Raw genomic sequence first — 230,686 nt, forward strand, 5'->3', positions numbered from 1 at the left:
ACAGATAAATTTGCAGATCTTTTATAAAAAAATTACGTGCGTAACAAATAAATTTATTGTTGTTTTACATTTATTTAAAAACGCCATTTAATAAGAAGGAAACCGTCTCAAAATCGTATTTGGGACGGTTCTTTTTTTAATTTTCTAGTCAATTTCCTTTAGAGTTACATTTTACCTTTATTTTTTTTGTATTAAAAAACAAATATCGCACATTCTATAATCACAAGGAGGTGAGACAGACATGACAAACAACAATGGTAGTTCAAACAAGCTTGCAGTACCTGGTGTACAACAAGCACTTGATCAAATGAAATACGAAATTGCACAAGAATTTGGTGTTCAATTAGGAGCTGATGCTTCAGCTCGTGCTAACGGTTCCGTTGGTGGTGAAATCACTAAACGTCTTGTACAAATGGCAGAATCTCAATTAAAAGGTATGCCAAAAAACCAATAATTGCAGAATAAGCAATTATTAAACTTAAAACCAGTGACCGTAAAAGGCACTGGTTTTAGTTTGTTTAAATTTAGTTTTTTTATGCCAGACGATTACATGCATACATATAACAAAGCTATAAATACAATGATTTGAAAGTTGAAGCGGTTTTTTGAATGTCATTACTTTCGCAAATAGCAGAAATAACAGCGACACCATCTGCACCTGCTTTAATAACAGCAGATGCATTCAGGCAGTCAATACCACCAATTGCGACTATCGGCAACAGCGGATACATGCTATGTGCTTGATATAAAAATTCTGTTCCACAAGGTGGTTTGGCATCGTTTTTAGATGTGGTTGCATAAATAGGACCAATACCTATATAATCTGCTCCATATTTTAAAGCAACTTGCAATTCAGAAGCTGTATGGACAGAAACACCAAGGATCATTTGTCCAATTTTTTGTCGTACTAGTGAGACGGGATAATCATCTTGACCTATGTGAATACCATCTGCATTAAGCTTAAGGGCAAGGTCGATATCATCATTGACGATAAAGGGAACGTTATATTTCCTGCATAGATTTTGGCATTGACGTGCAAAATGCTCGTAGTGCTCATTCGTCAATGCATGTTGTCCTTTTTCACGAAATTGAAACATCGTAATACCTGCTTGCAATGCTGCCTCAAGTATTTCTAAAGGTTGTCTATTTTTCACATTCGCTGTGCCCATTATAAAATAAAGCTGTAAGTCACTCCTTTTCATGTATGGTCACCTCGCAAGTATCATGAAATTTTTTGTAAGCAAAATGATTCGTTGGTCCATTGCCATTTCCAATCGATAAATCATGGCTAATAGCTAATTGAATAAATTTTTTCGCTTCAATAATTGCTTGTTTTAAAGGTATTTTTTGACCAATAAAAGCGGTTAATGCAGCAGAAAATGTACATCCCGTTCCATGCGTGTTTTTCGTTGCAATTCGAGTAGATTGCATTGAAAATGATTCGCCATCTTCAAAAAATACATAATCTGTTGCAAAATGATCGTCATGTAAATGTCCGCCTTTGATAATGACACATTGAACACCTAATTTTAATAATGATTGAGCAGCTTGCTGAATGTCTGATACATTGTTTATTTTTCTAGCAGTAAGTGTCTCTGCTTCTGGAATATTAGGCGTTACGATTGTAGCAAGAGGTAATAAATCTTTTTTTAATGCCTCAACTGCTTCTTGTTGTAATAAGTTTTCTCCTCCTTTTGCAATCATTACAGGATCAACGATAAGCGGAATATTTAAATTAGACAGAGCTCGTGCAATTGTATGAATAATATCTGAAGAAAAAAGCATTCCTGTTTTTATTGCACTAATTGAAAAATCATCCAGTAGTGAATGAAGTTGTTTATTTACAAAAGCTTGTTCAATTGGAAGTACACCGTTCACTCCTAATGTGTTTTGTGCTGTTAAAGCAGTTATAACGGATGTCCCGAATACGTCTAATTCCTGAAATGTTTTTAAATCAGCTTGGATGCCAGCTCCACCACCGCTATCTGAGCCAGCTATTGTTGTTACAATATGCATTATTTTTCACCGTCCTTCGATAAACGGTGTAATTCATTTAAGACCGAAACTGCAAAATCACCGTTATATGGCGCGGATGAAGCGGCATGTTCAGCAACTTTTTTATAGCACGTTAATGTATTGCACAACTGAGAAAATGGCTCATTACCTGCAATATAAGCTGCACAGCAAATGGCACTTAACAAACAACCAGTTCCTGTAACTTCTGTCATTCGAGCATGTCCACCAATAATCCATTGGGAGTGCTCTCCGTCAGTTATAAAATCTTTTTCACCAGTTACAATAACAATACAATTATATTTTTTAGAAATTTCTTTTGCTTTATCTTCAACAGAAATTGAACCGCTGCCACTATCTACTCCTTTTTGTTGCCAATAAACATCAGCAATAGCGGCAAGCTCACCGATATTACAACGAATAACAGCAAAATGAACGGCTTCTAATAATTGCTGTACCGCTTGTTTACGTAAATTTGTTGCTCCAACACCAACTGGGTCCAAAATAATCGGTACACCTAGCGCATTTGCCTTTTTTCCAGCAAGTAACATCGATTCATTTGTACGGGTAGTAAGCGTGCCAATATTAATCAATAAGGCTGATGCAATCGATACCATCTCCTCAACTTCCAGAGATTCATCTGCCATTACAGGCGAAGCACCAATTGCTAATAAGCCGTTTGCTTGAAAATTTGCCACAACATAATTTGTAATACAATGAATGAGTGGTTGTTTTTTACGAATAGTTTGAAAAATCATCGTAGTCCTCCTTTTTTTGGACGGACGTAAGCATGCAAAAAAGCTCTTTTTTTCGTGCGAAATATACACGTAAAAAGAGCCTATCATCAATAATAAGATGTGTGTTGCTCCCTACGTCAGTATTAACTAACAGGTTCAAAGGGTCAGGTTTTACCTTCTCAACTCGTTATGAGTCCCCCCGCAATCATGAAGTTTTTAGTTGTCCAAAATGTAACATACCTATCCACAGTATTCAATAGCATTTTATCATTATCTGGAAAGCAGTGACTGATGCCATATAATAAACCATGATAATTGTCATGACTTTCTTAAAATAAGGTTCATCCATTGAAAATAATAAAAAATGAGTTTTATAATAAACCTAGCAATAAGGAGGCAGTTATTATGAAAAGACAGGATTTAATCGCACCAGAATGGTATAACATTGTTGAGGAGATTGAGAAATATGCTCAGGACCCAACTAAAAATGCATTAATTGTTTATAATAATCATGAAGAAATTCAACATATTACATATGCAACTTTACTTGAAAAAGCAAATCAGGCGGCCCATGTATTTACTTCGCAGGGACTAACAAAAGGCGATGTGCTTTTAGTTATGGTTCCAAGATCTGTCGAGGCATATATCGTCTACATAGCGGCATTAAAAGCGGGCTTAACGATTATCCCTAGTTCGGAAATGTTGCGTACAAAGGATATTGAATACCGAATTACACATGCAAATGCAAAAGGAATAATTGCCTACGAGCCATATATTGAGCAATTTGACGAAGTGAAAAACTTAAAGGGTATTTTGCAATATGTTATTGGTCATGCTCATACACCATGGCAACCGTTGCTTGAAAAAATGGAGGAGCATCCTACAGACTATACGAATCCTACACCGACAAAAAGTACAGACAATGCTTTTTTAGCCTATACAAGTGGAACAACTGGCAATCCTAAGGCGGCTGTTCATACACATAGCTGGGGTTATGCTCATTTACGGACAACGGCACCGAATTGGTTAGGTGTTCAAGAAAATGATATAGTATGGGCTACTGCGGCGCCTGGTTGGCAAAAATGGATTTGGAGTCCATTCCTAGCAACTTTAGGCAGTGGTGCTACGGCATTTGTTTATAAAGGCAAATTTGATGCGTCAACTTATTTGTCATTGCTTGAAAAATTTAAAGTAAATGTATTATGTTGTACACCGACAGAGTATCGTTTTATGGCAGCACTCAATAATTTACAGGACTATAATTTAAGCGGAATTCGCCAAGCTGTATCAGCGGGTGAACCACTGAATAGTGAAGTAGTAAAAGTGTTCTCTGAAACGTTTAATATACAGGTTCGAGATGGTTACGGGCAAACGGAAAATACATTACTTGTTGGGACAATGGTTGGCATGGAAGCGCGCGTCGGCTCAATGGGTAAACCGACACCAGGAAATACAGTAGAAATAATCGATGACCTAGGACATCCTGTGTCGGAAGGTGTTGTTGGGGATATAGCAGTGCATCGAGAAACACCTGCACTCTTTAAAAAATATTTCCAAGATCCTGAACGCACAAACCTACAATTCCGCGGAGAATGGTATATAACAGGTGACCGTGCATATAAAGATGCTGATGGCTATTTTTGGTTTGAGGGCCGCGGAGATGATGTCATTATTTCTTCAGGCTATACAATAGGGCCATTTGAAGTAGAAGATGCATTAATGAAACATCCTACAGTAAAGGAAGCGGCTGTTGTTGCTAGTCCAGATGAAGTAAGAGGAAATATTGTTAAGGCATTTATAGTCCTTCGTGAAGATGAGACTGGGGATGATACACTTATTAAAAAGTTACAAAACCATGTGAAATTATTGACTGCACCTTATAAATATCCACGTGCGATTGAATTTGTAGAAGTGTTACCTAAGACTGCCTCTGGTAAAATCCGTCGTGTCGAATTACGACAACAAGAAAAAGCGCATTACACACATCAATAAATATTTCCTAGGAAATAAAGTCGGAAAATCAAAGTTCATGTTTTTTTATGAACTTTTGATTTTTTGTTGTAGCCCCATTTATTTATAGTAAAATAATAAACAACAGAACATTTTTACATAAAAATTACTTAAAAGTGAAACGTTTTGGACATTTAGACGTATAACGTGATGAGGAGGCGTTTGTATGAATGTGAAAAGGTGGATAGCTTTGGCTATTGCAGCTGTGTTGTTAGTATTTTCATTAGGGATTAATACGATTTTTGCCATATTTAAATCAGACTTTTTTAGTAATTTTGACAGCATTGTCGCTGGAAATAATTTAAATGTTTATGAAACGGTTATTGAGGGTGAAGATTATAGTAAGCGTATTGCCTATTTAAAAGTTGATGGAACGATTCAAGATGTTGGATCGAACACATTATGGCAAACCGTTGCTTATGATCACCAGTTTTTCTTAAATCAGTTGGACAATATTTTATATGATGATTCAGTACAAGGTATTGTTCTTAGTGTTAATTCACCAGGTGGTGGTGTAAAGGAATCGGCAGAAATTTATAAAAAACTGTTGCAAATTAAAGAGGAACGTCAAATTCCAATTTATGTGTCAATGGATTCGATGGCAGCATCAGGTGGCTACTACATTTCAGCACCAGCAGATAAAATTTATGCACACCGTGATACGATAACAGGTTCAATTGGTGTCATTATGCAATCTATTAATTATCAGGAACTTGCAGAAAAAGTTGGCGTGAAATTTGAGACGTTTAAATCTGGGCAACATAAAGACATGCTGAGTCCAACGCGTGAAATTACAGCAGAAGAACGCGCTATGATGCAAGATATGATTAACGAGTCATATGAAGAGTTCGTTGATATTGTTGAACAAGGACGTAATATGTCTGAAGCTGACGTGAAAAAAGTGGCAGATGGTCGAATTCTTGGTGGAACAAAGGCACTTGAAGCAGGCTTAATCGATGAAATTGGCGACGAGCAAGCAGCTATTGCAGCTTTACGTCAAGATTACGGTTTAGAGGATGCAGTTTTGTTTGAATACAGCTATGATCAAGGTGGCCTACCGTCATTAATTGGTATGAAAGTAAGCTCTCTTTTTGGTCCATCGGCTGAAGAAAAAATGCTAACGAAAATTATGACAGAATACAAGGCACCTAAAATGATGTACTTATATGGTGAATACTAAGGAGGGCATACCATGACAAACAATGAATTCGTTTTGCAAGGGACACCCTCAATTGAACAAGAACTGTTAGATAAGCCAACGACACCAATAGTGACTACAAATTACGAATTGAAGACAGCAGGATTTTGGGTGCGCTTTTGGGCATTTGTCTTAGATGGATTAATTATTTCAGCAGTTGGTGGCATCGTTGCCAATCCGATATTTTACTTAATGGACTGGTCATTATCGGATTCGGTCTGGTATGCACCTATCTCAATTATTTCAGCTATTCTCTATTATTGTTACTTTGTATTAATGACGAAATTTTTTGGGCAAACGTTAGGGAAAATGGCTTTCGGGCTACGCGTTATCTCACTAGAGCATGACAAACTTACATGGTCAGATGTGCTGTTCAGAGAATGGATTGGTCGTTTAATTAGTAACATAATTATGCCACTTTATATTTTTGTGGCGATTTTACCTGACAACCAAGGCATACATGATTATTTTGCAGATACGACGGTTGTCCATGAAAAAGTATACGTAGCGAAAGAAACAGCACAATTAGCGACACCAACTCAGGAAAAATTAAAAGAGCCTGAACAGATAGTGGAGAAGATTGAAGAAGAATAATAATGGGCCCACCTCCAACATATGAGGTGGCCCTTCTTTTTTGGACTGTTGTCGAGCAATATTAGGTGGCAAATGACAGGCATTCACAAAGATTAGCCTATAATAAGCTGTCCTAGTTGCAATTAATTCCCTACATTTAGTAAGATTATGTACATATGATGATTAGGAGGCGTTTTCATGGCACAAATTACATTTAAAAAAGGTCCAGTAACACTAATAGGTAACGAAGTAAAGGTTGGAGACCAAGCACCGGATTTCACAGTTTTAGCAAATGATTTATCACCTGTTTCTTTAACGGATTCAGAAGGTAAAATTCGTTTATTTAGTGTTGTTCCGTCATTAGATACAGGCGTATGTGATGCACAAACACGTCGTTTTAATGAAGAAGCTGCAATTTTAGGAGATAACGTAGTTATTTATACAGTATCTGTTGACCTACCATTTGCTCAAAAACGTTGGTGTGGGGCTGCAGGAATTGATGCAGTTCAAACAGTTTCAGATCATCGCGATCTTTCTTTCGGTGAAGCATATGGTGTATATATTAAAGAATTACGTCTTCTAGCACGTGCAGTATTTGTGGTAGATGCAGCTGGAAAAGTGACTTATGTCGAGTATGTACCTGAGGCTACAGATCATCCAAACTATGAAGCAGCAATTGCAGCAGTTAAAGCACTAGCATAATTTGCTTCTTTTAGGCTAAGATAATACTAGACAAAAGGGCTGTGACAGAGTTTGTCACGGCTCTTTTCTGCGTGAAAGGAAGTTATGTATGGAAAAGATTGAAAAACTATTTGGGATGCTAAATGAGCATGCAGAAAAAATAGAAAAAGAGCAGGATACGACTTTATTAGAGGGTGTACTTGATGGACTAGAGGCTTGGCTTGATGGGGATGTAGATTTCTCACAGCAAGGTGCAACGAAAGAAGACGTGCGCAAGTCCATTCAAATTGCTATTTTAAAAGGAATGCGAAAAGGTTCCCAGCCAAATCATCAAATGACGCCAGATACTCTTGGTCTATTAGTTGGCTATTTCGTAGAACAAATTTTTGCGGATCGATTAGCAAAAGAAAAACTGACAATGTTGGACCCAGCAGTTGGCACTGGTAACTTACTGTTAACTGTTATGAATTTACTCGATGGAAAAGTAGAGGCATCTGGTGTGGAGGTTGATGAGTTACTTATCCGATTAGCCGCAGCAACAGCAGATTTAACAGAGCAGCCAGTTTCTTTATATCGACAAGATGCTTTGCAAGACCTATTAGTAGATCCTGTAGATGCCATTGTTTGTGATTTACCAGTCGGTTACTATCCGAATGAGGAAGTGGCTTTAGATTATGAGCTTTGTGCATCTGAGGGCATGAGCTATGCACATCATTTATTTATTGAGCAGTCTGTCAATTATACGAAGGATGGGGGATATTTATTTTTCCTAGCTCCGACGCATCTCTTTGAATCCGAACAGTCTAAGCAACTGCATAAGTACATTCAAAAGCATGCTTGGATTCAAGCAATAATTCAATTGCCAGATACGATGTTTGCTAATAAATCACTTGAAAAAAGTATTGTGATTTTACAAAAACAAGGGGAAGCTTTTAAAGCTCCGAAAGAAGTATTGTTGGCGAAAGTACCAAATATGCAAAATAAACAAGCTCTTGCGATGTTCTTTGAAAAAGTGAAAATGTGGCAAGAAGGAAAATAATAAAAAAGGTATCCATATTTGGATACCTTTTTATGTATTGCTTATTAAGCTTCTGGTGTACGGATAACAAGTACGTCACAATTAGCTGAACGTACGATTGCTTCTGAAACTGAACCGATTAGGAAGCGTTCTACTGCATTTAAACCAGTAGCTCCACAAATAATTAAATCTGCATCTACGATTTTAGAAAGCTCTTTTGTAATAATATTTTTAGGAGATCCATACTCAATTATTAGGTTTACGTTTGCTAAGCCTTCATCTTCAGCTTGTTTTTTGTAACCATTTAATAATTCTTCTGAGAAAGCTTGTGCACGTTCTGCAATTGAACGGTCATATGCTTCGATAGCAGCGAATGAACGTGTATCAATTACGTTTACTAGGTTTAATACAGCACCTTCGTTACGTTTAGCAACATCGATTGACTTACGAAAAGCGTACTCCGCTTCTTTAGAACCGTCTACTGCAACTACAATGCTTTTATAATGATTAGCCATTTGTATTACCTCCCTATTTGTATAATGTAATTATACCAAATCATTTTCTAAAGGAAATACTTTCCGGAGAAAATTTGTGAATAAGTAAAGGCGTTTACTATGAAATACCTCGTTTCAACTGATTAGTAGTAATATTTAGTATTTTAAAAATGTTACGAATTTAATTAGTATTTGCTTTAATTAAAGCATTTTTTTCACTTGTTTGGTAAGATGGAAGTGCAAGGGGGTCATCATCTACGAGGAATCGTATTTTGGTGAGATATTGCTTAGTTCATAGGTTATGAAAGGGGATTGGAAATATGAAGATTGGTATTCCAAAAGAAATTAAAAACAACGAAAATCGCGTAGCAATGACACCAGCAGGGGTTGTCTCATTAACGCATGCTGGCCACGAAGTGTATATTGAAGCAGGAGCTGGTATTGGTTCAAGCTTTACAGATGCAGATTACGCGGCAGCGGGTGCACATATTGTTGCATCAGCAAAGGAAGCATGGGCTCAAGAAATGATTTTAAAAGTAAAAGAACCCGTAGCATCGGAATACGATTACTTTTATGAAGGACAAATCTTATTTACCTATTTACATTTAGCGCCGGAGCGTGAACTAACGCAGGCATTAATCGATAAAAAAGTTGTAGGTATTGCCTATGAAACAGTACAACTTGCAAATGGCTCTTTACCTTTATTAACGCCGATGAGTGAAGTTGCAGGTAAAATGGCAACTCAAATTGGTGCACAATATTTAGAGAAAAATCATGGTGGTAAAGGTATTTTATTAGGTGGTGTATCTGGTGTACAACGCGGAAAAGTAACAGTTATTGGTGGCGGAATTGCTGGCACAAATGCTGCGAAAATCGCTGTTGGTATGGGAGCGGATGTAACGGTTATTGATTTAAGTCCGGAACGTCTACGTCAATTAGAAGACATGTTTGGTCGCGATGTACAAACGTTAATTTCTAACCCTTATAATATTGCAGAATCAGTGAAAAGCTCAGATTTAGTTGTAGGGGCTGTTCTAATTCCTGGTGCTAAAGCACCGAAGCTAGTATCGGAAGAAATGATTCAATCGATGCAACCAGGCTCTGTTGTTGTGGATATCGCGATTGACCAAGGTGGGATTTTTGCGTCATCTGATCGCGTGACAACACACGATGATCCAACATATATTAAGCATGGGGTTGTACATTACGCTGTTGCCAATATGCCAGGTGCTGTACCACGTACGTCAACGATTGCTTTAACAAATAATACAATTCCATATGCGCTACAAATAGCAAACAAAGGCTATAAACAAGCATGTATAGACAATCCTGCATTGAAAAAGGGTGTTAATGCATTAGATGGGCATATTACTTATAAAGCGGTAGCAGAAGCTCAAGATTTGCCATATGTGAATGTTGATGAATTAATAAAATAAAATACTAAAATAAATATAGAAAAATTTTGCGGTTCATTACCGTTACGTACGGATATAAAAAGTGTTAGATTGACGGCAGTCAATCTAACACTTTTTTGCTATGCTGTTGATGTCCGCTACTGCGGGCATACTGTAAGCCGCAACATCATTGACGCGTGGTTTGTTGCTTCTTACTATGCGTGCTCTCCCGCAGGAGTCGCCGCCTCCGCTACCATCAACTAGTGCTCTCTTATGATTGCAAAAGAAAGAATAGCTAACATTTTATTCATTTTACATAGTGGAAATTCATTAACAACTTTGAATGAAACACCAAAGTAATTAGTTCCATCCTCTACAACTGTAAAACAGTTTGTTAATTACAGTACAATTAAGTCTTTAGGGAATTTTGTTAAAACTTCTACACCATCATTTGTCACTACGACATCATCTTCAATTCGTACACCTGTCACATCTGATTTGTAAATACCTGGCTCGATTGTAAACACCATACCTTCTGCCATAACCATGTCATTCGCTCCTGTAACAGATGGGAATTCATGTACGGAAATACCAAGTCCATGACCAAGTCGATGTGTGAAATATTCTCCATAGCCTGCATTAGTAATCGTATCGCGAGCAATTTTATCTAAATCCATTGCGCGTACTCCAGGTTTTACTGCCTCAATTGCATTTGTATTAGCAGCTAATACGGCATCATAGATTGCTTTTTGTGCCTCAGAAGGCTCTCCAAATGCAACTGTACGTGTGATATCTGAGCAATAGCCATCGTAAATTACCCCTAAGTCAAATAAAATCATATCGCCTTTTTCGACTTTACGAGCGCCTGGTTTACCATGTGGTGAAGCCGTTTTAGGACCACTTAACACCATTGTCTCAAAGGACATTTTACAGCCCTTTTCTTGAATAGCGCTTTCAATAGCTGTTAAGATTTCCATTTCAGTTTTACCTTCAGCAATTTCTTTACAGCCTACTTCAATTGCGTAATCTGCAAGCTGTGCGGCTTTACGAAGCTTGTTCAACTCATCTTCATCTTTAATAACACGCATTGCATTAATTTTTTCATCTAGACGTACAAAATTTGCCTGTGGAAATGATTGTTGTAAAGCTTCTAAGCGCTCTACAATAAGCTGTGCTTTTTCAATTGCAAACGTTAATGGATTTACATTACGAGCAATAATTGCTTGTGCAAGAATATCCATAGCATTGTCTGTATCTTGGTGACCGATGACTTCATATGACCAGCCTGCAGCTTTTGCATCTGGAATCTCCATTTGTGGACAAATTAAAAAAGGCTCTGCCTCTTTAAAAATCATCACTCCTAGTAATCGTTCATGGGGGTTACTTTTGAAACCAGATACGTAAAAAACATTATCGGGAGTCGTAACGAAAGCAGCATCAATTTGATTTTTTTGTAAATAATTTTGGATTTCTTGTACTTTTGACATCATCCATTTCCTCCTCATATTGCACCTAGTTTGCTGATGTTAGCCTATAGCGGTACGCCTTTATGTAGCTTCAATGATTTAAGGTGAAAGCAAGGCAAAGTTTACTAGTGCCCACTCCTTAAAAGTAAAACACGGCGTGGCTTTTTCTCGGCATTTGTATGTCGGGAAAAGCTAAGCACTATACACTTTTCATATCCTGTTTAAGCATATCAAAAAAAGGGAAAAAGCGCATGGATAGCGAATTAAAAGATGGAGCAAATATTCTCAATATCAGGAGGAACGATTAATGCAAATTAGTTATCATGGACATTCTGTTGTTAAAATTCAAACAAATGGTAAAACAATTTTAATTGACCCTTTCATTAATGGAAATAGCCAAACTGATTTAAAGGTTGCTGAAGAAGCACCAGATATTATTTTGCTTACACATGGGCATAATGACCATGTGGGCGATACAGTAGAGCTTGCAAAGAAAAAGGATGCGCTAGTTATTGCACCGAATGAGTTAGCAAACTGGATTTCATGGCAAGGTGTGAAAGCGCATCCAATGCATATTGGGGGAGCGAGAGAGTTTGATTTTGGAAAGGTCAAATTTACACAGGCATTCCATGGCTCGTCTTATGTAACAGAAAACAATGAAATTATTTATATGGGTATGCCTGCAGGTGTTTTATTGTTTATCGAAGGATTAACAATTTACCATGCTGGTGATACAGCACTATTTAGTGATATGAAATTAATTGGAGAGCGTCATCCAATTGATATTGCGTTTTTACCAATTGGCGATAATTTTACGATGGGTCCTGAAGATGCTGCATGTGCAGTATCATTTTTAAAGCCGAAGATCGTTGTACCGATCCATTTTAATACATTCCCTCCAATCGAACAGGATCCGCAAATTTTTGCTAATTTAGTGCAAAATGCAGAAGTTCAAATTTTAAAAGCGGGTGAAAAAGTAAACTGTTCCTAATCATTTAAGTTGCTGTACTATAATGATTGACACCACGTGCGTAGTTGAAATAATGGGAAACGTAAAACATTTTACACCTTTATACTCAATATTTTCGCAAAAAATATGGTACACTAATAACAGAATTAATTGCTTGAGAAATAGGTGATATTTTGTCAACAAAACATGAGAAGATTTTACAATACATCGAATCACTACCCGTGGGCGATAAAATTTCAGTACGACAAATTGCAAAGGAAATGCAAGTGAGTGAGGGAACGGCTTACCGTGCCATTAAAGAAGCGGAAAATCGCCGCCTTGTAAGTTCTATTGAGCGCGTAGGAACAATTCGTATTGAGAAGAAAAAGAAAGAAAATATCGAACGATTAACATTTGCAGAAATTGTTAATATTGTAGATGGCCAAGTGCTAGGTGGCAAAACCGGTCTACATAAAACATTAACAAAATTTGTAATCGGTGCGATGCAATTAGAAGATATGATGCGTTATACAGATGCAGGTAGCTTACTGATTGTCGGAAACCGTTTTAAAGCTCATGAAAATGCGCTCCGAGCAGGTGCAGCTGTATTAATTACAGGTGGATTTGATACAACGGATGATAACAAACAGCTTGCCGATTCATTAGATTTACCGATTATTTCTACTAGTTATGATACTTTTACTGTGGCAACGATGATTAACCGTGCGATTTATGACCAGTTAATCAAAAAAGATATTTTATTTATTGAGGATATTTTCGTGCCAATGACCGAGACATCTGTGCTCCATAATGATGAAACGATTCATCACTTCCATAAGTTAAATGAGCGTACAACTCATGGTGCCTTTCCGGTAGTAACTGCTATGAATAAGCTAGTTGGAATGATTACGGTTAAAGACGTAATCGGTAGGGAAGAGGACGAGCTTATTGAGAAAGTGATGACGAAAAACCCAATTGCTGGATCAATGAAAATGAGCGTCGCTTCAGCAGGGCATCGCATGATTTGGGAAGGTATCGATTTACTACCAATTGTAAATGACGATAATGTTTTACAAGGGGTAATTAGTCGACAAGATGTGTTAAAGGCGTTGCAGCTAGCGCAAAGACAGCCTCAACACGGTGAGACCATTGATGATTTAGTGAAAAATGAAATGAAAGTACTTGGCGATGAAGATTTAATCGTGGAGTTTAAAGTGACACCGCAAATGACAAACCAATATGGGGCTATTTCTTATGGAGCATTTACAACTTTACTAGCCGAAGTTGGATCATTTGCATTAAAGCGTCGTAAGCGTGGCGATGCAGTTGCAGAAAACATGACAATTTATTTCATCAAACCTGTTCAAATGGAGAGCACACTTACTGTCAAACCTCGCATATTAGATATGAGTCGTAAGTTCGTAAAAATGGACTTCGAAGTATTTAATCAGCAAATGCTTGTCGGTAAGGCAATGATGATGTTCCAACTATTAGAGCGTTAAGCAAACAAAAAAGGGATGGCCTAGGGCAAATACTAGGTCATCCCTTTAACAGTTTTTTTCAATTATATGTGCAATGCAGTGTAATAGTTATCGATTAATACGAAACTCTTCATCAACAAATTGACCATAGTGACGAGCCTTTTTAATATTTTCAACAACAACAAAGATGCCTAATACGACAAGAATTGCTACAATGATAAATGTAAACGTTCCAGGGAATAAGTATGCTTGGTTCAATGCAAATGCAAGAATGAAAGAACCTAAACCTATATTTGACTTACTTTTGTACCAATTTTTAGCAATAGGTAATGGAGAACGGAACTGTTTTGTTTTAAAATAAAAATAAAAGACAAATGATATAATTATTGCAAACACAAAAATTAAATTGAACATAGTAAACCTCCTAGCATAACTAGACATTATTGTAACGATAATTGAGGAAAAATGCTAACGGTTATTACTATCATTTTGGGGGAAACCATTTTGAAAAGACAAATCATCGACACAATTGCTTCATATGAGACAATCGTTATCCATCGACATGTACGTCCAGATCCTGATGCATATGGGTCACAGTTAGGGTTAAAAGAATTGATTTTAGCAAATTATCCAGAAAAGAAAGTTTACGCTGTTGGTGAGCATGATACATCCTTGTCGTTTTTAGCTGAACCTGATCAAATAGCGGATGATGTATATGAAAATGCATTAGTTATTGTTACCGACACGGCGAATACTGAGCGTATTGACGATCAACGCTATACAAAAGGGAAAATGGTCGTAAAAATAGATCACCATCCTAATGACGATCAATACGGAGACTTATTGTGGGTAGAAACAACTGCTAGTTCATGCAGTGAGATGATTTATGAGCTTTTTGAAGAAGGAAAAGAAATCGCTGATTGGAAACTTTCAGATGCATCCGCACGATTATTATTCGCTGGGATTGTAGGAGATACAGGTCGCTTCCAATTCCCAAGTACGACTGTAAAAACATTTAAAGTTGCAGCGGAACTAATTTCATATAACTTTGATCGAAATCAAATTTTCGATGGGATGTATGAAATGGAGCAAAAGCTGTTATCTTTACAAGGATATATTTACCAAAATTTTGTTATGGATGAAAATGGCGCAGCGTATGTTAAGCTGACAAAAGAATTGCTTGCCGAATTCAAAGTTGTACCATCTGAAGCCTCGCTTTTAGTAGGTTGCCTAGGTAGCGTAAAGGGAATTTGTGCATGGGTAATTTTCATAGAAGAGGAAGACCAAATTCGTGTCCGTCTGCGTTCTAAAGGTCCGATTATTAACACATTAGCGAAGGAATTTAATGGTGGCGGGCATCCACTTGCTTCTGGTGCAACTGCCTATTCATGGCAAGAAGCGGATCGCGTCACTAAACGTTTAAAAGACATTTGTAAGGCATATCAATAATTTTTGAAAGGCAGGGATTCTTTTGACACATGTATATACACAAATGCATACGAGCGCGGATTTATTAAAAAGCACGATTCGGCTTGAACAATTGATCCCTTTTTTACAAGAACAAAATACGCAGGCCTGTGCAATCGTCAATTCGAAGTTGTACGGGCTTTTGCCTTTTTGTAAAGCAATGCAGCAGGCAAATATTCATGCTGTAATAGGGCTTTCGGTGAAGGTGCAATGGGATAATAAAATAATACCGCTCGTGCTGTATGCACAAACACAGGAAGGTTACCAACATCTTTTAAAGATTAGTAGTGCTGTTTCTATTCGAGAAGATGAGGTATTGCCTTGGAGATGGCTTGAAGGCTATGCAGCGGGTTGTATAGCATTACTTTCGGCAATGGATGTAGCGGAAATAGCAGAATGGACAGAAATGACAAGTGCTTTACAACAAGTATTTGGAAAACGTTTATATGTAGGGATTGCAAGACCAGGAGGAATAATAGCAGACAATGAAGCTATGATTTCACATTGGTGCGAGACAAAAGAAATTACAATCGTAGCTACTCAGCGTTGTTATTTTTTACAACCTGAAGATCATTTTGCTTATGAGGTTGCGAGAGCAATTGATACAGGGGAAAAACTTCAAGACACAATGTTAACAGCCCATTTAGAAAACTATTTTGTACCAACTGAGGAACAGTGGAAGGGATGGTATTTAGACCGTCCTGAATGGATTGAGGGAAGTGTAGGCATGCTTGCAAGCTGTGTAGCAAAAATTCCTGAAATGCATGTTCAAATGCCCAAATTTCCGGTACAAGAGGGTGAAACAGCTGAAAGTTTGCTAGTAAAAGAAACGTTTTCTGGTTTAGCTGAGCGCCTAAAGCTGTCTGAGGTACCAGCAATTTATCGAGATAGATTGCAATATGAACTAGAAATTATATGTTCAATGGGCTATGCTGATTACTTTTTAATTGTTGCTGATTTTATGCGCTTTGCCAAAGAAAATCGCATCTTAACTGGACCAGGACGTGGTTCTTCGGCAAGTTCGCTTGTTGCATTTAGTCTCTCCATTACACAGGTAGATCCACTTGCCTATGGATTATTGTTTGAACGATTTTTAAATCCTGAACGTGTAACATTGCCTGATATTGATATTGACTTTGTTGACAGTAAAAGACAACAAGTTATCCAATACGTCGCACAAAAATATGGCAAGGCGAATGTTGCGCAAATCATTACGTTTGGTACTTTATCTGCGAAAGCAGTGGCGAGAGATGTTGCACGTGTTTTTGGATTTGATGCTGAAGTGATGGAAAAAATATCGAAAATGATTCCGAACAAACCAGGTATGACTTTGCAAAGAGCTGTAGCGGAATCGCAAAACTTTCAAAATTGGTTAGCTGAAAATGAATACCATCGACGTTGGCTTGACGTAGCTTTAAAATTAGAAGGTTTGCCAAGAAATTCTTCTACCCATGCTGCCGGCATTGTCTTAGCACCGACGCCATTAGTTGATACGGTCCCAATTGAGGATGGACATGAAGGGATTTATTGTACTCAATGGCCGATGGGGGACGTGGAAGAACGTGGGCTTGTAAAAATGGACTTTTTAGGGTTGCGCAACTTAACAATTTTAGAGCAAGTACGTTGGTCTATATACAAAGCAGGGGGACCGTGGATAGAGTTTGATCTTATCCCGATGCATGATGAACGCACCTTTCAGTTACTTCAAAAAGGAGATACAGTAGGTATTTTCCAATTAGAGTCAGATGGCATGAAACAAGCATTACGTGATATTCATCCAACGCATTTTTCAGATATTGTTGCTGTCAATGCACTTTATCGTCCAGGGCCGATGGATTTTATTCCTGTCTATGCAAGAAGAAAGGCAGGCAAAGAGCATGTAACGATGCCCCATCCTTTGCTAGAGCCAATTTTACGTGAAACATTTGGCGTAATTGTCTATCAGGAGCAAATTATGCAAATTGCTGCAACTATGGCCGGTTTTACAATGGGGCAGGCGGATTTATTACGCCGTGCGGTTAGTAAGAAAAATCGCGATATATTAGAGGAGCAACGCACTGCCTTTGTAGATGGAGCATTGAGACAAGGTTTTGTTAGGAGAGATGCAGAAGATGTCTACGAGCTAATTGTACGCTTTGCGGACTACGGCTTTGCAAAAAGTCATGCTGTTGCCTATAGTGTCATCTCGTATCATATGGCGTATTTAAAGGCTCATTACCCACAAAGCTTTTATGCAGCATTATTAACAAATGCAACAGGAAATATAGAAAAAATTCAACAGCTTGTTACGGAAGCAAAAGAAAAAGGCATTCCATTTTATCCGCCATCATTATTGCAAAGTACTAAATTCTTTTTAGTAGAAAAGGATGGAATTCGCTATAGTTTATCTGGCGTTAAAGGTGTACCGCACACCTTTTTAGAGAAAGTAGTAGCGTTACGTAAAACGAATCCAGATGCCTTTCATAATTTATTTGATTTGGCTGTAGCTTTAAGTGCGCAGCATTTTAAACCGAATGTAATGGAGTCTCTCGTTTATGCAGGTGTGCTCGATTATTTAGGGAAGGATCGTGCTGTACTTGTGGCTACCTTAGAGGCAGCATTAAAACAGGCAGAGCTCGTGCGCCCAACAGAAGATGTAGATATAGAAACAGCAACTGCCTTTAATTTTGGGAAACCGAAGTATATGCAAGCTGAAGCGATGTCTCAGAAGGAAAAACTCCAGCATGAGAAAGAATGTTTAGGTTTTTATATATCTGCTCATCCAGTTACTGAAGAAAGAAGTTACTGGGGAGAAATTACTGTAACATGTGCTGAACTGAAGTATGCGCGTGAAGGAACGTATGTAAAAATGATTGGCTTAATTGAAGAAGTGAAAAAAATAAGGACAAAAAAAGGAGAGCAAATGGCCTTTGTCCAGCTTCAAGATGAATTTGGAATCGTATCAGTAACCTTATTTCCACAAGTATTTCAACTAGTACAGGAAATTTTGATAGAAGATGAATTGCTTTATATTGAAGGTACACTTGAAAAACGTTTTGGGAAATCGCAAGTGAAAGTAAAACATGCACAATCGACTAAAAAGATATGAAATTAAACAAGATTTTAGAAACTGCATAGAATTTTATGCAGTTTCTTCTTTACTTTTAAACAGTTATTTTGTAAGATGTAGTCAATGCTAAAAAAGTGGTCAGACCACTTTTTGATAACGGGAGTTAATCATATGGATAAACAAACCGAACAAAAAAAAGTGTTTTTAGAAATCGTTCAGCAATTGCGTCAACTTATTCGAATGGAAAAAATTCAAGCTGGAGAGAAGCTTCCTTCTGAACGTGTTTTATCAGAAAGGTTAGGTGTTGGGCGATCCTCTGTAAGGGAGGCACTGCGCAGTTTAGAGTTACTTGGACTCATTGAAACGCGACATGGTGGAGGTACATTTCTTGCCTCAACACATAAGCATCAGCTTGTAGAAGTACTGTCGATGTTTATATTAGAAGATGAAAAATCAAAAAAAGATGTCGAATTAACGCGACAAATTCATGAAAAGGAAGCAATTCGCGTAATAAGTTGTACAGAGATTCTTCGTACACTACCTGTGTGGGATAGTTTTTTTGTGAAGCTGGAAATTGAAGGAACAGTAAATTGTCGTGATGTATTGAGAGAAATATTAGTTACGTCAGGCAATCGGCTTTCGCTGAAAATCTGGTTTCAACTTGCAGCATATGACGGTGACCGTTTAAATCGAAACTCAACGGAAGATGAAAAACTAATCCTTCAAACGATGTTGAAATCGATGCAACTTGGCTATGAAAAAGAAGCATTACTAGCTTACGAGCAGTGGATGGGTACTGGTCAAACTTTTTAGACAATAAAGGGGGAGTCAAACATGGCAATACGCGACATATTTAACGCAAATCGAAAAAAGAAACAGGATGGTCAGGAAAAGGCATTTCCAGAAGGACTCATGACAAAATGTCCAGAATGCCGTCATATTCAGTTAACAAAAGAATTGGAAAAGCATCATAAAGTATGCACGAAGTGTGGCCATCATTTTAAAATGACTGCACAAGAGCGTGTTGACTATTTCTTAGATGAAGGATCATTTGTTTCTATGGACGACCATTTACAAACAAGTAATCCGCTTAATTTCCCTGCCTATGTTGAGAAAATTAATGCTGATCAACAAAAAACAGGTTTAAATGAGGCTGTATTGACAGGTTTAGGTACGCTTGATGGAGAAGAAGTTGTAGTAGCGATAATGGATTCTCATTTCCGTATGGGCTCAATGGGCTCTGTTGTTGGAGAAAAAATAACACGTGCGGTTGAAAAAGCAACTGAATTAGGTTTGCCGTTTATTATTTTCACTGCAAGTGGTGGAGCTCGTATGCAAGAAGGAGTACTTTCTTTAATGCAAATGGCGAAAACAAGTGTTGCCTTAAAACGTCATAGCAATGAAGGCTTATTATTTATTTCAATCTTAACGCACCCAACTACTGGTGGTGTTTCTGCAAGCTTTGCCTCTGTAGGGGATATCAATATTGCAGAACCTCAGGCACTAATCGGCTTTGCAGGAAGACGTGTAATCGAAGAAACGGTAAGAGAAAAACTACCGAGTGATTTCCAAACAGCAGAATTTTTATTAGAGCATGGTCAACTGGATGCCATTTTCCATCGTAAAGATTTACGGAAACAAGTATCTGTGCTTGTAAAAATGCATACGAAAGGTGGCGTGCAACATGTCTAAAAATTTAGCTTTTGAAGAGCCAGTAGTTCAACTGCGCGAAAAAATTGATGAATTAAAAACAATTGCTGCTGAAGCGGACGTAGATATGACAGGGGAGATTGAAAAGCTAGAAACGCGTTTAACGCAACTCGAGCAATCAATCTATGCCAATATGAAGCCGTGGGATCGCGTGCAAGTAGCAAGACATCCTGAACGACCAACAACACTACAGTATATTGAAGCTATGTGTGAAAACTTTATTGAATTACATGGAGATCGTACGTTTGGCGATGATGCAGCGATTCTAGGCGGTATTGCCCTTTTTGAAGGACAACCTGTCACTGTTATTGGACACCAACGTGGTAAATCAACGAAAGAAAATATTCGTCGTAATTTTGGTATGCCCCATCCAGAAGGCTATCGTAAAGCGTTGCGCTTAATGAAACAAGCAGAGAAATTTAATCGCCCAATCATTTGTTTCATTGATACAAAAGGTGCCTACCCTGGTAAAGCTGCTGAAGAGCGTGGTCAGAGTGAGGCGATAGCTCGTAATTTAGTAGAAATGGCGGGATTATCAGTACCAGTCATTAGCATCGTTATTGGAGAAGGTGGTAGTGGTGGTGCCCTAGCTTTAGGCGTAGCAAATCGCGTTTACATGTTAGAGAACTCTACTTATTCTGTTATATCTCCAGAAGGTGCTGCTTCAATTTTATGGCGTGATGGTAGCCTTGCTAAGCAAGCAGCTGAAGCAATGCGAATTACTGCACCTGATTTAAAAGAGCTTGGTGTGATTGATGGTATTATTCCTGAGATAACTGGCGGAGCACATCGCAATGTGGCGAAGCAGGCAATCTATATAAAAGAATGTATTAGCGACACACTAAAAGCATTAAATTCTTTAAATGGTGAGCAATTAATCGAAGATCGATATGATAAATTTAAAAAAATCGGACAATATATAGAAGAATAGACAAATCACATGGCGATGCTCTAAAGGTCTAATCCGTTAAATTAAAGCGAAATATTTTTATAAAATGTTAAATTTTAGATGCTTTGTGATGGAAAGAGTGTGTGAAAGCGCATTCTTTTCATTTTTTATGTAAAAGTTATGTTTTTCTAGCTCCAGAACCCTTACATAGTTTGTTTTTTCGTGTTAATGTGAATAATATTAGATAACACTGCAGGAGGTTGTTCGACAATGAAAAAAATTGCCGTATTAACAAGTGGTGGAGATGCCCCTGGCATGAACGCAGCCATTCGAGCAGTCGTTCGTAAGGCAGCTTATCACGGAATGGATGTTGTAGGAATTAAGCATGGTTATGAAGGTTTAATAAAAGGATCTTTTGAGCCGCTCGATTTAGGTTCTGTAGGTGGCATCATTCAAAGAGGAGGTACCAATTTATTTTCAGCACGGTGCCCTGAATTTAAGGAAGATGCTGTTCAACAGCAAGCAATTGCTAATATGCGTGAAGCAGGTATCGAAGGGTTAGTTGTTATCGGGGGTGATGGTTCTTACCGAGGTGCAATGGATCTTGTAAAAAAAGGTTTTCCAGCTGTTGGAGTGCCTGGCACAATTGATAATGATGTTCCTGGAACAGAATACACAATTGGCTTTGATACCGCGCTCAATACAGTCGTAGAATCAATCGATAAAATTCGTGATACAGCGACTTCCCATGAAAATTCTTTTATTGTTGAAGTAATGGGGCGAGATGCAGGTGATATCGCATTATGGGCAGGGCTTGCAGCAGGTGCTGAAACGGTCTTAATTCCTGAAGAAGAATATGATTTAGACGACATCGTATCACGCTTAGAGCGTGGTGAAGCACGAGGGAAAAAGCATAGTATCATTATTGTGGCAGAGGGTGTAATGTCAGGTGGCGAGTTGGCAAAATTACTGAAAGAAAAGACAGGAAAAGAGACGCGAGTTTCTGTTCTTGGTCATATTCAACGCGGTGGTTCTCCAACAGCACGTGATCGTGTTCTCGCAAGTCAATTTGGTGCACATGCGGTAGAATTATTAATGGAAGGTAAATCTGGTCGAGCTGTAGGAATACGCAACCATACAGTCATTGACTACGATATGCCAGAGGCTTTTGAAAAGAATCATGAGTCTGATGTAAGCTTATATACTTTAATGAAAGAACTATCAATATAATTTTGCGTAAAACGGAGTGGGCAGAGAATGAGAAAAACAAAAATCGTATGTACAATTGGTCCGGCAAGTGAGTCACCAGAAATTTTAGAAAAACTAATTGAAGCAGGTATGAATGTAGCTCGCTTGAATTTTTCACACGGTTCACATGAAGAACATGAAGTGCGTATTAATTTAATTCGTGAAGTTGCAAACAAATTAGGGAAACCAGTAGGTATTTTGCTCGACACAAAAGGACCTGAAATTCGTACGCATAACATGCAAAATGGGGAACTACATTTAAAAGCAGGTCAGGTAATCGACATTTCGATGACGGAAGTAGAAGGAACAGAGGCAAGTTTTTCTGTTACGTATGAACGACTGATCGAAGATGTACAACAAAACTCAATTATTTTATTAGATGATGGCTTAATTCAATTACGTGTGTTAGCAACAGATACGGAAAAAGGGCTTATTCACACAATAGTAGAAAATGCAGGTGTCTTAAAAAATAAAAAGGGTGTTAACGTCCCTGGGGTTTCAGTTCAACTACCTGGAATTACTGAAAAAGATGCACAGGATATTCTATTTGGTATTAATCAAGGTGTGGATTTCATTGCAGCTTCATTCGTTCGTCGAGCTAAAGATGTTTTAGAAATTCGCGAATTACTTGAGCAAAATGGCGGTAGTCATATTCAAATTATCCCGAAAATCGAGAACCAAGAAGGTGTCGATAATATCGACGAAATCATTTTAGTATCTGACGGATTAATGGTTGCACGTGGTGACTTAGGCGTAGAAATTCCAGCTGAAGAGGTACCATTAGTTCAAAAGAAATTAATCTTAAAATGTAACCAAGTTGGCAAACCAGTTATTACGGCAACACAAATGTTAGACTCCATGCAACGTAATCCTCGTCCAACACGCGCTGAAGCAAGTGACGTTGCGAACGCCATTATTGATGGAACAGATGCGATTATGCTATCTGGTGAAACAGCAGCAGGGACATACCCAGTTGAATCCGTACAAACAATGAACAAAATTGCACAACGTACAGAAGATTCATTAGATTATAAAGCAATCGTTTCTACACGTAGTCGTGAAAAAGAAGCAAATATGACAGAGGCTATTTCTCAGGCTGTAGCATATACTTCGATAAACTTAGGCGTAAAAGCTGTACTAGCACCAACAGAAAGTGGAAACACGGCTAGAATGATTGCAAAATATCGTCCTGGTGTGCCGATTGTCGCTGTTACTGGCTCTGAAAACACTGCAAATACACTAACGCTTGTTTGGGGTGTTTATCCTGTAGTTTGTGAACGCGTTACAACGACAGACGAAATTTTAGAACTAGCAGTTGACGAAAGCTTGAAGCATGGTTTTGTAAATCATGGTGATGCAGTTGTTATTACAGCAGGTGTTCCTGTAGGGGAAGCTGGTACTACAAACTTAATGAAGGTACACATTATTGGCGATTTACTTGCGCGTGGTCAAGGGATTGGCAAAGCGTCAGTAATTGGTAATACAGTTGTAGCAAAAAATGCAGCTGAGGCATTAGCCTATGATACAGAAGGATGTATTTTAGTAACGGTCGGTTCAGATCGTGATATGATGCCAGCTATTGAAAAGTGTATCGGGCTAATTACAGAGGAAGGCGGACTGACAAGTCATGCCGCTGTAGTAGGGTTAAGTCTTGGTATTCCTGTAATCGTCGGTGTAAAAGAAGCAACAACATTAATTCGCCACGGTCAAGAAATAACAATGGATGCTGAAACAGGTGTTATTTATAAAGGACATGCAAGCGTACTTTAATAGATAGTAAAAGGCTCTAGTATGGGGTAACCGTACTAGAGCCTTTTAAATAACAATAAAAATTAGTATTTACGCCTGTTTATTTTTTAGTTGAAACTTATTGGGCTATAATAACGTATAGAAGGTATAGCTTTTTCAATAGAAAGGAGAAAAATATGAAAAAATTTTTTCTTAGTTTTGTTGTATATGCATTAGCCGAACTGGCGTTATTAATAGTTATTGGTCAAAATATTGGTGTTTTCAATACATTATTGCTTGTTGTCGCAACGACTATCATTGGCATTTATATAGCGAAAAATAAAGGTATCAATTCAGTAAAAAACGTAAAACATATGGTTGCGCGAGGAGAAGCCCCTGGACCAGCATTAGTGGATGCAATGTTGAATTTTAGTGGCGGTGTGCTTTTAGCATTGCCAGGTTTTATAACAGATATAATTGGTTTATTAATGCTACTTCCAGTGACACGTAAATTGTTCCAACCACTTGTATTTTATTGGATGCGTAAAAAAATGAAAAAAGGTCAATTTATTATCGTTCAAAAATAGACTTTTCTTTCAGCTTAACAGCTAAAAATAAAAAAATTGGGCTGAGTAAAATACCGTAAAAACCAAATAATAAGATAGAGGCAGCGCTGATGAAAAACGTATGAAACGTTCGTAATTGCAACGTATTTGACCAAAGCATAGATTCAGCGAGCTGCCTTGTTAATTGAACAAACAAATACAAAAGTAAAATCGCACCACATAAAAAGGTATTGCCATTGAAATAGAAGTAAATGCTCATTGGTACAAGAAAGACGCCGATACCAAAGAAGGGTAGTACATCTGCAAATGCTACAATGAATGCTTTAATAATGGCTTGTTCAAATTGAAATATCATAAAGCCCGCGCAAAGTATAAGTAGTGTTATCGTAAATAATTGAAATTCTACGAATACAAAGTAATGAAAAAGTTGCATCACTTTCGAAAAATGAGATTGCCATTGATTTCTATATTTTTTTGGGACATATTGAAAGAACCAGTATCGAGATTTTCTTGTTTCGATTAATGCAAAATAATATGCTACAAGGAATATAAAAACTTCAATGACGTGCTTCATAAATATTTGAAATAAATTTGCAGTATAAACGACGATAGAATCGAAAATAGACATTGATTTTTCTTGCAAAAACTGTATAAATATGGATTCGTACTCAGTGAACAATGGAAAGTTTTGAAGTGTGTCACGTATTTCAGGAAAGATGAGAATAATACTGTTTATTGAGATGACTATGAGGAGAACTATACAAGAAAGTATCAATATTTCTACGATAATAGCGGCAATCCAGTAATTGATTTTAAAGTATTTATGAAGGAAATTTATTATAGGATATGTTGTAAATGATAAAAATATAGCAAGAGATACAGGTAAAACGAACCAAAGAATCGCTAAATAAAAAACAAATAATAAAACATTAATAGTTCTTTCGTATGAAAAATATTTAATATTCCTCAATTTAACAAATTCACCCCAATTCAAATGAAAATATATTGTCAAAATATACAAAATACCCTCTTTAGTACGCTTATATAGTCGCTCGTCCGACTTTTTCTTAATTTGAAGGTTTTTCATTCACAAAGCTGTCAAAAATGATTATAATAACAATGTAAGCGATTTACTTAATGGTTCATGTGAGCAAAAACGTAAATGCTAAGGTTGAAAAAGCGTTTACAACAAAAATTATTAGTATGAGGGAGCGATAATTTATGTCAGCAACAAAAGGATTAGAAGGTATCGTAGCAGCGGAATCTAAAATCAGTTCAATTATCGATGACACACTTACATATGTTGGTTACAACATTGATGATTTAGCAGATAACGCATCATTTGAAGAGGTAATTTACCTACTTTGGCATACTCGTTTACCTAAAGCGGACGAGCTTGCTGAATTAAAACAACAATTGGCAGACAACATGGCTATTCCACAAGCAATTGTAGACCAATTCAAAACTTACCCACTTTCAACTGTACATCCAATGGCTGCACTTCGTACGGCAGTATCTTTACTTGGTGTATTCGATGAAGAAGCGGATGTTATGGATCCAGAAGCTAACTACCGTAAAGCAATTCGTCTACAAGCTAAAATTGCAACTGTTGTTACTGCATTTGCACGTGTACGTAAAGGTTTAGAGCCAATCCAACCTAAAGCAGAACTTAGCTATGCAGCAAACTTCCTATATATGTTAAAAGGTGAAGAGCCAGCACCAATCGAAGTAGAAGCATTCGATAAAGCGTTAGTATTACATGCTGACCATGAATTAAATGCATCAACATTTACTGCACGTGTATGTGTAGCTACATTATCAGATGTTTATTCTGGTGTAACTGCAGCTATCGGCGCATTAAAAGGACCACTTCACGGTGGTGCAAATGAGCAAGTTATGAAGATGTTAACTGAAATTGGTTCTCTTGAAAACGTTGAATCTTACATTCAAAATAAATTAGATAACAAAGAAAAAATCATGGGCTTCGGTCACCGCGTATACCGCAAAGGCGACCCACGTGCACCACACTTACGTGTAATGTCACAAAAATTAACTGAACTAACTGGTAAACCAGAGCTTTACGAAATGTCAGTTAAAATCCATGACATGATTGTTGAACAAAAGAAATTACCTGCAAACGTAGACTTCTTCTCTGCATCAGTGTACGATTCTTTAGGCATCGATCATGACTTATTCACACCAATCTTTGCAGTTTCACGTACTTCTGGTTGGGTAGCACATATTCTTGAGCAATATGCTAACAACCGCCTGATCCGTCCACGTGCTGAGTATGTTGGACCAGGTATGCAAAAATATGTTCCAATCAGCGAGCGCTAATTTGGAAAATATGCTAGAATATTTGGGACTGTGTTACCTATAACACAGTCCTATGATTATGAATTTAGGAGGCAACAACAATGTCAAACAAAATTGTAGTTGAAAACGGCGTACTTAATGTACCAAACAATCCAGTAATCCCATTCATCGAAGGTGATGGAATCGGTCCAGATATTTGGGCAGCAGCATCTCGCGTAATTGACGCAGCTGTAGAAAAAGCTTATAACGGTGAAAAGAAAATCGAATGGTTAGAAGTTCTAGCTGGTGAAAAAGCATTCAACCAAACTGGTGAATGGTTACCACAAGAAACTTTAGATAAAATTAACGAATACCTAATTGCAATTAAAGGTCCTCTTACTACTCCAATCGGTGGTGGTATCCGCTCTCTAAACGTAGCATTACGTCAACAACTTGATTTATATGTTTGCCTACGTCCAGTACGTCACTTTGATGGAGTACCTTCTCCAGTTAAACGCCCAGAAGACGTTGATATGGTTATCTTCCGCGAAAACACAGAAGACATCTATGCTGGTATCGAATTCGAATCAGGCTCTGAACAAGCTAAAAAAATCATCAACTTCTTACAATCAGAATTTGGTGTAAATCAAATCCGTTTCCCAGAAACTTCAGGTATCGGTGTAAAACCAGTATCTAAAGAAGGTACTGAGCGTTTAGTTCGTTCTGCTATCGAATATGCAATTAAACATAACCGTCCATCTGTGACACTAGTTCACAAAGGAAACATCATGAAATTCACTGAAGGTGGATTCAAAAAATGGGGTTATGAATTAGCTGAAACTGAATTTGCTGATCAAACATTCACTTGGAACCAATATGATGCAATCAAAGCTGACCAAGGTGAAGAAGCAGCAAACAAAGCACAATCTGAAGCTTTAGCAGCTGGCAAAATCTTAGTAAAAGATTCTATCGCTGATATCTTCTTACAACAAATCTTAACTCGTCCAACTGAGTTCGATGTAGTAGCTACAATGAACTTAAACGGTGACTATATTTCTGATGCATTAGCTGCACAAGTTGGTGGTATCGGTATTGCTCCAGGTGCGAACATTAACTACGTAACTGGTCACGCAATCTTCGAAGCTACTCACGGTACAGCTCCAAAATATGCTGGTCAAGATAAAGTAAACCCATCTTCAGTATTACTTTCAGGTGTATTAATGCTTGAACACTTAGGATGGCAAGAAGCAGCTGACATGATCACTAAATCTGTTGAGAATACAATCTCTTCAAAAGTTGTAACTTATGACTTCGCTCGTTTAATGGACGGCGCTAAAGAAGTGAAATGTTCAGAATTCGCTAACGAACTAATTAAAAACCTATAATTTTTACGAATCTGTAAAAATTATCACTGTAACAATCCAGCGTGATTAACAGATATTTGTTTATTGTAAAATTGGTTTGCTACAGTAATATTAGTACCTGGTTTAATGGAGGGAGAGAGAATTTATTCTCCTCCCTTTTTTAGCATACAACCTAAAAAAGGAGCGTATTCAAATGACTTTGAAACGTAAAAAAATCTCAGTAATCGGTGGCGGATTCACCGGCGCTACTGCAGCATTTTTAGCAGCACAAAAGGAACTTGGCGATGTTGTATTAGTAGATATTCCACAAGCTGAAAACCCAACAAAAGGTAAAGCTTTAGACATGTGGGAAGCTGCTCCAATACAAGGTTTTGATTCTTTTGTTAAAGGTACTTCTAACTATGCAGACACTGCAGATTCTGATGTAGTAATTATTACTGCGGGTATTGCCCGTAAACCTGGCATGAGCCGTGACGACTTAGTTCAAATTAACCAAGGTGTTATGAAAACTGTTTCAAAAGAAATCGCCGCTCATTCGCCAAATGCAACCATTATCGTATTAACAAACCCTGTTGATGCAATGACTTACACAGTATTCAAAGAAACAGGTTTCCCTAAAAATCGAGTAATCGGTCAATCTGGTGTACTTGATACTGCTCGTTTCTGCGCTTTCGTTGCGGAAGAGCTAAACATCTCTGTAAAAGACATCACTGGTTTTGTATTAGGTGGTCATGGTGACACAATGGTACCACTTACTCGTTATTCATTTGCTGGCGGTATTCCTTTAGAAACGTTAATCGCCCCAGAGCGTTTAGAAGCAATCGTTGACCGTACGCGCAATGGTGGTGCAGAAATCGTGAACTTACTTGGAAATGGTTCTGCCTATTATGCTCCAGCAGCAGCACTTATTGAAATGGCTGAAGCAATTATTAAAGATCAAAAGCGTATCCTACCATCAATCGCATACTTAGAAGGTGAATATGGGTACAACGATATTTATTTAGGAGTCCCAACATTACTAGGTGCTAATGGTATCGAAAAAATCTTTGAGCTTGAATTAACTGACAAAGAAAAGGCAGCATTGGATAACTCTGCTGAAGCCGTAAAAGCAGTGATGAAAGTTTTAGCTTAATAAAAGCTTATGAAATCGAGTAGGAATCATTCTTACTCGATTTTTTTATTGTACATAAAGAAACTGTCAAAACAGCCTCTATTATTCTTCATAATATGCATACACATAAAATGGTTATTCTGCTTTTCATTGTACTTTTAGAATAAAATTGATACTATGAAGGTAGTATGATAGAAAAGGGGTTGGCGTATCTTTGCTTCAAAAGAACAGTAAGCTTGGTCTCACTATTGATGAAATTACAGTCGGCGAGAAGATTCATATTACTGAAAAAATAGAAGATAAGGATTTATTGCTTTATTTAGGACTTACAAATGATAATAATCCGCTTTACATTCAACATGATTATGCAGCAATGACGCCTTTTAAAAAGCCGATTGTACCAACTATTATGTTAAATGGTATTATTACGTCAGCTGTGTCGAAGTATATTCCAGGACCTGGTGCGCGTATTATAGAACAACATTTAACCTATTTAGGGCCACTCTATCATTATGAATTATTCGATACGCTTTTAGAGGTAACAGCAGTAAATAAAGTACAGAATACCATTACTGTTTCTGTGCTCTCCTATAATGAACAAAAGCAGCTTGTAATTGAAGGTACATTGCTGGTGACACCACCACTGGCATTATAGCGAGCGTCTTGAGATTTGAAATGGGGGTTTCAAATCACTAACGGAGGCAATACACATGACAAAAACTATTTTAGTTGTAGAAGATGAATTTTCTATTGCGACCTTATTAAAATATAACTTAGAGCAAGCTGGCTATTTAGTTGAAACAGCAGTAGACGGATTAGAAGGGTTAAATAAAGCAATGGAAATACAGCCTGATTTAATCCTTTTAGACTTAATGCTTCCTAAGCTGGATGGCATGGAAGTTTGTAAACAAATTCGTCAACAACGCATGAATACACCAATCATTATGCTAACGGCAAAAGATGATGAGTTCGATAAGGTGCTTGGTTTGGAGCTAGGGGCAGATGATTATATGACAAAACCCTTTAGTCCACGGGAAGTTTTAGCACGTGTCAAAGCAGTCTTAAGAAGATTTACACAAAATGTTGTAATAGAGGATAAGGATGAGCCTCAAGAAAAAATGTATGAGTTTGGTCAACTGCGTGTATTTCCTGAGCGATTTGAAGTATTTTTACAAGAAGAAGCACTTGAATTTACACCGAAGGAATTTGAGCTACTCATTTATTTACTAGAAAATAAAAACCGTGTATTAACTCGTGATCAGTTATTGAGTGCTGTTTGGAAATATGATTTTGCAGGCGATACTCGTATTGTGGATGTGCATATTAGTCACCTCCGCGATAAAATTGAAGAAAATAGTCGTAAACCGATGTTTATTAAAACAATTCGTGGTCTTGGCTATAAATTTGAGGAGCCGAAAACTTCATGAAATCAATGAGCAACCGCTTATTCTTGACATTCATGCTCTCGCTCGGATCAATTCTTGCTGTCCTAATGATTGTTATAGGTCAGCTTTTTCCTGTTTATGTAGAACAATACAATGATCGATCGAGTTCCTATAGTCAAGAAGCAATGGAAAAAGTACTTGATGAACGGCAAATTTCCTTATCTGAGGAAGATAAGAAAGCATTATTTGCAGCTCAAACAATCGAAATGAAGGACTCACTGCTGTCATATGTACGTGCTCGGCTTTATGGTGTGTTAGCGATATTATTTACAATTACGCTTATATTAATTGCTATTGTAAGCCGCTATATGATTCGGAATTTCACCGCACCGATTGATAATGTGACCGAAACGGCACTTGAATTGGCAAAAGGAAATTATCGTGCCCGTGCACACGAAAATGAGCATGAGCGCATGATACCACTGAGTCACTCTATCAATATTTTAGCGCGTAATTTACAGGATATTACGACGATAAGAGAGGTAGAGGAAGAAAGGCTAAAAACACTAATTGAAAACATGGGCAGCTCACTTATGATGATTGGTCGTGAAGGCAACATATCAATCGTCAATCGAGTGTTTTTAGAACGTTTTGGAATGCAACTGGAGCATGTGCAAGGAAAAGTCTTCCGCACGATTGGTTTACCGAAAACGCTTGAGCAATTTATTGACCATGTGTTTTTAACGGAAATGCCATATCGACAACAAATAAAGATGGAAGTACAACAAGAGCTATACAATAAAGAAGTATATGGTGCACCAGTAATTGGTGATCACGGACGATGGCTAGGCGTTGTCATTGTCATGCATGATATTACGGAGCTTGTTCGACTTGAGCAAATTCGTAAAGATTTTGTAGCCAATGTATCGCATGAACTACGTACACCGATTACATCGATTAAAGGCTTTTCTGAAACATTACTGGATGGTGCCTATAAAGATGAAAAGATGCTGCTATCTTTTTTAGAAATTATGCATAAAGAGAGCAATCGTCTACAAATGCTCATCCAAGATTTATTAGAGCTGTCTAAAATTGAACAACACGGATTCACTGTAAATATTATGCCAATGGGCTTGCAGGATGTTCTTATACGTGGTGCAGAATTAACAGGTCCGCGGCTCGATGAAAAAAATATGAGCTTTCAAGTGGATATTGCCCGTGATGTAGAAGTAATGGGGGATGCCAATCGGGTTATTCAAATTGTTACGAATCTAATTACAAACGCGATTACGTATTCACCTGAAAATACAACAGTAACGATTCGCTTGAAGGAAAATGACACATATGGAATTATTGAAATTGAAGATGAAGGTATCGGCATAGAAAAGAATGAAATTGCACGCGTCTTTGAACGTTTTTATCGTGTCGATCGTGCACGTAGCAGAAATTCTGGTGGAACTGGGTTAGGGCTAGCCATTGTGAAGCATCTAGTGGAGGCTCATCATGGACGGATTCAGGTAGAAAGTAAAGTTGGCGTTGGCACAAAGATGATTGTAATGATTCCAAAAAAATTAACAAATTCTTTACAATAATAATATATAAGATTCAAAATAGAGGGCTATACTATTTTATAGAAACCCCCTATTTTGTATGATAAGATGAAAATAATTTTGAAATCTAACTATGCTTGTATGAAGATTTTTTATGGTTACTACTTAGCTTCACCACAGAAAGAATCTATTTCCTATTTTGGGGAAATGGATTCTTTTCTGTTTTACACATCGTTGATTTAGGTGTAAAGTATAGTAGCATAAAAAATTGAGAGAAGGTTGACCATGAAAATCGTCAAAAGTTTCGTGCAAATTGGCTATCTTTATATAGTGTTATTTATAGGAAATAGTATTGCGCGTTTACTTCACTTGCCGATTCCAGGTAGTATAATTGGGCTTGTTTTATTATTTTTACTATTACAGTTTCATCTTATTAAACTAGAATGGATCGAGTTAGGGGCAGGATTATTACTTAGTGAATTGTTATTGTTTTTCATTCCTTCAGCGATAGGCGTCATTGATTATGATGCGCTAATTGGTATACAAGGCATGAAAGTTGTAGTTGTTATTGTAGTAAGTGCATTCGTCGTGATGTTAGTGACGGGTTTTACTGCACAGTGGTTAGAGAGAAAGAAGGGTGACACTGTATGAGTATAGTTATTGCTGTCATCAGTTTACTAGGAACCATTGCTATTTTTTATGCTTGCAAAGCATTCTATCAAAAGTTTCCTAAAGAATGGCTTACTCCGATATTGATTAGCCCATTAATTATTATTGTATTGTTACTATTAACCGATACATCTTATGCGTCATATAATGCAGGGGCAAATATTTTGTCCAATTTATTAGGGCCTGCAACAGTTGCATTCGCTGTACCGATTTATAAAAATTTTAATCTATTAAAAAAACATGCTTTTGAAATTATTTTTAGCATTGCTGTCGGGTCGGCTGTTGCAATTGCTTCATCATTTATCATTGCACGCGTTGTTGGACTAAATGATGAACTTGTTCATAGCTTAGTGCCACGTTCGGTCACTACTCCTATTGCGATGGATATTTCCAATATGATAGGAGGGTCACCTACTCTTACAGCTGTTTTTGTTATGACAACTGGTATATTAGGTAGTTTGATTGCTCCAATCGTTATTCGAATATGTCGTTTCCAAAAGCCATCTGCAAGAGGCTTAATGCTTGGGATGGGTGCTCACGGCACTGGTACATCAAAAGCATTTGAATTAGGAGAACTAGAAGGTACCTTTGCTAGTTTAGCGATGATTGTAGCTGCCCTAATAAGTATTGTTTTATCAACAACATTTTTCCCAGTATTAGAACACCTAGTTATGAATATCCTGTTGCCTTAATGGCGACAGGATTTTTTCTTTTTATAAGTGCCAGGCACGCAAACAATTCTGAAATTTTCAGTAGGGTTACCCAAGTAAAAATCCACGAAGACTCCTGCGGGAACGCACAAAACGTAAGCCACAACAAACCACGCGACAGCGAGAGTTGTGGCTTACGTGTGTGCCCACGGAAAGCGAAGTGGATTTTTACAATTTAGAAGCCGCCATTATGTAGGTATCCATGCTAAGTACCAGGCACTCAAACAATTTCCGTGCTAGTCAGACTCCTGTGTGCCCGCGAAAAGCGTCCGCACGCAACAGAAATCACCGGCAGTATTTTTTCTTTGTCTATAGTCTGAGTTTACTTTATGAAATTATTTTGAATCTTTTTAAAAGCTATACCGTATACAATAGTACTAAGCAAAAGGGAGGAACAGACATGAGTGTGAAAAAGACACTAATGATGGTGGGACTTGGGATATTCGGCATTGTAGCACTTATCGCTGTATTTACTTCGTGGTACACAGTCGATGAATCGGAGCAAGCTGTTGTTATAACATTTGGTCGTGCTGATGAGATGGTCACAAATCCAGGCTTACATTTTAAATTACCTTGGCCCGTACAATCAGTTGAGATTTTATCGAGAGAAACATTCAGTTTACAGTTTGGTTATAAGCAAAATAAAGAAGGCGAATTGGAAGCCTTTGATGCAGAAACGAAAATGATTACAGGTGATGAATATATTGTTCTAACAGATCTTGTTGTTCAATGGAAAATTACAGATCCTCGTAAGTACTTATTTAATGCACAAAATCCAGAAGAAATTTTACATAGCGCTACATCAAGCGCGATCCGCTCCATAATTGGTAGTTCGACTATTGATGCTGCGCTAACAGATGGAAAAGCAGATATTGAAGCAAAAACAAGAGAATTACTTGTTTCACTCATAGACAAATATGATATTGGAATTGGTGTATTAGGTGTTAAATTGCAGGATGTAGAATTACCGAATGCAGAGGTACGTGCAGCATTTACAGCCGTAACAGACGCACGTGAGACAAAAAATACAAAAACGAATGAAGCTCAAAAATACAAAAACCAACGAATTAGTGAAGCGAATGGTGAAAAAGATGCGATTATTTCAAAAGCAAATGGTGCAAAAACAGCACGTATTGAACAAGCACATGGGGATGTAGCAGTTTTCAATAAAATGTATGAGCAATACAAAGGTAATCAACAAATTACACGCGAACGTTTAATTTTAGAAACTCTTGAAAATGTGTTACCTAAGGCACAAATTTATATTATGAACGATGATGGTAGTACGATGAAGTATTTACCACTACAGGCGTTACAACCAACTACACAACAACAAGCACCAACACAACAACAAGCACAAACAGAGCAACAATCAACGCCAGAGAAAAAAGAAGGGAGCGGTAATTAATGGACCAGAAAAATAAAGATCTTGAAAAATTTCTAAGTTTTTTATCGGGGAAATCAAAAAATACTGCTTCTAGTGATGGAGACAAGGTAATTAAGATGTCAAAAAAGGGCCCATTAAATCCTAAAAAGTACATTTCTCTTGTTGTAACATTAACGATTGTTTTTGCTGTTGCGGTTATTCTCTTTGCTAATGTGTATATTGTAAAAGAATCTGAATATGCAGTAGTTCGACAGTTCGGTGAAGTTGTAAAGTTTGAACGTGATCCAGGCTTGAAAATGAAGGTGCCTTTTATTCAAACCGTGACAACACTTCCGAAAAATCAATTAACTTATAATATTTCAGAGGAAGAAATTAATACAAAGGATAAAAAACGTATCATAATTGATAACTATGCTGTGTGGCGTATTACAGATCCGAAAGCGCTTATCTCCAATGCTGGAACGCTAACGAAGGCGGAATCTAGGATGGCGGAGTTTATTTATTCGGTTATTCGAACAGAGCTTGGTCAACTAAGATACGATGAAATCATTAATGATGAAAACTCTTCACGAGGCAGTTTAAATGACCGTGTGACAGCACGTGTGAATGAACTATTACTAAACGATAAGTACGGTATTGAAGTAGTAGATGTGCGCATTCGTCGAACAGACTTGCCAGCAGAAAACGAGCAGTCTGTATTTACGCGCATGGTTTCTGAACGTCAATCTACTGCACAGCTATATTTATCAGAAGGTGATGCGGATAAACGCCGTATTGAAGCACAAACAGATAGAGAAGTGCAAGAAATGCTAGCAACAGCCAACAAAGAAGCGTCATTAATTCAAGCGGAAGGAGAAGCGGAGGCAGCGAAAATTTACAATGGTTCATTTTCGAAAGATCCTGAATTTTATTCACTATACCGCACATTAGAATCATATAAGAAAACAGTTGGTGAAGATACGGTCATCATATTGCCTTCAACTTCACCATATGCAAAGCTATTATCAGGCTATATAGAGTAATATTGTAATCCTTGCAGGGGTTTAATACATTAGTTGATGGTAGTGGAGGTGGTGACCCTTGCGGAAAGCACCCCCATAGTAGACTTCAACTGTTAGCAAAAAAAAGTGTTAGATTGACGGCCGTCATTCTAACACTTTTTCTCTTTTGTTCCGTTTAAAGTGCCTGGCACCAAAACAAAGAAAATAATGCAAACAAATAATTGGTGGTGTTATAGATTGCTATTTTCTGATAAAATGATGATGTTTAGAAATGACAAATGGGGGTAATAGCTGTGAAATTATATTTTAGCACGTGGCTCCAAAATTTAGGGATTGCTTGTAGTATTGCATCGCTTTTTACACTTTTCTTCCGTATAACTGATTTTGCATGGGTGACGAAAAGTGTTTATTATATTCCGGTATTTTTTGTAATTTTGTTTTTATTAAGTTTAGTCATTGCAGAGGATGTACGAAAAGTTTTCAAAAAAATGTTCTGGTACGAGAAACGTAAAGAAAAACGTCCAATATGGCAAGTTGGAATTGGCTTTATTTTCTTCTTATCACAAATCGGTGTGATTATGGTATTTAGTACAGGGCTAACACATTTAACGCTAGGTGGAATGCCTTTATTTTTCGTTATTGCTTTTATGAATGCCTTCATGATGACAGTTATTTATGAGGAAATATTCCACCGTAAAGAAAGAGTTAATAATGTAAGTCAATAATAGTAGGTGAGTCGATTGCAATTTGCAATTGACTTTTTTTATGGATTTAGCAGAAAATACACATGAATTTTTTATCTGATATGCGTCCTATGATTGGTAAAAAGTTTACTTTCCCGATAAAGTAGAGGAAAGAGCATTTTCAAACATACGTTTTCGTTTTACAATTAAAAGAACGACGACTTCAGGAGGATAATAAAATGACTAAGGAAAAATTACTATTACTAGACGGTAATAGTTTAGCTTACCGTGCATTTTTTGCGTTGCCATTACTAACGAATGATAGCGGTATTCATACGAATGCTGTGTACGGCTTTACAACAATGTTGCAAAGAATTTTAGAGGAAGAGCAACCGACGAAGATGCTCGTTGCTTTTGATGCAGGTAAAACGACGTTCCGTCACGATACATTTACAGAATATAAAGGTGGCCGCCAAAAAACGCCACCAGAACTATCAGAGCAGTTTCCTTATATTCGTAAACTTATCGATGCTTATGGGATTAAGCGTTATGAACTTGAAATGTACGAAGCCGACGATATTATAGGAACATTAGCAAAAGAAGCTGCACAACAGGATATGGAAGTAATTATCGTGTCAGGAGATCGCGACCTTACACAGCTGGCAACAGAGAAGGTAACAGTGTACATTACGAAAAAAGGTATTACTGAAATTGAAAAAAATACGCCCGCATTTATTGAAGAAAAGTATGGTTTAACACCTCTTCAAATTATAGATATGAAGGGTCTCATGGGGGACGCTTCAGATAATATTCCTGGGGTACCTGGTGTTGGAGAAAAGACAGCTGTTAAATTGCTAAAAGAGCATGGTTCAGTTGAGGCATTATATGAAGCAATGGATACGCTAAAAGCTTCAAAGATGAAAGAAAAGCTAGTTGCAAATGAAGAACAGGCACTTATGAGTAAAAAGCTTGCTACAATTTTTACAGAGGCGCCAATTGAAGTAACTTTTAATGACCTTGCATACAGTGGGCCAAATGAAGAAGAGTTAATTAGTGTGTGGCAAGAGCTTGGCTTCAAATCACTACTTGAAAAAAGTGATTTTTCTGTGGAAGAAGAACAACGTGCTCCATTTGACTTTGACATTATACAAGAGGTAAAGCCAGAGCAATTAAAGGATGTCATGGCGATACATTTAGAGTTAGAGGACGAGCATTATCATACATGTCAGCAGTTAGGTATCGCATTAACTGATGGTACTGATACGTTTTATGTGCCATTCGATGTGGTCTCTACATCAGATGAACTTCGTTGTTGGCTAGAGGATGCAACTAAAACTAAATATATTTCAGATACGAAGGCAGCACAGGCAGCGTTGAAACGAGTAGGCATTCATTTAGCAGGTGTCGAGTTTGACCTATTGCTAGCTTCTTATATCAATAATCCGGCACTTAGCGGTGATGATGTGGCTACACTAGCAAAAGACCTTGGATATCGTGAAGTGCAAGCTAATGAGGCGGTCTATGGAAAAGGAGCAAAACGTGCTATTCCTGCTATCGAAATTTTAGCTGAACATGCAAGTCGAAAAGTGTTTGCTGTGTGGGAATTACAACCTAAGCTAGAGGCATTGCTAAAGGAAAATGAACAGTTTGACTTGTATAAAAACCTAGAACTACCATTGGCTTCGATTTTAAGCGAGATGGAAAGCGAAGGCATCACAGTGAATCGTTCAACACTTGAAACGATGGGGCAAGAGTTGAGTAATAAGCTAGTCGTTATTGAGCAGGAAATTTATGCTGAAGCAGGAGAAGCGTTTAATATTAATTCACCAAAGCAGTTAGGCGTTATACTTTTCGATAAGCTTGGGTTGCCAGTCATTAAAAAAACGAAAACAGGTTATTCCACAGCGGCTGATGTGTTGGAAAAATTAAAGCCTGAACATGCCATTATCGAGCATATTTTATTGTACCGTCAGCTTGGTAAGTTACAATCTACTTACATTGAAGGTTTGCTAAAAGAAATTCATGAAGCGGACAGTAAAGTGCATACACGCTTCCAGCAAGCACTAACGTCAACGGGACGTCTAAGTTCAACAGATCCTAATCTACAAAATATTCCTATACGCTTAGAGGAAGGTCGTAAAATACGTCAGGCATTTGTGCCATCACAAGAAGATTGGATTCTTTTCTCGGCTGACTATTCACAAATCGAATTGCGTGTCTTAGCGCATATGTCTGAGGATAAAAACTTAGTGGAAGCTTTCCGCGAAGGCATGGATGTTCATACACGTACAGCTATGGATGTTTTCCATGTTACTGCAGAAGAAGTTGATAGCAATATGCGTAGGGCTGCTAAAGCAGTTAACTTTGGGATTGTTTATGGAATTAGTGACTATGGTTTATCACAAAATTTAGATATTACACGTAAGGAAGCAGCTATTTTTATTGAGAAATATTTTGCCAGCTTCCCAGGTGTTAAAAAATATATGGATGAAATTGTACAAGATGCGAAGTTTAATGGTTATGTCACAACGCTATTAAATCGCCGTCGTTATTTACCGGATATTACAAGTTCGAATTTCAATTTACGTAGTTTTGCGGAGCGTACAGCGATGAATACACCAATTCAAGGAAGTGCTGCAGACATTATTAAAAAAGCAATGATAGATATGGATGCACGCTTGAAAAAGGAAAACATGCAAGCAAAGCTTCTTCTACAGGTACACGATGAATTAATTTTTGAAGCACCTAGGGAAGAAATTGCATTACTAGAAAAAATCGTGCCAGAAGTAATGGAAAATGCCATTGAACTAAATGTTCCTTTGAAAGTGGACTTTGACTTTGGGGCAACATGGTACGATGCAAAGTAAGGAGGGGTTACAATGCCTGAATTACCAGAGGTAGAAGGTGTCGTACAGGCATTAAAGCCAGAAATTGAAGGTCGCACAATAAAGCAGGTACAGCTTTCAGAAGTTATTCGCTTTTCTTATGATGAAGGAAAGCAATGTATAGTGAAGCAAGCTGAGCCGGATGCATTTGAGATGGCATTATCTCAAATGAAGATTACGAAAATTGAGCGTCGTGCAAAATATATATTTTTTCATTTGATGAAAGAGGAATTGTCCTATGTTTTGGTCAGTCATTTAGGCATGACAGGTGCATGGTTTATTGTGGACACTCCTGAAGATATCAATGAGGAAAAATTTAAAAAGCATATTCATGCGACTTTTCAAATGGCTGACGGCGGCTATTTAATATACTCTGATATTCGTCGTTTTGGTGAGCTGCGGTTTTTAACGAAAATAGAAGATCATGCACCACTAACAAAAATGGCGCCTGAACCGTTTGATGAGGCTGCGAGCGATTATTTTATAGCTAAATCATTGCTACCGAAATATGAGAAAAAGGCTGTTAAAGAAGTTATTATGGACGGACAAGTTATCTCGGGCTGTGGCAATATATATGCCACAGAGGCGCTGTTTGCACAAAAAATTCACCCTGCCCGCAAAATGAACCGCATAAGTGAAAAGCGTAAACGTGCACTTTTTGATGCAATTGTTGCCGTTCTGCGTCAAAGCATTGAAGCAGGAGGTTCGACAATTTCGGATTATCGAAATATTAACGGTGAAGCAGGGAGCATGCAAAACCGATTACAAATGTATGGAAAGAAAATATGCCCTGTGTGTGGTACAGAGACGAGTCAAATGACAATTGGTGGACGTACATCTGTATTTTGTCCAAATTGTCAACATTAAAGGGGAATTAATTATGATTATCGGACTAACAGGAAGTATTGCGAGTGGCAAAAGTACAGTCGCAAAAATGATGACAGCACTTGGTTTACCGATTGTCGATGCAGATGTTGTTGCACGTGATGTGGTAAAACCAGGAACGGAAACGTTAGCGCTCATTGTTCAAAATTTTGGCGAAGATATTTTGCTTGATGACGGCAATCTAAATCGTCCAAAGCTTGGGGATATTATTTTCCATGAGCCTGCGAAACGAAAAATTTTAAATGATATTATGCATCCTGCTATTCGTCAGGAAATGCTCCATCAACGTGATGCATATTTAGAGGCAGGACAAAAACATGTCGTGATGGATATTCCATTACTGTTCGAAAGCAAATTGCAGCATTTTGTTGAGCGCATACTTGTAGTTTCAGTTAGCGAAGAGGTGCAGCTTCGACGATTAATGGAGCGCAATCAATTATCAAAAGAAGATGCGCTAGCACGCATGCATTCGCAGTTACCGATGTCTGTGAAAGAAAAAAGTGCACATGCTGTCATTTATAACAATGAAAATTTACAGCAAACAGAAGAGCAGTTAATTAAGATTCTTACTCATTGGGGCGTACTTTAGAAAAGTGCGGGATAATAGTACTGTCAAAGGCATCAAGAAGTTTACTCTTGATGTCTCTTGTTATTTTTTTAGTCTTTTTAGAATTGAAATGTCATTCAACTACCCAATTGAACATCCTATTTGATCAAATCCCCTTTATAAAGATGTTTTTCATATCTGTATAATCGTTTTTTTAAGTTAGCAAAACACGATTTACGTTGTTTAGTTGATTGGAGCGGAGGGCAGGCGACTCCTGCGGGAACGCACAAAACGTAAGACGCAACAGACCGCGCGTAGCGAGGGTTGCGGCTTACGGTGTGCCCGCGGAAAGCGCCTGCCCAGAGCGGAAATCAACGGTAATAGCCAAAGGCATTCTTTTGCGCAGCGATAATTGCTGCGCATTTTTTTGCTTTTATGCGAAATAATAAGGATGAAGTACTGAATTTTTTCATTTCTAAAAAGGTTCTATTTTTCAGAAAATAAGAACTTTTTTATTATGGATATATAATGTTCATCTTTTTTGAAATTGTGTTATACTAATTAGCATAAAGCATCATAAAGTATATAATGAATATGAGTATGCACTCACAGGAGGATTTTATAATGACAGTCTCAGTTGCTATTAACGGTTTCGGACGTATCGGACGTATGGTATTCCGCCAAGCGATCGTACAGGAAGGTTTAAATATTGTTGCAATTAATGCAAGCTACCCAGCAGAAACGTTAGCACATTTGATTAAGTATGACACAAATCACGGAACATTCGAAGGTACGATTGAACCAGCGGGCGATGCTTTAATTGTAAATGGTAAACATGTCCAAATTATTAGCGAACGTGATCCATTAAAATTACCATGGGCTACAATGGGTGTAGATATTGTAATTGAAGCAACTGGTAAATTCAATGATCGTGAGAAAGCAGCTATGCATCTTGAAGCAGGCGCAAAAAAAGTTATCTTAACAGCACCAGGTAAAAACGAGGATGTTACAATTGTTTTAGGTGTAAACGATGAAAAGCTTGATGTTGAAAAACATGACGTAATTTCAAATGCTTCTTGTACAACAAACTGCTTAGCACCAGTAGCAAAAGTGTTAAATGATACATTTGGTATCGAAAGCGGTTTAATGACAACAGTTCACGCATATACAAATGACCAAAAAAACTTAGATAATCCACATAAAGATTTACGTCGTGCGCGCGGTTGTGCACAATCTATTATTCCAACTTCAACAGGTGCTGCAAAAGCATTAAAATTAGTGTTACCTGAATTGGAAGGTAAAATTCACGGTATGGCACTTCGTGTTCCAACACCAAATGTATCATTAGTAGACCTTGTTGTAGATTTAAATACTGATGTTACAGTAGATTCTGTCAATGCTGCATTTGTGAAAGCTGCAACTGAGGGGCCAATGAAAGGCATTTTAAACTTCTCAATCGAGCCGCTTGTATCTATTGATTACAACACAACAACTTTCTCATCGACAGTTGATGGTCTTTCCACAATGGTAATGGGAAATCGTAAAGTGAAAGTACTTGCTTGGTACGACAACGAGTGGGGCTATTCTGCACGTGTTGTAGACCTAGTGAAAAAAGTTGCAAAAGCATTAGAAACAGTTAGCGCTTAATGAAGTCTTAGCACATTGAAATCTTAATGGTTTCAATGTGCTTTTTTTTTATAAGCATACTATTTGACTCTAAAGTGTAAAAATCCACTGCGCTTTTCGAGGGCACGATGTAAGTCGCCATCTGTTGCTGCTTATATTGCATGCGTTCAGACAGTAGTGTGCATGAACTTTTTATTTGGGAACGAATTAGCAATTGCAAAAGCAATTTTTTGTTGTTTTCGTCTTATTCAAGACGCTTCTAGTACGTTGTTTGCTTAAAAGAAAATGAGGGAAAATGTACACTGTTCTAGGTCTGAAAGCATCTGCCATACTCCGGTTGGATGAATGAGCTTTTCTTACTTGTAGGAAATTTGTTATAATATAAATATCAAATTGTTGTGGAATCAGGAGAGTAAAAATATGAGATGTCCTTCTTGCCAATTTAACGGAACACGTGTAGTGGATTCGAGGCCAGTAGATGATAATAAAGAAATACGTAGACGTCGTGAATGTGAGTCGTGTGGCTTTCGTTTTACAACGTTTGAAAAAATTGAAGAGACACCGTTAGTCGTTGTGAAAAAAGAAGGCTCGCGGGAAGAATTTAGCCGCGAGAAGGTTTTGCGCGGTCTTATTCGTGCTTGTGAGAAACGTCCTGTCGCTCTAGATGTATTAGAGGCACTTGTAATGTCTATTGAAAAAGACCTTCGACGTATTGGAAATGCTGAAGTACGATCAGAGGATGTTGGAGAAATGGTGATGGACCGCTTAGCAAAAATCGATGAAGTTGCCTATGTTCGTTTTGCTTCGGTTTATCGTCAGTTTAAGGATATCAATGTTTTTATCGAGGAAATAAAAGAAATTATTCAACGTCAAACAGAGCAAAAATCATAGGAAAAACAGAGAGGGTGAATGACGTTGATTCATTTGTATAAAGAATTGCAACCAGCAGATACTTTTGACATTCGTCTACCTCATGCGCTTTCCACGATGGAACGTCAATTAGTAACGTTATTTTATCAACCACTAACTGGTGCTGAACCAATTAGTCTTTATTTAACGTTATGGGCTGAAGCAGAGCAAATGCCAAGACAGCAAATGAATCATTATTATTTAATGAATGTGCTCGGGCTGCCAATAGGCAAAGTGTTCGAAGCGCGTATTGCCCTTGAAGCAATCGGTTTATTGCGAACATGGAAAAAAGAAGAGCAAGAACAGCGATGCTTTGTATATGAGCTCATGCGCCCTCTTGATGCAGATAGCTTTATGAAAGATCCACTATTGTCTATGTTTTTGTTTAGTAAAATTGGAGAACAGGCGTATCGGAAGTTGCGCCAACGTTTTATTCAACCTGTAAGAGGTGCAGAATTTAAAGATGTATCACGTGCCTTTATGGATGTTTTTAAACCAGTCAACACCAATATACCTACAGACCTGCAAGGTGGGATTGAAAGCAAAGAAAATTCGCAAAAGGTTTATCCGTTTTATTTTGAGCAATTTGATTTTGAGTTGTTACAGGCAGGTTTATCTGACCAGTTAGTACCAGCAAATTTATTGACGCTTGAAGTGCGCGAAACAATTGCGAAACTAGCATTCTTATATCATTTAACTGCGTTGGATATGCAAAAAGTTGTTATTTTAGCACTTGATGATGATTTAGGTATTTCATTAGAACGTTTGCGAAAAGCAGCAGCTGATTTTTATAAACTCACCGTTTCTAAAGAGCCACCGAAGCTTGCAAAAGTATTTGCTTCCCCAGTAGAGGTAGATGCTGTTCAAAAAACGAAGGATGAGGAGTTGCAACATTATTTAGAATCAACACCTCCTGTCCAAGTGTTACGAGATATTAATAATGGGAAAGAACCATTGCAAACATCTGTCCAGCTAGCTGAGAGCTTAATCGTCCAACATGGTATGCCAGTAGGCGTAGTCAATGCACTCCTTGAGTATGTCATGCTCTCAACGGATATGAAGCTACCAAAGAAGTATGTAGAAACGATTGCCGACCATTGGGTACGAAAAAATATTAAGACGGCGAAGGAAGCAATGGAGCTTGCACGCCAAGAACATGATAAATATACAACGTGGAAAAATAAACCACAGACGCCGACTAAAAATAACCAATATGCTAAAGGTCGAGTAGACAATCAGCGTAAGGAAAAGGTGCCTGAGTGGTTTTATAAACGCAATGAGCAACCCGAAGAAAGCGCATCTTCTTCAAGCGCAATGGATTTTGAAAAAGAGCGTCAAAAAATATTAGCAATGCTAGGGAAAAGCGATAAGTAAGGTAGGTGAATGGCAATCGAACCAATTAACAAGCCATTAAAAAGAGCAATTAATGTACCATCATTTCAAGAGCGATATGAAGCGATGCGTAGAGAAATTTTAGAACACCCTAGAGTGCAAGCTTTTTTAGCAGAGCATGCTGAAGAGCTTAGCTATGATGCCGTCGAACGCAATTTACCAAAGCTTCATGAATTTATTAGTCAATCTACTGTTTGCTGTGGCTGCGATAATACAGCACATTGTACAAACTATTTAAAAGGTTTTATTCCAACATTACGTGTAGTACGCAATACGGTAGAAATTGATTACGTACGCTGTGAACAAAAGGTACGTGAGGATGAACGTCGTGATGTTGCTAATATGATTGCCAGTATGCATATGCCGAAAGATGTGCTTCAGGCGACAATCCAAGATTTAATGATTGATGATGAATCTCGTGTCCTTATTGCGCAAAGAGCGGCACAGTTTGTTAAGAAAACTGAGGAAACAGGGAAGCTTCCAACGAAAGGTTTTTATTTATATGGAAAGTTCGGTGTAGGAAAATCCTTTGTGCTTGGTGCACTTGCTAATGAACTAGCTTCAAAGAAGATTCGTTCAGTAGTTGTTTTCGTACCTGAATTTTTACGTGAAATGAAAAATGCTATCGGTGACAATACTTTAAATGACAAAATAGATTATGTGAAAAAGGCGCCAGTGTTAATGCTTGATGATTTAGGAGCGGAAACGATGTCAGCTTGGACGCGCGATGAAATCTTGGGTACTATTTTCCATTATCGAATGGCAGAGCAATTGCCAACATTCATTACTTCCAATTTTAATTATGATGAATTAGAACATCATTTAGCTCAGTCCCAAAAAGGAATTGAGGTTGTGAAAGCTGGACGTATTATGGAACGTATTAAAGCTTTAACAGAACCAATTGAAATGCGTGGCAAAAATCGACGTTTATAATATTGGCAGTTGCATTTTACGACAATCGAGCGTATACTGTCACATATACTATATATCACAATGCAATGATGAGGACATGAATTTTGTGTAACAGCTTTTAGAGAGGGAAGTCATCGGCTGTAAGCTTCCTAGTTTGGGCACATTTTTTACTACCTACTGAGCAGCGAAAGGGAATATCTTTCGCCGGTCCCTAGCCCGTTAGCTAGCCTTGAGCTTCGTCTGACTATTTTGTCGGAAGGAAGAAGGGTGGAACCACGAGCATACGCTTCGTCCCTTTTGTGAGGGACGGGGCTTTTTTGTTTTTCAGTAGTTTTTATTGCTCAAACTTACACTAAACATAAAGTCCATTGTTTCATCGTGCATCACAAAAACAACCAAAAAGGAGTGCAAAAAAATGTCAGATATGATTAAATTAACGTTCCCTGATGGCGCTGTAAAGGAATTTGCAAAAGGTACATCTACTGATGATGTAGCATTATCTATTAGCCCAGGACTTCGTAAAAAAGCATATGCAGGTAAAGTAAATGGGGAATTAGTAGATTTAAAAACACCAATTGAAGAAGATGCAACAATTGCAATTATTACGCAAGATGATGGGGAAGCATTAGAAATCCTTCGTCACTCAACTGCCCATCTTACAGCACAAGCGATTAAACGTTTATTCCCAGAAGTGAAGCTTGGCATTGGTCCAGTTATTGAAGGTGGCTTCTATTATGATATTGATGCACCAACACCAATCACTGCTGAAGACCTTCCAGCAATCGAAAAAGAAATGAAAAAAATTATCGCTGAAAATCTAGAAGTAGAGCGTAAAAATGTAAGCCGTGCAGAAGCACAAGCAATCTATGAAGAAATTGGCGATGAATACAAATTAGAATTACTTGAAGCGATTCCAGCTGATGAGCAAGTGTCTATTTACTATCAAGGTGAGTTTTTCGACCTTTGTCGTGGTATTCATGTACCATCAACAGGTAAACTACGTGAGTTTAAATTACTATCATTAGCAGGTGCTTATTGGAGAGGAAACTCTGATAACAAAATGCTTCAACGTATTTATGGTACTGCTTTCTTCAAAAAAGAAGAATTAAAGCATCACTTACAAATGTTAGAAGAAGCAAAAGAACGTGACCACCGTAAAATCGGTAAAGAATTGGAGTTATTCACAACTTCTCAAAAAGTTGGCCAAGGTTTACCACTTTGGTTACCAAATGGTGCAACAATCCGTCGTGTTATCGAACGCTATATTGTAGATAAAGAATTATCTCTTGGTTATAAACATGTATACACACCAGTACTTGGTTCAAAAGAGCTTTACCAAACTTCTGGTCACTGGGATCATTACCAAGATTCAATTTTCCCACCAATGGAAATGGACAATGAAACATTAATTATGCGTCCGATGAACTGTCCACACCATATGATGGTTTACAAAAATAGCATGCACTCATATCGTAACTTACCACTACGTATTGCTGAGCTTGGTACAATGCATCGTTATGAAATGTCTGGTGCTGTTTCAGGATTACAACGTGTACGTGGGATGACTTTAAACGATGCACATATTTTTGTTCGTCCAGATCAAATTAAAGCAGAGTTCCAAAAAGTTGTACAATTAATTTTAGAAGTATACAAAGACTTTGATTTAAAAGATTACTCATTCCGTCTTTCTTACCGTGACCCTGCGGATACAGAGAAATACTTTGATGATGATGCAATGTGGGAAAAAGCGCAAAGCATGTTAAAAGAAGCGATGGATGAGCTTGGCCTAGACTACTTCGAAGCTGAAGGTGAGGCTGCATTCTACGGTCCTAAACTTGACGTACAAGTAAAAACAGCGATCGGTAAAGAAGAGACACTATCAACTGTACAATTAGACTTCCTATTACCAGAACGCTTTGACTTAACATACGTAGGTGAAGACGGCAAACCACACCGTCCAGTTGTAATTCACCGTGGTGTTGTGTCAACAATGGAACGTTTCGTAGCATTCTTAATTGAAGAATACAAAGGTGCATTCCCAACTTGGTTAGCGCCAGTTCAAGTAGAGGTAATTCCTGTATCGAACGAAGCACACTTTGATTATGCAAAACAAATCGAAGAACAGTTGACAGCAGCAGGTTTACGTGTTGAAATGGATGACCGTGAAGAAAAACTTGGTTACAAAATCCGTGAAGCACAAATGAAAAAGATCCCTTACATGCTTGTTATTGGAGATAAAGAAGTTGAGGCAAACGGTGTTAACGTGCGTCGCTACGGCTCAAAAGACTCAGAAACAATTTCTTTCGAGGACTTCCTAGCGAATATTAAAGCTGAGGTTACACGTTTTTAATAGAACAAATGATTAGATATTGTTCTTTCGTTGTGCTATAGTATGTATAAAGTTTCAATGTATTGCACATAATAATGATAAGATTGTAAAAAACATATTTGACAATCTAAATTGTACATGCTAATATAATTAAGGTTAATGAATACAAAGTTTGTGGTTGAAGTAGAGGCTGCCCGCTTCTCACCTGATACAACGCTTAGGCTGTGAACAGGTATTACACGTTGAATTGTTTTGCGTACACTTACGCATGCACATATAGCGGGCGGACATCTTCAAAAATGTCCGTCCTTTTTTTATGGACATGACAAGAGGATGTACCGTTCAACCGGGCAAGGCTTTGCCCAAACCATGTATTCGCGACAACTACTTGGAGGTGGATTACTATTAGCAAAGACATGTATGTAAACGAAGGCATTCGCGCACGTGAACTTCGATTAATCGATCACAATGGTGACCAGCTTGGTGTAAAGACACGTAACGAAGCGCTAGAAATCGCCACTCGTGTAAACTTGGATCTTGTCCTTGTGGCCCCTCAAGCCAAGCCGCCAGTCGCTCGTATCATGGACTATGGTAAATTTAAGTTTGAACAGCAAAAGAAAGACCGCGAAATTCGTAAAAATCAAAAAGTCATCGTGATGAAAGAGGTTCGTTTGAGCCCAACAATCGATGAACATGATTTCCAAACAAAGCTACGTAATGCGATTAAATTCCTTGAAAAAGGTGATAAAGTTAAATGTAGCTTACGTTTCAAAGGTCGTGCGATTACACACAAAGATATTGGTCAGCGTGTATTAGATCGATTTGCTGAAGCTTGTGCTGAAGTATCTACGGTTGAACAAAAACCGAAGATGGAAGGCCGAAGCATGTTCTTAGTTCTTCAACCAAAGAACGAGAAATAGTATTAGACGAAACAGTTTAGGAGGAATTCGACATGCCAAAAATGAAAACTCACCGTGGAGCTGCGAAACGTTTCAAAAAAACGGGTTCAGGTAAATTAAAATATGACCGTGCTTATGGAAGCCACTTATTCGCAAACAAATCTACAAAACAAAAACGTCACCTACGTAAAGGTAAAGTTGTATCATCAGGTGACTTCAAACGCATCAAATCATTACTTGTTTACATGAAATGATTGACTACACAAAATAAACTAATATTCATTTTTTAATGAAAAGCAGGAGGTAATTCATATGCCACGCGTAAAAGGCGGAACAGTGACGCGCAAACGTCGTAAAAAAGTATTGAAATTAGCTAAAGGTTACTATGGTTCTAAACATACATTATATAAAGTTGCTAACCAAGCAGTAATGAAATCAGGTCAATATGCATACCGTGACCGTCGTCAGAAAAAACGTGATTTCCGTAAATTATGGATCACTCGTATCAACGCAGCTGCTCGCATGAACGGTCTTTCATACAGCCGTTTAATGCACGGTTTAAAAGTTGCTGGTATCGAAGTTAACCGTAAAATGTTAGCTGACTTAGCTGTAACAGATGCTACAGCATTCACACAATTAGCAGAAGCTGCTAAAAAAGCAGTAGCTAAATAAAAAAGAGCGACATTAGTCGCTCTTTTTTATTTCTGCCCCGAAAGCGAAGCGGCAGGGGCAAAATAAAGTTTCAGCCCGGAAGCGAAGCGACGGGGCAAAATAAAGTTTCAGCCCGGAAAGCGAAGCGACAGGGGCAAAATAAGGTTTCAGTCCCGAAAGCAGAGCGGCAGGAGCAAAGTAAATTTCTGCCCCGAAAGCAGAGCGGCAGGGGCAAAATAAAGTTTCTGCCCCGAAAGGGAAGCGACAGGGGCAAAATAAAGTTTCAGCCCGGAAAGCGAAGCGACAGGGGCAAAATAAGGTTTCAGCCCCGAAAGCAGAGCGGCAGGAGCAAAGTAAATTTCTGCCTCGTAAGCTGGAGCGACAGGGGTAAATAAATTAGTGTATAGTTAAGACTGATGGGGGTTATTTCATCAGTCTTTTTACATAGGAGGTTGTTTTAATGGCTCAAGCATTACTTGCCTATATGGCAATTGTTTCAGTCGTATTGCTCGTCATGATGGGCATGGATAAATCACGCGCAAAAAAGCATGAATGGCGCATTGCAGAGCGTACGTTATTTACACTAGCTATTGCAGGTGGGGCAGTTGGTGGCGTGTTAGGCATGTATTTATTTCGTCATAAAACACGCCACAACAGCTTTGCGTTTGGCTTCCCATTGATTGCGGCTATTCAAATTTTTATTATTGTCCAATTATGGGGCAGCTCTTTATAGAAATTGTGTGAGTGACTGGCACTCCCGCGGGCACTTTTTGCGTTAAAAAACACATCCTCATGTGGAGGATGTGTTACGCATAAGTTGTTCAATGGGTTGCTTCCAGTTAATTTTAGCATTAGGGTAGTTAAATAGGATTTCTTGCTGAAGATATTCGAAGTCACTCCTAGTAAACCCTTGTAAAGTTGCGGCATCGCGAGCACCAACAAAGATGGTAACGACCTCAAATGCATCTTCTGTTGTGCCTAAGTATTTTTCACCTTCAAAAAGCGCACCTTTAAAAGAAATAAAGAAATTCTTTCGAACATTTTTTACGTCATCATAAAAGTAATATTGGCCTTTTTCATAGGCTTCATCGAGTTTTCGTTTAGGATCGGTTATATATCGAATCGCTTTATAGAATACATAGATAATAAGCGCTATCACAGCAAGTCGAATAAGTAACGGTAACATTTTAAAATTCCCCCTTGAAGAAAGGTTATTCCTACCTATACGATTAGGGGAGACAATTAGTTTCACTTTTTAAAAATATTTTTTAGAAATTTAGGAGAAAAAAATGAATTTACAACAATTATTTTCAATGCAAAAAGAACTAGATCATTTTATTGAAACGACACAAAAAATTGAACGTGATGTTTTTAAAGAAAAAGGCCTCGCATTAATGGTAGAACTAGCGGAACTTGCAAATGAAACACGCTGCTTTAAGTTTTGGAGTACGAAAGGGCCGTCCGAGCGTGATGTGATTTTAGAGGAGTATGTGGATTCTATTCATTTTATTTTATCGCTAGGACTATTAAAAGGGTATACGTCTATTGAAAAATGGCCTGTTGTTGAGGAGAAGCGAGATTTAACAGAAACATTTTTAATGACACAGGATTATATATTAACATTTGTTAACGATCCAACAGAGGATAGATATTTAGCGATATGGCAATGCTATGGTTTACTTGCGTATAACCTCGGTTTCACATTTGAGGATGTCGTGTCAGCATACATTGAAAAAAATGAAGAAAATTATAATCGTCAACGTAGTGGCTATTAATTTACTAGACTAAAGAGTAAAAAAAACACCAATTTTCAGACAAATTCACTAGGAATATTTCGGTAAACGAAGTATAATAGATGAGATACAAAATGTAGGAGGCAAAAGGATGACACAACTAGATTCAACTTTGCAAATGTTTAAAGATTTAACAGACGCGAATGGGATTGCAGGTAACGAGCGTGCACCACGCGAGGTAATGAAAAAATACATCGCACCATACGCAGATACTGTAGAAACAGATCATTTAGGTAGTGTAATTGCTAAAAAAGTGGGCGATGAAAACGGCCCAAAAATTATGGTTGCTGGCCATTTAGACGAAGTAGGCTTTATGGTGACACAAATCGATGAAAAAGGATTCATCAAATTCCAAACAGTTGGTGGCTGGTGGAGCCAAGTAATGCTTGCACAACGCGTAACAATTACAACACGTAAAGGTGAAGAAATTATTGGGGTAATCGGTTCTAAACCACCTCATATTTTACCAGCTGATGTGCGTAACAAAGTGGTAGACATTAAAGATATGTTTATCGATGTTGGCGCAGCTTCAAAAGAAGAAGTACTTGAGTGGGGAGTATGCCCTGGTGACATGGTAACACCTTATTTCGAATTCAATGTAATGAAAAATGACAAATACTTATTAGCTAAAGCATGGGATAACCGTATTGGCTGTGCGATTGCAATTGATGTCATGAAGGCATTGAAAGATGAAAAACATCCAAATATCCTATATTCTGTAGGGAACGTACAAGAAGAAGTAGGTCTTCGTGGTGCGAAAACAGCAACACATAAAATTCAACCAGATATCGGTTTTGCAGTTGATGTAGGTGTGGCAGGAGATACTCCAGGTGTAACACCGAAAGAGTCAAACAGCAAAATGGGTGCAGGTCCACAAATCGTTGTTTACGATGCTTCAATGGTATCACACCGTGGTTTACGTGAATTTGTTTTAGATGTGGCTGATGAAAACAATATCCCATATCAATTTGAAGCAATGGCTGGTGGCGGTACAGACGCTGGTTCAATCCATGTAACTGCAAATGGTGTGCCTGCTTTATCAATCGGTATTGCAACACGCTATATCCACTCACACGCAGGTATTTTACACCGTGATGACTACGATAACGCTGTTAAGCTAATGGTTGAAGTTATTAAAAAATTAGACCGCGATGCAGTAAACAAAATTACATTTGATTAATTGTTACAATAAACAAAAAAGCCTTCTAACTAAAATGTTAGAAGGCTTTTTTTATGCTTATATCTGAGTAAGTTTGCATTATACACTCGCGGTAAAATTGGTCAAAACAATAAAGGTTAACTAGATTAACAATAATATTTTGGTGAAATTCAATGTTTTTTTATTGTAAAACGATAAATATTAGTTTAAAATCAAATTGAAAATAAACCAATGAGGTGTTTTTATGAAAATAGCAACAACTTTGTTTTTAAAAATAGCGGTGATTCTTATGGCCATTCCAGTTCTAGCATTGTGTATTTTTCTTGTGCCTGAATTGGGAGAGCTTGCAGCAAAAGTGCTCCCATCGTTTTCAGCAATAAAATATATCGTTTCGATTATTTTTTATGCTTCTTCGATTCCATTTTACTTTGCTTTATATCAAGCTTTTCAACTTTTACGCAACATCGATCAAAATAAAGCATTTTCGGAATTATCCGTTAAGTCATTAAAGAAAATCAAATACTGTGCCATTACAATTAGCAGTTTACATGTGCTAGCTTTGCCACTCTTTTACTTATTTGCAGAGATGGACGACGCACCAGGTGTAATATTTGTTGGATTGCTTGTACCTTTCACATCTATGGTCATTGCTGTATTTGCGGCGGTACTTCAAAAACTATTACAAGAAGCGATCGATATAAAATCAGAAAACGACCTAGTAGTTTGAGAAGATTGATAGTAGGAGGTGTTTGATGAAACGAGGTGCAACGATATTTTTAAAAGGAGTGATTCTCCTTATAGGAATCGTGACGTTAACTTTATATTTATTTTGTGTGCCTGATATAGCTAGTAGTGATGTAAAAATGAATCCAGGTTTTGCTTATTTACAATATCCTTTTTTACTAGCTGCCTATGCATTGGCTCTCCCATTTTTTATTGCGTTATATCAAGCATTTAAGCTTTTAATTTACATTGATAAAAATAATACCTTTTCGCAATTATCAGTGGGGGCATTAAAGGTTATTAAGTTCTGTGCAATCATCATCAGTGCATTTATTGTAGGTGGAACCTTTTTTGTTGCGGTATTTCTTGATGGAGACAGAGCTGGTATTATGGCATTAGGGTTATATTTTACTTTTGCTTCAAGTGTCATTGCAACCTTTGCTGGTGTTCTCCAACATCTTGTTAAAGAAGTCGTAGATATAATATCTGAAAATGAGTTAATAGTGTGAGGTTGAGGATATGGCAATAATAATTAACATCGATGTGATGTTAGCAAAACGAAAAATGAGCGTAACGGAACTTTCGGATAGGGTTGGCATAACGATGGCTAATCTTTCTATCTTAAAAAATGGAAAAGCAAAAGCGATTCGCTTATCTACTTTAGAGTCGATTTGTAAGGCATTAGAATGTCAGCCAGGAGATATTTTAGAATACCGAAGTGATGAAACTACGCTAGATTAATAAAGGAAACATTAAATTAGCAGTAAAAGCTAGCATATTTTTAAATGGAGCTTGCCTACGGGTAGGCTCTTTTTTATAGTGCTTTACATAAGTTTGCAGGATGGACTGGAATCGTTTAGGAGCTTCATTATTTGTTAGCCGATATGCTCTTCAATTGTAGAAAATGCATAAATATTCAAATGGACGCATTTTTGTCACAAACAACATATAAATTCTAACTTTTGAAAATAAACATAAAAATTCAGTTGATTTTATATTTATGCATATGTATACTAAACTCAACAGTTACAAAAGCAAGGAGAGAAGGCTATGAAATTACTAGAAGAAGTACAGTTAAAGTTAGTATCAAGCTTAAAAGGAAAAGACTTACTAACTTTGCTAGACTATACAAGTGAAGAGGTTCAGCAATTAGTTGCACTTTCGACGCAACTTAAAATGATCACAAAAGAAGGCAAATGTCCGAAGCTGCTTGAAGGAAAAACACTCGGCATGATTTTTGAAAAACATTCAACTCGTACTCGTATTTCATTTGAAGTGGGAATGGAACAATTGGGCGGTAAAGGTATGTTTATGCATGCGCGTGATTTACAAATTGGTCGCGGTGAATCAATATATGATACTGCACATGTGTTATCAGGTTATTTAGATGGCATTATGATTCGTGCAAACTCTCATGCGATGGTTAAAGAGCTTGCAGAGCATGCAACGATTCCTGTAATTAATGGCTTAACGGATATATATCATCCTTGCCAAGCATTAGCCGATTTAGAAACAATCGCTGAATTTAAAGGTGAATTACAAGGTCTTAAAATTGCATATGTTGGTGATGGCAATAACGTGGCGCACTCTTTAGTAGTCGCTTCTGCACACGTCGGTATGAACGTCGCAGTAGCAACGCCTGTTGGCTATGAATGTGATGCAGAGGTTATCGCAAAAGCACAAGCTATCGCAATGGCAAATGGCAGTACAATTACAATTACGAATGATCCAGTAGCAGCAGTTCAAAATGCAGATGTAGTGTATGCAGATGTTTGGACATCAATGGGGCAAGAAGAGGAAGCGGCGAAACGTTTACATGATTTTGCTGGTTATCAAATCAATGATGAGCTAGTGGCACATGCAAAGCCAAATTATATGTTCCTACATTGCTTACCAGCACATCGTGAAGAGGAAGTGGCAACATCTGTTATAGATGGCCCGAATTCTTATATTTTTGAGCAAGCAGAAAATAGACTCCATGCTCAAAAAGCTGTTTTAGCTTCAATTATGGCTTAAAAAAAGGATATGATAGTTGACTCTCTAATTGAGAGTTCCTATATACAAAGTTCACATTCGCAACAGAGGGTGTTAATGTGAGCAACATACTAGTGGCATACAGACAGAGGGATGTAGGCTGCGCGCGATGTACGTTGTCAAGATGGATGACTTCATCGCTACATAGTGAAAGTAACCTGGGAGACGCTGGGTTACTTTTTTTATTTTAATAGCACATATACATAGTTTTCCTATATGTTATAGAGAAATGAAAAATAAATCTATATAATAGGGACAATACGAAATTTTAGGAGGGCTTTAATTGAATATTGATCATATCGAGGCATTTTTATATGTAGTTCATTATAAAAGTATTCATAAGGCTGCTAATGCTTTGTTTTTATCACAACCAACTGTAACAGCTCGCATCAAAACATTGGAACGTGAGTTAAATGTTGAATTATTTTATCGTGATGCGCGAAGTGTTATATTATCGGAAAAAGGAAAGGACTTTTTGCCATTTGCCACACAGATTGTGCAAACGTTCCAGCATGGTAAAAAACAATTGCAGGAAACACATGCTTCAAATGAAGTTTGCATCGGAACAAACGGTGTGACGGCTCAATACTTTTTAGCCTATGCACTACCTAAATGGAAAGAACGTTTTCCGAATATGCGTTTTCAAATCATTACAGGTTCTACTGCGATCATTTTAGAAAAATTACAAAGTCACCAAATTGATTTTGCTTTTATTCAATATGTGCATAAAGAAGGGGTATGCAATGAGTTGTTATTAAATAATGCTGTGAAGCTCGTTATGCATCGCGATCATCCATTTATACAAGAGACCAATATAACAGCAAAAAAATTAGCAAAGCAAAAAATGGTGTTTTTTGAATGCGGTGCGTTTGATTGGAATTATGTGCATAAAATGTTTGAGGTAGAAGGCGTGTCAGCAAATATTGAAGTTCGTACAGACCATTTAGAAGTAGCAAAGGCATTTATTCGAACGAAAGAATATGTGAGCTTTTTACCACATCTATGTGTGAAAACGGAGCTTGAAAGTGGCGAGTTTGTTGAAATAGATGTGAAGCATTTACTCGATATAAATCAGCATATTTTCTTAACGTATTTAAAGAAGGATACGCTAGAATCAGCTTTTTGGGACAACATTTTAAGTACAGCCACTCAATTTGAAAGTATCCAAAAGCTGCATTGATAAAAAATTTTATAGAACATAAAATTTTTTTCTATTACAAGAACTATTGCATTCAAGTCCATTGAACGGTAATATCTTCCTCAATCCTATTTTATTTATGAATGTCCATCTGACAGCATAAGTGAAATATTATTTTTTAGCTTAAAGCATACTTAACCACTAAGTTTAGTAAAAATAATAAATTCGAGGAGGATTAACATTATGGTGAGACAGGATAAAATTCGGTTTGGGGCGATTATACACGGTGTAGGTGGGAATATTTCTAGCTGGCGCCATCCAAAAGTAGCTAGCAATCAAAGTGTGAGTTTACCTTTCTATATACAACAGGCGCAGAAGGCGGAGCAAGGGAAGTTTGATGTTGCCTTTATCGCAGATGGTTTATTTATCAATGAAAAGTCGATTCCTCATTTTTTAAATCGCTTTGAGCCACTAACGATATTATCTGCACTAGCTGTTTCAACAAAAAATATAGGGCTCGTTGGAACAGTATCGACATCCTATAGTGAACCATTTACGGTGGCACGACAGTTTGCATCACTCGATCATATTAGCAACGGTCGGGCAGGCTGGAATGTTGTAACGACGCCATTAGAAAGCTCGGCGTTAAACTACAATAGAACGATAGAACAGCATCCAAGTCATGCAGAACGTTATCAAATTGCAGAGGAATACTTAGAGGTGACAAAAGGACTTTGGGATTCATGGGATGATGATGCCTTTATAGCAGATGTGGAACATGACGTGTTCTTCGATCCAAAAAAATTACACACATTGCAACATAAGGGCAAATACTTTTCTGTGCAAGGACCACTTAATATTGCACGCTCAAAACAAGGTCAGCCTGTAATTTTCCAAGCGGGATCATCTGATGCGGGTGTTCGTCTAGCTGCAAAAGATGCTGATGCAATATTCACGCATGGGGCGTCGTTAGAAGAAGCGCAGAAATTTTATAAAAAGGTGAAAACGGAGGTTGCTGCTTTTGGACGAAATCCTGATGAAGTAAAGATTTTCCCTGGGATATCGCCAATTATTGGGGACACGATTGAAGAAGCGGAGGCAAAGTATCAGGAAATAGTAGAACTCGTTTCGATTGAACGTGCACTTGCTTATCTTGGTCGCTACTTCGATCATCATGATTTTACTCAGTATGATGTGGATGCATTGTTTCCAGAGCTAGGTGATATTGGAGCAAACAGCTTCCGTAGTACGACAGATTATATAAAAAAATATGCCAAGCAAGAGGGGCTTACGCTTCGTCAAGTAGCATTACGTGAAGCAACGCCAAAAACAGCATTCTTTGGCACTGCTGAACAGATTGCCGATTTGGTGCAAGATTGGTTTGAAAAAGAAGCGGCAGATGGTTTTATTGTTGCTGTAACAGTGCCAGGTGCACTTGATGATTTTGTCGATAAGGTTGTACCGATTTTGCAATCACGTGGTATTTACAAAGAGGAATATGAAGCAGATACATTGCGTGGTAATTTAGGCTTACCGTTTAAAGAAAGTCGATACGTCAAACAGTCTGTTTAAAAACCAAGTAAACTTATTTGAATAAATATATTTAGAGGAGGTATTGTATGAGTTATTCTTTAGGCATATTAGACCAAAGTCCTCTTATCGAGGGTGCAACAAACGAGCAAGCATTACAACAAACAGTCGCTTTGGCGCAAAAGGCTGAGCAGCTAGGATATACACGTTTTTGGGTGTCGGAACATCATAATAGCGAGACATTAGCGGGGACATCACCAGAAGTTTTAGTATCGTATTTACTTGCAAAAACGACATCGATTCGTATTGGTTCTGGTGGTGTTATGTTACAACATTATAGCCCCTATAAAGTTGCAGAAAATTTTCATGTGTTAGCATCGTTGGAACCAGGAAGAGTGGACTTAGGCATTGGCAAAGCACCAGGGGGTCTACCGCTGTCCACAAAGGCATTGCAATATGGCACGCTAAACAATGGTGAAGACTTTGAGGAACGGCTAACGTTTTTGCAACAATTAATTGCTAACACGCTACCAGTAGAACATGAACTAAATGGTGTGCAGGCAACACCTATTCCAAAAATAAAGCCATCGTTATTTTTACTTGGTGCAAGTCCGAAAAGTGCAGAAATTGCAGGGAAACTTGGTATTGCCTTTGTCTTTGCGCGTTTTATCAATAGTGATATCGATGTTTTGACTGAAGCGGCTAAGACCTATCGTACGCATCTGCCGAATGGTCATTTTGCTGTTTCAATTGCAGCACTTGCTGCACCAACAACGGAAGAAGCGCAGGCATTAGTAGGGGAACAAAAAATTACAAAGGTGCATTTAGCAAGTGGGCGTAGTTTGACCCTACAATCGGTTGAATTAGCCGAAAAATTTGGGCAAGAATCAGGGGAGGCGTTCACTGTCCAACAGTATGATGCTGATATTTTATTTGGCACCCCTGAAGATATCAAAGCTACATTAGATGCCTTTCACAAGCAATTTCAAATTGATGAATTTATTGTGCATACGCCTGTTTTAAAGGCATTTGAACGACAACGCTCATTTGAACTATTAAGTCCTGTAAATTTACACTTACAACAAAAAGAAGCAGTGAGCTAAGGAGGAAGGAACATGGCAAAAAAGATAGATGTAGTCGTTTGGTCAAAGCAAGGCTGTAGTTATTGTGATGAAGTAAAAGCGTATTTACAAGAGTTGGAAATTCCGTATAAAACAGTTGATGTCACACATAACGATGCTTTTCGGGACATTTTACAAGCAAAGTATGGTGTACGTTATGTACCTATAGTAGAAATTGGGTCAAGTGAAGATGGTGTTTACAAAGCTGTGACAGAAATAGGGCTTGAGCATGTCAAAACAGCACTTGCTATTGATTTACCATCAAAAGTATAGAAAAGAGGGAGATTTTATGAGGAAACTAGCGCTCTATATAACTTGTGTGCTTACGTTATTTTTAACGGCTTGCTCAAGTACTGAAAAATCTCAGGTAGGTACTAGTGACAACGCTAAAGCACAAAGTAAAAATGACGTTCAAACGATACTAGTTGGCACAGGCACACAATTTCCGAATATTTGCTTCCTCGATGAAAAGGGGAAGTTAACAGGCTATGATGTCGAACTTGTTCGAGCGATTGATGAAAAGCTACCTGAGTATAATTTTGAATTTAAAACGATGGAGTTCTCGAATCTATTACTAAGTTTAGAAACGAGAAAAATAGATTTAATCGCACATCAGATGGAAGTTAATCGTGAGCGTGAGGAAAAGTTTCTATTTAACAAGGAGCCTTATAATGTATTCCCATTACAAGTAACAGTGAATGCGAAAAATAATGATATACAATCAATCGCTGATTTAAAAGACAAAAATGTTACTGTCTCACCAACGAGTAACTCTGCAGTCTTTATTGAGCAATACAATAAAGAGCATAATCTAGGGATCAACATTGTGTATTCCTCTGGTTCAGTGGATGTTAATAATCAACTTGCAACTGGTCGTATTGATGCGATAATTACGACACCATTTGCAGTGAGATACTATAACGAAAGCAATGAAGCCCAGCAAAAAGTAGTAGGAGAAGCACTTTTAAACTCAAAAGTTTACTTCCTACTGAACAAGGATGAAGTGACATTACAGGAACGTATCGATGAGGCAATTAGAGAGTTAAAGACGGAGGGAGTCATTAGCGAGCTTAGTAAAAAATGGCTAGGTGATGATTACACTGTAGACTTCTAGACGACGTGGGAGAGGGAGAAGGAAGTATGGCAAATGATTTTGACTTGATGCTAATAGCGAATGTACTTCCGATATTGCTTCAATATTTACCCGTAACACTTGAAATTTTAGTATGCTCCATCCTTTTTGGGATGTTACTTGGCATTGTAGTGGCTATACCAAAACTACTGCAAATACCTATTTTGAAGCAAATCGTCACGGTATATATTTCATTTATTCGTGGCACGCCTATTTTAATACAGTTGTTTTTAGTGTTTTATGGCATTCCAGCAATATTAAAGCTAGTTCATATTGATGTTACAAGAATGGATGCTATTTATTTTGTTATGATAACTTATACATTCAGTAATGCTGCAGCGTTTGCTGAAATTTTCAGAGCAGCTATATTAACGATTGATAAAGGACAAATGGAAGGGGCGTTGTCAGTTGGCTTAAATCGAGCGCAAGCATTTTTCCGTATTATACTACCGCAGGCGCTACGTGTTGCTTTTCCAAATATGTCGAATACAATGATTAGTTCGTTAAAGGATACTTCCTTGGCATTTTCAATTGGTGTAATGGATATGGTCGGTCGGGGAGAAACGCTTATTGCTTCGACGACACGGGCATTAGAAATCTATTTGGCACTTTCAGTTGTTTACTATTTTATTGTGTTGCTATTAGAAAAAGTATTAAAACGCAATGAACGCTATCTTAATCGTTATATGAAAGAAATAGCGACGAGCTAGGGGGATTTGATAATGACGATAGATGTAGCATTTATGATAGATGCGTTGCAGGAAATTATTAAGGTGTTGCCATTAACCTTGTTTATGACTATTACACCTGTATGTTTAGGTATAGTAATCGGTATAGTCGTAGCCTTTGTTCGGATACAACAAATAAAAGGTATAGCACCATTATTAAATTTTTACGTATCCTTTTTTAGAGGCACACCGATTATTATGCATATTATGTTAATTTACTTTAGTGTACCAATTGTTGTGGATACAATCGCGCATATGTTGAAGCTGGATTTTCATTCAAATACTATACCTATATTATTTTTTGTATTACTGGCTTTGACGTTAAGTGCGGGTGCCTACGCTTCGGAGATTATCCGATCTGGTATTTTAAGTGTTCCAAAAGGTCAATTGGAAGCAGCGTATGCTGTAGGAATGACGTTTTCACAGGCAATGCGACGCTTGATTTTACCACAAGCTTTTAGTAAATCGATACCTAATTTTACAAATGTCTTTATTGGCTTTTTACATGCGACTTCTTTAGCGTTTTTTGTGTCAATTAAGGAATTAACAGGCGCTGCAAATATTGTAGCTTCAGTTAATTTGAAATTTTTAGAGGCATTTATAGCAGTCGGATTAATTTATTGGAGTGTTTCGATTGTCGTTGAATGGATTGCCCATCTAATAGAAAAAAGAGTGACGGCTTATAGTAAGGGTAGCGTGTAGTTGTGTTTAAATAACCCCGATAAATAAAAAAGAAGAATTGAAAGGAGTGTTGTCTATGGCAGTAGCAGAAATTGTTATTGAACATTTACGACAAGAAGATTATCCAGCTTATTTGGAAGTGCTTGTGGAAAGTTATGCGCAGTATGAGAAGGATTATAAAGATCCAGCACATTGGGCGCAATATTTACAAGATATTCGGGCATCAGTTGGAAATCCGAATGCCGAGACGATATTAGTCGCAAAGCGTGAGCAAGAAATAGTAGGAGGATTGCAGTTATTTACAAACTCTGAAAAAGCATATGGTCTTCCTGAACTTGGTATTGAATCAACAATTGTACGTTTATTAGCAGTTCATCCTAAAGGGAGAGGGCAGGGCGTAGCCAAAAAATTATTAGAAGAAAGTTTTGCTTTTGCTCGCGAGCGTCAAGATCAGTCTCTGTATTTGCATTCAGGTGATATTATGCAAGTTGCAATTAATCTGTATTTATCACTAGGATTTGTTAGAGACGAGTCAAAAGAGTTTTACAAGGGCAATATATTGGTGAAAAGCTTTCGTTATGATTTGTAAAAGAAAACCCGCTGATAAGCATGTTATCAGCGGTTTTTTTGTTTAAGTGAGACTGACCTTAAATCGTTCCATATGCAAGGTAAGGGAAAAATCCTTCGAAAAACCGTTCAGTTGCGGGCATGAAATAGGAACCAAAGTGAAAATCGGGATCAAGCGTTGTAACAATCCATTTTCCAGCAGTTGAATGTGCATCTATATAGAGCACAGCTCCACCATCTTCTGTAGCAATTAAAATATCAGCATGCTCAGGCGGCCAAAAAACGCCATGTTGATGCCAAGTGCAATCTGCCAATGAGAGATAGCCATTGAATAAAGAATGCGCTGGATTTTGCAGTACTAAACCACTAGAAGCATCTTTATCAAGCCACCACCAGAAGTTTGTTATGCGTTCTTCCCAATGTTGCGCAGGAATCCAATTCCATGGTTGTGGTCCAAAAGCAACGATTATGCCACCATTTTCTGCAAATGCGTGGATTTTTTTAACGCTTGCTAGCAATAGCTGATAGTTTAATTGGGAGGGGACGATAAGCACATCAAGGTCGTCAATATCGGTTTCTAAAAAATCTGGATGGTAAATTAGCTTTGTAATATATTGATTGAACTTTGGTTCGTGGAACGTACGGTAATGGGATTCATGCCCACTGTATATAACCCCAATTTTTCTCATTGATCATTGTCCTCCTTTAAAGCTTGTACCTCAGTTTCAAGCCAGGCTAGAAACTGCGGGCGAATGCGATCGGTAGATTTGTTTTCACCTGCATAGCCAAGCAGTTCACGTCCTGCGTGAACTAAAATCGTCCCATTTGTTGAAAAGCGGTCAATGTATGTAACTGGCTTACCATTGGCAAACGTTAATAAAATCTCAGCGTTTGCTGGTGCATGATGATAGCCGCGTGCAAAAAAGCCTGCAACCCCTTTTTTAAATGTCATATCTTCAGTTAAAACGCCCTCGAAAATAGCTGAGTGCTCCGTTGGAAAGACTTCATAATCTTTGAAATTTTGAATGTGTTGGGGCATAAATAGGCCACAGCCTGGCAACCATTCTCGGAATAAATGCCCACAGTATACAACTATTTTTTTGTTTGCTAAAAATGCTGCAATTTTTTCACGTTGTAAATATAACCATTCTTGGTCAATAAAATTTGGAATAAAGAGTACATCTACTTCGTCCAAATCAACCAGTGGGAAATCATATTGATCCACGATTTTTGCTTCATTACCTGTATCTTTCTGCATGCGACCATTGACACCAAAAGCATGTCCTGGATCTAGTTTTAGCATTGTAAATGGAATGCTCATAAACATATCCTCCTAGTAAAATAATTAAATATCCAATCATTTTTTTGGTAATAAATAATATTAAAAAAACATTTAGAATGCTATGTAAATATTGTTTGACCAAAAATATGTTGCGAATATTAGAATTTTATAAAAAGCAAATTGACATTGAGAATCATTATCAATATACTGTAATATATATTCTATTGCAAATGATAATCATTTTCAATATATTTTCAAAAGAAAGTAGGGAATGCTTTGAAACCAATTGCGTATATTGGTATCGATATTCAATTTGCCAGGTTGTCAGACGAGGATCGCAGACGCGGACTGACATTTTTATATTTATACGATTTGCCGTATGCAGATTTACGTGCTTACGCGGGCCTCATTATTACGAATTTAGTAGAGGAGCAGTTTTTGTTAGAGCATAAAGCGATGCTGGAGCAGTATTTAAAACAGGGTGGCGTAATTTTTTCGCTAACTGAGACATCTTTACCTTGGTTAGTAGGTGTGCCTAATTGGAAACGTTCACCAATTCCATTGAAGGATCGTGAAATCGTTATAAAAGATCCTGCCCAACCATTATTTGCGGGAATTGATGCATATGACATTAACTATCGCAAAGGTGTTAGGGGCTTTTTCTCGCGTGGATATTTTGAAAAAATTCCACTGCATGCAGAGATTCTTGTGACTGATCAAAGTGGAGCAGTCATTATTTATGTAGATCATGAATCAACAAATGGAACAATCTTTGCTGGTGCTGGAACAGATATATATCGTGTGTTCATTGATGAGGATAATACCGCTCGTAAACTAAGTGTGCAAATGCTTGCATGCATTCGTGCCGAATATGCACGCAATCAAGCGAAAGGAGCTCAAATACAATGATTGGGATTGTCACAAATGGACTACCATTTCAAAATCGCTTTTTTGCAGAGGAGGAATTTCATTATTTATATGATGATATTTTACATATTCGAGAGCTGCATCGATATGATTTAGCAAATTACGATACGTTAATTTTATCTTGCCGTTTAGATATTCCTCATTTAAAACGTTATCAATCACAGCTTTTAGCGTTCATTGAATCAGGTAAGCGGCTCATTATTTTTGGTGAAATTTTGGATAATTGGTTTCCTACGATTGATTGGCAAGATTCTGAAGTGAATTTTAGCTGGTGGGTGCGAGATGGTGGAGACTTGCCAATGACAGAGCAAAATATGACACACCCATTGTTTAAATACGTAACACTCCGTGATTTAAAATGGCATTATCATGGCTCATTTTTACCGCCAGAAGGTGCACAGTCTTTACTTGATATTCCTGATGGTCGCTCACTATTTTATGTAGATAATGTAAGCTTTAACGGAGAATTAGTCGTAACAACACTTGACCCTATGTTTCATATAGGACTAGGTTTTATAGATCAATCAAAACCGTTTTTACACGGTATAGCAAAATGGCTTAGAGAGGAAGAAGGACAATGAAAAAATACGGATTTCTAGCAACATTAGCATTAGCGGCGATGCTAGCAGCGTGTGGTGATAAAGATGAGGAGGCAGTAACAGAACAACCGTCTGAAACTTCTGATGTTCAAACAACGGCTGAAGAAAAAGTTGTGACAGACCAACTAGGCAGAGAAGTAACAATACCCGGAAAAATTGAACGTGTCGTGACAGGAGGGATATTGCCATATTTCTCTACATGGTATGTAGCGACAAACTCTACAAAAGAGATAGTGGGTATGCATCCAAATTCGTATAATGCTGCGAAAAACTCTATTTTAGCAAAAATTTCACCAGATGTGTTAAATGCGAAAACGTCATTTATTCAAAATGGTGAAGTGAATATTGAGGAATTATTAAAGGTAAATCCCCAACTGTATGTAGAAAATGCGACAGACGAAAATTCTATTAATAAAATTACTGAAGCGGGTATTCCTGTTGTTGGGGTACAAACAATTGATGCAGCAGCTGCTGAACCATTAGCAACTTTCAATAGCTGGCTAACATTAACGAGCAAAATAACTGGAACGACTGATCGTGCGGACCGTTTTTTACAAGAGGGCGAAAAAGTGCAGTCTGAACTAGATGCCAAATTAAGAGATGTAGCAAAAGAGGACAAGCCACGTGCATTAATTTTATTTATGCATAATGATAAATCGATTACGGTAGGTGGTAGCAACTTCTTCGGCAATCAATGGCTAAACGCAACAGGTGCGATAGATGTTGCTGAAAAGGATGTACAAGGAAGAAAAGAAGTAAATATGGAACAAATTTACTCTTGGAATCCTGATATTATTTACATTACAAACTTTACGGAAACACAGCCTGAAGATTTACTTGAAAATAAAGTTGATGGACAGGACTGGAGTCAGGTAAAGGCAGTGCAAGATGGAAAGGTTTATAAAATTCCATTGGGTATATATCGTTGGTTCCCACCAAGTGGCGATGCACCATTAATGCTAAAGTGGATGGCTCAAAAAAATCATCCAGAGTTATTTACGTATAAGATTGAAGATGAAATTAAAACGTATTACAAAGATTTCTATGAATTTGACGTAACAGATGAGGAAATACATGATATATTAAACCCTTCTTCTGACGCGGCGAAATATTAAGGATTGATTGTTAAATGAAGAAATGGATTATTGCATTGCTATGGTTGCTACCGATTATGGTAGCAATCATTTCACTCGGTGTTGGTCGATTCGAAGTAGGTCTTGACCATATTATAAAAATTTTAACATCACAAGTGTTCCCAATTGAACAAACTTGGACAAAGATGGAAGAAACAGTTGTTATGAATGTCCGTTTACCACGTATTTTGCTCGCTCTTCTAATTGGCGGAGGGTTAGCGATAGCGGGTGCAGGGTTCCAGGGTATGTTTGGCAACCCGTTAGTTTCGCCAGATATTTTAGGTGTTTCAGCAGGTGCAGGTTTTGGTGCATCATTAGGTATTTTATTATTTGGCCAAAATTTTTCGGCACAAATAATGGCACTTCTTTTTGGTTTAGGCGCTATTGGCTTTACATTTTTAGTAGCAGGTGCAAAAAAGAATGCACCGATTTTTATGTTTGTATTGGCAGGTGTTGTAACGTCGGCACTTTTTAATGCCTTGATTTCCCTTATAAAATTTGTGGCAGATCCAGAGGAGAAGCTACCGGCAATTACATATTGGCTATTGGGGAGTCTTGGCACTGCAACCTATAAAGATTTATATATTGGTGGCCCATTAATTTTAATAGGTATTCTGTTACTCTATTTACTGCGTTGGCGATTAAATATTTTAACATTGCCAGAGGATGAAGCAAAGTCAATGGGTGTTCCAGTCGCGCGTTTAAAATGGTTCGTTATTTTTGGTGCAACACTTATAACAGCGGCATCTGTAGCTGTGGCGGGAATTGTGGGCTGGGTTGGTTTAATTATTCCACATGTTGCACGCATGCTTGTCGGCAATAACAATCAATTTGTTCTCCCAGTGTCTGTTGCAATCGGTAGTGTGTATTTATTAATTATCGATGATTTAGCACGCACATTAACAGCGACAGAAATTCCTTTGTCCATTTTAACAGCGATTATCGGTGCACCATTCTTTGCTTATTTATTACGTCGTTCAGGAGGTGGCTGGGGATGAACATAGAAGTGGTCGATGGCAATTACTATTATGAGAAACGTCGCACAAAAATGCCTAACTTATATGCGAAAGATATTAATTTTACATTAGCATCAGGCGAAATAATGGCTATTCTTGGACCAAACGGTGCAGGGAAAACAACGATGTTAAAGTGTATTACAGGTCTTCTCGATTGGAAAAAAGGCAAGACGATGATTGATGGTAAGCCTCTTGCAACAATGGATCGTAAGGAATTGTGGAAGCGAGTAGGCTATGTGCCACAGGCGCATAAAATGGTATTTGGTTTTACAGTAGAGGAGCTTGTTGTCATGGGACGTGCGCCATATATTAGTACATTGGCTCAGCCTTCAGCAAAAGATATGGAAGCGGCTCATGTAGCACTAAATACAATTGGGATAATGCATCTTGCTAAAAAATCGTGTAATGAAATTAGTGGCGGAGAGCTACAGTTGGCTTTAATTGCCCGTACGCTCGTGTCAAATCCTGAAGTTTTAATATTGGATGAACCTGAATCACATTTGGATATACAAAAGCAAATTGTTATATTGCAAACGATAAAGCGCTTATCCAAGGAGCGAGGTATTTCTTGCATCATTAATACTCACTACCCAAACCATGCCTTTTACCTTGCAGATCATGTGTTGATGACAGCGAAAGAAAAGGATGTTATATATGGCAATGTTCAAGAGGTAATGACTGAGTCTCGGATGAAGGAATTTTTCGGTATAGAGCTGAAAAAAATAATTTACGAGGAAGAGGATTATTTTGTCGAAACGATGGTTCCTCGCGCACTAGGCCAGAATGTAATATGAGTGCCTGGCACCTTTAAGGAAAAACACGGTCCCTACCATAGTGGAGGAGACCGTGTTTTCATTGGTTATGGAATGAATTGCAATTGAGAAAAATTCCTCGCAACTATAAGTTGAAAATTTTCCCTGGATTCATTATGTTATGTGGATCGAGTGCTGCCTTAATGCTCTTCATTACGAGTAACGAGGCACCATGCTCCATCGATTGATATTTCATTTTGCCAATACCTACACCATGTTCACCGGTACAAGTTCCACCGCGAAGCAGCGCATATTGCACAATATGCTCATTAAAACGGTCAGCTAGTGCCCGTTCGTGTGCATCAGTGGGATCTAACATTAACAATGCATGGAAATTCCCATCTCCGACATGTCCGACAATCCCTCCCGCTAGACCGACGTTGTTTAGCTGTTCACGGGCATACAATATCGTTTCAGCCAATTTCGAAATCGGAACACAAACATCGGTTGACATAAGCTTTTTCCCTGGGTACGCATGAATATATGCATAGGCCAATGAATGGCGTGCCTCCCATAGCTTATTGCGAGCTGCATTGTCTTGCTCAAACTCGACAGACGTACAGCCGAAGTCCTCAAAAATTTCTGTAGCAAATTCAATATCTGCTTGCATACCTGCATCATTACCGTGGAACTCTAAAAACAGTGTCGGTTTTTCATCATAAGAAGTTTCATTATAAATATTAGCTTGTGTAATAGAAGCTTCATCTACAAGCTCTACACGACCAATGGAAATACCAGCCTGTAACAATGCGGCAACTGCACTGACAGCATCGCCAACTGTTTCAAATACAGCACGGCCCGCAGTTACAAATTCAGGAATACCATATACTTTCAATGTCAGCTCTGTAAAGCAACCTAATGTACCTTCTGAACCAACAAATAAGCCATTCAAATGATAGCCCGAAGATGATTTAGCTGCTAAGCTTCCAGTATGAATAACGGTACCATCTGCAAGTACAACTTCTAAATCACGCACTTGATCGCGCATAACACCATAACGAACAGCTGTAGTACCACTGGCATTCGTTGCTGCCATTCCTCCAAGTGTCGCATCTGCTCCTGGATCTACCGTAAATTGAAGGCCGTGTTTTTTTAATTCTTTATTTAATTGTGCACGAGTTACACCCGGTTGCACTTTTACGAGTAAATCTTCTGGGCGAATATCTAAAATTGTATTCATTTCAGAAAAATCGATAGAAATACCGTTGGCAATCGGAATAGCATTTCCTTCTAAACTTGAGCCAACGCCAAATGGTACGACTGGTATAAGATTTGCATGTGCGATTTTCATGATGGCACTAACGTCTCCTGTAGAACGTGGAAACACTACTATATCTGGCAAGTTCATTGCATGATGGGATTCATCTTTGCCATGTAGCTCTCGTACCGTCTCGTTTGTTGACACCTGCTCATCTGATAATACCTCTCTAAGTTGATTTACTATTAGCTCTACTGCAACAGTCATTCCAATCCCTCCAAACTTTCTGATAAATCTAATTTATCATGCGATTAGTGGAAATGGAATGTACTGTTTATAAAAAATCAGTGTGCAAATACTTTTTCTAGCTTTTGTACGAATGCATCTTGTTCATCTGTAGACGATTGTTGCCACCATTTTTCGAAAAATACGCCTAGCCCTGGTAGTAAATGCTCTTCACCACGTGAAATGGCATCTTGGACTATATCCTTAAATTCTGCTGCTGATTGACCATGGACATTTGCCGTAATGGCATCTCTTATTTGAAAATTCATCTATTTCGCCTCCTTAGTCATAATTTGTCCACTGAAATTAGAAATATGTATAAAAATTAATGCAAAACATAGGAATTTTTTAAATTCTCTCGATTTTTGCTTAAAATTTAGACAGAAATTCATGCAAATCTTTAAAGATTTATTGTAAAAGGGGCATTCGACGTGCTTTCTATCGCAAGTTAAGCTAATAACACCTAGGAATAATGGACTGTGCACAAGTCGTTAGGAAAGTATCAGTGTCATTTGAAAAACATACACAAATTCTTTCGCCAGAGCAGCCATTTGTGGAAATATTAGAATTGGTACAGCCGATGATTACCTCCATTTTAGTAAAGTGCCATATTTACAAAGACTTTGAGTATTATCGTCATATTGCAGCTATTGCCGTGTGGAAAGCTTACGAAAATGCTGATCCTTCGAAGGGGCAATATTCTGCCTATATTTATACAACAGTGAAAGGGGAAATTTTGAAAGAACTTACGAAAGAAAGGCGATTTCAGGACAATGTATCATTAGTGGAGGATGACACCTTGAACATTATACGTTGTCGTGAGCAACAAATAAATCGACTAGAAGAGTGCTCATTAGTAGAAAAAATAATGAACCAGTTAAAAGAGGAAGAAAGAAAGATACTGCAACTTTATTACCTAGAAGGTTATAGGTATGAAGAAATAGCTAAAGTACTACAGCTATCAGTCGCCGCAGTCAAAAAAAGACGCACTAGACTAATGAACAAACTGCGTAGTCACTTTTGTCAATAAACTAAATTACTACTAAAAGATAGTAAAAGTATGCTAATATCAAAATAAATTGAATATTAGCATACTTTACTAATTGCATACAAAGTCCAATTAAAATGCTATGATTTGTAAGAAGTCAAAGAAATATACAATTTTAAGGCCTTCGAAAATAATATGTAGGTATAGATACCTATCTATTTTGATTGTGTATATATTGATATGGAGGGTTAGTATTGGAAAACGCGCGTAATCATTTAATTATAGATAAAAGGGAGCTATGGTATAGTGCGATACCGCTGCTTCTATTGATACCTCTATTAGCTTTTAATAATCAGCTTATTACTATTTTTATAGAAGGAAGTATCGTCGATTATTTAAGATTGATTATGAAAATATTAATTGTTGTTTTTACGATGACAATCGCCATTCATTCATGGCTAGTATTTTCGCATTTATTAATTAATCATACATTATACATAGGCAGTGTTTTTTTCCTTATCGCTTTGCTAGAGATTTCTAATATTGTCATATCAGTCCCGCAAAATTTAGACACTGTATTATTAGGCGTCTGGATACAGATTTTAATGCGGATTGCATTAGTAATAGGTATCCTACTTATGATTATAAAGCCTAGAATAAAGTTAACATTGGCTCACCGTAGGGTAGCTTATGGAATCGCCCTTTTTACTGTTACCATTATGCTTCTTATTTTATATAAGGCACAGCCATTGCTTGAAAATAGTTCTCCGATAATACCACATACAGTCCAATTATTGACTGGGATGATCCAAGGTGTTTCTATCTATTTTTTAAGCAAGCATTATAGAAGTGCGCCGAAACAGGTGCTATGGCTCATTAGTGGGTCAGTATACTTAATTTTAAGCGATCTTTTGTTTGTTTTCAGCAAAGACTACAGTGCGATTTGGATGTTTACCGCTCTACTTTACCAGTTTTTAGCTTATTATGTTTTCTTAAAGGCGATTTACTATACTTCTGTGGAAAAACCTTATCTACAGCTATTGAAAATTAAGCAAGACCTGGAACAATCGCAACAGGAGCTAACTTTTCAAGCTTATCATGATGATATTACTCAACTGCCAAATGAGCGTCTTCTGCTGAAAACATTAAAGGAGGAGTTGCATAAGGATGGTAAATGTAAGGCAGTTATTTCTATCGAAATAGACCGTCTTGCAACCATTAGCGATTCCTTAGGTATTAGCAATTCCAATAAAATGATGAAACTTGTAGCGGAAAGGATTCAAGCAATGCTACCTCCGCATTATTTTGCAACAAAGTTACGGGAAAGCCAATTCGTTATTTATGTTAATCATGTACAAACACATGAAGAACTAATACAGTTTTGTCTGAACTTAAAAAGTGCAATGGATAAGCCACTACAAGTACAGCTTTTCTCATTAAAAGGTAATGTGAATATTGGCATTGCATTCAATGAAAAATATTGTTCTGCTGAAGAATTATTGATGCATGCACAGCTTGCAATGCGTGAAGCAAGCCAAATACCGCAACGTTTTCTTTTTTATAAAGAGCATATGTCAACTGGCGTGACAGATCGTATATTACTAGAGCAGGAATTACATAGAGCACTCGAACAACAGGAATTTTATTTGGATTACCAGCCTCAAATTAATTTGAAAACAGGGAGAATTGAATCGGTGGAGGCGCTTGTGCGTTGGCGTCATCCAGATCGTGGCTTTATTCCACCAGATAAGTTTATAGAGATTGCCGAGGAGTCCGGTCTAATTATTCCTCTTGGTAAATGGATACTAGAAACTGCATGCTTGCAAGCGAAGGCGTGGGAGGCACAAGGTCTACCTAAAATGAAGGTTGCAGTTAATTTATCGCTTGGGCAATTATTTCAGCAAGATTTAGTGCAAATGGTGAAGGAGATTTTACAGCAAAGTAAGCTGGAACCAAGCTATCTTCAGTTGGAAATAACCGAAAGTATGACAATGAATATTGATCAAATGACCCAATTATTACATGAATTAAAAGGACTAGGAATTCAAATAGCAGTCGATGATTTTGGGACAGGTTACTCGTCCTTGTCATATTTAAAAGAATTTCCAATTGACTGTTTAAAAATCGACCGCGCTTTTGTACATAATATCCAGCATGACGCTAATGATGAAGCGCTCGTTTCTATGATTTTGTCTATGGCTAAGCATTTACGTCTAAAGGTTGTGGCTGAGGGGATAGAAGAAGTTGCTCAACTGGCATTCCTTATTGCAGGCGATTGCGATTATATACAAGGTTATTTATTTAGTAAACCTATTACTGCCGAGCAGCTGACTGCGACGTTTAAAGATTTACATGTTCATGCTGATCAGATTTTAGAGCAGTTTAAATGCGGTGAAAAATATCACATTTAATGCACTGAGTGTAAGGAAATAAAAGGCAAAATCCGCTTTGACTTAAGTTAGGACAGCAAATTTGGATGTAATATGCTGGCCGACAAAAGTACAATGCGGATTTTTTTAGGTTGGGGTGTTATTTAATGAACGAGGTATTCTTCTTTTAGCTCGGAAATCGTAACTTCAGAGCGTTCTTCTAGTGAGCGTCGTAAATGAACGGTTGCTGTTTTGCCATCTTCATGTAGCTTATCAATCCATACAGAAACGCCATTATAGCTCACTTCATATTCCTTTGGAGAGGCAACAATTTCTTGTGCACGTAAATAATCCAATCGAAGACCCTCCTTATTTTTTTTGCTTGTTTTTCGTTACGGAATTAATAAGCTCCGTAAATTCTTGAGAAAATTCTTCTTTTACTTTGTTTGGTGCAATTTTTTGGTTTTTTGGCGTCTGCGGTAATGAACCTTTGTTATTGCTTTGCCCTTGCTTATTATCTCTTCCCATGTTTGGATGCTCCTTTCGCTTTAATATTTCTTAATATGGCTTCGAATTGATATTTTTATCAAGGGAAAAACTAGGGAAACATAAGAATAACATGTAGCAATGCAAAAAAAATGAGTGTATATGTTTGCTTATGAAAGGTCGAGTTTAGGTAAATGATAAGAGCAATATTTATTTCTTTATTGAAAAATTATTATCTAACAGTGCCCAGTTTTGTGGGAAAGGAAAACCTAAAGCCCAATAGCTAATACCACGGAGATTATATTCCTTTGTTAGGTCGAACTTAGCTTGTGCGCTTCTTGCATCTTCAAACCATACTTCATGATTTTTTCCTTGCTTGTCAACATAGCGAAAATAAGGAGATTGTGCCGTTCTGTCATATTGGATAGTTGCTCCATATTGTTGCGCTCTTGCCACCGCTTCTTGCGGGCTAAATGTTTCTGCTTCTTGACCTTTCACGTGTGGAACGAGCCAATCACGTGCATAAATTTGGAAGCCTAAAAATATTTTATTAGCAGGCATTACGGTTAGAGCATATTCTACAACTTTCCTCATTTCATTAATTGGAGAGATTGCCTGTGGAGGTCCAAGTCGATAGCCCCATTCATAAGTCATCAGTATAACAAAATCCGCAATTCTTCCATGTGCCTCATAATCATATGCTTCATAAGTTGACCCTGCTGGAGATGGACCTGTTTTTGGAGCAAGTGCGGTTGATACTAAATATCCTTTCGGGTGAAGGCGATCAACTGCTAATTGAAGGAATTGGTTATAGTTTTCTCGATCTGCGGGTAGGACATTTTCGAAGTCTACATTTAGTACTTTATAGCCTTTATCGTCCATGACTTTTAAAATATTATCGATAACTTTTTCTGATAATTGCTCATTCGATAATATTACATGGGTTAAGTTGGATCCAGTTTCTGTTGATGTGAAGTTCGTAACGGTTAACATCGGAATAATATTTTGAGAATTAGCAGCATCTAGCATTGCTTTGTCGTTCAAAGGTTCTAATGTTCCGTCTGCGTTCATCAAATAAGCAAACGGACTAAAATAAGTAAGAAGATAGCCCACTGCATTTAGGGACTGAACAGCTTCATCGGGTGTTTGGTACGTATAGGCATTTACTTCAACGATAGGTTTCGTTCTTGGAATAACTAAGTGTGAACCGACATAAATCATATTGGGGTTTGTAATATCGTTTTCCTCTATAATGGCTTGAACGGTTGTACTATAGCTCCTAGCAATTTGTGATAATGTCTCGCCAGCTTCCACAATATGAATAATTGGAGGAATGATTAGTTTTGTTCCAGGTGTTAAAACATCGGGATTTGTAAGATGATTTACTTGGATAATGGATTGCAATGACACGTTATATTGTTGGGCAATGGACGACAATGTTTCGCCTTTTTTAACGGTATGCGTTGTAAAAGAAGAAGGTATAACGAGCGATTGTCCAATCACTAATTGATTTGGGTCAGGTAAAGCATTCAATTGAATAATAGCACTCATTGGTGCAGCATAGCGGTTCGCAATTTGCCAAAGTGTTTCACCAGCGCTTACCACATGTATTAACATTCGGACTCCTCCTAAATAGGTTTTGTTAATGCATCATATGTAACCAAATATCTACCTAATGATGAAATGTAGTGTAATTTTTAATTGTTTCATCATTCAATACTCATATTTTTTTCTTATTCGTTATACATAGTATAGTACGTGCGAATTGTATCATTTGAGAAAGGAGCTGGACGTTGAAGAAAGTAAAGCTCACAGGAAGAATTGTTAGTCCAGGTGATCCAGATTATGACGAAGCGAGAACAAATAATAATTTAAGTCTGCCGAAATTCCCGAGTAAAATTGTCTTCTGTCAAAGAACAAAAGATGTAATCAATGCTTTAAGGTGGGTCAGGGAAAATAATGAAGATTTTCGAATAAGGAGCGGGCGACATCATTATGAAAATTATTCCTTAGTCAATAACGGTCTAATTATAGATGTGAGTGAAATGAACAACATTACAGTTAATTTGGAAGATGGAACTGCTCGAATTGAGGCTGGTGCTAATCTGGGAAAGGTATACCGTACATTATGGGAGCATGGTATGACAATCCCAGCTGGAACCGAAAGTAGTGTAGGGATTGTTGGCTTAACACTAGGTGGTGGCATTGGCATGCTATCCCGTCCTTTCGGGCTTACTTGCGATCACTTGCTGGAAATTGAAATGGTCAGAGCGAGTGAACATCTAGGAGCCGAGCTAATCCAAGCAAGCCGACAGGTGAATAGTGATTTATTTTGGGCTAGTTGTGGCGGCGGTGGGGGCAATTTCGGTGTTGTTACTGCCCTTACGTTCAAGCTTCAACCAATTTCAGACGTTACACTTTTCGCTATCGTGTGGGAGTGGGATGATTTTGAGATTGCTTTTGATGCTTGGCAAAAATGGGCGCCATTTACGGATGAACGCATAACTTCACAAATAGAGCTAAAATCACAGGAAGTAGGCGAAATTGTGGTGCAAGGTTTATTTGTTGGTGCGGCTTCTGAATTAAAAAAGCTTTTGCGGCCTTTAAGAAAAAGTGGTTCACCTACGGAAGTGTGGATAAAAGAAGTACCGTACATTAAAGCAGTACGATTTTTTGAGGTTGCAAGTGGCAATCAACCAGCATTCCGCAAAAGATCAGGTTCCTTTATTGAAAAGCCTTTTCCGCATGTGGCAATTTCGAAAATGAAACAATTTTTAGCAGACGCCCCTAATAGAAATGCTAGCATCTGGCAACAGTCGCTAAGAGGTGCTGTAGGTCAGATTGCATCAAGCAGAACTGCCTATTATTATAGAAATGCGCTAATTGCCCAAGAATATATCACTTCATGGGAAAATCATGAAGATGAAAAGGAAAATGTGCAGTGGGTTGAGGATATAAGAAGGACATTATCTCCTTTTACAATGGGGGATTATGTGAATTTTCCAGATCAATCTATTCAAAATTGGCCAACCGCCTATTATGGACGTAATTTTAGACGACTAAGAGAAGTGAAAACCAAATATGATCCTTACAATGTTTTTACATTCCCTCAAAGTATTCCAACGATTAAAAAGTGGATGTAATGCTAGAACAAGTTTTTTAGAATATCGTTAGATGGAAAGTAGAGTGCATAGAAAATTAGCATTCTACTTTTTTGTTAAGTTCACTATTATTATTTCCTTGATAATTATTGAAAGCACAGTCAAAATGGAGATATTACATATATTTCTAGAAGGGGTAAATGCGATGATGGATGTTATGGAACGCAATAATGTGAAGATAATTGGAAAAGGGAAGCAGCCGATACTTTTTGCGCATGGATTTGGTTGTGACCAAAATATGTGGCGCTATATTACGCCAGCTTTTGAGGAGCATTATCAAATTATTTTGTTTGATTATGTTGGTTCAGGTAATTCAGATTTAAACGCTTATCAATCCGAAAAATATCAGTCTCTTCAAGGGTACAAGCAGGATGTTTTAGACATCATTGAGACTCTTGGACTGCAACAAGTCATTTTTATTGGTCATTCGATTAGTTCAATGATTGGTTTGCTTGCATCCATTGAACGCCCTGATTATTTTGAAAAACTAATTATGATTGGCCCTTCGCCACGGTATTTAAATGATGGAAATGGCTATGTTGGTGGATTTGAGCTGAGTGATATTACAGAAATATTAGATATGATGGAAATGAATTTTTCAGGCTGGGCTAGCTTTCTAGCGCCGATTGCCATGAATAATCCTGATTCTCCAAAACTAACAATAGAGCTTGAACAGACTTTTAAATCTGCTAACCCAGTTATTGCAAGGGAGTTTGCCGAAGTAACGTTCTTATCAGATCATCGAGGCGACTTAATAAAGGCTAGTGTTCCTATTTTAATTATGCAATGTTCGGATGATAGTATAGTTCCAATTGAGGTTGGTGAATATTTGCATAACCATTTAAAAGCAAGTACGTTTCGATTGATGACTGCAAAAGGTCATTATCCTCATATTAGTCACCCAGAGGAAACGATTCAGTTAATTACACAATTTCTGTAATGGAATATGAAAGGATTATGAATAATTCATGGATAAACGATTGAACTATGCACCTTGTGGATTTATTGCCATTACGCATGATGGAAAGATGATAGAGGTGAATCAAACCTTTCTGGAGTGGATGGGTTATGAACGGGTGGATTTATTACACCAGCATATTGAATTGCTAATGTCCAAGCCGAATAAGATGATTTTTCATTCTTATTTTTACCCAACTATAAATCTTAACGATCGTGTAGAAGAACTGTTTATCAGTTTAAAACATTGCAATGGTACAGCTGTTCCTTTTCTATTGAATGGCAGGAAGTATTTGGTGGGAGAGACTGAATGGATTGATTGTATTTTAGTACCGATGAAAAAGCGCATTGATTATGAGTTAGAATTACGCTCAGCGAAAAAGCAACTAGAGGCTGCTTATTTAGAAAAGGATCAGGCTTTAGCTAAATTAGAGCAACTGCATTTGGAAATTGGGAAAAAACAAGATGAGCTATTAAACATCAACGCTACATTAGTAGAACTATCCGTTACTGATAAGCTAACAGGATTGAAAAACAGAAGATTTTTTCAAGAGCAGCTTGAGGAGCAGCTAGCTATATTTCACGAATCAGCAAAACCATTCTCTCTTTTAATTTTAGATATCGATCATTTTAAAAAGGTAAATGACACATTCGGACATCAAGTAGGTGATGAAGTCCTTGCCCAATTGGCACAAATTTTAAATGCCAAAGCTCGTCAAGGTGATGTAGTTGCTCGTTTTGGTGGGGAGGAATTTGTCATCATTTTACCTGAAACAGATGTGAATGCTTCGCGGACTATTGCCGAGCAATTACGTCAAGCTGTTGAACAGGCACAGTGGCAAACTGGTAGCATCACAATCAGTATCGGTATTGCAACAGTAACTGAAGAGGATACCGATTTGACGATTTTGAAAAAGGCTGATAAAGCTTTGTATGTTTCGAAGGAGAATGGAAGAAATAGAGTAAGCACTTTTGAGTGCCAGACACCCAAACAATTCTGACAATTGCCTACATTTTGCTGGACTATGTAATTTGTTGTTTTCTACTGTATAATAATGAACAGTAAATAGGAAAAAGGCGGTACGAAAGACGATGAAGAGAATAGAATCTACGCAAAATGCGTTAGTGAAATATTGGAAAAAATTAGCGACTACTCGAAAAGAGCGTGAGCGTTCAGGTGAGTTTTTAGTTGAAGGCTTCCATTTAGTAGAAGAAGCGTTGAAAAATAGTGGTCAAGTGTTACAGCTAATTGTGCGTGAGGGCGTTGATTTACCAATGCTATGGCCAATTGATGATGTCGCAATGGTAGAAGTGACAGCAGCTGTAGCAAAGGAATTTGCTGAGACTGAGACATCACAAGGAGTCTTTGCAGTTTGTAAGCAGATGACAGTAGAGCAAGATGTGATGGTTTCTTGGCGCAAGGTTCTTCTAATCGATGCTGTACAAGATCCAGGAAACATTGGAACAATGATTCGAACAGCGGATGCAGCTGGTTTGGATGCGGTTATACTTGGCAAGGGCTGTGCAGATCTTTATAACCCGAAAACACTGCGTTCTGCGCAAGGATCACATTTTCATATTCCAGTGATTCGTGGAGAACTAGAAGATTGGATTGATATGCTTCAGGAAAATGGTGTGCCTGTATTTGGAACAGCACTTGATGAGGATGCTGTCGTTTATAATGATATTCAGCATACGGGTGCTTTTGCTATTATGATGGGGAATGAAGGCAGTGGCATTAATCCGCAGTTATTAGCAATGACGGATCAAAATATCATTATTCCTATTTTTGGACATGCAGAATCATTAAATGTCGCTGTTGCAACAGGTATTGTTTTATATGGATTTGTAAAATAAGTATTGTCTTACACATATTAGACAAGTCGATATCGCCGATAAAACGCTGGCAATCGCCGATAAAACTACGGCAATTGATCATAACACAGCAGCAAGCGCCGATAAATCAAATCATATTGCAACAAGGAACAGATGCCCCTTGCTTTGAAGCGGCGTAATAATGTATAATCACATTTAAATTGTAATTAAGTATATTGAAATGCTTTGACCGGGAAGTAGTAAAGATTGTGAATGGACGACAGGGAGCGTAGGCCAGAGATTGAGAGCCAGCGCCGAACCAATGCAATTTTGAATTCAGCCTGCGAGCAGCTACCGGGACCAGCAAGTGAAAATGGCTGTAAAGGTATGCCGGCTTCAATCGAGTCGTTATGTCAATGAAGTGATTGTGCGGAGTTAATCGTGCAATAACTAGGGTGGTACCGCGAATATGTCCTCGTCCCTTTTTTGGGGGCGAGGTTTTTTTGTGCCATTTGTGCAGGTGGGCACTTATATGAACAAGGAGGTTTTACACATGGAAGAGCAATTAAAGCAATTAAAGCAAGAAGCGCTAGCGAAAATTGAAGCAGCAGCAAATTTAAAAGAATTAAATGATGTGCGTGTCGCTTATTTAGGGAAAAAGGGGCCAATTACAGATTTATTAAAAGGCATGGGGAAACTATCGGCTGAGGAACGTCCGAAAATGGGTGCTTTAGTTAACACAGTTCGTGAAAATGTCACTGTGGTGCTAGAAACAAAAGTAACTGTTTTAGAAGAAGCAGCTATTGCTGAAAAATTAGCAAGTGAGTCGATTGATGTTACATTACCTGGCCGTGATATTAAAGTAGGTAACCGTCACCCATTAACACGTGTTATCGAAGAAATTGAAGACTTATTTATCGGTATGGGTTACGAAATTGCTGAAGGACCAGAAGTAGAAAAGGATTACTATAACTTTGAAGCTTTAAACTTACCAAAAGGTCACCCTGCGCGTGATATGCAGGACTCGTTCTATATTTCCGAGGAAATATTATTACGTACTCATACATCACCAGTACAGGCACGCACAATGGAAGCAAAAAAAGGCGAATCTATTCGTATAATTTGTCCAGGGAAGGTATTCCGTCGTGATAATGATGACGCAACACACTCTCACCAATTCATGCAAATTGAAGGTTTAGTAATTGGCGAAAATATTCGTATGAGCGACCTTAAAGGAACGTTAGATACGTTAGCGAAAAAAATGTTCGGTGCTGATCGTGAAATTCGTTTACGCCCAAGCTTCTTCCCATTCACAGAGCCTTCTGTAGAGATGGACATTTCTTGCTTCAAATGCGGTGGCTCAGGCTGTAACGTATGTAAAGGCACAGGTTGGATCGAAATTTTAGGTGCCGGTATGGTACATCCAAATGTGCTTGAAATGGCTGGTTATGATCCGAAGAAAGTTTCTGGTTTCGCATTTGGTATTGGTGCAGAACGTATTGCTATGTTGAAATATGGTGTCGACGATATTCGTCATTTCTATACAAGTGATACACGTTTCTTATCACAATTCGAGCGAACAGAGGCGTAAGGGGGACTATAAATGTTAGTATCATTAGAATGGTTAAAAGATTATGTAAGTACACAGGACTTAGCGCCTGAAGATTTAGCAGAAAAAATTACACGCTCTGGCATAGAAGTAGACGCAGTTATTGACCGTGCTAGCGGTATGGATAAAGTCGTTGTCGGCTATATTGTGTCAAAAGAGAAGCACCCTGAAGCCGATAAATTAAACATTTGCCAAGTAGATGTTGGGGAGGCGGAACCACAACAAATTATTTGTGGAGCGCCAAACGTAGATGCAAGTCAAAAAGTAATCGTTGCTCGTCCTGGTGCACATTTACCAGGTGGCATTAAAATTAAAAAAGCAAAGCTTCGTGGGCATGAATCAAACGGTATGATTTGTTCATTGCAAGAGCTTGGTATTGAAGGTAAGTTAGTACCGAAAGCTTATGCTGAAGGCATTTATGTGTTACCAGCAGATGCAGAGGTGGGTTCTGATGCACTAGCGGTTTTAGGTCTTCGTGATACTGTGCTTGAGCTTGGCTTAACACCAAACCGCTCCGATGCGCTTTCAATGTTAGGGGTAGCTTATGAGGTTGGTGCAATTCTTTCCGAAGAAGTAAAGTACCCAGAAATCGCTTATCATACATCTTCTGAAAAGGCAGGGGACTTATTAAAGCTTCAAGTGGAAGATCTACAAGCAAACCCAATGTACGTAGCGAAAGTTGTGAAAAACGTTAAAATTGCAGAATCACCAATGTGGTTACAGCACCGCTTAATGGCAGCTGGAGTACGTCCTCACAACAATGTAGTCGATGTGACAAACTATATTTTAATGGAATATGGTCAACCACTTCATGCATTTGACTATGATAGCTTAGCAACAGGTGAAATTGTTGTTCGTAAAGCAACAGAAGGTGAAAAAATCACGACTTTAGATGACCAAGAACGTACATTAAAGGCGACTGATTTAGTGATTACGAATGGCAAAGAGCCAGTAGCGATTGCAGGTGTAATGGGTGGAGCAAACTCTGAAGTAACAGAATCTACAACAACTGTTGTTATTGAATCTGCCTATTTCGATGGCTTAACAGTGCGCCAAACTTCACGTAATCTAGGTCTTCGCTCGGATGCATCAGCTCGTTTTGAAAAAGGCGTTGATCCAAACCGAGTGCTTCCTGCAGCAGAACGTGCAGCAGCGTTACTTGCTGAGTTAGCTGGCGGTGAAGTGTTAGAGGGTACGTGTATCGTAGATGAATTAGATAAAACACCCGCACGTGTTGTTGTCTCTCCAGACTTCATTAACGAACGTCTTGGCATGAAAATCTCATTAGAAGATATGCTTTCGATTTTAGAGCGTTTGAAATTTGGTGTAGAAGCAGCGAATGGCTTATTAATTATCGATGCTCCAACACGTCGTCAAGATATTAAAATTGAAGAAGATATCGTTGAAGAAATTGCACGTTTATATGGTTACGATGAAATTCCAATGACTTTACCAGAAGGTGCTAACCAAGTTGGGACATTGACAGCTTACCAAGCAAATCGTCGTGTAGTGCGTAACTTTATGGAAGGTGCAGGACTTTATCAAGCTGTCACTTATTCTTTAACATCTGCAGCACTATCACAACGCTTTGCACTAAAAGCAGAGCCTGTAACGCGTTTATTAATGCCGATGAGTGAAGATCGTTCAACACTACGTCAAAGCTTAATTCCACATTTAATTGAAGCAGCAGCATATAACGTTGCGCGTAAAGCAGATAGCGTAGCATTATACGAAGTTGGTTCTGTCTTCCTTGGTCAAACAGAAGAGGGGCTACCGTTTGAAGAAGAGCATGTTGCAGCTGTTATAACAGGTAAATGGTTAGATCATGCTTGGCAAGGCGAGAAAAAGGAAGTAGATTTCTTCGTATTAAAAGGGATTATCGAGGGCGTAATTGGTAAGCTTGGTTTAGCAGATCGTATTACATTTGTTAAATCAGAAGTAGCTGGTTTACATCCTGGACGTACAGCTAGCATCTTATTAGATGGAGAACAAGTTGGTATTATCGGTGGCTTACATCCTGCAGAACAAAAAACATGGGGTGTAAAAGATACGTACGTAATGGAAATGAATTTAGTAGCATTACTTCATGCAAATGCAAGTGAAGCACCACTTGGTTATAAACCAGTTCCTCGTTTCCCAGCTATGTCTCGAGATATCGCATTAGTTATGGACCGTGCAACAGCAGCGGGTGAAGTAATTACCGCTATTCGTTCAGCAGGCGTGAAGCTGTTGAAGGATATTCGCGTGTTCGATGTCTACGAAGGTGAAAAAATGGAGGTAGGTAAAAAATCTGTTGCCTTCTCATTAACATATTTCGATCCAGAACGAACATTAACAGATGATGAAGTTGTTGCAGCACATAACAAAGTGTTAAAAGCAATCGCCACAATTGAAGGAACAGAAGTACGTTAATTTATACTAATTTAACAAGCTGTCTTGAAATTAGAGACAGCTCAGAGTGTCGACAAAAGGCACCAAGAAGTTAACTCTTGGTGCCTTTTGTCTTTTTTTATTACCTATTAAGTTGATTGGAGCGGAGGGCTGGCGACTCCTATGAGAACGCACGCCACGTAAGCCGCAACAATCCGCGCGTTAGCGAGGGTTGCGGCTTACAGTGTGCCCGCGGAAAGCGCCAGACCGTAGCGAAATCAATGGCAGTAGTCCTCTATATTTATTTTAGCTTCCGAGCCTTCTCAGTATTCGCAAAATGCCATTTCGTGATAGAACGCAAAAATTCCTCTCCTTGTCCACGCCAAATTCGTGCCGCTAATGCATCAACCTTGCTAGATGCTCCTTTTTGTAACTCTATGCCAGCTAGCTCACTTAGTTGGTCCATTTCCTTTAAGAATGCAGCGCGTGCCAAAATCGAAGCGGTAGCGACTGAAACATGTAATTGTTCTGCTTTCGTTGAAAAAAGTACATCATCTCTAACAATTTCCCGCTCATTTTTTAAGTAATTGTAATAGACCCCGCGCTCTGCGAACTGATCAATTAATATATGTGCAGGCTTTTCAGGGGCCATTTTTGACAATGTATTGCCGAGCGCCTTATTATGCATCATTGCTTTCATTTTGCCCTGAGAGTAACCTTTTGCTTGTAATACATTATATTTTTCATTGCGTAATACGAGTACGCTATGGATACATGCCGCGCGTAAATGTGGAGCTATTTTTCGCATATAGTCATCAGTAAGCATTTTAGAATCTTTAACGCCGAGCTCATTTATTAGTTCGATTTTTGAAGAAGGAACGTAAACTGCCGCGACTGTTATAGGCCCAAAATAATCGCCTGTCCCTGTTTCATCGGAGCCTAACACAGACATTGAAGCAAAGCCCTCGGGAAGCGTATCTCCTTTTGCTCCAACAGGTGAGGACTTTTGGGTTGTTGTTACCCCAGGGGAACCCCATCTTGCCGCTTCTCGCTCAGCGCCCCCTCCTTGAAACATACATTTCCCCGATTTGTACATCGTAATAGCTGTATCAGGAAGTTTTGCGGCGAATACGACACCTGGTGCTTTTCGCTCCACATAATAACTTGCGTAATAAGACATCACCTCTTTTTGTGCATTTGTTGAAATTAAAAGTACAATATTTGACATTTAACCGTTCCTTTCTATCCTCATTGTTCACAATTTTATACCTTTCATGTTATGATAATATATAGCTTTTTTGTGTGGACGTTGCTCATTACTGTCAAAATCGTGAGCAAAATGATTTTATTGGAGGGTGCGACTATGGAAAATCAAGAAAAGAATAAAATTTCTGTGGAAATATATGGTCATACATATAAAATGGTCGGCTCCGAATCCATTGGACACATGCGACTTGTCGCTTCTATTGTTGATGACCGTATGCGCGAAATGAATTTACATAATCCCTCACTTGATAGCACAAAGCTTGCCGTCCTTACAGCTGTAAATACGGTGCACGATTATTTACTCTTAAAAGAGCAAATAGAATTACTAGAAGAAGAATTGAAAAAATTAAAGGGTTGAAGTGAATGCTAGATTTAATCATATTAGTAGTTCTATTAGTTGGACTACTAGTGGGGGCAAAACGTGGCTTCATTGTACAAATGATGCATATTGTCAGCTTTGTCGTTGCCCTAATTGTTGCGTATATTTATTATAAGCCATTAGCACAGAAATTTGTGTTTTGGGTGCCATATCCAGGTGTTACGGATTCGGGAAGCCTCGGGGTTGTCATTGACAGCTTAGATTTAGACCGCACGTTTTACCGTGTTATTGCATTTGCGGTTATATTCTTTGCTGTGAAAATTACAATGCAAATTGTGGCATCTATTTTTGATTTTATTGCCTATCTACCGGTGCTTAATACAGTAAACCGTTGGCTTGGTGCACTGCTAGGCATGATTGAAAATTATTTAATTTTGTTTATTGTGTTGTATGTTTTGGCATTAGTTCCGATTGATTTGGTGCAAAATTTAATGTCGAAGTCGTTCTTATCAGGCCTCATTTTGGAGCATACGCCGATTATTACAAAGATGTTCCAAAATTGGTGGTATATTTATCTCCATGCTTCATAAAATTTGGCGTCTACGCATGGAAAACTGAATGTGGTTTCACTTGTTTGTCCGTAGAAATCCGCTTAAATGGCGAAGTTGCTGTTAAGGGCACAGCTATTTTGTGCGCAGAGCCGTAATGAATAGGCAATAGTAATCGATGCACTTCTCTCGGACTAGAGGGAAGTGTTTTTACGATAGGAGGAATTCTAAATGAACAAAAAAACAATTATTCGTACACTAGAGAAAATTGCATTATATATGGAGTTACAAGGTGAAAATCCGTTCAAGGTATCAGCCTTCCGAAAGGCCGCTGCTGCACTTGAAGGAGACGAACGCTCCCTAAGTGAAATGGAAGATGTGACAAAGCTTAAAGGAATCGGTAAAGGCACAGCTGCTGTTATTGAAGACCTAATTGAGACAGGAGAATCAAGTCTCTTAAAAGAATTACAAGATATCGTGCCAAAAGGCTTACTGCCACTATTGAAGTTGCCAGGTTTAGGCGGCAAAAAAATTGCCAAGCTTCACCAAGAGTTAGGCATTGACTCTGCTGAAAGCTTACAGGCTGCATGTGAGGCTGGTAAAGTGCGCGAGCTAGCGGGCTTTGCAGCGAAAACTGAAGAAAAAATTTTAAAGGAGCTTGCTAACTTTGCCAATCGTTCGGAACGTTTGCCAATTTGGCTGCTAGAGCCTGTTGTTTTACAAATTGAAGCACTTCTCGGTAGTATGGAGGAAGTGGCACGTTTCTCAGTAGCTGGAAGCTTCCGCCGTGCCTCAGAAACGAGTAAAGATATTGATTTTATCGTTGTAACTGAAGCGGTTGAGGTAGTCCGTGAAAAGTTATTGAGTGAACTTGCAATTCAGGAAGTCGTAGCTGCAGGTGATACAAAGATTTCAGTTATTTTAGATTTAGATGAACCGATAAGTGTTGATTTTCGATTAGTGAAGGATGTTGAGTATGCAACTGCCTTGCACCATTTTACTGGTTCAAAAGATCATAATGTTCGTATGCGTCAACTTGCAAAAGCACGTGGGGAGAAAATTAGTGAATATGGTGTAGAGCAAGCAGATGGCTCAGTACTGACATTTGAGGATGAGGCGGCATTTTTTGAACATTTTGATATGCCATTTATTCCACCTAGCTTACGAACGGGGTCAACTGAGTTTGATCGCCAAAGTGAAGTAAAGGATTTAGTAAAGCTAGAGGATATTGTGGCAGATTTGCATATGCATACGACATGGTCAGATGGTGCATACTCCGTTGCTGAAATGGGAGATGCATTAATGTCACGTAGTTATCACTATGGCGTTATTACCGATCACTCACAGTATTTAAAAGTGGCGAATGGTTTAACACCTGCACGTTTAGAGAAGCAACGAGTGGAGATTGATGCATTTAACGAAGCACACCCAGACTTTTATTTATATGCAGGAACAGAGATGGATATTTTACCGGATGGTTCGTTAGATTTTGATGACGAAGTACTAAAAAAATTAGATTTCGTAATAGCCTCTATTCACTCGAGTTTTACACAATCACAGGATAAAATTATGGCGCGTTTGCACACGGCAATGCAAAATCCGTATGTTCATATGATTGCCCATCCAACAGGTCGCATTATTGAGGATCGTGCAGGTTATAATCCAGATATAGCACAGCTAATTGAATGGGCGAAGGAATATGGTAAAATTTTAGAGTTAAACGCAAATCCATATCGTTTAGATTTATGTGTTGAGCACTTAGAAATGGCTGTTGCAGCAGGTGTCCCTGTAGCGATAAATACCGATGCTCATGATACCGCTCATTTACGTTTTATGGATATAGGTGTGCGCTATGCAAATAAGGCATGGCTGAAAAAAGATATGATTGTCAACACATGGACGCGTGAACAGTTTGAGGCGTTCATTCGACGAAATAAATAGGTTGAGGAGGTGTTCTCAGTGATCGCAAACCGCGCATTGAAAACACTAGAATATGATAAGGTACGTCAACAAGTGGCTACATACTGTACTTCTTCAATCGGCAAATCAGCCATTGATGAGCTTGTACCACAAACAGACTATGAAAAAGTAGTTCAGTTGTTAGAAGAGATGGATGAAGGGCTATCCATTTTACGTGTAAAAGGTAATGTGCCAATGGGTGGAATTTTCGATGTTCGACCTGCTGCAAGACGTGCCCAAATCGGCGGGATGCTTTCAGCGATGGAATTAATGGAAGTATCAAGTACGATTCGAGCTAGTCGTATTCTTCGCAATTTCCTTGAGGATTTAGAGTCCGAAGAAATCATTGAAATTCCTCATTTCATTACTAAAAAAGAAATGATGCCTGTACTAACAGGATTACAGCATGAAATAAATAACTGTATTGACGATAACGGCGCTGTTTTAGATTCAGCAAGCCAAACATTGCGATCTATCCGTCAATCTCTGCGTGCTGAAGAGGCTAAAGTGCGTTCGAAACTAGAAAGCTTAACTCGAGGCAGTAATGCGTCAAAAATGCTTTCAGATGCCATTGTTACGATTCGTAACGACCGATATGTAATTCCAGTTAAACAAGAATATCGTCATCATTATGGTGGAATTGTGCATGATCAATCATCATCTGGCCAAACATTATTTATCGAACCAGATTCAGTTGTACAAGCAAATAATGAAATACACCGACTTAAAATGAAAGAGCAGACGGAGATTGATCGTATTTTGCTTGCTTTAAGCGCGATGGTGGAGGAAGTTGCACCAGATTTATTTAACTTAGTGAAAATATTAGGTGAAATTGATGTCATTTTAGCAAAGGGCAAATACGGCCAAGCCAATAAATGCACGATGCCAAAAATGAACAAGGACGGTTATATCCGACTTGTACGAGCGCGTCATCCACTTTTACCTATTGAAACTGCGGTTGCAAATGACATCGAATTCGGGAGAGACATTACAGCAATTGTAATTACAGGACCAAACACTGGTGGTAAGACCGTTACGTTAAAAACAGTTGGTCTTTGTACGTTAATGGCGCAGGCAGGCTTACCAGTGCCAGCATTAGATGGTTCAGAGCTAGCAGTATTTGAGCAGCTTTTTGCTGATATCGGTGATGAACAATCAATTGAACAATCGCTTTCTACATTTTCATCTCATATGGTAAACATTGTCGACATTTTAAAGCAGTTTGATCACGAATCACTCGTGTTATTTGACGAATTAGGTGCAGGAACAGATCCACAAGAAGGTGCTGCCTTAGCTATTTCGATTTTGGATGAAGTGCATGGTCGCGGCGCACGTGTCATGGCAACGACGCACTATCCTGAATTAAAAGCATATGGTTATAATCGTCCTGGTGTTGCCAATGCAAGTGTAGAATTCGATATTGAAACTTTAAGTCCGACATATCGCTTACTCATTGGTGTGCCTGGTCGTTCTAATGCATTTGAAATTTCTAGTCGTCTTGGCTTACCAGAGTCCATTATCGATCGTGCTAAAAGCTTCACAGGTACGGACCGTCATGAGGTGGAGTCTATGATTGCTTCCTTAGAAGAAACGAGACGCCAATCAGAGGACGATGCCGAGCGCTCCCATGACTTACTATTAGAGTCTGAGGCACTTCGCAAAGAGCTACAAGACAAGCTTCAAGCATATGAAGATCGCAAAGAGGCACTCGATAAAAAAGCGAAAGAAAAAGCACGTAAAATTGTGGATGATGCAAAAAGAGAAGCAGAAACAATTATTACCGAGCTGCGCGAAATGCGTAAAAATGCTAATCAAGTAGTGAAAGAGCATGAGCTTATTGAGGCACGTAAACGTTTAGAAGAAGCGACACCACTTGAGCATAACAAAGTATTGAAAAAAGCAGCGCAAGTTAAGGCGCGTGCACAAAACTTGGTTGTCGGTGATGAGGTAAAGGTGTTAAGCTATGGTCAACGAGGTACTTTACTTGAAAAAGTATCTGATGCTGAATGGGTTGTACAAATGGGCATTTTAAAGATGAAAATTGCCGATACAGATATAGAATACATTAAACCTGAGAAAGAGCCTGTACAACGAGTTTCTGGTGTGAAAAATCGAGATAGCCATGTGAAATTAGAGTTAGATTTACGTGGGGAGCGCTATGAGGATGCGATTATTCGCACTGAAAAATATATAGACGATGCGCTGCTTTCAAACTATGGTCGAGTGTCGATTATTCACGGCGTTGGGACAGGGGCATTGCGTCAGGGCATACAAAGTTACCTGAAAAAACATAAACGGGTGAAATCCTTCCGTTTTGGAGAAACAGGCGAAGGTGGATTTGGCGTTACTGTTGTGGAATTGAAATAAGCTGTAAAGGGGACGGAGAAAATGCTAAATTCTAGCTTTTGGCGATATCCAATTATCGAAACGGCAGGATATTTTAGTGTTGTTGTGTTATGTTTAGTCGTCTCGATGGCATTGTTCGAAGTCGTTACGAAATATAAAAATTGGGAAGAAATAAAAAATGGTAATGTAGCTGTTGCGCTTGCAACCGGAGGTAAAATATTAGGGATTTGCAATATTTTCCGTTATTCGATTGCTCGCCATAGTACGCTGAGTGAAATGATTGGGTGGGGACTATTTGGTTTTACGTTACTAATTGTGGCCTATTTCTTATTTGAATTTATGACGCCACGCTTTAACGTGGATCAGGAAATTGCCAATGATAATCGCTCAGTAGGCTTTATTTCCTTTACGATTTCAGTCGGTCTATCGTTCGTTATTGGGGCAAGTATTGCATAGGAGTGTTATGAGATGGAAAAATTAGCGAAAGTTCTAATCATAGTCTGCATCGCATTTTTGGCAGTCGGTATTTACTATATGTTTACCGTATAATTTTTTAATGTAGCCTCAATAATGTGAGGGAATGTCTAGCTGTAGAGAAACTTGGAATTCAAGGTTCTCTACAGCTTTTTTGTATCGAAAACGTGAAGCACTAATAGAGAAAATCTATTATCTTTACAAAATGATAGAAATACTTTTGAAGAAAATTATTTTTTTAATATAGAAATAGGGAGCGCATCGATTGTATAAAAAACGAAACAATGAATGAGCATTCATAAGGGGAGTCGACTTTAAACCCTTTATGTGGTAGTTATATAAATGTTGTAAAACGCATAATAATTAATCGAAAATACATTTATTTTCTATTTTGTGTTTGAAAGTACATTTCTTTTTCATTATAATTAAATTAAGAATTTACAAAGTTTGGGACAAAGGGGAGAGGACGTATGACAGCAAAACCATGGCTAGCAAATTATCCTGAAGAAATACCACCGTCTTTAACGTTTGAGGAAATTCCTGTGCAAGAGTTTTTAACACGTGCCTATAAAAAGAAACCATCTAAAGTGGCAATTCATTTTATGGGTAAGGATTTGACGTACACCGAGTTATATGAGTCTGCACTTAAGTTCGCGAACTATTTACAAGCACTTGGTGTAGAAAAGGGAGATCGGATGGCAATTATGTTACCAAACACGCCACAAAGTGTAATCGCTTACTATGGGGCGATGTATGCTGGAGCGGTCGTAGTACAAACAAATCCACTTTATACTGAACGTGAATTGCAATATCAATTGACGGATTCAGGTGCGAAGGTCATTTTAGTAATGGATATTTTATATCCGCGCGTGATGAAAATCATGAAAGAAACAGCGCTTGAAAATGTCATTGTAACAGCGATCAAAGACTACTTACCATTCCCAAAAAACTTAGTATATCCATTTATTCAAAAAAAGCAGTACGGCTTTAGTGTGAAAGTTGAGCATAGCGGGCAAAATCATTTATTTACAGAAATTATGAAGTCCTCACCTGTAAAAATGATTGAAATGCCATTTGATTTCGAAGAAGATCTTGCATTACTTCAGTATACAGGCGGGACGACAGGGTATCCGAAAGGTGTTATGTTAACGCATAAAAACTTAATTGCCAATACGACAATGTGTGACGCCTGGATGTATAAATGTGTCCACGGCGAGGAAACGATTATGGGTGTGCTTCCATTTTTCCATGTTTATGGGATGACAACAGTCATGCTACTATCGGTGTTCACTCAAAATAGAATGGTGCTATTACCGAAGTTTGATGCAGAAACAGCTTTGAAAACGATTGATAAGCAAAAGCCAACATTGTTCCCTGGTGCTCCGACATTATATATTGGTTTATTAAATCATCCGGATATTGCGAAATATGATTTATCGTCTATTAAAGCATGCCTAAGTGGCTCGGCTTCATTGCCTGTAGAAGTACAGGAGCGATTTGAGGCAGTAACAGGTGGGAAGCTTGTCGAAGGTTATGGGTTAACCGAAACCTCTCCAGTAACGCATGCAACACCAATTTGGGGTAACCGTGTCATAGGTTCAGTAGGTTTACCATGGCCGAATACGGATTCTGTCATTTTACGTACAGGGGATACTGAACAACTTGCTGTTGGTGAAGTAGGCGAAATTGCTGTTAAAGGTCCGCAAGTGATGAAGGGCTATTGGAATCGTCCAGAGGATACAGCTGCGACTTTTGCAGATGGTTGGTTCTTAACGGGTGATCTTGGGTATATGGATGAAAAAGGTTTCTTCTATGTAGTTGACCGGAAGAAAGATTTAATTATAGCGGGTGGCTTTAATATTTATCCTCGTGAAGTCGAAGAAGTATTATATGAGCGGGAAGAAATTCAAGAATGCGTAGTAGCAGGCATTCCAGATCCGTATCGAGGAGAAACAGTAAAAGCTTATATTGTTGTAAAAGAAGGATATTCGATTACTGAAGACGAATTAAATAAATACTGTCGTCAGCACTTAGCTGCTTTTAAAGTGCCACGCTTTTATGAATTCCGAGATGAGTTACCAAAAACAGCAGTCGGAAAAATTCTACGTCGTACTTTAGTGGAAGAAGAAAAAACAAAAATGGCGAATAAAGAAGCAAAATAACTACGTGGTAAAGTATTGACAAGCGCGATTGTAAAATATAATATGAAAATATGAATGAATAACCATTCATATTTTCATATTTTTTTGTTTCTTTAAAACCACGCCATGTTAATCATGAAGAACCGATTCAAAAATTTGTTTCGAAACTTCAGCGTTTAAGGAATTACACAGTGTGTCACATATTGGCAAATTATTATTTTAACGATCAGTCAATTATGTCACAAAATATAATTAGGTGTGCGTATGTTTTTTGTAGGTGGTGATTTAAAAATGAAGCGAGATAAGCCAAAATATAAGCAAATTATTGATGCAGCTGTTTTCGTTATTGCAGAAAATGGTTATCACCAAGCGCAAGTATCGAAGATTGCAAAACAAGCAGGAGTAGCCGATGGAACAATCTATTTATATTTTAAAAATAAAGAAGATATATTAATTTCTGTCTTTAATGAAAAAATGGCTGTTTTTGTAGAGTCATTACAAGATATAATAGAAAATGGGAGTACGTCGAAAGACAAACTTTCACGGATGATTGAAAATCATTTTAGTGTTCTAGCTACAGATCGATCACTTGCGACCGTTACACAATTAGAACTTCGACAATCAAATAAAGATTTGCGACAAAAGATCAATGGTGTATTAAGAGATTATTTACAACTGCTTGATCAAATTTTAATTGAAGGTATGGTTTCTGGTGAGTTCAATCAAACGATGGATGTTCGCTTAGCGCGTCAAATGGTATTTGGAACAATTGACGAAACTATTACGTCTTGGGTTATGAATGACTATCGATATGATTTGATAGAACAGGTTCCGAAAGTTCAGGCATTAATCCTGAACGGCATTAAAGCTTAAAAGGATGTGGAGAAATGGAATTTCTAAGTTGGAAAGTAGAAGATGGAGTAGCGATTATTACGATTGCACGTCCTCCAGCAAACGCATTATCTCGCGGAATCATTGCAGAAGTAAATGCTGTGCTAGATGCCGTAGAAAACGATGACGCAGTACGTGTCCTTGTACTTCATGGCGAAGGCCGTTTCTTCTCAGCAGGTGCAGATATTAAAGAATTTACAGAAGTTGACTCTGGGGAAGAGTTTACGAAGCTTGCAGGTCATGGTCAACAAGTATTTGAACGCGTTGAGTCGTTCCCTAAGCCAGTAATCGCTGCAATTCATGGTGCCGCACTTGGCGGTGGTCTAGAATTAGCTATGAGCTGTCATTTGCGCTTTGTAACAGAATCTGCGAAATTAGGATTGCCTGAACTACAACTAGGTCTTATTCCAGGCTTCGGTGGCACACAACGTTTACCACGTTATGTTGGGGTAGCTAAAGCAGCAGAAATGATGTTTACAAGTGATCCTATTTCCGGTACAGAAGCAGTGCAATGGGGACTAGCAAACCGTGCTTTTACAGATGAAGTATTACTTGATGAAACACTAAAGGTAGCGAAAAAGATTGCGAAGAAGAGTCCAATTGCATTAAAAGAAGCGATTCAAGCATTACAATATGCGAAACATGCTTCATTTTATGAAGGTATTCAAGCAGAAGCTAAATCATTTGGTACAGTATTTGTATCAGAAGATGCTAAAGAAGGAATTCAAGCATTTATTGAAAAACGCGAGCCTGTGTTTACTGGCAAATAGTTTTCCATCAGTGTTGTTAACCACTTAAGGGGAGTTTATCAACTCTGAAAATATATAATATTTACAAGTTTACTTGGGAATTTAAAAAACGTTGCAGGGGGTATGAAATATGAACATTTTTGCATTAATTAAACGTACGTTTGATACAGAAGAAAAAATCGTTGTGTCGGGTGGTAAAATCCAAGAGGACGGCGCTGAATTCATTATTAATCCTTATGATGAGTATGCAATTGAAGAAGCAATTCAAGTTCGTGATGCAGCTGGTGGTAAAGTAACAGTTGTTACAATCGGTGGCGAGGATGCAGAAAAGCAATTGCGTACAGCATTAGCAATGGGTGCAGATGAAGCGGTTCTTATTAATACAGAAGATGATCTAGATGAATTAGATCAAAATGCAGCTGCATTCATTTTAGCTGAGTACTTAAAAGATAAAGATGCTGACTTGATTTTAACAGGAAATGTGGCTATTGACGGTGGTTCAGGTCAAGTAGGTCCACGTGTTGCAGATTTATTAGGCATCAACTATGTTACAACAATTACAAACCTTGAAATCGATGGCACATCTGCAAAAATCGTGCGCGATATCGAGGGTGATTCAGAAGTGATTGAAACGTCTTTACCACTTTTAGTAACTGCTCAACAAGGTCTAAATGAGCCACGTTACCCATCTTTACCAGGCATTATGAAAGCGAAGAAGAAACCGCTTGCAGAGCTTGAATTAGATGATTTAGATATCGATGAAGATGATGTTGAAGTAAAAGTAGAAACAGTCGACATTTACTTACCAGCTCAAAAAGCAGCAGGTCGTATTTTACAAGGCGAACTTTCTGAGCAAGCAAAAGAGCTAGTCAACCTACTTCATTCAGAAGCGAAAGTTGTTTAAGTGTTAGCGCAAATCGAATCTTAAAGGGTAACGGAGGGAATATACTATGTCAAAAAAAGTATTAGTATTAGGTGAAGTTCGTGAAGGAAGCTTACGTAATGTATCTTTCGAGGCAATTGCAGCAGCAAAACAAATCGCTGATGGTGGCGAGGTTGTTGGCGTACTTTTAGGGGACGCGGTTGCAGGATTAACAGGTCCATTATTCGAGTATGGTGCAGATCGTGTTGTGACGGTGGAACATCCACATTTAAAACAATATACATCAGATGGCTATGGACAAGCTTTATTAGCTGTTATCGAGCAAGAACAGCCAACGGGCATTGTGTTTGGTCATACTGCAAATGGTAAAGATTTATCTCCAAAAATTGCGAGTAAATTACAAGCAGGTCTTGTTTCTGACGTAACGTCGATTGAAGGTGCTGGTGACGATGTAGTATTCATTCGTCCAATCTTCTCTGGTAAAGCTTTTGAAAAGGTAAAAGTAAAAGAGGGCATTGTGTTAGCTTCAATTCGCCCGAACAATATTGCACCTTTAGAAAAAGCTGCGGATAAATCAGGTGATGTATCTTCTGTCACTGTAGATATTACAAACTTACGTTCAATCATTAAAGAGGTCGTACGTAAATCTTCAGAAGGTGTAGATCTTTCAGAAGCAAAAGTAGTTGTAGCTGGTGGTCGTGGTGTTAAATCAGAGGAAGGCTTTGAACCATTAAAGGAATTAGCTGATTTACTTGGCGGTGCAGTTGGTGCATCTCGTGGTGCATGTGATGCTGAGTACTGTGATTATTCTTTACAAATCGGTCAAACAGGGAAGGTTGTTACACCAGACCTATACATCGCAGCAGGTATTTCAGGTGCAATTCAACATTTAGCAGGTATGTCTAACTCTAAAGTAATTGTAGCGATTAATAAAGATCCTGAAGCAAATATCTTCAAAGTAGCAGACTACGGTATTGTAGGCGATTTATTTGAAGTGATTCCGCTTCTAATCGAAGAATTTAAAGCATTAAAAGTAAACGCATAACAAACAGAAGCAGGAAGGGTTAATCCTTCCTGCTTTTTGTATGGATGAATCTAGCGAAAGGTATTATTTGAAAATTATCGTAAAATAAAATATTGACATAACTAACAGTAAACATTATAGTGGTGAATAATCATTAATTTTTCAATAATATTGTTTTGAAACGCAAAGATTAGGAGTAGTAAAAGCTCATTATTCGGTAAAGAGAGCTGCGGGTTGGTGCAACGCAGTCCAATAAGACTTTGAACTTGCCTAGGAGTGGTAAGATAAATAGAATTGTCGGATTATTCTATTTGTTTGACGATTAACCTTCGTTACAAGGTTTTTAAGTTGGGTTCTTATTGGACCAATTAGAGTGGTACCGCGGTTGCTTATGGCATATCGTCTCTTCTTTCATTTGATTATGAAGGAACAGACGGTATGCCTTTTTTGATTTTAGGAGGTAAGAAAGTGGAAAACAACAATCAACAATTAAAACGAACTATGACCTCGCGCCATATTACAATGATGGCGTTAGGTGGTGCCATTGGTGCCGGATTATTTAAAGGAAGTAGTGCAGCCATTGATATGGCAGGGCCGTCTGTGCTTATTGCGTATTTAGTAGGAGGCATTATTTTATTATTTGTCATGCAAGGTTTAGCCGAAATGGCTGTTCGAAATAAAGAAGCAAGAACGTTCAGGGATTTAGTTGAGTCGGTGTTAGGAAAATACCCTGCGTATTTCCTTGATTGGATCTATTGGAAAATGTGGGTTTTAAATATTACAGCAGAATCAGTAGTGGCTGCTATTTTTATTCAATATTGGCTACCTCAATATCCGATTTGGATACTTGCTCTATCTGTTTCAATATTAGTGACAGCCGTTAACCTGTTATCCGTAAAACTATTTGCAGAAACAGAATACTGGCTAGCCATGATTAAAATCACTGTTATTATTGTATTTATTATTGCAGGACTTATTTTATTGTTCGGTACGTTTGGAAATCATACAGCAGTTGGTTTTTCTAACTTAACTGAACACGGAGGCTTTTTCCCTAACGGATCAACGGGGTTAATAGCTGCAATGCTTGTCGTCATTTATTCTTATGGTGGAACAGAAATCATTGGGATTACATTAGCTGAAACAAAAAATCCAGAAAAAGTAGTACCAAAAGCTGTTCGCAGTACATTAGTCCGTATTGTTACGTTCTATCTACTTCCGTTCTTTATTATCGTAAGCTTGATTCCTTGGAATGAAGTAAATGGTGTCCCTGAAAGTCCATTTGTAATGGTATTTAAAATGATTGGAATTCCAGGTGCAGACCATATTATGAATGCTGTTGTTTTACTTGCTATTATTTCTTCAATGAATTCAGGGCTTTATGGATCATCTCGCGTGCTGTATACACAAGCTGTAGACGGTCGTGTTCCTAAAATCTTTGCTCATTTATCTAAACGAAAAGTTCCTGTATATGCTATTTTAATGTGTACGTTAGCTTTATATTTAGGTGTAATTTTTTCTTTATATGCTGGAAGCAAGACTTTCGATTTCTTAATGGGATCGCTTGGCTATACAGTATTATTTATTTGGTTAATTATTGCGATTGCCCATTTAAAATCACGAAAAAAACAATCAGAAAACACAAGCGCATATGAAGTTAAATGGTTTCCATATACAACGTGGATTGCTATTATTGCGTTAAGTGCCATACTCATTGGGATTATTTTTACAACCTCTATTATCGTGACAGGAATTACGTTAGCAATTTACATTTTTATTACGTTAACGTATGTATTTAAAGGCCGACATCAAGTGAATTAATTGGCGTTATTTATTTTCCTGACACTTTTTTCATAAAATATACATTGCAGGCAGATTGTTCGCTCAAGCTATTTTATCCATGCTATACTACAACCATAGTAAGATTTAAGGAGGATTTCAAATGGCAATTGTACATGCAACAGATGCAACGTTTCAAGATGATATTAAAGAAGGCTTAGTATTAGTCGACTTTTGGGCTGCTTGGTGTGGACCATGTAAAATGATTGGACCAGTTCTTGAAGAAATGGACGCTGCAGGTAGTGCGGCTAAAATCGTAAAAGTAGATGTGGATAACAACCAAGGTACTGCAGCACAATACCAAATCATGTCTATCCCTTCATTGCTTTTATTCAAAAACGGTGAATTAGTAGACAAAACTGTTGGTTTCCAACCAAAAGAAGCATTAGAAGCATTCATCGCTAAACATGCTTAATTCGTAAAATAAAGAGCTGAGCCATCTTTAGATGTGCTTGGCTTTTTTTCGTTATATAATAGATAAAGGAAAAACAATAAACGCTCGTTTTTCAATAAATTTTCTTGTTTTTTGTAACGATGAAAGGCAATAAGAGAGTGGTAATGGAATGGCGGTTATTATTAAGACATCAAAAAGGGGGGCAGGTAGGCGATGAATGATTTAATTAAACGAAAGCTTGATATTTTACCAGATCAGCCTGGCTGCTATTTGATGAAGGATCGACAAGGGACAATTATTTATGTAGGTAAGGCAAAGGTGCTTAAAAACCGAGTACGCTCGTATTTTACAGGAACGCATGAAGGAAAAACTCAGCGCCTTGTCGGTGAAATTGAGGATTTTGAGTATATTGTGACTTCTTCTAATTTAGAGGCACTCATTTTAGAGTTGAACCTTATTAAACTACACGATCCTAAATACAATATCATGCTAACGGATGATAAAACGTATCCGTATATAAAAATTACGAATGAAAAATATCCACGGCTTATTACAACACGGAAAGTAAAAAAAGATAAAGCAAAATACTTTGGTCCTTATCCAAATGCGTATGCAGCAAGTGAGACAAAAAAGTTGCTCGATAGACTATACCCACTTCGAAAATGTGTACAATTACCTTCAAAAGTTTGCTTGTATTATCATATGGGACAATGCTTAGCGCCGTGTGTAAAAGAAATTGATGCACAAGTATATCACGATATGATTGAAGATATGACGAAGTTCTTAAATGGTGGAGTAGAGACAGTAAAAAAAGAGCTTGAAGCGAAAATGTTGGCTGCAGCTGAGCAACTAGAATTTGAGCGAGCGAAAGAGTTCCGCGATCAAATTGCACATATTGAAACGGTTATGCAAAAGCAAAAAATTGTGTCCAGTGATACTACGAATCGCGATGTATTCGGTTATGCAGTTGAAAAGGGCTGGATGTGTGTGCAAGTCTTTTTCGTTCGTCAAGGTAAGTTGATTGAACGCGATGTTTCCATCTTCCCTATTTATCAGGATGTTGAGGAAGAATTTTTAACATTTGTTGGCCGCTTTTATGAAAAGCCTGAGCATATTAAGCCTAAGGAAATTTTTATTCCTCAGTCGATTGATGCAGCAATTTTAACGGAATTATTAGAGGTTAAAGTGCTAACGCCGAAGCGAGGACAAAAAAAGGAACTAGTAGATTTGGCCATGAAAAATGCAGAAATTGCTGTGGCGGCAAAATTCCAGCTAATTGAGCGACAGGAAGAGCGAACAATTGGTGCTTGCGAGGCATTGGGTGAAGCAATGGGGATTTCAGCACCTCTTCGCATTGAAGCATTTGATAATAGTCATATGCATGGTGCTGATGCGGTATCAGCAATGGTTGTGTTTATTGATGGTAAACCTGCAAAGAAGGAATATCGTAAATACAAGACACGCACAGCCGCTAAACATGACGATTACGGAGCAATGCAAGAAGTGATACGTCGCCGTTACACGCGTGTATTGAAAGAAGGATTGCCATTGCCTGATTTAGTTCTAATAGATGGCGGTAAAGGACAGATGGAAGTAGCGCGAGAAGTGTTAGAGGATGAGCTTGGTCTTGTTATCCCAATTGCGGGCTTAGCAAAAGATGAAAAGCATAATACATCACAGCTTTTATTTGGAGATCCGCCCGATGTCATTGCATTAAAGCGGACAAGTGACGGGTTTTATTTACTACAGCGTATTCAGGACGAAGTACACCGTTTTGCCATTACATTTTTACGCCAACAGCATGAGAAAAATGCTATTCAATCTGTTCTAGATGGAATTGAAGGTGTTGGTCCAAAGCGCAAGCAACAATTATTGAAGCATTTCGGCTCTGTTAAAAAGATTCGTGAGGCAAGTGAGCTTGCACTTCAAGAAGCGGGAATACCTGCGAACTTAGCGAACAGTATTTACAATTATTTTCAGCAACAGACATTGTCAAAGGATTAGACATATGCTAAGGTTGTCATAGAACAATGAAGTGAAAACACTATCTTGTTCTATTACACCTTATATGAATGTTTATGTGAGCAATGCATAAAAAGGAAGTATTTTCATATAAGAAAAATTAATAATTCACTATTTTAAGTGATGATAGAGGTGCAAGATTCAATAGTAGCACATTGAAGGATGGACAAATCCAGTGACAATGTGTGAAAGGGGAGCTTGCCGAAGTGAAGTATCGTTGTTTCCGATACTTTGCTGGTTTTGCATTTAATAGATGTAAGACTGTCGAATCTTTACGTTTCGGAGAGCTATCACACATGCGCAAGCTTTTTATTGTACATGTTGCAGGCAGCTTTCACGTTATGTGAGTGCTGCCTTTTTGCTGTTCTAGAGACGAATTGATAAAAGGAGAATGATGATAATGGCGAGTATTGTATTGAAATTTGGCGGACCTGCAATCGCTTCAACTGAGCGCATTCGAGAGGTAGCTAAAATAGCTATAGCCAAAAAAGAGCTTGGCTATGAAGTAGTAGTGGTGACTGCAGCAATGGGTCGCACAGCAAAAGACTTAGCAAAGATGGGACGTGATTTATCAGACGATGCTTCTAAACGTGAGATGGATGTACTACTATCGACGACCTCACAATTAGCAAGTGCCCTTTTTGCAATTGCTTTACAAGAGGAAGGCTATGATGCAGTTTCATTGACTGGTTGGCAGGCTGGGGTGCAAACAGATGCGAAACATTTTAATGCACGTATCGACCATATCGATGTGAGCCGTATGAAAGAACATTTGATACAAGGACAAATTGTCGTTGTTGCGGGGGAGCAAGGCATTAATAGTGCGCACAATATAACAACACTTGGTAAGGGTGGCGCAGAAACAACAGCAGTAGCCATTGCAGCCGCATTAGAAGCGGAACGTGTTGACATTTATACAAATGTGGATGGAGTTTATACAGCAGATCCTCGTCATATTGAAAAAGCAAGAAAGTTAAAGGAGATTTCATATGATGAAATGCTTGAACTATCACATTTAGGTTCACATATTTTACATCCACGTGCAGTGGAGCTCGCAAAAAAGTTTCAAATCCCAGTTATTATTCGTTCAAGCGTAGTAGATACAGAAGGTACTTTATTGAAGGAGGAAGTTGAAATGGAGAAAAATTTAATTGTACGTGGTGTTGCTTATGAGTCTGATATCATTCGCCTAACAATCGGTTATGATACATACTCAACTGCATCGTTAGCAGATATGTTTGCTATACTTGCAGACAATCGCATTAATGTTGATATTATTGTGCAAGCTATTATAGAAGGTGTGAGACCATCAGTATCTTTTACAATTTTAAAAGAAGAGTTTGCTGATGCTTTACGTGTACTAGAGGATAGTAAATTGTCACTTGGTTTTAGCTTTGCAGATTTTGAAATTGGCTTAGCGAAAGTTTCAATTATAGGATCAGGCATGGCATCAAATCCTGGCGTTGCTGCACGAATGTTTGACCGTTTACGCCGCGAGGATATTGCAGTAAAAATGGTCAGTACTTCTGAAATTAAAGTTTCTGTTGTTGTACCACAGGACGAAATGATCCGTGCTGCAAACGCATTACATGAGGAGTTTAATTTAGCAGAAGAGATTCCCGTAAACTAAAAGGTAGAAGTCAACATCCTTAAATGATTTTATATGCATAACATTAGCTTTCTATATAAATAAAGTTGGGTACTGGTGATTTGCGCTACGGGCGTACGCTTTCCGCGGGCACATACGTAAGCCGTAACCCTCGCTAACGCGCGGTTTGTTACGTCTTACGTTCTGTGCAAGAGTCATCCGTCCTTCGCTCCAATTCACTAAACGAAGCGGTAGGAATATTCCAATTGATTACTAAAAAAGGATAAAAAAATGACAAAAGGCATCAAGAGTTACTTCATGTTGCCTTTTGTCGATACTCAGAAAGGATTGCTTTTCTAACAAAATCGCAATGCTTTACTAGCTTATCCATTTTGAATTGTATTCATAATACGCTCTTTAACATCCCATTTAACTGTAAACATGACGAACTGGTGCTTTTCGCGCTTCTCATCATAACATTCCGTTAAGTATCCTTTTGCTTGTTGGATTTGTTCAGCAATAAACCCTGCTTCTAGTCTGAAGCTTCGATTATGAATTTGCAAAAGTGTTGGTTCATTTGTTAAATGGAAAATGCGTCCATCTTTAGACTCCTTTGTCAATTCAAGAGTACCCCAGCACGCATCCGCGAAAAATGCGATAAGTTCTTCTTGACTTTTACAAGGGAACTTCCGTGCAAGCTCCTTTCCAGCCCAATAAAGTACGTCATCTTCATGTTTACCGAGTATAGAAGATAGTATATGATCACGGATTAATTCATATCCAAATGGTGAGATTGTATTAGATGGATTATTTAACATTGAAATCCTTCTTTCTTAGAATTTTCTTATAATTTAGCGTCAATAAAGTAAAGGTAGAATTTTCGAGAAGAAACGACACGTTATGTACTAGATTGCTTCTATAATAAGGGCTATTAAAAACTCTATGTTACCTTGACGCTCGTAGCACTTGAGAGTACAATAAACATGTCATAATATTGTACCATGATGAAATACACAGTCAATGGAGTATCATTTACAAAATGGTGACTTCTTTTGTTGTGCTATTTTAAGTACTAAGGGGGGTAACAGTCTTGTCGAAAGATCGAGAGTTTTTATGGCGTCGCTTACATTCTCTACTAGGTATCATTCCAGTAGGTCTGTTTTTAACGATGCACCTATTCATTAACTTTACAGCAACAGGCGGAGCAGAAAGTTACAATGATGCTACCGCAGTAATGGAAAAGATTCCATTTCTTATCCTAGTAGAGTGGATTGTCATCTACATTCCATTAATGTTCCACGCATTTTATGGTGTGTACATCGCATTCACTGCTACACCAAATACAGGGCGTTTTAGCACATACCGTAACTGGATGTTCTCATTACAACGCTTCACTGGTGTATTTTTAGTAATTTTCATTGCATGGCATATTTTCCAAACTCGTATTCAAAAAGCGCTTGGTACACACGTTGATTACGACATGATGGCAAATATCGTAAGTAATCCATTTATGCTTGGATTCTATATTGTTGGTATTATATCAGCAACTTTCCACTTATCAAATGGCTTATGGGCATTCCTAGTAAGCTGGGGTATCACACAATCTCCTCAGTCTCAAAAGATTGCTACTTATGTAACAAACGTTCTTTTCGTAATTCTAAGTGTAGTTGGTGTGGCTGCTATTTTAGCTTTCGTATAATTTAATAAAAGCTACTATAGAAGTGCATGCAATCTTTGCAATTTTTTAAGAGGAGTGAGAAATAATCATGGCGAAAAGCAAAATAATTGTTGTTGGCGGCGGTTTAGCTGGTCTGATGGCAACGATTAAAGCAGCTGAAGTTGGTACTGAAATTGATTTATTCTCATTAGTTCCTGTAAAACGCTCACACTCTGTATGTGCGCAAGGCGGAATTAATGGTGCCGTAAATACAAAAGGTGAAGGGGATTCTCCTTGGATTCACTTTGATGATACAGTATATGGTGGGGACTTCTTAGCGAACCAACCACCTGTTAAAGGTATGTGTGATGCAGCCCCTGGTATTATTCACTTAATGGACCGTATGGGTGTAATGTTCAACCGTACGCCAGAAGGTTTATTAGACTTCCGTCGTTTCGGTGGTACGTTAATGCACCGTACAGCATTCTCAGGTGCAACAACTGGTCAGCAATTACTATACGCGTTGGACGAGCAAGTTCGTTCTCACGAAGTAGCTGGATTAGTTAACAAATATGAGCACTGGGAATTCCTTGGTGTAATTATCGATGATGACGGCGTTTGCCGCGGTATCGTAGCACAAAATATGCGTACAGAAGAAATTAAATCATTCCGTGCAGACGCTGTTATTATGGCGACTGGTGGCCCTGGTATTATTTTCGGTAAAACAACAAACTCTGTTATTAACACAGGTTCTGCTGCTTCTATCGTATACCAACAAGGTGCTTCATACGCGAATGGTGAGTTCATTCAAATTCACCCAACAGCGATTCCTGGAGATGACAAAAACCGTCTAATGTCAGAATCTGCTCGTGGTGAAGGTGGTCGTATTTGGACATATAAAGACGGTAAACCTTGGTACTTCTTAGAAGAAAAATACCCTGCATACGGTAACTTAGTACCACGTGATATTGCAACACGTGAAATTTTTGACGTTTGTGTAAACCAAAAGCTTGGTATCAACGGCGAAAACATGGTATACCTAGATCTTTCTCATAAAGATCCACACGAATTAGATGTTAAACTTGGTGGTATCATTGAAATCTACGAAAAATTCGTAGGTGATGACCCACGTAAATTACCAATGAAAATTTTCCCAGCAGTTCACTATTCTATGGGTGGATTATGGGTTGACTACAACCAAATGACTGAAATTCCTGGTCTATTTGCAGCAGGTGAATGTGATTATTCTCAACATGGTGCAAACCGTCTAGGTGCAAACTCATTATTATCTGCTATTTATGGTGGTATGGTTGCAGGTCCAAATGCAGTTGATTACGTTAAACATCTTAAAAAGCATGCTGAAGATTTATCTCAAGATATTTTCGAAGCACGTGTTAAAGAAGAGCAAGCTAAGTGGGATGCTATCATGAAAATGGACGGCACAGAAAACGCTTACCTTCTTCATAAAGAGCTTGGTGAGTTAATGACAGCTACAATGACAGTTGTACGCTTTAACGACCAACTTGAAGAAACATATAAAAAACTTGGGGAATTCCAAAAACGTTGGGAAAACATCAATATCAACGATACACAAAAATGGAGTAACCAAGGTGCTCACTTTACTCGTCAGTTGAAAAACATGCTTTACTTAGCGAAAGTAATGACAAAAGGTGCTTTACTTCGTAACGAATCTCGTGGTGCGCACTATAAACCAGACTTCCCGCAACGTGATGATGAAAACTTCTTAAAAACAACTATGGCGAAATTCGACCCAGCTACGGGCGAGCCAGTTATCACATATCAAGAAGTAGACGTTTCATTAATCCCACCACGTAAACGTGACTACTCTGCGAAAGGAGACTAAGAATTATGGAAATCGCAGCTAATACTGGAAGAAAAGTAAAAGTTGAAATTTTACGTCAAGATACACAAGGTGGCCAAGGCTACTGGCAGAAATTCGAAGTTCCTTACCGTCATGGTATGAACGTTATTTCTGTGTTAATGGAGATTCAAAAAAATCCAGTGACAGAAACTGGTGAAAAAACAACACCAGTTTCTTGGGACATGAACTGTCTTGAAGAAGTTTGTGGAGCATGTTCAATGGTAATCAATGGCCGTCCACGTCAATCATGTTCAACACTGATTGATCAATTGACTGAACCAGTTCGCCTTGAGCCAATGAAAACTTTCCCGGTTGTACGTGACTTACAAGTAGACCGTGATCGTATGTTCAACGCACTGAAAAAAGTAAAAGCATGGGTACCAATCGATGGTACTTATGATTTAGGTGAAGGTCCTCGTTTGCCAGAAGGTAAACGTCAATGGGCTTATGAATTGTCTAAATGTATGACTTGTGGTGTATGTATGGAAGCGTGTCCAAACGTGTCTGAAAAAGCTTCATTCATTGGGCCAGCACCATTATCACAAGTACGTCTATTTAACACACACCCAACAGGTGCAATGATTAAGGACGAACGTTTAAATGCAATTATGGGTGACGGCGGTCTTGCTAACTGCGGTAACTCTCAAAACTGTGTAGCTGCTTGTCCTAAAGGGATTCCTTTAACAACATCTATCGCATCTTTAAACCGTGCAACAACAGTGCAAATGTTCCGTAACTTCTTCGGTTCTGACCATTACGTTGACTAATTGTACAATGCAAATCCCTTACACAATTGTGTAAGGGATTTTTTTATAGACTGTTAGTTAAAAGAAAATAGGTGATTCGGGAATAAAACACTAAAATTTCTGATTTTTCTATCATAATATAGCAATTTCCTTTATAATGAATTTATATTCATTTTTAAACTATTAAAATACGGCTAAATAAACAACAGTTTCGTAAAACATAAGCTGGATACAGAACGAAGGGGGAAGTTAAATATGAAAGCAAGTTATATTGGGGATTTTGAGAAATGGGCAAATGATTTTTCATTTTATATTGAAGTACGTGTTCGTTTTTCAGAAACGGATATGTATGGCCATATGAATAATACAGTTAGTTTTACATATTTTGAACAGGCTAGGATTGATTATTTTAATCATCTGGGCATATTAATGCCTTCTGCAATTGATGACAATGTAAATGGGATTCCAATCGTAGCGGATTTACAATGTGATTATAGAAAGCAAGTTTTCTTCGATGATGTCATTCGCGTGTATACGAAAGTAGCTAAAGTAGGGAATTCATCAATGGATATTCATTACTTAGCAAAAAATCAAAAGGATGAAGTATGCTTTACAGGACGTGGTACCGTTGTACAAATGGACCCTCGAACAGGTAAAAGTGTGCCAATAACAGAAGAAGAAAAGGCACATTTAGCGGCATTAGCTATTATTTAGCTTGCATCAGCAAAAGTCACTTCTATAAGTGAGGATAAAGCTAAATGCGTAGACGTCACAAATTTAAAGAGGAACTTTTCGAGCAGGTTCAAAAGAGCTGGACGTAAATACGCAAAGGTAATTGATTCATCTTTTATTTGTAAATTGCGCTATTATAGAAGAACTTCCGATTTTTTTGTGGAAACTACGTATATTAATGAAAATAGCCGTCACCGCTCAACACTCCTTAACATAAGTTACAATACGTGCGGGGGAGGAGGGTGTGACTGAAAATGAATGGCTCTCATCATCGTTCTCTATTAACAAACCGAGAACGTGAAATATTTGCGCTTTTATTAGCTGAAAAAACAACGAGGGATATTGCAGGGCAACTTGGTATTAGTGAAAAAACAGTGCGAAATCACATTTCCAATACAATTCAAAAGCTGGGTGTAACAAATCGATCTCAAGCGTTGATTGAGCTGTTACGCTTAGAAGAATTTAAATTAGACTAATGGACTCTTGCTATTTCGTAAAAAAAACGACAAAATAGAACTATTCAACGTATTTTTAGGAGTGGAATAGTTATATGTCGGATGAAGTAACAAAGCACTCACCTGAAACCGTTGCAACGGTTGAAAAGGAACTACGCTATATAGCGGCCATTGTGAAGCAAAAAGGAAGAGAAATTGTTTCACAATATGCGATTACGCCGCCACAATTTGTTGCATTGCAGTGGTTAGAAGAGCTTGGTGATATTACAATTGGCGATTTATCAAACCGTTTATACTTAGCTTTTAGTACGACAACAGATTTAGTGGACCGAATGGAGAAAAATGAATTAGTCAAGCGAATGCGTGATGAAAATGACCGTCGTGTCGTTGTCGTTCATCTTCTCGAAAAAGGCGAACGTATTATTCAAGAGGTTATAGAAAAAAGACAGCAATATTTGCAGGAAATGCTTGTTGGATTTAACGAACAAGAAGTCGCGCAATTATCAAGCTATTTACAAAAACTACATGTACACATGAAACAGGATTGAGGCGGAAAGTATGAATGCCCCGATAGGCGTTATTGATTCAGGAGTAGGCGGTTTAACCGTAGCAAAGGAAATAATAAAACGTTTACCGAATGAAACGATTTATTATATCGGTGACACTGCAAGATGTCCCTATGGTCCACGAACTCGTCAGGAAGTACGAAATTTTACTTGGCAAATGGCAAAAGCGCTAGAGAAAATGAATATCAAGATGCTAGTCATTGCTTGTAATACAGCGACTGCAGTAGCACTCGAAAGTTTACAACGTAATATGCCTTTTCCGGTATTAGGCGTTATTAATGCTGGCGCACGTGCAGCTGTAAAGAAAACGAAGCGACATGAAGTCGTTGTGCTTGCAACAGAAGGAACAATTAAAAGTGGGGCATATGAAGAAGCATTATTATCTCTGAATACGTCTACCCACATTATTCCATTGGCTTGTCCAACATTCGTACCACTAGTAGAAAGTGGCGAATATAAAGGTGAATTTGCAAACAATTTAATTGCTGATGGCTTAAAACCGTTAAAAAACGAACAATTTGATACGGTCATTTTAGGATGTACACATTATCCTATTTTGCAAAAACAAATTGAAGCTGTTGTCGGAGAAGATGTATTCGTGCTATCTTCTGCGGAAGAAACAGCAAAGGATGTTGAGGAAATGCTTGCGTATAATGGCACTTTAGCAAATTCAAATGCTAAGCCCGCACATAAATTTTTTGCAACGGGTTCTGTTCCAATTTTCCGTTCGATTGCAGAAAGTTGGCTAGAGCAAGGTACGCTTGACATAAACCGTATTACATTAAAATAAAAATCAGCTTAGCTTAATAGCTAGGCTGATTTTTTTATTTCGTAATAATGTATGGAGCTAAATGTTTTACATAAATAAATAGATTGCAACGAACATCGCTGCACTGCCAGCCATTACAAAAACATGCCAAATTGCATGGTTGTACTTAATGTTTTTGTTCTTATAAAAATAAGTGCCTGCAGTATAAAAAACACCACCGATTAAAAGCGTCATAAAGCCTTTGAATGAGATGTAGGCAACTAATGGCTTATAGGCGAAGACAATGAGCCATCCCATGCCAATATAGACGATTAATGATATTTTTTTGAAGCGATATACGAAAAATTGTTTTAAAATAATGCCGATAAAGGCAAGCACCCATTCAATAATAAAAATGCTTAATCCAAGCTTTCCACCAACCGCAATTAATGCAATCGGTGTATAAGTTCCAGCGATTAATAAGAAAATGGAGCTATGATCTAGTTTTTTTAAAAGCACCTTATTTGTCGGCAGTGAGTGATACAAGGTGGATGCTATGTATAAACAAAACATCGATAAACCAAAAATAATGTAACTAATAAGCTCGGTGCTTGTACCAGTTGTTAAAGCTTTATGCACTAAGAGAAGGGTAGCAGGAACTGTCAAAAATGCACCTATTCCATGTGTTAGCGCATTCCAAAATTCTTCCTTTATGGTATAACTACTATGCCCAATTGTTGGTTGAGACATGACCATCACCTCTTTCTTTATTATATTACTATAACATAAGGAGATTTTTCATTGTAGATGAAAATGTAATGCAATTTATATGATAAATATCATATATTGGGCGTAGTAAATCGTCGCACCAATGTAAAATATGATAAAATAAGGGCGCGAAAGATTTTAGGAGGCACGATTAATTATGACAAGATTTGATGGTAGAAATGCAGATGCATTGCGTCCTGTAAAAATGGATAGCGATTATTTATTACATCCAGAAGGCTCAGTATTGATCCAAGTTGGAAATACGAAAGTAATTTGTACGGCAACAGTTGAAGATAAAGTACCAGGTTTTTTACGCGGCCAAGGTAAAGGATGGATTACAGCTGAGTATTCCATGCTACCACGTGCCACAGCACAACGTACACCACGTGAATCGTCACGCGGAAAAGTAAACGGACGTACAATGGAAATCCAACGTCTTATTGGGCGTGCATTGCGTGCTATCGTCGATTTAGAGGCTTTGGGTGAACGAACGGTATGGATTGACTGTGATGTGATTCAAGCGGATGGTGGGACACGTACTGCGTCAATTACAGGTGCATTTGTAGCGATGACACAGGCGATTGCTAAGCTTGCTGAAGAAAAACAACTAGAAAAATTCCCAATTACAGATTTCTTAGCTGCTACTAGTGTAGGCATTGTTGAAGAGCAAGGTGCAATTTTAGACTTAAACTATGTCGAAGATGTTGATGCAGCTGTAGATATGAACATCGTCATGACTGGTGCTGGCCGTTTTGTAGAACTACAGGGTACAGGGGAAGAAGCAACATTTTCAAGAGAAGAATTAAATGAATTGCTAGCATTAGGTGAAAAAGGAATCCAAGAATTAATTGAACTACAAAAACAAGCGCTTGGAGATCTGGCTCATAAAGTAGGAGGAAACTGCTAATATGAAACAAGTTGTAATTGCTACAAAAAATAAAGGCAAAGCCAAAGATTTTGAAGCGTTATTTGCGCCCCTTGGCTATGAAGTGGTGACGATGTTTGATGTCGCACCAAATATGGAAATAGAGGAAACAGGCACTACATTTGAAGAAAATGCTGTGTTAAAGGCAGAAGCTTTGGCGAAAGAGCTTGCTACTATTGTTATTGCAGATGATAGTGGGCTAGCTGTGGATGCGTTAAATGGTGAACCAGGTGTTTATTCGGCACGTTATGCTGGAGATCATGATGACGAGGCGAATATGGTGAAGCTATTGCAAAATTTACAAGACGTTGAAGATGATAAGCGGACAGCTCGATTTTGTTGCTGTATTGCCATTGCAGGTCCAGATTTTGAAACGACAACTGTTTTCGGCACTTGTGAAGGTGTAATTGCACGTGAAAAACGTGGTACAAATGGCTTTGGATATGATCCAGTCTTTTTTGTACCAAGCTTAAATCGTATGATGGCTGAGTTATCGCCAGAAGAAAAAGGTACTATTTCTCACCGTGGAAATGCCATTCGCAAGCTAAAGGATCAATTGCCAAATCTTATTAAGTAAGAGGTGATTTCTATGCAAATATTAGTCATGAGTGATACACATGGAGATAGCGCTGTTATTGATAAAGTACGTAGCTTTTATCCAAATGTAGAAACTTTGATTCATTGTGGCGATAGTGAGCTTCCCTTCTCCCATGAAGCACTCAACGATATGAAGAAAGTTCGAGGGAATTGTGATATCGATAAAGCATTTCCAGATGAAGTCATTATCGAAGTGGAAGATGTTACTCTTTTTGTGACACATGGTCATTTATTTAATGTGAAAACATCTATTTTGTCATTGTCGTATCGTGCAAAGGAGGTCGATGCACAAATCGCCTGCTTCGGCCACTCGCATGTATTAGGTGCTGAAATGATTGATGATGTCCTATTTATAAATCCAGGAAGCTTATTAAAGCCAAGAGGTCGCAACGAAAAAAGCTTTGCAGTTATAGATATTCAAGATGATTATTTTAAGGTCAATTTCTTAACAGATGACAATGATTGTATTTCAATGCATAAGTTTGTTCGGAAATAAGTTAAATGGCAAAAACTAATATAAAAACGCTTAAGATTCTGCTAAAAGAGAGTTTAAGCGTTTTTATATTTATGCAAAAAGTGACGCTGGAAATTATGTCCACGAATTAATTGTATTATAGTAGAAAAACTAAATGAAAAGATCAAGGGTGATTAAATGACAAAGACAAACAACATAGGTTGGAATTTCGATAATAGCTACACCCGTCTACCAAGTTCATTCTATAGCCGTCTTCAATTGAATCGTGTACAAGCGCCTAAATTGGTGATTGTTAATGAGGCAGTTGCTAAGTCCCTTGGATTAGATTATCAAGCCCTTCAACGTGAAGACAGTATCGAGATACTTGCAGGTAATGATGTGCCAAGTGGTGCATGTCCGCTTGCACAGGCTTATGCAGGACATCAATTTGGGCATTTTAATATGTTAGGAGACGGTAGAGCACTGCTTCTAGGCGAACAAATCACACCAACAGGGGAGCGCTATGATATTGGGCTTAAAGGGTCAGGGAGAACATCGTATTCTCGAGGGGGTGACGGTCGCGCGGCACTCGGTCCGATGCTCCGCGAATATATTATTAGTGAAGCGATGTATGCACTAGGCATTCCGACTTCTCGTAGTTTAGCGGTGGTGACGACAGGCGAAACGATCATACGTGAAACTGAACTGCCTGGTGCTATTTTGACGCGTGTTGCAAGCAGTCATTTGCGTGTGGGGACATTTCAATATGTGGCACAATGGGGGACGGATGAAGAGCTTCAGCTTTTAGCCGATTATGCGATAGAACGCCATTTCCCAATGATTGATCAGAAGCACCCTAATCGCTATTTGAGCCTCCTTCAGGAAGTTATGGAGAGACAGGCTAAACTCATTGCACAATGGCAACTAGTTGGCTTTATTCACGGTGTTATGAACACTGATAATATGACCATTAGCGGTGAAACAATTGATTATGGTCCTTGTGCTTTCATGGATACGTATAACCCTGCAACAGTTTTTAGCTCAATCGATAGACAAGGTCGCTATGCATATGGAAACCAGCCACCTATTGGAGGGTGGAATATTGCGCGTTTTGCTGAATCATTGCTTCCGCTCATTCATGACAACGAAGAAGAGGCAGTGACATTAGCCCAAGAAGTATTACAACAATATCCTCAGTTGTATTACACCAATTGGTTATCAGGCATGCGAGCGAAATTAGGGATTTTTAATGAAGAAGAGCAAGATGCAACATTGATTGAAGAACTGCTAACATTAATGGAAAAGAATGATGCCGATTTTACGAATACATTCCGTGCTTTAACTTTTAATAAATGTGAGGAAACAGTTCTATTTGATAGTAAAGAATTTAAAAATTGGTATGAGCAGTGGCAAGCAAGACGTGAAAGACAAGAGGAAACAGAAGTGGCCTCACAACAATTAATGCGAAATAGCAATCCAGCAATCATTCCTCGAAACCACAGAGTAGAAGAGGCGTTAGAAGCTGCTGTTACGCACGGTAATTATCAAGTGATGGACAAGCTATTACTTGCTCTGTCACAGCCATACGCCCATTTAGCTAATCAAGAAGAGTATGCCACGCTACCAGCACCAACAAGCTGTCCGTATCAAACGTTCTGTGGCACATAAAACATAGCTTTAAAACGAAGGAATTAATTCCCTTCGTTTTTTTATTGAAGTAAAAGGAAAGCGGTAACAGCACAAAACCTTTAAGCATACGTTATGTATGAATAACAGAAAAGGAGACTGTGCAAAGTGCATCAATATTCTAAAGGTTGGTTTGTAAAGGAGCTACGTGCAAAGGGAATATTAGTACATCCTCAATTAAAGAGCCATCTAGGGCTTTTTAAAGAATCTGAACTACGCAATTTATATTACCGCTATGTTGACAAGCAACCAATCGATACGGAGAAATGATAGGTTGGTTTAAATAAAGGGGAACCACTAGTTTATAGGAAAATAACGAAACACCAGATTGATGGACAAAAGATATTGTCGATGAATCTGGTTTTTTATTGATTCGTTTAATAAAAGCGGTAGCAAAATTGCATTACAATTGCCATTGCAATCATATCCGACATTTCGAGTACCTCTGCTTCGATCTCATCAAAAACTTGCACATCTTCTTGATAGTCTTTTTGAATCATGGTAACAGCTTCTTTTTTCGTTAAAGCTAAATGGCTATAAAACATTTGCTGTACAGCTTCTTTACTCAAATAAGGATTAATCGTACTTAAAAATATAGCGATATCATCGGCATTACGATACCATTCTTTTTCTTTTGCTGCTGCTGTTGTCGCACCGCCTTTATTCGCTGCTGTAACGAGCTGCGCTGCAATAAGTAGATGCTCTTTAATAAGCTCGGCGTACCGATCAGCTATTTGATCTCCATAGAATGGACGAAGACAATTTCCTAAATCCGTTGCATTGCGTAAAAGACGCGTTTGCACAAATGGTAAATCTGGCAAACCAAAGACAATGCTAATAATGGTCATTCTCGTCCAATTGACATGCTCCATCCATAACAGTCGATTCATCGCTAAATAATCAGATTCGGCTTTACTAATGCACTTTCGATTATCGCACTGTGGTTGTAAAAAGTGCCGGATAGGCGCTGTATACTGCTTGTATGGGGCAGTATAGATGGCGCTTAATGAATTGCTATAATATTCATTTGAATACGGAAACAATGCACGTTCACTCCCTCAAGTATACATTCTATTGTAGAATACTCGACAAGATCTTTCGGTGTGCATGAATGCAGAGCGTCCATTATTCTTCATACAACATTTTCTTTGTCATACCCCCATCGACGGTAAGATTAATACCTGTAACAAATCGATTTTCGGGATTTGTTAAATACAGACATGCTTGTGCAATATCTTCTGGCACGCCAACACGTCCTGATAAATGTTGTGCATGATCGATTGAACGTAGCTGTTCATAATCCCCCGTTTCAATCCAACCAGGCGAGATACCTTTGAAGCGGCATATGCTTCCGTATCGGGCTCAGACATAAAAGCCCGTGTAGAGGCTAAAGAAACAATCGAACCACCATTCTCATTCGTCCGCATTATTTTAGCCGCCTCTCGTGAACAGAATAAAACACTCGTTAAATTCGTTTGTAAAATATCATGCCATTGTGCAAACGTAATATCATAAGGAGACAATTGTAGAAACTTTCCAGCATTGTTAATTAAAATTGTAATCGTCCCGTAATGTTGAACCGTTTGCTGCATTAAAGAAATAATATCTTGTTCCTTTGTAACATCTGTCTCTACGAATAATGCCGAATAACCTTGCCCATGCATTTCTTGCTCCAGTTGTTTACCGAGCTCTACATTGACATCTGCAATGACAACCTTCGCACCACTTTTTGCATATGCTAGCACCACACCTTTTCCAATTCCTTGTGCACCACCGGTCACGACAACAACAGCGTTTTCAAACATACTCATTCCTCCAATTTTTACTTTTCATTATTTTAGCAAAAATAGGGCAGTGAACTATATTGAAATGTCATAAAGAAACATCTAGATTCATACAATAAATAGGTATATAATATTTTCAAGGCAAACCTTGCCTTCATAGTAAAAATAATGTTGACATTATGTTATAAACGACATATAATAAATATTGTCTTTCCTAAGAGAAAATTAAATTAGAAATTAGGAACATACATCATGTCTCAGTAGCTCAGCAGGATAGAGCAACGGCCTTCTAAGCCGTCGGTCGGGGGTTCGAATCCCTCCTGGGACGTCTCAAGGTTCAGATAGAACAAGTTTGAACCCACTAAAAAGCGCTTCAAATCCTTTAACATCAAGGGTTTGAGGCGCTTTTCCTTTTTTTGAGAATACGTTAGAAAAGGATAGAAAATGAAAAGTTTCTACACATTTTCTACACAATGAAACCAAAATTAAAGTGAATAATTGTAGGCAGGAAATATAAGAATGTGCACTTTGTCGGTACGTACGACGAATCACTAGCTATTTATACAAGTTGCCTGGGAGTTTTTCGATTAAGGACTTAAATCATTAAAAAGCTTTGGTTGCCGATGGAAGGGTAAATTTGGCAGCTCAGTCATTAGCTTTATTAAGTATTGATAGAAATTACTGTCTTCTGTATTAATAATAACTCTTATTTAATCATTTGCCGCTAAATTTGTATTTGGGAAAATATTTGCTAATAAAACAGGTGAAGCCAATAAATACTGCTTCACCTGTTTGTTTTATTTCTTCTTGTCTTTGTTTTTTGCAGCCTCTGCTTTATGAATAGACCGAACGAAGGAAAAAATTTTCATAAATATTGTTAAATAAATTTATTGATGTAAAATAATTGTAGTTGTATGAGCTGAAAATAATTTTTTTTGCTACTGATCAATAGCATTAGCTATTGATATATCAACATTTATAGAGGGAGGTTTCTATGTTTAATCTTTTTAAATCAAAACAATATGATATTGATGCATTTTATCGGAAAGTTGAAGAAAAATCATGGGGAAATATAGATCAAGCTGAGTTTGTCGAAGTATCTAGAGCTATGAATAATATTTTTAATGGTGGTGACGCCATTCTTGAGAAATTAAGTAAAAAAGATTTAATCCAAAAATTAGATGTTATATCACGTGCCATGACACATTGTAAAATTGATAAAAATAATAAACATTACATATATTCCAATATTTATAAAGCTAAAGAAGGTATCGATTCTATATCAAGGAAACAATTATTTAAAGAAGCCGGGATGATTATACAGGATGAGATTAGTGTTCAGAGTACCTATATCAATTTTAGATTCGGTTTTATCGGGGAAAACCCCTTTATTTTAATGAAGCATTCATATGGAACGAATAGTATTATGAATTTGACAGAAGCTGTGTTAACTATTATAGAAAGGGATTATATAAAATATTATGGATTTAATTTAGTTGAAGATGTAAAAAATCTTTATTTTATGGATGTTTCTTTTACAAATTCAAAAGGTCCTTGTGAAAGGGTACGAGTTGCAAAAGGCATTGAAAACCCTAGTTGGGAATCAATAGAAGTCTTAAAGTTTGAAAAAATGTGGGATGCATTAACACCTACTTTGGCAGATGAACTTGTATTTTTTTCTCCTAATCAATCATTAACAGGTTATTTATATGTAAAAGAAATTTTCAATCAAGCTAAACGAAAGATTCAAATTATTGATCCTTATTTTGATAATATAGTATATCAATTGCTGAATGACATTAATAGTGAACTGCAAATTCAAATGCTTACAGAAAATATCTTTGGAGATGCAAGTGTAGTTTATAACAAAATGAAAAAAGAGCGCGGAAAAGTTGAGATAAAAATCTCAAAGAAGAATCATGATAGGTTCGTGATTATTGATGAAAATAAAGTATTTCTCTTAGGGGGTTCTATTAATTCAATTGGGGATAAAGCATCTATGATAATACCGATTGAAGCAAGTAAAATAAAGGAACAGATTAAGCAACACTTCAAGAATCAGTGGAATGATGCAATAGAGTTAAAATAAATGGTTAATCTGAAACAATAGGGCAAATCAAAAGTGCTTTTGTTGGGATACCCGTCTTGATTCGTCTCAGCGTTTTTTCATTGAAATGTAGTTCATTATTAATACACTATTTCTTCGGAGATATTAATTGTTTTCTGGGAATCCTGATCCTGTAGTTCTTTTAAAACATGCATATAGGGGATGAAGTAATATCAATAGTGGTATGGCCAAATAATTGGGTATACTATTGCGATTCAATAGGGAATTGGGAATGAAATATTTGACCTCTTTGTAGAAAAAAATAATATATAATTCTATATAGAAGTTAAAGATTATAAAAGACCCCCCTAGCAGAACAACAAACCAAGAAATGATTGGAATATTTAAACATATTAATAATGGTTTTAATGTACTGATTTGTGATGAAATACAGATTCCAATCGATTTACAAAATTCCTTAAAAACTAAAGGTAAATATTGGTATAAAAGCGTGGGTGAATTACTGCTTTCAGGAATAGGTATTATGAGAAAATATATATTATACCCCGCTAATAATTTTTTACATAACTAATCTTCAACACTCGGGCGCTATCCTTGTTAAAGGATGACGCTCTTTTACGTATAAGTGTCATTTAGTTGGAGTATTTCTTATTATGTTAAAGAAAAAGTCACTTTAAAGAAGTAAGTAATTCGAAGAAATTTTTCAATTAAGGAAACTACAACAAGTTAATATATGATGAGAATATATTATAAAAGATTCAAATTATTATTGGAATAACAAAGAAATAGCTATATAGTCTTATTAAAGAAATAGTAATTAAAAAAGTGTTTGGGGGAGAAATAGATGGAGCTGATTTATGCATGGATAGAGAAATTTAGAAACTATAAAGATGCAGAATTACATTTTAGTGAAAAATTTATAATAAGATTCGATAAATCTAATAAAAGTATTAAAATAACACCAAAAACTCATATCACAATTTATCCGGAGTATATAACCAATATTAATGCTATAGTAGGCAAAAATGGCGTGGGTAAAACAAATTTGTTAGATGTATTAGGATTAAGAGCAAACGATAGGAATAAAAATAACGCTGAATTTGAAGTGAAATATAAAAAAAAGAAGGGCCCCTACCGAATACCAGGTGATGTTGAAGCTGAAATTAAACATTCAATTTATTTTTTCATCTACTATATGGGCAAAGATGATAATGATCAAGATTTATTTTGTTTTGAGGGTAATGATATTGAGAGTTTTCAAAGCATTATAAAATTTGAAGCAGGATTAGATATTAATTATTGGAAAAGTAAATATTGGTTTGCATTATTATGCAATTATAAAGAGGGAATGTTAATACATAGATATGATTTAAATGTTAGTTTAGGGGAAGATAGAACAGGTGTTGTAGGAAATTATGGATATTATAAAAGTGAGCAGGATAAACTTGTCATTATATCACTTCGTGAAAATCTCAATGATAAATATTATGATTATAATTCTACTAAACCAAAAGATGATTACAAAATTTCTGTACCAAGAAGAAATGCATACTTTCAATCAAAATTATTAGCTATGAAGGTACAAATGCTATATAAACATTTGAAAAATCCTAAAAGGCTTATGTTTCAAAATGATAAATATACCCTGAAAATCCGTTATAATAGTTTTTTTTTAACTGATGGTATCGATGATGAAAATAAACTGGTGTTGCAAATTTCATATAATCAACTTAATGGGAGAGACAAGGAAGTATGTAAAATTCTCGAATCCTTTGTACAGTACTTTTTTAATGCTATTAGCAAGGTTGAAAATAGTGGTATAAAGGTTAACAAAGAAGAACTTTTCTCTGAAATTAATGTAAAAAGAAAATCTCTGAAAGGATATAAGGATTATTATTTTAATATTATAAAGAAAATATCTGATAGTTACATTAAAGATGAGGACGGCACTCAGCATGTTTTAAAATGCTACATGTCTTTAGCTGACGAATTGTCTAGTAACAATAGTTTTAAATTTCAAAAGAATTATATAAGTATAGATATAACAAAACAAGTAAGTATAGAAAAAATTTTACGGGTAATTGACGTAACTGTTGATGAAAATGCAAAGAGTGAATTTAATGAAATGTTTACAGCGTTTGGTGGTTTCTTTGATTATTCAATTGATAATCTAAGTGATGGTGAAACTGCATATTTAGGATTTTTTGCTTCACTTTATGAGCAGGTTTCTCTACTTACACCAGATAAAGAAAAATATATTATTTTATTAGATGAACCAGAGTCAAGAATGCATCCTGAACTAACAAGAAATTTTATAAATGAGTTGGTACTCTTTTTAAAGGATTTATGTGAGAATAAAAAGAAATTTCAAGTTATTATTTCAACGCATTCACCATTTATTTTATCTGACATCCAATCTAATAGTATTCTTTATTTAGAAAAGGATAGTACTGGTTATTGTAAGCCTGTAAAAGGATTTACTAATACTTTCGGGGCCAATATCCATACTCTTTTAAAAGATGGATTCTTTATGTCTTCTACAATGGGAGAGTTTGCAACAAGTAAAATAAAAAAAGTTATTTCATCAATTAATGATAGCGAAAAAGGAGATGTGACTGAGGAAGAAAAAAATGAATGGTTATATATCATTCATTCTATCGGTGAGCCATTGATACAAAACAGAATTATGAAAATGTTTAATGACAAATTTCTATTAAACTATACTGATTTATATAATGAAAATTTAAAACTAAAAGGGAAGTTAAAAAAATATGAAGAACCCAGAATGATTTCAGACACAATTGAAGTTTTAATGAAACAAATCGAAAAACTACAAATTAATGTAAATGAATCAGAGGCAAAACAAAATGATAAAGATTGAAATTGATGACGATATTAGGGAATTAATTCTAACAGAACATTTTAAAGATAATGAAAAAAGTATAAAATCAGTTATTGAAGAAGTAAAAGGAATATCAATATATAAAAATTTACAAGATTACTTTTTTGACGAATCTGGAAACATCGATGATAAGAAAATTAGAAAGTTAATAATAGGAAACAAAAGTGATTTAATTGAAATCATTAAAGCTATCGGTGAAATCCCTTTAGAAAAAAAGAAGCGATTTGATAAGTTATATACAAATTTCACCAATAGAATTTGGTCAAAATCACTGCTGGAAAAATTAGATGTTAGAATTTGTCCATACTGTAACAGGCAGTATACATTTACTTTAGCAAATGAAGGAATTCGACCTCAATTTGACCATTTTTTTCCAAAGAGTCGTTTTTCTTATTTGTCGGTTTCTTTATATAATTTAATACCTAGTTGCAGTATTTGTAATTCTAAAAAGCATGATTTAAATACTTACGAGTATGATTTCTATTATCCTTATGAGGATGAGTTCGGGAATGATGTAGTTTTTCAAACAAGTCCTATCAATAATGATTTTTTATACTGGACAGGGGCTAGTAACAGTTTTGATATAGGAGTAATATGTAAAGATGAAAAGCAAAAATGTAAAGTTAAAAATATAAATCAATACTTGAAAATTGAGTTATTATATAGAGAGCATAAAGATTATGTTAGGAATATAATTCGGAATGCAGTAGTATATAATGATAGCAGAATTGATGAATTGTTAGAGCAGTTTCCTGATTTGTTTCATTCAAAAAGTGATGTAATTAATTCAATATTTATGAGTAATATTGATAAGGTAAGTTGGGATAAGCGGCCATTATCGAAGTTAACACATGATATATATGAAGAGTTTAAATTATTTTCTATTAAATAATTTTATATATATGTATTTTATATATGTATAATATTTAAAAAATAAAAATCAAATCTTTGCTGATTCAAGTTATGGTCCTTCTTTTAATAAGGTTTAAGTAGTACAAATAACCACGTTAAACTTCAAAATAATTTTAGTAAAGATCTTTAATAATCGGACGTTATTGTGAAATATGCCGTTCCACTTCAATAATTCCTTCATTAGTCGAACATTATTCTATATTATGGAAATAATAATACCAGAGTCTATTCTATGTATTAAGTAGAATAACTCTGGTTTTCTGTTGAATTGAATAATCTGATCTTTTATTCATCATTTAACTATGTTCTCATAAGACCTTCCATAAAAATATGTGATAGTCTCCTGTAGACTCTTTATAAAACGATATTTCTACACAAGAAGAAGATGTTCAAAGATGTTACTAGTCTGTTCAGAGTCACGTTCTCGCAACTCTTTTAATACGTGTGCATACGTAGATGTTGTAATGTCGATGTTAGAGTGTCCTAGACGTTCTGATACGTATAAAATCGAAATACCTTTGTAAAGTAGGATACTTGAGTGCGTGTGCCTTAGTCCGTGGACGGTAATGAGAGGTTTAATATTTAACCGCTTTAGAATGGAGCGAAGGGTATCATTTAGTCTGTCATTTGTAACAACAGATATATCAGAAGATGGTTCAAAGAAAACTAAGTTATGCTCATTCGCTGGATTGTTCTTCACGGTAATTAAATGCTTTTCTAATGCATTCATTGTTAGTTTATCAATACTAATTGTCCGCTCTGATTTTTCTGTTTTTAAAGGCCCAAAACCACCGCCTTCTTTATACTGCCATTGACGATGTACCTTAATCCGATTGTTTTTAAAGTCTAAGTCATTAATACATAACCCAATTAACTCTCCGTATCGTAGCCCTGTAGATAGAGCTAAAATTAGCATAATATTTTCAATCCCTTGGGCAATATTCTTGTGTAAATCTTGTAGTAACAATTGGCTGCTTGTATAATCAAGAAACTTTTCATAACTTTTTTTCCCGGATGAACCTGAAACAGTGACATTTCGGGTAAAATCATTTTTTATTAATTCTTCATCAATTGCTTCCTTCAAACAGGTGCGGATGTAGCCATTCAGCTTCCGGTTAGTATCCTTTGCATTTGTTTCCCCTAAGTCATTTAGGAAACTTTGATAATCCCGCTTTGTGATTTTTTGAAGCGGCGTTTCTTTAAAATGAGTAAGGATTTTATTGTACGTAGCTTGATATGAATTTAATGTAATAGCTCCAACATCCTTCTTATAAGTCTGATACCATTCTAAGAAATATTGAGCTAAGGCTATATCCTTTTTGATACCAGAAATCCCTTGAGCTAAATTAGCTTCAACTTGTGCTGCTGCTACAGAAGCCTCTTTCTTAGTGCGAAATCCTCCTTTTCGAATTGGTTTATATTTTCCTTCGATTGTTCTACTAACACTGTATTGCCAAGTAGATCCACGTTTTGTGATGCTAGCCATAACCTGCTCCTTTCAATTAAGATGAGGTTATCAGCATTGACTTTATTGAAACTATTCATAACGAAAAATAAAAATTTCTCTAGTTACCGAAAATATCATTGAAATTTTCATCGAGAAACGTTGCCATTTGTAACGCATGCATGCTCCAAGGTTCACCTTTTTTTTGAGGATAATAAACAAAACCTCCAGAGTTAATATCCAATAGAGATTTGAAACGAGGGTTATATAAGACATTTTGTTTAATCCAGTCTTTTTTACGCCCCATACGATTTTCTAAATCCACCATCGACCAATATACACCTAGTAGGTCCGCTTTTTTTAATGCTTCAAATTCCAATTTTTCTATTATTACCTGTGATTCAGGTATAGAGATTGATAGGTGGATACTTAGTTTTTGTTGCAATTAATATTCTCCTTTCTGTTTGAAGTAGGGAGGTAACCAATATGGTTCGAAGAGTCTTCTAATAATGGATATTTTAGAGAATATATTTGCTGTAATTCTGACACCATAGGGTAATTGTATAAATACGTTTTTGTTTAAATATAACGATGGTCCACTATCTATCCATGGCATATTTTTTATATGAAATATGCCTAATATGAGCAACATTAGGTTCAATACACTTTGCACTTATTATCTTCGTTAAATAAGTATTTTTCTGCAACTCATTTTTCGAATTGGATTCCATCTCCCATTGTTTTAATATTTCTAATGCATTCTTACGTTGCTTTTCAAATTGTAAATGCTGATTGATACACAAAATTAACCCTCCTAAGAATTTTCACTCTTAAGAGGGTTTCTAATTTTATTTTATATTTTACACTTGGCCAATTTATTGGCCAAAGATTAAAAATTGACATTTCGTTAAAATAGAAATCAATTCAAACGTAGTAGCTGAATTGGAAGTCAGTACAGATTAAATTATACCCTTACCATGTCGAAATCATCTGGCGAAAATATGCTTCGACTTGTAACATGCAATCTTCTAAATTGTCTCTTTCTTGACCAGTACTGAATTCCGCCAACAAATTTGTATAGTATTAGGGAAAAGCATAAATTTCAATAGAAAAATGTTGACCAGCAACTGTAGTATTTTAAAAAATGCTTTGCGTAGTTTCAATGCTTATCCTTTTCAAATCTTTTCCACCACTAGCCCCATTAATATACTTCTATTTGTAAATATAGGATAATACTGTTGGAATATTTGATATAATACTACTAAAAAAGGTAGGAGGAGTTAGAATGGATTTTAGAATAGCAGATTTGAATTTCGGAAAAGTAAATTGTGTTGATGGCGGTAAATTAACGATTAAAGCTGAATCATTAAGGAACGCCTATTGTGATACAACATTGAATGTTGAAGTTGGTGCATTTATAAATTGTGGTGGATTTCATGGAGATACAATATGTACGATAACTAGAGTTTTAATAGAAGAAATCGAACGCAGAGAAAGTGTGATAGAAAATAAAATAGTAGAAGTAGCAATAGTAGGAAGTATAAATTCTCAACAAGAATTTACAAGAGGTGTGGATAAACTCCCTTCTATTAGTTGTGACGCCTATCTACTTAATGGGGAACAGGTAAATCATCTATTAGGAATACGTGAAACTGAAGAAGAAAAAAAGTATTTTAAAGTAGGAAAACGTTCAATGACAGGTGCAGGTGATGCATACTTAAATCTTGATAAGTTATTAGGTAGACATACTGCTATTGTTGGAACAACAGGTAGTGGGAAAAGTAGTACAGTTGCTACAATAGTTCAATCCATTCTACAAAGTTACCCATATCCAAGAATTATTTTCTTTGATATACATAATGAATATAAAAATGCTTTTTCAGGGCAATGGAAAGAGAAAGCGAATTGTATTAGCTGGGATAGCTTTTCATTACCATATTGGTTTTTAGATTTAGAAGAATTTATTAGTATTTACTATCCAGAAGCAGGTGGCACTCAAAAGATGTATATAAAAGAAATAATTGAATCATTAAAGAAAAATGCAGTTGATGGTGTCGAAAAAGATAGGATATCAGTTGATAGTCCAATATTCTTTAAGATGGAGGATTTAATTAGGGGGATAGAAGGAAGGCGTGATACTGAAACAACAGCATCTAAAAGAGATCCTTTTGATAAATTATTACTTAAGTTCTTAAACATTCATAATGATTCTCGTTATTCATTTTTAAAGGCTAGTATGGAAGAAGAAATAAGTTTATCTGCATATTTTAAATTCTTATTAGGATTAGATATAGGCAATGAAAAGTATATTTCAGTTTTAGATTTAAGTGGATTACCTGCTGAGGTAAGAACTATATGTGTAGGAGTGTTGACGAGGTTATGTTTTGACTATCGTTATTGGGATATGGATCCAGAACATTTGCCTGTAGCTTTGATTCTAGAAGAAGCACATACTTATATTCCTGAGGAAAATTCTTCAAAGTATTCGCTTTGTTTAGAAAGGGTAGAGAAAGTTGCTAAAGAAGGGCGGAAATATGGATTAAGCCTAATTGTAGTAACCCAAAGACCATCAAGTATTTCATCAACAGTTCTATCTCAATGCGGTACATTTATAACACTTCGATTGACTAATGACTTAGACCAAAATAAAATTAAACGTCTTTTGCCTGATACATTAGGAGATCAAGCAGATATGTTATCAACATTACGAGATGGAGAAGCATTAATAACTGGTGATGCTTTAAGTCTTCCTGGAAAAGTACAATTTGATTTACCTAATCCTCAACCCAAAAGTAATGATGTAAGGTTTCATAAATCATGGAAAGAGGGACCTCCTCCTGGATATAATGTGGAAGAAGTATCTAACTGGTGGATTAAGGGGGAAAGGAATAGAGCTAGTAATGGAGATGAAGACATCCAATGAATATTAAATCGTTAAGTATAAGAGGATGGAGATCTTTTGCTTATGATACTCCTATGGAATTAAATAAATTAAGGAAAATCAATATTTTAATTGGAGCAAACAATTGTGGGAAGTCTAATGTATTTAGATACTTATATAATATTAGAGAAATGATTAAAGAAAAAGGAGACATCCAAGGTGTTGTCTCCAATTATGGTAAATTAAGTTGCGTTGAGTCTTCGTTGGACGAACGAGATACTTGGGCGTGGGAAAAAAATGATATTATTTTTGATGTTGAATTAGAAGATATACAGGAGCATCAATATCTTGATTATAGTCCCACACTACATAAACTAAAAGAAATTAAATTAAGAGCTAATCATAGAGTGAAAGATAATATAAGTTCTTATTCTCTGCTTTTTGATACAGAAAATTTGGTTTTGGAAGAGTTTCAAAAACATAATCCAAAAATAATAAATTTAGAAAGCATGGAATATCAAAATGTAGTAGAAGGTGTTCCTTATGTTTTAGATACAATTGCATATTGGAGTGCTTTTGTGGACAGTTTAGTTTTTATTGACCCAGTAAGACATTATTCACGAAATAAATCTGATTTTATAGAAAGTGATTTTGATGGAAGCGAGATTGTAAGGGATATCATTCAATTAAAAAATACAGAAGACAGAAAATGGAGAGAGTATAAGGCTCTGCTCGAAGCTTGGTTAAGTATAATTTTACAAGAAAAAATACAATTAGATCCAACAGATTCTACTCTTAGATTTTATTTATTTAGAGGACAAAAAGAGATTGCAGCAACTCTTGAAAATTTAGGGACAGGGGTATCTCAGCTTGTCATGTTATTATCATTTTTATATTTAAATCGAGACAAACATTTGAATGTTTTTATAGAAGAACCTGAAAGTAACTTACATCCTGAGGCTGTAATTCAGCTAGTGAAAATTATGGAAATACATTTTCCTAAACATCGTTTTTTTATAACTACACACTCTTCTACTTTAATTGATCAAGTTACAGAAAATTGGAGTATTCATAGAGTTTCAAGATTATCGAGGGGGGCGACTAAAATAGAAAGTTGCGATGAATTTTTGACCCAATACAGTCTGTTAGATGATTTGGGAATAAGACCTTCACAAATGCTACAAAGTAATCTAATAATCTGGGTAGAAGGGCCAAGTGATAGAATATATATTAAGAAATGGTTAAAGGATAAAACGGGTTTTTTAGAAGGTAAGCATTATAGTTTTTTAATGTATGGTGGTGCCAACTTAGCCAATTATGACTTATTAGATAGTGATGAATATATAAATATATTGAAAACAAGTCGATATTCTTATATTGTATGTGATTCTGATAAATCAAATGTGGGGGATTCATTAAAAGAAAGAGTAAAAAGATTACAAGCGCGTATCGAACAACCTACTTTAGGGTCAGAACAGAAAGATATGAGTGAATTTGTGGTTATGGAGGTAACTAATGGGAGAGAAATTGAAAACTTTGTTCCAACAGAATTATTTGAACAAGTGTTATTCAATGAAATATTTTTGAGAAAATATATTATGGAGAACAAGGTAAGAAAGAACTTAAAAGTATCTGATAGGTCTGTTACTTTTGATAACTTTGCTGCATTTGATGAAGCATTCTCACAGAAATATATTTTCGAAGATGATACGGTTTTGTCTACAGAGCAATATAGGAAAATTGCGAATGATTTATCCAACAAAAAAACTAATATTTCTAAGCAAATCGTTGAAGAATGGAAAGAAACTCATTATACAGCTGAATTAAACGATATGATGGGGAGACTAATAAATCATATAATGAAGGCAAATAATATTGAAGTAGAACAGCAAGTAGCAATTCCATTATAACTATTTAAAACCATAACTTTTAATTCGAAAAATTTTAAATGAGACAACTTCATAAATACCTCTTTGATTTAAAAACGGAACAATATATTCTTAAAATAAATAATAATAATCAATTATTCGTTTTCTCTGAAATTAATTATTGACAACTTCAAATAAAAAAACACTGTAAAATTCATTTTAATGAGGGTTTACAGTGTTTTTTCCTTCCGTCTATAAAAGGAAATAAAAAATTATTCGGTTTCGTTCATAATTTTTTTTTTAGAAATTCAATAATTATTTCATGTTCAGGCGCGTTAAAATGCTTATTTCTTACGTAATGTGGGTTAATGTATCCCTTTGTAGTAGTTAAGCTTTCGTGACCTAACATTTGTCTAATGATGTCTAAAGGGGTTTCTTGATCTGCCATTAGCGTAGCAAAAGTATGTCTTAAACCATGTACATTAATAGTAGGCAAGTTTGCTAAGTGTAAATACTTTTTCAATAAAATATCTACATCGCTACGAGTAAATTGCTTTCTGCTATTTTTCATAAATAAATAGTCTGAATCCATTCTGTTACATTTTTTTGTATACTTTTGTATTTCTCTTCCCATACCTGGTCTAAGAAATACAATTCTTTGACGCTTATTTTTAGTTTTTAGTAAAAGAAATGTATCATTTTCGAAATCAATGTCTTTACATTTCAAATTTATAATTTCTGAAATTCTGCATCCTGTTGAAATTAGAATTGTAAAAAGGAGAATGTCTGTTGTTAAATCATTAGAATGGGTAATAATTGAATTGAGGAATTTTAATATATTTCCCCTTGTTAAAACTTTTGTGAATTTCTTTTCTGGTAGATAATCTTTAAGTTGAAATTTTATATTACTCATAGGATTTTCAAAATTATAATTGTTTTCCAGAAATCTAAAAAAACTCATTAAGGCTTTATAATTATCTTTAAGTACACTATAGCTTTTGTTATTTAATAATAAAAAATAGTTATCGATTATAGTACTATCTAATGGTAAATATTTAAGAGGTTGACCAGATGAATCCTTTAATAAAAAAACTTTATCTAAATAGATGTCTTTTGGACAAGTATTCATTTCAACTGATAAATATGAAATGAATTTTTTTAAGTAATAGTTGTAATTTATTATTGTACGTTTAGCTAAACGTACATTGTTGTAATAAATTTCTAGTTCATCTAATACTGATTTCATTTTTTATCCTCACTAATTGTATTTAGTAGAATCTCGAATGGATATGGGAATTTATTGATAATTTCATCCCTTAAATCTTCACCACGTAATTTAGTATAAATCATTGTTGTTTTTGGATCAGAATGTCCTAAAAGCTCAGTGAGATGATGTTCTTTTATTCCAATTTTCAGACAAAAAACAGCAAATGTATGTCGGAATGAATGAACCGTAATATAGGAGAGCTCAGGTATGCGCTTTCGTATTCTTTCCACTAAATGCTCAATGGTCCTAATTGGAAAATTTCTATTTCGTTCAATACCCTCATCTCGAGCAAATAAAAAACCATCGCATTTTGGATTCCAATCTGACATACCGCTTTTTTGTAAATAAATTAATATTTCCTCTTTTAATTCTGGGAACATAGGTATGATTCTGTCTTTATTGCCCTTACCTCTATAAATATAAATTAAATTGTCCTCCACATTGAAATCCTTTACCTTAATATTAGAAATTTCGCTTACTCTACAACCAGTTAATAATAAAAACATAATCATGGCTCTACATCGATAGGGTTTTGAAAACTGTTCGACAGCCTCCAGGATTTTAGTAATTTGTTCTTCTTTAATATAACGAGGAAGTAATGAAGTTTTTTCTAAAGTGAATTTATTACGAAAATCTTTATTGGTATAATCCATATCGTAAGCAAATTTAAAAATGCTTTTCATAATAGCATAATATTTATTTATTGTTCTTACGGAATATTTTTTAGCCTCCTGATTACTATTCATAATGATTTCATTTATTATAATTTCATTAAGTTCGCTTATTTTCAACGTTGGGTAATTGTTTAATAAAAATTTCACTACTCTCGTTACGAAGTTATTATAGGTTTTCCAAGTCTCAACAGATCGTTTATTTAGTTTAACCATATTATTTAGATGTTCTTGGTACTTATCAATGACAAATAAAGCTGTCTTTTCTTCATTAATAATACTACTTTGTAGGTTAGATTTATTATTAAGAAAATCTAATAAGGACTTTTCTGAGACACCTAATTGACTACAAATTTCTTCAAACGACATATTAAGTGATTTTTCAATTGCCATGACAGCCTCCATTAGAATAGTTTTTTTTCAAAAAATATTTTTTTCATACTGTTTATATCTCGATAAAAATAGTAATGAGTAGATATTAAATGTTTATGTCCAACGGTTTCTTTTAGTTTGTTCAATATTGTTATTATTATTGAGCGCATTGGTTATAAAAGTGTGTCTAAGGGCTTTTGGGGTAAAACGTATTTCTTTAAACGTTTTTAAATTAAAGTGTCTAAACAAATAAGTAATAAAGTGACTGCGTATTTGATTTCCAGAAGAAGATAAAAATAATGCTTGTGTACTATTTTTAGGTGAATAATTTTTTCGGACTTGTAAGAATTCCTTAATAAAAGAAAGTGTGGTTTCTGTCAGACACAAGGTTCTTTGATACGATTTTTTACTTTTAAGAACGATTAGTTTCTCGTGGAAATAAATGTCATCTAAATTCAAATTTACAACTTCAATTGGTCTGCACCCAGTTTCAATAATAATTAAAATGATAGAGATATCCCGTAAAACATGATTAGAACGTTCAAATATTTTCCCCATCACTAATATTACATCTTGAAGATTAACGTATTGATTGCTTCTTTTTCCATTTTGAATCATTCTCTCTGGAATTTTATATATAAAACTGATATGATTTTCTTCATATAAAAATCTTAAGAATAACCTTACTGCTTTTAAATATCCATATGCAGTACAAAGTGCAATTTTTTCGGTTAAGACTTCCTTACGTAAATGATTTTCAAATTGATGACTACTTGTTTGCCAAAATTTATTATGGTTTTGTATGTCTACTTTATAATTCGAATAGTTTAAAAAGTAGTTAACATTTGTAATATAGTTTTGAATAGTTGCAGAGGAATAATTTCTAAACTCCATGAAACTTGTGAATTTTGAAATAATAGGGAATTTGTTCTTGCTTTTCTTTGCATAATTTTTGCTACTTGTAGGAGCTTTATAGTAAATTTTTGCTATTTCTTTATTTGTGAGAAATCTACAAAATTTACTTAAATAATTCAGAATTAGGGTAGCTTCCGATTTTTCAAGTTCGCCTTTTTTTAGTAAAAGTTCAACTTGTTCTTGTATTTTTAAAATATGGTTCATCTTTAACTTTTTCAATTGTATGGTTGTATTTTTAGATGGGAAAAGATCCTTTTCTTTTTGACATTCTCGGTAAAAAAAATTACTAAATAGCGCAATATGATCTTTTAAAATGGATTTATTTTCTATTGAGAATTCTTCTATAAGTGAGAAGAAACTGTTATCATAAAAACTTGAGATCGTATTTTTAAATTGTATTTTCTGTTCCATTTTACCCTTCTTTCTTATTATATTTAGATGTAAATATTACTGATAAATCCTTTCCAAGTTATTGCAATTAATACTTTTTCAGTCTATAATATTGTTATTGAGTAGATTATTTACTCGCCTTAACCATGCGGTCTAAAGGCAAATTAAAAGCACTTTTGATTAGTGTTCAAACGATTCTATCGGGTCGGTTTGTCCATTTATCAAAAGTGCTTTTTTGATATGGGAAAGATATATGGAATTTAAACTAAAATTCGAATATCCTATTTATTTCCTTTAATTATTATTTTTATACAAAAACTTGCGTGGAATTTAGGTTCCTCGCAACTTCTAAAGGAGGAGTTCCATGAGAAAATACTTTCATTTTCGCTCAGAAGTTGCAGTCGTAAGTTTAACAACTGTGGTCGGCTGTTTAATTAAGTGTTGCTTTAAATTAATAAGTTTAAATCCTTGGCCGGTATATCGACCAAGAATTACTTAGAAGTTCTAATATTTTAGTATCTAAATCAGGTGATGTTTTAAGATGTTAAAGCTAATAGAACTTTATGCTGACTATTTAATAATGATAGGGAAGTTAATAAAAGGTGAAATAGATTTTGAAACTTACTTCAAAAGAAGAGGAATTAACCCTAAAGTTAAATTGACTGAAGTTAAAATTTTGATAAATGAACCAATAATGTTTAACTTGTATTTTTCTAAGGTATCAATCGGAGTGCGCTGCATGATTATGAAGGCAGTTTTTGATTTGAATAACAGACAGATTGTTGATATAAGTTATTCTATGAGTAAAACTTATAATTCAAAGACTACAATTGGCGATTTTATTACTGATCATCTAGTTAATTCAACAGACATTAATCTAAATAAGAAAAGAACATATTCAATTGAACTATATTATGATTTGTCTATTATGTTAGATATCCCATTCAGATACATTGCAGATGCAGATACGAATTATAAAATGGTGGGAAATTTTGATGAATATGATAGAGACAAAATAAAATTATATACATTTGAACAATTAGTAAATGAGTCATTTATTGAATCTAAAAATATAATAGGGGACGACAGAAAAGTTTTAGGAGTAAAAATTAAGAATGAGAATTTTTTTTCGTTTGAATTAGATTTAAAGACCCGTGTTGATATAAGGGACAGATATTTTACAATTGAGATTCACATTGAAAACGAATCTAGTTTAGATTATTCGAAAATCTTAAAATTAAAAAGTTTAATCAAAGTCCATTGTAAAATATATATTCGAAATGCTTTTCTACGTGAAAATAAAAAATTGATTTTTCTAGTAATATTGGATGATAGTATTAAGCCTAATATTTCATATTTAAGGGATGATCAATTGGTGGATAATTTATTATTAATGGATGATACATTGAGTAAGTATGAAAATAGTTTAATAAATAAAAAAATTTTCTAAAGAATGAATCTATCTTGAATCTATCTCGAATCTATCTCTTATATTTCTCTGTCATTATCACTCAATAATGCAACTTGTTGTAAATAATCGTCTAATTCTAATTTTTCTCCGTACTCAGCTTCTAAAGTAATTATAGATGACAATAATTCGCTTATATTATCAATTCTTTCTTGGTCGCCACTGAGACGAATTTCTTCATCATAGCTAGAATCATCTAATATACCTCTTAAAAGGTCAGAAATTGTTAAATTACTATATGATTTTCTGTATTTTTCAATTGTATCTATGAATTGTTTAATTTTTGTTTTTTTGAAACTAGGTTCTTCTCGGTATTTTATAAGAGTTTCGTAATATGATAGAGAGTCATTTTCTGCTTCACCTGCTACAATTGAGGACAAGAATTTCATGAATATATCGGAAATATCTGTTTTTAAAAATAATGTTAAACCCTAGTTTATCAATGGTTGGTGAGCGGTGAGCGTATTGTATGATATTATTTCTAAGCCACCAGCTAATATTGAGTGGGAATAATTAAATAACAACTAGAAAAAGCTTGGAGAGCCGTATTTAATAGGGTTATTTCCAAGCTTTTTTGTTTAGTGATACCAGTTTTGATACCATAATTTTACGAATAGAACATATAAAATATAAATGGAGAATGATATGATACGATTAAGAGAAAATATTATTCACTTCAATTTTTATAGGAGGGATTAAGTTGGAGAAAGATGGTAATACTTTTGAGCCAGAGTTAGAGTTTGAAATAGAAGAAGAAAAAGAAGATGGATTAATTAATGCTAGTAGAGAAGAAGATTTACAAGAGGTTTATCCGAATGCTGATATAAAGGTAGATAGAGATCAATATCCTATATTTCAATTGTATAGAAAGTTTGATAAACAACAAATTATATTAGATCCAGATTTCCAACGGGAAGATGTATGGGGCTTGAAACAAAAGTCAGAATTAATTGAAACAGTTCTAATGGGTATACCATTACCAATTTTTTATTTAAGTGAAAGAAAAGATGGGAAATTAGTGGTAGTAGACGGGAGACAAAGACTAACTACATTTTTTAGTTACTTAAATGATGAGTTTAAATTAAGTAATCTGAAAATTTTAAGTAAAATAAATGATAAAAAGTTTTCTGAACTGGATCCCATATTGCAAGCAAATTTGGAGGATTTTCAAATTATTGCACAAGTAATTAAGCCCCCTACTCCAGATAGAATTAAATTTGATATATTTGATAGAGTTAATAGAGGCGGAACTCCTTTAAATAATCAAGAAATGCGTAATGCTTTATATCAAGGGAAAGCAACGAGCCTTTTAAAATTAATAGCTGATAGTGAAGAATTTAAATTAGCAACTGTGAACTCTATTAAACCTTCTAGGATGAAAGATCGATATTTAATTTTAAGAACAATTGCTTTCTATTTATGGAATAACGGTTTATTAAAAGATGCAAATGGAGAAGAAATTTTATATAAGAATGATATTGATGAATTTTTAGGTAAAACTATGGAGTATTTAAATAGATGTTCAGAAGAAGATGTTGAGAAAATTAAAATTTCCTTCTTAAAATCTATGAAAAATAATTATGTAGTGATGAAAGAAAATTCATTTAGAAGGTTACAAATAAATGGACGTCGACAACCAATCAATATGATTTTATTTGAATCATTGACGATTTTCATGTGGGATTTATCAGTAGAATATTGTATTGAAAATAAAAAAGTGATTTTTGATAAAATTAATGAATTTTTATCAAATGAAGATTTGAATCTTCTATTAACAGTAGATAGAGGTAGGGGCTTAGTAGTACCAACAATTTTATCAATGATTAATGAAATGAAGGAGGAAATTGCCAATGCTTGATAGAGTTACTATTGAAGGTTTCAAATCAATAGATCATTTAGAACTAGACTTAAAGAGCTTAACGGTTTTAGTAGGAATGAATTCTTCTGGGAAGTCTACAATTATACAATCTATATTGTTAGCTGTTCAAAACCTCTCTTTTAATAACGGTTCCCCTTTAAACGGTTTACTAGTTTCTTTGGGAGAGTTTCAAGAAGCAAGGAATTATATTGTAAATAGTAAAGAAATAATTATCTCTTTATTAAATTTCGAAACTCAAAATACTATTAAATTAAAATTCATGGAGAAAAATGGGGAAGTTAAATGCAATAAATTAGGTTCCGATAAATCTGTAAGTAAATTGTTAAAATATCAAAACAAAGAAGTACGTTTTTTATCTTCGGATCGAATTGGATCTAAGGATATTTATCAAGTGAATTACAGTCAGATAACAGATATAGGATTTCAAGGTGAATATGCTATTGACTATCTAGAACAAAATAAATCAATAGTACTAGAAGATAGCTTGATTAAAAATAAAGAAACTGGAAAAACATTAGAATCCCAGGTTAATTATTGGTTAAAATATATAATTAATGGTGAAGTTCAAACTAGTAGTATTGAGGGAACAGATGCAGTTAAAGCATCTTATAAGATGAAAAATAATACTCGATATTTTAGACCTAAAAATGTAGGTGCTGGATTAAGTTATCTAATTTCTATAATTATTACTTTACTATCATCGAAAAAAGGGAACTTGAATATTATTGAAAATCCGGAGATTCATTTACATCCTCGCGCACAATCTCGATTGATGGAATTTATGACTTTTATAAGTAATGCCGGAATTAAGTTAATTGTTGAAACGCATAGTGATCATATTTTTAATGGTGTAAGAAAATCTATTTTTAAAGAAAATTTAAAAATAGAAGATGTAGCTACATATTATTTTGATTTAAATGAGGACGGTCTTTCAAATGTTAATGAAGTAAAGTTTAATAAAGATGGTAAGGTCTTGAATAATCTAGAAGGTTTGTTTGACCAGTTTGATGAAGATTTAGATATATTGTTAGGGTTTTAAAGATGCAATTAATTATTAATGAAATATCAATTGAAAATAAATTTTTGGATTTAACAGACTTTTTAACACATTTGAAAGAAATACTCCTTATTTATAAACTTGATATCGAAGATTTAGAAATATATAAGCCGTCTTACTTATATGAAGTAGTACTTTTTGATGAAGTGAAATTTTGGGATATATTAAGAGATAGACAATATTCTAGGGATGATGTGATACGCCGATATAAGATTTTATTAAATAACATGATAAATAAGGATCCATATTGGGATTTAGATATGAAACATAATATTTTAGATGAGTATAATTGTGAATTTACTCCTAAGAAATATAATTATGGCATAGCTGAAGCATGTGAACGTGATAAGGTTGTTTTATCTTTTAGCTGCGAAGAGTTTTTAAAATGTGAAATAATTAATGTAACGAAGAATGGTAATACCACTTTAGATATTGTTAATATTTGCTCAAAAGATACCTTATTGGAACATATGAAAGAAGCAGATAAGATAAATCCACTATCATACTGTAAATTGAAATTTCAAGGCTCTAATATATGCTTTGACGAGATTGATGAAGTGTATGGTTTTGAATTATTAGATAAAGAAAATGTAGAAATTTTTATTGCGGCTTTTAATCAATTTTCACAGATGAATTGGCAACAGATTTCGTCATCAGATGGATTGAGATTTAAACCTTATTCTCCAAGTAAAGAAAAAGAATCATGGTTCTATGGCACACCTCATCAAGCTAAGAATATTTTTAAATTTAGAGTTACACAAAAATTTAGATGCTTTGGCTATAGGGAAGATGGCGTTTTTTATGTATTAAGGTTCGAAGTGGACCATAAGATTAGTGATGAAGGTTAATATATTACTTCATATCATGAAGAGCAGATACGTTTATATACGTATCTGCTCTCTGAATAAATATTAATTTATTATACATCATCTTTAGTATAATAAATTAATATTTAAAAACTGATTTCCTGAAAACCGTATGTTTTTTTTCGAGGCAGATTTATAGTTAATTGAGCCGCTCATATTATTAGCGATTTAAAAATTAACATTTGGATATAGATGTGAATACGTACTAAGTGTAGTTTTAATATCTTCATGCCCCAATCTATCTTTAATAATTAAAGGATTTGCATTAGACTCATTAATTAAAAACGAAGCATGTAATAGTTAATTTAAAAAAGGAAACATTAATAGAATTAGAGAAAGAAAATATTACAGCACACTTTTAAAAATACCCGCTTTAGAAAAATTCTTAAGCGGGTATTTTTAATGTGCGCCCGGCATGCGTATGAACTATAGGGTGCAAGTCCCGAACCCTGAAGACAGAAGTAGAGGTTAGCCAAGAGCAAGGGTGTCCGTGGCGACGCGGAATCTGAAGGAAGCTGGAGGCAAAACACCGGTCCGAGGAACACGAATCTCATAGAAGGCTAGGTATGATTGGATAAGTTTGCATTACAAAACAAAGTCCTTTCTGTCGAAGGTTATATCGAGTAAATGAGGCGGATAGATGGTGTGAAAGTGCATATGCTTACCCGGGGAGGTCTGATGGAAACGTGAAGTACCCTTCATAACCTACTTGGTGACAAGTAGCTGAACCATCAGAAGTCAGCAGAGGTCATAGTACAAGTGAGTCTAGAATTACTTGGAAGGACTGAACAATTAAGAGAGAATAGCCCTTGGCATTCCATCTCGAATGAAGGAACACAGAAAAAAATAGAGAAACCTCACGCTTAGAAAGTAATGGTGAAGTCCATGAGGGTATTTGCGGAGGGTGTAGTTCAGATGGGCATAAGAAGACAAGCTATTCACGGAAAGGAACGAAATGGTAGATGTTGAATCAAATTTTAGCACGTCCGAATATGATACAAGCATTAAAGCGAGTGGAAGCGAATAAAGGAAGCCATGGAGTAGATATGATGCTCGTACAAACCTTACGTCAGCACATCCTCGAAAATTGGGAATCCATTAAAGCGCAAATTCTAGCGGGAACCTATGAACCGCAACCGGTACGTCGTGTCGAAATCCCGAAACCAGACGGCGGTGTGCGTCTATTAGGAATCCCAACCGTGACAGAGCGTTTGATTCAACAAGCTATATCGCAGATATTATCTAAGGAATATGACCAAACTTTCTCGGACAACAGTTATGGATTCCGACCAAATCGGAGTGCTCTTGACGCAGTCCGAAAAGCGAAGGGTTATTTAAAAGAAGGTTATCGATGGGTCATTGATATGGATTTAGAGAAATTCTTCGATAAGGTTAATCATGACCGCTTAATGGCAACATTAGCGAAACGAATCTCAGATAAATCCTTATTAAAACTAATTCGTAAATATCTCCAAGCTGGTGTCATGATAAATGGAGTGGTTTCTAGTACAGAAGAAGGAACACCACAAGGTGGTCCTTTAAGTCCTTTACTCTCAAACATCGTTCTAGATGAGCTAGATAAAGAGTTAGAGAAACGTGGACATAAGTTCGTTCGATACGCAGATGATTGCAATATTTATGTGAAGACAGAACGTGCAGGACTGCGAGTCATGGCGAGTGTACAACGATTTATCGAAGGAAGACTTCGACTGAAAGTCAATGAAAAGAAGTCAGCGGTAGACCGCCCGTGGAAACGGAAATTCTTAGGATTCAGTTTCACAGTTCATAAAGAACCTAAGTTTCGCATTGCGAAATCAAGCCTCGTTCGAATGAAGAAGAAAATACGAGAAATTACCTCAAGAAAGATGCCTTACTCCATGGAATACCGAATCGAAAAGTTAAATCAATATCTAGTGGGCTGGTGTGGATATTTCGCTCTAGCGGATGCACATTCTATTTTTAAAACGTTGGATAGTTGGATTTGTGCTTATGGAAGAATTGGAAGAAACCCCGAACAAGAGTCAGAAATCTCATTCGTTTAAAAGTTCCATACGGAAAAGCATACGAATGGGGAAATACACGAAAAGGATACTGGCGCACCTCAAAAAGCCCCATATTACACAGAACCCTCGGCAATTCCTATTGGGAAAGCCAAGGGCTGAAAAGTCTGCAAGTTCGTTACAAAACTTTGCGTTATTCATCTTAATTGAACCGTCGTATACGGAACCGTACGTACGGTGGTGTGAGAGGTCGGGAGTTAATCACTCCCTCCTACTCGATTAAACGTAATATTGTTTAATTTGTCATCGCTTTTAACTGTTTTATATGTTGCATTTGTCTATAAACTCGTTTATTAGTAATATTACAAAATACTTATCAGAAACAGATTTGACTAATGGAGGTTTTTTTCATTTCTTGAGTGGAACGAGCTCCTGCTTAACTAACGCAGTTGGTATGTTGAGGAAGTTGTAGGGTTATTTATTTGTATAAAAAAACTCCTGATATTGTGTTCAATAAATATGCCTATTAACATTACTATAAATCTCGAAACGTGCGCTATGTTCGAAAAGAACATTAATACACCTTATACTATCTCTATAGCAGTCCCTAAATTTGGAACTGCTATTTTTTTTGAAAAAGATTCTAATGATCTTTCTTCGATTTTTTCTAGACTTTGATGTTGTGGTAAGAGATTAAAAGATAGTAACTATAATATTACTTTGGTAATATTGGGATATATTGAAAATATCTGAGTTTCACTTTTTTGTTTAATATGAGATCGGAAATTAATCAGATAATAAATAGTAAATTATTTGAAAGGAGAGGGGAAAAGAATGGGTGAGAAAACTGAAACCGTAAGTCAAAAGTATCTCTCTAATACTCATGTACCAGATAAAGTCTATGCCTATTCAATACAAGTTAAACATGCATTATATGAGTTAATACAGAATAACGGAGTTAAAAATGTTAGTGTAGAGGTTTTTGAAGATGTGGGAGTTGAAACGCTAGATAATTCTAAAAAGGCAGTACAAATGAAAAGTTCTTTATCAAATAATAATCCTGTTTCAAATAGAGCAGTTGATTTATGGAAAACATTATATAACTGGTTAATATCAATTGAATTAGGAGAATTAGATGTGGGAAATACATCTTTTACACTATTTGTGAATAAGGAATGTACAGGTGTAATTGTAGAGTCATTTCACAAAGCGTTTGAAGATGAAAATGCAGCAAAAGCTTGGGAAATTGCTAGAACAGAATTTTATGATAGTAAAAATAATGAAAAGGATTTAGCAGAGGGATATAAAAAATTTATTATATACTTTTTCGATCAAAAAAATAAAGAGGCCGCTATAAAATTAATAAAAAAATTCAAATTAAAAACTATTGAAACTAAGTATACAGAATTTTTATTTGATACTTTTAAAAGAGTAGTAATGATACCAGATGAATTAATAGAATTTAGTTTTGATAAAATTTTAGGTTGGATAGATAGAATAACTTCAAAAATGGTTGAAAATGGATATCCTATGGTAGTTTCATACAGTGACTATAAAGAAGAAATGGTTGATATTGTTAGAATATTAAATCAAAATAAAAGTTTGGTAGAGTTAGCACCATATCCTAGAAAGAATCAAATAGAAAAAGAATTTGATCAAGTTAAAAATTATATAAAACAATTAGGATTAATAGAATGTGATTATACAGACAAAATTGAAGCTATAAGTGATTATTTAAGGGCTGCTTCAAATAGAACAATATGGGCTAGTAAACGCTTAGTAGACTCAAATAGTATTGATGATTTTGAAGAAGAATTAAAAAGAACTTGGAGAAATAAGGATCAAATTAATAATATTACACATAGTCATTTAAATGAAATCCAGCAAGGAAAACTGTTATATTTCCACTGCCAAGAAGATAAAAAGAATATTATAGATAGAGAAACACCCGTATTTTTTATGCGAGGCTGTTATCATGCCTTGTCTGATAGTTTAGAAATTGGATGGCGTAGAAATTATAAAAATTTGTTAGAGAATAAGGAGAAATAAAGATGGGAGTATTAAGTGAAGAATATAACACTGTGGATAATCCTAATTTAGGTGCCTTTATAATTTGGAGATTTGTTAAAGGCTACAGTATTTCTAATAAGGAAGGAGTTCCACTTCCCTTAATTTTTATTGTACTATCAACTATTTATAACCCAGATATTTTAAATGAAATTCAAAGTACTCGTGAAGAGAGTGGATTAAGACAGTTCACTAATAAAATGTCGGGAAAATCAAATCCCAAAAAAGATTTATTATTACAAATTTATGGTGAGAGTAATAGTGAATATATGAAATTTTTAACATACAACTCTATAAGAATAGCAATCTATTTAAGATTTATTGAATTAGACTATACTACAGCGTTTCTAAAGGTCAAAAATAATAAAAATAGAACTGCGGAACCTCCAAATATAATAAAAATGGGAAAGGCAGCGGAAAAGCTGGGTGTATGGTGCTCAAGGCATACATTATATGAAATTTCAAATATTTTGAAAGTGAGGTTTTAGGATGTTTTTTCAAATAAAGAAGCTTATATTATGGCCTAAAAATACAGAATATGATCCTCAGATAATAGAATTTGAAGTAGGGAAAGTAAATATAATTACAGGTGCATCTAGAACAGGCAAATCAGCAATTATTCCAATAATTGATTATTGTCTTGGATCTGAAAAATGTTCTATTCCTGTAAAGACAATAAGAAATGCTTGTAGCTGGTTTGGTATAGTTATCCAGCTAAATGATAGTCAGATTTTATTGGCTAGAGAGGAACCTGGAATAAAAAAATCAACAGATAAAATGTACATATTAGAGGATAAGGAAATTTGTGTTCCTAAATCGATTGAGAAAAATGAAAATAGAGATAATGTAAAGAAAAGACTAGACGAAATAGCCAGATTAACCTTTTTAGAAGTAGAAAATAGCTTTGTAGGTTTTTCTAAGAGTAGACCTTCGTTTAGAGATTTAATGGCCTTTTGCTTTCAGCCACAGAATATTGTAGCGAATGCTAATACACTATTTTATAAGGCCGATACTACTGAACATAGGCAAAAACTAATCAATATCTTTCCATATTTATTAGGTGCAGTTACTCAGAAAGACTTGGCTAACAAAAATGAATTAGCAATGTTAACAAATAAACTAAAAACCCTAGATAAAGCATTATCTAACTTAAAAAGAGTTGGTGATAAATGGAGAGAAGAAATAAATAGTTGGCTTCTTCTTTCAAGAGAGTTGGGGCTTATTGAATTAGATGGAGATTTAAATGTTTTAACTTTTGAAGAACAATTACATCTGTTAGATGAAATCACTAATAAAAATGCTACAGATTCTAAGTTAGTAAATGATTCTATAAATCTAAGTACAGAAGAAATCATTTTATTAAGGCAAAGAGAAGAAGATTTATCTAATGAATTAGTAAAAGCTAAAAGAAGATATACTGAAATGAAACAGTTAATGGGAACTGTAGATAATTATAGAGAGGCTCTGAATATACAATTAGAAAGATTACATATTTCGAAATGGTTAAAGAATATTTCAGACAAATCGACTGATAAACCATTATTTGGAAATAGCAACAATCATCCTGAAAATATAATAGGGAAATTTTATGAAAAGTTAATTCAAATAGAAGATAATATTGATACTGTAGAGAAGTTACCTGTTTCATTTGAAAGAGAGTTTGAAACAGTTTGCAATGAAATAGAAGAAACAGCAGAAAACTTAAATATAGTTAGAAAGAAACTTAAGTTACTTAATGATAAATTGACAGATGAATCAAAATCTAAATTTTCTTTAGAAAGTGTCTCCAGATTTTTAGGTAGATTAGAATACGCAAAAGAGACGTTTACTCAATCAAGCACTGATAGTAAATTAATAAAAGATATTGAAGATATCAATATTAGAATGGAAATAATAAATCAAGAAACGGATAGTGTTAAATCAAACATACGATTGAAATTAGCATTAAGTACTATAAATACATTTGCGATGGAATTATTGCAGTTTTTAGATTCAGAACGTCCAAATGATTCAATGGAGTTAGATATTGAAAATTTAACTATTAAAGTACAAGGAAAAGACGGGCGTAAAGATTATCTTTGGGAGATAGGCAGTGGTTCTAATTGGTTGGCATACCATATATCAATAACTTTAGCTTTACAGTTAAAATTTTTAAAATCTAATTATTCTCCTATACCTAGCTTCATTGTTTATGATCAACCAAGTCAAGTTTACTTTCCCAAAAAACTTGCTAATAACGACGATAGTGAATTAGACCCTAAATTAGTAAAAGACGAAGATAAATTAGCTGTACAAAAGATCTTTATTACAATGTCACAAGCTATTAAGAAGAGTAAAAATCGTTTACAAGTAATAGTGTTAGAGCATGCAGATAGTAGTATCTATGGGGGCTTAGAGAATATACATGAAGTATGCGAATGGAGAGGAGAAAAAGGAAAGTTAATTCCAGAAGAATGGATCAAAGAAGATTTAGAATAAAGAAGCTATAAAAAACAGTTCTAGAACTAAGATGCTTTTGTATTACGTAATTAAGTTTTAACAATCTTTATTTTCAACTAAACTTTATTTTCTTAATTAGACTCCCGCCAACTTCAGACATAAAATTGTTCCAAATGTCACAAGCTTGGGTTTTAAGTGTGCAAAACTAATTCAATCTACACATTTTCTACACAATCACCTCAACAAACCCATTAATACCAATGTTCCAGAAGGCTACACCACTCCCTCCTGGGACGTCTAAAAAGCAGTCACAAACCATTGATACAATTGGATTTGTGAGAAACTAGGGATTCGGTCGGGGCTTCGGTCACTGATGTAGAATCCCTTTTTTATTACCCTAAAATTACGTGAACATCGTACCGAAATTATCTTCCAATTCAATTGAATGGAGGATTTTTTTATGACCAAAAAGTCGGGATTATTTGATGTAGACTTCACACTGACAACTAAGGAACTTACCGCTTCTATCAAAGAAGAAAAGACTGTCACAGCTCGCTACAAGCCCTTTTCAGAAGCGTTAGGAACTATCGTTAATCAAATGGAGGTAAGTGGTTATCGTACTCGTACTATCAAAGATTACAATACAGTTCTGATGAATTTCTCAAAGAGTACAGGGGTTACCTATTTGGAAGAAATCTCAGTAGACACGATTTACTCATGGCTTGAGTGTATGCAGGTGGAGAACCAAACAAAGCTAACACGTCTAAAGGTTCTGAAATCGTTCTTAGGTAAATGTTTCACCAATGGTTGGCTGAGCTTGAACTTTTGGCAATCAGTCAATGTGAAGGTAGATAAGAAGGTTAAGAAGGGAGCAAAGCCTAATGACATTGCTATTCTAGTTTCGTTGATTGACAAAAGTACATTCATTGGTTTAAGAGATGTGACTGCCATTTTAACGATGTACAAGACAGGGATTCGCATTAACACACTAGGACAATTAAATGAGCGACATATTGACTGGGAGAATAAATGCTTGGTGCTAGATGGAGCAGTACTAAAAAACCATCAAGTATTAAAGCTACCGATTGATGACCAGCTTGTGAATCTATACCAAATACTTATTAAATGTAATTATAAGTTGAAGGAACATTACGGTGAAAGTAATTCCAATTTGTTTATTTCATCTAAGGCAACATCATTGAACACGAAGTCAACCAACAATGCTATTTCTAAACAGCTTACTAAGTATGCAAAGCGCTTTGGTTTGGAGAATATTAACGCTCATGCTATTAGGAGAGCATACGCAAAGAACTTGCATGAGAAGGGTGCTGGTGTAGCTTTAATCTCAAAAGCTCTTGGGCATCGCTCACTTGATGTAACGACACTTTACTTAGATTTAGATGTTGAGGAAGTAGCAAAGGATTTGAGGGAGTATCTCTAGGATAATTGACTGTCTATGTTTTAGATTCTATATAATTAGTTTCTGAAACATAGGCAGTCATTTTTGCACCAAGCCGTTGTCCTCAACTCTGGCTTCATGTTGGTGGATGGCGACATCAGTGTCAACAAAAAAATGATGTAAATTGGGTTCTTCACCTGCACTGAAAAATGCAATTGGTCTTACTCGATATATGGGTATATCACTTTCTGTTGGAACAAATTACACAACGCAGTATTTGGATTTAGATGTTGAAGAAGTTGCTAAGAGGTTAAGGGACTTCCTGTGAGGATAAGCGATTATTCTTTAGTCGAAACAATAACAATCCTGGTAATAAAAGTATAAGCCACATGAAATTAGACGGACATATGCGAACACCCCCTTGAAGAAGGGGGGAAGTATAGGTCTGTAAGCCTTTTTTGCTGAAACGTTACCTTGTGTACATTGTGAAGAAGAGGTTAAGACAATTGAAGATAATTATTAAAGAAAAATCAAAGTAGAACTCAAATTCTCAACTATCCATAATTTATGTGGAGTATAATGGCATTTATTATTCATGAAAAAAGGATGACATTTCGTAAAAAATAAAAGAGTTAGAGGTTACAACGAAAAAAATCTGACATTCCAGTGATAACTTTGATAAATTAAGATTTGATAAAATAAATAAGTAGATATTTTATAAGGAAAGATAAAAAACGGTTTAATGGAGAGAAGAATCAAACAAAGTTATTGGGAAATTGTAAAGTATGTTGCTTAGACAGCGTGGTTTTTTATAAAAATAAGAATTTGGTTAAGTGGTAAATTTAGTAATAATAATAATTGGTTTAAATGTTATAATAGTTATATTATGAAAGCAGGAGGGATAATATGGATTTAGAAAATCAAGGTAGATTAAATAGGAGAAATTTTGATATTTCTTTTAATGAACTTTATGATATGTATAAGGATGAGGAATTGATAATTCAACCAGAATTCCAGAGGTTATTCAGATGGTCTGGAAAACAACAATCATTATTTATGGAATCACTACTATTAGATATGCCTGTTCCACCTATATATGTCGATGAACAAGTGGATGGCAGTTATGTCTTAGTAGATGGTTTGCAAAGAATATCTTCATATTTGAATTTTAGAGGAATAGAACTAAATATAGTTAATGAAGAAGCTACTGCTGATTCTAATGAAGAAGATATATACGATGATATAGACGAAGAATTATCTATTATGGATGTTCCACCAGGATTTAAATTAAGTGGGTGTGAAATACGTAAAGATTTAAATGGTAAATCTTATGATGAACTTTCAATAATAGATAGAAGAAATTTGAAACGAGTATTTATTAGAGTAGAAGTTTTAACAAAGGATAATGAAAAATCTGTAAAATATCATATGTTTAAACGATTAAATTCAGGAGGAGCAATGCTTTCTGAACAGGAATTAAGAAATAGTAATATAAGAATGGTAGATAATAGATTTATAGACTTTATTAATGATTTGGCAAAAAACACAGATTTCAAGAATCTTACAAGTTATATGCAGCTTTCAGAAATACAGAAAATGAAGCCAGCTGAAAATGTTTTAAGGTATTTTTTATTTAAAAATAAATTTCTAAATAATGGATATGAAAAAGATAGATTTAAACTCGATGAAGAATTGACATTATATCTAGAAGAAGTAACTGAAAGTAAAGTTGATTTTAATTATGAAATCGAAAAAGAGAATTTTGAAGGTTTGGTTAAGTATTTAAGTGATAATTTTGGACCAGGACTGTTTGGGGGAGTTTCAAAAGCAAGTGAAAGAATTATGAAGAAATTTATACAATATAATTTTGATGGATTCATGCTATACTTTTCTAACGAGAATACTAGAAAAAATACCATTACTCTCGAACAAATTACAAATATTAAAAAAAGTAGCGAATATTTAAGTTATAGAACAGGTGGTATAGAGAAAGTAAAATCAAGAATTAGTTATATTAATTCAAAGTTAGGAGAATAATATATGTCTCTTAATGAAGGAATTAATGCAAATAGTAGTATTATCTTATCGGATGATATGGTAATAATAAAAGAACTAGTTGATTCTGCCGTGAATTTGATAAGGGATGAAATGAATTTTTTAAAGTATTATAATATAGAATTAGAGGATTTGAGAAAAAGAGAATTAAGGTGTTTTGAGAATAACAATGGTTTGTACAAACTTATTTTAAGTGTGTATGCAAGTTATGAGTTTACTGTTAAACGAATGTTTGAATATGTTCTGGAAATAATTGATAAAGAAGAAATTAGTATTTCGGATTTAAATGTTAATATTAAAGCATTATATTTTAAAGAAGATTTAGATGATTTAAGGAAGAAAATTAATCCTCAAAGTCAGCAGAGTAATCAACTAATCAAAGAAGAAATATCCAAAAAAGTTGTAAGGATTTTTAGTCACTTTGAGGAAGATAATGTTTTTACTACAAAAGATAACATGATTAATACAAAATCTAATTTAAAAATAGAAGTTTTACTAGAAATTATTTATTATTTCGATATAGAAAAAAGTTTGATTATGCCTTATGATTCTTACATTAAAACTTTAGTTCATCATAGGAATAATATTGCTCATGGTAATCAGAGATTTGCAGATAGTTTACCTCAATATATCATGCCTATTAATGTACAGAATTATGAGCGGTTATGCGAAGCAATTATTAAATTGATAAATGAATTATATAATCATCTTGAAGTATATGTGAATCAAAAAAAATACCTTAGATAAACTTAAACTCTCAACTTCACCTTAAATACCAGGAAGTTTATGAGTAAGAGTAATGAGCTTTGCTATATATCATTTAGACATAATTTCCGTACCTTCCATAATATAGAATGAAAAAAGTGGATTATCAACTCCTAAAATTACTCTTACAACGCATATTTTAAGTGTCTCGTAGTTAAAAACGTAGTCAATGATTAATTAAAATTACATAAACGCTTCAAAACACTGGTATAATGGTATCTCAATAAGATGTGGGTTCGACTCCTGCAGTCTCCATACTTAGATAGGATAAAAATGCAAACATATCAACAATTTTCAATAATAGGGATATTGAACGGGGGTTGAACTCTTGGGCAATATCCCTTTTCTTAATCCTTACGGAAAAATGACATATTTGAACTATTCTTAGACCTTCTAATTATAAAATTTGGAGGTTTTTTATGTTCAACAGAAAGTAAAAACGGCATATTTGTAGTAGATAGTGAAGCGATAGAAATGATAGAGACAATCAAAATGGGATTTATTACACAAAATGGAGCAGCGGTGAATACGAGTAAATCTTCAAATTGTGCTATCTCAAAACAGTTAAACAAATATTCGAAGCGGTATGGACTTGAGTATATTAATGCTCATGCTATTAGAAGGGCTTTTGCAAAGAACTTACATGACAAGGGAGCCAGTGTGGCTTTAATCAGTAAGGCTCTTGGTCATTCAGATTTAGGTGTCACAACGCAGTATCTTGATTTAGATGTGGAGGAGGTGGCTAAGGATTTAAGGGAGTATATGTAAAATTTCGGATGTCTATAGTTTAGATTCAGTTAATTTCTGAGACAGAGGCAGTAATTTTTACACCAAGTCGTTGTCTTTAATTAGCATTCGTTTCGAGTTAACATGTCGATGCAGTTAATTAAAAAAATTTCAAAAAACCCTGTCAAAAGTAGAAATAGAATATATAATACTAAGTGTGAAGAGTTTTTAGGCACATACAGCAGAACATACATCTCGACAATGAGATAGTGCCTAGTATAGTCAAATAGGTTTTTGAAATCCTTTTAGAGGGGTTTATTCGATTTTGCCTTTTATTTTAAATAATAGGTTTATTAAGAATAGGCTTTTTAAGGATAAGGCTATGCTATGGGTTGTCTGTTGTTATGATAATTTGGTCTAAGAACGCAAGAACGTAAACCAAACATTTCAAATGATAGACACTTTTAAACGCTAGTTTAAGAGTGTCTTTTTATATTCTACAACGATAATAACTGAAAGGACTACTTGTGCAAAAATGGTTTCTTTCAGAACCTCGATTTTCCATCATCAACCTACATTTGAGTATCTTCATGACACCTTTATTACCCTGTTTAAAGAAAGACCCTTATTAAAGAGAGAACAAGAGAGGAGAAAAGAAAATTAATACAAAAATTTTTGTAAAGGTACAGAATAGACTTATTACCGAAGATACAGAATCTCACCTGTCTGTAAATGGATTATATCTATATGTACTGATTAATTCACAACTGAATATTAACAAGACATTTTCTACAAATAGAGATGTTTTGATTCAACAGCTAGAAGGTGTATTTGGTTCTAAGCGAAGTACCGTTGTTGCAAAGCTAAATAGTGCAATGGAAGAGATATTAGAAAAGTCGCCTTTGGTTGTTGATAATTCGGATTGGGAAAATAGTTCGAGTAAAGAGCTATTAACTTTCCGTATGCCTGAGAATCGAGAGAACCATACGCAAGTACCATATGAAGTAATACTGTCGCTGAACGATGTCGATATGCTTTATATCTACGTGTGTGTTGCTCGATGGGCAAATAAAGATAAAGGCTTCTTCAAGTGTCCTTACACACGTTGGGCAAAGTTGCTCCAATGTACAGAGCGCACAGCTAAGAGCAAAATTAAAAAAGCCGTATCTGAGAAAATGATATTCGTTAATAGAGGGAACTACATTGATGGTGTTTCCAAGCAACAAGAGGTTAATGAATACCATATCAATCCCATTCCACAGGAGTTTAAGACTCTTGCTTCTATTTCATATGAAAACGCAGCTAATAGCAAGTATATGGATGGAATCATGGGTTATGATAGCACCCCTCTAAGTGGCAGAAAAGGTATGCAAGAATACGCTGTCCAAGTTGATGAAGCAATAAAAGCCTTCGAGAATATGGACAAATCCTTCTTTCCGAATGATGAGCATTACTATACGCTCGCTGTTGTTCAAAGAAGAAAGAAAACACACCTACTAGCACCTGAGGAAGAGAAATTACTTGAAGTGGCAGAACGTAGAATTAAAATTCTATCGACTAACGGAAAGCTAAAAGGCATTGTCCAAGAAAAGATTGAACGGGCAAAATATAAGGTTAGTCAAATTAGTAAAACTGATATTTTATTCGTAACTTATCAAGACAAAATAAAACAGAAATCACCTAATAATCATCAGAATATGAACTCTATTGAAAGAGCCGTAGTACAAGTTGATGACCTATTTGGTGATGATTAGAGAAGGAGTTCAAAACATGACAACAAAAGAAAATGAAATTTTAGCCCCTGAGTATTTAATGCAAAAGGCAGAGAGAGGGCTAGAAATGTATGAAGATTTACTAGAAGAAGGTTTAGTGACTGAGGGGCAAGAGGTAGAAGTAATGACACTTTTCAATAGCTGTTATTCACGATACATTGATACCAAATATGGACATAAGGCTTGGTATATTAAAAAGGAATATCCCTATGATTCTCCCGAACATTTTGTTTGGTCGATACTTATTGAGAAACCTGATTTTTGGACAAAATGGATAAATCAAACTATGAGGTATGGAGAGAGTGGTTGGGAACCTAATTACCGCCCTACTATTGACCGCTTAGATGATTCTAAAGGTTATTTTTTATATAACATTCAAGTGTTGAGTTTTAGAAATAACGCTCTAAAGAATAACCAATTTGTTTTTTTATAATGATTTAAGCACATCACAATTACGTGGTGTGCTTTTTCTGTTCCGCCTTCTCAGAACGCCCTTAGATGGTTCGAGATATAGATAGACGGATTCTCGGTTATATTTAAATTCAAATTGCCTGCTGTCCAGTTCAATGCAGGCGGTAGAGCCTACCTTAGTACTATTCGTTTTTGTTATCAGTATAGATTACATATCATTATGTTACTTATTGGAATTTTATTCCATATAAGTTTAAATTGTGATAAACTTATATTAAGTCATAGAATAGGAGGGGAAGGTTGCTACAAAATGTTGCCCAATGGACAACATTTTGTAATCATTTCAATGTATGTCGAGATGATATTGAATGAGCATACATTGAAACCTTTAGAGTAGAAATATGGGTGGAAAATCAAACTTTTTAGAAGGGGTGATAGTAATGACAGGAATAAGTGAAGTACCAAAGGTCAATTCTGAATATGCGAAATCTGTAATAAAAGCTATGTTTTTAGTTAGTGATGGGCAAATCTATGAAACTTTAGAACAAGCAATGGATGCTTACGAAAGGGTTTCTAAAAGATTTTCTGTTGAAGAAATAGATGCTCTAGGGCGACTTTATGATAAGGAGAACCCGATAACTTTTGCTGGAATCATTAGTTCGAATTATAAAATAGTTCAACTCGTGTTTTTAGAGAAAATAGGAGAATCAAAAGACGATTTAGAGCCGTTAAGTGACCAAGAATTAAAAGATTTGATTGTGGAAAAGATTTTAGATGAACAATACAGAAAACGTGCGGAAAAGCTTTTTTTCATACAACAATAGAAATATTAAATGAAGATTTAAAAGCATACTTGAAAAAGTGTGCTTTTTGTCTTAATCCAAAGCTCAGACCAAAGCTATAAACCGTTTAGAAGTATTGAATAGAGTAGGTGGGTTGTTGTTGCTACCAAACAATGAGCTTGCAACAACAAAACAGGTAGCTAAGTTCTATGGTGTTGACCAAATAGGTAATCAGACAAATCAATCAGCTAAATCGTGAGGAGCTTGAAGTAAACGGTGTAAAAGTAAAGAAATTCGCTGAGTTTAGTGAAGTTTTTAATAAGGAGAAGTGGTGTATATGTCAAAATATTTGAATTTGCCCTCGATGAAATTTAAGTTGGGTGATAAAGTTCGATTCACAATCAATGGCAATGAAATGATTGGAATAGTTGAAATAGCAGACTATGGCGGTTCGATGGAAAATGATTTCCATTCGTATGATATTTTCGTTGCTGAAGACAATTGTTTGTATAAGCATATTCCTGAAGAAGTTTGTGGAATTACTTGCTAACAAGCCTATGCGAAAGTGATATACTCGTATTTCCATGATAGGCAGGTAAAGACCAACAGGGGGCAAAAGGAATACATTGAACTTATCAGAAAAGCAAAAGGAACAGATAATGAGAACTTTATTAAGTTGCTACTAACAGATGTCCAATGGACAACATTCCATATGCACTTTAAAGCAAGTCGTGACGACATAGAGAGAGTGTATAGTGGTGTACAGCATTTAATATATGACTTCCTAGCACAGTATCACAATTAGTGGTGCTTTTTTTATTGTATGGTATTATTTAGTCTATATAGTTATTTTCGGGGTGATACGATGGGGAGAAGTTTTTATGACTTTCAAGTGCAAATGGGGTTCAAAGAGGTAAGTGATGTTTTTCAATATGAAGATGTATCAACTAAAATGAAGAATCAATTTATCTTCATGGTAGAAAAAATAGTAGAAGAAATTTCTGAAAGGTATTATAAAGTTGAATTTTGGCAAAAAGTAATTAATAGAATCAATGTGGAATATGGAAAAAGCGTTAGGACAATTGTAAATCCCGAAGAAAAAGTTCATGAAGCATTTCAAAAGTTAAATAACGAAGAATCATTGTATTTTTTTGAACTAATGCTTGAAGAAATGGATGATTATTTATCATTTGATTATGATGAGTTTGTCAAAAGAGTAAATAAACTCTTTCTTGAAAATTCATTTGGCTATGAATTTGTTGAAGGGCAAATGATTAGAATTGATAGCAAGTTTATTCATCAAGAGGTAATATTGAACGCTATCCAATTGTTGTATGAAGTTGAATTTGAAAGTGCTTCAACTGAGTATATGCAAGCATTTAATGATTACAAAAATGGAAATCTAAAAGGTTCTATCACAAATGCAGGGAAAGCATTTGAAAGTACTATGAAGATTATTTGTGAAGAATTGAATTACTCGTATAAACAAAGTGATAATGCTAAGAAGTTAATTTCAACTTTGATGAATAAAGAGTTTATCCCAAGTTATTTGCAGACACACTTTAGCGGATTAAGTAACACTTTAGAAAGTGGCTTACCAACTGTAAGGAATAAACATTCACATGGCGATGGAGTAATTGAAGTTGAAGTAACCGATAAGATTGTTCGATATGCACTAAATCTATGTGCCACAAATATTGTGCTTTTAGTTGAAATCTACAATGAATATATTCATCAAGGATAGCACGTATAGCAAAGCGAACCTGTTACCATAACTCGACACGATAACGTTTGACTGCTTCAATTCATTTTGAAGTGGTCTTTCTTTTTATCTGAATAGCAGCACTCTTTTGGACAATTAATTAATTTAGTGGTTTGCGTGAAGTAGGAGCAACCAACTGGACAATTAAGTGTGATTAGTGGGCATCTAACGAAAGAGTGATACGATAACGAATTGTACGAATAACGTGTGTTTTAAGAGAATGGATGACCATTCAATTATCGAAAATCTTGCTTTTCATAACTTTAGGATGTATACTAAATTAGTAAAAAATTACATGAACGGTTGTGAATAGGATGGAAGAAAAAGTAATTAAATTTAATCGAGCAATCAAGAAGCACGAAGTAAGCAAAGCGGTACAGGAACAAATTAATAAAAAGTCAAAAATGTATGAGAGCGACTTCAAACGATTCCAACAGTATGCAGAACAGCAAGACCTTGAGTTGTCATTTGAAACACTTGAAGCATACTTATTACATACAGTTAAAACAGGTCTTAAACTCAGTACCTTCAATCGTAGGTCAGCGAGTGTAAAGCATTTCTTAGTCCATGAACTAGGTCAAGTTGAAACAGAGGATAGTAAGCAGACAATAGCAATGATACGCCAAAAGTACAATGATGTTGATTATGCAGAGGGAAAACAAGTGAATGGTCAAGTAGCCCAACCGAAAGATGAAGTGTTGGCTATGATTGATAAACTTGACACAAGAGCGAAAGCAATTTCTTTATTCAATCTGATAACAGCATGTAGACCTAGTGAAATGGTTACAATCCAAGTGAAGCACATTGACCTAAAGAATCGCTCGGTCAATGTTTACTTAAAGAAGCAAAAGGAATGGCATACGAAACGATTAACATTAGAAGCGGTCAATGCAATCAAAGACTATATCAATGCTTATTGTTTGGAATTAGAAAGTTATCTTGTAGGTAAGGTAGATAAGCACAACAATTACACAAGCGTTGAAGTGTCTGACATTGCTTATCGTAAGTCGATTCATAGGTGGCTAGGGTTCGCACCATACACACTACGCAAGACACAAGTTTCAGCAATGCACGAAGCAGGGGCAGACCTAGCGACAATTGCAAAGCAAAGTGGTCACAAAAACCTTGAAACTATCAATAGACATTATCTTTCTGTTAATGATAGAACGGTTGACAAATATTTATGATGAGAGAATACATGTTGAATCCCAAAATATTTAAAAATAATAAAGTATGGTATCTATTAATTGCTGTTGCATCTCTTTCAAATCCATTACTAATGCTAAATAAGGTTCTTTTCGCTTTTATTTTAATGTGTATCTTTTTAGTTAGTCCATTTTTTATGAGTAAATTATTAAGTAGAATTTACAGAGAGAAATTCGAAGTGAAAATATATGTATCTTATATAAAAATGATGTTTTATTTATTTGGTGTACTTCTAATGGCACAATTTATTGAGAGGTATTTTAATCCTAATAATCCGTGGATTGTAATTATATTTTGTTGGTTGATGTTCGGGATATTATTAGTTTGGTTGGTTGAAAATTTAATAATACTAACTAAGCAATTACAAAGGATGATTAGAAAAAAAGAAAAATCTAAAAAGTCTATTTATTATTGTTTAGCAATGATAATTCTTGTATTTATAGCACCAGATGTAACTTTTGGTTATGGATATCAAATCTTTTTCTCGATAATGTATAATATCGAATTTCAAAATTTTTTAGAGAGTTTCTATTTAAGTTTCGTTGTTACCTACACACTTCCAGTAGCAGATGAAAAATTATTATCACACATTGATTTAATTAATAAAGAGTTTGTTCTATATACATATCAAATGGTACAAATCTATTTTAAAAGGATTTTAGATATCGTATTAATTGCTTTAATAGTAGGGTATTTGCAAGATTTAATTAAAGGTGATTTAAAAGGTACTGTTAAATAAAATTCACATTTTAATTAGACTTGAACTAGAGGTCAATGAGTTACTGCGAGAGCGACTAAGCCACCTATGATAGCCTGTTAGTGACCTTGTGTGCGTCCAGAGAAGTCGAGTTAAATATTGGTCAGTGGAGGTCGAAAGTTTGTCACAGAGCCATTTCAAGTGTTACAGGGCAAGGCTTTGGTAGGGGGTATTTTCCGATGTTTTGATGATGGTGAATGAAGAATCTAAGCTACCTACTACACTCACACCAAAAGGAAAATAAAGTAATGCGATTAGAAATTGGAAAGAAATCTATAAATGGGAATTAGAAGAATATATAAGAAATCGGAGTTTTATTTAATAGTATATCGATATTTATTAATGACTTGAAATGGTATTATAATACTAATGAAAATATATGGAAATTGTCATCAAGAATATTATTTTATTGAAATATAAAAGTAAGAAATATAAACATAACTTTTTTTACGTATGAAGGTATTGGTTTTCTTTCTTAAAATATTTTTATCTTAAATAAAATATAAAAAATTGTATGTTGTGGAGTGTATAAAATGGGAGCATTTATAAAAGAAAGTAAAAGAGTCATTAGGGATGCAATTAATAATAATAAGCTTATTATATTTGTTGGAGCGGGTGTTTCTGCAAACTCTGGATTACCATCTTGGTGGGATTTAGTTGAAAAGTTTACTGATGGTCTAGGGATTGATACAGAAAGTATAACCCAAGATGATTTTTTGAAGATTCCACAATATTATTATAATGAGAGAGGTAACAAAGAATATTATGACATAATAAATAAAGTATTTAATGTCTCTGTAAAATCAAATCCAATACACTCATTATTATTAGAATTACAGCCAAGTCATTTTATAACTACTAATTATGACGAACTAATTGAAGATGCAGCAAGAGAAAAAGGTATTTTTTTCGATGTTGTCTCAAAAGACGAAGATTTACCGTTCACACCAAATAATAATATGATAATAAAAATGCATGGAGACTTAAAAAATAAAAATATTGTCCTTAAAGAGGACGATTATTTGTCTTATTCTAATGAATTCAAACTTATTGAACATTATATTAAAGCCTTGTTATCTACACATGTTATTTTGTTTGTAGGTTATTCTTTAAAAGACTATAATGTTAAATTAATTTTTCAATGGGTTAAGGACATTTTAAAAAAAGATTTTCAACCAGCTTATTTTTTAAATATTGATGAAAAGCCAGATGTAGATTTACTTGAGTTTCATTATTATAGAAATCGAGGATTAAATATATTAAATTATTCTGATTTAGAAAAGGAACCAGAGTATACATTTTTGGATTGTACTGAATTAACTAATATAAAAGGAAAAAAAACTTATTCATTTTTAAATTACTTAAAAAAACCTAATGAATACAAGGAGTTAGATTTAGAATATTTTTATTCTAAACTAAAAGAATTTGACCAATTAAATCGAGTGCGATTTAAAGATATTAAAAGGGCATTAGATATTGAATTTAGCTATAGAATAGAAAGACATTTTCTAATACTTCATGATGATTTATTAAAACCGTTTATAACGGATTTAATTTCTATTGAAGAGAACCAAGAAGAAAATGAAATTAATAAGAATCATAAATATAACATAGTATGCGATATTTTTAGAAAAGCAAAAATAGAAGGTTTTAAAATACAAGGAAAAGAAAATGATGATTTTTTATATGAATTTAAACAAAGTAAGAGTATTAATTTCAAAAATGATGACCAATTCATAAAATTAATTTTAGAATTTGATTACATAGGTTTAAAAGAATGGACTGAAGAGATTTCTGATGGCGTTGTAATAGAAGGTAATGAAATTTTATTTTTACAAAAAGCCTTTGCCTTATATAAAACTCAAAATTTTTATGAGGCATATAAGTTGTTAAAAAGGATATCTGACTCTACATTTTTTAATAAAAACTATATGTTATATTTTATTTCAGAATTTAATAGGGAAAATATCGGTAAACTAATTTCGACGAATATTTTTATATATATTAATGAAACTCTGAGAAATGAAATAAGAAATGAAGTTAAGAAAATAGATTTGGAAAATATTTATTTAAACTTACCTAAAGTATCTAGAAAGAATATAGAATTTTTAAGAGAAATTAATAACTTCAATTATATATATTCTACAATATATAAAGTTGCAAACTTATCAAAAAAAGTAGAAGAAGAGATGAATACGGTATTTGTTGGATTACCTAAAGAGGGGAAAATTCATGAACTGCAAAATGAAGTTGAGTTTTTTTGGGAATATATAAATTATAACTTTTTAATGGTTGAAAACTTCACAGAAGTACATGAAATTTACAAATATTATATTGAGGGGACTTTAAAGAGTATTTTGTTTTCTGAAGATACAATAGATAAAAATACTCTCTTTGGAATAGAAGGAGAGATTATTAAATTAAATGAATTGGATTATTTTTCTTTCTATCTAATGGTATCATTCTTCAAAAGCAAAGAACTTAAAAGTCTTTTTAAAAAACTAGATGTTGAAATTATTCCAATCAGAAATGAAGATTGTAATTATATTATTAGTAATTTTATCAATTTAATAAATTCTAAATATTCTAATGCAAATTCCGAGGTAAATAATAAGATAGATAATATATTAATTATATTGTCAAAAATTAATGTGGGAAAAGCTGAATTTAAGTTAATTATTGAAAATATGATTAGGTTAATTAATTCTAAAAAAGTGACAGAAGATAATATTGTAAACTTTGGAAACCTTATTGTTTCTGTATATAATCAATTCAAAGAAAATTTAGATGTTGAGAGCTTGGACGAACTCTTGAATTCATTATTAAGAAAAATTATTGAAGATAATAAAATATCTAATTCAAACAGATTTAATCAAATTATTGATAATATAGTAAATATAATCAAAAGTTTGAACCCTAAATACATTTCTGATAATTTACAGCTAATAAATATACTTACTGTTGGTCTTGATTTTTCTAATAGGCCTCTAAAAGGAGTAATAATTTCTGTATTTAAAATATTAAATAGTAATTTGAAGGTAAAAGTAAGACGAGCTATTAATAAGAAATTAAAGCAAGAATTTTGTATGGAACTTTATCATGATGCTTTAATGGAGGGAGTTATTAAAAGGAACTCAGAATATGAAGAATTACTAATTATTGAAATTGATAAAATAATAGAACGTAATAAATTTAAGACTATATATTCATTTCCTGACCCTATTGATAGAGTTTTAGAAATGACTGTTAACTTGTTGATTAATAACTTATTAATTAATCCAGCTTTGTTTAGTAAATATAAGGGGTTAAATGATAAGTTTGATTTATTTATAGATATAAATAACTTTGATTTTGAAAAGTTTAAGTTTGAATGGATAAGTGAGTTCTCTGATAGGATACATGAAAAAATATCAAAAGTAAGTGTGGCGAGAGATGTTATAAAAGAAAAATTTAAAAAACTTATAATGGAAGGAAATATTAGTAAGGAGTCGAAAATTATATATTTTAAGTATTACGATTAAATTTGTTCTTTTGAAGTTTTTATATATGGTTATTTAGCGAAGTGAAATTTAGGTATTAAAAGTGCAGTATTAAAGAACTTGTTGAGAAAGAGAAGTAGGCTTATCAGAAGGATATATTGATGGTATTATTGATTCAAAGATAATTTCGGTCTAAGAACGTAATTTGACCGAATCCCTAGTACGAATTGAATACGTCTCAAACGCATGGTATGACCGTGTTATCTCAGTAGCTCAGCAGGATAGAGCAACGGCCTTCTAAGCCGTCGGTCGGGGGTTCGAATCCCTCCTGGGACGCTAACCAAAGCCTTACAGCCTCAATGGTTGTAAGGCTTTTTATATTTATACATAGGTGTATATTTACGCTTTCGGTGCCCACGGAACCAGCCGCCGATACCATAATTTGATACTGAGTTTGAACCGTTTCAGCAATTTACCGACGTAAAGGCACGTCTTATATTCCACCACTTAGCATGACTAACATTATGGTGAAGGCGACTTGAAACGTGATTAGACGGATTTCTGACACGTTTATATACATCACAGAACTTTTGCTGACGTGCGAGAATTTACAGCCTAGTTGCAGATTGGCGACGGACGATTGGAGGAGAAGGAAAACCGAACGTTTTGGCGGAAGTTCATCACAAAGTTTACACGTATTAAATAGATGAAAAACGGTCTTTATTGCTGCATAGACTAAAAAACTAGAGACGGTTTCATTCGTCTCTAGTAATTTTTTAATATAAGCTTTCGTGATTTTGCATCATAAATCTCATAACCGATTTCAAAATTATGATCTTTTGTAACGGTCAATTTACAATAGTATGGAATTGATTTACCATATGCATCTAGTTCGGGGATATCGAAAAAGTCATATTGTTCTTCAGTTTCAATCATTTCAAAAGTTGCTGATGTTGAGCGTCCGATTGAATGAATTTCGATTGTACAATCTCCACTAATAACGTCGTAATCTTTTTGAATCACTGATTTTAGACTCGGTAGGGTCAAAGATAAAATTATAACACCTATTAGAAAGCCAAAAAGAGACTTAAACCCATCGAAAGAAATCAGCTTTTTGTCTTTATACATAAAAATTAATAATATAGCTTGCGAAATAACAAGCAATAATCCCATTGAGAGTCCTATGTAATACATTTCTTCGCTTCCTATGTAACTGCTGAGTATTTTCTAGTAACAAATTTAAAGTTTGCCCCACATATCTTATCGTTTTTTTTATGCCGAGGAAACAGGTGGATTATTCCACTAAATATATTCTTCACATCTTCTGATATAGAAAATAGGAAAGTATGTAACCTTCATTTCGTCTTTGTAAACTTGGCTAGTAACGATTTTTAGTCGATACTCGACGTATTTATCATCGAAGGAATAGTGACGCTAAAATGCATGGAATTTGATGCGAGTATTGTACGCAATTAGTTCGTAGGTATTTTGGCTTGTTTTATTGTAGTTGTTTTTACGAAACAGGTGAGTAATAAAAGCCGAAAAATCATCCGTATTATATAAATGAAGATAGTGCAGAGCAGTTATCTGAATAAACAACAAGCAGGCTACGGATTTCCTTAGCCTGCTTGCATATTTAAAAAGAGTAAAGTGATAATAATAACTTAAAATCAGTGATAGTAATCCAAACTAGTCGATGCATTTACAATATGGTTTGTTCAGAATTTGTTTAACAGACCTATGATAAGATGCGTAAGGGGCCGATAATAGAAATACAGGTGAAAGTCATATGGCCTAATGGATTTAATTTTAACAAACTGATAGTTTGATGTTATAAATAATTGTGTTCAAGTAGGGGATGCGTGATAGTGAAAAAAAATATTAGCATTACTGTGACCATTATCATGCTATTTATTATCGTATATTTTGTTGGCAATGGAGATTATTTTGTTAGTAGTAGTCAGCAGATTGCGCAAAATGGGATAGTTACGATTGAAGAAAAAGAACTACAAGAAAATACTATTTTAAAATTAGACGGAGAATGGTCGTTCTATCCAAATATCTTAATATCGTCAAGTGATTCATTTGATGCGTATGAGAGCGGAAAAATACTAATTGAGGTTCCGTCTACCTGGAATAGTTTTGTAGAGCCAAATAAGGAAGGACTTACTGTAGGAACATATCATGTTAAGATAAATGTACCAATTGAAGGGGAATATGGATTATACATTCGTTCAATTCACCAATCTAACCGTGTTTTCATAAATGGAGAAGTTGTAGGTGGAATGGGGAATCCGAGTGAAACCTTAAAGGACTTTAAGTTCGAAAATGATGATAAATATACGGTGTTTGCAAAAAGTGAGAATCAAATGCTTGATATTGTAATTCATGTCGGAAATTATAATTATCCAAAAGCTGGTATTACTTTTCCTATTGAGGTTGGAACAAAGGAAGCGATTCAAAGAGATTTTAGCATGAAAATTTTAGCAGAATCGTTTGTATGTATTGGTTATATTGTATTCGGTGCCATTTATATTATATCGTATAGTCAAAATCGGAAACGTAAAGAAGAATTGTTTTTGGGGTTATTCACTATATTATTCGGACTGTACATGTCGTTTACTAATGAAAAAATATTTTTACTAATTTTCCCTTATTTAAATATAAATGAACAATTGCGTTTACAATTAGGGATTTTACCACTTGTCGATGCTTGTTTAGCATTTTTTCTTTATTATTTGTATCCGGAGTTTATGAGGAAAAAAGCAATTTATATTATTAGTATTTTATTAGGTTTTCTTTTTTTGATATATGGGATTTACAACCCGATTACAAAAAACAGTATGATTATACCAATAGAAAATCTAGTTCTTTCAAAAATAATCTTTGCAGTAATTTTTATTCCTGTCGGGCTTTATAATGTGTTTGTGCTATTACGTGTGCTTATGAAAGGTGTAGAAGGTTCACGTTATATTCTAATTCTTTTAGTATCTCTTACTTGTTATACTTTTTTAATCGTAATGTATTATATTTTTGATATACCTATAGTTTATAGTGAACAATTATTGTTTATTTTTACACTATATAGTTTTGCATCTCTGCTTAGTTTTCGAGCAAATACATCTTTTAAGAAAGTTCAAGCGTTATCGGAAGAGCTATTGATGCATAATCAAATGAAAGATGAGTTTTTATTGAAAACGTCTCATGAATTACGTACACCTTTAAATGGCATTTTAAATATATCCAAGTCGTTAATGGAAGGTGTACAAGGACCTTTAAAGCGTGAGCAACAAGAAAATGTAATTTTAATACATAGTGTCGCACAACGATTAGGTTATTTAGTAGAGGATTTATTAATTTCTTCGAATCATATGACTGAAGAAGTTCGAGTTATGCCTCGTGTTGTTCCGATAAGCGTAATTAATGAAGTAATTGAGGAAATTCGTAGTTTAATGTCGAGTGATACAACCATAAGATTAATGAGTGTAGTAGATTCAAATTTACCCCATATGTATACAGATGAATTACGATTGAAACAAGTGCTTTATAATTTACTCTACAATGCTCTGCAGCACACAAAACATGGACAAATTACAGTCTTAGCTAGTGTACGTGATGACTATATGGAAATACAAGTAAGCGATACTGGAATTGGTATACCATCACAAGACTTAGATCGAATTTTTAATTCCTTTTATCAAGTAAAGAAAGGTAAAAATAGTGGGGGACTTGGGTTAGGATTAAGTATCTCAAAAAATATAGTAGAACAGTTAAATGGGGAAATTCATGTAACAAGTACATTAGGTGTTGGAACAATTTTTACTTTTACGGTGCCGCTTGCCACTCACGAAAAACTAGATATTGAAACACAACAACAGATGGGCAATCGAGCAGAAAATACTATACTACAGCTAGATTTACCATTATTGCATAAAGGGAATGACAAATCCATACTCGTTGTTGATGATGATCATGTGAATATAAAAGTACTAGTGGATGCATTAATTCAAAAAGGCTATACCGTTATTGGGGTAGATAATGGGTTTGATGCGATGGATTATATAAAGAAACATAAAGTAGATTGCATGTTAGTCGACTTAATGATGAATGGTATGTCAGGCTATGAATTATGCAAACAAGTACGAAAACAATACGATATGTTGGAATTACCGATTATTGTTTTAACAGCAATTATGCAGCATTCAGATTTAGTGTTATCTTTACAAGTTGGGGCAAATGATTATCTGCCAAAACCGATTGCGATGGATGAATTACTAGTGCGTATTCAATCATTACTAGCAGTTCGTCAATCTTCCATTGATGCGATTGAGGATGAAATGAATTATTTATATGCGCAAGTAACTCCTCATTTTGTCTACAATACACTTAATACTATTATCGGCTTAAGCTATACAGATATAGAAAATACACGAGAGGCGTTATACAGTTTAGCAACTTATTTCCGTGCCAAGCTGAATGTCCATTATCGTAACAGCATGGTTTCTATAGAAGATGAAATAGACCTTGTAAAAGCATATCTCTATATTGAAAAAATGCGCTTTGGTGATCGTCTTACAGTTGCATATGATATTGATGAGTCCGTTCAATCTTTGATTCCAGCATTATCAATTCAACCTATAGTTGAAAATTCAGTTTTTCACGGGATTTCGAAGAAAAAAGAAGGTGGTACTATAGAGGTGAGTGTGCAACGAGAAGGTCAATTTATACGTATAAAAATTTATGATAATGGGATCGGTATCTCAGAAGAAAAGTTGCAACGATTAGTAAATGAAGAAAACTCACGTATTGGATTTACGAATCCGTTGAAAAAATTTAAGCTTATTAAAAATGCCAGTTTGCGTATATATAGTGAAGAAGGTAAAGGAACTACTGTTATTATTCTATTACCAGAAGGTGATGCATAGTGAATATAGTCATAATTGATGATGAAAAAATGGCAATAGATGTGTTAAGAATTATGCTAGAAAAGCTTACACAATTTACGTTTTGCATTAAAGGTACGTATACAAATGTAAAGGATGCATTTGCACTTTTTGAAAAAGAACGAGTAGATGTCGTTTTTTTAGATATGGAGATGATTGACGTTCATGGGTTGCAAGTTGCCAAAAAGTTACTAGTTAAATATCCAAGTATGCAAATTATTTTTGTGACAGCCCATGCGAAGTTTGCTGTAGATGCTTTTGATATAGAAGCAACAGATTATTTATTAAAGCCAGTTCGAGAAAACCGTTTATTGAAGGCAGTGACAAAAGCACAGCAAGTATTTAGTCTACGGCAAGAAATGCAATCTGAAAAAAATGAATTACATATGTATGCACATACTTTTGGTAGCTTTCGTCTTTTAGATGTTCAACAGCAAATTGTGAAATGGCGTACAAGAAAAGTAAAGGAATTGTTTTTATATTTATGGTTTAATCGGAATAAGCCGCTATTAAATACTGTAATTATGGAAGAATTATGGCCAGAAGCAGAGATAGAGAAAGCTGGGGCTAATTTACATACTTCCATCTATCAATTACGCAAAATTTTGAAGCAAAATGGTAGTGAAAATCCGATTCTATTAGTAAATAATCATTATCAATTAAATATCGAAATTGATAGTGATTATGAGGAACTATTACAGTTGTTAGAAAGAGAGCATTATGATGAACAAGCAATGCAACAATTATTAAATTGCTATGAAGATGATTTTTTAGCGGAGGAAGAATATCATTGGGCGATTCAAATACAACTTCGCTTAAAACAAAGCGTATTACATTTATTAGAAATGTATATCGCTCATACGAATGAAATTAATCCATTGCTAAAACTAAATTGCCTACAAAAGATGCTAGAGATCGATGAATTTAATGAGCAATACATGTTTTTGCTCTTGCAATTTTTAATCGAGAAAAATAAAAAACAAGATTGTACACAATGTTTTGATATGATCCAGCAAAAGTTACAGGAAGAGTTAGGTGTGCCAGTACCAGATAATATTAAGAGTATGTATGCTGAATACATGATACGCGTATAGAACGTTACGCAAATCATTGCTTTCATCTTCATTGCTCACTTTTTCACTTTGTTAAAATAGAACTGAAAAATAAGGTAAGGTTGAATTAATAAATACTTGTATATGAAAAAAAGTGAATTTTTTAAACGACCTAATCGTTGCTTTTTTGTCAAAAATACTCGAAAATTGTTGAAATGTTCAGAAATTGTTCAACAAAGCCTTTTAAAATAGGTTCATGATTAATTAAAAGGTTGGAGAGGGAGCAAATGTTGAAAAAATTGCTAGAAAATCGTATCGTTAATTTTCATTGTATGAAAACCTCATTTCAGCAAAATGTTCACTTAATGCATAATTCTGTAAAAGTCTTAGGAATTGTAGCGAAATCCATGCGAATTGAAAATGAACAAATTATTGCTGGGTACATAGTCGACAGTAGAATATTTTTTAAAAGTTTGCAATATGGGCAAACCACTATCACGTTAACGGATGATATAAACGAAACAATTTTAGAGCTATTTGTACATCCCTCTGGTGAAATAGTAGTAGAGGTGAAACCATATTTAGGTAAAGCAGAAGTTGTGCTTGCATACTATCGTACGATTTTGGCAGACACTGCAATTGCGATTGACTTAAAAGGTGCATTAAAACATTATTTAGTGGCACATCAACTAATGCAAGATGAGGACTCAATTACTGAGGTACATTATCATTCTATGCATCCTAATGTATTGAAAGATTCATACGCAGGCAATTTTACTTTAGGCTGTCACCCAAATGGGAAGGAGATTACCTGTGCCCAAGAGTATATATTGGCGAACCGTATTGCAACATTACAATTTTCAAAGATAGTTATTTTACAACAGGGCATAAAGAAAATCATCATCTTAAAAACACTGTTAACTTTCTTAATTACGAATCATGTGTTTGTAAGTTCAGAGATTATCAATGAGAACCTATCTCAGAAAGAAATGGAAGTAAATAAACGAACGTTAGTGCTTGTATAAAAAAATAGCCAACTGCCGAAATATGGCAATTGGCTATTTTTTATTATCTTTTAGGCAAATTGGGATGGTAATCCAAGCCGCTTATAAAAACTTAAGTACTCAATTAATATTGAGCCTGGACTTACTTATTTCAAGAATATACCACTAGCTAATAGTAAATTAATTATAATAGTCTGAATTGCTAAAAAATATTGAAAATCATTTGATTACTATTTATAATCAAATTGATTTATATTATAAAGGAGATGATGAAGGAAATGAAGAGACTAAGTATTTTGTTGTGCGCGTTAACATTAGTTTTTGGATTTTTTGCATTTTCAGGAATCTCTATAGCTACCGAAGAAACAAGCTTTAACGATGGTGAGAAATTTACACCAGTAACAGAACCGGTAACGGATCCAGTATCTGAACCAGTAACAGAACTACCTCTTGGTTTTGACATCAATAAAGAATATGAAGATGGGGAAATCATATCAGAGACAATCACTAAATCTGAAATTAATCCACGAGGTTTTTATCTTTATGCAGATGCATCGCACCAAGTGTACTATACATTTAATAGCTCTATCCCAACTTTGTATCCTTACGAAAAATGGATTGATGGCTATTTATATAGAGGAAATCTAAAATTACAAGGAGCAGTGCCAGCGGGAAAGGGTTATTTAGCTACATATAGTGGAAAGATTTCTACATTTGTTAACTAAAATAAAGATAATAAAAGCCACGTTCATTTATATGCGCGTGGCTATTTTTAGTTAAAACTGATATTAGAATATATGAATAAATATACTAATTCAGGTACAATTTCTGCCTTCTACACTGTGCCCGGAGTCAGTTATTTAGCAGTTTTAGATATTCTTGAGATAGCAGAGATTCTTTTTGAATAAGAGACAAATAAGAGAGAGGATGAATTATTTAATAATTTTAAATCTTTTTTGGAAGGTTATTATAAATCTACAAAAAATAAAAATGAGATTTATTTATATGAAATGAAAAAAATATTTAGTATTTTAGTATGTCCTGCTAGGGACGCTAACCAAAGCCTTACAGCTCAACGGTTGTAAGGCTTTTTATATTTATACATAGGTGTATATTTAAGGTATTGGTGCCTAAAAGTTGCCCATATTAATTCGTTATAATATTAGAATGTCCTAATCTCGATTGAATGACTTTAGGATGTTCACCAGCCTGAATTAATAAAGTTACTGAAGTATGTCGTAAATCAAGGAAACATATTCGAGGTAAATCAGGGTTCCTTTTCATAAAGCAATCCCACCATTGGCTTATTGAATAAGGACGATATGGCTTGCCACATTTATTTGAAAAAAGATAAATATGTTCATCCCATTCTCGCTCTTCTCCAGCATCTTCTGCAATTAGTTTAAATTTTTCAATTAACCTTCTTAACGTACTCCACAATAATTACTCTCTTCAGTAAGTGTATAACCGTCATAATAATGATTATTAAGGTAGTGATTTAATCTCTTCTTAGCAAAATCGTACTCTACATTAAAAAACGCTTGAATTGTAAGAATAGCTTTTTCCTCATTTACAGGTAGTTTTATGTTATTAAGCATGAATGTGGGTACACAGGCTTGGAGAGCAAAACTATTTGCTTTCCATTCTTGATACTCTCTAAAAAGAGGAATAGCTTTTACTTGATTACCAGAGTGCACCGTTGCATGACATAATTCATGCCCGAAATCCTGCCACTGCCTTTGTTCAGACAATCTAGAATCTATAAAAATTACATTCCCTGTATTAGTCGAATCGTATGGTAAAAAGTATAATGTAAAACCAAGACGTGAGGCGATTAATCCTGGATTTAGTTGTTTAGGTGTTGTCACATCAATACTTGTAAATAATTCACGAATGTAATCTTCTAAATGAGTGTAAATAAAATTCATAATATCCCTCTTTTATCAAACGTATGTTCTATTTATGGTAACAAAAAAATTCACCAAAGAAAAGGCGAATTTTTATAATGTTTGGAAATGTTACAAATTATTGTGATTTATTTCTTGTTTTCTTGTTGACGTTTCAATACTTCATAGAAAACTTCAAACTGTTCTAATGCAGCCAATAAATTTTCTGGTTGGTTTTTAAAAAATAAATCTTCTCTAGTTAAAAAGAAGTCAATTACCTCTTTTTGATATGCACTCAGATTGTTATATTCATTATCAGAGATGCCAGCTTGAGTATGTAAAGCTCCTTTATTATCTGTTCTCCCTAAAAGATAATCTATAGACACGTTGTAGTAATCCGCAATTTTTTCTAATATTTCATAATCAGGATTTCTCTTCCCTTGTTCATAAGCAGTATAAGCTGGTCTAGTAATGCCTAGAATGTCTGCTATATCTTGTTGAGTTTTGTTATTTGATTTTCGTAGATATTTCAAGCGTACACCTAGCATAATTTCACCTCGCGTTTCTAAACTTAATTATATGTAACAATCTGTTACTAATCCAATAAAAAATAATTATGTAACAAATAGACACAAAATATATTGACTATGTAACGAAATGATACTATATTATAAATAAACAATATGAAAGGCGGTGAGTAATTGGAAAACCGAACTTGGTTAAAGACGAAACGTTTAGAAAATAAATTGACTCACGATGATGTCGCGAAAGCATCTGGAATTGAACGGCCATATTATACAATGATTGAACAAGGCAAACGTAGACCATCAGTACACGTCGCTAAATGCATTGCGGAAGTGTTAGATTTTGATTGGGTAATTTTTTTTGAAGATAAAAGTAACGATATGTTACAAAAAGAGGGCGCTGATTGCCGATATGTAGCGATGTGATACAACTGTTTTTAAACAAGGAGGTTTTATTGACATGAATCTATTACAAATTATCTTATATGAAAACTCTGGTGTACTTACGACAACGCAAATTGCCCAATGTTATGGAACATACAGTGACCATTTATCAAAAAACTTTTCAGAAAACAAATATCGAAATAAAGTATATAAACACTATTTCAAATTGGAGGGTAACGAATTATTATACTTTCGAAAATCAGAACCGCAATTACAAATTTCCAATATAGCTAGAGTGCTATACTTATGGACTGAAAAGGGGGCTTGGCATCATGCTAAATCTCTTAATACAGATAAAGCTTGGAGGCTTACGAAATGTTAGTAGACGAATATTACACTGTTAAAGAAAAAGTTGTTCCCTTATCAAAAAATCAAGCGCTTGAGACAGTTCTACTTACAACTGCTGATTTAGTAGAAGATACCAAAGCAATCAAACATGAACAACACGAAATTCGCAAGGAACTTTCAATGATTAACGAAAAAGTTGAGGATCAAATAACATTAACATCTGGTGAACAACGTGCAGTTCAAAAGGAAGTTGCTATAAAAATTTACGAAATAGAAAATGATGCAACTGCTCGCCCAAAACTGTTCCGTGAGTTGCATCGAGAAATTAAAAATCGTTTTGCTGTAGCTAGTTATAAAGATATTCGTCGGCAAGATTTACAAATGGTCCTTAATTTTATTCGTTCCTGGTTTCCTAGAAAAGCATCGTAATACTGCACCTAGAAAGGGGGTATCACTTTGAATTTAACTATAGATCATTTACTTAATTCAACATTAGTCGACCCTTTTCAAAAGGCAGGGAGTGAAGATTGTAGAGAAGATATAACATGCGAATTACTTCTACCTTCAAGCTTAAGAAAAGATCATATAACTAATATATTTCAAAGTGCACTACCAACTGTCGGAATAATAATTCGCATGGATACTGAAAAACTTAGTTTATTAAGGGCATAGGACGGGCTAGGAGGGAATTGCCTCTGTCTAAATACCAATCTATTAAGAGGTAGGACCAATCAACTTCTTAATAATTATTATGTGAATTTTTTGAATAAATCTTTGAATTTACATCAGAATATTCATACATAAGGAGAGGCGAGGGCAAATGGGCATTATCCGAGTGGCTAAGAACAACAACTATGTAGTGATGAACCGAACAGCATTAAATGACAACAGGCTATCTTGGAAAGCTAAAGGCATTATGGCATATATGCTTTCTATGCCAGATGATTGGATATTCCATATGAAGGAATTAGTAACACATTCAACAGATGGTGAACGAGCTTTTAGAGCTGGATTTAAGGAACTACAAGATTATGGTTATATTACACGAAAACCTGTACGTGAAGGGCAACGTATTACTAGATGGGAAACGATCGTTCATGAAGTTCCTCAAGTAAAAGAAGATTCTCTACTTTGCGGTATTGTACATGTAGAGAATGAAGAAGTACAAAACGTACAAGTACAAAACAGCAGAGTACTAAATATTAATAATAACCAAGTATTGAATAAATCAATTACTGATAATAACAAAGTACTAGAAGATAAAAATAAGAGTCATCAGGTTAATCGATTCTTAGAGATTAAAAATTCCTTTGATTCTATGATTCGAATTAGTAACATTACGGATCACCGAAAAATGGACAATCTTCTCGAATTGTATTCAGACCACTTACTCATTATCGAAGCTATTAAGCTTACTGCTGTTTTAGGTAAATCAAGTGTGAAGTATATTGAGGGGATTTTACGTAACTGGTCAATTGAAAAAGGAGTTAACACATACGCGGATTGGCAGGTGAAGATTGATGAAAAAAACGGGCGATCGAATGTCGGCAGTCTTAGAGGAGCTAAAGGCGAGAAGCCAAGACTATTCGGAGACTACTGTAGCGAATGAAGAAACTAGCTACAACTGTCAGAAATGCAGGGACGAAGGTGGTTTTATAGTACGTAAAAACGCTGGTGAAACAACACTTATACGTATTGGTAATCAGTTTAAATACAATTTGTTGAAGTATGATACTGATGAATGGCAACAGTGTGAATGCTTAAAAATGCATCAGTTAATTCGATTAATTGAATCTAGCGAAATTACAGAAGAATTCCAAAAAATGAGTTTTAAAAATTTCTCTACTGATGATGTTCATCCTATAGTCGTTAAAATGAAAAGCAAGGCGAATCAGTATTATGCAGCATTTGAGCAGATTAAAGGATTCAGACAGAACAGCATTATGCTCATTGGTCAACCTGGTTGTGGCAAAACACATTTGTTAACAGCAATCTCAAATTATTTGATGCACACAAAGAGAGTACCTGTTCTTTACTTTCCATATAAAGATGTTATAAACAATATCGCTGCAAACAACTTTGAACGTAAAAACGAAATAATGAATCGAATGAAAGCAATTGATGTCCTGTTCATAGATGATTTATTCAAGCCGATTGGTGGGAAAGTTGATGTGAAACCGTGGCAGTCCGAAATTATTTTCGAAGTAGTCAACTACCGCTATTTGAACAACAGACCATTATTAATATCTAGCGAATTGTCGCTTGATGAACTGCTTTATATAGACGAGGCATTAACTAGTAGGCTGTTTGAAATGGCTCAAGATTTCACAGTAACTATCCAGAAAGACAAGAAATTGAACTACCGTTTACGCAAGATATTTGAAAAAAGATAGAAAGCAAAAAATAAACAATTTGAGAAAAATACCAAAACACAGTTGATTTGAAACGCAAGTGCTAAGGAAGCATTTAGGAGATGTAACTTAGTAAAACCTAGTAATGAATAAGACACAGGAGGTAGTGGTATGAATCCAATATTTTTAGGCTTTGGAGTAAAACCTTACGCAATCGTCATTTGGCGAGATGGGGATGAGGCGAAGTCGAAAACAATTTGCTTTGACGAGCTAGATTTACAAGTAGCACTAGCAATGCATGCTGATGCCAAAGGCTTCTATCATCAGTATGAACCAAAAGTCTACTACGCGATACAGAGAGAGAATTTAATTGCATGAGGTAAATTAAGTTTCGAACATGGGACAAGATACAAGAATTGTTTTATGCCCTTTTAGGGGCTGGTCAGTATATGCCTTATACCACAAAATAGGAGGACAAACATATGAAAAAGAGCTCATTAGATATTACACCAGACACGTTAGATTCAATTATTAAGGACTATCACTGGATGGTTAATGCCATCAAAGAAATGCGGACAGAAATGATTGTTGGTGTAAAAACGGCACAATATGGTATTGACGCTACTCTACCTAAGGCTGCAGGAGGTGTTGGCGATCCCATTATGCAAGAAGTAATTAGACGTTCGAAAAATATTAAGCGTGTTGAAGAATATGAGAAAAAGATATTAGAGGTTCAGAAACTTATAGAAAAAGTTACAGGCGACAGAGAAGTACAAGTACTGAACTGGATGCTAGATGGCAAATCAAAGCGATGGATAGCAACTAGTATGGGATTGAGCCACACACATATACAAAACATTAAAGAAAATATTTTAATTAAAATGTTAGCCTAAAAAGGGATCCCTCAGAAAGTGGAGGGATCCTTTACCATATTAAAAATATAGTAACTATAATAAAGCATAAGTAAACTTAAGCGAGGTTAGGCTACTCCTAAATTTTCCTTTGTAATGTCGTTATTCAGTTATCTGAAAATCTTATGGCGGCATCAAGAATTCGATTTTTAAATATGCCATACTTGCCAAAGTTGCCATACTTTAAACATTAGGGGAAATAAAAATAATAATGTAAACTTGGAAATAGGCCGGTGTGGTAAGGGGTTGTTCTCTCAGTATTTATAAAATCCTGAATATTAGGGAAGGACAGACAGATGACCGACCAGCTCGCAATAAACACATTCGAGGCAAGAATATAAAAGACTAAGAATCGGAAAAAGAAGTGATTTTTAGTTTAGTGGTCGTAGTTAATCTATGGCCTTTTATTATGCATTTTTTCGTCTTTTTAGAGCTTATAGACGTTAAAGAATAAGTTACTAAGTCTATCATGTTGTTGTTGCGTGCTAAATTTGGAAAAGGAGGAACTAGATATGGAATAAATGATTTAATTTTTTTGGATTAGGAGGATTACTATAGCTGAAATTTCATCTCTCTATGAAACAAACCTAAAAGTGCTTTTGAAAAAGAAGGTGTTAGCTTAATGGCCTTTGAATTTGAGGAAGTAAAGCAATTTGCAGAAAACTTAAAAGAACTTACTATTGCATCTGGAAAAACACACAAAAAAGTGGCTGAAAGAGTTGCGCAAATATCTATTCGGAAAGTGAAAATGCTTACGCCTGCAGATTCTCGAGACCTTCGTGATAACTGGAAATATCGAATTGCTAAAGAGGGTAATAAGTTTATAATTATTATTTACAATCAGATAGAAAACGCGCTTTTTGCTGAGAACGGGCATCGTAATGTAATTACAGGACGAACTGTCGGTTTTGTGAATGGTCAATTTTTGCTTGAACTCACAGAACAAGAAATGAAACATCTTATACCTCGAATGTGGGAACGCGAGATCGAGAAGGAATGGAGGCGTATAATGGGTGGGTAATGTAACCGAAAGTATGAAAACTTTAGTAATCATGCAATTACGTGCTTTGTATCCTGATAATAACCAATATCAAATATACGACAAACCAGTTAAGCAAGGCTTGAAATTACCTGCTTTTTTAGTCCGAATAATGAACGTGCACCAAGAACGTGGTATGAAGAATCAAGTTATTCGCACCTATTCATTTAGCATCGTTTATTTACCATCTACAGATGATATAGACGATGAATGCTTAAATGTATTGGAAATTATTCAAAACAATTTTAAATACCTTGCGGATAGGTTCCATGTACATGAAATAGGAGGCGAGATAGTTGACGAAACATTAGTGATTAATTTTCAAGTGAAAGCTAGACTATACGACATTCAAGAAGAAACGAGAATGAAAACATTGGAGGGCGTTGGATTTGACACAAATGACAGACAAACAGAAAACAGTGAAGCAGCCAGGGAATAAAAAATTCTCTAAGGCTGCTTTTTTAGATAGCACTCAATCTTCAAAAGAGCGTTTGGAGTATGAAGTTGTGCTACAAGAAGGAACAACTTATTCAAAAATGGAAGCTGACAAGCTAGTAGCAGAGTGGAAGAAGAAAGGAGTGAATGCATAATGGGTGGTATTTGGGAAACGCAAAATAAAGTACGTCCGGATGCTTATATTAATTTTGAAACAAACAATTTAAATACAATGGGGCTTGAATCGAATGGTGCTCTAGTTGTGCCTGTGACACTAAATTGGGGTGAAGTTGGTAAGTTTATTAAACTCTCTTCAACTACACAGTTTAGAAATTTATTCGGTAAATCGCTAGGTGATATTTTACCTCTTCGAGAAGCTTTTAAGGCTACTGGTAATGTGTATTTATATAACCTTAATGGTGTAGGCGAGAAAGCTAAAGTGACAGTTGAGGGATTAACCGCTTCTGCGAAGTTCGGTGGGACGGATGGAAATAAAATACACATTCTGACAACGACAGGATTAGATGGAACTACAACAGTAAAAACCTATTTTGATGCTCTTCAAGTTGACTTGCAGAAGGTGACTGCTTTCGAAGATTTAAAATCAAACGATTATGTAGTGTTTGATGGGGCATTACCAACAGGAGATGCTACTTTGACTTTAGCTGGTGGAACAACAGTAGCTGCTACAAACGACTCTATATCGGAGTTCGCATCTGCATTGGATACTTTAAATTTTAAGGTAGTAGCATATGGAACTGATGACAATACAATAAAAGCGCTACTTGCTTTAAAGGCAAAAGAACTGCGAGAACAAGCAGGTAAACGTGTTACATTCGTTACGAATAATTATATTGCTGCAGACCATGAAAGCACAGTATCAATTAAAAACGGAGTCACACTTGATGGTGGGGAAATCTTAAGTGCAAATGAGGCGGTGTACTGGTTCGGTGCAGCATTTGCAGCTGCCACTGTAGGTTCATTAACATATGCAAAATATCCTGGTGCAATAGAAGCGGAAGCGATGACAAATGATGCAATCATTAAAGCATTACAAGACGGCCATATTGTCTATTCTTTCAGTAATGATGAAGTAGTAGTAGAGCAGGATATTAATACATTCCATTCATTTACACCGACTAAGAACCAAGATTTCCGTAAAGGAAAAATAGACCGAGGAATGACTATTCTTGAAAATAACACACGCCACATTTTCCGAAAATACTTCATCGGCAAAGTGAACAATAATGAAGATGGAAGAGATTTGTTTAAGAAACAATTAATGAAAACAGTGCTTGATCCATATGTACGGTTAGGTGTTATCAATCCATATCTTCCCGAAGATATTACTGTTGAGCAAGGTGATGAAAAAGATGCCGTATTTGCTGTGATAGGTCTCAAGTTTATCGATGCAATGGAAAAATTATATATGCGCGTTGAGTGTAAATAAAAGGGGGAAAAATTAAATGGCAGCAAACGTAATGCAAACAAAAGACGCTATGTCCTCTCGTGAGGGCTTAGTATTTATTAATATTGAAGGTCAAACATATGAATTTGCAGAAATTCTTAAATTCAAAGCGGAAGTAGAATACAACAAAGTAGAAGTAAAACGTCTAAATGCTCGTATGGAAGGTTCTAAAATTGTAGGAGCAAAAGGTGTTGGTGAAATGACGATGTATTACCATCGCCCAGAGGTTCGAGCGATGGCTATGAACTATTTACGTTCAGGTAAATCACCAATGTTTGATGCAACAATTGTTAATGCGGATATTACTAGTGCAGCTGGTAAACAAACCGTCGATGTCCGAAATATCGTGCCAGATAAAACGCTATTAGCAATGCTTGATGCAGATAGTGCAGACACATTAAAAGACGAATTTTCATTCACATTTGATGATTTTGAAATCTTAAACCAATTTAGCGTTATCCAATAAGGAGGAAACTATAAATGAGTAACTTTAAAGCATTCATGAAAGAAAATGTAATGGCGGTAGAACCTATTGAGTTATCCCTACAACGTTTTGCTGAGCCTATTCAATTACGACCTGTTCCATCTGAAGAAGCAGATGTAATTAATGATAGATGTTTTAAAAATGTAGCTGGCAAAAGAGGACGCCAAGAACGAGTATTTGATCCAGTTGCATACAACCGTAGATTAAATGTAGCAGCTATCGTATACCCGGACCTTAATAATACAGAATTACAGCAATCTTATGGCGTAAAAGGTGCAGAGGCGTTATATGGAAGAATGTTTCTGGCAGGTGAAACATCGCTGATTTCTGAAAAAGTATCCGAAATTAGCGGAAGTGATATTACTCTCGAAGATGAAGTGGAAGAAGTAAAAAACTAATACAAGGCAGTGACGATGAGCGTGACGGACTAGCATTTTATGCACATGTTGCGCTCCATCGATTCAATATACTGCCAAACTCATTTTTAAGTATGGATCGTAAAGAGCGCGCATTCATTATCGCAAGTTTGGATATAGAGCTTGAAAAAGAGGCAGAGGCTTCGAAAAAGTAATAAGATAATTATAATTTTATAGAAGAGGCATGCCTTGTTGGGTATGTCTTTTTTAGCCCTAAAAATGAGGTGAGTGTTATGTCAGTGCGTACAACCATGACCTTGACCGATAGAATGACTGGTACTCTTCGTAAGATGATGAAAGCTATGAATAGTACAATCCGAACGATGGATCAAATGCATATATCATCCAACAGAGCAGGGGATATGCGTAGCCTGCAACGTGCAACGGTCGTTATTCAAAGTGCTAGTGTAGCTTTTGATAGATTAAGTGCTAGTGCAAGACTTGCATTTCAAAATGTTGGTGATGTAGGTGATATTTTTAGTGGGACTTCTGGAGGGATATCAGCCGCCACAAATGGAGTGGGTAAGTTTTTTAGTAAATTTGTAGGTTTTGCTTCTAATATTTTATCGGTAAAGAATTTAACTGAGGGTTTTAAAAAGTTAGCAAGCGCTTCTGATTCTTATAGTAATACTAATACGCGAATCGCTAATATTAATGACGGTTCGCAAACACAAGCGGAGTTGCAGGATAAGATTTATAGAGCTTCTCAACGTAGTTTAAGCTCTTATAATGATATGGCTACTAGTGTTGCTAAATTAAACGCTAGTGACACTTTTGGTAGCAATGATGAAGCTATCCGTTTCAGTGAGCTGATGAATAAATCTTTCGCTGCTTCAGGAGCTAGTAGTCAAGAAAAGGCTGACAGTATGAAACAAATAACGCAAGCAATGGCTTCTGGAGGATTGAAGGGTGATGAGTTTACATCTATCGCAGAAAAGGCTCCATTGCTTGCAGATGCAATTGCAGATTCGTTAGGAAAAAGTACAAGTGAACTAAAGCAAATGTCATCTGATGGGGAAATTACAGCGGATATTATTAAAAATGCATTATTTAATGCTGCTGACGAAATTGAAGATAAATTTAGTAAAACGCCGATAACATTTTCAGACGCTATGACCGTATTTAAAAACTATGCGCAAAACGCATTTGAACCTATATTTAAACGATTCAGCGAATTTGTTAATTCGGATGCATTTGGAGTTTTAGCAGGTCATGCAATGATGTTTATTAATCTATTTGTAGCTGGATTATCACTTGTTTTTGATGCTCTTGAGGTGATGTACAACACAATTGGTGCGGTAGGAACATTTATGTATGATAACGCTAATTGGGTCGTGCCCATACTCGTAATAATGGGTGTTGTTCTGGGGTCAATTGTAGCAATTTTGCTTACCAAATATGCTGTTTTAGGATTAATTAGGACAGCAACCCTTGCGTGGGCTGCAGCACTATGGATAGTAGATGCTGCTTATTTAGCAAGCCCTATTACGTGGGTCATAATTGGAATTATTGCAGTAATTGCTTTTGTTGTAACCGCAATGCTGATGTGGGCTGAACAAACTGCAGCTGTATTTGGCGCAATTGTTGGAGGCGTTTATTGGCTAGGTGCTGCTTTCTATAACGTTTTTATAGGTGTAATGAACTTTGTTATTACCGTTGTTGAATGGTTCGTTAATACATGGAATAAGGCTATATTCATTGTACAACTAGCATGGATTGCCTTAAATCTTATGGTTAGAACTGTATTAGATGCCATAGGAAATAATATAATTAGCGTAGCTGAATGGATTGCAAATACCTTCAACGCTTTAGTGTACGGTGTACAGATGGCATTTTATACGATGGGTACTATGGTGCTGAAAACGGTTGGTGGAATTGCAGATGGTATTTTTAATGTAATTAATAATGCATTAGGTGGAATATCTAATCTTATCAACGGTGCAATCGGTGGGGTAAATAAATTTATAGGTTTACTTAATGGTGTGCTGGATACCGATCTTTCCAAGATAGGTACAGTAGATTTAAAATTAAGTAGTGGTGCAACTAATTTTGGGGATACTCTTCAAAATCTTATTAAAGCACCTACAAAGGCAGCCAATATTACTCTAGAAAGAAAGAACACCGCTGGTGAATATATGAATAGTGTGACTATGCCGACTGCACCAACTAATAGACAATTTGAACGTTTAGACTACAAAGACTTAGGTACTGCATACGATAAAGGTAATGAAATAGGAAAATCTCTTTCACTTGCAGGTAGTGAAAAATTAGGTGTTATGGCCGATAAGTTAAAAGGGCTAGCGGGATCAATGAATAAAGATGATGATAATTCTAATTCATTTCCATCTAGTTTGACAGATGATGTTGTAAAATCAGCACCTTCAGAATCAGGTCTTGGAAAAATAAATGCACCTTCACAATCAGGTCTTGGAAAAAATGCTGATGATAATCAAAAACTTAACGGTGGAAATATAGATAAAGTTGGGAAGATTGATGACAAAATCGATCTTGCAGACGAATATCTCGAATTATTTAAAGATATTGCGGAAGGTAAAGCGATTAACAACATTGTTTCGCTAACACCAAATTTACAGGTCCACAATAATTTTGAAGATACAACCGGTAGTGCAATGGAAAAAATGCTTAATAAATTCGGTGATTTATCCAATGCGAGTGGCAATATTGCTAAAATAAATGACTATGTATCACAAGCTTTGAATGTTCCAGTTAGGGATGACGTTGAAGTATCAAATGAAGTACGAGAAAAAGTTTCAGCGTCATCTATAGCAAATAACAGTAAAGGTGTAGTGCAACATATTCAAAGTGAACCGAAGTTTTATTTTACTGGCGATATTCGTGAAAAAGTGGATGTTCATGAAGTCGTAAAGTTTATTACACAAGGTTTGAAAGATGAGCAGAATCGTTCGGTAGAGGGGGTATATGGATGATAGGAATCTATCTTAGTGCTAACAATGATAAAGAAGGATTTCGTATTCCCGTTAATCCACCAGAATTATCATTTAAACAGGATGCTGACGGAGAAGAGTTTTCCGTCGCTAAGATAGGTGCTGTGAAAGTACCTAAACCTATGAAATTACCAGAGTTCTCGTTCTCCTCATATTTTCCGTCGCAGGATACACATTACGCGGAAACACAATTTGTAGAGCCTAAAAAGTATATTGACCAAATAAAAAAGTGGATGGCCGAAGAAACGGTTATCCGCTTTGTTTATGTAGGTGGTTCATTTTCTGTTAATGACCTGTTTACTATTGAGAGTTTTGAAGTAAAAGATCAATTTGGTACGTCCGACGTGGATTATACCATCTCTTTTAAAAAGTATGTGCCGTTTGGATTCAAAAAGATGGAACTTGTTAAAAAGAGTACTACACCAACTGTCTCTGCCAAGAAAAAGGCAGTGAAGCAAGTAGTGAAAAAGGAAACTCCAAGAGAAAATACAAAGCAAATACCACAGACGTATAGTTTAGTAAAAGGAGATTCACTTTGGAAGATAGCACAAAAGTATACCGGAAACGGAGCAAATTATAAAGCATTGCAATCCTTGAACGGGATTAAAGATAGTGAATTAAGGAAGTTGCCAATTGGGTTGAAAGTAAAAATTCCACCTGAATGGACGGCTAAGAAATGAGGTGGTAGGTATAGAAGTATTAGTTGATAATCGAGATGGGAATATTTACGAAGTGCCTGTCACTTCACTTAGCTGGAAGACTGAAAAAACAGGGAAAGCATCGGAGCTTAATGTTAATTTGTTAAATCCTAATCCACTTGAAAATAAAATTGTATCTGGTGCAATAGTAAGAGTAATTGATGGAAAACATAAAGTTTTTTATGGCTATTCATTTAAGGCGGGTTTTGGTAAGGATAGCGATTTTAAAATTATTGCTTACGATCAACTCAAGTATTTAATGTATGAAGATACTTTTGTTATTCCATCGATGTTAGCAGAAAAAGCCATTGAGCGTATTTGCAGTATAGCAAATCTTCAATTAAGTTCTGTAGCGAAAACAGGCTTTACAACGCCTGGAATGGTTGAAGAAGATAAGAAAGCATTAGATGTCATTATGAAATGCATTGATTCGGCTATTGTGGCTACAAATCAAAGCTTTGTTTTTATGGATGAGTTTGGCTCGCTAGGATTGCATAATATTAATGATTTAGTTATACCCCCTACAGACTTTTATATAGGGGAAGAAAGTCTTTTGTACGACTATGATTATTCGGTATCCATTGAGGATTCTTACAATCGAGTAAAACTGGTGTTAGATGATAAAGAGACATCAAAACGTAGAGTATTTATTGCGCAGGATAGTAGCAATATCGCTAAATGGGGACAGTTGCAGTATTACAAAAAGGTAGACGAAAATATGACGCCTTCCCAGATTGAAAGTCTGCTGAATGTATTGCTTACGGTCCATAATACAGAAAAAAAAGAACTGTCATTAAAATGTTTGGGTGATTGGCGAGTGCGCGCAGGAAAGATGGTATTTATCTATATAGAGAAATTAAAAATTAAGCAGTTATTTTTGGTGGAAGCATGCACACATGATTGGTCAGCTAAAGTTCATACAATGAGCTTAGAATTGAAGGTGATTTCATGAGTTTACTAGAGTTAATCAAAACGACAGCAATGGCAGCCTTTAATGCTTCCAATCCAGTAAATATTGTATTGGGGACAGTTATCGGAGCGAAGCCAATAAGAATTGAAATACACTCGAAGCTTATTTTAACGGAGGAGTTTTTACTAGTTGCAGAGCATCTTACTCGACACGAAAGAATAGCGAGTATTCAGTACGAACATCCGAAAAGCTACACCAAAAATCAAATTGGCGATGACATTAAACAGACAAGTTCGAAACGACAAAATCAAGGTGAATCGACCGCGGTGCCATATGAAAAATATGAAATGAAATACTTAAAGCTCATCATAGAAGATGGTTTAAAAGAAGGCGATAAAGTAGTATTGCATAGAGTACAAGGTGGTCAAAAGTATTTTGTATCAGACAGATATAAGGAGGGTCATGACATATGGCACTACCAACAGAAGCAATAACAATTACCCCTGACATTGAAGTAATGGATGCTGTTGAATTACCTACTCGTACGTATCATTTAGATTTCAAACGAGGTTGCTGCAGTGGATTGATAGATGGTCAAAAAGCAATGGAGCAAGCGATATTTAAAGCATTGAATACAATTCGCTTTGAACATTTAGTTTATACAAATAATTACGGTTTTCAAAATATGATGGGATTTGATGAATTGTATGTACGTGGTGATTTAGGTAGGCGCATACAAGATGCCTTGCTGCAAGATGAACGTATTACATCATTAGAAAACTTTAGTCTCGAATTTACATCAAAAGATGATGTGTTAATAACATTTATCGCTCGAACAATTTATGGCGATGTAAGTCTGTTAAAGGAGGCGATTAGGATTGCTTGAGTACTTAGAGTCGCAATCATTTGATAGTATTTTAGCAGAACTACTCGATCGTGTGCCGGGTGACGTCGATAAACGTGAAGGTAGTGTAATATACGATGCACTTGCACCTACAGCATTAAAGTTAGCTGAAACATATTGGGATATGTCCGTATTATATCGTCGTACTTTTGCTGCTACAGCAGACGGAGATGATCTTGAAAAACGAGTGAACGAGCATGGAGTCGAACGTAAGAAGGCTGGAAGGGCTATTCGCCGCGCATTATTTACAGATGGTGAAGGTCAACCTCTTGATGTGTCTACAAATAGCCAATATCGATTAGAGGCAGTTATCTATAATGTAATAGAAAGATTAGAGACAGGGGTATATAAAGTAGAAGCACAAACAGCAGGTGCCGTAGGAAATAAGGATTATGGCGAGATGCTTCCTCTAGAAGCAAACAATAAGCTAGGTAAAGCTGTATTAGCTGATGTGCTTGTACCAGGTGAAGATGTTGAAACAGATGAGTCATTATATGTAAGGTTTGTAGACCATATCCGCGAAAAAGCATTTGGTGGTAATCGCGCAGACTATAAGAAAAAAATGAAGGCAATTCAAGGGGTTGGTGGTGTACGGTTACGTCGTGCTCCGTTTGGTGGAGGAACAGTAACCGCGATTATTATCGATTCTGATTTCAATGCACCGACACCTGAGTTTGTATCCTATGTTCAAGAGATTATCGATCCACTAGAATTTAAAGGTGATGGATATGGTTCAGCGCCGATCGGTCATGAAGTAACGGTGGAAGGTGTAGGGAAAAACACTATTGAAGTTGAAAGTGAACTCATTTTGAATGGTGCAACGATTGGTCAAATTGAAGCACAAGTGAGTGAAACGTTAGAAACTTATTTTGCTGAATTACGTGCCAATTGGTTTAAAGATTTAGATATCAATGTTCGTATTACTCATATCGAATCTCGACTATTAGAGATTGAAGGCATTGAGGACGTTGCTTCAACGATGTTGAATGGCTTAAGTAATAATATTAACTTAGTTGAAGAAATTCCAGTACTTTCCAAAGTAACACTGAAGGAAGTGAGTATATGACCAATGCTTTTTTAGAGGAGTTACCATTCTATTATCAAAATATAAAAGAGTTTCGTGAGTTGTCCAATACAGTTACGCTTAACTGGGATAAACTTGACGAAGCTCTTTTTGGTGTAGATAACGATCAATTTATTTTAACCTCAAGCGAGACAGCTATTGCCATTAGAGAAAAGGATTTTGGTATTCGTGCAGATTCGAAGAACGAGACATTGAAATTCCGAAAACTACGATTACTAGCTCGAATGCAGGAAAGCGCACCATATGTCTTAGAGTATTTAACAAAGGCATTGTCCGGATTAATCGGAGAAAATAACCACCAGATTTTATTAGATGTTAATCAATTTGAAATGGAAGTAGCAATAGAAGTTGAACAAACGGATTATTATAACGAAGTAGTACGGTTGGTAGAACGAATCGTACCGTTAAATATTGATTTAATGACAACTATTTTGGCATTAAAGGAATGCCTTATTATTGTAGGCAGCACTTATGCATGGCAAATCAATCATAAAATATGTGGCCGTTTTAAAACAGCCAAAACACATGGTGCTTTAGGAAAAGAAGTTTTAACAGTTTCAAATGAGATTTACAGTTTCATTACAAATAACCGTATTAGTGGTCGATTTAGAGCAGGAGGTGTGAGGAATTGAACGAAATACAACCATTAATGATAGATTTAACTCAACAATTTTTAAGTAATCTTACAGTTAGCGCAAAGGTTACTATTGATGGGGTTGTTTATGACAAAGAAATCTATCACACTAGCACGAAGGTTGGGCTAAGAAAGTATGTGAAGTTATCGACGGAACAAGGCTTGGTAACACGTGCTGCTTTAGTCGATAGTTATGGACGTGAATTGTATGTGAAAACAATGAACTATCAGAAAGGCTCACAGGGGTATGTTATCGCATTTCCTCTGCAACTTGAAGCGAAGGAAGTGAAAGTAAATGAGTAACTATATGAATGGTGAAATATCGCTGAATTTTAAGAAAAACCCTTATGAGCGTACTGAATGGTACGATGACGTAACAGATCCGGTGACTGGCGAGGTTATCGAGGATGGTACACCTTATATGTCTGAGTATGCCAACAATTTCGAATGGGGGATTTATAACGCCTATCGTTTTTTGATTGAGATGTATCGACAATTAGAACGTATGCGTATTCAAATGGAACTAGATGGCCGTGTGCCAGGTAACAGCGGAACGTTTGCCGATACTCTCGATGGCAGCACAAATAAAATCAAGTTAGATACAGCCATGACTGATATTATCGAGGCAGTCATCATAGGAACAACTACTTTAAAAGTGGCTAGTGTTGATGGGTTTACACCATTTACGCAAGTCACTATTTTTGATGATGTAGCAAGTGAGGACGTTCTAATTACAGCAGTAGGGGCAGATACAATTACTGTTTCAGCTCTTACAAATGCATACAAAAAAGGCGCGAAAGTGGCGCGAAGTAATGTGCAAATTGATATGGTTAACGCTGAAATGGGCGTCGGTGATTGGCAGACATACAACGTTAAATTAGTGGAGGTGGTTTAAGGATGGTTCAATATTATTACGACAAGTTTACGTCGATAGGCACGGACTATTGGACACTAGCCCCGTTTACGTTTCTTCAAAACTATACTGGAAATTTTAACGGGCACAAGTCTTTTACGTTCGATAGTAAACTGAATAAAGTTACATTATCAGCGGAAACGTGGGGCTTATATGAAGCCGTTCCTACAGGTTCAGTACGCTATAAATATTCCGCTAATAGCGAGTATTTATATAAAGATGTAGCTACATCAAACGGCAATTTCGATAACGTAGATTACAGAACAGAATTTGCGGTACTTGCTAACAATACAAAGACTATAACCTACTCAAAAGGCGCCCTGGTACAAAGCGCTATTCCAGTAGAGGAAGGCACGTATCCGGCAAACGGACGTCATACCGATGGATATTGGTACGTGAGAGGCGCGGTAGTTGGGCCATTGCCGCCAGGTACGGTTATCAATCAGCCGTACCTGCTAGGAAACAACGGCAACGGCGGGCGTAAGTTAGTGCGATTAGATAACGGGTGGTTAGTCGCCGCGGTTATTAATACAACGCCTACCGAGTGGCGTTTATACGTGTCGAAAAACGACGGGCAAAATTGGGAACTGTTAGGCTATCGTGGCGCCACAAGTTTAGTAGACGTGGCACTCGTATCGAAGGGTACCATGCTGTATGTGATAGCAAGTGTTAGTGGTACTGCGGTAGCCTCTTATACGGTAGACGCAACGCGCGCTAACGGCGGGGATTTAGTCGCCGTACCTGGGTATATAGGTAACTGGGTCACAACGGGACTAACAGCCGTACACACGGTTTCCGCAGCTATCGACCCAAATAATGGTCATTTACATGTAGCATGGGCAGCGAGAAGTTCGTCAAATGCCAACTCATTTAACATTCAATACGCAAAGAGTACCGACGGGGGGGCTGTATGGCAGAACCGGGTACAACTTACACAAAATAACGTCGGGGGTATAGAAGTTTTAAACCCTTCTATAGTGGTACGTAATGGGCGACCCGTGGTGCTAGCGCGGTACGCACAAGCGGGTAACAACTATATTTTTTCTATGTATCAAGATGTCACGGACACATGGAAAACCGTCAATGTTGTAAACCCAGGGGCTACGGAAGCGCTCTCCCCAACGGCGGCACTAGGTCCCGACGGCACCCTACATGTAGCCTATGTCCAGGGGACAACCTACCTTATGTACCATTTTTCAAAAGATGGCGGGGCTACATGGTCGCCGTGGACAAACATATTACCCACAGCGGCGTTCCCGCCGCAACAGACGCCGTCTATAACGGTAGACAAGAGCAATACCGTGTTTGTCGCATGGTCGCAACGTGTAGCAGGTTCCTACATGGATTTACACATAAAACGGGCAACCGAAGGGGGTGCCGTTTGGCGTGACGTGTTAACGGCAACTACGTCCGAGGTCCACTTGCAAACGCCTAGCCTGTTATATGACCCGGCATTAAGTCTCGTTTTTGGTAACAACGGCGGACGCCCGCCTGTACTGTTTTCCACGGCTGGGAGGTCCGTTAATTACCTGGGGGATATTGCTAAAAATAGCAGCCCGACGATAGCGTTAATATCGCCTATCAACAACCAAACGTTATACGAAAACGATACAATCAATATTTCGGGCGATGCGTACGACACGGACAAAGACCAGGCTGTTACGGCGTACTATCAAATTAACAACGAAGCACGCAAAATATTGGCAACAAACCTAAGCCAAACGCAAATCTCATTATCTAAACAGCTAACTTTCAAAGGAAGCAAGCTATACGATGGTGATACAACACTCACAAGCACACTTGCTGAAGGGGTAGCACACACATTAAAAGTATGGGCTGAGGACAGCGAAAAAGCGTTATCTGCCATTGTTGAACGTTCTTTTTATGTAGTACCTAACCGAGCCCCTTTGCTATCTTTAGATGCTGTTGTACCTTCTGGAGTAGTCGATGCGGACAAGTTTAAAATTAGCGGTACAGCTTCTGACCAGGATGCTAATTCAACAGTAAAAGTAACTCGTCGTATTAATTCAGGAAATGCTGTTGAAATCTACAATGGTTCGGGTGGAGCATGGGAATTTGAAGTAACCCTTTCACAACTTGTAGTTGGTCAAAATACGATTATTATTGAGGTCGTGGATAACTACGGGGCAAAGACTAGCAAGACGGTAACACTAAATAAAAAAGAAGTGAAAACACCTATTCTGCAATCTGTTGCTCGTTATAAAATCGAGCCACCGAAGGGATCTGCGAAGGGTGTTTTATTATTTATACAACGTGATGAGGAACTGGATATTAGGGTTGAGTTATCCATGACTTTAAATGGTGAACAGGAACAATTTGAAACGTTGACACCTGCTAACACAGCGCCAGTTCAACAAGGTTTAGTGGAGGATACCTTTGAATACGAGGGCTTAGAAGCAAAGCAAAATATCATCCTAAAAATAACACCATCACGTAATGACCTATCATTTAATCACAAAATACATTTAATTTCTGGGGCGGTGGACTAATGGCATTTCAATATAAAGTACGTAACTCAGACGGTACATTAGGCGATAGGAAGAAATTCGGACTCGAAGAAACTCCAGAAGAAAAAACGGAACGATTAGAAGCTACTAATGCTCAATTAGCGTATGAATCAGTTATGAAGGATTTAAGAATAGAAGAATTAAATAGTAATCAAGCAGATTTAACATATCAACTGATGATGAAAGGGGTTCTGTGAAATGGATTGGTTAAAAATGATTAATGGCTTTTACCCTAAATACTGGACGAAGGAAATGGTTGGCGATGCTGTAGAGGCTGGAAAGATATCAGCAGAACAGTATAAAGAGATTACAGGCGATAAATATTCACCAGCGAAAACGCAAGCATAAGCTTAGCGTTATTTTTTATACTGTGAGAGTAAACGAGATAACAGTACTTGGTTCTGTTTCTCGATACATCTCATAGCTTTTTATTTTACTTGAATAGCAAAGGAATGTGATGGAATGGATGTAACTGCAGTAAATGAAATTGCTACAAGCCAAGCAGTTTGGGCAATAGCTTGTTTAATTATAGCGTTTGGAGCATTTCGCTATTTAATAAGCAAAAATGATAATTTGATGGACCGAGCGGAAGAACGGGAAAATAAATTAATGGATCACTTAGAACGGTCGAATGAATCACAGGAAAGAACAGCAATCGCACTCGAAGGCATGAATCGATCGTTGAATATATTGGAAGGTCGTGTCGATCGTATTGAAAAACATTCGCTGCAAAATAAAAACGATGAAAAGGATGATGAATAGTGGATTTAACAAACATTTTTATGATTGCAATCGTAATGGTGGCTATCGTACTAGCTGTAGCAGAAGTACTGAAAAAGACATTTAAAATTAATACACAATACATGCCAATCACATCGGTAGTGATTGGTATTTTTATTGGCTTAGTTTGTTGGCCGTTATCTGAGTATCCACCATATGCCATGCTAATGTCTGGCTTTGTTGCTGGTCTAACAGCCTCGGGAACATTTGATTTATTAAAGGCGGCTAAAAAAGAAGGACAGCAATAATGGCTTACACTTTAAAACAAAATTTATTACCATCAATTAAATATCCAATAAAAGCACCTTACATCATGACACCACAGTATATTACAGTACACAACACGGCAAATGATGCATCTGCAGCCAATGAAATTAAATACATGATAACTAACAATAATCAGGTATCCTATCACGTTGCCATTGATGATGTAGAAGCAATTCAAGCAATCCCGTTCAATCGTAACGGTTGGCATTGTGGAGATGGTCAAGGTAACGGTAACCGTAAATCAATTGGTATTGAAATTTGTTACAGCAAAAGTGGCGGACCTCGTTATACTGCTGCTGAGGAAAATGCAGTGCAGTATATAGCCTCGTTACTAAAACAATATGGATGGTGCATAGAACGTGTAAAAAAACATCAAGATTGGAACGGAAAATACTGTCCGCATCGAATTTTAAGTGAAAATCGTTGGATTAGCTTTTTAAAACGAATTGAAGAATCCATGAAGCCAACTACAATTATTCAACAAACGGAGGAACCAAAAGTGACTAACACATTAACGTCAACAGCTAAAGAGGATTTGAAAGGGTTGCTAAAAGAAACGTATCAAAAAGGAATTTTAAAGGTGGACCATAGCGAACGAATTGGTTCTATGACGGATGGCGAGGCTTTGGGTTTATTAATTTCAGTTGTAAAACGCACTTTGTAAACTATAAAACCAGGTTTTCACAAAATATGTGAACCTGGTCTTTTTTTATTTCTAAAATAAGAACTAATCTTCTGTGCTGAAACAAGTAAATGTAAGGTTCAGCTAGATTAAGTTTGAACCAACTGAAAAGCGCTTCAAACCCTTTAGTTTCAAGGGTTTGGAGCGTTTTTTCTTTTTGAGAATAAGCTAGAACACGATAGAAAAGAAACACAAAAAAGTACTACTAATTCGTTTTGTGACTGTTATTGAACTAAGCTTCAAAAAGGTTAAGTGTAACTATTCACATACAATTAGCCGAGCAGACTTCTGGGGAACCCTTAGTTCATTAATTTTTATTAATCAATCAATTCTTTTTTTATCATTTAAAAAGTGTTCGTAGAAAGGGCTGTTTACTGTGAAAGTTCATTTCTTTCAAAACATAACTACGTACGTGAATAACCAAAAGGCTAGAATGTAAGCGACCTGTACAAAACACGCAGTCACTTATATCGGTGGTCGATAATCATGTTTCAAAATAATATTTAATTAACACCGTGTAAATAACTTCACAATATATATATATGTAATGTATAATATAAATATCCTAGGTATACATGAAGTATTTTTGTAAAAGCTATTTTTTAAAAGTTTGAGAAGAATATATAATTTTGAAAAGGATGATTAAAATGGGACGTTTAACAGGTAAAGTAGCAATTATCACTGGTGCAGCACTAGGGATGGGAGCGTCGGAAGCTAAGCTATTCGCAAGTGAAGGAGCAAAAGTAGTCGCAACGGATATTAGAGATGATTTATTAAAAGAGGTAATTAGTGAAATTAAAGAAAACGGCGGAGATGCAATTGGATTAAAGCATAATGTTACATCTGAGGAAGAGTGGAAAAATGTTATTCAGGAAGCTATAAACCATTACGGTAAGGTAGATGTACTAGTCAATAATGCTGGAGTAGCGAGTCCAAAAACGATGACTCAAATGGAAATGGATGAATGGAATAAAGTAATGGATATTAATTTAAACGGCTGTGTACTTGGGATGAAATATGTAATTCCAGAGATGCAAAAAGCCGGTGGGGGTTCTTTAATTAATATTTCATCTATTGGTGGGATAGTGGGTATGGCAGGATCAAGTCCATATACAGCTGCAAAAGGGGCATTACGATCTTTATCTAAATCAGCTGCTGTAGAATATGGAAAAGATAAAATAAGAGTAAATTCCGTTCACCCTGGTATTATTGAGACACCTATGACTGCTGATTCCTTTAAGGACGCATTACCATTCTATCAAACGTTCACTCAGCTTCCTTATTTCGGAAACCCAGAAGATGTTGCTTACGGAGTACTATTCCTTGCATCTGATGAATCACGTTTCATGACCGGAGCGGAATTAGTTATTGATGGAGGTTGGACAGCCATTTAATATAAAGCTGGTGCCACATGTGCTAATAGAAAAACAATAATTATTTTATAAACTACAAATCAAGTAAAAAGTCGATCATATAGTTGAGCGGCTTTTTATTTTACTCATTTTCAGTGAGCGATTCTTCTCTGTTTTTCAGAGGATTATGTTTGTAAGGTCCTTTAATAGACAAATTCATTAATTGAAATGCCATTTCATGTTCTGAATAAGGTAGGTTATTTTTAATCCACCATATAATAACTTCCAAAAAGGCAGATTCCACATATTTGATTATTAAATCTCTTTTAGCTGTAAGATTTTGCTCACTAGGTTCGATTTGGTTAATCCCTTCAGAAACAAACTCATGTATAATTTCTAAAAGTCCCGAAGCTAAATAAGGGATGCGGTTAGTAACTAAGAAGGCTTTGTAAAAAGAGAAATTGTCTGCAATATGTTGAAATAATTGAACAAAACTTGGATGAGGGTATTCTTCTAAATAATCAAAGTTATCTAAAAGTGATATTTTGACATTTACTTTTTCACGCAAGTCACTTAAAATTTCATCGATACATTGTACCATAAGCTCATTCTTATCTTTATAGTGAAGATAAAAGGTAACACGTTTTACTGTTGCTCGGTCAGAAATATCTTGTACTTTAATTTCCTCAAAGGCTTGTTCTTCCATTAGTTCAATTAATGCCTGCTTTAATAACCTTCTAGTTCTAATTACACGTGGATCAATTTTTTGTCTTGTCATGAATTTCTATCCCTTTACTATATAGATTATGTTTTGAATTTTTTTAATATTATTGAATTCCCACATCACAACGATGCTCTTCAATTACATTATTAGGACATCTTAATGTTTATTTTTATGTGTATTAAGAAGAATTGTTAAGTAGCTACTTTACATAATATACCTCATCAACCTCCGCTAGTCGATGGACTTGTATTAATCCTAAAAATAATATCTCGTTACTACAATTATGCATAGTAACGATAAAAAAGACAATTACTTATCTATGTCAAAATGAAGTCAGTGTGAATCCAAACTCTCTACTATATTTACGGGCCGTTATTATTTCAGATCCTAACCTTGGGGATATAAAAATCCAATTATTACTAAATGGCTATATATGCATAATAATCCAATGATGAAGGAATACTTGATTTTTTTAAAACTATTAAAACTAACTAAATTAATTTAATAGAAGTTTTACAGTAAATTAGTGTTATTTCACATTTATGGATAGGGAATATGACCTTTTTGTTAAATACATAATTTGTTAACTAAATAAGTCTACGAAAATTATCATTTAATGATAATTATCTATTCAATCTGTAGCAAATTTATATTAATCTATTATTCGAATTACAAATTAATAATAGGAGGAGATAATATTGGGAATTTTAGAACTAAATAATTCAAAAGGTAAAATAAAGCTATTATTGGTTGCTCTTTTCTTTGCATTTCTGGCATTTATGCTTTCAACTGTATCTGCTGAAGCTTCAAGTTATAAAGAAGGCGATATTTTGTTTACTACTAGTACAAGTTCATGGGGGTTTACTGGCCATGCAGGAATAGTAGGTAGATCTGCTGATGGGAATTTGTATGCTGTACATATTCCAGGTCCAAATCAACCAATACAAAAAATAACTTTAACCCAATGGGAAACTAGATACCCAGTTACAGAGGTTTGGAGACATACCAATCAAACTGCGGCTCAACAAGCTGGACAAAAATCAATGGATTTTATTCGTTATTATGGAACTGATACATCTTACATAGCTCCATATTCAATCTTCTCTGTTGCAGGATTAACTTATGCAGACAAATCAGAAACATACTGCAGTAAGTTAGTTTGGCAGAGTTACTATTACGGTTCGGGATTAAACTTAGGATATAAACCAGGTGGAATGGGGATTATCAGTCCATATGCACTTAGAGCTTTACCAAATATGTATAAGGTATCAGGAAATATCTAAAACTAACTTTAAACGCTCTCTATAGAATTCTATAGAGAGCGTTTTTTTATGACTTAAAGTAAAGTCATAATAATGATAAGGAAAATAAGAATTAAGAAATAAGAATTATTGCAGATTGGATGGAGAGAATGATTGTGAAAGAAACTACGAGCAATAACTGATTTACTGAACAATAGGAGAAAATTAACAAATGAGGGTATCCATTACTTATTGGAAATGAAGAATTTGTGAAGAATTATAGTTTAACTAACGGATGCTTAGAGGAAAGGTGTTGAGCTATTCAGATACTCTTTTTCCTACTCAATTAATGGGTGGTTTTCTTTAAAAAGAAAATCAAAAAATTAAGGACTACCCAATATTCATAATATCCTATGCTTTCTATGCTTTCGGATTGAAATGCAACAGGGATTATAATCAAATTTTTCTATATAGAATTTAATTTGGCATACTAAATAAGAGCATGTTTTGATTAATCTTTTTTCAAAACGTGCTCTTTTGATTTGTTCTCTTTTCAAGGTTCCTACAAAGCTTAGTTCTTCTCTCTTACTTTTTCATAAGAATTGTTTTAGAAAGCATTTTCTGTAGGTAAGGGAGCAGCACAGTCACTCAATTAAAACAACACTATACAAAATTTGAAAACTATAAAACAATTAAAAGCAAATTATTTTTTTCACTCAATATTCAAGTAATTTACTTAGTTTTTAATACTATTTTATAGTAAGTTTTTACAGTTAAAAAGTAATAGATAATGTAAACACCTGTGTATACACCAATACATATAGCAACAGGAACGACTAAATTGGTTTGCAATAAGTTTGATAAAGCTGTTAAGGCAACAGCACTATGCGCAATTCCAGCAAGTAATGGTATAGCGAAAATAAACAAATTTTGCTTGGCTATAGATTTGTAAATTTCTTTTTTCTTTACACCAATTTTTAGTAAAATTTCGTAGCGTCCTTTATCTGATGTAGCTTCTGTTAATTGCTTAAAGTAAATGATACTACCTGTTGCTGCTAAGAAAACTAGCCCTAGAAAACCACTCATGAAAATCATTAAACCTGAAGTTTCTAAACCACTTGAGTAATCTGAATAAAAATTTGAGAATTTAGCTTCGTCAGGTAAAAAGGACTTTATTTCTTTTGTTAATTTCTCTGCATCATCTTCATTTTTGATTTTATAAACCTCCATGTCCAGAGGGGGAGCTACTTTTACTAATTCAGTAAATAACTCGTCACTGACTACAATGACATTAAAAACGGTATTGGAGTTTAATACGCTATATTTCTTTAAATCAGTAAATGCTATTTTTTGTTCAAACTCATTGACTTTAAAAGACACCTCAGTACCTATATATTTGGGTGAATAGCCTTCCATGTATGCCGCATCTAAGGCAGTAGCCTGATTTCCTTTTAATGAAAGAGAATCCTTTCGATTCTGATTATTAGCTAATTTGTTAAAATCACTTGCACAAATAAGCGTATAGGGCATATCACCATAATTATACAAATTTGTAGTATCTACATTTACTTCAATTGTAGGAATCGTTTCATGGTACATAATCTGATGATCAATATCATTAGAAATCGTTTCCTTTACCTTATTAGATACGGTATTGTCGGTCACAGTAAACATGAAACTGTTTGGATTTGCGATCTGTGTATTATGTCTGTTGTTGTAATAAGAGCTATAGGACGTTCCCACTGCAGATAATGTTGTAGCACTTAATACTGCAATTATTGTTAAAGTTCGAGCGTTGCCCTTAATTCGATATAAGAGCTGTGATATCCCAATAATATTAATGCCGTTCCAATAACTCTTTTTATTTTTTTTAGCCAATTTTAACAGATAAACAGTTACTGAATTGAATAAGAGATACGTGCCTATGATGACAGTTGCTAAGATAATGAGAGGGGTAATTGCCATACCAAGCGTTTTCCAAATACTTGATGTCACTAAATTTTGTAAAGCAATCCAGTATCCTATACCAATAAGAAGAATGGACAATAATGCTAAGAAAAACGATGCTTTCGGCTCTGGCTCACCCTGTTTTTCTGCCTGAAATAAATCAATTAGTTTAAAACGGTAAATAACTCTGTATCCTTGAAATGATGTGAATAAAGTAATAATCATAAATACAATGATTGTGTTAACAATCGCTGCAAAGGAAACTGAAAAGTTCACCAAGGTATCATGTCCCATTACCTTCATTAATAGGGATATAAAGTACTTCGATAGTATTGATCCAAGAGCTATTCCGATTGCAAGTGCAATAATTCCTAATGTAAAGTTTTCGTAAAACAACATCTTGCCAATTTGTTTTTTACGAACACCAAGTAACGAATAAAGTGCAACTTCTTTTTTTCGTTTTCGTGTAAAAAAAGAATTTGAATACCAAATAAAAATGGCTACGAATATCATTAATACAACAGACGCAGCACTAAACGCTGCGCTAATTTTTGGTGAACCTTCAGAAGTAGCTAAGATTGTTTTATCATATTTTAAAGAAACGAATGTAAAATAAATCACTATACTAAAAATCATGGATGCAAAATATAAAAAGTAGTTACTGAAATTATTCTTCATATTTTTTTGAGCGATATTAAATAATGTCACTATGACCACCTCCGAGAGAAGCGAGTACATCTAATACGTCTTGGAAATATGCTTTACGTGTTTTCTCTACTTTATGAAGTTCCTTGTAAAGTTTTCCGTCATTAATAAATATCACTCGTTTGCAAAAGCTAGCAGCGTATGCATCATGTGTCACCATCATGATGGTTGCATTATTTTTTTTATTTAAAATGCTGAGGCTTTCAAGTAAATTAGTTGCGGATTTTGAATCCAAGGCTCCTGTTGGTTCATCCGCTAAAATCAAGCTTGGATTTGCTACAATTGCCCGGGATGCAGCGACTCGTTGCTTTTGTCCACCGGAAATATGATACGGATACTTATTTAAAATTTCACGAATGCCAAATGAATCTGCAATATGATCGACGCGTTTTTCAATCTCTTTTTCTGGCACTTTAGCAAGTGCTAGCGGAAGTAAAATATTTTCCTTCACCGTTAATGTATCAAGTAGATTGTAATCTTGGAAAATAAATCCTAATTTATCGCGACGGAAATCTGATAATTGTTCATCGTCCATCATCATAATTTTTTTACCATCAATAATGATGTCTCCTGATGATGGAATATCAATAGTTGAAAAAATATTTAATAAAGTAGATTTTCCAGCTCCAGAAGGGCCCATGATCCCTACAAATTCACCTTCATTAATTTCTAAGTTAATATCTTGTAATGCTCTATATACATTACCTTTAGAACCGAATTCTTTCTGAACATTTTTTGCTTGTAAGATTTTTTTCATAATTGTATTTTCTCCTTGTAGACTAATAGTTTTTGCATATTTGTTATCTAATTTTTGTCTACAAAAGTTAGAATACACTTTCAACATTACATACATTTTAGTTAAACCTTAATTCGACCTTAACAAAACCTTAAATTGTTAAAGAGTTCGCTTATTATTCACAGTTTGAAGAGAAAGAGGAGTTAGTTTGCTGTATGGTTAAATAAAACCTTCGATAAGCTTCAGAATGACGGTTTTTAATTTTAAATACGGCTTCCAAAATAGGGATTAAAATATCATAAGAATAAATGGAAGACAAACTAAACGGTGGCCATTATTTTATCTAGACATAAATATGACTAGGTACTATGATAAATAGAAAATGAGGGGGCTCACAGTGGGGAAAAAACAATATTCACCAGATTTTAAATTAGAAATTGTTAAACAATATCGCCTCGGCACCGCTGTAAGTAAATTATCAAGCGAATATGGTATATCAGAAGTGACGATTTATAAATGGATTAAACTATATACACCTGTCGATGGGATGGTGGACATGACAAAGGCAGAGGTATTAAGCGTGCAAAAAGAAAACGAGCGCTTAAAGCAAGAGGTTGATATTTTAAAAAAGGCTATAACCATATTCGCAACCAAATAGCTGAAACAGATATAATTGACTATATTGAACGAGAAAGTGAAAAATATGCTGTGAAAGTACTTTGTGAGCTACTAGGCTTGCCGAAAAGCTCTTATTACAGCGCATTGCAAAAAAATGTAACAGTACCTACAAAGTCAGCATCAGAGGTATTATTAGAAGAAATTAAACATATTTTTATTGAAGATGGAAAACTTGACAATGGTGCACAGCTATATGACAGATTAAAAAAGCGAGGCTTTCAGGGGAGTTTGCGGAAAGTGCAGCGGGTGTTAAAAAAAGCTAAGGAAGCACAAGTAATAGAAGTGCAGGAGCCAATAGTAAATATGGGATTTGAAACAACAGGAGCGAACGAAAAGTGGGTAGTCAATATAAGTTATGTACCAACGTGGCATCAAGGGTGGGTTTATATGGCATCTATTATAGATGTACATACAAAGAAGTTAACAGGGTTTAGCTTTGATCAATCAATGAATGAAAGCTTAGTTGTGGAGGCACTACAGAAAGCGTATGCCCAATTTGCTATGCCAGTTGTATTGTATACAAGCCTGCAACCAGCGTTTATTGAGCACTGCAAAGAAGCAAGTAAAGAAAAAGAATTGTTATTACCACCAATTGTTTATAAAGATTATTTGTATGATGAGGAATGTTTACAAGCAATTGTGCCATTTTTAACAGGTACGGAAAATCGACTGCGGCGAGGTCATGCTTCCATCCGCTATTTAAAATGAACATAATGAGAAGATGAAAGCTTCCTTACTTGGTATATATGATGCCATGTAAGGAAGCTTATTTTGTTAGGCTTTATATGATGTTATGAAAGTTAATTTAAAAGTGTCCAAACGATTGACGTTTTCTGAAAAATTAATTATATTTATGGTGAATTAGGATTTTATAAGCCTAATCAAAATCTATTGAGAGAGGAGACATTCTAAATGAAAGCATTAGTATTTGCGGGACCAGGTAAAAAGGAATTGCGTGAAGTTGAAAAACCACGTGTAGTGAAAGACAGCGATGCAGTCGTTCGTCTTGTGAAAACAACAATTTGTGGTACGGACTTACACATTTTAGGCGGCGATGTACCTGCCGTTAAAGAGGGGACAATATTAGGTCATGAAGGTATCGGAATCGTAGAAGAGGTAGGCGCAGGCGTATCAAACTTCAAAGTGGGCGATAGGGTCATTATTTCTTGCGTGACTTCATGTGGTAAATGTCATTATTGTAAAAAATCATTATATGCACATTGTGAAGACGGTGGCTGGATTTTAGGTCACTTAATCAATGGTACTCAAGCAGAATATGTTCATATACCACATGCAGATAATTCTCTTTACCACATACCTAAAGGGATTTCAGATGATGCTGCTGTCATGATTTCTGATATTTTACCAACAGGTTTGGAGATTGGTGTATTAAATGGTCAAGTTTCACCTGGTGATGTAGTAGCCATTGTAGGTGCTGGCCCAATCGGTATGTCTGCATTATTAACTTCGCAATTTTATTCTCCTTCTAAAATCATTATGATAGATCTCGACGATAACCGTTTAGAAGAATCCAAGAAATTCGGTGCGACTGATACAATCAATTCACGTGATGCACAAGCTGCAATTGATAAAATTTTTGACATTACGGATGGTCGTGGCGTGGACGTCGCGATCGAAGCGGTGGGCTATCCTGCAACATTCGATATTTGCCAACGTATTTTATCACCTGGAGGACGTTTAGCAAACGTAGGTGTACATGGCAAACCTGTCGATCTACAATTACAAGATTTATGGATTCGGAACGTTACAATTTCCACAGGCTTAGTGTCCACAAGTACAACGCCAATGCTAATTAAAACTTTGGAAACAGGGAAAGTTAAGCCAGAGGGATTAGCAACACATCGTTTCAAATTTGATAAAATGATTGAAGCATACGAAACATTCGCTAATGCCGCGAAAGAGAATGCATTAAAGATCATTATAGATTTTGAATAATCGAGAATTAACATAAAAAGTCCTCAGTGGGGAAACAAGCTCCGTAAATTTGGATTAAAAGTATAGAAAAAAGGTGCCTACAAGGGTGCTTAAATAAATATAAAAAGAAGCATTCTTCTAAATTAGCATTTCAAGCTAGATATAACAGTTTAGTAAACACCGTATATAAGTGTATAAAAATATGAAACCATGTATGCCGTCGGTAGGTAGTGGAGTAAAAGGTGACACGTACATGGGCAGTTGTGAGAACGAATTAAAAAGGACTTGCATAGATGCAGATAAGTCATCCATGCAAGTCCTAACGCACCTTATAGGCGCAATAAGGAATTTCTATTGAAGTAATCTGATATCAAGTGATAGTGTATAATACGAACGGGATGTCAAAAAAGATTGCTCGAAGCACTAATTATTAGTACCTTTGTTCACCCATGCAGGAAATGTTCAATCTTTTTTCGTACAACTGCTGGGGGTATTAATTGGATATGTTCACCTTTATCGTCACATGTGAAAATGCCTTTGAAAACTTTGGGCATGGCATTGTACTGATTCTCTAACTGTTCATTAAATTGTTTAAAACAGTCATAAGGATATTTTTCTAGCAGGTAGGGTAACAAAAAAGCTGACCTTAAGATTTCATATTCCTGATAATTATATGGTGTACTGTCTGGACGCTTCTTTAAGATTTCCAACATCTTATTCATCAAAAGGGCAACCTCTTCTTCGCTTGCAAAGGCAACATATCCTCGAATGGCAATAAGCCGCATATCCAAATATCGTTCTTTTTTAAAGGCTTTTAGGAAAAAGTCCTTTCCATCCTCAGGCAAGTCAAAGACTAATTGCTTTAATAAAGTATTGCGTTTTGCAATATCCTTTGTATTAAAATATGTTTCCAAATATCCGTTTTTTTCGTCCAAATATCCCATCTCCATTCATGAGCTTGTCGTTACAACTTATTTTTCAAGGTTGCTTCAAGCACCTCTTTTCTTTTTTTCACGTCTTTTCGTGAATAAGGTTATTAAGAACTCTATCTAATTACTAAACAGAATCTTTTTCTAGTAATTTCAAATGATTACGGTACTTTGAGTGAACTTTTAACTAGCAGAGCAATTAGAATCTAACCTACTTTTTATAGAAGCTTTTATATTCTTGGCGAACAATTTGAATAAAATCATTTAAGTAAGGCGGTATATTTTTATCTTTGTGCCAAGCTATTTCTGTATAAATTGGGTTTAAGTTTAAAGCGATTGGTAGTTCTATTAGTGTTCCACTAATAAGCTCTTTTTCTACTACCATTTTAGGAAGTAGAGAAATACCTAATTCTGCTATAACACATTGTTTTATAGCTTCTATACTGACAAATTCAATGACATGCCTTGGAAATATCCCTTCTTGCTGTAGCTTATTTTCAAATTGTGTTCGGTAAGAACAGCCTTTTTCAGTTAATAATATCGTTTCTTGTGCTATTTCTTCTAATGTTAGCTTTTCTGTATGATTCAAATGATGGGTTGGGGATACAACTAACACTAAATCCTCTTCTAGTAACGTTTCAGTATAGAGTGTTGACATTATCTTTCGAGTATCGGTGATGAATGCCAAGTCTAAATGATCAGTTTGGAGTAGGTTCTTTGCAATTTCACTCGCATGGACTGGTTTAAAGATTAGTTCCACTTGAGGATGTAGCTGTTTAAATGCCTTTAGTATTCTCGGTAGTCGATATGTGCATTGACTTTCTTGAGCACCTATTGTTAAAAATGCGTTTAATTCGCTATCACCTGTTACTGCATACCGCATTTCTTCGTCAAGCTGAATTATTTTTTCGGCATATTGTGTTAATTCTATTCCTGCTTTTGTAAGGTATATTCGTTTGCCTAATCGCTCAAATAATGTTGTTCCTAACTCATCTTCTAATGATTTTATTTGTGCGGTAATACTTGACTGTGCGTAATCTAATATTTTGGCAGTTTGAGTAAAGTTTAACGTCTTTGCTGCGGTTAAGAATGTTTGTAAATGTTTAATTTCCATCTTTTTCACCTCTAAATCGAAATTTACGATTGATTCAATCGGTTTATTCAGCTTTATCGATAAGTTACGTAATTATATACTACAATTATTAAATAAGGATAGATAGGGGTATGACACATGAAAATTGTAACTTTTATTGGAAGTTCAAGGAATGGCGGAAATAGTGAGCTATTAACAGATATAGTACTAAAAGATATTACGCATAAAAAAATTTATTTAAAAGATTTAGATATTAGACCAATTGAAGATTTACGTCATACAAAAGATGGTTTTCAAGTAATTAAAGATGATTATGATAATGTGATTGAGGAATTACAAAATAGCGACATTGTAATTTTTGCAACGCCAATATATTGGTACAGCATGTCGGGAATAATGAAAAACATGGTTGATCGATTTAGCCAATCAATACGAGATAATCGTTTCCCTGATTTAAAAGAACGATTAAAAAAAATACGAACAATCGTCGTAATCGTAGGTGGTGATAAACCGAGAATCAAGGGCTTACCACTTATTCAGCAGTTTCAATACACATTTGAATTTTTAGAAATGTCATTATGGTCATATATTATTGGGGAAGCAAATAAACCTGGCGAAATCATGGATGATAAATACGCATTATCACAAGCTGCTTTGTTAAATGAAAATATAAAGTCACTGATTTATAAGGAAGGGGAGTAAATGAAGCAAATATATAAACTTCATTTAAAGTGGATTAGTACTCTTAATAAAGTGTAGATAGTTTAGTTTGAACTACCATTTCAAATGATTTAGGCAGATTCATAGCTCAAACTGCTGTAAACTTTGGCTTCGTAAGTTTAGTCAAAATAATGGCAGTTGAGCTGATGTTAGTCAATTATTCAAATTTAAATAGAGAGGATAACTGTCAGATGCCTGAAAGATATGTTAAGTGGTAAAATCTTGTTACGAAGTGAATTTTTAAAAATGAAGTAGCATTTTGAGAAAATATATAGCAAATGAGGTGAATATGATGTCACAAATTTCAGAAATAAAATTTGAAGAGTTAAATAAACTAGTCAAATTTCTTAGTTTTTTCCAAAAGCTAGACGCAACAATTAGTAACGAAGAAAAAAAGTATATGCTTGAAGGTGAAGAATTTCGAGCATTTCACAAAGAATTATGTAATACAGATTTTCTCATTGTATTTGATTGGAAGAGTTGGTTGAATGAAAATGAAATTTATAAGAATATAGCAAACGATATAGAAGAGCATGTTATGAAGGCAAATTTAGATACTCTTCGAAAATTAATGACAAGCTATATACGTGGAGATCGATTTAATGAAGGACTATTCGAAGGCGTAATAATAAATGGACATGTAACTAAGATACTAACTAGACTTAGAGAATTAATGGCGAATTGTAATAATAATTAGTGTTAGTAAGTTTAAATCAATAGGAGGAACACAAATGAGTAACAGGGACTCTCAACAATGCAATTTAAATATATGGTATTACCTGTCTGACGAAGTATGGGGTAAGGTAACGAATATATATGAGAGTATGCCAGGTTGGATAGGGTATAAAAATGGTATTCCTTATTGGTTCGGACAAGAAGAGGATGATGTTTTTATTATGGCCTCAGTAGAACCAAGTGGGTTATCATTTTATGCACAGATGAATCATAATGACTGGAGCTCTTGGATAGAAAGATTTAAATTGGAAGCGACAAAAGTGGTAGGATTTGAAGTTGGTGAACCCGAAGATGGATTTATCTAAAAATCGAAGGTCGAATTTGTGATTTGATAATTAAAAATGGATATATAGGATATTTCGGGAACATTTTTTGAAAGGGCATTATCGGGGGGAGAGGGGTAATTGAATGTCAATTTTACTAAAAGCATCATTTGTTTATTTTAGTATTGACGACGAGACCGTATTAATTGGATTTGCAGATGATGAATTTGAGACAAAGGAATATGTGCTATTTCAAAAGTCATTATGGATTGAAGACATACTCATCTTAAATAACGTTCATATTACGATTAATAGTGAAAATAGATCAGCGTATGGGGAAATATTAAGGATAATACTTAGTCGAAAGTTTATTTCAATCTTTTTATCAAAAGATACTGCAAGTTCACTTGGCGTATCTGATTCCATTGATATTGAATATGATATAGATGAAAAAGAATTCAAAATCTTAATAAGTCACATTCAAAAGCTAAATGTAAATCAAGACATAATAATTGAGGTTAAGTAGATTTAAGCCTTCAATTGAAGATGTATTGACGTTTATTGGTACAGCGATGAAAGAGATCATTAATAATCTCATTGAAATATCGATTAATTATACTAGCAGTTAACTGATTTGAAGAAGAAGTATTATGTTGGCATAAGTTAAAATCAGAGACCTTCGTATAAACCATATCCACGCTTCATGTATTCCCCACCTTTTCCTCTTATAAGAAATCTCTCCTTATAAATATATTCTAAACTATAACTTTGTAGAGGCTTGAAGGTAGAGCTTCGCACCTTCGTATGACACTATACTTATGGGTGCAGGAAATAGACAAGAAATGAATAAGTGGTAAAATTTAGTGATAAAGTAAAATGAAAAATCAGACGTAAGGAGAGAAAACAAGATGGGCAAGAAGAAAAAGACCTTACCGAAAAATTTTGATGAACTAATTGAAGCAGGGGATATATCAGCATTAAAAGAGGTATTTATGAAATGCGATTTAGATGCTCGTGGCGGTTACAGCAAATCAACAGCCTTGAGCTTTTTCAATATACCCGATGAATTGGTTCGCTGGCTCGTGGAACAAGGTGCTGATATAAATGCTAGTGATAGTTATGGAAGAACGGCTCTACATAATCATGCAATAAGTTGGTGCGGTAATATTGAATTGCTGCTTGAGTTGGGTGCAGATATAGAAGCCTTTGATTATCAAAATGAGACACCTTTATTCGCAGCTGCAGCTTCTTTTAAGCCAAATGCTGTTCACACGCTGATTGCTAACGGGGCAAATAGTAGCGCAGAAAATAAGATGAAACAGACGCCCTTAGAAAAAGCTTTGGCAATATGTAAAAACATCGATATCGTCAATATGGCGAAAGTTGCCGATATTTTGCTTAAAGCTAGAGTAACAGTAACGCAGGAAATGAAAGAGTCTATTAAACGAATTGGAACGGACTTTGAATTTCATAGAGAGGGCTTTAATAAAGATTACTTAAATCAAACAGATGAGGGACTTTTACATCTATATGAGCTATTTGATGTTCCTCCAGTAGGGAAACGAAATACTCACGATAGCGTCTCTCCAATAGAAGTAACTACAAAGGGATGGCAAGCACAACATAATGAACTTTGGAGTTTATTAATTCCGTCACAAGGACAGGCGAAGACCGTACAAGGTGAGGTTATCCGTATTACTGGTAAAGTATCATACGAAATTTTAAATAACGGCGCAATCAATTGGGATAATCAATATCGTAAAATGCTTAGTAGTCTAAACCATTACTTTAGCATGGGTACACCATTAAATGATGCTGCACTTCAGGAGGCAGAAGCATTAATAAAAGCACTTCGCAATGGACATGGTCGTGATGAACCAGCGAGGCTGTGTGAACTGGCAGTGTGCTGGGTACTCAGTAATTTGAATCCTATAACTTTGCAACAGCCCGAATATAAGTGATAACTTTAGTACGGCGATGGCACAACACTAAAACATATTAAAAGGGGATGTATTTCAGAATGAGTTATGATGTCCATATCGGAAAGCTAATAAATGGTAGAAGAGAATTGGAAGGTAAAGGTATGTTTCTACTATGCTCAACAGATCAAACCATTCAGGAAATCTCGACATTTAGTCCACAAGAAGGGATATTCATTAGTAGAAGCGCTATTGAGAATGCGCTTTACGATTTCTGCAAATCTGCAATATCTAATTATATTGAAGAAGGAAGTAACGAGGATGTGTATACCTTCTCTATCTATACTGATAGCTATAACGGTAGTTATTTAGTGTACATGAATAATCGAGCCTCTCTTGACGAAAGTGTTACTGATTGCTACGCACATTATCAAGAAAAGTATATTAAAACTGGTGACGAAATTTATAATCAAACTAGAGAACAGGTATATAGTTCATATAAGTTTAGTGAAGGCGATTATCCCTTTATGTTTGAAGAGATGCCTGAATGCCTTGAAAGCTATCTCCAAGTTTTTAGTTGCATTAGCCAAGAAACGCCTGAGTATTTAAGCAATGCGGAGAACTATATATTTGAGAAGACGATAATAGATTCGGAGCTATTCTTAATCGCCATTGATGTTATTCATCGATTGCAGAACGACCTAAAACAATTGAATCGAACGGAGGACTTCATTGCCTACGTATCAGCAGCGGATGGCGTTGGTGGTGATTATTTAACACTAAGCCAACTCATAAGGAAATGTGTGCACGAAGACCAATTGTATAAAGCAATGCCTGACTTGAAAAATAAAGATTTGGAATTTCGGACTGCTGTCGATGCAATACATCAGCTTCCCCTGGGTCAGCAGGTAAAGCATTGGGTTAATGTTATAGAAGGAGGAGAGTTTGGCGAAGGCAGCATGAAAAGCTTTTGGCGAACAGACTTTGAAGCCTATAAACAGCTAGTGGAGCTTGGAGGGCAAGTTATCCCATATATTAAAGCGTATTTGAATGGTGATATTAAAAACGAGAGCATGGATATTTTAATATTGGTATTAGAAGATTTAGCAGAACAAGCCGACACCCGATAATATCATTAAAAAATCGAAGAAGTATAATTCGCGAAATTTTTTGATACAAAAACAATCCTTTATCTTTAAGGGGGTAATCAAGTATGGTAGAACGAATACCTTGCAAGACAGAAGGCTGCAGCGCAACAATTTTGCCGAGCACCGCAGACAAAACAGGTGGTATTTGCATGCCGTGCCATCAAGAGCAGGAACGAAAAAAGCAACAAATTTATATTGAGCAGCACCGCAAAACGGTAAATCTCTACGAAGGCTTAACAGATCATGTTGATATCCTGAAGGTGATGCATGCACCGAAAAAGTATGACCCACTTATCCAGTATGTTTCGTATCCGTTAAGCATGGAGCATATGTACATATCTTTATCAGACCAAGAAGCGGACTGTATGCTGAAATATGCAATGGAATTACTCGCTAGTAACAATGAAAGTGAAGCAGAGGATATTTTATTATCTCTAGTGTGCTATCGGGATGATAATATATCAGATGCTTTGCCTGAGCTTATAGAGCGCGGCTTGTTTGATAATCCGATTCTTTATAAAGATGCACCACAAGGCATACGAAATCTGCTTTTAGAGCAGGTGAAATGGGATGAAGACAACCGAAATCATCTCCTCCTAGTACTTGGCTGGATTGAAGATATTGTTGTTACAGAGCAGTTTCGGGAATGGCAAATGCAGCCACCAACATGGGCGGAGCAGTTGTTTGTAACGCCTGAAACGTACGCACTTGATGGAGGATGGGAGCTTACCCCAGACGGAAAGAAGCGTAATCTAATTAACCATTTATGTTATGCAATTAGGCAAGCAGACCAACAGTTGGATAATCTAAACGAAGACCATCATGCTCATTTTCTAGAGTCAAGCCATTTAACGTGTCCATGGTGTAACAGGGAGTTAACGAAGTTGATGGACGTAGCTACCTCCCATCCGTCATTAAAATATCTCAACTTGCAGATGGAGAACCTACAGGTCATAACCTGTGATGTATGTGGGGGCTTTAGCACAATATACATGGAATTGGACAATCATAGCGTGCCTGTTTGGAGCCGCCATAATCAAAAACCTGCTTATCTTCCTGATATCGATGACCTAAGCAGTGAAGCGGAAACCGTACCTAGTTTAGTCCTTTCACATAAACCGCAAACACCGTATTATGCTGCAGTTTGGACGATGTCACAATTTGATTCGCAGATTGGTGGCCATCCTAGCTGGGTACAAGAGCCGGAGTATCCGCTTTGTCCTTGTTGTGAACGAAGAATGCAATTCATTGGGCAGATTGATTATGCTGATTTCGACGAATATGCAGAAGGTATTTTTTATATGTTTATATGTCCAAAAGACAGTATGACAGCAACGGTATATCAGCAAAGCTGAAAACTGTTGTTGCATTTCAGGGACCGCCACTAGAAGAACAAAATGAGAAAAAGAGCCCGCTTTAACAGCGAGCTCTTTGCTTAGGCTTCTTTTAACTTATTCATTACTTCATCTATATAGGAATCGGTAAAGTGAATAATGCCGAGATTTTTTACAATACGTCCTTCCTTCAGGCGGTTATCAAGCCAATCTGTAATAAAGGCAGGAGCATATCCGCCTTGACCGAATTCTCCGCCAAATGCGATGATGTTCTGATAAATGGATACATATTGATCGTAATTAGTGTCTGGATACGACTTGGTATATAACCAAAACTGCACATCATACATGACATAGGATAATTCATCTGCATGAAAACTAAAATGGCCTTTCTCTTCGACAATTCGTGTACATATGTTGCGAATTTTTTGTTCCACCTGAGCCACTTCAGTTACCTGAGAGCACAACTCCTCTAGCAGAGGTGAAAATTTGCCGCGCGCTACTTTATCAAGAGCTATTTCTTTGTCTTCTTCAGAAGTATCATATTGTTCTTCGCTCACTAAGCCTTTAATAAACTCTTCAAAATTGTCAGCAAGGAAGGTAATCTCATAATCATCTTCTTGGTCGACATGAATAACTTCAGGTTCACCATTCCTACCGCAAGCTCGATAGTCTAGCATCACAACATCATGACCGGCTGATGGACAATCACAGATTACGACTCCAATGTCTGGATATCCCCATTCCTCAATCATAAACGGACTACCCAAATCTCCGCACAGGGAATAGCTTTTCTCGCGCCCAATACCCGCAATTCCTGTAATGGCAATATGATCCTCAGCCCAGGATGTAGGGTCCTCTGTTGGAAAGCAAGTGTTCATTGGCACCCCACCATTTTGCTGCTTCATAAGATAAATATAAGAGGAGGGGAGCTTATAGCCAAGTTCTTTTTCTATAGAATCGATTAGTTCATCCGTAGGGGGATCACATTGGTAGGATGTTCTTGCGTACTCGCTGTCATCCCAGAAATCAGTTAGAAACATGTCTGAAAAAGGAATTTTCTTTGCAAGGGAACCGCCACGCGCCAAGGAATCTTTCTTTTTGGCAAGCCGGAGTTCTTCTTTTTTTTGCTTCTCCGCTTTATGAGTACTCTGTCTCAAAAAATATTCCGTACTTTGAACACCAGGCTCTAATTGATCTGACCTGCTAAAAGCTTGGACTGCTTCCTCATATCGCTGTAAATAATAAAGAGCAAAGCCAACCCGATAATGCCATAGAGAATCCTGTTTGCCAGCCTCAGCAATCTTACCGAATTGATGGAGCGCTTCTTCGTAAAGCCCCGAATTGTTATAGGCTCTTGCCATAATGCTAATTGCTTCATAGTCGCGCTCTTCTTCAGGAATTGCTAAAAGCGAATCGATAATTCGCTGATGTTCGTCTACTTCATGCCATGCAATCAATTGATCAATTAGCTTTTGTTCCATGTCTACCTCCAAATGATTATTTACATCATAACTACATATGTTTCTGGTAGCCTCTACTTTAAAATAGTAACATCTATTAAAAAAGGATTCTAGAATTTTCCTTTATGTTACAACTATGAAGAAATTTAAGGGAATGAGTTTAATATTTCATTGGACTCATTTTTTTTTTGCCTTGAAATACGTAATTAACTTACTCACTTCAACTACTAAGTGCCTTTTTATTATTCTTAAAATTTTAGTTGATTACTTCATTCCCATTTGTCCCATGATATAGGTAGATGGGGGGTGTTGGCTTATGGATTATGAATATACAGTAAAGTTTCACTTCAACGAAAGTCGTGAAGAAGAATATAAAATCAAGAATAATATTGGACAAGAAACATTTGTAGAAGAAATTTTTAATGGGTTCAATGAAAAGTCCTGGTATTCATTTACTGAAACAGAAAATTATAAAACGATATTAATTAGTACGAAAGGTGTTTATAAGGTATCGGTAGTACAAGATGTAGTAACATTTGATTAATTTAATGTATTAAGTCACATCCATTTTTGGAGTGGCTTTTTATTATGATGAAGTTAGTCACGGGCAACGACAGGGAGTGACGTAGTACTACGATATGCTAATTAAGCTTTAGAAAAGTTAACTTTTAGTGGGCTACCATATTCGAGTATGATAGTGATAATATTAAGTTTTTTAAAGGGAGATTTACATGAAAAATAGATTTTCAATTGGAGAAATGGCTAAGCTTCATAATACAACCATTAAAACTCTTCGATATTATGATGAAATTGACTTGTTAAAACCTGTACATACAGATAGCAACAACGGTTATAGATACTATTCAACGGAACAATTTGAACAAGTGAATACTATAAATTATTTAAAGGAATTAGGTTTTTCATTAAAGGAAATTAAAAGACATCTGGATCACAGGGATATCAACGGTTTTTTGCATCTCTTAGAGGAACAGCAACGATTAACTGAAGTGAAAATTAAAGAACTGGAACAAATTAACCGCAGATTTCAACATCGAATCAAGGATATAAAATTAGCACAAGAAATAAAGGAATTAGAAGTTCCATTCATAAAGGAAATAAAAGAGAGAAAGATAGTAAGGTTAATGGAAAAAATCAGTTCAGAACCTCAACTGGAAGTTTCTCTACGACAACTAGAGAATTCGTCCAATATGAACTCTTCTATATTTATTGGGGGAGTCGGTTTAACAATTAGTATTCGTGATTTATTGAATAACAAGTTTAATGAATATAACTCCATCTTTATTTTAGTCGAGGAAGATGATATTCAAAGTCCTTTAGTAACAACTCTTCCGGAAGGAAAGTATGCATGTATTTATTATAATGGAAATCATAATAATTCTCCTGTACAGTATAAATCCTTGCTGAATTGTATAAAAGATAATGGTTTTCAAATTATCGGAGACACCATTGAAAGGACAATCATTGACCATTATATTTCTGAAAGGAAAGAAGACTATCTGACAGAAATTCAAATACCAATAAAGTGTTGACCCTCCCCATACAGGAGGGTTTATTTTTTACTTAGGCACAATTATCTAAAGGAGAAATCATTATGTTTGGAACAATATTTAATACAATGATGATAATAATCGGAAGCATTGTTGGAAGCGTCTTTAAAAATGGGATAAAAGATGATTATCATAATATCCTTATGCAGGCTATGGGCTTAGCTGCTATGGGATTAGGAATAAATGCACTTGTACAACATTTACCTTCAAGCAAATATCCGGTACTTTTTATTGTAAGTTTAGCTGTAGGTGGATTAATCGGCCAAAAACTTAATTTGGAATTAAAATTTAATGCTTTAGTTAATAAATATTCTAAAGGCAATTTAGCAGAAGGGTTATCGACGGCTATTTTATTATTTTGTATTGGCACATTATCTATATTAGGTCCTGTAGAGGCTGCGTTAAAGGGAGATTATACGTATCTACTTGCAAATGGTATATTAGATGGCATTACTTCGATTGTTTTAGCAACTACATTTGGTATTGGGATAGCTATATCAGGAATTGTGTTATTTGTATGGCAAGGTTCCATTTATTTAATTGCTATTTTAATGGGGAGCTCCATCAATAATGATCTTCTAAATGAATTGACAATTATAGGAGGTATATTAATTTTAGCGTCAGGTTTAAGTATTTTGGGCATTAAAAAATTTAATACTTTAAATCTTTTGCCAGCATTACTTATCCCAGTTATTGTATTTTTATTTATCTAGTAATTCCTTTTATTATGGGCTAAGAAATCTTGAACTACATTTAAAGAGAAAACACACATCAATTTGTAATGAACCAAATTTGTGTGTGTTTTATGCACTAAAATTTATTATTTAACTAACTTATTTAGGAAGGGTAGTATCTCCTTAGGATTAAAAATCTTGTAGTATCGAGAATCACTTATTCTACAGGGGCCATATTGTTGTAGATTACGTCGGCAGTGACTTTTCCAGTACTAACATCTTGAGATGTGTAACCCGAAATGAAGTTTCCAACTTTAAATTCTTTTTGCAATAGTTCTTCTGATGGTTTTGCTGCAGTTGGCCCTTTAATCCCTAGTTGGGTTTTGTTCGTTACCGTTACCCATAAATCACCGATTTTAAAGCTATTGCCGTTTGCATTGACTTCAGTAATCGTCCCTTCAATATTCACCACTGCTTTGGCTGTAGTTTGCGGTTTATCTATTTCCACTAATGTACTTTGCGTGTCGGTCTTCGAATGCTGTATCATCGTGTACGTCCCTGTCAATACTGTACAAACTGTGACTATCATGCCCAAGTTCTTTAAGGATAATTTCATGCTATTTTTCATTCTATATTCCTCCTTAATTGCTGTAGATTGCATAAATTTTTTATAAGTTTCTTCTTTGAATCTATCGTTTATCTTCACCTGCTCCATCGCAGATTTATAGACAGACTTCCTCATTCTCAAGCCCTCCAATCTTTTCTTTTAAATGAAGGCGTCCACGCGCAAGCCAAGTCCCCACTGTTGCTGGCTTAGCCTGTAGGATCTCTGCAATTTCCTGAATCGTATATCCCTCATAATAGTGCAGATGGATAGGAATCCGATATTTTTTATCTAGAGCTAATACTGCCTGTAATAACTCGTTCTCTTCCTTAGGGAGGTAGCTTAAATCCTCAGGAATTGGATTTCTGCTGCGGAACCAGCCGGTTTTCAGCATATTTTTGCTTTTGTTAATGGTAGTGCGTATGAGCCAAGCTTTTTCATGTTCATCGTTGTTGAATACAGGGGGATTCTGCAAATAAGTTAAAAATACCTCCTGTGCAACCTCTTCAGCGTCCGCTACATTTTTTAAATATGCGAATGCCACTTTTATCAGACTATGGGAGTATAAGTCCAGAGCCCGATGCAATGCGTCATGAACTTCTAGAGAATGATGCACCCCACCACCTCCTTTCACTTTAAATACAACTGAGGATGCCGTTATTTTTCATTGAGAATTAATTTTTTTAATATTTAGTGGGGAAGTTCATTTTATTTCCCATTTACCTTATTCTTATTTTCTCCTGTAATTATAAAAAATTTTATTCCGCTAATCATTGCCAACGCACAAATGTTACCTCGACGTTACTATGAAACTAAAATGTGCGTACTTTTTTTTCCTCTTTCGAGACTACATAATGAGAAAGCAATCAAGCAAACACATATTGGAGGAATAAAAATAATGAATCATTTACAAGATACAATCACATTAAATAACGGGTTACAAATGCCTGGTATGGGGTTAGGTGTTTTTCAAGTAGAGAATGATGCTACTGCAGAGATGGTTAAAAACGCTATCGAGGTTGGATATCGAAGCATCGATACTGCTGCAATTTATGGCAATGAAGCGGGTGTAGGGGAAGGTATAAAACTAGCGCTAGCATCTACTGGTTTACGTCGTGAAGAGCTGTTTATTACATCAAAAGTATGGAATGATGGATTAAGCTATGAGGAAACAATTGCTGGATATGAAGAGAGTCTACAAAAATTAGGGTTAGATTATTTAGATCTTTACCTTATTCATTGGCCAGGTAAAGATAAGTATGCTGAATCTTGGAGAGCGCTTGAAGATTTATATGAACAAGGCAAGATTAAAGCAATTGGCGTATGTAACTTCACTGTAGCACATTTAGAAAAATTATTATCATTTGCTCGTATTAAACCTGTTATCAATCAAGTGGAATTCCACCCACGCTTACAGCAAGTGGAACTTCGTGCATTTTGTGACAAGCACCAAATTCAACTAGAAGCATGGGCACCTTTAATGCAAGGCGGGCTTCTTGAAGATGAGACCATTTCTAAAATCGCTACAAAATATGGGAGATCAATCGCTCAAGTTATTTTGCGTTGGGATGTCCAAAATGGAGTGATCACAATTCCAAAATCTGTGCGTAGAGAACGCATGATGCAAAATGCCGATATTTTTGACTTTCATTTAACAGACGAAGAAATGGCTTCTATCAATTCAATGAACATTGAACAACGTGTTGGACCAAACCCAGATGACTTTGACTTTGCGCTATAAGCATAAAAAGAGAAAGAGACTGTCTAGTGTGTGACAGTCTCTTTCTTCCCTCATTATGATGTTTGCTGCATAGCGATAGCGATATCTTCATCACGTTGTTTTAAAACGACATCTTCGCCTTTTTCCTGTAATACTTCAATATGATTTTCGCCCCAAGTGCAAAGCATGTTCAAAATAGGTTCCATTCCTTCTCCATAAGGCGTTAAGGAATATTCAACTTTGGGCGGTACTTGATTAAAGACTTTGCGATCGATTAGTCCAGCTTGCTCTAACTCTCGTAATTGGCTTGTAAGCATCTTTTGTGAAATTTTTGGAATCAATCGTCGAAACTCATTTGTTCGAATTTTACCATGGTGGTTTAAATGACAAAGAATAATCGGTTTCCATTTTCCGCCGATTACTTCAAGCGTCGCTTCCACACCAATATTATATAATTTTTGCATTGTAACCTCCGTAATATACAAAAGTAACTAAAAGTACTCTATGGGTCATTTAGATATGTACTGAATATTACTACACATGCAAAGAAAAATCAAAGGAGATAGTATTTGTATGTCACAATTAAAAAAGCCAAATGCTAAATTAACATTGCTTGCACTTGCAATTAGTGCGTTTGGAATAGGGTCCACTGAATTTATCAGTGTTGGTCTTCTCCCATTAATTAAAGATAACTTTGGTATATCGTTAAGCACAGCAGGCTTAACCGTTTCTATATATGCACTAGGTGTAACGATTGGAGCTCCATTATTAACAGCTTTCACATCACACCTCAATCGAAAAACAGTTTTATTGCTTGTTATGACCATTTTTATAATTGGTAATTTAACAGCAGCATTAGCACCTATTTTCTCCATCCTGATTATAGGACGCATTATTTCAGCATTAGCACATGGTGTGTTTATGTCCATCGCCTCTGTCATTGCGGCAGAAGTAGTTGAACCAAATAAACGAGCAAGTGCTATTGCCTTTATGTTTACAGGTTTAACATTAGCTACTGTAACAGGTGTCCCACTAGGTACATTTATTGGACAAGTAATGGACTGGCGTATGTCGTTCATCTTTATTGTCGTAATTGGCATTATCGGTTTAATTAGTAATGCGATGTTAGTCCCTAGCCAATTATCGAAAGGCAACCCAATCTCTTTACGTGATATTGGCAAAGTATTAGGTAATATCCGCATGGTATTAATACTTTTCATTACTGCAATTGGCTACGGTGGTGTCTTTGTTGTTTATACGTTTGTTTCACCGATTTTAGAGCAATATATGGGGTACTCACCACATGCTGTTGTTGTGATTTTAGTTGTCTATGGTATTTGTGTTGCTATTGGTAATACATTAGGCGGTCATTTCGCTAATAAAAATCCGCTTCGTGCAATCTTTATTATTTTTGTTGGGCTTGCCTTAGCATTACTTGGCATTAACTTTACGCTCGAATCACCAATTATCGGATTAATTATGGTACTGCTAATGGGGTTATTTATGTTCATGAATGTCCCAGGCTTGCAATTATATGCGGTTATTCTGTCTGAAAAATATGTGCCATCAGCTATTTCCATGGCTTCCGCTTTAAATATTTCTGCTTTTAACATTGGTATATTTCTAGGATCATATATTGGAGGCTTTATTATTCGCCATCAATCGTTAGCGCATACACCCCTTTACGGATTCTTAATGGTGATGCTTGCAGCGGTTGTTACACTACTATGGTATCTTTGTGATAAAAAGAAAGTTTAATTTTTTTAGGATTGCGTAATAATGTTGAGATAAATAAAAAAGGAAGCTCATTATGGCTTCCTTTTTTATTTGAAATATAGAAGTCAATTTCCTTTTCATGCAGCGCTTTCCGCGGGCACACTGAAAGGTGCAACCTTCGCTACTGTCGATACTTTGAAAGGAAGTCACCATAGTTTCTTTTTTTCTATTATATCAATCTAAGTGAAAGTAATTTAAATGTACTTTAATTAATACATCCTAATTGCCACTCCTTTAAATTTTCTTGACTTCTAGCTTGGTTTTTAGTTTTATTATAAGTATATAAAGTAATGGTTTTAACTAATGGCTATCAATTTTTAAAACAAAATTATGATTCGTTTAGCTAATATTAATATGTATTAAACAAAGTTTTTTGGTTATGTATAGGTAGGACCTCTAGTGTATAGATGGTCTTTTTTTGTGGGCTCATATCGGCTGTACAAGTTAGGAATGACTTTCAATAAAATAGACTACCTAGTACTTGCTTTCCACCCAAGTTCTAAGGTAGTTTGTTGTTAAAGAGAATAGTTTAATCGATGACACAGTGTAAGCATATACAACCAAATGTTAAGATGAAATATAGATCGAAAGAGGTTATGTACAACATGAAACAAGGAGTTACTGCCAAAGATGTAGCAAAATTGGCTGGTGTTTCACAATCTTCAGTATCAAGAGTGTATTTTGAAGGTGCGTCAGTATCTGCGAAAACTAGAGAGAAGGTTCTAGCAGCAGCACAAGAGCTTGGCTATAGACCGAATGAATTCGCACGAAGCTTAATTACAAACCAATCCAAAATTATTGGTTTAGTGATGAAAGGTGTTCAAAATCCTTTCTATCCTCAAGTATTAAAGCTATTTACGACTTCCCTAAAAAAACATGGCTATAGCGTACTATTCGTCTACACCAATAATGATGAAATCCAAAAAGAGGATATCGAAATATTATTTAATTATAATGTTGCAGGTGTAGTTATTACCGATGCATCACTTTCTTTGTCGGTTACAGAAGATTTCATAAAGTATCAAATACCGTTAGTTCTGTTTAATCGAAAAATAGATAATAATAAATTTTATTCTGTATGTTGTAACAACTTTGAGGCAAGTAAAAAGATTGCAGAATATCTATTAAGTATCGGCTGCTCAAAGATGATTTATATTTCAGGGAATGAAAATACATCTACAAGTAGAGAACGGGAAAAGGGATTTAGTGCTATGTTACAGGGGGAAGACGTGCACTATCAGAAATACAGTTCTGATTACACTTATGAAGGTGGGTATAATATTACTCGTAAAATTATATTAGAAAAACAATTACCGGATGCGTTCTTTGTGGCTAATGATATTATGGCGTTAGGAGTAGTGGATGCATTAAAGGACAATAATATTGCTATTCCGAATGAAACGAAAGTTATAGGTTTTGATAATATTGAAATGGCAGCTTGGCCTACATACAGTCTAACAACATGGGAGCAACCAATTACAGAAATGGTAGACGAGACTGTAAAATATTTGCTTAATGAACTAGAAGAATATTCAGGTGAAGCTAAAAATCTTGAAATTGACGGAGCCCTTATTTTGCGCAAAACAACATAGTGTAAAAAGGTCGTAAAGACTTATTCCATAAGCATCATGCTATATCAAAATAGGATGCATACAGTAATATGTATGTGCATCTTATGAGAGATAGTATGATGCTTTTATTATTTTTTCGTGAGTTATGGTGAATATTTAATATAAATAACGAAAATAAATACCTGTTGACAACCATTTATTTTTCGAATAATCTTACTTATATAATTTCTGCATACGTATGCAAAAATGAAAAACTAAACATAAAGGGGTAATAACAATGGTTAAAGTATTGAAGTCTGGAAAATCAAAAGAAGAAGTAAGCATAAATGACTCTCAGGTCTCTCAAATTGTATCGGAAGCAATTAAGGACATAGAAAAGCGAGGAGATCAAGCAGTTCGTGAACTATCTGAAAAATTCGATAAATGGTCTCCGGAAGCGTTTCGTTTAACTGACAAACAAATAAATGAAATCGTATCCAACGTGCCTAGCGATGTAATTGAGGACATTAAATTTGCTCAAAAAAATATTCGTGAATTTGCAGAGGCACAATTAGCTTCATTACATGATGTGGAAGTAGAAAATATTCCTGGTGTTATTTTAGGTCACAAAAATATTCCGGTTAACAGTGTTGGATGTTACATACCTGGTGGTCGCTATCCAATGGTTGCCTCTGCACATATGAGTGTTTTAACGGCGAAAGTGGCAGGCGTAAAACGAGTAATTGCTTGTACGCCACCTATTAACGGAGAAATTCCACATGCCACAATTGCAGCAATGTCATTAGCAGGTGCTGATGAAATTTACCTTCTAGGTGGTATTCAAGCAATGGCTGCGATGGCAATTGGTACAGAAACAATCGAACCTGTAGATATGATTGTTGGACCAGGGAATGCTTTCGTTGCCGAAGCAAAAAGACAATTGTATGGTCGCGTAGGAATTGACTTATTTGCAGGTCCAACAGAAACATTAGTAGTTGCTGACCATACGGCAGATGCCGAAATGATAGCAACGGATCTTTTAGGACAAGGGGAACATGGACCAACATCACCTGGAGCGCTAATTACAACATCTGAAAAATTGGCAGAAGAAACTGTAAAAGAAATTGAACGTCAATTGCAAACGTTACCAACTGCCGATGTTGCCCGTGTATCATGGGAAGATTATGGTCAAATCCTTTTAGTAGATTCAATTGAGGAAGCTAGAATTGAAGCAGATCGACTTGCTTTTGAGCACGTAGAAATCTTAACGGAAGATCCTAATTACTTCCTTGAAAATATGACGAACTATGGTTGCTTATTCTTAGGCCCTGAGACAAATGTTGCTTATGGAGACAAAGTAATTGGTACAAATCATACATTACCGACTAAGGGTGCTGCTCGTTATACAGGTGGATTATGGGTAGGAAAATTCATTAAGACTGTTACCTATCAAAAAGTAACACCAGAGGCAAGTGCCTACATTGGGGAATATGCAGCACGTCTTTGTCAGTTAGAAAACTTTGCTGGTCATGCCGAGCAAGCTCTGCTACGTGTGAGAAGATACGGAAAAAAGAATGATTAATGCTAGGTATGATGGCAAGTAAGTGAAGATTAATAAAACGCAAAAAGGGGATTCGGGGGGAACTATATGTTAGGGATGATTGGGTTATTTGGCGGATTGGCACTATTAATATATTTAACAATGAGAGGTATGAACTTACTCATTGCTGCACCTATAACTGCATTACTTGTAGGGCTATTAAATGGGCTGCCGCTTTTCCCGCAGCTTGCAGAAAATGATGCTGCAAACTTTTTAACTAATTATATGTCTGGTTTCACAGGCTTTATCGCATCTTGGTATTTAATGTTTTTAACGGGTGCTATATTTGGTAAAGTAATGGAAGATAGTGGAGCGGCGGACAGTGTTTCGCAATGGATTGTCAGTAAAATCGGCATGAAACAAGCTGCATTAGCGATTGTAGTTGCCTGTGCGGTTTTAACTTATGGTGGTGTAAGCTTGTTTGTTGTAGCCTTTTCTGTTTATCCTATGGCACTTAGCCTATTTAAACAGGCAGATTTACCAAGACGCTTTATTCCAGCGGCTCTTGGTTTTGGTTCAACAACGTTTACGATGACATCTGCAGGTTCGCCTGAAATACAAAACTGGATTCCAATTCAGTTTTTAGGTACTTCACCATATGCAGGATGGGAAGTTAGTTTTATTGTCGCTGTATTTATGTTAGCGTTTGGTTATTGGTGGCTCAAAAAGATGATCAGCAAAGCTATGGCGAATGGAGAACGATTTGTTAGTAGAGAGACGGATATATTGACAACAACTCGAACAGATTTACCAAATCCGATTTTAAGTATTGTGCCATTACTCGTTGTATTAATTATTTCTTTTACCTTCCATAATTCATTAGGAACGTCAGCATTGATTATCGCATTAACGGGCGGTATATTAGCAAGTTACCTTATCAACAGAAAGTTCTTTCAAAATTTTGGTGCAGCAGTAGGAGAAGGGGCAATGGGTGCGATTGTTGCAATTGCGAATACAGCTGCGGTTGTTGGCTTTGGGGGTGTCGTAAAAGCAACACCTGCTTTTGAATCTGCTGTAAAGGTTATGACAGATATTCCAGGAAGCCCATTAGTAGGTGGTGCTTTAGCGGTAGCAGTTATTGCAGGATTAACGGGTTCGTCATCTGGAGGGCAAGCCATTGCATTACCTTTATTAGCACCACATTATTTGGATTTAGGGGTCAATCCGGAGGCGTTACACCGAACAGTTGCCATTTCTTCAGGGTCACTTGACTCACTTCCACAAGGAGGATATGTGGTCACGACTATTCGTTCAATCTGTGGAGAAACACATAAAGATGCTTACCCAGCATTTGGTGCATTAACAGTTGTAGTGCCGGCATTAGGTGTAATATTAGCCGTAATATTATTCTCATTCGGTTTGGGCATTTAATAGATATTTGAAAACAGAAACCCAACAAATGATTGATCATCGTTTGTTGGGTTTCTCTGCTTATAGAATAAAAGGAAAATTACTTGCGTATAGCTCTGGAATGGTTTTATTACATCATAGCTAAATTTTATTAACGGTGTATTGTATTTTCTGTTTCATACTGTATATTTAATTTAATTTTGTTCAAGTCCCTATCAATTTTGGAAACTAATATATGTAATTCTTCATTTTCAGGAGCGTTAAACGTTTCTCCTCTTCGTTTGCTTAAAGTGACTGTTTGATTAATTAATCGCAAACAGGATTTAATTAGAGCCAAATCCGTTTTGATTGCTTCTTTGTTTATAATGTCTATTTCATCCATTAATAATCACCCCTACAAACATAATACAATATTAGTAATCATTATCCAATACGATGAATTGGATGATACATCGTTGGATAATGTACTAATGATTTAAAGCACCATCTATTTTTATTTACCACTTTAAAAATGGGTTAAACAACATAATAGAGGGAGTGTATTAATGTTTGGTTGCAGTAGCTTATCAATTCATACAACAGATAAGAAAACATTATTTGCTAGGACAATGGATTTTACAATGGAACCAGATAGTAAAGTAGTTATTGTCCCCCGTAAATATGGCATTCGATTGCTTGAAGAAAAAAATGAGGTAACCATTAGCAATCCATACGCGTTTATTGGAATGGGCAGCACGGATCTCGCATCTCCTGTTCTTTACGACGGTGTAAACGAAAAAGGTTTGATGGGAGCGATGCTGTACTATGCCACATTTGCGACTTATTCAGACGAACCTAAAGAAGGCACAAGAGGTATTAATCCGATTTATGTTGTTTCACAAGTGTTGGGAAGCTGTGTAACGGTCGACGATGTCGTTGAAAAATTAAGCGCTTTTACATTATTGAATGAAGCAAATAACATACTTGGTTTCGCACCACCGCTTCACTATACATTTACAGATGCTAATGGTGAAACGATTGTCATTGAACCTGATAGAACAGGCATAACTGTTCATCGCCAAACAATTGGGGTCATGACCAATAGCCCTGGTTACGAATGGCATCAGACAAATTTAAGAGCTTATATTGGTGTCACGCCTAATCCTCCCCAAGACATTACAATGGGAAATTTGAAATTAACACCGTTTGGGCAAGGGGCAGGCGGGTTAGGGTTACCAGGTGATTTCACGCCATCTGCACGGTTTCTTCGTGTCGCTTATTGGAAGAAGTATATGCAACAAGCGAAAAATGAAATTGAAGGGGTAACTGCTTTGTTTCATATTCTATCTTCGGTGAATATTCCGAAAGGCGTTGTCTTAAATAAAGAGGGGAAGACGGACTATACAATATATACGTCTGCAATGTGTGCGCAAAGCAAAAACTATTACTTTAAGCTTTATGATAATAGTCGAATTTCAGCAGTTTCATTATTTGCCGAGGATTTGGATAGCCATGAATTAATTACATTTGAGTGGAATCGTGAACAGGATATTAAACAGTTAAATGTGACAAACTAATAAAGCACCAGGCGCTTATTATGATGAATGAGCACCTGGTCTTTTTATGTCTTTTAATCACCTCAGAAACTCATTCGTGATAGAGATTGGATTTTTTAGTGGATGGCTAAAATAACATAGTAGTGGCTGGTTCATGACAAGCAAACTTAGATTAATATATAATCTTTTAGCTTGTATAAAACTGCTAAAAGATGAAAGCATGTTTGATAGAATATTATGAGGTGAGTATATATGGATTGGAAACCAGATAGAAAAGCAAAGAAAGCTATCTATAAACAACTCGCAGAATATATTGAAAAGGGGATAGCTGATGGTACATTTCCACCTGATAAACCATTACCATCAGAGAGGTATTTGGCTAGTACCTTGAATGTAAATAGAAGTACGGTCGTTCATGCATATGACGAATTAGAATCTTTAGGGCTAATTGATAGAACTAGAGGAAGCGGTACTACGATAAGTAAAGATATATGGGGTATAACAAAAAAGCGGATTCCGAGCTGGAATCGATATATTGAGGCGGGTTCTTTTTTACCTAGTCTACCTGTAACACAAAAAATAAGAAAAGAAGCAGTTGAACATAAATTAATCAATTTAGCTTCCGGTGAATTGTCAGAAGATCTTTTCCCTAAAAGATTTTTAAGCGAGATTACTTCAACGCGTTCTTTTATTGGAAGCTTAGGATACGATCATCCACAAGGAAATGAAATCCTTAGAAGTACACTTACAAAACATGTGAAAATTAGTCGGGGAATCGAAACAAACGCTTCTTCAATACTTATAACATCTGGAGCGCAACAAGCATTACATTTAATTGTCCAATGTTTGTTAAAGCCTGGTGATGCAATTGCTATAGAAGACCCTTCATATAATTACAATCTTCCTACTTTTAAATCAGCAGGTATCCAAGTACATTATTTACCTGTTAATGAAGACGGGATCAATCCAGAAGATTTGCAAATGTTATATAAAAAACACCGAATAAAAATGATTTTTTTAAATCCATATTTTCAAAATCCGACTGGCTACTTAATGAATCAAAAGAAAAAAGAAGCGATTTTAGACATATCCTCTAAGCTTGGAATTCCTGTTGTAGAAGACGATCCTTATAGTTTAACCGCTTTTTCAGAAGAAAAAATTTCAACCCTTAAATCAATGGATAAGAACGGCAATGTTTTATATATTAGCTCGTTGTCTAAAATTGTCGCTTCAGGACTAAGAATTGGGTGGATTATAGGCCCAACATCAGTAATTGAAAGGTTGTCCGATGCGAAGCAACAATTAGACTTTGGTCACTCAAGCTATACACAATGGATAGCCAATGATTTTTTAGAATCAGAACATTTCCATTCACACATGAAATGTTTAATTAAGGAATTAGAAAAAAGAAGAAATACAATTATTAAAAGCCTTGATACTTATTTAAAAGGGCTTGTGGAATATTCAATTCCGCAAGGTGGTATTCATATATGGTGTAAAATACTAAAAAGCTTTAATGAAACCCAGTTACTTGAGGAGTCCATCAAGCAAGGCGTCATTTATGCTCCAGGCTCAACATTGGGTTCCAAAGAAAGCTTTGTTCGTTTTACTTTCGCAAGGGAAGATGAAGATTCGATTGATGAAGGTATAAAAAGGTTTGCACAAGCTCTTCATAGTTTGTAGTTAATTGGATGACTAAAAATATGCAAGAGTGGATGGTTTAAATGATATGGAAAACCTATATGATCGTAATAAGGGAAGAGAGCATCATCCCTTAAGCATTAGCTGCTGATGAGAAAAACTCAAGGTGGCTACCTTTTATTATATTTTATACCGCGTTCATTTTATGATTTAGAATTATTCCCACTCTAAGCTTAAAATGAAAGAAAATAGAGTAAGCTTCCAATCCTCAGGTTGGAAAATTACTCTATTTTTATTATGTCACAATACTTTCGTTTGATATTCAAATCTTGTATGGTATGGTGTTGAATGGAGCATTTCATGAAAACCAATTACTCAATGAATGTAGCAAAAAGATCATTATATGTATCTTTAAAATAAATGGATGGTCAAAAAAGCATCAAATTGGATGGTTATAATCACTATAATTCCTTTATCATTGAGAATGGGTGATGAAACATTTATCTAGGCATTTAGTGAAACAATGGCAGTGAAGGTGATAATAAATTATTTGCTATAAAAATGATAAAATTATTGAAAGAGTTGATATGATATGACATGGGGTTTAATTATTACAATAGTGATTGGATCGATTGTTAAATTGTTAATGAGTCCTCCAAGTATCGTTGTTGCATGGACTGTAAGTAAATTTGAACTTCATAAAAAACTGGATTCAAAAGATGTTACGGTAACCTATAATGGAAAGAACTTAGAAGAAGTAGAAAAAAACAGATTTACTGACTATTTTAATGAAGCTTCCTTTTTAAAAAAGCATTATATCTTCCCAGGCAATGAAAAATTATTTCTAGAGCCAGAATCGAATGTAACACCATTTGTCATCAACGTAAAAAAAGGCAAAAAAGAAGATGTTCATTTCTTTGTTTTTAATTACGATAATCACGTTGATGTAGTGAAGAAATACAAAGAGAAAGTTGTTTCTTATAGTATAAGCTCTGAACATCTACAAAAATTTTCTTTGTCTCCTAAAGCAGTAATTTAAAGGGCTAAAATACCCTTACCATTCAATTACAAAATTGTTTATCCAGCCAGTTATCGGTATAGTACCGATAACTGGTTATTTTAATTTTTTTTATTCGATTATAAAGTTTTTGACCGTTTGTTCTATATAAATTAATTTATTCGTCTATCATCTGAAAATGCTTGGCTAGAAAATGATGTGAAAAATGGATATCTACAGCTTTTAGAAACACATTTTACGATGGTAAATGGAGGATGGGCTTCATGTAACATGACGCTTACACTGTTATCCTTTTTCAATAATTATAATATGACAGCAAGTAGTTGAAAACGAAGAAGAAACAGGTTATTTTATATAGATAAATGAGCGTGTTTTTCAAGGTGGAATAAATGAATTGATAGAAGATTTACTTGCAGCACTCGTACCTAATGTTAGTATTGCTTTAGATACGCGAAAAATCGATAGAAATATTGAATTGTTAAAGAATGAAGTTTGGTTTGAAGATATTTATAATGAAGAAAAATATCGAAAGTTATTTTTCGTAAATAGAAAAGTAAGGAGATATCTACAAAATACTCGTCGTGTGAAAAGAATGATAAAGAAGGAAAAAATTCAAAATGCATTTATAACCTTTTTAAATAAACAACTATGACAATTTTATATGGGGGAAACGAATATGCCAAATAAAGAGTTATCACTTGAGCAACATGAGGAACTACTAAAAACTTTGCAAGACCGATTTGAGAAAAATATGAATCGCCATCAAGGTCTTGAATGGGCTAAAGTACAAGCTAAGCTTGTAGCTCATACGGAAAAACTTTGGTCGCTTAATGAAATGGAAGTTACAGGCGGCGAGCCGGATGTTGTCGAGTATGATGAAAATACGGACGAGTACATTTTTTATGATTGTGCAACAGAAAGTCCTAAAGGTCGTAGAAGCTTTTGTTACGATCGTGAAGCATGGGAATCAAGAAAGAAGCATCAACCAGAAAATACAGTAATCGATATGGCAACTACCATGGGCATTGAACTGTTAACGGAGGAACAATACCGAAAATTGCAAGAACTAGGAAATTTCGATTTGAAAACATCAAGTTGGGTACAAACGCCTGCAAATATTAGAAAACTTGGCGGAGCTATCTTTTGTGATCGTCGCTACGATACTGTCTTTATGTATCATAATGGAGCAGATTCCTACTATGCTGCAAGAGGCTTCCGTGGCTCGTTTAGGGTTTAAAGGAAGTGTGATTATTTGATTTTTAACAAAATATTTGAGGAATCAAACATCAAAAACGACAGTAACATGATTTCGAGAGAAGCTGTTAGAGCGATTATTGTCAATGAAAATCGAATTCTTTTAGTTCATTCAAATAAAGGAGATTTTAAATTTCCTGGAGGGGGTCTAGAGGATAATGAGACCCATGAGGAAGGATTAGTTCGAGAAGTAAAAGAAGAAACGGGTTACATGAATTGCAGAGTTCAAAACAAGGTTGGCTTTGTCTGTGAAAAGAAAATGGATGAAAATGACGATAACACATTATTCAAAATGGCATCGCACTATTATTTTTGTGAATTGATTAATGATGCGAGGATTGCTCAACAATTAGATGCTTATGAATCCTTACAACAATTCACAGCAAGGTGGGTTTCAATTGATGAGGCAATTAAACAAAATGAAAGCTTGATCAATGTATCAGATAACAATAGATGGTTGCGACGTGAAACATTTGTTTTAAAAGAGCTGAAAAATTTTTTAGCTTTAGATTGCAATAAATAATAAATTTTTCAGAACAACAAAAGTTAGGGCGAATAGAATGAAGGATAAGAAGGAACGATTGAAAGAATTGCTTGCTCAGCAAAAGCAAAAAATAATAGAAGAGGAGGAAAAAAGAGCATATAAAATCGTTTTAGAGGAAGTAAATGATTTGTTTTCGAATATGAGCGTTGAAGAGGACGTAGCCATTTTATCAAAAGAAGATTCTAAAAAAATCACCGATGATTTATTTGAAGCATTTCCATTTGGTCACTCGGGAATTGACTGGACACTTATGTTTTCTAAAACTATTTTTTCTAACTTTGTTGATTATGAAAGCGCACTAGTGGAATTAGTAATGAAAAATCATAAAGTACATGATGAAATTTGTTATATCATTGATCTGAATGCTCAACATGTTATTAAAACAAAATTGTTTAATATTATTTATAGAGTCGAAGAAGTGAGGTGTTGGGATAAATATATTTATGCACCTCAAATTAAATTGGTTATTGAATTCCCTTCGAATGATATTGCGGTAGGATGGAAGGAATAAATTTTTATAATATAGAAAATCAGTTAGAACAATAATGAAAACAGTCATCAATGCAACATTTGCAATGGTGACTGTTTTTACTATAAGTATTATAAAATATTTAGCTAGTCTATATTGAGTTACTTCTTACCTAATATGAAAGGTGTTCGGATTAAGGATTAGATTAAAAGGGTCACCAGGCTGGGAGCAACCCTTTAATTTAGAGAGGTGCATTATTGCTTGTATGATAGTATTAACAATCGTCTCCAGAACTTATGAAAGTAGCGCCGACAATAATTAAAAGAATAAATAGTACAACGATTAGCACGAATGTTGAACCGTTATTGTTATTACCATAATCATAGTTATTTACTCCACAACAATTATTGTTCCAATTGCCTGCATTTCCGTAGTATCCCATGGAAAAATCCCTCCTTTCTTCAATGTATAATATGTATTCTGCAAAGAAGTGGGGGGGTGTTTATCCATTAAAAATTTAAACTAGTAATATTTTGTGGGAGATGATAAAAGAGGTGTCGACGGAAATGCTACCCTATATATGAAATTTGTAAGCCATCTTCAGCAAGTTTCATAAGGAGCCTTTTGTTTTTGAAATAGCGACCACTTTATAAACATTTAGGTAAGTTTTCCATAGTAAATAGCCTAAAACACTACGAAAAAGATTTAGTAGAATATCAGCAGTATCAAAACTTCTTAAAAAAAGATTTAATTGAAGTCCCTCTATACTAAGTATCCCTTAATAATGGAAAATCGGCGATAAAACCATTTCAATCGCCGATAAGGCACTGTGAATGTGTCTTGGGTGAATGCTGATATAAAAAAATCCACTCGCTTTCCGCGGGCACAACGTAAGCCGCAACCCTCGCTATGCGCGGTGTTAAGTCTTACGCTACGTGCGTTCCCGCAGGAGTAAGCGTGGATTTTTACTTAAAGACAGAAAATTCATAATCGTTTGAGTGACTGGCACTTTTCGTTACATCGCTACCCAGTGATCTTTAGAAACTTCCACGAGTTGTGTGTTGTCTAAATTAAAACGATTGATCATCAACTCTTCTTCTGACATGACCTGACGTTTCTTTTGTTTTTCAATTGCAGGGTCTGGTATTGGAATTGATTGTAGTAACATTTTTGTATAGGGATGCTGTGGGTTCGCATAGAGTTCTTCGCTTTCCGCTAATTCCACAATTTTTCCTCCGTACATCACGGCTACGCGATCACTAATATGCTTCACCATCGACAAATCATGTGCGATAAATAAATAAGTCAAGCCTAGTCGTTGTTGTAATTCTTTCAATAAGTCTACAACTTGTTTTTGAATCGAAACATCTAGGGCAGAGAGTGGCTCATCACATACAATAAAATTCGGCTCCACTGCTAAAGCACGGGCAATACCAATACGTTGACGTTGCCCGCCGCTAAATTCATGTGGATAGCGTAAAGCATGCTCCTTTTTTAAGCCTACTAGTTCGAGTAATTCCTCAATACGTGCGCGACGTTCCTCAGCTGACTTCGCCAATTTATGTACATCAAGTGCCTCCCCGATAATATCAAGAACCTTTTTACGAGGATTTAATGATGAGTATGGATCCTGGAAAATGATTTGCATGTGTCGTCGCATACTTTTTAATTCACCTTTAGATAAGCGTGTGACAGGAACCCCTTTATACAATACTTCGCCATCTGTTGGCTCATGGAGCTGTAAAATCGTACGTCCTGTTGTCGATTTACCTGAACCAGATTCACCTACGAGCCCGAGTGTCTCACCGGGATAAATACGGAATGACAAATCATCTACTGCTTTTAATAGTTCACCTTTTTTTAAATCGAAATGCTTAGATAAATTCCGTACTTCAATTAGCGGTACGTTCAAATCGGTACCTTCTTCAATATTAGGAGGCTGTTTTGGTTCTTTCTTTTCATGAAGCTTCGGCAGTGCATTTAATAGTTTTTTCGTATAAGGATGCTGCGGATTAGCAAATATCTCTTCCGTAGTTCCTTCCTCAACAATTTCTCCCTCTTTCATGACAATGACACGATCGCACATACCTGCAACAACACCTAAATCATGCGTAATTAAAATGATTGATGTTCCTAGACGTTCTTGCATTTGCTTCATAATGCTTAAAATCTGTGCTTGAATTGTGACATCTAGCGCAGTTGTTGGTTCGTCTGCAATCAACAGGGAAGGGTTACATGCAAGGGCCATCGTAATCATGACACGTTGACGCATACCACCACTAAATTCATGTGGGTACTGCTGATAACGTTCTTCACTATTTTTAATGCCAACTAATTTTAATAATTCAATCGTTTTTTCGTATGCTTGCTTTTTGGACATTTTTTGATGCTTCATTAAACCTTCAGCAATTTGTTCACCAACACGAATGGTTGGGTTAGTAGAAGTCATCGGGTCTTGGAAAATCATACTGATGTCTTTACCCCGGATGGCTTCCATTTGTTTTTCCGATTGTGTCACTAAATTTTCCCCTTGGAAAAGGATTGTACCTGACTTTAAAAAAGAGGGTGGTGATGGGAGAAGACGCATAATGGAACGAGCGGTTACACTTTTCCCGCTACCAGATTCTCCAACAATGCCGACTGTTTCTCCTTTATTGACATAAAAATTAACACCTTTTACTGCTTCAAATTCGCTTTCACCGGTAATAAAAGAAATGCGTAAATCTTGTATTTCAAGAATTTTTTCACTCATCGAATGCTCATCCTTTAATAAATTTCAAATATTCTTATTGACGAACTGTAGTCGTTCATACATACTATACTATACAGGTAGGTATTGTACAATATTGAGTGTAATGTAAATTTTATCATTTTATTTTCATACCTTACTACTATAGTAAGCGAAGAAAGGAGGAAATACATGAACAATTTTCAGAATATTAGAAAGCTTAATGAAAGTTATTACTTTAAGCAAATTTTTAATGAAATGACGAGGAAAACTAGTTATTCTATTGTGTTATTTTTACTAGGATTTCCAGTGCATATTGTTACATATTTTTTATATTTGTTAAAAAAAGATAAACATTCATATGCTCAAATGTTTGCACAAACGAAAGAACGATTTATTTCGCAAGGGAAAATTCAAGCATGGGAAGCGGAATATAGGCAGCAGGAACAAACGAAGGCAGCATTTTTTAATAAATCGCTGAATGAACAGCAACTTGCATCAGTAGTTAATCAACTAACGGAACAAAAGCTTAATAGAGAAGTAGAAAAAATACTACTAAACGAAGGTATTGCAAAACAATCCTACAAAAAGTATTTTAGTGAACTACTCGAAAATCCGATTTTTTTAGCTGTGTCATTTATTCCGGGTATTTTAATGTATTGTTTCCTAATTCTATGCAGTAATGCGTTTAGTCGATTTATCGTTGAGCGCTTATTCCAAAGTGCATTTGTCATTGTTGGTGTGGCGACATTAGTATTTACTATTTTATATTTATCGCCATTTGATCCTGCACGTAATTTGTTAGGAATCGAGGCAACACCTGAACAAGTCGCAAATTTTAATAAAATTCATGGATTAGATCAGCCATATTTAGTGCAGCTCTGGCATTCCTTATCTGGACTATTTACATTTGACTTAGGAAATTCCTTTGAAGGTAAAGAAAACATTACGCAAAGTATTATGAATAAGTTTCCAGTAACATTGGAAATTGCGCTATTTTCATTATTGATGGCGGTGGCGATTGCCATTCCTGTGGGGATAATTTCAGCGGTCCGACCGAATTCGTTTGCAGATTATGCGTTTATGTTTATCGCACTTATTGGTTTATCAATCCCGAGCTTCTGGCAAGGACTCATTTTTATTTTAACGTTTTCATTAAAATTACAATGGTTCCCTGCAACGTATAATCCGAATAATTGGTTATCCATTGTCATGCCGGTTGTTGTATTAGGTACTTCTATTACAGCGTCGATTGCACGAATGACAAGATCGAGCATGCTTGAGGTAATTCATGAGGACTATATTATTACGGCAAAAGCGAAAGGATTGAGTGAGCGCAAAGTCATTACAAAGCATGCGATTCGCAATGCGATGATTCCGATCGTTACCGTAATTGGTCTTTTATTTGGTGGTATGCTTGGCGGTGCTTCTGTTACTGAAAAAGTATTTAATATTAGTGGAATCGGAAGTTATATAGTAGATAAGCAATTCATTCCGGATATTCCTGCCATCCTCGGTGGGGTTGTTTATATTGCCATTACAATTTCAATTGTCAATATGGTGATTGATGTGCTATATGCGTTCTTTGATCCACGCATTCGTTCAAAAATGAAGAAATCTTAGGAGAGGGTATATTGTGAAATTCATATCGAATGTGAAACTGCTTATGAAAATAACGCAAGAATACGTCAATGCACAGTTTACCATTGCCTTTTCTGCTATTTTTTCAGTGCTGTTTTTACTAAATAGTTTTGATTTTGTAAATGGCGTATGGCGACCTTATGTCCTTACGATATTTGTTATTTATGCCTGTACGACATTATATATATGGTTTACATCTTTTCAAATAAAAAAGGATTTAGCAAAAGAACGGGAAATTCAAACACGTACACGACTGCTTGGTTATCCATTAATGCTAACAGTCTTAGTGGGTAATGTATTTGCAGCAGGCTTCGGATTTATGCTGGCAACGAAAAATAAAACTGCAGAATATACTTTTGCTATATATGCATTTATTACTCAGATTTTTATTATTCTTATTTCGGCATTGAATCTATTTAAGCCTTATGTGGTGGATACGTTTTTATTAGCAATGGGAGCATTTTTAGTACTCGCGGTCTTTTATGCGGTGATGGCTGTACTTGTAGCTCGATACGTTACAGTAAGCGATGCCCCTAAATGGATGATACCACTTGGAGTAGTATTGCTTTTACCTGCCCTAACAGGAAATCTTTTTTCATTCCTACTTGGCTGGACATTAATTAAAAAAGCCCGCAATACGGATCCATCTGCCGTTGAAAAGTGGCAGAAAATATGGAATAAAATATTGCGTAATACGATGGCTGTATTCGGTATGTTCTTTATTATATTTATGTTCTCGCTATCGGTCGTTAGTTCATGGACATTTGATTACGATTTTGCAGTGCAAAATAATTATAGTGCGTTATTACAAACACCTTCTTTGGATTATCCACTAGGGACTGATAACTTTGGTAGAGATTTATTTTCAAGAATCGTGTTTGGAGCTCAAATCTCTTTAATTGTTGGCTTCTTTTCAACTATTATTCCAGCTGCAATAGGAGGAGCACTTGGCGCATTTTCAGGCTATTATGGAAAAAATACAGATAACATCATAATGCGTCTACTCGATATTTTATATGCTATCCCAGGTATCTTACTGGCAATTGCAATCATTGCGGCATTTGGTGCAAACACAGTGAATTTAATTATTGCATTGAGCGTAGGGGCAATCCCGACATACGCAAGAACGATGCGTGCTAATGTCATGCAAATTGCCAATTTTGAATTTGTTGAATCAGCAAGGGCACTTGGTGTGTCTGATGCTGCCATTATTTTTAAGCATATCGTACCGAACTCTCTCGCTCCGATGATAGTGAAAGCGACTTTAACAATTGGTGGAGCAGTTATTTCAACAAGTAGTTTAAGCTTTCTTGGACTTGGAATTGAGCCACATATACCAGAGTGGGGCAATATTTTAAAAGTAGGCAGTACGTATTTAGAAACAAATTCTTATGTAGCTATTTTCCCAGGTTTATGCATAATGCTACTCGTCTTATCGTTTAACTTTTTCGGTGATGGGTTACGTGATGCACTTGATCCGAAAACAAACTAAAATTATTTATTGGAGGAATACAGAGATGAACAAAAAATTATTTACACTTGCTGCATCAGCAACCGTTGCGGCGGTCGCTTTAGCAGGGTGTGTAGAAACTAAATCGAATGTTGAAAATAAAGGTGATAAGTCAGATACAGCGAGTACAAAACCTGTTATTGAAGTGCTAGGTATGGCAGCTCAAGAACAAGATATGAATATTGTGCGCGACCAATTAGTGAAAAATGGCTTTGATGTAAAATTAAATATTCAACCAGACTTCGGTTCATATTCAGCACAAAAAGATGCGGGTAACTATGATGTCGCAATTTCTAGCTGGACGACTGTAACAGGAAATCCAGACTACGCAGTACGTGGGTTATTTAAAACAGGTGGAGATTATAGTGTGACTGCAGATGCTACAGTCGATAAATTAATTGATGAAGCTAGTACATTAACTGGCGATGATGCCAAAGAGAAATATAAAGAGCTTGAGCAAGCATTAGTATTTGATAATGCTTATATTGCACCTTTATACATTTCTCAAAAATTCCAAGGTATTTATTCGAAAAAAGTAAACCCAGATACTGTACGTTTACCAAAATCACGTGCTCAAGCATGGGAATCAATTGCATTTAATGATACTGCTAAAAATGCGACAGACACATTAGTGTTGCATCAATCAATTGGCTCATTAACTTCTTTAGACCCGATTAAAGGGAATGACGGTTCAATTAATACATTAAATACGAATATGTATGTTCGATTAGTGAATTTATCAGATACTGATGAAGTAGTATCTGACGGCTCATTATCTTATAATCACGCTATTTCTGAAAATAACCAAGAGTACTATTTCGTATTACGTGATGATATTAATTTTGCTAAAGTGGAAAATGGCAAAGCAGTGGATACTGGCGATTTAGTATCAGCTGAAGATGTTGTATTCTCATTAGAACGTGCGAAAGATCAAAATTCAGTACCAGACCACCGCACATATTCTATTCATGAAAATATTGATTCCGTAGAGGTAGTTTCAGATATTACTTCACTTGAATCTGTGAAAACAGCTGATGGAAAGTCAGTTTTAGATGAACTATCAGATAAACTACCAGCAGCTATTGCTCAAGTCGTAACGGACGAAGCGAAAGTAGACAATGCAGCAGGTAAATATCAAGTAGTGAAAATTACAACACCAAATCCATTCCCACAAGTGCTGAATTATTTAGCTCACCAATCGGGGGGAATCGTGTCTGAAGCGGCGGTTAAAGCGGTTAATACGTTTGACGTAGCAAGCTATGATCCAAATGTAAATGTTGCATACGGTGACCAAGCTACTGTTACAGAAGGTGCAACTTATGCAAACCATTTAGCGGCTTCTGGACCTTACATTTTAGTGCAAAAAAATGATTACGAAGCAACATTTGTCAAAAACCCTGCATACCAAGTTGGTACTGACAACGAGCCGAAAATTAATAACATAAGTGTTCGTTTCATTGAAGATAATGATAGTGCG

At 35.8% G+C, this 230,686-nt stretch carries 222 protein-coding genes, 2 tRNA genes, 3 pseudogenes, 2 riboswitches and 1 other annotated feature (2 of these 230 cut by a window edge); of the genes and pseudogenes, 184 read left to right on the top strand and 43 right to left on the bottom strand.

The window, feature by feature from the left end; translation table 11 throughout:
- On the top strand, nt 1-27 hold the 3' portion of the coding sequence (gene thiI / locus ACIQXW_RS15495) for a tRNA uracil 4-sulfurtransferase ThiI (RefSeq protein ID WP_402763584.1). The gene continues 1,182 nt to the left of window position 1, outside the view; the window shows 27 of its 1,209 coding nt (coding positions 1,183-1,209); its start codon lies off the left edge, out of view; it ends in the stop codon at nt 25-27.
- A 214-nt stretch (nt 28-241) separates the two neighbouring features.
- Entirely contained in the window at nt 242-454 is a 213-nt protein-coding gene (locus ACIQXW_RS15500; protein ID WP_173477551.1) for an alpha/beta-type small acid-soluble spore protein, read from the top strand.
- A gap of 115 nt (nt 455-569) precedes the next feature.
- Here ACIQXW_RS15500 and thiE read toward each other — a convergent pair whose 3' ends face one another.
- The 3 genes from thiE to thiM are packed head-to-tail and all read right to left on the bottom strand — an operon-like array spanning nt 570 to nt 2,771.
- Nucleotides 570-1,202 carry a thiamine phosphate synthase gene (gene thiE / locus ACIQXW_RS15505; protein WP_402763587.1) on the bottom strand — a complete coding sequence of 211 codons (633 nt, stop codon included), beginning with the start codon at nt 1,200-1,202 and terminating at the stop codon, nt 570-572.
- The gene (thiD, locus tag ACIQXW_RS15510) at nt 1,189-2,016 is read right to left on the bottom strand and encodes a bifunctional hydroxymethylpyrimidine kinase/phosphomethylpyrimidine kinase (protein ID WP_402763590.1); all 828 of its coding nucleotides are present in this window, start codon (nt 2,014-2,016) and stop codon (nt 1,189-1,191) included. Before thiD ends, thiE begins: the two co-directional genes overlap by 14 nt.
- Nucleotides 2,016-2,771, bottom strand: a complete 756-nt coding sequence (thiM, locus tag ACIQXW_RS15515) for a hydroxyethylthiazole kinase (protein ID WP_402763593.1) — start codon at nt 2,769-2,771, stop codon at nt 2,016-2,018. The genes thiD and thiM overlap by 1 nt, the downstream gene beginning before the upstream one ends.
- Nucleotides 2,772-2,862: 91 nt before the next feature.
- A riboswitch (TPP riboswitch) is annotated at nt 2,863-2,961 on the bottom strand.
- A 194-nt stretch (nt 2,962-3,155) separates the two neighbouring features.
- On the opposite strand from thiM, the gene mbcS reads away from it, so the two are divergent.
- The 5 genes from mbcS to ACIQXW_RS15540 all read left to right on the top strand — a co-directional run bounded on the left by mbcS (nt 3,156) and on the right by ACIQXW_RS15540 (nt 8,251).
- Complete coding sequence (mbcS, locus tag ACIQXW_RS15520; protein ID WP_402763596.1) at nt 3,156-4,742, top strand: acyl-CoA synthetase MbcS; 1,587 nt, start codon at nt 3,156-3,158, stop codon at nt 4,740-4,742.
- Between the two features lie 184 nt (nt 4,743-4,926).
- Complete coding sequence (sppA, locus tag ACIQXW_RS15525; RefSeq protein ID WP_340823052.1) at nt 4,927-5,940, top strand: signal peptide peptidase SppA; 1,014 nt, start codon at nt 4,927-4,929, stop codon at nt 5,938-5,940.
- 12 nt (nt 5,941-5,952) lie between these two features.
- Nucleotides 5,953-6,552, top strand: coding sequence for an RDD family protein (locus tag ACIQXW_RS15530; protein WP_340823053.1), 600 nt, complete (start codon nt 5,953-5,955; stop codon nt 6,550-6,552).
- A gap of 177 nt (nt 6,553-6,729) precedes the next feature.
- Nucleotides 6,730-7,233 (top strand): thiol peroxidase, encoded by a 504-nt coding sequence (gene tpx / locus ACIQXW_RS15535; RefSeq protein ID WP_340823054.1) that lies wholly within the window; start codon nt 6,730-6,732, stop codon nt 7,231-7,233.
- Nucleotides 7,234-7,321: 88 nt separating this feature from the next.
- Nucleotides 7,322-8,251 carry a class I SAM-dependent methyltransferase gene (locus ACIQXW_RS15540; RefSeq protein ID WP_340823055.1) on the top strand — a complete coding sequence of 310 codons (930 nt, stop codon included), beginning with the start codon at nt 7,322-7,324 and terminating at the stop codon, nt 8,249-8,251.
- Nucleotides 8,252-8,295: 44 nt separating this feature from the next.
- Here ACIQXW_RS15540 and ACIQXW_RS15545 read toward each other — a convergent pair whose 3' ends face one another.
- On the bottom strand, nt 8,296-8,745 hold the full coding sequence (locus ACIQXW_RS15545) for a universal stress protein (RefSeq protein WP_139860572.1): 450 nt from the start codon (nt 8,743-8,745) through the stop codon (nt 8,296-8,298).
- A 299-nt stretch (nt 8,746-9,044) separates the two neighbouring features.
- On the opposite strand from ACIQXW_RS15545, the gene ald reads away from it, so the two are divergent.
- Entirely contained in the window at nt 9,045-10,160 is a 1,116-nt protein-coding gene (gene ald / locus ACIQXW_RS15550; protein WP_340823056.1) for an alanine dehydrogenase, read from the top strand.
- A 356-nt stretch (nt 10,161-10,516) separates the two neighbouring features.
- Here ald and ACIQXW_RS15555 read toward each other — a convergent pair whose 3' ends face one another.
- Nucleotides 10,517-11,605: a M24 family metallopeptidase gene (locus ACIQXW_RS15555; RefSeq protein ID WP_402763995.1), complete on the bottom strand. Its 1,089-nt coding sequence runs from the start codon at nt 11,603-11,605 to the stop codon at nt 10,517-10,519.
- 286 nt (nt 11,606-11,891) lie between these two features.
- On the opposite strand from ACIQXW_RS15555, the gene ACIQXW_RS15560 reads away from it, so the two are divergent.
- Together ACIQXW_RS15560 and ACIQXW_RS15565 are read left to right on the top strand one after the other, a co-directional pair.
- Nucleotides 11,892-12,575: a metal-dependent hydrolase gene (locus ACIQXW_RS15560; protein ID WP_340823058.1), complete on the top strand. Its 684-nt coding sequence runs from the start codon at nt 11,892-11,894 to the stop codon at nt 12,573-12,575.
- Between the two features lie 152 nt (nt 12,576-12,727).
- On the top strand, nt 12,728-14,035 hold the full coding sequence (locus tag ACIQXW_RS15565) for a DRTGG domain-containing protein (protein ID WP_340823061.1): 1,308 nt from the start codon (nt 12,728-12,730) through the stop codon (nt 14,033-14,035).
- Nucleotides 14,036-14,122: 87 nt separating this feature from the next.
- Here ACIQXW_RS15565 and ACIQXW_RS15570 read toward each other — a convergent pair whose 3' ends face one another.
- Entirely contained in the window at nt 14,123-14,428 is a 306-nt protein-coding gene (locus ACIQXW_RS15570; RefSeq protein ID WP_340823063.1) for a YtpI family protein, read from the bottom strand.
- Between the two features lie 90 nt (nt 14,429-14,518).
- Here ACIQXW_RS15570 and ACIQXW_RS15575 point away from each other — a divergent pair, with 90 nt between their 5' ends.
- The 8 genes from ACIQXW_RS15575 to ACIQXW_RS15610 all read left to right on the top strand — a co-directional run bounded on the left by ACIQXW_RS15575 (nt 14,519) and on the right by ACIQXW_RS15610 (nt 24,692).
- Complete coding sequence (locus ACIQXW_RS15575; protein WP_402763604.1) at nt 14,519-15,463, top strand: DHH family phosphoesterase; 945 nt, start codon at nt 14,519-14,521, stop codon at nt 15,461-15,463.
- Between the two features lie 22 nt (nt 15,464-15,485).
- Nucleotides 15,486-18,569 (top strand): DNA polymerase III subunit alpha, encoded by a 3,084-nt coding sequence (dnaE, locus tag ACIQXW_RS15580; protein ID WP_402763607.1) that lies wholly within the window; start codon nt 15,486-15,488, stop codon nt 18,567-18,569.
- Nucleotides 18,570-18,701: 132 nt separating this feature from the next.
- On the top strand, nt 18,702-19,343 hold the full coding sequence (locus ACIQXW_RS15585; protein WP_401020693.1) for a FadR/GntR family transcriptional regulator: 642 nt from the start codon (nt 18,702-18,704) through the stop codon (nt 19,341-19,343).
- A gap of 21 nt (nt 19,344-19,364) precedes the next feature.
- Nucleotides 19,365-20,222: an acetyl-CoA carboxylase, carboxyltransferase subunit beta gene (gene accD / locus ACIQXW_RS15590; RefSeq protein ID WP_340823068.1), complete on the top strand. Its 858-nt coding sequence runs from the start codon at nt 19,365-19,367 to the stop codon at nt 20,220-20,222.
- Nucleotides 20,215-21,171, top strand: coding sequence for an acetyl-CoA carboxylase carboxyltransferase subunit alpha (locus ACIQXW_RS15595; protein WP_402763612.1), 957 nt, complete (start codon nt 20,215-20,217; stop codon nt 21,169-21,171). Before accD ends, ACIQXW_RS15595 begins: the two co-directional genes overlap by 8 nt.
- Nucleotides 21,172-21,399: 228 nt before the next feature.
- Complete coding sequence (gene pfkA, locus ACIQXW_RS15600; protein WP_340823072.1) at nt 21,400-22,359, top strand: 6-phosphofructokinase; 960 nt, start codon at nt 21,400-21,402, stop codon at nt 22,357-22,359.
- A gap of 27 nt (nt 22,360-22,386) precedes the next feature.
- Nucleotides 22,387-24,147: a pyruvate kinase gene (pyk, locus tag ACIQXW_RS15605; protein WP_340823073.1), complete on the top strand. Its 1,761-nt coding sequence runs from the start codon at nt 22,387-22,389 to the stop codon at nt 24,145-24,147.
- Between the two features lie 155 nt (nt 24,148-24,302).
- The gene (locus ACIQXW_RS15610; protein WP_172772408.1) at nt 24,303-24,692 is read left to right on the top strand and encodes an FxsA family protein; all 390 of its coding nucleotides are present in this window, start codon (nt 24,303-24,305) and stop codon (nt 24,690-24,692) included.
- Here the strand turns inward: ACIQXW_RS15610 and ACIQXW_RS15615 are convergent.
- The gene (locus ACIQXW_RS15615; protein WP_402763615.1) at nt 24,676-25,758 is read right to left on the bottom strand and encodes an AI-2E family transporter; all 1,083 of its coding nucleotides are present in this window, start codon (nt 25,756-25,758) and stop codon (nt 24,676-24,678) included. The two genes, ACIQXW_RS15610 and ACIQXW_RS15615, sit on opposite strands and share 17 nt — an antisense overlap.
- A gap of 134 nt (nt 25,759-25,892) precedes the next feature.
- Between ACIQXW_RS15615 and citZ the strand changes: the two genes are divergently transcribed.
- The 23 genes from citZ (at nt 25,893) to ACIQXW_RS15730 (ending at nt 50,594) form a co-directional block, all read left to right on the top strand.
- Nucleotides 25,893-27,008 carry a citrate synthase gene (gene citZ / locus ACIQXW_RS15620; RefSeq protein ID WP_401020687.1) on the top strand — a complete coding sequence of 372 codons (1,116 nt, stop codon included), beginning with the start codon at nt 25,893-25,895 and terminating at the stop codon, nt 27,006-27,008.
- Nucleotides 27,009-27,088: 80 nt separating this feature from the next.
- Complete coding sequence (icd, locus tag ACIQXW_RS15625) at nt 27,089-28,351, top strand: NADP-dependent isocitrate dehydrogenase (RefSeq protein WP_340823079.1); 1,263 nt, start codon at nt 27,089-27,091, stop codon at nt 28,349-28,351.
- Between the two features lie 172 nt (nt 28,352-28,523).
- The gene (mdh, locus tag ACIQXW_RS15630) at nt 28,524-29,462 is read left to right on the top strand and encodes a malate dehydrogenase (RefSeq protein ID WP_401020684.1); all 939 of its coding nucleotides are present in this window, start codon (nt 28,524-28,526) and stop codon (nt 29,460-29,462) included.
- 193 nt (nt 29,463-29,655) lie between these two features.
- Nucleotides 29,656-30,096 (top strand): MaoC/PaaZ C-terminal domain-containing protein, encoded by a 441-nt coding sequence (locus ACIQXW_RS15635; RefSeq protein ID WP_340823081.1) that lies wholly within the window; start codon nt 29,656-29,658, stop codon nt 30,094-30,096.
- 55 nt (nt 30,097-30,151) lie between these two features.
- On the top strand, nt 30,152-30,868 hold the full coding sequence (locus ACIQXW_RS15640) for a response regulator transcription factor (protein WP_402763618.1): 717 nt from the start codon (nt 30,152-30,154) through the stop codon (nt 30,866-30,868).
- Nucleotides 30,865-32,418: a two-component system histidine kinase PnpS gene (gene pnpS, locus ACIQXW_RS15645; RefSeq protein ID WP_401020681.1), complete on the top strand. Its 1,554-nt coding sequence runs from the start codon at nt 30,865-30,867 to the stop codon at nt 32,416-32,418. Before ACIQXW_RS15640 ends, pnpS begins: the two co-directional genes overlap by 4 nt.
- Before the next feature lie 243 nt (nt 32,419-32,661).
- On the top strand, nt 32,662-33,027 hold the full coding sequence (locus ACIQXW_RS15650; protein ID WP_340823086.1) for a CidA/LrgA family holin-like protein: 366 nt from the start codon (nt 32,662-32,664) through the stop codon (nt 33,025-33,027).
- Nucleotides 33,024-33,737 carry an LrgB family protein gene (locus tag ACIQXW_RS15655; protein WP_340823087.1) on the top strand — a complete coding sequence of 238 codons (714 nt, stop codon included), beginning with the start codon at nt 33,024-33,026 and terminating at the stop codon, nt 33,735-33,737. Before ACIQXW_RS15650 ends, ACIQXW_RS15655 begins: the two co-directional genes overlap by 4 nt.
- Nucleotides 33,738-34,155: 418 nt before the next feature.
- Nucleotides 34,156-35,163, top strand: coding sequence for an FtsH protease activity modulator HflK (hflK, locus tag ACIQXW_RS15660; RefSeq protein ID WP_401020678.1), 1,008 nt, complete (start codon nt 34,156-34,158; stop codon nt 35,161-35,163).
- On the top strand, nt 35,163-36,164 hold the full coding sequence (hflC, locus tag ACIQXW_RS15665) for a protease modulator HflC (protein ID WP_402763623.1): 1,002 nt from the start codon (nt 35,163-35,165) through the stop codon (nt 36,162-36,164). Before hflK ends, hflC begins: the two co-directional genes overlap by 1 nt.
- 272 nt (nt 36,165-36,436) lie before the next feature.
- On the top strand, nt 36,437-36,868 hold the full coding sequence (locus ACIQXW_RS15670; protein ID WP_402763626.1) for a DNA polymerase I: 432 nt from the start codon (nt 36,437-36,439) through the stop codon (nt 36,866-36,868).
- Nucleotides 36,869-37,065: 197 nt separating this feature from the next.
- On the top strand, nt 37,066-39,693 hold the full coding sequence (polA, locus tag ACIQXW_RS15675) for a DNA polymerase I (protein WP_402763629.1): 2,628 nt from the start codon (nt 37,066-37,068) through the stop codon (nt 39,691-39,693).
- A 12-nt stretch (nt 39,694-39,705) separates the two neighbouring features.
- A complete protein-coding gene (gene mutM / locus ACIQXW_RS15680; protein ID WP_402763632.1) occupies nt 39,706-40,578 on the top strand; it encodes a bifunctional DNA-formamidopyrimidine glycosylase/DNA-(apurinic or apyrimidinic site) lyase in 873 nt (290 codons plus the stop codon).
- A 13-nt stretch (nt 40,579-40,591) separates the two neighbouring features.
- Nucleotides 40,592-41,185, top strand: coding sequence for a dephospho-CoA kinase (gene coaE / locus ACIQXW_RS15685; RefSeq protein ID WP_340823095.1), 594 nt, complete (start codon nt 40,592-40,594; stop codon nt 41,183-41,185).
- Between the two features lie 582 nt (nt 41,186-41,767).
- Entirely contained in the window at nt 41,768-42,790 is a 1,023-nt protein-coding gene (locus ACIQXW_RS15690) for a glyceraldehyde-3-phosphate dehydrogenase (RefSeq protein WP_340823097.1), read from the top strand.
- Nucleotides 42,791-43,189: 399 nt separating this feature from the next.
- Nucleotides 43,190-43,660: a transcriptional regulator NrdR gene (gene nrdR / locus ACIQXW_RS15695; protein ID WP_172772392.1), complete on the top strand. Its 471-nt coding sequence runs from the start codon at nt 43,190-43,192 to the stop codon at nt 43,658-43,660.
- An 18-nt stretch (nt 43,661-43,678) separates the two neighbouring features.
- Entirely contained in the window at nt 43,679-45,052 is a 1,374-nt protein-coding gene (locus ACIQXW_RS15700) for a replication initiation and membrane attachment family protein (protein WP_340823099.1), read from the top strand.
- 15 nt (nt 45,053-45,067) lie between these two features.
- Nucleotides 45,068-46,003, top strand: a complete 936-nt coding sequence (dnaI, locus tag ACIQXW_RS15705) for a primosomal protein DnaI (protein ID WP_340826441.1) — start codon at nt 45,068-45,070, stop codon at nt 46,001-46,003.
- Between the two features lie 394 nt (nt 46,004-46,397).
- A complete protein-coding gene (gene thrS, locus ACIQXW_RS15710; protein ID WP_340823100.1) occupies nt 46,398-48,332 on the top strand; it encodes a threonine--tRNA ligase in 1,935 nt (644 codons plus the stop codon).
- A gap of 395 nt (nt 48,333-48,727) precedes the next feature.
- Entirely contained in the window at nt 48,728-49,231 is a 504-nt protein-coding gene (gene infC / locus ACIQXW_RS15715; protein ID WP_024363824.1) for a translation initiation factor IF-3, read from the top strand.
- 32 nt (nt 49,232-49,263) lie between these two features.
- Nucleotides 49,264-49,464, top strand: a complete 201-nt coding sequence (gene rpmI, locus ACIQXW_RS15720) for a 50S ribosomal protein L35 (RefSeq protein ID WP_024363825.1) — start codon at nt 49,264-49,266, stop codon at nt 49,462-49,464.
- Between the two features lie 58 nt (nt 49,465-49,522).
- A complete protein-coding gene (rplT, locus tag ACIQXW_RS15725) occupies nt 49,523-49,882 on the top strand; it encodes a 50S ribosomal protein L20 (RefSeq protein WP_340823102.1) in 360 nt (119 codons plus the stop codon).
- A 439-nt stretch (nt 49,883-50,321) separates the two neighbouring features.
- Nucleotides 50,322-50,594, top strand: coding sequence for a DUF1294 domain-containing protein (locus tag ACIQXW_RS15730; RefSeq protein ID WP_340823103.1), 273 nt, complete (start codon nt 50,322-50,324; stop codon nt 50,592-50,594).
- Nucleotides 50,595-50,651: 57 nt separating this feature from the next.
- Here the strand turns inward: ACIQXW_RS15730 and ACIQXW_RS15735 are convergent, their stop codons facing one another.
- Complete coding sequence (locus ACIQXW_RS15735; RefSeq protein ID WP_172772388.1) at nt 50,652-51,047, bottom strand: sigma-w pathway protein ysdB; 396 nt, start codon at nt 51,045-51,047, stop codon at nt 50,652-50,654.
- A 103-nt stretch (nt 51,048-51,150) separates the two neighbouring features.
- On the opposite strand from ACIQXW_RS15735, the gene ACIQXW_RS15740 reads away from it, so the two are divergent.
- The 14 genes from ACIQXW_RS15740 (at nt 51,151) to ACIQXW_RS15805 (ending at nt 62,489) form a co-directional block, all read left to right on the top strand.
- Complete coding sequence (locus ACIQXW_RS15740) at nt 51,151-51,636, top strand: dUTP diphosphatase (protein ID WP_401020662.1); 486 nt, start codon at nt 51,151-51,153, stop codon at nt 51,634-51,636.
- Between the two features lie 109 nt (nt 51,637-51,745).
- Nucleotides 51,746-52,834: a M42 family metallopeptidase gene (locus ACIQXW_RS15745; protein WP_340823105.1), complete on the top strand. Its 1,089-nt coding sequence runs from the start codon at nt 51,746-51,748 to the stop codon at nt 52,832-52,834.
- 223 nt (nt 52,835-53,057) lie between these two features.
- Complete coding sequence (locus ACIQXW_RS15750) at nt 53,058-53,540, top strand: DUF2975 domain-containing protein (protein ID WP_402763642.1); 483 nt, start codon at nt 53,058-53,060, stop codon at nt 53,538-53,540.
- 25 nt (nt 53,541-53,565) lie between these two features.
- On the top strand, nt 53,566-54,045 hold the full coding sequence (locus tag ACIQXW_RS15755) for a DUF2975 domain-containing protein (RefSeq protein WP_402763644.1): 480 nt from the start codon (nt 53,566-53,568) through the stop codon (nt 54,043-54,045).
- 10 nt (nt 54,046-54,055) lie between these two features.
- Nucleotides 54,056-54,277 carry a helix-turn-helix domain-containing protein gene (locus tag ACIQXW_RS15760; protein ID WP_340823111.1) on the top strand — a complete coding sequence of 74 codons (222 nt, stop codon included), beginning with the start codon at nt 54,056-54,058 and terminating at the stop codon, nt 54,275-54,277.
- Nucleotides 54,278-54,586: 309 nt separating this feature from the next.
- Entirely contained in the window at nt 54,587-55,552 is a 966-nt protein-coding gene (argF, locus tag ACIQXW_RS15765) for an ornithine carbamoyltransferase (protein ID WP_402763647.1), read from the top strand.
- 301 nt (nt 55,553-55,853) lie between these two features.
- Nucleotides 55,854-56,750: a LysR family transcriptional regulator gene (locus ACIQXW_RS15770; RefSeq protein ID WP_340823114.1), complete on the top strand. Its 897-nt coding sequence runs from the start codon at nt 55,854-55,856 to the stop codon at nt 56,748-56,750.
- Between the two features lie 201 nt (nt 56,751-56,951).
- Entirely contained in the window at nt 56,952-58,280 is a 1,329-nt protein-coding gene (locus ACIQXW_RS15775; protein WP_401020651.1) for an LLM class flavin-dependent oxidoreductase, read from the top strand.
- Between the two features lie 47 nt (nt 58,281-58,327).
- The gene (locus ACIQXW_RS15780) at nt 58,328-59,341 is read left to right on the top strand and encodes an LLM class flavin-dependent oxidoreductase (RefSeq protein WP_402763652.1); all 1,014 of its coding nucleotides are present in this window, start codon (nt 58,328-58,330) and stop codon (nt 59,339-59,341) included.
- A gap of 12 nt (nt 59,342-59,353) precedes the next feature.
- The gene (locus ACIQXW_RS15785) at nt 59,354-59,632 is read left to right on the top strand and encodes a glutaredoxin family protein (protein WP_401020647.1); all 279 of its coding nucleotides are present in this window, start codon (nt 59,354-59,356) and stop codon (nt 59,630-59,632) included.
- Nucleotides 59,633-59,648: 16 nt separating this feature from the next.
- Nucleotides 59,649-60,473: a transporter substrate-binding domain-containing protein gene (locus tag ACIQXW_RS15790; protein WP_340823118.1), complete on the top strand. Its 825-nt coding sequence runs from the start codon at nt 59,649-59,651 to the stop codon at nt 60,471-60,473.
- 26 nt (nt 60,474-60,499) lie between these two features.
- On the top strand, nt 60,500-61,201 hold the full coding sequence (locus tag ACIQXW_RS15795; RefSeq protein WP_402763656.1) for an amino acid ABC transporter permease: 702 nt from the start codon (nt 60,500-60,502) through the stop codon (nt 61,199-61,201).
- Nucleotides 61,202-61,213: 12 nt separating this feature from the next.
- On the top strand, nt 61,214-61,921 hold the full coding sequence (locus ACIQXW_RS15800) for an amino acid ABC transporter permease (RefSeq protein ID WP_340823121.1): 708 nt from the start codon (nt 61,214-61,216) through the stop codon (nt 61,919-61,921).
- 55 nt (nt 61,922-61,976) lie between these two features.
- Nucleotides 61,977-62,489 carry a GNAT family N-acetyltransferase gene (locus ACIQXW_RS15805; protein ID WP_340823122.1) on the top strand — a complete coding sequence of 171 codons (513 nt, stop codon included), beginning with the start codon at nt 61,977-61,979 and terminating at the stop codon, nt 62,487-62,489.
- A 58-nt stretch (nt 62,490-62,547) separates the two neighbouring features.
- On the opposite strand, the gene ACIQXW_RS15810 is transcribed toward ACIQXW_RS15805, so the two are convergent.
- Nucleotides 62,548-63,156: a type 1 glutamine amidotransferase family protein gene (locus ACIQXW_RS15810; RefSeq protein WP_401020643.1), complete on the bottom strand. Its 609-nt coding sequence runs from the start codon at nt 63,154-63,156 to the stop codon at nt 62,548-62,550.
- Nucleotides 63,153-63,788 carry a hypothetical protein gene (locus ACIQXW_RS15815; RefSeq protein WP_401020641.1) on the bottom strand — a complete coding sequence of 212 codons (636 nt, stop codon included), beginning with the start codon at nt 63,786-63,788 and terminating at the stop codon, nt 63,153-63,155. The genes ACIQXW_RS15810 and ACIQXW_RS15815 overlap by 4 nt, the downstream gene beginning before the upstream one ends.
- 237 nt (nt 63,789-64,025) lie before the next feature.
- Between ACIQXW_RS15815 and ACIQXW_RS15820 the strand changes: the two genes are divergently transcribed.
- Genes ACIQXW_RS15820 through ACIQXW_RS15840 form a run of 5 tightly spaced genes read left to right on the top strand, consistent with a single transcriptional unit; the run spans nt 64,026 to nt 68,218 of the window.
- Nucleotides 64,026-64,658: a hypothetical protein gene (locus ACIQXW_RS15820; RefSeq protein WP_402763661.1), complete on the top strand. Its 633-nt coding sequence runs from the start codon at nt 64,026-64,028 to the stop codon at nt 64,656-64,658.
- Nucleotides 64,655-65,257: a hypothetical protein gene (locus ACIQXW_RS15825; RefSeq protein ID WP_340823127.1), complete on the top strand. Its 603-nt coding sequence runs from the start codon at nt 64,655-64,657 to the stop codon at nt 65,255-65,257. Before ACIQXW_RS15820 ends, ACIQXW_RS15825 begins: the two co-directional genes overlap by 4 nt.
- Nucleotides 65,254-66,390, top strand: coding sequence for an ABC transporter substrate-binding protein (locus ACIQXW_RS15830; protein WP_402763664.1), 1,137 nt, complete (start codon nt 65,254-65,256; stop codon nt 66,388-66,390). Before ACIQXW_RS15825 ends, ACIQXW_RS15830 begins: the two co-directional genes overlap by 4 nt.
- 14 nt (nt 66,391-66,404) lie before the next feature.
- Nucleotides 66,405-67,406 (top strand): FecCD family ABC transporter permease, encoded by a 1,002-nt coding sequence (locus tag ACIQXW_RS15835; protein WP_340823130.1) that lies wholly within the window; start codon nt 66,405-66,407, stop codon nt 67,404-67,406.
- Nucleotides 67,403-68,218, top strand: a complete 816-nt coding sequence (locus ACIQXW_RS15840) for an ABC transporter ATP-binding protein (protein WP_340823132.1) — start codon at nt 67,403-67,405, stop codon at nt 68,216-68,218. The genes ACIQXW_RS15835 and ACIQXW_RS15840 overlap by 4 nt, the downstream gene beginning before the upstream one ends.
- A gap of 103 nt (nt 68,219-68,321) precedes the next feature.
- On the opposite strand, the gene ACIQXW_RS15845 is transcribed toward ACIQXW_RS15840, so the two are convergent.
- Together ACIQXW_RS15845 and sspI are read right to left on the bottom strand one after the other, a co-directional pair.
- Nucleotides 68,322-69,701 (bottom strand): FAD-binding oxidoreductase, encoded by a 1,380-nt coding sequence (locus tag ACIQXW_RS15845; protein WP_402763667.1) that lies wholly within the window; start codon nt 69,699-69,701, stop codon nt 68,322-68,324.
- 77 nt (nt 69,702-69,778) lie between these two features.
- Complete coding sequence (gene sspI, locus ACIQXW_RS15850; RefSeq protein WP_340823136.1) at nt 69,779-69,988, bottom strand: small acid-soluble spore protein SspI; 210 nt, start codon at nt 69,986-69,988, stop codon at nt 69,779-69,781.
- Between the two features lie 236 nt (nt 69,989-70,224).
- On the opposite strand from sspI, the gene ACIQXW_RS15855 reads away from it, so the two are divergent.
- Together ACIQXW_RS15855 and ACIQXW_RS15860 are read left to right on the top strand one after the other, a co-directional pair.
- Entirely contained in the window at nt 70,225-70,749 is a 525-nt protein-coding gene (locus ACIQXW_RS15855; protein WP_402763670.1) for an RNA polymerase sigma factor, read from the top strand.
- Between the two features lie 212 nt (nt 70,750-70,961).
- Nucleotides 70,962-73,118: a putative bifunctional diguanylate cyclase/phosphodiesterase gene (locus ACIQXW_RS15860; RefSeq protein WP_402763673.1), complete on the top strand. Its 2,157-nt coding sequence runs from the start codon at nt 70,962-70,964 to the stop codon at nt 73,116-73,118.
- Nucleotides 73,119-73,240: 122 nt separating this feature from the next.
- On the opposite strand, the gene ACIQXW_RS15865 is transcribed toward ACIQXW_RS15860, so the two are convergent.
- The 3 genes from ACIQXW_RS15865 to ACIQXW_RS15875 form a co-directional block, all read right to left on the bottom strand.
- Nucleotides 73,241-73,432, bottom strand: a complete 192-nt coding sequence (locus ACIQXW_RS15865; protein WP_340823141.1) for a small, acid-soluble spore protein, H family — start codon at nt 73,430-73,432, stop codon at nt 73,241-73,243.
- 13 nt (nt 73,433-73,445) lie between these two features.
- Nucleotides 73,446-73,604: a YfhD family protein gene (locus ACIQXW_RS15870; RefSeq protein ID WP_172772364.1), complete on the bottom strand. Its 159-nt coding sequence runs from the start codon at nt 73,602-73,604 to the stop codon at nt 73,446-73,448.
- A gap of 168 nt (nt 73,605-73,772) precedes the next feature.
- A complete protein-coding gene (locus ACIQXW_RS15875; protein ID WP_401020624.1) occupies nt 73,773-75,179 on the bottom strand; it encodes a LysM peptidoglycan-binding domain-containing protein in 1,407 nt (468 codons plus the stop codon).
- Nucleotides 75,180-75,355: 176 nt separating this feature from the next.
- Here ACIQXW_RS15875 and ACIQXW_RS15880 point away from each other — a divergent pair, with 176 nt between their 5' ends.
- The 6 genes from ACIQXW_RS15880 to pheT all read left to right on the top strand — a co-directional run bounded on the left by ACIQXW_RS15880 (nt 75,356) and on the right by pheT (nt 83,516).
- Nucleotides 75,356-76,705, top strand: a complete 1,350-nt coding sequence (locus tag ACIQXW_RS15880; protein ID WP_402763677.1) for an FAD-binding oxidoreductase — start codon at nt 75,356-75,358, stop codon at nt 76,703-76,705.
- Nucleotides 76,706-76,868: 163 nt separating this feature from the next.
- Complete coding sequence (locus tag ACIQXW_RS15885; protein WP_402763680.1) at nt 76,869-77,663, top strand: alpha/beta fold hydrolase; 795 nt, start codon at nt 76,869-76,871, stop codon at nt 77,661-77,663.
- A gap of 28 nt (nt 77,664-77,691) precedes the next feature.
- Nucleotides 77,692-78,681, top strand: a complete 990-nt coding sequence (locus ACIQXW_RS15890) for a sensor domain-containing diguanylate cyclase (protein ID WP_402763683.1) — start codon at nt 77,692-77,694, stop codon at nt 78,679-78,681.
- Between the two features lie 91 nt (nt 78,682-78,772).
- On the top strand, nt 78,773-79,537 hold the full coding sequence (locus ACIQXW_RS15895) for a TrmH family RNA methyltransferase (protein ID WP_402763686.1): 765 nt from the start codon (nt 78,773-78,775) through the stop codon (nt 79,535-79,537).
- A gap of 511 nt (nt 79,538-80,048) precedes the next feature.
- Nucleotides 80,049-81,086: a phenylalanine--tRNA ligase subunit alpha gene (gene pheS / locus ACIQXW_RS15900; RefSeq protein ID WP_402763689.1), complete on the top strand. Its 1,038-nt coding sequence runs from the start codon at nt 80,049-80,051 to the stop codon at nt 81,084-81,086.
- Nucleotides 81,087-81,098: 12 nt separating this feature from the next.
- The gene (pheT, locus tag ACIQXW_RS15905) at nt 81,099-83,516 is read left to right on the top strand and encodes a phenylalanine--tRNA ligase subunit beta (RefSeq protein ID WP_402763691.1); all 2,418 of its coding nucleotides are present in this window, start codon (nt 81,099-81,101) and stop codon (nt 83,514-83,516) included.
- A 259-nt stretch (nt 83,517-83,775) separates the two neighbouring features.
- Here the strand turns inward: pheT and rnhC are convergent, their stop codons facing one another.
- Nucleotides 83,776-84,702 (bottom strand): ribonuclease HIII, encoded by a 927-nt coding sequence (gene rnhC / locus ACIQXW_RS15910; protein WP_402763694.1) that lies wholly within the window; start codon nt 84,700-84,702, stop codon nt 83,776-83,778.
- A gap of 135 nt (nt 84,703-84,837) precedes the next feature.
- Between rnhC and zapA the strand changes: the two genes are divergently transcribed.
- The 14 genes from zapA to ACIQXW_RS15980 all read left to right on the top strand — a co-directional run bounded on the left by zapA (nt 84,838) and on the right by ACIQXW_RS15980 (nt 101,956).
- Nucleotides 84,838-85,098, top strand: coding sequence for a cell division protein ZapA (gene zapA, locus ACIQXW_RS15915; protein WP_024363855.1), 261 nt, complete (start codon nt 84,838-84,840; stop codon nt 85,096-85,098).
- Nucleotides 85,099-85,103: 5 nt separating this feature from the next.
- A complete protein-coding gene (locus tag ACIQXW_RS15920) occupies nt 85,104-85,649 on the top strand; it encodes a CvpA family protein (RefSeq protein WP_340823152.1) in 546 nt (181 codons plus the stop codon).
- Between the two features lie 189 nt (nt 85,650-85,838).
- On the top strand, nt 85,839-87,548 hold the full coding sequence (gene polX / locus ACIQXW_RS15925; protein WP_402763697.1) for a DNA polymerase/3'-5' exonuclease PolX: 1,710 nt from the start codon (nt 85,839-85,841) through the stop codon (nt 87,546-87,548).
- Nucleotides 87,549-87,566: 18 nt separating this feature from the next.
- Nucleotides 87,567-89,933: an endonuclease MutS2 gene (locus tag ACIQXW_RS15930; RefSeq protein WP_401020607.1), complete on the top strand. Its 2,367-nt coding sequence runs from the start codon at nt 87,567-87,569 to the stop codon at nt 89,931-89,933.
- Nucleotides 89,934-89,954: 21 nt separating this feature from the next.
- Nucleotides 89,955-90,368, top strand: coding sequence for a DUF350 domain-containing protein (locus tag ACIQXW_RS15935; protein ID WP_010860124.1), 414 nt, complete (start codon nt 89,955-89,957; stop codon nt 90,366-90,368).
- Nucleotides 90,369-90,856: 488 nt separating this feature from the next.
- Nucleotides 90,857-92,548 carry an AMP-binding protein gene (locus ACIQXW_RS15940; protein WP_402763702.1) on the top strand — a complete coding sequence of 564 codons (1,692 nt, stop codon included), beginning with the start codon at nt 90,857-90,859 and terminating at the stop codon, nt 92,546-92,548.
- A gap of 270 nt (nt 92,549-92,818) precedes the next feature.
- The gene (locus ACIQXW_RS15945) at nt 92,819-93,400 is read left to right on the top strand and encodes a fatty acid metabolism transcriptional regulator FadR (protein ID WP_172772354.1); all 582 of its coding nucleotides are present in this window, start codon (nt 92,819-92,821) and stop codon (nt 93,398-93,400) included.
- A 14-nt stretch (nt 93,401-93,414) separates the two neighbouring features.
- Complete coding sequence (locus ACIQXW_RS15950) at nt 93,415-94,188, top strand: enoyl-CoA hydratase (protein WP_401020601.1); 774 nt, start codon at nt 93,415-93,417, stop codon at nt 94,186-94,188.
- Nucleotides 94,189-94,297: 109 nt separating this feature from the next.
- A complete protein-coding gene (locus ACIQXW_RS15955) occupies nt 94,298-95,071 on the top strand; it encodes an electron transfer flavoprotein subunit beta/FixA family protein (RefSeq protein WP_340823162.1) in 774 nt (257 codons plus the stop codon).
- 46 nt (nt 95,072-95,117) lie between these two features.
- Nucleotides 95,118-96,095, top strand: a complete 978-nt coding sequence (locus tag ACIQXW_RS15960) for an electron transfer flavoprotein subunit alpha/FixB family protein (RefSeq protein ID WP_402763707.1) — start codon at nt 95,118-95,120, stop codon at nt 96,093-96,095.
- A 156-nt stretch (nt 96,096-96,251) separates the two neighbouring features.
- Nucleotides 96,252-96,484: a binding site (T-box leader), on the top strand.
- Between the two features lie 58 nt (nt 96,485-96,542).
- Nucleotides 96,543-97,892 (top strand): amino acid permease, encoded by a 1,350-nt coding sequence (locus ACIQXW_RS15965; protein WP_340823165.1) that lies wholly within the window; start codon nt 96,543-96,545, stop codon nt 97,890-97,892.
- Between the two features lie 121 nt (nt 97,893-98,013).
- Nucleotides 98,014-98,325, top strand: a complete 312-nt coding sequence (trxA, locus tag ACIQXW_RS15970) for a thioredoxin (protein ID WP_024363864.1) — start codon at nt 98,014-98,016, stop codon at nt 98,323-98,325.
- Between the two features lie 192 nt (nt 98,326-98,517).
- The gene (gene uvrC, locus ACIQXW_RS15975; RefSeq protein WP_401020596.1) at nt 98,518-100,308 is read left to right on the top strand and encodes an excinuclease ABC subunit UvrC; all 1,791 of its coding nucleotides are present in this window, start codon (nt 98,518-98,520) and stop codon (nt 100,306-100,308) included.
- 137 nt (nt 100,309-100,445) lie between these two features.
- A riboswitch (Lysine riboswitch) is annotated at nt 100,446-100,624 on the top strand.
- A 102-nt stretch (nt 100,625-100,726) separates the two neighbouring features.
- The gene (locus tag ACIQXW_RS15980; protein WP_402763712.1) at nt 100,727-101,956 is read left to right on the top strand and encodes an aspartate kinase; all 1,230 of its coding nucleotides are present in this window, start codon (nt 100,727-100,729) and stop codon (nt 101,954-101,956) included.
- A gap of 341 nt (nt 101,957-102,297) precedes the next feature.
- On the opposite strand, the gene ACIQXW_RS15985 is transcribed toward ACIQXW_RS15980, so the two are convergent.
- Nucleotides 102,298-102,732: a YslB family protein gene (locus tag ACIQXW_RS15985; protein WP_340823172.1), complete on the bottom strand. Its 435-nt coding sequence runs from the start codon at nt 102,730-102,732 to the stop codon at nt 102,298-102,300.
- 272 nt (nt 102,733-103,004) lie between these two features.
- On the opposite strand from ACIQXW_RS15985, the gene ACIQXW_RS15990 reads away from it, so the two are divergent.
- The 7 genes from ACIQXW_RS15990 to racE all read left to right on the top strand — a co-directional run bounded on the left by ACIQXW_RS15990 (nt 103,005) and on the right by racE (nt 108,742).
- Complete coding sequence (locus ACIQXW_RS15990; protein WP_340823173.1) at nt 103,005-103,613, top strand: succinate dehydrogenase cytochrome b558 subunit; 609 nt, start codon at nt 103,005-103,007, stop codon at nt 103,611-103,613.
- A gap of 67 nt (nt 103,614-103,680) precedes the next feature.
- Nucleotides 103,681-105,435 (top strand): succinate dehydrogenase flavoprotein subunit, encoded by a 1,755-nt coding sequence (sdhA, locus tag ACIQXW_RS15995; protein ID WP_340823174.1) that lies wholly within the window; start codon nt 103,681-103,683, stop codon nt 105,433-105,435.
- Between the two features lie 5 nt (nt 105,436-105,440).
- Nucleotides 105,441-106,220, top strand: coding sequence for a succinate dehydrogenase iron-sulfur subunit (gene sdhB, locus ACIQXW_RS16000; protein WP_340823175.1), 780 nt, complete (start codon nt 105,441-105,443; stop codon nt 106,218-106,220).
- Between the two features lie 234 nt (nt 106,221-106,454).
- The gene (locus ACIQXW_RS16005) at nt 106,455-106,913 is read left to right on the top strand and encodes an acyl-CoA thioesterase (protein ID WP_340823176.1); all 459 of its coding nucleotides are present in this window, start codon (nt 106,455-106,457) and stop codon (nt 106,911-106,913) included.
- Between the two features lie 272 nt (nt 106,914-107,185).
- Nucleotides 107,186-107,407 (top strand): helix-turn-helix domain-containing protein, encoded by a 222-nt coding sequence (locus ACIQXW_RS16010; RefSeq protein WP_172772342.1) that lies wholly within the window; start codon nt 107,186-107,188, stop codon nt 107,405-107,407.
- A gap of 74 nt (nt 107,408-107,481) precedes the next feature.
- On the top strand, nt 107,482-107,934 hold the full coding sequence (locus ACIQXW_RS16015) for a MarR family winged helix-turn-helix transcriptional regulator (protein ID WP_172772341.1): 453 nt from the start codon (nt 107,482-107,484) through the stop codon (nt 107,932-107,934).
- 10 nt (nt 107,935-107,944) lie between these two features.
- Nucleotides 107,945-108,742, top strand: coding sequence for a glutamate racemase (racE, locus tag ACIQXW_RS16020; RefSeq protein ID WP_340823177.1), 798 nt, complete (start codon nt 107,945-107,947; stop codon nt 108,740-108,742).
- Between the two features lie 66 nt (nt 108,743-108,808).
- On the opposite strand, the gene trhA is transcribed toward racE, so the two are convergent.
- Nucleotides 108,809-109,450 (bottom strand): PAQR family membrane homeostasis protein TrhA, encoded by a 642-nt coding sequence (gene trhA, locus ACIQXW_RS16025; protein WP_402763717.1) that lies wholly within the window; start codon nt 109,448-109,450, stop codon nt 108,809-108,811.
- A 175-nt stretch (nt 109,451-109,625) separates the two neighbouring features.
- On the opposite strand from trhA, the gene rph reads away from it, so the two are divergent.
- The 5 genes from rph to ACIQXW_RS16050 all read left to right on the top strand — a co-directional run bounded on the left by rph (nt 109,626) and on the right by ACIQXW_RS16050 (nt 113,400).
- The gene (rph, locus tag ACIQXW_RS16030; protein ID WP_402763719.1) at nt 109,626-110,375 is read left to right on the top strand and encodes a ribonuclease PH; all 750 of its coding nucleotides are present in this window, start codon (nt 109,626-109,628) and stop codon (nt 110,373-110,375) included.
- Between the two features lies 1 nt (nt 110,376).
- Complete coding sequence (locus ACIQXW_RS16035; RefSeq protein ID WP_402763721.1) at nt 110,377-110,970, top strand: XTP/dITP diphosphatase; 594 nt, start codon at nt 110,377-110,379, stop codon at nt 110,968-110,970.
- Between the two features lie 12 nt (nt 110,971-110,982).
- Nucleotides 110,983-111,486: a metallophosphoesterase gene (locus tag ACIQXW_RS16040; protein WP_402763723.1), complete on the top strand. Its 504-nt coding sequence runs from the start codon at nt 110,983-110,985 to the stop codon at nt 111,484-111,486.
- Nucleotides 111,487-111,642: 156 nt separating this feature from the next.
- Complete coding sequence (locus tag ACIQXW_RS16045; RefSeq protein ID WP_402763724.1) at nt 111,643-113,112, top strand: protein adenylyltransferase SelO; 1,470 nt, start codon at nt 111,643-111,645, stop codon at nt 113,110-113,112.
- A 126-nt stretch (nt 113,113-113,238) separates the two neighbouring features.
- Nucleotides 113,239-113,400, top strand: a complete 162-nt coding sequence (locus ACIQXW_RS16050; RefSeq protein WP_340823188.1) for a DUF2639 domain-containing protein — start codon at nt 113,239-113,241, stop codon at nt 113,398-113,400.
- 107 nt (nt 113,401-113,507) lie between these two features.
- Here ACIQXW_RS16050 and ACIQXW_RS16055 read toward each other — a convergent pair whose 3' ends face one another.
- Nucleotides 113,508-114,173, bottom strand: coding sequence for a hypothetical protein (locus ACIQXW_RS16055; RefSeq protein WP_402763725.1), 666 nt, complete (start codon nt 114,171-114,173; stop codon nt 113,508-113,510).
- An 82-nt stretch (nt 114,174-114,255) separates the two neighbouring features.
- Nucleotides 114,256-114,935 (bottom strand): annotated as a pseudogene (locus ACIQXW_RS16060) (SDR family NAD(P)-dependent oxidoreductase).
- 233 nt (nt 114,936-115,168) lie between these two features.
- Between ACIQXW_RS16060 and ACIQXW_RS16065 the strand changes: the two are divergent.
- The 4 genes from ACIQXW_RS16065 to ACIQXW_RS16080 all read left to right on the top strand — a co-directional run bounded on the left by ACIQXW_RS16065 (nt 115,169) and on the right by ACIQXW_RS16080 (nt 120,776).
- Nucleotides 115,169-115,242: transfer RNA gene (locus ACIQXW_RS16065), tRNA-Arg, on the top strand.
- Between the two features lie 666 nt (nt 115,243-115,908).
- A complete protein-coding gene (locus ACIQXW_RS16070; RefSeq protein ID WP_402763727.1) occupies nt 115,909-117,003 on the top strand; it encodes a phospholipase D-like domain-containing protein in 1,095 nt (364 codons plus the stop codon).
- An 823-nt stretch (nt 117,004-117,826) separates the two neighbouring features.
- Nucleotides 117,827-119,863: an AAA family ATPase gene (locus ACIQXW_RS16075; protein WP_402763729.1), complete on the top strand. Its 2,037-nt coding sequence runs from the start codon at nt 117,827-117,829 to the stop codon at nt 119,861-119,863.
- Nucleotides 119,850-120,776, top strand: a complete 927-nt coding sequence (locus tag ACIQXW_RS16080) for an HNH endonuclease (RefSeq protein WP_402763731.1) — start codon at nt 119,850-119,852, stop codon at nt 120,774-120,776. The genes ACIQXW_RS16075 and ACIQXW_RS16080 overlap by 14 nt, the downstream gene beginning before the upstream one ends.
- 390 nt (nt 120,777-121,166) lie before the next feature.
- Here ACIQXW_RS16080 and ACIQXW_RS16085 read toward each other — a convergent pair whose 3' ends face one another.
- The 3 genes from ACIQXW_RS16085 to ACIQXW_RS16095 all read right to left on the bottom strand — a co-directional run bounded on the left by ACIQXW_RS16085 (nt 121,167) and on the right by ACIQXW_RS16095 (nt 123,043).
- Nucleotides 121,167-122,282, bottom strand: coding sequence for a site-specific integrase (locus ACIQXW_RS16085; protein ID WP_402763733.1), 1,116 nt, complete (start codon nt 122,280-122,282; stop codon nt 121,167-121,169).
- A 79-nt stretch (nt 122,283-122,361) separates the two neighbouring features.
- A complete protein-coding gene (locus ACIQXW_RS16090) occupies nt 122,362-122,685 on the bottom strand; it encodes a DUF771 domain-containing protein (protein WP_402763735.1) in 324 nt (107 codons plus the stop codon).
- 154 nt (nt 122,686-122,839) lie between these two features.
- Nucleotides 122,840-123,043: a hypothetical protein gene (locus ACIQXW_RS16095; RefSeq protein WP_402763737.1), complete on the bottom strand. Its 204-nt coding sequence runs from the start codon at nt 123,041-123,043 to the stop codon at nt 122,840-122,842.
- Nucleotides 123,044-123,525: 482 nt separating this feature from the next.
- Here ACIQXW_RS16095 and ACIQXW_RS16100 point away from each other — a divergent pair, with 482 nt between their 5' ends.
- Complete coding sequence (locus ACIQXW_RS16100) at nt 123,526-125,163, top strand: ATP-binding protein (protein WP_402763739.1); 1,638 nt, start codon at nt 123,526-123,528, stop codon at nt 125,161-125,163.
- A complete protein-coding gene (locus ACIQXW_RS16105; protein WP_402763740.1) occupies nt 125,160-127,031 on the top strand; it encodes an ATP-dependent nuclease in 1,872 nt (623 codons plus the stop codon). Before ACIQXW_RS16100 ends, ACIQXW_RS16105 begins: the two co-directional genes overlap by 4 nt.
- A 244-nt stretch (nt 127,032-127,275) precedes the next feature.
- On the opposite strand, the gene ACIQXW_RS16110 is transcribed toward ACIQXW_RS16105, so the two are convergent.
- The 3 genes from ACIQXW_RS16110 to ACIQXW_RS16120 all read right to left on the bottom strand — a co-directional run bounded on the left by ACIQXW_RS16110 (nt 127,276) and on the right by ACIQXW_RS16120 (nt 130,625).
- Nucleotides 127,276-128,235, bottom strand: coding sequence for a tyrosine-type recombinase/integrase (locus ACIQXW_RS16110; protein WP_402763742.1), 960 nt, complete (start codon nt 128,233-128,235; stop codon nt 127,276-127,278).
- Nucleotides 128,232-129,320, bottom strand: a complete 1,089-nt coding sequence (locus ACIQXW_RS16115; protein WP_402763743.1) for a tyrosine-type recombinase/integrase — start codon at nt 129,318-129,320, stop codon at nt 128,232-128,234. Before ACIQXW_RS16115 ends, ACIQXW_RS16110 begins: the two co-directional genes overlap by 4 nt.
- A gap of 93 nt (nt 129,321-129,413) precedes the next feature.
- Nucleotides 129,414-130,625 carry a tyrosine-type recombinase/integrase gene (locus ACIQXW_RS16120; RefSeq protein ID WP_402763745.1) on the bottom strand — a complete coding sequence of 404 codons (1,212 nt, stop codon included), beginning with the start codon at nt 130,623-130,625 and terminating at the stop codon, nt 129,414-129,416.
- 520 nt (nt 130,626-131,145) lie between these two features.
- Between ACIQXW_RS16120 and ACIQXW_RS16125 the strand changes: the two genes are divergently transcribed.
- On the top strand, nt 131,146-132,054 hold the full coding sequence (locus ACIQXW_RS16125) for a hypothetical protein (RefSeq protein WP_402763748.1): 909 nt from the start codon (nt 131,146-131,148) through the stop codon (nt 132,052-132,054).
- A 38-nt stretch (nt 132,055-132,092) separates the two neighbouring features.
- On the opposite strand, the gene ACIQXW_RS16130 is transcribed toward ACIQXW_RS16125, so the two are convergent.
- Complete coding sequence (locus ACIQXW_RS16130) at nt 132,093-132,452, bottom strand: hypothetical protein (protein ID WP_402763749.1); 360 nt, start codon at nt 132,450-132,452, stop codon at nt 132,093-132,095.
- A 320-nt stretch (nt 132,453-132,772) separates the two neighbouring features.
- Here ACIQXW_RS16130 and ACIQXW_RS16135 point away from each other — a divergent pair, with 320 nt between their 5' ends.
- The 20 genes and pseudogenes from ACIQXW_RS16135 (at nt 132,773) to ACIQXW_RS16230 (ending at nt 157,830) form a co-directional block, all read left to right on the top strand.
- Nucleotides 132,773-133,930 (top strand): GmrSD restriction endonuclease domain-containing protein, encoded by a 1,158-nt coding sequence (locus ACIQXW_RS16135; protein WP_402763752.1) that lies wholly within the window; start codon nt 132,773-132,775, stop codon nt 133,928-133,930.
- The gene (locus tag ACIQXW_RS16140; RefSeq protein ID WP_402763755.1) at nt 133,923-134,990 is read left to right on the top strand and encodes an AAA family ATPase; all 1,068 of its coding nucleotides are present in this window, start codon (nt 133,923-133,925) and stop codon (nt 134,988-134,990) included. Before ACIQXW_RS16135 ends, ACIQXW_RS16140 begins: the two co-directional genes overlap by 8 nt.
- 2 nt (nt 134,991-134,992) lie before the next feature.
- Nucleotides 134,993-135,856, top strand: a complete 864-nt coding sequence (locus tag ACIQXW_RS16145; RefSeq protein ID WP_402763758.1) for an MAG6450 family protein — start codon at nt 134,993-134,995, stop codon at nt 135,854-135,856.
- A 980-nt stretch (nt 135,857-136,836) separates the two neighbouring features.
- Nucleotides 136,837-138,080 (top strand): annotated as a pseudogene (ltrA, locus tag ACIQXW_RS16150) (group II intron reverse transcriptase/maturase).
- A gap of 628 nt (nt 138,081-138,708) precedes the next feature.
- A complete protein-coding gene (locus tag ACIQXW_RS16155; RefSeq protein WP_402763761.1) occupies nt 138,709-139,923 on the top strand; it encodes an ABC-three component system protein in 1,215 nt (404 codons plus the stop codon).
- A 2-nt stretch (nt 139,924-139,925) separates the two neighbouring features.
- Nucleotides 139,926-140,429, top strand: coding sequence for a three component ABC system middle component (locus ACIQXW_RS16160; RefSeq protein WP_402763764.1), 504 nt, complete (start codon nt 139,926-139,928; stop codon nt 140,427-140,429).
- Between the two features lies 1 nt (nt 140,430).
- The gene (locus ACIQXW_RS16165) at nt 140,431-142,419 is read left to right on the top strand and encodes a DUF3732 domain-containing protein (protein WP_402763767.1); all 1,989 of its coding nucleotides are present in this window, start codon (nt 140,431-140,433) and stop codon (nt 142,417-142,419) included.
- Between the two features lie 421 nt (nt 142,420-142,840).
- Nucleotides 142,841-143,821 carry a tyrosine-type recombinase/integrase gene (locus tag ACIQXW_RS16170; RefSeq protein WP_402763770.1) on the top strand — a complete coding sequence of 327 codons (981 nt, stop codon included), beginning with the start codon at nt 142,841-142,843 and terminating at the stop codon, nt 143,819-143,821.
- Nucleotides 143,822-144,685: 864 nt separating this feature from the next.
- Nucleotides 144,686-145,816: a GmrSD restriction endonuclease domain-containing protein gene (locus tag ACIQXW_RS16175; RefSeq protein WP_402763773.1), complete on the top strand. Its 1,131-nt coding sequence runs from the start codon at nt 144,686-144,688 to the stop codon at nt 145,814-145,816.
- A 3-nt stretch (nt 145,817-145,819) separates the two neighbouring features.
- The gene (locus tag ACIQXW_RS16180) at nt 145,820-146,581 is read left to right on the top strand and encodes an MAE_28990/MAE_18760 family HEPN-like nuclease (protein WP_402763776.1); all 762 of its coding nucleotides are present in this window, start codon (nt 145,820-145,822) and stop codon (nt 146,579-146,581) included.
- A gap of 516 nt (nt 146,582-147,097) precedes the next feature.
- Nucleotides 147,098-147,367 (top strand): annotated as a pseudogene (locus ACIQXW_RS16185) (tyrosine-type recombinase/integrase); the annotation flags it as partial.
- A gap of 764 nt (nt 147,368-148,131) precedes the next feature.
- Nucleotides 148,132-149,079: a hypothetical protein gene (locus ACIQXW_RS16190; RefSeq protein ID WP_402763779.1), complete on the top strand. Its 948-nt coding sequence runs from the start codon at nt 148,132-148,134 to the stop codon at nt 149,077-149,079.
- A 16-nt stretch (nt 149,080-149,095) separates the two neighbouring features.
- Complete coding sequence (locus tag ACIQXW_RS16195) at nt 149,096-149,530, top strand: hypothetical protein (protein WP_402763781.1); 435 nt, start codon at nt 149,096-149,098, stop codon at nt 149,528-149,530.
- Nucleotides 149,531-149,909: 379 nt separating this feature from the next.
- Nucleotides 149,910-150,332, top strand: coding sequence for a hypothetical protein (locus ACIQXW_RS16200; protein WP_402763784.1), 423 nt, complete (start codon nt 149,910-149,912; stop codon nt 150,330-150,332).
- 295 nt (nt 150,333-150,627) lie between these two features.
- A complete protein-coding gene (locus ACIQXW_RS16205; protein ID WP_402763786.1) occupies nt 150,628-150,840 on the top strand; it encodes a hypothetical protein in 213 nt (70 codons plus the stop codon).
- Nucleotides 150,841-151,155: 315 nt separating this feature from the next.
- Nucleotides 151,156-152,034: an STM4504/CBY_0614 family protein gene (locus ACIQXW_RS16210; RefSeq protein WP_402763789.1), complete on the top strand. Its 879-nt coding sequence runs from the start codon at nt 151,156-151,158 to the stop codon at nt 152,032-152,034.
- A gap of 332 nt (nt 152,035-152,366) precedes the next feature.
- A complete protein-coding gene (locus tag ACIQXW_RS16215; RefSeq protein WP_402763792.1) occupies nt 152,367-153,239 on the top strand; it encodes a tyrosine-type recombinase/integrase in 873 nt (290 codons plus the stop codon).
- 11 nt (nt 153,240-153,250) lie between these two features.
- A complete protein-coding gene (locus ACIQXW_RS16220; protein ID WP_402763795.1) occupies nt 153,251-153,997 on the top strand; it encodes a hypothetical protein in 747 nt (248 codons plus the stop codon).
- 551 nt (nt 153,998-154,548) lie between these two features.
- On the top strand, nt 154,549-157,536 hold the full coding sequence (locus ACIQXW_RS16225) for an SIR2 family protein (protein ID WP_402763798.1): 2,988 nt from the start codon (nt 154,549-154,551) through the stop codon (nt 157,534-157,536).
- A 221-nt stretch (nt 157,537-157,757) separates the two neighbouring features.
- Nucleotides 157,758-157,830: transfer RNA gene (locus ACIQXW_RS16230), tRNA-Arg, on the top strand.
- Between the two features lie 429 nt (nt 157,831-158,259).
- Here ACIQXW_RS16230 and ACIQXW_RS16235 read toward each other — a convergent pair.
- A complete protein-coding gene (locus ACIQXW_RS16235) occupies nt 158,260-158,688 on the bottom strand; it encodes a hypothetical protein (protein ID WP_402763801.1) in 429 nt (142 codons plus the stop codon).
- Between the two features lie 674 nt (nt 158,689-159,362).
- Between ACIQXW_RS16235 and ACIQXW_RS16240 the strand changes: the two genes are divergently transcribed.
- The 4 genes from ACIQXW_RS16240 to ACIQXW_RS16255 all read left to right on the top strand — a co-directional run bounded on the left by ACIQXW_RS16240 (nt 159,363) and on the right by ACIQXW_RS16255 (nt 165,218).
- Nucleotides 159,363-162,419 carry a hybrid sensor histidine kinase/response regulator gene (locus tag ACIQXW_RS16240; protein ID WP_402763804.1) on the top strand — a complete coding sequence of 1,019 codons (3,057 nt, stop codon included), beginning with the start codon at nt 159,363-159,365 and terminating at the stop codon, nt 162,417-162,419.
- The gene (locus tag ACIQXW_RS16245; protein ID WP_402763807.1) at nt 162,419-163,531 is read left to right on the top strand and encodes a response regulator; all 1,113 of its coding nucleotides are present in this window, start codon (nt 162,419-162,421) and stop codon (nt 163,529-163,531) included. Before ACIQXW_RS16240 ends, ACIQXW_RS16245 begins: the two co-directional genes overlap by 1 nt.
- A 245-nt stretch (nt 163,532-163,776) precedes the next feature.
- Complete coding sequence (locus ACIQXW_RS16250; RefSeq protein ID WP_402763810.1) at nt 163,777-164,514, top strand: hypothetical protein; 738 nt, start codon at nt 163,777-163,779, stop codon at nt 164,512-164,514.
- A 257-nt stretch (nt 164,515-164,771) separates the two neighbouring features.
- On the top strand, nt 164,772-165,218 hold the full coding sequence (locus ACIQXW_RS16255) for a hypothetical protein (protein WP_402763813.1): 447 nt from the start codon (nt 164,772-164,774) through the stop codon (nt 165,216-165,218).
- Between the two features lie 421 nt (nt 165,219-165,639).
- On the opposite strand, the gene ACIQXW_RS16260 is transcribed toward ACIQXW_RS16255, so the two are convergent.
- The 3 genes from ACIQXW_RS16260 to ACIQXW_RS16270 form a co-directional block, all read right to left on the bottom strand.
- A complete protein-coding gene (locus ACIQXW_RS16260; protein ID WP_402763816.1) occupies nt 165,640-165,933 on the bottom strand; it encodes a tyrosine-type recombinase/integrase in 294 nt (97 codons plus the stop codon).
- The gene (locus ACIQXW_RS16265) at nt 165,918-166,421 is read right to left on the bottom strand and encodes an ImmA/IrrE family metallo-endopeptidase (protein WP_402763819.1); all 504 of its coding nucleotides are present in this window, start codon (nt 166,419-166,421) and stop codon (nt 165,918-165,920) included. The genes ACIQXW_RS16260 and ACIQXW_RS16265 overlap by 16 nt, the downstream gene beginning before the upstream one ends.
- 107 nt (nt 166,422-166,528) lie before the next feature.
- Complete coding sequence (locus ACIQXW_RS16270; RefSeq protein WP_402763822.1) at nt 166,529-166,927, bottom strand: helix-turn-helix domain-containing protein; 399 nt, start codon at nt 166,925-166,927, stop codon at nt 166,529-166,531.
- 153 nt (nt 166,928-167,080) lie between these two features.
- On the opposite strand from ACIQXW_RS16270, the gene ACIQXW_RS16275 reads away from it, so the two are divergent.
- The 30 genes from ACIQXW_RS16275 (at nt 167,081) to ACIQXW_RS16420 (ending at nt 188,499) form a co-directional block, all read left to right on the top strand.
- Nucleotides 167,081-167,329: a helix-turn-helix domain-containing protein gene (locus ACIQXW_RS16275; RefSeq protein ID WP_402763825.1), complete on the top strand. Its 249-nt coding sequence runs from the start codon at nt 167,081-167,083 to the stop codon at nt 167,327-167,329.
- Nucleotides 167,330-167,363: 34 nt separating this feature from the next.
- The gene (locus ACIQXW_RS16280) at nt 167,364-167,669 is read left to right on the top strand and encodes an ORF6N domain-containing protein (RefSeq protein ID WP_402763828.1); all 306 of its coding nucleotides are present in this window, start codon (nt 167,364-167,366) and stop codon (nt 167,667-167,669) included.
- On the top strand, nt 167,663-168,064 hold the full coding sequence (locus ACIQXW_RS16285) for an ORF6C domain-containing protein (RefSeq protein ID WP_402763831.1): 402 nt from the start codon (nt 167,663-167,665) through the stop codon (nt 168,062-168,064). The genes ACIQXW_RS16280 and ACIQXW_RS16285 overlap by 7 nt, the downstream gene beginning before the upstream one ends.
- Nucleotides 168,065-168,091: 27 nt before the next feature.
- The gene (locus ACIQXW_RS16290) at nt 168,092-168,307 is read left to right on the top strand and encodes a hypothetical protein (RefSeq protein ID WP_402763834.1); all 216 of its coding nucleotides are present in this window, start codon (nt 168,092-168,094) and stop codon (nt 168,305-168,307) included.
- A gap of 148 nt (nt 168,308-168,455) precedes the next feature.
- Nucleotides 168,456-169,244, top strand: a complete 789-nt coding sequence (locus ACIQXW_RS16295; protein ID WP_402763837.1) for a DnaD domain protein — start codon at nt 168,456-168,458, stop codon at nt 169,242-169,244.
- A complete protein-coding gene (locus tag ACIQXW_RS16300; protein ID WP_402763840.1) occupies nt 169,177-170,028 on the top strand; it encodes a DnaA ATPase domain-containing protein in 852 nt (283 codons plus the stop codon). The genes ACIQXW_RS16295 and ACIQXW_RS16300 overlap by 68 nt, the downstream gene beginning before the upstream one ends.
- Before the next feature lie 129 nt (nt 170,029-170,157).
- Nucleotides 170,158-170,364, top strand: a complete 207-nt coding sequence (locus ACIQXW_RS16305; RefSeq protein WP_402763843.1) for a hypothetical protein — start codon at nt 170,158-170,160, stop codon at nt 170,362-170,364.
- Between the two features lie 104 nt (nt 170,365-170,468).
- A complete protein-coding gene (locus ACIQXW_RS16310) occupies nt 170,469-170,879 on the top strand; it encodes a helix-turn-helix transcriptional regulator (RefSeq protein WP_402763846.1) in 411 nt (136 codons plus the stop codon).
- Between the two features lie 640 nt (nt 170,880-171,519).
- Nucleotides 171,520-171,918, top strand: coding sequence for an HK97 gp10 family phage protein (locus tag ACIQXW_RS16315; protein ID WP_402763849.1), 399 nt, complete (start codon nt 171,520-171,522; stop codon nt 171,916-171,918).
- Complete coding sequence (locus ACIQXW_RS16320; protein ID WP_402763851.1) at nt 171,911-172,375, top strand: phage tail terminator family protein; 465 nt, start codon at nt 171,911-171,913, stop codon at nt 172,373-172,375. The genes ACIQXW_RS16315 and ACIQXW_RS16320 overlap by 8 nt, the downstream gene beginning before the upstream one ends.
- Nucleotides 172,326-172,526: a hypothetical protein gene (locus ACIQXW_RS16325; RefSeq protein ID WP_402763854.1), complete on the top strand. Its 201-nt coding sequence runs from the start codon at nt 172,326-172,328 to the stop codon at nt 172,524-172,526. The genes ACIQXW_RS16320 and ACIQXW_RS16325 overlap by 50 nt, the downstream gene beginning before the upstream one ends.
- Entirely contained in the window at nt 172,526-173,821 is a 1,296-nt protein-coding gene (locus ACIQXW_RS16330) for a phage tail sheath C-terminal domain-containing protein (RefSeq protein WP_402763857.1), read from the top strand. The genes ACIQXW_RS16325 and ACIQXW_RS16330 overlap by 1 nt, the downstream gene beginning before the upstream one ends.
- Before the next feature lie 16 nt (nt 173,822-173,837).
- Complete coding sequence (locus ACIQXW_RS16335; protein WP_108029912.1) at nt 173,838-174,305, top strand: phage tail tube protein; 468 nt, start codon at nt 173,838-173,840, stop codon at nt 174,303-174,305.
- Between the two features lie 14 nt (nt 174,306-174,319).
- A complete protein-coding gene (locus tag ACIQXW_RS16340; protein ID WP_402763860.1) occupies nt 174,320-174,721 on the top strand; it encodes a phage tail assembly chaperone in 402 nt (133 codons plus the stop codon).
- 251 nt (nt 174,722-174,972) lie between these two features.
- Complete coding sequence (locus ACIQXW_RS16345) at nt 174,973-177,687, top strand: tape measure protein (RefSeq protein WP_402763863.1); 2,715 nt, start codon at nt 174,973-174,975, stop codon at nt 177,685-177,687.
- On the top strand, nt 177,684-178,385 hold the full coding sequence (locus ACIQXW_RS16350; protein WP_402763866.1) for a LysM peptidoglycan-binding domain-containing protein: 702 nt from the start codon (nt 177,684-177,686) through the stop codon (nt 178,383-178,385). The genes ACIQXW_RS16345 and ACIQXW_RS16350 overlap by 4 nt, the downstream gene beginning before the upstream one ends.
- 1 nt (nt 178,386) lies before the next feature.
- Nucleotides 178,387-179,355 carry an XkdQ/YqbQ family protein gene (locus ACIQXW_RS16355; protein WP_402763869.1) on the top strand — a complete coding sequence of 323 codons (969 nt, stop codon included), beginning with the start codon at nt 178,387-178,389 and terminating at the stop codon, nt 179,353-179,355.
- Nucleotides 179,352-179,807, top strand: a complete 456-nt coding sequence (locus tag ACIQXW_RS16360; RefSeq protein WP_402763871.1) for a DUF2577 domain-containing protein — start codon at nt 179,352-179,354, stop codon at nt 179,805-179,807. Before ACIQXW_RS16355 ends, ACIQXW_RS16360 begins: the two co-directional genes overlap by 4 nt.
- Nucleotides 179,783-180,199, top strand: a complete 417-nt coding sequence (locus ACIQXW_RS16365; protein WP_172772297.1) for a DUF2634 domain-containing protein — start codon at nt 179,783-179,785, stop codon at nt 180,197-180,199. The genes ACIQXW_RS16360 and ACIQXW_RS16365 overlap by 25 nt, the downstream gene beginning before the upstream one ends.
- A complete protein-coding gene (locus tag ACIQXW_RS16370; protein WP_402763874.1) occupies nt 180,192-181,283 on the top strand; it encodes a baseplate J/gp47 family protein in 1,092 nt (363 codons plus the stop codon). Before ACIQXW_RS16365 ends, ACIQXW_RS16370 begins: the two co-directional genes overlap by 8 nt.
- Nucleotides 181,280-181,933: a putative phage tail protein gene (locus tag ACIQXW_RS16375; RefSeq protein ID WP_402763876.1), complete on the top strand. Its 654-nt coding sequence runs from the start codon at nt 181,280-181,282 to the stop codon at nt 181,931-181,933. The genes ACIQXW_RS16370 and ACIQXW_RS16375 overlap by 4 nt, the downstream gene beginning before the upstream one ends.
- On the top strand, nt 181,930-182,238 hold the full coding sequence (locus ACIQXW_RS16380; RefSeq protein WP_402763879.1) for a hypothetical protein: 309 nt from the start codon (nt 181,930-181,932) through the stop codon (nt 182,236-182,238). The genes ACIQXW_RS16375 and ACIQXW_RS16380 overlap by 4 nt, the downstream gene beginning before the upstream one ends.
- Entirely contained in the window at nt 182,231-182,830 is a 600-nt protein-coding gene (locus tag ACIQXW_RS16385) for a hypothetical protein (protein ID WP_402763881.1), read from the top strand. The genes ACIQXW_RS16380 and ACIQXW_RS16385 overlap by 8 nt, the downstream gene beginning before the upstream one ends.
- Before the next feature lie 665 nt (nt 182,831-183,495).
- On the top strand, nt 183,496-185,358 hold the full coding sequence (locus ACIQXW_RS16390; RefSeq protein ID WP_402763884.1) for an exo-alpha-sialidase: 1,863 nt from the start codon (nt 183,496-183,498) through the stop codon (nt 185,356-185,358).
- Nucleotides 185,358-185,573: a hypothetical protein gene (locus ACIQXW_RS16395; protein WP_402763887.1), complete on the top strand. Its 216-nt coding sequence runs from the start codon at nt 185,358-185,360 to the stop codon at nt 185,571-185,573. The genes ACIQXW_RS16390 and ACIQXW_RS16395 overlap by 1 nt, the downstream gene beginning before the upstream one ends.
- A 1-nt stretch (nt 185,574) precedes the next feature.
- A complete protein-coding gene (locus ACIQXW_RS16400; protein ID WP_402763890.1) occupies nt 185,575-185,724 on the top strand; it encodes an XkdX family protein in 150 nt (49 codons plus the stop codon).
- A gap of 114 nt (nt 185,725-185,838) precedes the next feature.
- The gene (locus ACIQXW_RS16405) at nt 185,839-186,138 is read left to right on the top strand and encodes a hypothetical protein (RefSeq protein ID WP_337980664.1); all 300 of its coding nucleotides are present in this window, start codon (nt 185,839-185,841) and stop codon (nt 186,136-186,138) included.
- Entirely contained in the window at nt 186,138-186,404 is a 267-nt protein-coding gene (locus ACIQXW_RS16410; protein WP_402763893.1) for a holin, read from the top strand. Before ACIQXW_RS16405 ends, ACIQXW_RS16410 begins: the two co-directional genes overlap by 1 nt.
- Nucleotides 186,404-187,087 (top strand): peptidoglycan recognition protein family protein, encoded by a 684-nt coding sequence (locus tag ACIQXW_RS16415; protein WP_402763896.1) that lies wholly within the window; start codon nt 186,404-186,406, stop codon nt 187,085-187,087. The genes ACIQXW_RS16410 and ACIQXW_RS16415 overlap by 1 nt, the downstream gene beginning before the upstream one ends.
- 665 nt (nt 187,088-187,752) lie before the next feature.
- Nucleotides 187,753-188,499: an SDR family NAD(P)-dependent oxidoreductase gene (locus ACIQXW_RS16420; RefSeq protein ID WP_401022213.1), complete on the top strand. Its 747-nt coding sequence runs from the start codon at nt 187,753-187,755 to the stop codon at nt 188,497-188,499.
- Nucleotides 188,500-188,599: 100 nt separating this feature from the next.
- Here the strand turns inward: ACIQXW_RS16420 and ACIQXW_RS16425 are convergent, their stop codons facing one another.
- Entirely contained in the window at nt 188,600-189,235 is a 636-nt protein-coding gene (locus ACIQXW_RS16425; protein WP_402763899.1) for a TetR/AcrR family transcriptional regulator, read from the bottom strand.
- A 644-nt stretch (nt 189,236-189,879) separates the two neighbouring features.
- Here ACIQXW_RS16425 and ACIQXW_RS16430 point away from each other — a divergent pair.
- Nucleotides 189,880-190,464: a hypothetical protein gene (locus ACIQXW_RS16430; protein ID WP_401022209.1), complete on the top strand. Its 585-nt coding sequence runs from the start codon at nt 189,880-189,882 to the stop codon at nt 190,462-190,464.
- A 690-nt stretch (nt 190,465-191,154) separates the two neighbouring features.
- On the opposite strand, the gene ACIQXW_RS16435 is transcribed toward ACIQXW_RS16430, so the two are convergent.
- Both ACIQXW_RS16435 and ACIQXW_RS16440 read right to left on the bottom strand, forming a co-directional pair.
- On the bottom strand, nt 191,155-193,077 hold the full coding sequence (locus ACIQXW_RS16435) for an ABC transporter permease (RefSeq protein ID WP_402763902.1): 1,923 nt from the start codon (nt 193,075-193,077) through the stop codon (nt 191,155-191,157).
- Nucleotides 193,064-193,831 (bottom strand): ABC transporter ATP-binding protein, encoded by a 768-nt coding sequence (locus ACIQXW_RS16440; RefSeq protein WP_402763905.1) that lies wholly within the window; start codon nt 193,829-193,831, stop codon nt 193,064-193,066. The genes ACIQXW_RS16435 and ACIQXW_RS16440 overlap by 14 nt, the downstream gene beginning before the upstream one ends.
- Nucleotides 193,832-194,207: 376 nt before the next feature.
- Here ACIQXW_RS16440 and ACIQXW_RS16445 point away from each other — a divergent pair, with 376 nt between their 5' ends.
- The 3 genes from ACIQXW_RS16445 to ACIQXW_RS16455 all read left to right on the top strand — a co-directional run bounded on the left by ACIQXW_RS16445 (nt 194,208) and on the right by ACIQXW_RS16455 (nt 196,444).
- A complete protein-coding gene (locus ACIQXW_RS16445) occupies nt 194,208-194,468 on the top strand; it encodes a transposase (RefSeq protein WP_402763908.1) in 261 nt (86 codons plus the stop codon).
- 50 nt (nt 194,469-194,518) lie between these two features.
- Complete coding sequence (locus ACIQXW_RS16450; protein WP_402763910.1) at nt 194,519-195,196, top strand: DDE-type integrase/transposase/recombinase; 678 nt, start codon at nt 194,519-194,521, stop codon at nt 195,194-195,196.
- 204 nt (nt 195,197-195,400) lie between these two features.
- Nucleotides 195,401-196,444, top strand: coding sequence for a zinc-dependent alcohol dehydrogenase family protein (locus ACIQXW_RS16455; protein WP_402763913.1), 1,044 nt, complete (start codon nt 195,401-195,403; stop codon nt 196,442-196,444).
- Nucleotides 196,445-196,866: 422 nt separating this feature from the next.
- Here the strand turns inward: ACIQXW_RS16455 and ACIQXW_RS16460 are convergent, their stop codons facing one another.
- Complete coding sequence (locus ACIQXW_RS16460) at nt 196,867-197,358, bottom strand: hypothetical protein (protein ID WP_402763916.1); 492 nt, start codon at nt 197,356-197,358, stop codon at nt 196,867-196,869.
- Nucleotides 197,359-197,563: 205 nt separating this feature from the next.
- Nucleotides 197,564-198,466: a LysR family transcriptional regulator gene (locus ACIQXW_RS16465; protein ID WP_402763919.1), complete on the bottom strand. Its 903-nt coding sequence runs from the start codon at nt 198,464-198,466 to the stop codon at nt 197,564-197,566.
- A gap of 117 nt (nt 198,467-198,583) precedes the next feature.
- Here ACIQXW_RS16465 and ACIQXW_RS16470 point away from each other — a divergent pair, with 117 nt between their 5' ends.
- The 7 genes from ACIQXW_RS16470 (at nt 198,584) to ACIQXW_RS16500 (ending at nt 204,585) form a co-directional block, all read left to right on the top strand.
- Complete coding sequence (locus ACIQXW_RS16470) at nt 198,584-199,147, top strand: flavodoxin family protein (protein ID WP_402763922.1); 564 nt, start codon at nt 198,584-198,586, stop codon at nt 199,145-199,147.
- Between the two features lie 307 nt (nt 199,148-199,454).
- On the top strand, nt 199,455-199,862 hold the full coding sequence (locus tag ACIQXW_RS16475) for a DUF6508 domain-containing protein (RefSeq protein WP_402763924.1): 408 nt from the start codon (nt 199,455-199,457) through the stop codon (nt 199,860-199,862).
- 34 nt (nt 199,863-199,896) lie between these two features.
- Nucleotides 199,897-200,205 (top strand): hypothetical protein, encoded by a 309-nt coding sequence (locus ACIQXW_RS16480; protein WP_402763927.1) that lies wholly within the window; start codon nt 199,897-199,899, stop codon nt 200,203-200,205.
- A gap of 103 nt (nt 200,206-200,308) precedes the next feature.
- Nucleotides 200,309-200,689, top strand: coding sequence for an Imm10 family immunity protein (locus ACIQXW_RS16485; protein WP_402763929.1), 381 nt, complete (start codon nt 200,309-200,311; stop codon nt 200,687-200,689).
- A 382-nt stretch (nt 200,690-201,071) separates the two neighbouring features.
- Complete coding sequence (locus ACIQXW_RS16490) at nt 201,072-202,124, top strand: ankyrin repeat domain-containing protein (RefSeq protein ID WP_402763932.1); 1,053 nt, start codon at nt 201,072-201,074, stop codon at nt 202,122-202,124.
- 59 nt (nt 202,125-202,183) lie between these two features.
- Nucleotides 202,184-203,212: a hypothetical protein gene (locus ACIQXW_RS16495; protein ID WP_402763935.1), complete on the top strand. Its 1,029-nt coding sequence runs from the start codon at nt 202,184-202,186 to the stop codon at nt 203,210-203,212.
- 83 nt (nt 203,213-203,295) lie between these two features.
- Complete coding sequence (locus ACIQXW_RS16500; protein WP_402763938.1) at nt 203,296-204,585, top strand: YwqG family protein; 1,290 nt, start codon at nt 203,296-203,298, stop codon at nt 204,583-204,585.
- Between the two features lie 80 nt (nt 204,586-204,665).
- Here the strand turns inward: ACIQXW_RS16500 and ACIQXW_RS16505 are convergent, their stop codons facing one another.
- On the bottom strand, nt 204,666-206,048 hold the full coding sequence (locus tag ACIQXW_RS16505) for an SMI1/KNR4 family protein (protein ID WP_402763941.1): 1,383 nt from the start codon (nt 206,046-206,048) through the stop codon (nt 204,666-204,668).
- A 295-nt stretch (nt 206,049-206,343) separates the two neighbouring features.
- On the opposite strand from ACIQXW_RS16505, the gene ACIQXW_RS16510 reads away from it, so the two are divergent.
- The 3 genes from ACIQXW_RS16510 (at nt 206,344) to ACIQXW_RS16520 (ending at nt 208,308) form a co-directional block, all read left to right on the top strand.
- Entirely contained in the window at nt 206,344-206,571 is a 228-nt protein-coding gene (locus tag ACIQXW_RS16510) for a hypothetical protein (RefSeq protein WP_340823232.1), read from the top strand.
- Nucleotides 206,572-206,758: 187 nt separating this feature from the next.
- Complete coding sequence (locus tag ACIQXW_RS16515; protein ID WP_402763944.1) at nt 206,759-207,577, top strand: MerR family transcriptional regulator; 819 nt, start codon at nt 206,759-206,761, stop codon at nt 207,575-207,577.
- Between the two features lie 62 nt (nt 207,578-207,639).
- Nucleotides 207,640-208,308, top strand: a complete 669-nt coding sequence (locus tag ACIQXW_RS16520) for a DUF554 domain-containing protein (protein ID WP_340823234.1) — start codon at nt 207,640-207,642, stop codon at nt 208,306-208,308.
- A gap of 178 nt (nt 208,309-208,486) precedes the next feature.
- Here ACIQXW_RS16520 and ACIQXW_RS16525 read toward each other — a convergent pair whose 3' ends face one another.
- A complete protein-coding gene (locus ACIQXW_RS16525) occupies nt 208,487-209,011 on the bottom strand; it encodes a hypothetical protein (RefSeq protein WP_402763948.1) in 525 nt (174 codons plus the stop codon).
- Nucleotides 208,992-209,489 (bottom strand): RNA polymerase sigma factor, encoded by a 498-nt coding sequence (locus ACIQXW_RS16530; RefSeq protein WP_340823236.1) that lies wholly within the window; start codon nt 209,487-209,489, stop codon nt 208,992-208,994. Before ACIQXW_RS16530 ends, ACIQXW_RS16525 begins: the two co-directional genes overlap by 20 nt.
- 279 nt (nt 209,490-209,768) lie before the next feature.
- Here ACIQXW_RS16530 and ACIQXW_RS16535 point away from each other — a divergent pair, with 279 nt between their 5' ends.
- Entirely contained in the window at nt 209,769-210,614 is an 846-nt protein-coding gene (locus ACIQXW_RS16535) for an aldo/keto reductase (protein WP_402763998.1), read from the top strand.
- 53 nt (nt 210,615-210,667) lie between these two features.
- Here the strand turns inward: ACIQXW_RS16535 and ACIQXW_RS16540 are convergent, their stop codons facing one another.
- Nucleotides 210,668-211,057 carry a winged helix-turn-helix transcriptional regulator gene (locus ACIQXW_RS16540; protein ID WP_401009331.1) on the bottom strand — a complete coding sequence of 130 codons (390 nt, stop codon included), beginning with the start codon at nt 211,055-211,057 and terminating at the stop codon, nt 210,668-210,670.
- Between the two features lie 109 nt (nt 211,058-211,166).
- On the opposite strand from ACIQXW_RS16540, the gene ACIQXW_RS16545 reads away from it, so the two are divergent.
- The 4 genes from ACIQXW_RS16545 (at nt 211,167) to ACIQXW_RS16560 (ending at nt 216,890) form a co-directional block, all read left to right on the top strand.
- Nucleotides 211,167-212,351, top strand: coding sequence for an MFS transporter (locus ACIQXW_RS16545; protein WP_402763953.1), 1,185 nt, complete (start codon nt 211,167-211,169; stop codon nt 212,349-212,351).
- Between the two features lie 623 nt (nt 212,352-212,974).
- Nucleotides 212,975-213,961, top strand: coding sequence for a LacI family DNA-binding transcriptional regulator (locus ACIQXW_RS16550; RefSeq protein ID WP_401022161.1), 987 nt, complete (start codon nt 212,975-212,977; stop codon nt 213,959-213,961).
- Nucleotides 213,962-214,217: 256 nt separating this feature from the next.
- Entirely contained in the window at nt 214,218-215,501 is a 1,284-nt protein-coding gene (gene hisD, locus ACIQXW_RS16555; protein WP_340823240.1) for a histidinol dehydrogenase, read from the top strand.
- A gap of 66 nt (nt 215,502-215,567) precedes the next feature.
- Nucleotides 215,568-216,890 (top strand): GntP family permease, encoded by a 1,323-nt coding sequence (locus ACIQXW_RS16560; RefSeq protein WP_340823241.1) that lies wholly within the window; start codon nt 215,568-215,570, stop codon nt 216,888-216,890.
- A 130-nt stretch (nt 216,891-217,020) separates the two neighbouring features.
- On the opposite strand, the gene ACIQXW_RS16565 is transcribed toward ACIQXW_RS16560, so the two are convergent.
- Nucleotides 217,021-217,251, bottom strand: coding sequence for a phosphoglycerate mutase (locus ACIQXW_RS16565; RefSeq protein WP_401022158.1), 231 nt, complete (start codon nt 217,249-217,251; stop codon nt 217,021-217,023).
- A 163-nt stretch (nt 217,252-217,414) separates the two neighbouring features.
- Here ACIQXW_RS16565 and ACIQXW_RS16570 point away from each other — a divergent pair, with 163 nt between their 5' ends.
- From ACIQXW_RS16570 to ACIQXW_RS16600, 7 genes are all read left to right on the top strand, one after another.
- Nucleotides 217,415-218,425, top strand: coding sequence for a linear amide C-N hydrolase (locus tag ACIQXW_RS16570; protein ID WP_402763958.1), 1,011 nt, complete (start codon nt 217,415-217,417; stop codon nt 218,423-218,425).
- A 231-nt stretch (nt 218,426-218,656) separates the two neighbouring features.
- On the top strand, nt 218,657-220,087 hold the full coding sequence (pdxR, locus tag ACIQXW_RS16575; protein WP_402763961.1) for a MocR-like pyridoxine biosynthesis transcription factor PdxR: 1,431 nt from the start codon (nt 218,657-218,659) through the stop codon (nt 220,085-220,087).
- A 550-nt stretch (nt 220,088-220,637) separates the two neighbouring features.
- Nucleotides 220,638-221,084: a YfmQ family protein gene (locus ACIQXW_RS16580; RefSeq protein ID WP_340823246.1), complete on the top strand. Its 447-nt coding sequence runs from the start codon at nt 220,638-220,640 to the stop codon at nt 221,082-221,084.
- 373 nt (nt 221,085-221,457) lie between these two features.
- Nucleotides 221,458-221,715: a hypothetical protein gene (locus tag ACIQXW_RS16585; protein ID WP_402763965.1), complete on the top strand. Its 258-nt coding sequence runs from the start codon at nt 221,458-221,460 to the stop codon at nt 221,713-221,715.
- A gap of 24 nt (nt 221,716-221,739) precedes the next feature.
- Nucleotides 221,740-222,300 (top strand): DUF4256 domain-containing protein, encoded by a 561-nt coding sequence (locus tag ACIQXW_RS16590; RefSeq protein WP_402763968.1) that lies wholly within the window; start codon nt 221,740-221,742, stop codon nt 222,298-222,300.
- Nucleotides 222,301-222,315: 15 nt separating this feature from the next.
- Nucleotides 222,316-222,840 (top strand): NUDIX hydrolase, encoded by a 525-nt coding sequence (locus ACIQXW_RS16595; protein WP_402763970.1) that lies wholly within the window; start codon nt 222,316-222,318, stop codon nt 222,838-222,840.
- 58 nt (nt 222,841-222,898) lie between these two features.
- Nucleotides 222,899-223,372: a CDI toxin immunity protein gene (locus ACIQXW_RS16600; protein WP_401022147.1), complete on the top strand. Its 474-nt coding sequence runs from the start codon at nt 222,899-222,901 to the stop codon at nt 223,370-223,372.
- 232 nt (nt 223,373-223,604) lie between these two features.
- On the opposite strand, the gene ACIQXW_RS16605 is transcribed toward ACIQXW_RS16600, so the two are convergent.
- Complete coding sequence (locus ACIQXW_RS16605) at nt 223,605-223,772, bottom strand: YjcZ family sporulation protein (RefSeq protein WP_340823256.1); 168 nt, start codon at nt 223,770-223,772, stop codon at nt 223,605-223,607.
- A gap of 573 nt (nt 223,773-224,345) precedes the next feature.
- Nucleotides 224,346-226,082: an ABC transporter ATP-binding protein gene (locus tag ACIQXW_RS16610; protein WP_402763973.1), complete on the bottom strand. Its 1,737-nt coding sequence runs from the start codon at nt 226,080-226,082 to the stop codon at nt 224,346-224,348.
- Nucleotides 226,083-226,250: 168 nt separating this feature from the next.
- Here ACIQXW_RS16610 and ACIQXW_RS16615 point away from each other — a divergent pair, with 168 nt between their 5' ends.
- The 3 genes in view from ACIQXW_RS16615 to ACIQXW_RS16625 are tightly spaced (at most 25 nt apart) and all read left to right on the top strand, a layout consistent with a single transcriptional unit that may run on beyond the window.
- Nucleotides 226,251-227,681, top strand: a complete 1,431-nt coding sequence (locus ACIQXW_RS16615; RefSeq protein ID WP_340823259.1) for an ABC transporter permease — start codon at nt 226,251-226,253, stop codon at nt 227,679-227,681.
- A gap of 13 nt (nt 227,682-227,694) precedes the next feature.
- Nucleotides 227,695-229,191: an ABC transporter permease gene (locus ACIQXW_RS16620; RefSeq protein WP_340823260.1), complete on the top strand. Its 1,497-nt coding sequence runs from the start codon at nt 227,695-227,697 to the stop codon at nt 229,189-229,191.
- Nucleotides 229,192-229,216: 25 nt separating this feature from the next.
- Nucleotides 229,217-230,686, top strand: the 5' portion of a protein-coding gene (locus ACIQXW_RS16625) for an ABC transporter substrate-binding protein (RefSeq protein ID WP_401022141.1). Its footprint extends 342 nt past the window's final position; only the first 1,470 of its 1,812 coding nucleotides appear in the window; the start codon lies at nt 229,217-229,219; its stop codon lies beyond the right edge, outside the window.

This window comes from Lysinibacillus sp. NPDC097162 (genome assembly GCF_044762185.1).
Classification (GTDB): domain Bacteria; phylum Bacillota; class Bacilli; order Bacillales_A; family Planococcaceae; genus Lysinibacillus.

Excerpts from the sequence above, each read along its gene's own strand:
- ACIQXW_RS15500 (WP_173477551.1), top strand. The coding sequence starts at position 242 with ATGACAAACAACAATGGTAGTTCAAACAAGCTTGCAGTACCTGGTGTA.
- thiE (WP_402763587.1), bottom strand. The coding sequence starts at position 1,202 with ATGAAAAGGAGTGACTTACAGCTTTATTTTATAATGGGCACAGCGAAT.
- thiD (WP_402763590.1), bottom strand. The coding sequence starts at position 2,016 with ATGCATATTGTAACAACAATAGCTGGCTCAGATAGCGGTGGTGGAGCT.
- thiM (WP_402763593.1), bottom strand. The coding sequence starts at position 2,771 with ATGATTTTTCAAACTATTCGTAAAAAACAACCACTCATTCATTGTATT.
- mbcS (WP_402763596.1), top strand. The coding sequence starts at position 3,156 with ATGAAAAGACAGGATTTAATCGCACCAGAATGGTATAACATTGTTGAG.
- sppA (WP_340823052.1), top strand. The coding sequence starts at position 4,927 with ATGAATGTGAAAAGGTGGATAGCTTTGGCTATTGCAGCTGTGTTGTTA.
- ACIQXW_RS15530 (WP_340823053.1), top strand. The coding sequence starts at position 5,953 with ATGACAAACAATGAATTCGTTTTGCAAGGGACACCCTCAATTGAACAA.
- tpx (WP_340823054.1), top strand. The coding sequence starts at position 6,730 with ATGGCACAAATTACATTTAAAAAAGGTCCAGTAACACTAATAGGTAAC.
- ACIQXW_RS15540 (WP_340823055.1), top strand. The coding sequence starts at position 7,322 with ATGGAAAAGATTGAAAAACTATTTGGGATGCTAAATGAGCATGCAGAA.
- ACIQXW_RS15545 (WP_139860572.1), bottom strand. The coding sequence starts at position 8,745 with ATGGCTAATCATTATAAAAGCATTGTAGTTGCAGTAGACGGTTCTAAA.
- ald (WP_340823056.1), top strand. The coding sequence starts at position 9,045 with ATGAAGATTGGTATTCCAAAAGAAATTAAAAACAACGAAAATCGCGTA.
- ACIQXW_RS15555 (WP_402763995.1), bottom strand. The coding sequence starts at position 11,605 with ATGTCAAAAGTACAAGAAATCCAAAATTATTTACAAAAAAATCAAATT.
- ACIQXW_RS15560 (WP_340823058.1), top strand. The coding sequence starts at position 11,892 with ATGCAAATTAGTTATCATGGACATTCTGTTGTTAAAATTCAAACAAAT.
- ACIQXW_RS15570 (WP_340823063.1), bottom strand. The coding sequence starts at position 14,428 with ATGTTCAATTTAATTTTTGTGTTTGCAATAATTATATCATTTGTCTTT.
- ACIQXW_RS15585 (WP_401020693.1), top strand. The coding sequence starts at position 18,702 with ATGGATAAACAAACCGAACAAAAAAAAGTGTTTTTAGAAATCGTTCAG.
- accD (WP_340823068.1), top strand. The coding sequence starts at position 19,365 with ATGGCAATACGCGACATATTTAACGCAAATCGAAAAAAGAAACAGGAT.
- ACIQXW_RS15595 (WP_402763612.1), top strand. The coding sequence starts at position 20,215 with ATGTCTAAAAATTTAGCTTTTGAAGAGCCAGTAGTTCAACTGCGCGAA.
- pfkA (WP_340823072.1), top strand. The coding sequence starts at position 21,400 with ATGAAAAAAATTGCCGTATTAACAAGTGGTGGAGATGCCCCTGGCATG.
- pyk (WP_340823073.1), top strand. The coding sequence starts at position 22,387 with ATGAGAAAAACAAAAATCGTATGTACAATTGGTCCGGCAAGTGAGTCA.
- ACIQXW_RS15610 (WP_172772408.1), top strand. The coding sequence starts at position 24,303 with ATGAAAAAATTTTTTCTTAGTTTTGTTGTATATGCATTAGCCGAACTG.
- ACIQXW_RS15615 (WP_402763615.1), bottom strand. The coding sequence starts at position 25,758 with ATGAAAAACCTTCAAATTAAGAAAAAGTCGGACGAGCGACTATATAAG.
- citZ (WP_401020687.1), top strand. The coding sequence starts at position 25,893 with ATGTCAGCAACAAAAGGATTAGAAGGTATCGTAGCAGCGGAATCTAAA.
- icd (WP_340823079.1), top strand. The coding sequence starts at position 27,089 with ATGTCAAACAAAATTGTAGTTGAAAACGGCGTACTTAATGTACCAAAC.
- mdh (WP_401020684.1), top strand. The coding sequence starts at position 28,524 with ATGACTTTGAAACGTAAAAAAATCTCAGTAATCGGTGGCGGATTCACC.
- ACIQXW_RS15640 (WP_402763618.1), top strand. The coding sequence starts at position 30,152 with ATGACAAAAACTATTTTAGTTGTAGAAGATGAATTTTCTATTGCGACC.
- pnpS (WP_401020681.1), top strand. The coding sequence starts at position 30,865 with ATGAAATCAATGAGCAACCGCTTATTCTTGACATTCATGCTCTCGCTC.
- ACIQXW_RS15650 (WP_340823086.1), top strand. The coding sequence starts at position 32,662 with ATGAAAATCGTCAAAAGTTTCGTGCAAATTGGCTATCTTTATATAGTG.
- ACIQXW_RS15655 (WP_340823087.1), top strand. The coding sequence starts at position 33,024 with ATGAGTATAGTTATTGCTGTCATCAGTTTACTAGGAACCATTGCTATT.
- hflK (WP_401020678.1), top strand. The coding sequence starts at position 34,156 with ATGAGTGTGAAAAAGACACTAATGATGGTGGGACTTGGGATATTCGGC.
- hflC (WP_402763623.1), top strand. The coding sequence starts at position 35,163 with ATGGACCAGAAAAATAAAGATCTTGAAAAATTTCTAAGTTTTTTATCG.
- polA (WP_402763629.1), top strand. The coding sequence starts at position 37,066 with ATGACTAAGGAAAAATTACTATTACTAGACGGTAATAGTTTAGCTTAC.
- mutM (WP_402763632.1), top strand. The coding sequence starts at position 39,706 with ATGCCTGAATTACCAGAGGTAGAAGGTGTCGTACAGGCATTAAAGCCA.
- coaE (WP_340823095.1), top strand. The coding sequence starts at position 40,592 with ATGATTATCGGACTAACAGGAAGTATTGCGAGTGGCAAAAGTACAGTC.
- ACIQXW_RS15690 (WP_340823097.1), top strand. The coding sequence starts at position 41,768 with ATGACAGTCTCAGTTGCTATTAACGGTTTCGGACGTATCGGACGTATG.
- nrdR (WP_172772392.1), top strand. The coding sequence starts at position 43,190 with ATGAGATGTCCTTCTTGCCAATTTAACGGAACACGTGTAGTGGATTCG.
- ACIQXW_RS15700 (WP_340823099.1), top strand. The coding sequence starts at position 43,679 with ATGACGTTGATTCATTTGTATAAAGAATTGCAACCAGCAGATACTTTT.
- thrS (WP_340823100.1), top strand. The coding sequence starts at position 46,398 with ATGTCAGATATGATTAAATTAACGTTCCCTGATGGCGCTGTAAAGGAA.
- infC (WP_024363824.1), top strand. The coding sequence starts at position 48,728 with ATGTATGTAAACGAAGGCATTCGCGCACGTGAACTTCGATTAATCGAT.
- rpmI (WP_024363825.1), top strand. The coding sequence starts at position 49,264 with ATGCCAAAAATGAAAACTCACCGTGGAGCTGCGAAACGTTTCAAAAAA.
- rplT (WP_340823102.1), top strand. The coding sequence starts at position 49,523 with ATGCCACGCGTAAAAGGCGGAACAGTGACGCGCAAACGTCGTAAAAAA.
- ACIQXW_RS15730 (WP_340823103.1), top strand. The coding sequence starts at position 50,322 with ATGGCTCAAGCATTACTTGCCTATATGGCAATTGTTTCAGTCGTATTG.
- ACIQXW_RS15735 (WP_172772388.1), bottom strand. The coding sequence starts at position 51,047 with ATGTTACCGTTACTTATTCGACTTGCTGTGATAGCGCTTATTATCTAT.
- ACIQXW_RS15740 (WP_401020662.1), top strand. The coding sequence starts at position 51,151 with ATGAATTTACAACAATTATTTTCAATGCAAAAAGAACTAGATCATTTT.
- ACIQXW_RS15745 (WP_340823105.1), top strand. The coding sequence starts at position 51,746 with ATGACACAACTAGATTCAACTTTGCAAATGTTTAAAGATTTAACAGAC.
- ACIQXW_RS15750 (WP_402763642.1), top strand. The coding sequence starts at position 53,058 with ATGAAAATAGCAACAACTTTGTTTTTAAAAATAGCGGTGATTCTTATG.
- ACIQXW_RS15755 (WP_402763644.1), top strand. The coding sequence starts at position 53,566 with ATGAAACGAGGTGCAACGATATTTTTAAAAGGAGTGATTCTCCTTATA.
- ACIQXW_RS15760 (WP_340823111.1), top strand. The coding sequence starts at position 54,056 with ATGGCAATAATAATTAACATCGATGTGATGTTAGCAAAACGAAAAATG.
- argF (WP_402763647.1), top strand. The coding sequence starts at position 54,587 with ATGAAATTACTAGAAGAAGTACAGTTAAAGTTAGTATCAAGCTTAAAA.
- ACIQXW_RS15775 (WP_401020651.1), top strand. The coding sequence starts at position 56,952 with ATGGTGAGACAGGATAAAATTCGGTTTGGGGCGATTATACACGGTGTA.
- ACIQXW_RS15780 (WP_402763652.1), top strand. The coding sequence starts at position 58,328 with ATGAGTTATTCTTTAGGCATATTAGACCAAAGTCCTCTTATCGAGGGT.
- ACIQXW_RS15785 (WP_401020647.1), top strand. The coding sequence starts at position 59,354 with ATGGCAAAAAAGATAGATGTAGTCGTTTGGTCAAAGCAAGGCTGTAGT.
- ACIQXW_RS15790 (WP_340823118.1), top strand. The coding sequence starts at position 59,649 with ATGAGGAAACTAGCGCTCTATATAACTTGTGTGCTTACGTTATTTTTA.
- ACIQXW_RS15795 (WP_402763656.1), top strand. The coding sequence starts at position 60,500 with ATGGCAAATGATTTTGACTTGATGCTAATAGCGAATGTACTTCCGATA.
- ACIQXW_RS15800 (WP_340823121.1), top strand. The coding sequence starts at position 61,214 with ATGACGATAGATGTAGCATTTATGATAGATGCGTTGCAGGAAATTATT.
- ACIQXW_RS15805 (WP_340823122.1), top strand. The coding sequence starts at position 61,977 with ATGGCAGTAGCAGAAATTGTTATTGAACATTTACGACAAGAAGATTAT.
- ACIQXW_RS15810 (WP_401020643.1), bottom strand. The coding sequence starts at position 63,156 with ATGAGAAAAATTGGGGTTATATACAGTGGGCATGAATCCCATTACCGT.
- ACIQXW_RS15815 (WP_401020641.1), bottom strand. The coding sequence starts at position 63,788 with ATGAGCATTCCATTTACAATGCTAAAACTAGATCCAGGACATGCTTTT.
- ACIQXW_RS15825 (WP_340823127.1), top strand. The coding sequence starts at position 64,655 with ATGATTGGGATTGTCACAAATGGACTACCATTTCAAAATCGCTTTTTT.
- ACIQXW_RS15830 (WP_402763664.1), top strand. The coding sequence starts at position 65,254 with ATGAAAAAATACGGATTTCTAGCAACATTAGCATTAGCGGCGATGCTA.
- ACIQXW_RS15835 (WP_340823130.1), top strand. The coding sequence starts at position 66,405 with ATGAAGAAATGGATTATTGCATTGCTATGGTTGCTACCGATTATGGTA.
- ACIQXW_RS15840 (WP_340823132.1), top strand. The coding sequence starts at position 67,403 with ATGAACATAGAAGTGGTCGATGGCAATTACTATTATGAGAAACGTCGC.
- ACIQXW_RS15845 (WP_402763667.1), bottom strand. The coding sequence starts at position 69,701 with ATGACTGTTGCAGTAGAGCTAATAGTAAATCAACTTAGAGAGGTATTA.
- sspI (WP_340823136.1), bottom strand. The coding sequence starts at position 69,988 with ATGAATTTTCAAATAAGAGATGCCATTACGGCAAATGTCCATGGTCAA.
- ACIQXW_RS15870 (WP_172772364.1), bottom strand. The coding sequence starts at position 73,604 with ATGGGAAGAGATAATAAGCAAGGGCAAAGCAATAACAAAGGTTCATTA.
- ACIQXW_RS15875 (WP_401020624.1), bottom strand. The coding sequence starts at position 75,179 with ATGTTAATACATGTGGTAAGCGCTGGTGAAACACTTTGGCAAATTGCG.
- ACIQXW_RS15885 (WP_402763680.1), top strand. The coding sequence starts at position 76,869 with ATGATGGATGTTATGGAACGCAATAATGTGAAGATAATTGGAAAAGGG.
- ACIQXW_RS15890 (WP_402763683.1), top strand. The coding sequence starts at position 77,692 with ATGGATAAACGATTGAACTATGCACCTTGTGGATTTATTGCCATTACG.
- ACIQXW_RS15895 (WP_402763686.1), top strand. The coding sequence starts at position 78,773 with ATGAAGAGAATAGAATCTACGCAAAATGCGTTAGTGAAATATTGGAAA.
- pheS (WP_402763689.1), top strand. The coding sequence starts at position 80,049 with ATGGAAGAGCAATTAAAGCAATTAAAGCAAGAAGCGCTAGCGAAAATT.
- pheT (WP_402763691.1), top strand. The coding sequence starts at position 81,099 with ATGTTAGTATCATTAGAATGGTTAAAAGATTATGTAAGTACACAGGAC.
- rnhC (WP_402763694.1), bottom strand. The coding sequence starts at position 84,702 with ATGTCAAATATTGTACTTTTAATTTCAACAAATGCACAAAAAGAGGTG.
- zapA (WP_024363855.1), top strand. The coding sequence starts at position 84,838 with ATGGAAAATCAAGAAAAGAATAAAATTTCTGTGGAAATATATGGTCAT.
- ACIQXW_RS15920 (WP_340823152.1), top strand. The coding sequence starts at position 85,104 with ATGCTAGATTTAATCATATTAGTAGTTCTATTAGTTGGACTACTAGTG.
- polX (WP_402763697.1), top strand. The coding sequence starts at position 85,839 with ATGAACAAAAAAACAATTATTCGTACACTAGAGAAAATTGCATTATAT.
- ACIQXW_RS15935 (WP_010860124.1), top strand. The coding sequence starts at position 89,955 with ATGCTAAATTCTAGCTTTTGGCGATATCCAATTATCGAAACGGCAGGA.
- ACIQXW_RS15940 (WP_402763702.1), top strand. The coding sequence starts at position 90,857 with ATGACAGCAAAACCATGGCTAGCAAATTATCCTGAAGAAATACCACCG.
- ACIQXW_RS15945 (WP_172772354.1), top strand. The coding sequence starts at position 92,819 with ATGAAGCGAGATAAGCCAAAATATAAGCAAATTATTGATGCAGCTGTT.
- ACIQXW_RS15950 (WP_401020601.1), top strand. The coding sequence starts at position 93,415 with ATGGAATTTCTAAGTTGGAAAGTAGAAGATGGAGTAGCGATTATTACG.
- ACIQXW_RS15955 (WP_340823162.1), top strand. The coding sequence starts at position 94,298 with ATGAACATTTTTGCATTAATTAAACGTACGTTTGATACAGAAGAAAAA.
- ACIQXW_RS15960 (WP_402763707.1), top strand. The coding sequence starts at position 95,118 with ATGTCAAAAAAAGTATTAGTATTAGGTGAAGTTCGTGAAGGAAGCTTA.
- trxA (WP_024363864.1), top strand. The coding sequence starts at position 98,014 with ATGGCAATTGTACATGCAACAGATGCAACGTTTCAAGATGATATTAAA.
- uvrC (WP_401020596.1), top strand. The coding sequence starts at position 98,518 with ATGAATGATTTAATTAAACGAAAGCTTGATATTTTACCAGATCAGCCT.
- ACIQXW_RS15980 (WP_402763712.1), top strand. The coding sequence starts at position 100,727 with ATGGCGAGTATTGTATTGAAATTTGGCGGACCTGCAATCGCTTCAACT.
- ACIQXW_RS15985 (WP_340823172.1), bottom strand. The coding sequence starts at position 102,732 with ATGTTAAATAATCCATCTAATACAATCTCACCATTTGGATATGAATTA.
- sdhA (WP_340823174.1), top strand. The coding sequence starts at position 103,681 with ATGGCGAAAAGCAAAATAATTGTTGTTGGCGGCGGTTTAGCTGGTCTG.
- sdhB (WP_340823175.1), top strand. The coding sequence starts at position 105,441 with ATGGAAATCGCAGCTAATACTGGAAGAAAAGTAAAAGTTGAAATTTTA.
- ACIQXW_RS16005 (WP_340823176.1), top strand. The coding sequence starts at position 106,455 with ATGAAAGCAAGTTATATTGGGGATTTTGAGAAATGGGCAAATGATTTT.
- ACIQXW_RS16010 (WP_172772342.1), top strand. The coding sequence starts at position 107,186 with ATGAATGGCTCTCATCATCGTTCTCTATTAACAAACCGAGAACGTGAA.
- ACIQXW_RS16015 (WP_172772341.1), top strand. The coding sequence starts at position 107,482 with ATGTCGGATGAAGTAACAAAGCACTCACCTGAAACCGTTGCAACGGTT.
- racE (WP_340823177.1), top strand. The coding sequence starts at position 107,945 with ATGAATGCCCCGATAGGCGTTATTGATTCAGGAGTAGGCGGTTTAACC.
- trhA (WP_402763717.1), bottom strand. The coding sequence starts at position 109,450 with ATGTCTCAACCAACAATTGGGCATAGTAGTTATACCATAAAGGAAGAA.
- rph (WP_402763719.1), top strand. The coding sequence starts at position 109,626 with ATGACAAGATTTGATGGTAGAAATGCAGATGCATTGCGTCCTGTAAAA.
- ACIQXW_RS16035 (WP_402763721.1), top strand. The coding sequence starts at position 110,377 with ATGAAACAAGTTGTAATTGCTACAAAAAATAAAGGCAAAGCCAAAGAT.
- ACIQXW_RS16040 (WP_402763723.1), top strand. The coding sequence starts at position 110,983 with ATGCAAATATTAGTCATGAGTGATACACATGGAGATAGCGCTGTTATT.
- ACIQXW_RS16045 (WP_402763724.1), top strand. The coding sequence starts at position 111,643 with ATGACAAAGACAAACAACATAGGTTGGAATTTCGATAATAGCTACACC.
- ACIQXW_RS16070 (WP_402763727.1), top strand. The coding sequence starts at position 115,909 with ATGTTTAATCTTTTTAAATCAAAACAATATGATATTGATGCATTTTAT.
- ACIQXW_RS16075 (WP_402763729.1), top strand. The coding sequence starts at position 117,827 with ATGGAGCTGATTTATGCATGGATAGAGAAATTTAGAAACTATAAAGAT.
- ACIQXW_RS16080 (WP_402763731.1), top strand. The coding sequence starts at position 119,850 with ATGATAAAGATTGAAATTGATGACGATATTAGGGAATTAATTCTAACA.
- ACIQXW_RS16085 (WP_402763733.1), bottom strand. The coding sequence starts at position 122,282 with ATGGCTAGCATCACAAAACGTGGATCTACTTGGCAATACAGTGTTAGT.
- ACIQXW_RS16100 (WP_402763739.1), top strand. The coding sequence starts at position 123,526 with ATGGATTTTAGAATAGCAGATTTGAATTTCGGAAAAGTAAATTGTGTT.
- ACIQXW_RS16105 (WP_402763740.1), top strand. The coding sequence starts at position 125,160 with ATGAATATTAAATCGTTAAGTATAAGAGGATGGAGATCTTTTGCTTAT.
- ACIQXW_RS16110 (WP_402763742.1), bottom strand. The coding sequence starts at position 128,235 with ATGAAATCAGTATTAGATGAACTAGAAATTTATTACAACAATGTACGT.
- ACIQXW_RS16115 (WP_402763743.1), bottom strand. The coding sequence starts at position 129,320 with ATGGCAATTGAAAAATCACTTAATATGTCGTTTGAAGAAATTTGTAGT.
- ACIQXW_RS16120 (WP_402763745.1), bottom strand. The coding sequence starts at position 130,625 with ATGGAACAGAAAATACAATTTAAAAATACGATCTCAAGTTTTTATGAT.
- ACIQXW_RS16125 (WP_402763748.1), top strand. The coding sequence starts at position 131,146 with ATGTTAAAGCTAATAGAACTTTATGCTGACTATTTAATAATGATAGGG.
- ACIQXW_RS16140 (WP_402763755.1), top strand. The coding sequence starts at position 133,923 with ATGCTTGATAGAGTTACTATTGAAGGTTTCAAATCAATAGATCATTTA.
- ACIQXW_RS16145 (WP_402763758.1), top strand. The coding sequence starts at position 134,993 with ATGCAATTAATTATTAATGAAATATCAATTGAAAATAAATTTTTGGAT.
- ACIQXW_RS16155 (WP_402763761.1), top strand. The coding sequence starts at position 138,709 with ATGGGTGAGAAAACTGAAACCGTAAGTCAAAAGTATCTCTCTAATACT.
- ACIQXW_RS16160 (WP_402763764.1), top strand. The coding sequence starts at position 139,926 with ATGGGAGTATTAAGTGAAGAATATAACACTGTGGATAATCCTAATTTA.
- ACIQXW_RS16165 (WP_402763767.1), top strand. The coding sequence starts at position 140,431 with ATGTTTTTTCAAATAAAGAAGCTTATATTATGGCCTAAAAATACAGAA.
- ACIQXW_RS16170 (WP_402763770.1), top strand. The coding sequence starts at position 142,841 with ATGACCAAAAAGTCGGGATTATTTGATGTAGACTTCACACTGACAACT.
- ACIQXW_RS16175 (WP_402763773.1), top strand. The coding sequence starts at position 144,686 with ATGGATTTAGAAAATCAAGGTAGATTAAATAGGAGAAATTTTGATATT.
- ACIQXW_RS16180 (WP_402763776.1), top strand. The coding sequence starts at position 145,820 with ATGTCTCTTAATGAAGGAATTAATGCAAATAGTAGTATTATCTTATCG.
- ACIQXW_RS16195 (WP_402763781.1), top strand. The coding sequence starts at position 149,096 with ATGACAACAAAAGAAAATGAAATTTTAGCCCCTGAGTATTTAATGCAA.
- ACIQXW_RS16200 (WP_402763784.1), top strand. The coding sequence starts at position 149,910 with ATGGGTGGAAAATCAAACTTTTTAGAAGGGGTGATAGTAATGACAGGA.
- ACIQXW_RS16205 (WP_402763786.1), top strand. The coding sequence starts at position 150,628 with ATGTCAAAATATTTGAATTTGCCCTCGATGAAATTTAAGTTGGGTGAT.
- ACIQXW_RS16210 (WP_402763789.1), top strand. The coding sequence starts at position 151,156 with ATGGGGAGAAGTTTTTATGACTTTCAAGTGCAAATGGGGTTCAAAGAG.
- ACIQXW_RS16215 (WP_402763792.1), top strand. The coding sequence starts at position 152,367 with ATGGAAGAAAAAGTAATTAAATTTAATCGAGCAATCAAGAAGCACGAA.
- ACIQXW_RS16220 (WP_402763795.1), top strand. The coding sequence starts at position 153,251 with ATGTTGAATCCCAAAATATTTAAAAATAATAAAGTATGGTATCTATTA.
- ACIQXW_RS16225 (WP_402763798.1), top strand. The coding sequence starts at position 154,549 with ATGGGAGCATTTATAAAAGAAAGTAAAAGAGTCATTAGGGATGCAATT.
- ACIQXW_RS16235 (WP_402763801.1), bottom strand. The coding sequence starts at position 158,688 with ATGTATTACATAGGACTCTCAATGGGATTATTGCTTGTTATTTCGCAA.
- ACIQXW_RS16250 (WP_402763810.1), top strand. The coding sequence starts at position 163,777 with ATGTTGAAAAAATTGCTAGAAAATCGTATCGTTAATTTTCATTGTATG.
- ACIQXW_RS16255 (WP_402763813.1), top strand. The coding sequence starts at position 164,772 with ATGAAGAGACTAAGTATTTTGTTGTGCGCGTTAACATTAGTTTTTGGA.
- ACIQXW_RS16265 (WP_402763819.1), bottom strand. The coding sequence starts at position 166,421 with ATGAATTTTATTTACACTCATTTAGAAGATTACATTCGTGAATTATTT.
- ACIQXW_RS16270 (WP_402763822.1), bottom strand. The coding sequence starts at position 166,927 with ATGCTAGGTGTACGCTTGAAATATCTACGAAAATCAAATAACAAAACT.
- ACIQXW_RS16280 (WP_402763828.1), top strand. The coding sequence starts at position 167,364 with ATGAATCTATTACAAATTATCTTATATGAAAACTCTGGTGTACTTACG.
- ACIQXW_RS16285 (WP_402763831.1), top strand. The coding sequence starts at position 167,663 with ATGTTAGTAGACGAATATTACACTGTTAAAGAAAAAGTTGTTCCCTTA.
- ACIQXW_RS16295 (WP_402763837.1), top strand. The coding sequence starts at position 168,456 with ATGGGCATTATCCGAGTGGCTAAGAACAACAACTATGTAGTGATGAAC.
- ACIQXW_RS16300 (WP_402763840.1), top strand. The coding sequence starts at position 169,177 with ATGTCGGCAGTCTTAGAGGAGCTAAAGGCGAGAAGCCAAGACTATTCG.
- ACIQXW_RS16305 (WP_402763843.1), top strand. The coding sequence starts at position 170,158 with ATGAATCCAATATTTTTAGGCTTTGGAGTAAAACCTTACGCAATCGTC.
- ACIQXW_RS16310 (WP_402763846.1), top strand. The coding sequence starts at position 170,469 with ATGAAAAAGAGCTCATTAGATATTACACCAGACACGTTAGATTCAATT.
- ACIQXW_RS16315 (WP_402763849.1), top strand. The coding sequence starts at position 171,520 with ATGGCCTTTGAATTTGAGGAAGTAAAGCAATTTGCAGAAAACTTAAAA.
- ACIQXW_RS16330 (WP_402763857.1), top strand. The coding sequence starts at position 172,526 with ATGGGTGGTATTTGGGAAACGCAAAATAAAGTACGTCCGGATGCTTAT.
- ACIQXW_RS16335 (WP_108029912.1), top strand. The coding sequence starts at position 173,838 with ATGGCAGCAAACGTAATGCAAACAAAAGACGCTATGTCCTCTCGTGAG.
- ACIQXW_RS16340 (WP_402763860.1), top strand. The coding sequence starts at position 174,320 with ATGAGTAACTTTAAAGCATTCATGAAAGAAAATGTAATGGCGGTAGAA.
- ACIQXW_RS16345 (WP_402763863.1), top strand. The coding sequence starts at position 174,973 with ATGTCAGTGCGTACAACCATGACCTTGACCGATAGAATGACTGGTACT.
- ACIQXW_RS16350 (WP_402763866.1), top strand. The coding sequence starts at position 177,684 with ATGATAGGAATCTATCTTAGTGCTAACAATGATAAAGAAGGATTTCGT.
- ACIQXW_RS16360 (WP_402763871.1), top strand. The coding sequence starts at position 179,352 with ATGAGTTTACTAGAGTTAATCAAAACGACAGCAATGGCAGCCTTTAAT.
- ACIQXW_RS16365 (WP_172772297.1), top strand. The coding sequence starts at position 179,783 with ATGGCACTACCAACAGAAGCAATAACAATTACCCCTGACATTGAAGTA.
- ACIQXW_RS16375 (WP_402763876.1), top strand. The coding sequence starts at position 181,280 with ATGACCAATGCTTTTTTAGAGGAGTTACCATTCTATTATCAAAATATA.
- ACIQXW_RS16385 (WP_402763881.1), top strand. The coding sequence starts at position 182,231 with ATGAGTAACTATATGAATGGTGAAATATCGCTGAATTTTAAGAAAAAC.
- ACIQXW_RS16390 (WP_402763884.1), top strand. The coding sequence starts at position 183,496 with ATGCTGTATGTGATAGCAAGTGTTAGTGGTACTGCGGTAGCCTCTTAT.
- ACIQXW_RS16395 (WP_402763887.1), top strand. The coding sequence starts at position 185,358 with ATGGCATTTCAATATAAAGTACGTAACTCAGACGGTACATTAGGCGAT.
- ACIQXW_RS16400 (WP_402763890.1), top strand. The coding sequence starts at position 185,575 with ATGGATTGGTTAAAAATGATTAATGGCTTTTACCCTAAATACTGGACG.
- ACIQXW_RS16405 (WP_337980664.1), top strand. The coding sequence starts at position 185,839 with ATGGATGTAACTGCAGTAAATGAAATTGCTACAAGCCAAGCAGTTTGG.
- ACIQXW_RS16415 (WP_402763896.1), top strand. The coding sequence starts at position 186,404 with ATGGCTTACACTTTAAAACAAAATTTATTACCATCAATTAAATATCCA.
- ACIQXW_RS16420 (WP_401022213.1), top strand. The coding sequence starts at position 187,753 with ATGGGACGTTTAACAGGTAAAGTAGCAATTATCACTGGTGCAGCACTA.
- ACIQXW_RS16425 (WP_402763899.1), bottom strand. The coding sequence starts at position 189,235 with ATGACAAGACAAAAAATTGATCCACGTGTAATTAGAACTAGAAGGTTA.
- ACIQXW_RS16440 (WP_402763905.1), bottom strand. The coding sequence starts at position 193,831 with ATGAAAAAAATCTTACAAGCAAAAAATGTTCAGAAAGAATTCGGTTCT.
- ACIQXW_RS16455 (WP_402763913.1), top strand. The coding sequence starts at position 195,401 with ATGAAAGCATTAGTATTTGCGGGACCAGGTAAAAAGGAATTGCGTGAA.
- ACIQXW_RS16465 (WP_402763919.1), bottom strand. The coding sequence starts at position 198,466 with ATGGAAATTAAACATTTACAAACATTCTTAACCGCAGCAAAGACGTTA.
- ACIQXW_RS16470 (WP_402763922.1), top strand. The coding sequence starts at position 198,584 with ATGAAAATTGTAACTTTTATTGGAAGTTCAAGGAATGGCGGAAATAGT.
- ACIQXW_RS16475 (WP_402763924.1), top strand. The coding sequence starts at position 199,455 with ATGATGTCACAAATTTCAGAAATAAAATTTGAAGAGTTAAATAAACTA.
- ACIQXW_RS16480 (WP_402763927.1), top strand. The coding sequence starts at position 199,897 with ATGAGTAACAGGGACTCTCAACAATGCAATTTAAATATATGGTATTAC.
- ACIQXW_RS16485 (WP_402763929.1), top strand. The coding sequence starts at position 200,309 with ATGTCAATTTTACTAAAAGCATCATTTGTTTATTTTAGTATTGACGAC.
- ACIQXW_RS16490 (WP_402763932.1), top strand. The coding sequence starts at position 201,072 with ATGGGCAAGAAGAAAAAGACCTTACCGAAAAATTTTGATGAACTAATT.
- ACIQXW_RS16495 (WP_402763935.1), top strand. The coding sequence starts at position 202,184 with ATGAGTTATGATGTCCATATCGGAAAGCTAATAAATGGTAGAAGAGAA.
- ACIQXW_RS16500 (WP_402763938.1), top strand. The coding sequence starts at position 203,296 with ATGGTAGAACGAATACCTTGCAAGACAGAAGGCTGCAGCGCAACAATT.
- ACIQXW_RS16505 (WP_402763941.1), bottom strand. The coding sequence starts at position 206,048 with ATGGAACAAAAGCTAATTGATCAATTGATTGCATGGCATGAAGTAGAC.
- ACIQXW_RS16510 (WP_340823232.1), top strand. The coding sequence starts at position 206,344 with ATGGATTATGAATATACAGTAAAGTTTCACTTCAACGAAAGTCGTGAA.
- ACIQXW_RS16515 (WP_402763944.1), top strand. The coding sequence starts at position 206,759 with ATGAAAAATAGATTTTCAATTGGAGAAATGGCTAAGCTTCATAATACA.
- ACIQXW_RS16520 (WP_340823234.1), top strand. The coding sequence starts at position 207,640 with ATGTTTGGAACAATATTTAATACAATGATGATAATAATCGGAAGCATT.
- ACIQXW_RS16525 (WP_402763948.1), bottom strand. The coding sequence starts at position 209,011 with ATGAGGAAGTCTGTCTATAAATCTGCGATGGAGCAGGTGAAGATAAAC.
- ACIQXW_RS16540 (WP_401009331.1), bottom strand. The coding sequence starts at position 211,057 with ATGCAAAAATTATATAATATTGGTGTGGAAGCGACGCTTGAAGTAATC.
- ACIQXW_RS16545 (WP_402763953.1), top strand. The coding sequence starts at position 211,167 with ATGTCACAATTAAAAAAGCCAAATGCTAAATTAACATTGCTTGCACTT.
- ACIQXW_RS16550 (WP_401022161.1), top strand. The coding sequence starts at position 212,975 with ATGAAACAAGGAGTTACTGCCAAAGATGTAGCAAAATTGGCTGGTGTT.
- hisD (WP_340823240.1), top strand. The coding sequence starts at position 214,218 with ATGGTTAAAGTATTGAAGTCTGGAAAATCAAAAGAAGAAGTAAGCATA.
- ACIQXW_RS16560 (WP_340823241.1), top strand. The coding sequence starts at position 215,568 with ATGTTAGGGATGATTGGGTTATTTGGCGGATTGGCACTATTAATATAT.
- ACIQXW_RS16565 (WP_401022158.1), bottom strand. The coding sequence starts at position 217,251 with ATGGATGAAATAGACATTATAAACAAAGAAGCAATCAAAACGGATTTG.
- ACIQXW_RS16570 (WP_402763958.1), top strand. The coding sequence starts at position 217,415 with ATGTTTGGTTGCAGTAGCTTATCAATTCATACAACAGATAAGAAAACA.
- pdxR (WP_402763961.1), top strand. The coding sequence starts at position 218,657 with ATGGATTGGAAACCAGATAGAAAAGCAAAGAAAGCTATCTATAAACAA.
- ACIQXW_RS16580 (WP_340823246.1), top strand. The coding sequence starts at position 220,638 with ATGACATGGGGTTTAATTATTACAATAGTGATTGGATCGATTGTTAAA.
- ACIQXW_RS16590 (WP_402763968.1), top strand. The coding sequence starts at position 221,740 with ATGCCAAATAAAGAGTTATCACTTGAGCAACATGAGGAACTACTAAAA.
- ACIQXW_RS16605 (WP_340823256.1), bottom strand. The coding sequence starts at position 223,772 with ATGGGATACTACGGAAATGCAGGCAATTGGAACAATAATTGTTGTGGA.
- ACIQXW_RS16610 (WP_402763973.1), bottom strand. The coding sequence starts at position 226,082 with ATGAGTGAAAAAATTCTTGAAATACAAGATTTACGCATTTCTTTTATT.
- ACIQXW_RS16615 (WP_340823259.1), top strand. The coding sequence starts at position 226,251 with ATGAACAATTTTCAGAATATTAGAAAGCTTAATGAAAGTTATTACTTT.